General features: G+C 69.7%; 209 protein-coding genes, 1 tRNA gene and 3 rRNA genes (2 of these 213 running past the window's edge). 164 read left to right on the forward strand and 49 right to left on the reverse strand.

What is annotated here, in order from left to right; all coding sequences use genetic code 11:
- A protein-coding gene (locus tag AC6CQV_RS04160; protein ID WP_498260358.1) for a glycoside hydrolase family 31 protein crosses the window boundary here: on the forward strand, positions 1 to 1017 show its final stretch. It extends 1248 nt beyond the left edge of the window; the window shows 1017 of its 2265 coding nt (coding positions 1249-2265); its start codon lies beyond the left edge, outside the window; the stop codon is at positions 1015 to 1017.
- A gap of 9 nt (positions 1018 to 1026) precedes the next feature.
- Here the strand turns inward: AC6CQV_RS04160 and AC6CQV_RS04165 are convergent, their stop codons facing one another.
- Positions 1027 to 2043 carry a hypothetical protein gene (locus tag AC6CQV_RS04165; protein WP_498260359.1) on the reverse strand — a complete coding sequence of 339 codons (1017 nt, stop codon included), beginning with the start codon at positions 2041 to 2043 and terminating at the stop codon, positions 1027 to 1029.
- 2 nt (positions 2044 to 2045) lie between these two features.
- The gene (gene lexA / locus AC6CQV_RS04170; protein WP_060959500.1) at positions 2046 to 2711 is read right to left on the reverse strand and encodes a transcriptional repressor LexA; all 666 of its coding nucleotides are present in this window, start codon (positions 2709 to 2711) and stop codon (positions 2046 to 2048) included.
- 276 nt (positions 2712 to 2987) lie between these two features.
- On the opposite strand from lexA, the gene AC6CQV_RS04175 reads away from it, so the two are divergent.
- From AC6CQV_RS04175 to AC6CQV_RS04200, 6 genes are all read left to right on the forward strand, one after another.
- Complete coding sequence (locus AC6CQV_RS04175; protein WP_082734141.1) at positions 2988 to 3395, forward strand: LysM peptidoglycan-binding domain-containing protein; 408 nt, start codon at positions 2988 to 2990, stop codon at positions 3393 to 3395.
- A 57-nt stretch (positions 3396 to 3452) separates the two neighbouring features.
- The gene (locus AC6CQV_RS04180) at positions 3453 to 4559 is read left to right on the forward strand and encodes a histidinol-phosphate transaminase (RefSeq protein ID WP_060959501.1); all 1107 of its coding nucleotides are present in this window, start codon (positions 3453 to 3455) and stop codon (positions 4557 to 4559) included.
- Positions 4560 to 4613: 54 nt separating this feature from the next.
- Positions 4614 to 5225 (forward strand): imidazoleglycerol-phosphate dehydratase HisB, encoded by a 612-nt coding sequence (hisB, locus tag AC6CQV_RS04185; RefSeq protein ID WP_060959502.1) that lies wholly within the window; start codon positions 4614 to 4616, stop codon positions 5223 to 5225.
- A complete protein-coding gene (gene hisH / locus AC6CQV_RS04190) occupies positions 5222 to 5890 on the forward strand; it encodes an imidazole glycerol phosphate synthase subunit HisH (RefSeq protein ID WP_498260360.1) in 669 nt (222 codons plus the stop codon). Before hisB ends, hisH begins: the two co-directional genes overlap by 4 nt.
- Before the next feature lie 61 nt (positions 5891 to 5951).
- A complete protein-coding gene (gene priA, locus AC6CQV_RS04195) occupies positions 5952 to 6698 on the forward strand; it encodes a bifunctional 1-(5-phosphoribosyl)-5-((5-phosphoribosylamino)methylideneamino)imidazole-4-carboxamide isomerase/phosphoribosylanthranilate isomerase PriA (RefSeq protein WP_060959504.1) in 747 nt (248 codons plus the stop codon).
- Positions 6682 to 7479 carry an SseB family protein gene (locus tag AC6CQV_RS04200; RefSeq protein WP_205283165.1) on the forward strand — a complete coding sequence of 266 codons (798 nt, stop codon included), beginning with the start codon at positions 6682 to 6684 and terminating at the stop codon, positions 7477 to 7479. The genes priA and AC6CQV_RS04200 overlap by 17 nt, the downstream gene beginning before the upstream one ends.
- Positions 7480 to 7491: 12 nt before the next feature.
- Here AC6CQV_RS04200 and AC6CQV_RS04205 read toward each other — a convergent pair whose 3' ends face one another.
- Positions 7492 to 7890, reverse strand: coding sequence for a DUF1844 domain-containing protein (locus tag AC6CQV_RS04205; RefSeq protein WP_060959506.1), 399 nt, complete (start codon positions 7888 to 7890; stop codon positions 7492 to 7494).
- A gap of 233 nt (positions 7891 to 8123) precedes the next feature.
- On the opposite strand from AC6CQV_RS04205, the gene infC reads away from it, so the two are divergent.
- The 21 genes from infC (at position 8124) to AC6CQV_RS04310 (ending at position 30382) form a co-directional block, all read left to right on the forward strand.
- Positions 8124 to 8789, forward strand: coding sequence for a translation initiation factor IF-3 (infC, locus tag AC6CQV_RS04210; RefSeq protein WP_498260361.1), 666 nt, complete (start codon positions 8124 to 8126; stop codon positions 8787 to 8789).
- A 76-nt stretch (positions 8790 to 8865) separates the two neighbouring features.
- Positions 8866 to 9060 (forward strand): 50S ribosomal protein L35, encoded by a 195-nt coding sequence (gene rpmI, locus AC6CQV_RS04215; RefSeq protein WP_005048908.1) that lies wholly within the window; start codon positions 8866 to 8868, stop codon positions 9058 to 9060.
- A gap of 30 nt (positions 9061 to 9090) precedes the next feature.
- Positions 9091 to 9471 carry a 50S ribosomal protein L20 gene (gene rplT, locus AC6CQV_RS04220; protein ID WP_060959507.1) on the forward strand — a complete coding sequence of 127 codons (381 nt, stop codon included), beginning with the start codon at positions 9091 to 9093 and terminating at the stop codon, positions 9469 to 9471.
- Positions 9472 to 9545: 74 nt separating this feature from the next.
- Positions 9546 to 10346, forward strand: coding sequence for a TrmH family RNA methyltransferase (locus AC6CQV_RS04225; RefSeq protein ID WP_061782142.1), 801 nt, complete (start codon positions 9546 to 9548; stop codon positions 10344 to 10346).
- An 88-nt stretch (positions 10347 to 10434) separates the two neighbouring features.
- Positions 10435 to 11223: an amino acid ABC transporter ATP-binding protein gene (locus AC6CQV_RS04230; RefSeq protein ID WP_060959509.1), complete on the forward strand. Its 789-nt coding sequence runs from the start codon at positions 10435 to 10437 to the stop codon at positions 11221 to 11223.
- 64 nt (positions 11224 to 11287) lie between these two features.
- A complete protein-coding gene (locus AC6CQV_RS04235) occupies positions 11288 to 12202 on the forward strand; it encodes a glutamate ABC transporter substrate-binding protein (RefSeq protein ID WP_060959510.1) in 915 nt (304 codons plus the stop codon).
- Positions 12203 to 12276: 74 nt separating this feature from the next.
- Positions 12277 to 12924, forward strand: a complete 648-nt coding sequence (locus AC6CQV_RS04240) for an amino acid ABC transporter permease (RefSeq protein ID WP_060959511.1) — start codon at positions 12277 to 12279, stop codon at positions 12922 to 12924.
- Positions 12921 to 13850: an amino acid ABC transporter permease gene (locus AC6CQV_RS04245; protein ID WP_498260362.1), complete on the forward strand. Its 930-nt coding sequence runs from the start codon at positions 12921 to 12923 to the stop codon at positions 13848 to 13850. The genes AC6CQV_RS04240 and AC6CQV_RS04245 overlap by 4 nt, the downstream gene beginning before the upstream one ends.
- A gap of 63 nt (positions 13851 to 13913) precedes the next feature.
- Complete coding sequence (gene pheS, locus AC6CQV_RS04250) at positions 13914 to 14966, forward strand: phenylalanine--tRNA ligase subunit alpha (RefSeq protein WP_101306554.1); 1053 nt, start codon at positions 13914 to 13916, stop codon at positions 14964 to 14966.
- Complete coding sequence (pheT, locus tag AC6CQV_RS04255; protein WP_498260363.1) at positions 14966 to 17530, forward strand: phenylalanine--tRNA ligase subunit beta; 2565 nt, start codon at positions 14966 to 14968, stop codon at positions 17528 to 17530. The genes pheS and pheT overlap by 1 nt, the downstream gene beginning before the upstream one ends.
- A 224-nt stretch (positions 17531 to 17754) precedes the next feature.
- On the forward strand, positions 17755 to 18525 hold the full coding sequence (locus AC6CQV_RS04260) for an ABC transporter ATP-binding protein (protein WP_060959514.1): 771 nt from the start codon (positions 17755 to 17757) through the stop codon (positions 18523 to 18525).
- Complete coding sequence (locus tag AC6CQV_RS04265) at positions 18507 to 20090, forward strand: hypothetical protein (protein ID WP_498260364.1); 1584 nt, start codon at positions 18507 to 18509, stop codon at positions 20088 to 20090. The genes AC6CQV_RS04260 and AC6CQV_RS04265 overlap by 19 nt, the downstream gene beginning before the upstream one ends.
- Positions 20087 to 21070: an NAD-dependent epimerase/dehydratase family protein gene (locus AC6CQV_RS04270; RefSeq protein ID WP_498260365.1), complete on the forward strand. Its 984-nt coding sequence runs from the start codon at positions 20087 to 20089 to the stop codon at positions 21068 to 21070. The genes AC6CQV_RS04265 and AC6CQV_RS04270 overlap by 4 nt, the downstream gene beginning before the upstream one ends.
- 217 nt (positions 21071 to 21287) lie before the next feature.
- Positions 21288 to 22343, forward strand: coding sequence for an N-acetyl-gamma-glutamyl-phosphate reductase (argC, locus tag AC6CQV_RS04275; protein ID WP_498260366.1), 1056 nt, complete (start codon positions 21288 to 21290; stop codon positions 22341 to 22343).
- Entirely contained in the window at positions 22340 to 23497 is a 1158-nt protein-coding gene (gene argJ / locus AC6CQV_RS04280) for a bifunctional glutamate N-acetyltransferase/amino-acid acetyltransferase ArgJ (RefSeq protein ID WP_498260367.1), read from the forward strand. Before argC ends, argJ begins: the two co-directional genes overlap by 4 nt.
- The gene (argB, locus tag AC6CQV_RS04285; protein ID WP_061782147.1) at positions 23494 to 24396 is read left to right on the forward strand and encodes an acetylglutamate kinase; all 903 of its coding nucleotides are present in this window, start codon (positions 23494 to 23496) and stop codon (positions 24394 to 24396) included. Before argJ ends, argB begins: the two co-directional genes overlap by 4 nt.
- Positions 24397 to 24428: 32 nt before the next feature.
- Positions 24429 to 25685 carry an acetylornithine transaminase gene (locus tag AC6CQV_RS04290; protein ID WP_191009556.1) on the forward strand — a complete coding sequence of 419 codons (1257 nt, stop codon included), beginning with the start codon at positions 24429 to 24431 and terminating at the stop codon, positions 25683 to 25685.
- The gene (gene argF / locus AC6CQV_RS04295; protein WP_060959520.1) at positions 25682 to 26605 is read left to right on the forward strand and encodes an ornithine carbamoyltransferase; all 924 of its coding nucleotides are present in this window, start codon (positions 25682 to 25684) and stop codon (positions 26603 to 26605) included. Before AC6CQV_RS04290 ends, argF begins: the two co-directional genes overlap by 4 nt.
- Positions 26606 to 26633: 28 nt before the next feature.
- Complete coding sequence (locus tag AC6CQV_RS04300; protein WP_498260368.1) at positions 26634 to 27725, forward strand: DUF418 domain-containing protein; 1092 nt, start codon at positions 26634 to 26636, stop codon at positions 27723 to 27725.
- 523 nt (positions 27726 to 28248) lie between these two features.
- Positions 28249 to 29685 carry an argininosuccinate lyase gene (gene argH, locus AC6CQV_RS04305; protein ID WP_498260369.1) on the forward strand — a complete coding sequence of 479 codons (1437 nt, stop codon included), beginning with the start codon at positions 28249 to 28251 and terminating at the stop codon, positions 29683 to 29685.
- 46 nt (positions 29686 to 29731) lie between these two features.
- Complete coding sequence (locus tag AC6CQV_RS04310; RefSeq protein ID WP_498260370.1) at positions 29732 to 30382, forward strand: SatD family protein; 651 nt, start codon at positions 29732 to 29734, stop codon at positions 30380 to 30382.
- Between the two features lies 1 nt (position 30383).
- Here AC6CQV_RS04310 and AC6CQV_RS04315 read toward each other — a convergent pair whose 3' ends face one another.
- Entirely contained in the window at positions 30384 to 30977 is a 594-nt protein-coding gene (locus tag AC6CQV_RS04315) for a hypothetical protein (protein WP_060959524.1), read from the reverse strand.
- Positions 30978 to 31060: 83 nt separating this feature from the next.
- On the opposite strand from AC6CQV_RS04315, the gene tyrS reads away from it, so the two are divergent.
- The 6 genes from tyrS (at position 31061) to AC6CQV_RS04345 (ending at position 38474) form a co-directional block, all read left to right on the forward strand.
- Positions 31061 to 32392 (forward strand): tyrosine--tRNA ligase, encoded by a 1332-nt coding sequence (gene tyrS, locus AC6CQV_RS04320; protein WP_498260371.1) that lies wholly within the window; start codon positions 31061 to 31063, stop codon positions 32390 to 32392.
- A gap of 30 nt (positions 32393 to 32422) precedes the next feature.
- Positions 32423 to 33193, forward strand: coding sequence for a DUF4184 family protein (locus tag AC6CQV_RS04325; RefSeq protein ID WP_061782149.1), 771 nt, complete (start codon positions 32423 to 32425; stop codon positions 33191 to 33193).
- Positions 33194 to 33217: 24 nt separating this feature from the next.
- The gene (locus tag AC6CQV_RS04330; protein WP_191008754.1) at positions 33218 to 34285 is read left to right on the forward strand and encodes a LacI family DNA-binding transcriptional regulator; all 1068 of its coding nucleotides are present in this window, start codon (positions 33218 to 33220) and stop codon (positions 34283 to 34285) included.
- A 132-nt stretch (positions 34286 to 34417) separates the two neighbouring features.
- Positions 34418 to 35965 carry a multiple monosaccharide ABC transporter ATP-binding protein gene (gene mmsA, locus AC6CQV_RS04335; protein ID WP_061782150.1) on the forward strand — a complete coding sequence of 516 codons (1548 nt, stop codon included), beginning with the start codon at positions 34418 to 34420 and terminating at the stop codon, positions 35963 to 35965.
- Entirely contained in the window at positions 35962 to 37305 is a 1344-nt protein-coding gene (gene mmsB / locus AC6CQV_RS04340; protein ID WP_060959529.1) for a multiple monosaccharide ABC transporter permease, read from the forward strand. Before mmsA ends, mmsB begins: the two co-directional genes overlap by 4 nt.
- Positions 37306 to 37352: 47 nt before the next feature.
- A complete protein-coding gene (locus AC6CQV_RS04345; protein ID WP_061782151.1) occupies positions 37353 to 38474 on the forward strand; it encodes a substrate-binding domain-containing protein in 1122 nt (373 codons plus the stop codon).
- A 54-nt stretch (positions 38475 to 38528) separates the two neighbouring features.
- Here AC6CQV_RS04345 and AC6CQV_RS04350 read toward each other — a convergent pair whose 3' ends face one another.
- Positions 38529 to 39821, reverse strand: coding sequence for a CoA transferase (locus tag AC6CQV_RS04350; protein WP_498260372.1), 1293 nt, complete (start codon positions 39819 to 39821; stop codon positions 38529 to 38531).
- A 602-nt stretch (positions 39822 to 40423) separates the two neighbouring features.
- Here AC6CQV_RS04350 and AC6CQV_RS04355 point away from each other — a divergent pair.
- The 20 genes from AC6CQV_RS04355 to der all read left to right on the forward strand — a co-directional run bounded on the left by AC6CQV_RS04355 (position 40424) and on the right by der (position 62332).
- Positions 40424 to 41946 (forward strand): 16S ribosomal RNA (locus tag AC6CQV_RS04355).
- 393 nt (positions 41947 to 42339) lie between these two features.
- Positions 42340 to 45446, forward strand: a 23S ribosomal RNA gene (locus AC6CQV_RS04360).
- Positions 45447 to 45550: 104 nt separating this feature from the next.
- A 5S ribosomal RNA gene (gene rrf / locus AC6CQV_RS04365) occupies positions 45551 to 45667 on the forward strand.
- Together the 16S, 23S and 5S rRNA genes form the textbook arrangement of a ribosomal RNA operon.
- Positions 45668 to 45768: 101 nt before the next feature.
- A complete protein-coding gene (locus AC6CQV_RS04370; RefSeq protein WP_191009711.1) occupies positions 45769 to 45933 on the forward strand; it encodes a hypothetical protein in 165 nt (54 codons plus the stop codon).
- On the forward strand, positions 45930 to 46757 hold the full coding sequence (locus AC6CQV_RS04375) for a TlyA family RNA methyltransferase (protein WP_498260373.1): 828 nt from the start codon (positions 45930 to 45932) through the stop codon (positions 46755 to 46757). The genes AC6CQV_RS04370 and AC6CQV_RS04375 overlap by 4 nt, the downstream gene beginning before the upstream one ends.
- Positions 46754 to 47707: an NAD kinase gene (locus AC6CQV_RS04380; RefSeq protein WP_498260374.1), complete on the forward strand. Its 954-nt coding sequence runs from the start codon at positions 46754 to 46756 to the stop codon at positions 47705 to 47707. The genes AC6CQV_RS04375 and AC6CQV_RS04380 overlap by 4 nt, the downstream gene beginning before the upstream one ends.
- A complete protein-coding gene (recN, locus tag AC6CQV_RS04385) occupies positions 47704 to 49407 on the forward strand; it encodes a DNA repair protein RecN (RefSeq protein WP_498260375.1) in 1704 nt (567 codons plus the stop codon). Before AC6CQV_RS04380 ends, recN begins: the two co-directional genes overlap by 4 nt.
- Positions 49408 to 49413: 6 nt before the next feature.
- On the forward strand, positions 49414 to 51123 hold the full coding sequence (pyrG, locus tag AC6CQV_RS04390; RefSeq protein WP_498260376.1) for a CTP synthase: 1710 nt from the start codon (positions 49414 to 49416) through the stop codon (positions 51121 to 51123).
- A complete protein-coding gene (locus tag AC6CQV_RS04395) occupies positions 51116 to 51772 on the forward strand; it encodes an NUDIX domain-containing protein (protein WP_498260377.1) in 657 nt (218 codons plus the stop codon). Before pyrG ends, AC6CQV_RS04395 begins: the two co-directional genes overlap by 8 nt.
- Positions 51769 to 52698, forward strand: coding sequence for a site-specific tyrosine recombinase XerD (gene xerD, locus AC6CQV_RS04400; protein WP_101307248.1), 930 nt, complete (start codon positions 51769 to 51771; stop codon positions 52696 to 52698). The genes AC6CQV_RS04395 and xerD overlap by 4 nt, the downstream gene beginning before the upstream one ends.
- 55 nt (positions 52699 to 52753) lie before the next feature.
- On the forward strand, positions 52754 to 53368 hold the full coding sequence (locus AC6CQV_RS04405) for a vitamin K epoxide reductase family protein (protein WP_498260378.1): 615 nt from the start codon (positions 52754 to 52756) through the stop codon (positions 53366 to 53368).
- A gap of 80 nt (positions 53369 to 53448) precedes the next feature.
- Entirely contained in the window at positions 53449 to 54708 is a 1260-nt protein-coding gene (locus AC6CQV_RS04410) for an aminotransferase class V-fold PLP-dependent enzyme (RefSeq protein WP_498260379.1), read from the forward strand.
- A gap of 1 nt (position 54709) precedes the next feature.
- Entirely contained in the window at positions 54710 to 55810 is a 1101-nt protein-coding gene (locus AC6CQV_RS04415; RefSeq protein WP_498260380.1) for a hypothetical protein, read from the forward strand.
- A 138-nt stretch (positions 55811 to 55948) separates the two neighbouring features.
- Positions 55949 to 56782 carry a ParA family protein gene (locus AC6CQV_RS04420; protein WP_061782522.1) on the forward strand — a complete coding sequence of 278 codons (834 nt, stop codon included), beginning with the start codon at positions 55949 to 55951 and terminating at the stop codon, positions 56780 to 56782.
- Positions 56766 to 57620, forward strand: coding sequence for a segregation and condensation protein A (locus AC6CQV_RS04425; protein ID WP_060960701.1), 855 nt, complete (start codon positions 56766 to 56768; stop codon positions 57618 to 57620). Before AC6CQV_RS04420 ends, AC6CQV_RS04425 begins: the two co-directional genes overlap by 17 nt.
- Positions 57610 to 58218, forward strand: a complete 609-nt coding sequence (gene scpB / locus AC6CQV_RS04430) for an SMC-Scp complex subunit ScpB (protein WP_061782523.1) — start codon at positions 57610 to 57612, stop codon at positions 58216 to 58218. Before AC6CQV_RS04425 ends, scpB begins: the two co-directional genes overlap by 11 nt.
- Entirely contained in the window at positions 58218 to 58988 is a 771-nt protein-coding gene (locus AC6CQV_RS04435) for a pseudouridine synthase (RefSeq protein WP_492491462.1), read from the forward strand. Before scpB ends, AC6CQV_RS04435 begins: the two co-directional genes overlap by 1 nt.
- A gap of 11 nt (positions 58989 to 58999) precedes the next feature.
- Positions 59000 to 60121, forward strand: coding sequence for a prephenate dehydrogenase (locus AC6CQV_RS04440; protein WP_498260381.1), 1122 nt, complete (start codon positions 59000 to 59002; stop codon positions 60119 to 60121).
- Complete coding sequence (gene cmk / locus AC6CQV_RS04445) at positions 60118 to 60819, forward strand: (d)CMP kinase (RefSeq protein WP_498260382.1); 702 nt, start codon at positions 60118 to 60120, stop codon at positions 60817 to 60819. Before AC6CQV_RS04440 ends, cmk begins: the two co-directional genes overlap by 4 nt.
- Positions 60809 to 62332 carry a ribosome biogenesis GTPase Der gene (gene der, locus AC6CQV_RS04450; protein WP_498260383.1) on the forward strand — a complete coding sequence of 508 codons (1524 nt, stop codon included), beginning with the start codon at positions 60809 to 60811 and terminating at the stop codon, positions 62330 to 62332. Before cmk ends, der begins: the two co-directional genes overlap by 11 nt.
- A gap of 625 nt (positions 62333 to 62957) precedes the next feature.
- Here the strand turns inward: der and AC6CQV_RS04455 are convergent.
- Together AC6CQV_RS04455 and AC6CQV_RS04460 are read right to left on the reverse strand one after the other, a co-directional pair.
- Entirely contained in the window at positions 62958 to 63692 is a 735-nt protein-coding gene (locus tag AC6CQV_RS04455) for an anaerobic ribonucleoside-triphosphate reductase activating protein (protein WP_498260384.1), read from the reverse strand.
- Positions 63662 to 65575 carry a ribonucleoside triphosphate reductase gene (locus AC6CQV_RS04460; protein ID WP_498260385.1) on the reverse strand — a complete coding sequence of 638 codons (1914 nt, stop codon included), beginning with the start codon at positions 65573 to 65575 and terminating at the stop codon, positions 63662 to 63664. The genes AC6CQV_RS04455 and AC6CQV_RS04460 overlap by 31 nt, the downstream gene beginning before the upstream one ends.
- Positions 65576 to 65742: 167 nt before the next feature.
- On the opposite strand from AC6CQV_RS04460, the gene AC6CQV_RS04465 reads away from it, so the two are divergent.
- A complete protein-coding gene (locus AC6CQV_RS04465) occupies positions 65743 to 66636 on the forward strand; it encodes an NUDIX domain-containing protein (RefSeq protein WP_498260386.1) in 894 nt (297 codons plus the stop codon).
- Positions 66637 to 66663: 27 nt separating this feature from the next.
- Here AC6CQV_RS04465 and AC6CQV_RS04470 read toward each other — a convergent pair whose 3' ends face one another.
- Together AC6CQV_RS04470 and AC6CQV_RS04475 are read right to left on the reverse strand one after the other, a co-directional pair.
- Positions 66664 to 67059 (reverse strand): RNA-binding S4 domain-containing protein, encoded by a 396-nt coding sequence (locus tag AC6CQV_RS04470; protein WP_498260387.1) that lies wholly within the window; start codon positions 67057 to 67059, stop codon positions 66664 to 66666.
- A gap of 31 nt (positions 67060 to 67090) precedes the next feature.
- Positions 67091 to 67669: a GNAT family N-acetyltransferase gene (locus tag AC6CQV_RS04475; protein WP_492491413.1), complete on the reverse strand. Its 579-nt coding sequence runs from the start codon at positions 67667 to 67669 to the stop codon at positions 67091 to 67093.
- 176 nt (positions 67670 to 67845) lie between these two features.
- On the opposite strand from AC6CQV_RS04475, the gene AC6CQV_RS04480 reads away from it, so the two are divergent.
- A tRNA-Pro gene (locus AC6CQV_RS04480) sits at positions 67846 to 67919 on the forward strand.
- A 173-nt stretch (positions 67920 to 68092) separates the two neighbouring features.
- Here the strand turns inward: AC6CQV_RS04480 and AC6CQV_RS04485 are convergent.
- Positions 68093 to 69304: a tyrosine-type recombinase/integrase gene (locus AC6CQV_RS04485; protein ID WP_498260388.1), complete on the reverse strand. Its 1212-nt coding sequence runs from the start codon at positions 69302 to 69304 to the stop codon at positions 68093 to 68095.
- Between the two features lie 302 nt (positions 69305 to 69606).
- On the opposite strand from AC6CQV_RS04485, the gene AC6CQV_RS04490 reads away from it, so the two are divergent.
- From AC6CQV_RS04490 to AC6CQV_RS04515, 6 genes are all read left to right on the forward strand, one after another.
- Complete coding sequence (locus AC6CQV_RS04490; protein WP_498260389.1) at positions 69607 to 70329, forward strand: hypothetical protein; 723 nt, start codon at positions 69607 to 69609, stop codon at positions 70327 to 70329.
- Positions 70322 to 71485, forward strand: a complete 1164-nt coding sequence (locus AC6CQV_RS04495) for a helix-turn-helix domain-containing protein (protein WP_498260390.1) — start codon at positions 70322 to 70324, stop codon at positions 71483 to 71485. Before AC6CQV_RS04490 ends, AC6CQV_RS04495 begins: the two co-directional genes overlap by 8 nt.
- Positions 71486 to 71602: 117 nt before the next feature.
- Positions 71603 to 73789 (forward strand): ATP-dependent endonuclease, encoded by a 2187-nt coding sequence (locus AC6CQV_RS04500; protein WP_498260391.1) that lies wholly within the window; start codon positions 71603 to 71605, stop codon positions 73787 to 73789.
- Positions 73786 to 75666 (forward strand): UvrD-helicase domain-containing protein, encoded by a 1881-nt coding sequence (locus AC6CQV_RS04505; protein WP_498260392.1) that lies wholly within the window; start codon positions 73786 to 73788, stop codon positions 75664 to 75666. The genes AC6CQV_RS04500 and AC6CQV_RS04505 overlap by 4 nt, the downstream gene beginning before the upstream one ends.
- Before the next feature lie 144 nt (positions 75667 to 75810).
- Entirely contained in the window at positions 75811 to 76701 is an 891-nt protein-coding gene (locus AC6CQV_RS04510) for a hypothetical protein (RefSeq protein ID WP_498260393.1), read from the forward strand.
- 66 nt (positions 76702 to 76767) lie between these two features.
- Entirely contained in the window at positions 76768 to 77604 is an 837-nt protein-coding gene (locus AC6CQV_RS04515; RefSeq protein ID WP_498260394.1) for a hypothetical protein, read from the forward strand.
- 238 nt (positions 77605 to 77842) lie between these two features.
- Here AC6CQV_RS04515 and AC6CQV_RS04520 read toward each other — a convergent pair whose 3' ends face one another.
- The gene (locus AC6CQV_RS04520; protein ID WP_498260395.1) at positions 77843 to 81598 is read right to left on the reverse strand and encodes a YobI family P-loop NTPase; all 3756 of its coding nucleotides are present in this window, start codon (positions 81596 to 81598) and stop codon (positions 77843 to 77845) included.
- A 1013-nt stretch (positions 81599 to 82611) separates the two neighbouring features.
- On the opposite strand from AC6CQV_RS04520, the gene AC6CQV_RS04525 reads away from it, so the two are divergent.
- Complete coding sequence (locus AC6CQV_RS04525) at positions 82612 to 82821, forward strand: hypothetical protein (RefSeq protein ID WP_498260396.1); 210 nt, start codon at positions 82612 to 82614, stop codon at positions 82819 to 82821.
- Between the two features lie 337 nt (positions 82822 to 83158).
- Here AC6CQV_RS04525 and AC6CQV_RS04530 read toward each other — a convergent pair whose 3' ends face one another.
- Positions 83159 to 83470 carry a hypothetical protein gene (locus tag AC6CQV_RS04530; protein WP_498260397.1) on the reverse strand — a complete coding sequence of 104 codons (312 nt, stop codon included), beginning with the start codon at positions 83468 to 83470 and terminating at the stop codon, positions 83159 to 83161.
- Between the two features lie 257 nt (positions 83471 to 83727).
- On the opposite strand from AC6CQV_RS04530, the gene AC6CQV_RS04535 reads away from it, so the two are divergent.
- The gene (locus AC6CQV_RS04535) at positions 83728 to 84174 is read left to right on the forward strand and encodes a hypothetical protein (protein WP_498260398.1); all 447 of its coding nucleotides are present in this window, start codon (positions 83728 to 83730) and stop codon (positions 84172 to 84174) included.
- A 79-nt stretch (positions 84175 to 84253) separates the two neighbouring features.
- Positions 84254 to 85027 (forward strand): dienelactone hydrolase family protein, encoded by a 774-nt coding sequence (locus tag AC6CQV_RS04540; protein WP_498260399.1) that lies wholly within the window; start codon positions 84254 to 84256, stop codon positions 85025 to 85027.
- 16 nt (positions 85028 to 85043) lie between these two features.
- Here the strand turns inward: AC6CQV_RS04540 and AC6CQV_RS04545 are convergent, their stop codons facing one another.
- Positions 85044 to 86831, reverse strand: coding sequence for a 2-isopropylmalate synthase (locus AC6CQV_RS04545; RefSeq protein WP_498260400.1), 1788 nt, complete (start codon positions 86829 to 86831; stop codon positions 85044 to 85046).
- Positions 86832 to 86996: 165 nt separating this feature from the next.
- On the opposite strand from AC6CQV_RS04545, the gene AC6CQV_RS04550 reads away from it, so the two are divergent.
- From AC6CQV_RS04550 to AC6CQV_RS04560, 3 genes are read left to right on the forward strand one after another with little or no spacing between them, the layout of a single operon-like run.
- On the forward strand, positions 86997 to 87665 hold the full coding sequence (locus tag AC6CQV_RS04550) for a FadR/GntR family transcriptional regulator (protein WP_498260401.1): 669 nt from the start codon (positions 86997 to 86999) through the stop codon (positions 87663 to 87665).
- A complete protein-coding gene (locus AC6CQV_RS04555; RefSeq protein ID WP_498260402.1) occupies positions 87662 to 88552 on the forward strand; it encodes an ABC transporter ATP-binding protein in 891 nt (296 codons plus the stop codon). Before AC6CQV_RS04550 ends, AC6CQV_RS04555 begins: the two co-directional genes overlap by 4 nt.
- On the forward strand, positions 88542 to 88925 hold the full coding sequence (locus tag AC6CQV_RS04560; RefSeq protein WP_498260403.1) for a hypothetical protein: 384 nt from the start codon (positions 88542 to 88544) through the stop codon (positions 88923 to 88925). Before AC6CQV_RS04555 ends, AC6CQV_RS04560 begins: the two co-directional genes overlap by 11 nt.
- 52 nt (positions 88926 to 88977) lie before the next feature.
- On the opposite strand, the gene AC6CQV_RS04565 is transcribed toward AC6CQV_RS04560, so the two are convergent.
- Complete coding sequence (locus AC6CQV_RS04565; RefSeq protein ID WP_498260404.1) at positions 88978 to 89502, reverse strand: CPBP family intramembrane glutamic endopeptidase; 525 nt, start codon at positions 89500 to 89502, stop codon at positions 88978 to 88980.
- A 146-nt stretch (positions 89503 to 89648) separates the two neighbouring features.
- On the opposite strand from AC6CQV_RS04565, the gene AC6CQV_RS04570 reads away from it, so the two are divergent.
- From AC6CQV_RS04570 to AC6CQV_RS04610, 9 genes are all read left to right on the forward strand, one after another.
- Positions 89649 to 89942, forward strand: coding sequence for a hypothetical protein (locus tag AC6CQV_RS04570; protein ID WP_498260405.1), 294 nt, complete (start codon positions 89649 to 89651; stop codon positions 89940 to 89942).
- Positions 89943 to 90317: 375 nt separating this feature from the next.
- Positions 90318 to 90887, forward strand: a complete 570-nt coding sequence (locus AC6CQV_RS04575) for a helix-turn-helix domain-containing protein (RefSeq protein WP_060958805.1) — start codon at positions 90318 to 90320, stop codon at positions 90885 to 90887.
- Positions 90888 to 91066: 179 nt separating this feature from the next.
- Positions 91067 to 92161 (forward strand): ABC transporter substrate-binding protein, encoded by a 1095-nt coding sequence (locus AC6CQV_RS04580; protein ID WP_498260406.1) that lies wholly within the window; start codon positions 91067 to 91069, stop codon positions 92159 to 92161.
- Entirely contained in the window at positions 92158 to 93495 is a 1338-nt protein-coding gene (locus AC6CQV_RS04585; protein ID WP_498260407.1) for an amidohydrolase family protein, read from the forward strand. Before AC6CQV_RS04580 ends, AC6CQV_RS04585 begins: the two co-directional genes overlap by 4 nt.
- Positions 93492 to 94253, forward strand: a complete 762-nt coding sequence (locus tag AC6CQV_RS04590) for an ABC transporter ATP-binding protein (protein ID WP_197425746.1) — start codon at positions 93492 to 93494, stop codon at positions 94251 to 94253. The genes AC6CQV_RS04585 and AC6CQV_RS04590 overlap by 4 nt, the downstream gene beginning before the upstream one ends.
- Complete coding sequence (locus tag AC6CQV_RS04595; RefSeq protein WP_498260408.1) at positions 94250 to 95056, forward strand: ABC transporter permease; 807 nt, start codon at positions 94250 to 94252, stop codon at positions 95054 to 95056. The genes AC6CQV_RS04590 and AC6CQV_RS04595 overlap by 4 nt, the downstream gene beginning before the upstream one ends.
- On the forward strand, positions 95053 to 95754 hold the full coding sequence (locus AC6CQV_RS04600; RefSeq protein WP_498260409.1) for a DUF1028 domain-containing protein: 702 nt from the start codon (positions 95053 to 95055) through the stop codon (positions 95752 to 95754). The genes AC6CQV_RS04595 and AC6CQV_RS04600 overlap by 4 nt, the downstream gene beginning before the upstream one ends.
- A 141-nt stretch (positions 95755 to 95895) precedes the next feature.
- Positions 95896 to 96444, forward strand: a complete 549-nt coding sequence (locus AC6CQV_RS04605; protein WP_498260410.1) for a TetR/AcrR family transcriptional regulator — start codon at positions 95896 to 95898, stop codon at positions 96442 to 96444.
- On the forward strand, positions 96441 to 98228 hold the full coding sequence (locus tag AC6CQV_RS04610; protein ID WP_498260411.1) for an alpha/beta fold hydrolase: 1788 nt from the start codon (positions 96441 to 96443) through the stop codon (positions 98226 to 98228). Before AC6CQV_RS04605 ends, AC6CQV_RS04610 begins: the two co-directional genes overlap by 4 nt.
- Before the next feature lie 28 nt (positions 98229 to 98256).
- On the opposite strand, the gene AC6CQV_RS04615 is transcribed toward AC6CQV_RS04610, so the two are convergent.
- Entirely contained in the window at positions 98257 to 98859 is a 603-nt protein-coding gene (locus tag AC6CQV_RS04615) for an HD domain-containing protein (RefSeq protein WP_498260412.1), read from the reverse strand.
- A 132-nt stretch (positions 98860 to 98991) separates the two neighbouring features.
- On the opposite strand from AC6CQV_RS04615, the gene AC6CQV_RS04620 reads away from it, so the two are divergent.
- From AC6CQV_RS04620 to AC6CQV_RS04650, 7 genes are all read left to right on the forward strand, one after another.
- Complete coding sequence (locus tag AC6CQV_RS04620; RefSeq protein WP_498260413.1) at positions 98992 to 99942, forward strand: NAD(P)-dependent oxidoreductase; 951 nt, start codon at positions 98992 to 98994, stop codon at positions 99940 to 99942.
- A gap of 41 nt (positions 99943 to 99983) precedes the next feature.
- A complete protein-coding gene (gene msrB, locus AC6CQV_RS04625) occupies positions 99984 to 100469 on the forward strand; it encodes a peptide-methionine (R)-S-oxide reductase MsrB (RefSeq protein WP_060958796.1) in 486 nt (161 codons plus the stop codon).
- On the forward strand, positions 100466 to 101014 hold the full coding sequence (gene msrA, locus AC6CQV_RS04630; protein ID WP_060958795.1) for a peptide-methionine (S)-S-oxide reductase MsrA: 549 nt from the start codon (positions 100466 to 100468) through the stop codon (positions 101012 to 101014). Before msrB ends, msrA begins: the two co-directional genes overlap by 4 nt.
- A 63-nt stretch (positions 101015 to 101077) precedes the next feature.
- Positions 101078 to 101542 carry a hypothetical protein gene (locus tag AC6CQV_RS04635; RefSeq protein ID WP_101306511.1) on the forward strand — a complete coding sequence of 155 codons (465 nt, stop codon included), beginning with the start codon at positions 101078 to 101080 and terminating at the stop codon, positions 101540 to 101542.
- Between the two features lie 131 nt (positions 101543 to 101673).
- A complete protein-coding gene (locus AC6CQV_RS04640) occupies positions 101674 to 102096 on the forward strand; it encodes a hypothetical protein (protein ID WP_036321705.1) in 423 nt (140 codons plus the stop codon).
- 45 nt (positions 102097 to 102141) lie between these two features.
- A complete protein-coding gene (locus AC6CQV_RS04645) occupies positions 102142 to 102531 on the forward strand; it encodes a hypothetical protein (RefSeq protein ID WP_498260414.1) in 390 nt (129 codons plus the stop codon).
- 4 nt (positions 102532 to 102535) lie between these two features.
- Complete coding sequence (locus AC6CQV_RS04650; RefSeq protein ID WP_061781699.1) at positions 102536 to 103732, forward strand: cation:proton antiporter; 1197 nt, start codon at positions 102536 to 102538, stop codon at positions 103730 to 103732.
- On the opposite strand, the gene AC6CQV_RS04655 is transcribed toward AC6CQV_RS04650, so the two are convergent.
- The 3 genes from AC6CQV_RS04655 to nrdI form a co-directional block, all read right to left on the reverse strand.
- Positions 103713 to 104105, reverse strand: a complete 393-nt coding sequence (locus AC6CQV_RS04655) for an HsmA family protein (protein ID WP_036321710.1) — start codon at positions 104103 to 104105, stop codon at positions 103713 to 103715. The genes AC6CQV_RS04650 and AC6CQV_RS04655 overlap by 20 nt on opposite strands.
- Positions 104106 to 104128: 23 nt before the next feature.
- Complete coding sequence (locus AC6CQV_RS04660) at positions 104129 to 105475, reverse strand: flavin monoamine oxidase family protein (RefSeq protein WP_498260415.1); 1347 nt, start codon at positions 105473 to 105475, stop codon at positions 104129 to 104131.
- Between the two features lie 68 nt (positions 105476 to 105543).
- Positions 105544 to 105984, reverse strand: coding sequence for a class Ib ribonucleoside-diphosphate reductase assembly flavoprotein NrdI (gene nrdI, locus AC6CQV_RS04665; protein WP_060958790.1), 441 nt, complete (start codon positions 105982 to 105984; stop codon positions 105544 to 105546).
- 194 nt (positions 105985 to 106178) lie between these two features.
- On the opposite strand from nrdI, the gene AC6CQV_RS04670 reads away from it, so the two are divergent.
- The 11 genes from AC6CQV_RS04670 (at position 106179) to AC6CQV_RS04720 (ending at position 121716) form a co-directional block, all read left to right on the forward strand.
- Positions 106179 to 107654: a class I adenylate-forming enzyme family protein gene (locus tag AC6CQV_RS04670; RefSeq protein WP_498260416.1), complete on the forward strand. Its 1476-nt coding sequence runs from the start codon at positions 106179 to 106181 to the stop codon at positions 107652 to 107654.
- A 114-nt stretch (positions 107655 to 107768) separates the two neighbouring features.
- Positions 107769 to 109610, forward strand: coding sequence for a DUF3556 domain-containing protein (locus tag AC6CQV_RS04675; protein ID WP_101306506.1), 1842 nt, complete (start codon positions 107769 to 107771; stop codon positions 109608 to 109610).
- Entirely contained in the window at positions 109607 to 111025 is a 1419-nt protein-coding gene (locus tag AC6CQV_RS04680) for a phytoene desaturase family protein (protein WP_101306505.1), read from the forward strand. The genes AC6CQV_RS04675 and AC6CQV_RS04680 overlap by 4 nt, the downstream gene beginning before the upstream one ends.
- Entirely contained in the window at positions 111022 to 112308 is a 1287-nt protein-coding gene (locus tag AC6CQV_RS04685) for a PucR family transcriptional regulator (protein WP_157831619.1), read from the forward strand. The genes AC6CQV_RS04680 and AC6CQV_RS04685 overlap by 4 nt, the downstream gene beginning before the upstream one ends.
- A gap of 63 nt (positions 112309 to 112371) precedes the next feature.
- The gene (locus AC6CQV_RS04690; RefSeq protein WP_498260417.1) at positions 112372 to 113247 is read left to right on the forward strand and encodes a hypothetical protein; all 876 of its coding nucleotides are present in this window, start codon (positions 112372 to 112374) and stop codon (positions 113245 to 113247) included.
- A 210-nt stretch (positions 113248 to 113457) separates the two neighbouring features.
- The gene (gene adhE / locus AC6CQV_RS04695) at positions 113458 to 116178 is read left to right on the forward strand and encodes a bifunctional acetaldehyde-CoA/alcohol dehydrogenase (protein ID WP_498260418.1); all 2721 of its coding nucleotides are present in this window, start codon (positions 113458 to 113460) and stop codon (positions 116176 to 116178) included.
- 82 nt (positions 116179 to 116260) lie between these two features.
- A complete protein-coding gene (locus AC6CQV_RS04700) occupies positions 116261 to 117184 on the forward strand; it encodes a L,D-transpeptidase family protein (protein WP_498260419.1) in 924 nt (307 codons plus the stop codon).
- Positions 117185 to 117272: 88 nt separating this feature from the next.
- Positions 117273 to 117569: a DUF1905 domain-containing protein gene (locus AC6CQV_RS04705; RefSeq protein WP_060958786.1), complete on the forward strand. Its 297-nt coding sequence runs from the start codon at positions 117273 to 117275 to the stop codon at positions 117567 to 117569.
- Positions 117562 to 118041, forward strand: a complete 480-nt coding sequence (locus tag AC6CQV_RS04710; RefSeq protein ID WP_498260420.1) for a prepilin peptidase — start codon at positions 117562 to 117564, stop codon at positions 118039 to 118041. The genes AC6CQV_RS04705 and AC6CQV_RS04710 overlap by 8 nt, the downstream gene beginning before the upstream one ends.
- 60 nt (positions 118042 to 118101) lie before the next feature.
- Entirely contained in the window at positions 118102 to 119106 is a 1005-nt protein-coding gene (locus tag AC6CQV_RS04715) for a YihY/virulence factor BrkB family protein (RefSeq protein WP_060958784.1), read from the forward strand.
- 105 nt (positions 119107 to 119211) lie between these two features.
- Positions 119212 to 121716: a glycogen/starch/alpha-glucan phosphorylase gene (locus AC6CQV_RS04720; protein ID WP_231734880.1), complete on the forward strand. Its 2505-nt coding sequence runs from the start codon at positions 119212 to 119214 to the stop codon at positions 121714 to 121716.
- A gap of 468 nt (positions 121717 to 122184) precedes the next feature.
- Here the strand turns inward: AC6CQV_RS04720 and AC6CQV_RS04725 are convergent, their stop codons facing one another.
- Positions 122185 to 122916, reverse strand: a complete 732-nt coding sequence (locus AC6CQV_RS04725; RefSeq protein WP_498260421.1) for a glutamine amidotransferase — start codon at positions 122914 to 122916, stop codon at positions 122185 to 122187.
- Positions 122913 to 123764 carry a LysR family transcriptional regulator gene (locus tag AC6CQV_RS04730; RefSeq protein ID WP_498260683.1) on the reverse strand — a complete coding sequence of 284 codons (852 nt, stop codon included), beginning with the start codon at positions 123762 to 123764 and terminating at the stop codon, positions 122913 to 122915. The genes AC6CQV_RS04725 and AC6CQV_RS04730 overlap by 4 nt, the downstream gene beginning before the upstream one ends.
- 196 nt (positions 123765 to 123960) lie before the next feature.
- On the opposite strand from AC6CQV_RS04730, the gene AC6CQV_RS04735 reads away from it, so the two are divergent.
- The 4 genes from AC6CQV_RS04735 to AC6CQV_RS04750 are packed head-to-tail and all read left to right on the forward strand — an operon-like array spanning position 123961 to position 127399.
- Complete coding sequence (locus AC6CQV_RS04735) at positions 123961 to 124899, forward strand: NAD(P)-dependent oxidoreductase (protein ID WP_492490700.1); 939 nt, start codon at positions 123961 to 123963, stop codon at positions 124897 to 124899.
- 41 nt (positions 124900 to 124940) lie between these two features.
- Positions 124941 to 126485 (forward strand): CoA-acylating methylmalonate-semialdehyde dehydrogenase, encoded by a 1545-nt coding sequence (locus AC6CQV_RS04740; protein ID WP_498260422.1) that lies wholly within the window; start codon positions 124941 to 124943, stop codon positions 126483 to 126485.
- Between the two features lie 54 nt (positions 126486 to 126539).
- Positions 126540 to 126767 carry a hypothetical protein gene (locus tag AC6CQV_RS04745; protein ID WP_060958779.1) on the forward strand — a complete coding sequence of 76 codons (228 nt, stop codon included), beginning with the start codon at positions 126540 to 126542 and terminating at the stop codon, positions 126765 to 126767.
- Positions 126764 to 127399: a CYTH domain-containing protein gene (locus AC6CQV_RS04750; RefSeq protein WP_498260423.1), complete on the forward strand. Its 636-nt coding sequence runs from the start codon at positions 126764 to 126766 to the stop codon at positions 127397 to 127399. The genes AC6CQV_RS04745 and AC6CQV_RS04750 overlap by 4 nt, the downstream gene beginning before the upstream one ends.
- Before the next feature lie 150 nt (positions 127400 to 127549).
- On the opposite strand, the gene lpdA is transcribed toward AC6CQV_RS04750, so the two are convergent.
- Positions 127550 to 128950 carry a dihydrolipoyl dehydrogenase gene (gene lpdA / locus AC6CQV_RS04755; protein WP_498260424.1) on the reverse strand — a complete coding sequence of 467 codons (1401 nt, stop codon included), beginning with the start codon at positions 128948 to 128950 and terminating at the stop codon, positions 127550 to 127552.
- 9 nt (positions 128951 to 128959) lie between these two features.
- Positions 128960 to 129535: a copper resistance CopC family protein gene (locus AC6CQV_RS04760; protein ID WP_498260425.1), complete on the reverse strand. Its 576-nt coding sequence runs from the start codon at positions 129533 to 129535 to the stop codon at positions 128960 to 128962.
- 101 nt (positions 129536 to 129636) lie between these two features.
- Here AC6CQV_RS04760 and AC6CQV_RS04765 point away from each other — a divergent pair, with 101 nt between their 5' ends.
- Entirely contained in the window at positions 129637 to 130053 is a 417-nt protein-coding gene (locus AC6CQV_RS04765) for a four-helix bundle copper-binding protein (protein ID WP_205283585.1), read from the forward strand.
- 24 nt (positions 130054 to 130077) lie between these two features.
- On the opposite strand, the gene AC6CQV_RS04770 is transcribed toward AC6CQV_RS04765, so the two are convergent.
- Positions 130078 to 130422, reverse strand: coding sequence for a hypothetical protein (locus AC6CQV_RS04770; protein WP_101306494.1), 345 nt, complete (start codon positions 130420 to 130422; stop codon positions 130078 to 130080).
- Positions 130423 to 130621: 199 nt separating this feature from the next.
- Between AC6CQV_RS04770 and AC6CQV_RS04775 the strand changes: the two genes are divergently transcribed.
- From AC6CQV_RS04775 to AC6CQV_RS04785, 3 genes are all read left to right on the forward strand, one after another.
- Entirely contained in the window at positions 130622 to 131116 is a 495-nt protein-coding gene (locus tag AC6CQV_RS04775; protein ID WP_174524643.1) for an FHA domain-containing protein, read from the forward strand.
- On the forward strand, positions 131113 to 131799 hold the full coding sequence (gene ftsR / locus AC6CQV_RS04780) for a transcriptional regulator FtsR (RefSeq protein WP_061781703.1): 687 nt from the start codon (positions 131113 to 131115) through the stop codon (positions 131797 to 131799). The genes AC6CQV_RS04775 and ftsR overlap by 4 nt, the downstream gene beginning before the upstream one ends.
- A gap of 103 nt (positions 131800 to 131902) precedes the next feature.
- On the forward strand, positions 131903 to 132451 hold the full coding sequence (locus AC6CQV_RS04785; protein ID WP_060958772.1) for a MerR family transcriptional regulator: 549 nt from the start codon (positions 131903 to 131905) through the stop codon (positions 132449 to 132451).
- A 305-nt stretch (positions 132452 to 132756) separates the two neighbouring features.
- Here AC6CQV_RS04785 and AC6CQV_RS04790 read toward each other — a convergent pair whose 3' ends face one another.
- Positions 132757 to 133563 carry a ParA family protein gene (locus AC6CQV_RS04790; RefSeq protein WP_060958771.1) on the reverse strand — a complete coding sequence of 269 codons (807 nt, stop codon included), beginning with the start codon at positions 133561 to 133563 and terminating at the stop codon, positions 132757 to 132759.
- A 117-nt stretch (positions 133564 to 133680) separates the two neighbouring features.
- Between AC6CQV_RS04790 and AC6CQV_RS04795 the strand changes: the two genes are divergently transcribed.
- From AC6CQV_RS04795 to AC6CQV_RS04805, 3 genes are read left to right on the forward strand one after another with little or no spacing between them, the layout of a single operon-like run.
- The gene (locus tag AC6CQV_RS04795) at positions 133681 to 137088 is read left to right on the forward strand and encodes a pyruvate carboxylase (RefSeq protein ID WP_498260426.1); all 3408 of its coding nucleotides are present in this window, start codon (positions 133681 to 133683) and stop codon (positions 137086 to 137088) included.
- Between the two features lie 33 nt (positions 137089 to 137121).
- On the forward strand, positions 137122 to 138666 hold the full coding sequence (locus AC6CQV_RS04800) for a MinD/ParA family ATP-binding protein (RefSeq protein ID WP_498260427.1): 1545 nt from the start codon (positions 137122 to 137124) through the stop codon (positions 138664 to 138666).
- Positions 138666 to 139157 carry a peptide deformylase gene (locus tag AC6CQV_RS04805; RefSeq protein ID WP_498260428.1) on the forward strand — a complete coding sequence of 164 codons (492 nt, stop codon included), beginning with the start codon at positions 138666 to 138668 and terminating at the stop codon, positions 139155 to 139157. The genes AC6CQV_RS04800 and AC6CQV_RS04805 overlap by 1 nt, the downstream gene beginning before the upstream one ends.
- 54 nt (positions 139158 to 139211) lie before the next feature.
- Here the strand turns inward: AC6CQV_RS04805 and AC6CQV_RS04810 are convergent, their stop codons facing one another.
- Positions 139212 to 141047, reverse strand: coding sequence for an AMP-dependent synthetase/ligase (locus AC6CQV_RS04810; RefSeq protein WP_498260429.1), 1836 nt, complete (start codon positions 141045 to 141047; stop codon positions 139212 to 139214).
- A gap of 192 nt (positions 141048 to 141239) precedes the next feature.
- Between AC6CQV_RS04810 and AC6CQV_RS04815 the strand changes: the two genes are divergently transcribed.
- The 3 genes from AC6CQV_RS04815 (at position 141240) to AC6CQV_RS04825 (ending at position 144375) form a co-directional block, all read left to right on the forward strand.
- The gene (locus tag AC6CQV_RS04815) at positions 141240 to 142178 is read left to right on the forward strand and encodes an ROK family protein (protein ID WP_060958767.1); all 939 of its coding nucleotides are present in this window, start codon (positions 141240 to 141242) and stop codon (positions 142176 to 142178) included.
- 33 nt (positions 142179 to 142211) lie between these two features.
- Entirely contained in the window at positions 142212 to 142895 is a 684-nt protein-coding gene (locus AC6CQV_RS04820; protein WP_060958766.1) for a lysophospholipid acyltransferase family protein, read from the forward strand.
- A gap of 142 nt (positions 142896 to 143037) precedes the next feature.
- Complete coding sequence (locus AC6CQV_RS04825; protein ID WP_061781705.1) at positions 143038 to 144375, forward strand: class II 3-deoxy-7-phosphoheptulonate synthase; 1338 nt, start codon at positions 143038 to 143040, stop codon at positions 144373 to 144375.
- Positions 144376 to 144454: 79 nt separating this feature from the next.
- On the opposite strand, the gene pknB is transcribed toward AC6CQV_RS04825, so the two are convergent.
- The gene (pknB, locus tag AC6CQV_RS04830; protein WP_498260430.1) at positions 144455 to 146380 is read right to left on the reverse strand and encodes a Stk1 family PASTA domain-containing Ser/Thr kinase; all 1926 of its coding nucleotides are present in this window, start codon (positions 146378 to 146380) and stop codon (positions 144455 to 144457) included.
- Positions 146381 to 146479: 99 nt separating this feature from the next.
- Complete coding sequence (locus AC6CQV_RS04835; protein ID WP_498260431.1) at positions 146480 to 147448, reverse strand: LysM peptidoglycan-binding domain-containing protein; 969 nt, start codon at positions 147446 to 147448, stop codon at positions 146480 to 146482.
- Between the two features lie 142 nt (positions 147449 to 147590).
- Here AC6CQV_RS04835 and AC6CQV_RS04840 point away from each other — a divergent pair, with 142 nt between their 5' ends.
- Positions 147591 to 147938 carry an Rv2175c family DNA-binding protein gene (locus AC6CQV_RS04840; protein WP_060958762.1) on the forward strand — a complete coding sequence of 116 codons (348 nt, stop codon included), beginning with the start codon at positions 147591 to 147593 and terminating at the stop codon, positions 147936 to 147938.
- Positions 147939 to 147975: 37 nt separating this feature from the next.
- Here AC6CQV_RS04840 and AC6CQV_RS04845 read toward each other — a convergent pair whose 3' ends face one another.
- On the reverse strand, positions 147976 to 149064 hold the full coding sequence (locus tag AC6CQV_RS04845) for a polyprenyl synthetase family protein (protein WP_498260432.1): 1089 nt from the start codon (positions 149062 to 149064) through the stop codon (positions 147976 to 147978).
- Between the two features lie 79 nt (positions 149065 to 149143).
- On the opposite strand from AC6CQV_RS04845, the gene AC6CQV_RS04850 reads away from it, so the two are divergent.
- From AC6CQV_RS04850 to AC6CQV_RS04895, 10 genes are all read left to right on the forward strand, one after another.
- Positions 149144 to 149524 (forward strand): SCO2097 family morphological protein, encoded by a 381-nt coding sequence (locus AC6CQV_RS04850; RefSeq protein WP_191008704.1) that lies wholly within the window; start codon positions 149144 to 149146, stop codon positions 149522 to 149524.
- Between the two features lie 217 nt (positions 149525 to 149741).
- A complete protein-coding gene (mraZ, locus tag AC6CQV_RS04855) occupies positions 149742 to 150173 on the forward strand; it encodes a division/cell wall cluster transcriptional repressor MraZ (RefSeq protein WP_060958759.1) in 432 nt (143 codons plus the stop codon).
- Between the two features lie 99 nt (positions 150174 to 150272).
- A complete protein-coding gene (gene rsmH / locus AC6CQV_RS04860; RefSeq protein WP_498260433.1) occupies positions 150273 to 151232 on the forward strand; it encodes a 16S rRNA (cytosine(1402)-N(4))-methyltransferase RsmH in 960 nt (319 codons plus the stop codon).
- A complete protein-coding gene (gene ftsL / locus AC6CQV_RS04865; RefSeq protein WP_060958757.1) occupies positions 151229 to 151831 on the forward strand; it encodes a cell division protein FtsL in 603 nt (200 codons plus the stop codon). The genes rsmH and ftsL overlap by 4 nt, the downstream gene beginning before the upstream one ends.
- A 4-nt stretch (positions 151832 to 151835) precedes the next feature.
- Positions 151836 to 153647: a peptidoglycan D,D-transpeptidase FtsI family protein gene (locus tag AC6CQV_RS04870; protein WP_205283086.1), complete on the forward strand. Its 1812-nt coding sequence runs from the start codon at positions 151836 to 151838 to the stop codon at positions 153645 to 153647.
- A 40-nt stretch (positions 153648 to 153687) separates the two neighbouring features.
- A complete protein-coding gene (locus tag AC6CQV_RS04875; protein WP_498260434.1) occupies positions 153688 to 155100 on the forward strand; it encodes a UDP-N-acetylmuramoyl-tripeptide--D-alanyl-D-alanine ligase in 1413 nt (470 codons plus the stop codon).
- Entirely contained in the window at positions 155097 to 156206 is a 1110-nt protein-coding gene (mraY, locus tag AC6CQV_RS04880; protein ID WP_191008701.1) for a phospho-N-acetylmuramoyl-pentapeptide-transferase, read from the forward strand. The genes AC6CQV_RS04875 and mraY overlap by 4 nt, the downstream gene beginning before the upstream one ends.
- On the forward strand, positions 156188 to 157792 hold the full coding sequence (murD, locus tag AC6CQV_RS04885; RefSeq protein ID WP_498260435.1) for a UDP-N-acetylmuramoyl-L-alanine--D-glutamate ligase: 1605 nt from the start codon (positions 156188 to 156190) through the stop codon (positions 157790 to 157792). The genes mraY and murD overlap by 19 nt, the downstream gene beginning before the upstream one ends.
- The gene (ftsW, locus tag AC6CQV_RS04890) at positions 157755 to 159005 is read left to right on the forward strand and encodes a putative lipid II flippase FtsW (RefSeq protein WP_498260436.1); all 1251 of its coding nucleotides are present in this window, start codon (positions 157755 to 157757) and stop codon (positions 159003 to 159005) included. Before murD ends, ftsW begins: the two co-directional genes overlap by 38 nt.
- Positions 159006 to 159032: 27 nt before the next feature.
- The gene (locus AC6CQV_RS04895; protein WP_498260437.1) at positions 159033 to 160127 is read left to right on the forward strand and encodes a UDP-N-acetylglucosamine--N-acetylmuramyl-(pentapeptide) pyrophosphoryl-undecaprenol N-acetylglucosamine transferase; all 1095 of its coding nucleotides are present in this window, start codon (positions 159033 to 159035) and stop codon (positions 160125 to 160127) included.
- A 71-nt stretch (positions 160128 to 160198) separates the two neighbouring features.
- Here AC6CQV_RS04895 and AC6CQV_RS04900 read toward each other — a convergent pair whose 3' ends face one another.
- Positions 160199 to 160570 (reverse strand): GntR family transcriptional regulator, encoded by a 372-nt coding sequence (locus AC6CQV_RS04900; RefSeq protein ID WP_498260438.1) that lies wholly within the window; start codon positions 160568 to 160570, stop codon positions 160199 to 160201.
- Between the two features lie 104 nt (positions 160571 to 160674).
- Between AC6CQV_RS04900 and murC the strand changes: the two genes are divergently transcribed.
- The 10 genes from murC to AC6CQV_RS04950 all read left to right on the forward strand — a co-directional run bounded on the left by murC (position 160675) and on the right by AC6CQV_RS04950 (position 169905).
- The gene (gene murC, locus AC6CQV_RS04905; protein ID WP_498260439.1) at positions 160675 to 162081 is read left to right on the forward strand and encodes a UDP-N-acetylmuramate--L-alanine ligase; all 1407 of its coding nucleotides are present in this window, start codon (positions 160675 to 160677) and stop codon (positions 162079 to 162081) included.
- A gap of 3 nt (positions 162082 to 162084) precedes the next feature.
- Positions 162085 to 163104, forward strand: coding sequence for an FtsQ-type POTRA domain-containing protein (locus AC6CQV_RS04910; RefSeq protein ID WP_498260440.1), 1020 nt, complete (start codon positions 162085 to 162087; stop codon positions 163102 to 163104).
- Between the two features lie 165 nt (positions 163105 to 163269).
- Entirely contained in the window at positions 163270 to 164421 is a 1152-nt protein-coding gene (ftsZ, locus tag AC6CQV_RS04915; RefSeq protein ID WP_060958862.1) for a cell division protein FtsZ, read from the forward strand.
- Positions 164418 to 165110 (forward strand): YggS family pyridoxal phosphate-dependent enzyme, encoded by a 693-nt coding sequence (locus tag AC6CQV_RS04920; protein WP_498260441.1) that lies wholly within the window; start codon positions 164418 to 164420, stop codon positions 165108 to 165110. Before ftsZ ends, AC6CQV_RS04920 begins: the two co-directional genes overlap by 4 nt.
- Before the next feature lie 32 nt (positions 165111 to 165142).
- The gene (locus tag AC6CQV_RS04925) at positions 165143 to 165610 is read left to right on the forward strand and encodes a cell division protein SepF (RefSeq protein WP_060958746.1); all 468 of its coding nucleotides are present in this window, start codon (positions 165143 to 165145) and stop codon (positions 165608 to 165610) included.
- Positions 165611 to 165612: 2 nt separating this feature from the next.
- On the forward strand, positions 165613 to 165915 hold the full coding sequence (locus tag AC6CQV_RS04930; RefSeq protein ID WP_060958745.1) for a YggT family protein: 303 nt from the start codon (positions 165613 to 165615) through the stop codon (positions 165913 to 165915).
- Between the two features lie 106 nt (positions 165916 to 166021).
- Complete coding sequence (locus AC6CQV_RS04935; protein WP_060958744.1) at positions 166022 to 166618, forward strand: DivIVA domain-containing protein; 597 nt, start codon at positions 166022 to 166024, stop codon at positions 166616 to 166618.
- A 5-nt stretch (positions 166619 to 166623) separates the two neighbouring features.
- Positions 166624 to 167229, forward strand: a complete 606-nt coding sequence (locus AC6CQV_RS04940) for a signal peptidase II (protein ID WP_498260442.1) — start codon at positions 166624 to 166626, stop codon at positions 167227 to 167229.
- Complete coding sequence (locus AC6CQV_RS04945) at positions 167229 to 168146, forward strand: RluA family pseudouridine synthase (protein ID WP_061781712.1); 918 nt, start codon at positions 167229 to 167231, stop codon at positions 168144 to 168146. The genes AC6CQV_RS04940 and AC6CQV_RS04945 overlap by 1 nt, the downstream gene beginning before the upstream one ends.
- Before the next feature lie 61 nt (positions 168147 to 168207).
- The gene (locus tag AC6CQV_RS04950) at positions 168208 to 169905 is read left to right on the forward strand and encodes a long-chain-fatty-acid--CoA ligase (RefSeq protein WP_498260443.1); all 1698 of its coding nucleotides are present in this window, start codon (positions 168208 to 168210) and stop codon (positions 169903 to 169905) included.
- Between the two features lie 3 nt (positions 169906 to 169908).
- Here AC6CQV_RS04950 and AC6CQV_RS04955 read toward each other — a convergent pair whose 3' ends face one another.
- On the reverse strand, positions 169909 to 170382 hold the full coding sequence (locus AC6CQV_RS04955; RefSeq protein ID WP_498260444.1) for an NUDIX hydrolase: 474 nt from the start codon (positions 170380 to 170382) through the stop codon (positions 169909 to 169911).
- Between the two features lie 152 nt (positions 170383 to 170534).
- Between AC6CQV_RS04955 and dnaE the strand changes: the two genes are divergently transcribed.
- The 5 genes from dnaE to AC6CQV_RS04980 are packed head-to-tail and all read left to right on the forward strand — an operon-like array spanning position 170535 to position 178056.
- Positions 170535 to 174005 carry a DNA polymerase III subunit alpha gene (gene dnaE, locus AC6CQV_RS04960; RefSeq protein ID WP_498260684.1) on the forward strand — a complete coding sequence of 1157 codons (3471 nt, stop codon included), beginning with the start codon at positions 170535 to 170537 and terminating at the stop codon, positions 174003 to 174005.
- Positions 174006 to 174062: 57 nt separating this feature from the next.
- Positions 174063 to 175178, forward strand: coding sequence for a hypothetical protein (locus AC6CQV_RS04965; protein ID WP_498260445.1), 1116 nt, complete (start codon positions 174063 to 174065; stop codon positions 175176 to 175178).
- A 9-nt stretch (positions 175179 to 175187) separates the two neighbouring features.
- Entirely contained in the window at positions 175188 to 176504 is a 1317-nt protein-coding gene (gene hisD, locus AC6CQV_RS04970; protein WP_060958738.1) for a histidinol dehydrogenase, read from the forward strand.
- 3 nt (positions 176505 to 176507) lie between these two features.
- Complete coding sequence (gene nrdR, locus AC6CQV_RS04975; RefSeq protein ID WP_101306475.1) at positions 176508 to 176972, forward strand: transcriptional regulator NrdR; 465 nt, start codon at positions 176508 to 176510, stop codon at positions 176970 to 176972.
- A gap of 52 nt (positions 176973 to 177024) precedes the next feature.
- Entirely contained in the window at positions 177025 to 178056 is a 1032-nt protein-coding gene (locus AC6CQV_RS04980; protein ID WP_498260446.1) for a quinone-dependent dihydroorotate dehydrogenase, read from the forward strand.
- Here the strand turns inward: AC6CQV_RS04980 and AC6CQV_RS04985 are convergent.
- On the reverse strand, positions 178022 to 179047 hold the full coding sequence (locus tag AC6CQV_RS04985) for a hypothetical protein (RefSeq protein WP_498260447.1): 1026 nt from the start codon (positions 179045 to 179047) through the stop codon (positions 178022 to 178024). The genes AC6CQV_RS04980 and AC6CQV_RS04985 overlap by 35 nt on opposite strands.
- A 1-nt stretch (position 179048) precedes the next feature.
- Positions 179049 to 179609, reverse strand: coding sequence for a DUF3043 domain-containing protein (locus AC6CQV_RS04990; RefSeq protein ID WP_060958735.1), 561 nt, complete (start codon positions 179607 to 179609; stop codon positions 179049 to 179051).
- Between the two features lie 77 nt (positions 179610 to 179686).
- Here AC6CQV_RS04990 and AC6CQV_RS04995 point away from each other — a divergent pair, with 77 nt between their 5' ends.
- The 6 genes from AC6CQV_RS04995 to AC6CQV_RS05020 all read left to right on the forward strand — a co-directional run bounded on the left by AC6CQV_RS04995 (position 179687) and on the right by AC6CQV_RS05020 (position 185613).
- On the forward strand, positions 179687 to 181090 hold the full coding sequence (locus AC6CQV_RS04995) for a dipeptidase (protein ID WP_191008690.1): 1404 nt from the start codon (positions 179687 to 179689) through the stop codon (positions 181088 to 181090).
- 93 nt (positions 181091 to 181183) lie between these two features.
- Positions 181184 to 181555 (forward strand): iron-sulfur cluster insertion protein ErpA, encoded by a 372-nt coding sequence (gene erpA, locus AC6CQV_RS05000; RefSeq protein WP_498260448.1) that lies wholly within the window; start codon positions 181184 to 181186, stop codon positions 181553 to 181555.
- Positions 181556 to 181691: 136 nt separating this feature from the next.
- On the forward strand, positions 181692 to 182597 hold the full coding sequence (ctaC, locus tag AC6CQV_RS05005) for an aa3-type cytochrome oxidase subunit II (protein WP_498260449.1): 906 nt from the start codon (positions 181692 to 181694) through the stop codon (positions 182595 to 182597).
- Complete coding sequence (ctaD, locus tag AC6CQV_RS05010) at positions 182597 to 184360, forward strand: aa3-type cytochrome oxidase subunit I (protein ID WP_060958731.1); 1764 nt, start codon at positions 182597 to 182599, stop codon at positions 184358 to 184360. Before ctaC ends, ctaD begins: the two co-directional genes overlap by 1 nt.
- Positions 184361 to 184795: a cytochrome c oxidase subunit 4 gene (locus tag AC6CQV_RS05015; protein WP_060958730.1), complete on the forward strand. Its 435-nt coding sequence runs from the start codon at positions 184361 to 184363 to the stop codon at positions 184793 to 184795.
- A 20-nt stretch (positions 184796 to 184815) separates the two neighbouring features.
- Entirely contained in the window at positions 184816 to 185613 is a 798-nt protein-coding gene (locus AC6CQV_RS05020; RefSeq protein ID WP_061781716.1) for a PP2C family protein-serine/threonine phosphatase, read from the forward strand.
- Between the two features lie 16 nt (positions 185614 to 185629).
- Here the strand turns inward: AC6CQV_RS05020 and AC6CQV_RS05025 are convergent, their stop codons facing one another.
- From AC6CQV_RS05025 to ctaE, 5 genes are all read right to left on the reverse strand, one after another.
- On the reverse strand, positions 185630 to 186049 hold the full coding sequence (locus AC6CQV_RS05025) for a rhodanese-like domain-containing protein (RefSeq protein ID WP_191008688.1): 420 nt from the start codon (positions 186047 to 186049) through the stop codon (positions 185630 to 185632).
- A gap of 86 nt (positions 186050 to 186135) precedes the next feature.
- Entirely contained in the window at positions 186136 to 187959 is a 1824-nt protein-coding gene (gene qcrB, locus AC6CQV_RS05030; protein ID WP_101306471.1) for a cytochrome bc1 complex cytochrome b subunit, read from the reverse strand.
- A complete protein-coding gene (qcrA, locus tag AC6CQV_RS05035) occupies positions 187956 to 189035 on the reverse strand; it encodes a cytochrome bc1 complex Rieske iron-sulfur subunit (protein ID WP_060958726.1) in 1080 nt (359 codons plus the stop codon). The genes qcrB and qcrA overlap by 4 nt, the downstream gene beginning before the upstream one ends.
- A gap of 46 nt (positions 189036 to 189081) precedes the next feature.
- Positions 189082 to 189882 (reverse strand): cytochrome bc1 complex diheme cytochrome c subunit, encoded by an 801-nt coding sequence (gene qcrC / locus AC6CQV_RS05040; protein ID WP_060958725.1) that lies wholly within the window; start codon positions 189880 to 189882, stop codon positions 189082 to 189084.
- 20 nt (positions 189883 to 189902) lie between these two features.
- Complete coding sequence (gene ctaE, locus AC6CQV_RS05045; protein WP_060958724.1) at positions 189903 to 190547, reverse strand: aa3-type cytochrome oxidase subunit III; 645 nt, start codon at positions 190545 to 190547, stop codon at positions 189903 to 189905.
- Positions 190548 to 190668: 121 nt separating this feature from the next.
- On the opposite strand from ctaE, the gene trpD reads away from it, so the two are divergent.
- The 3 genes from trpD to AC6CQV_RS05060 all read left to right on the forward strand — a co-directional run bounded on the left by trpD (position 190669) and on the right by AC6CQV_RS05060 (position 193375).
- Positions 190669 to 191730: an anthranilate phosphoribosyltransferase gene (gene trpD / locus AC6CQV_RS05050; RefSeq protein ID WP_060958723.1), complete on the forward strand. Its 1062-nt coding sequence runs from the start codon at positions 190669 to 190671 to the stop codon at positions 191728 to 191730.
- A 95-nt stretch (positions 191731 to 191825) separates the two neighbouring features.
- Positions 191826 to 192317, forward strand: a complete 492-nt coding sequence (locus AC6CQV_RS05055; RefSeq protein WP_060958722.1) for a hypothetical protein — start codon at positions 191826 to 191828, stop codon at positions 192315 to 192317.
- Between the two features lie 71 nt (positions 192318 to 192388).
- A complete protein-coding gene (locus AC6CQV_RS05060) occupies positions 192389 to 193375 on the forward strand; it encodes a PHP domain-containing protein (protein WP_498260450.1) in 987 nt (328 codons plus the stop codon).
- A gap of 439 nt (positions 193376 to 193814) precedes the next feature.
- Here the strand turns inward: AC6CQV_RS05060 and AC6CQV_RS05065 are convergent, their stop codons facing one another.
- The 3 genes from AC6CQV_RS05065 to AC6CQV_RS05075 all read right to left on the reverse strand — a co-directional run bounded on the left by AC6CQV_RS05065 (position 193815) and on the right by AC6CQV_RS05075 (position 196049).
- Positions 193815 to 194732: a 5'-3' exonuclease gene (locus tag AC6CQV_RS05065; protein ID WP_498260451.1), complete on the reverse strand. Its 918-nt coding sequence runs from the start codon at positions 194730 to 194732 to the stop codon at positions 193815 to 193817.
- A gap of 37 nt (positions 194733 to 194769) precedes the next feature.
- Positions 194770 to 195231: a hypothetical protein gene (locus AC6CQV_RS05070; RefSeq protein WP_498260452.1), complete on the reverse strand. Its 462-nt coding sequence runs from the start codon at positions 195229 to 195231 to the stop codon at positions 194770 to 194772.
- 278 nt (positions 195232 to 195509) lie between these two features.
- Positions 195510 to 196049 carry a hypothetical protein gene (locus AC6CQV_RS05075; RefSeq protein ID WP_498260453.1) on the reverse strand — a complete coding sequence of 180 codons (540 nt, stop codon included), beginning with the start codon at positions 196047 to 196049 and terminating at the stop codon, positions 195510 to 195512.
- 68 nt (positions 196050 to 196117) lie between these two features.
- On the opposite strand from AC6CQV_RS05075, the gene AC6CQV_RS05080 reads away from it, so the two are divergent.
- The 6 genes from AC6CQV_RS05080 (at position 196118) to coaE (ending at position 202823) form a co-directional block, all read left to right on the forward strand.
- Positions 196118 to 196558: a YchJ family protein gene (locus AC6CQV_RS05080; protein WP_101306465.1), complete on the forward strand. Its 441-nt coding sequence runs from the start codon at positions 196118 to 196120 to the stop codon at positions 196556 to 196558.
- 2 nt (positions 196559 to 196560) lie between these two features.
- Positions 196561 to 197574, forward strand: coding sequence for a cation diffusion facilitator family transporter (locus AC6CQV_RS05085; RefSeq protein ID WP_060958719.1), 1014 nt, complete (start codon positions 196561 to 196563; stop codon positions 197572 to 197574).
- Positions 197575 to 197768: 194 nt separating this feature from the next.
- The gene (gene rpsA / locus AC6CQV_RS05090; RefSeq protein ID WP_060958718.1) at positions 197769 to 199220 is read left to right on the forward strand and encodes a 30S ribosomal protein S1; all 1452 of its coding nucleotides are present in this window, start codon (positions 197769 to 197771) and stop codon (positions 199218 to 199220) included.
- A gap of 104 nt (positions 199221 to 199324) precedes the next feature.
- Positions 199325 to 201010 (forward strand): sensor histidine kinase, encoded by a 1686-nt coding sequence (locus tag AC6CQV_RS05095; protein WP_498260454.1) that lies wholly within the window; start codon positions 199325 to 199327, stop codon positions 201008 to 201010.
- Positions 201007 to 202206 carry a hypothetical protein gene (locus AC6CQV_RS05100; protein WP_061781718.1) on the forward strand — a complete coding sequence of 400 codons (1200 nt, stop codon included), beginning with the start codon at positions 201007 to 201009 and terminating at the stop codon, positions 202204 to 202206. The genes AC6CQV_RS05095 and AC6CQV_RS05100 overlap by 4 nt, the downstream gene beginning before the upstream one ends.
- A 2-nt stretch (positions 202207 to 202208) precedes the next feature.
- The gene (gene coaE, locus AC6CQV_RS05105; protein WP_205283060.1) at positions 202209 to 202823 is read left to right on the forward strand and encodes a dephospho-CoA kinase; all 615 of its coding nucleotides are present in this window, start codon (positions 202209 to 202211) and stop codon (positions 202821 to 202823) included.
- A 10-nt stretch (positions 202824 to 202833) separates the two neighbouring features.
- Here the strand turns inward: coaE and AC6CQV_RS05110 are convergent, their stop codons facing one another.
- The gene (locus tag AC6CQV_RS05110) at positions 202834 to 203448 is read right to left on the reverse strand and encodes a DUF4126 domain-containing protein (protein ID WP_492490672.1); all 615 of its coding nucleotides are present in this window, start codon (positions 203446 to 203448) and stop codon (positions 202834 to 202836) included.
- Positions 203449 to 203533: 85 nt separating this feature from the next.
- Between AC6CQV_RS05110 and uvrB the strand changes: the two genes are divergently transcribed.
- Both uvrB and AC6CQV_RS05120 read left to right on the forward strand, forming a co-directional pair.
- Entirely contained in the window at positions 203534 to 205603 is a 2070-nt protein-coding gene (uvrB, locus tag AC6CQV_RS05115; RefSeq protein ID WP_060958714.1) for an excinuclease ABC subunit UvrB, read from the forward strand.
- Positions 205604 to 205670: 67 nt separating this feature from the next.
- Positions 205671 to 207281: a UDP-N-acetylmuramoyl-L-alanyl-D-glutamate--2,6-diaminopimelate ligase gene (locus AC6CQV_RS05120; RefSeq protein WP_498260455.1), complete on the forward strand. Its 1611-nt coding sequence runs from the start codon at positions 205671 to 205673 to the stop codon at positions 207279 to 207281.
- A gap of 34 nt (positions 207282 to 207315) precedes the next feature.
- Here the strand turns inward: AC6CQV_RS05120 and AC6CQV_RS05125 are convergent, their stop codons facing one another.
- Positions 207316 to 207552 (reverse strand): hypothetical protein, encoded by a 237-nt coding sequence (locus AC6CQV_RS05125; protein WP_498260456.1) that lies wholly within the window; start codon positions 207550 to 207552, stop codon positions 207316 to 207318.
- A 38-nt stretch (positions 207553 to 207590) separates the two neighbouring features.
- Here AC6CQV_RS05125 and AC6CQV_RS05130 point away from each other — a divergent pair, with 38 nt between their 5' ends.
- The 11 genes from AC6CQV_RS05130 (at position 207591) to AC6CQV_RS05180 (ending at position 219594) form a co-directional block, all read left to right on the forward strand.
- Complete coding sequence (locus tag AC6CQV_RS05130; protein ID WP_101306459.1) at positions 207591 to 208028, forward strand: MarR family winged helix-turn-helix transcriptional regulator; 438 nt, start codon at positions 207591 to 207593, stop codon at positions 208026 to 208028.
- A gap of 61 nt (positions 208029 to 208089) precedes the next feature.
- A complete protein-coding gene (gene uvrA / locus AC6CQV_RS05135) occupies positions 208090 to 211008 on the forward strand; it encodes an excinuclease ABC subunit UvrA (protein WP_498260457.1) in 2919 nt (972 codons plus the stop codon).
- 1 nt (position 211009) lies between these two features.
- Positions 211010 to 212929 carry an excinuclease ABC subunit UvrC gene (gene uvrC, locus AC6CQV_RS05140; protein WP_060958710.1) on the forward strand — a complete coding sequence of 640 codons (1920 nt, stop codon included), beginning with the start codon at positions 211010 to 211012 and terminating at the stop codon, positions 212927 to 212929.
- 91 nt (positions 212930 to 213020) lie between these two features.
- Positions 213021 to 213851 (forward strand): RNase adapter RapZ, encoded by an 831-nt coding sequence (rapZ, locus tag AC6CQV_RS05145; protein ID WP_498260685.1) that lies wholly within the window; start codon positions 213021 to 213023, stop codon positions 213849 to 213851.
- Positions 213852 to 213890: 39 nt separating this feature from the next.
- Complete coding sequence (gene whiA / locus AC6CQV_RS05150; protein WP_060958709.1) at positions 213891 to 214868, forward strand: DNA-binding protein WhiA; 978 nt, start codon at positions 213891 to 213893, stop codon at positions 214866 to 214868.
- Between the two features lie 144 nt (positions 214869 to 215012).
- A complete protein-coding gene (locus AC6CQV_RS05155) occupies positions 215013 to 215642 on the forward strand; it encodes a superoxide dismutase (protein WP_498260458.1) in 630 nt (209 codons plus the stop codon).
- Positions 215643 to 215781: 139 nt separating this feature from the next.
- Positions 215782 to 216792, forward strand: coding sequence for a type I glyceraldehyde-3-phosphate dehydrogenase (gene gap, locus AC6CQV_RS05160; RefSeq protein ID WP_060958707.1), 1011 nt, complete (start codon positions 215782 to 215784; stop codon positions 216790 to 216792).
- 9 nt (positions 216793 to 216801) lie between these two features.
- Complete coding sequence (locus tag AC6CQV_RS05165) at positions 216802 to 218019, forward strand: phosphoglycerate kinase (RefSeq protein WP_498260459.1); 1218 nt, start codon at positions 216802 to 216804, stop codon at positions 218017 to 218019.
- Positions 218019 to 218801 (forward strand): triose-phosphate isomerase, encoded by a 783-nt coding sequence (tpiA, locus tag AC6CQV_RS05170; RefSeq protein ID WP_223848940.1) that lies wholly within the window; start codon positions 218019 to 218021, stop codon positions 218799 to 218801. The genes AC6CQV_RS05165 and tpiA overlap by 1 nt, the downstream gene beginning before the upstream one ends.
- A 188-nt stretch (positions 218802 to 218989) precedes the next feature.
- Positions 218990 to 219238, forward strand: a complete 249-nt coding sequence (secG, locus tag AC6CQV_RS05175; RefSeq protein WP_060958704.1) for a preprotein translocase subunit SecG — start codon at positions 218990 to 218992, stop codon at positions 219236 to 219238.
- Positions 219238 to 219594, forward strand: coding sequence for an RNA polymerase-binding protein RbpA (locus AC6CQV_RS05180; protein ID WP_060958703.1), 357 nt, complete (start codon positions 219238 to 219240; stop codon positions 219592 to 219594). The genes secG and AC6CQV_RS05180 overlap by 1 nt, the downstream gene beginning before the upstream one ends.
- A 46-nt stretch (positions 219595 to 219640) precedes the next feature.
- On the opposite strand, the gene pgl is transcribed toward AC6CQV_RS05180, so the two are convergent.
- From pgl to tkt, 6 genes are read right to left on the reverse strand one after another with little or no spacing between them, the layout of a single operon-like run.
- Entirely contained in the window at positions 219641 to 220420 is a 780-nt protein-coding gene (pgl, locus tag AC6CQV_RS05185) for a 6-phosphogluconolactonase (RefSeq protein ID WP_060958702.1), read from the reverse strand.
- A gap of 8 nt (positions 220421 to 220428) precedes the next feature.
- A complete protein-coding gene (locus AC6CQV_RS05190; protein WP_060958701.1) occupies positions 220429 to 221370 on the reverse strand; it encodes a glucose-6-phosphate dehydrogenase assembly protein OpcA in 942 nt (313 codons plus the stop codon).
- On the reverse strand, positions 221367 to 222917 hold the full coding sequence (zwf, locus tag AC6CQV_RS05195; protein WP_060958700.1) for a glucose-6-phosphate dehydrogenase: 1551 nt from the start codon (positions 222915 to 222917) through the stop codon (positions 221367 to 221369). Before zwf ends, AC6CQV_RS05190 begins: the two co-directional genes overlap by 4 nt.
- Before the next feature lie 27 nt (positions 222918 to 222944).
- Entirely contained in the window at positions 222945 to 224564 is a 1620-nt protein-coding gene (locus AC6CQV_RS05200; protein WP_498260460.1) for a phosphoglucose isomerase-related protein, read from the reverse strand.
- Entirely contained in the window at positions 224561 to 225691 is a 1131-nt protein-coding gene (gene tal, locus AC6CQV_RS05205) for a transaldolase (protein ID WP_060958698.1), read from the reverse strand. Before tal ends, AC6CQV_RS05200 begins: the two co-directional genes overlap by 4 nt.
- Positions 225688 to 227766 carry a transketolase gene (gene tkt, locus AC6CQV_RS05210; protein WP_498260461.1) on the reverse strand — a complete coding sequence of 693 codons (2079 nt, stop codon included), beginning with the start codon at positions 227764 to 227766 and terminating at the stop codon, positions 225688 to 225690. The genes tal and tkt overlap by 4 nt, the downstream gene beginning before the upstream one ends.
- 261 nt (positions 227767 to 228027) lie before the next feature.
- On the opposite strand from tkt, the gene AC6CQV_RS05215 reads away from it, so the two are divergent.
- Positions 228028 to 228954, forward strand: a complete 927-nt coding sequence (locus AC6CQV_RS05215) for a heme o synthase (protein WP_060958696.1) — start codon at positions 228028 to 228030, stop codon at positions 228952 to 228954.
- Positions 228955 to 229057: 103 nt separating this feature from the next.
- On the opposite strand, the gene AC6CQV_RS05220 is transcribed toward AC6CQV_RS05215, so the two are convergent.
- Positions 229058 to 229367, reverse strand: the 3' portion of a protein-coding gene (locus AC6CQV_RS05220) for a hypothetical protein (protein ID WP_060958695.1). It continues 89 nt past the right edge of the window; only the last 310 of its 399 coding nucleotides appear in the window; its start codon lies off the right edge, out of view; it ends in the stop codon at positions 229058 to 229060.

A 229367-nucleotide genomic window follows, 5' to 3' on the forward strand; every position in this document is an offset into this window, starting at 1 on the left:
GAGAGCGCTCCGGACGGGACGCTGCGGCCGTACCGCAACCGCGGGTGGTGGTTCCCGCTCTCGCTCATGCCCGACCTCACCGACGAGCGTGCCGCCGCGTGGTGGACCGAGAAGCGCCGCTACCTCGTGGAGGAGGTCGGCATCGACGGCTTCAAGACCGATGGCGGCGAGCACGCGTGGGGCGAGGATCTCGTCTACCTCGACGGCTCGTCCGGCGACGTCGCCAACAACCGCTTCCCCGTGGCGTACGCCGCCGCGTACGGTCGGCTGCTGGAGTCGGCGGGCAAGGCTCCCGTCACCTTCAGTCGCGCCGGCTTCACCGGCTCACCCGCGCACGGGGCGTACTGGGCGGGAGACGAGAACTCCACGTGGGAGGCGTTCCGCTGGTCGATGTTCGCGGGGCTCTCCGCGGCATCCTGCGGGATCGTCTACTGGGGCTGGGACATCGCGGGCTTCTCCGGTCCCATCCCCGACGCGGAACTGTACGTGCGGGCGATGGCGGCGAGCGTGTTCGTGCCGATCATGCAGTACCACTCCGAGTTCAACCACCACCGGCTGCCCTCCAACGACCGCACGCCGTGGAACATCGCCGAGCGGACGGGCGACGAGGCGGTGATCCCCGAGGTGCGCGCGCTCGTCCGGCGGCGCGAGCGCCTCGTGCCGTACCTCGCCGAGGCGGCGGCGCGCGCCGTCTCCTCGTCGGTGCCGATGATGCGCCCCCTGTACTTCGACCACCCGACCGATGCGGCCGTGTGGCGGCATCCGCTGCAGTGGATGCTGGGCAGCGACCTGCTCGTCGCCCCCGTGCTCGAGCCCGGGGCGCGGGAGTGGCCGGTGTACCTGCCGTCCGGATCGTGGGTCGAGGCGCGCACCGGCGCGGCGCTGACCGGCGGACGCGTGGTCACCGTCGACGTGTCGGCGCGGGACGCCGTCCCGGTGTTCGTCCGCGCCGAGGCGTGGGTCGCCTTGGCGCCGGTCCTCGCACCGGAGCGGGAGCCGCACCGCGACGAGGACTGAGGCCGTCTCTCACGCGGTGGGCTCGTCGGCGGCTGCCTCGTCTGTCCGGTGAGCCCACCGGTGGGCCACGCGGCGGCGCAGCGCCACGGCGCGCTGCGAGGCGCCGGCGAGCCAGCCCGCTCCGACGAGGACGAGGGCCACGATGAGCACCACCACGGCCGTGCCCACGGCGCCGGCGAGGAGCCGGTCGTAGATCGCGAGCGCCGCGGCGGAGGAGAAGTCCGCCTGCGTCGCGGAGGACGCCACCCACGGGCGGCCGACCCCCGCGACGATCAGCAGGATCGCCGACCCGATCCCCGCGGCGATGCCCGCCCGGGCGAGAGCGGCGGCGCGGCGTCGCGCGAGCACGACCCCGCCGATGAACAGCACGGCCGTGACCACCGGCATCCACCCGCCGAGAGCGACGCCGACGGCGTAGCCCGTCCGGATCGCCGAAAGGGTGTCACCCGAACCGATGATCACGACGTGGTCGACTTCGGGGATGAACGGAGCCAGCGGAGCGCCCTGCGCGACGAGGCGCTCTTCGACGGCCGCGACGATCGCGCCGATCTGGATGCCGAGGCCGTCGGCCGTCTGCACGACGACGCCGCCGCCGTCGGAGGTCGCCGCGACGGTCAGTGCCCGATGGGAGCGGCGGACGACCTGCTCCCAGACGGTGCTGAACGCGTCCGAGCGCACGGCGTCGGCCACGGCGACGTGCACGAGCTGCTGCAGCGCCGTCGCCGCCGGGCCTTCCAGGCGCCGCAGCGCCTGCGCCGCGCGGTCGCCCATGCCGAGGTCGATCAGGCCGTCGATGACCGTGCCGGTCAGCGCCGCCGTGTCGAGCCGCTCATCGATCGCCGTGGTCGATGCCGCGATCACGGCGTCCTGAACCTCGACGGCCTGCGACAGCGGCGCGAGGGTGGCCGCGAACGCGTCCTCGTCGACGAGCTGCGTGCGCGCCCATCCGCTGACGATCGACAGGGGCAGCAGGACCGCCGCGACGACGATCACCGCCGTCGACGCCACCCCGCGCGCGGTGGCCATCCTCAGACGGCGCGCAGAACCGCGACGACGCGGCCGAGCACCACGGCGTCGTCGCCGAGGATCGGTTCGAACGCGGAGTTGCGGGGGAGCAGCCAGGTGTGGCCGTCGCGCTGGCGGAAGGTCTTGACGGTGGCCTCGCCGTCGAGCATCGCCGCCACGATCTCGCCGTTGTCCGCCGTCGGCTGCGAGCGCACCACGACCCAGTCGCCGTCGCAGATGGCGGCGTCGATCATCGACTCGCCGCTGACCTTGAGCATGAACAGGTCGCCCTTGCCCACGAGCTGTCGCGGCAGCGGGAAGATCTCCTCGACCTGCTGATCGGCGGTGATCGGCACGCCGGCGGCGATGCGGCCCACGAGCGGCACGAGGGCGGCATCGCCGAGGGCGGGCGCGAGGTCGGCGGGGTTCTCCGCCGCCGCGCCGGGCAGGTCGATGAGCACCTCCATCGCGCGGGTCTTGCCCGCGTCGCGGCGCAGGTAGCCGCTGAGCTCCAGCTGGTTGAGCTGATGGGTCACGCTCGACAGCGACTTCAGTCCGACGGCATCGCCGATCTCGCGCATGCTCGGCGGGTAGCCGTGGCGGGCGATGGAGGTCTGGATCACCTCGAGGATCTTCAGCTGCTTGTCGCTGAGGCTCTTCCGCCTGCGTGTCTGAGGCTTCTCGGCCATGTCGCGCGCTCCTTCGATCGCGTCCCCCCGAAGGCGTCGCCTTCGAATGTCGGAGGTAGGTGATGGGGTCGTCTTGTCGAAACCGTATCCGGTTTTCGCAGCCTCGACCGGCACGCGCCCGCGTGTCGCCTTCGATTCATCTGCGAGAACCGTGTGCTTGACACCCGAACACCATCGAAGATACATTCGGAAGAGAGATTCGCATCCGGCCCTCCCGGCCGAGGATCGGATGCGAATCTCTCGACACCCGGAGACACCCGTCCTGAGGAGGAACCCATGACCACGATCGACATCCTCGGAGCCTCGCCCCGGGGCCGTCTCGTCGCGGCGACCCCGATGACGACTGTCCGCACGACGAACACCCCGACGCGACTGCGTCTCACGGCACGGGGTCGGCGGGTCCTCGCGCTGCTCGCCTCCGTGCCCGCGGTGATCGCCCTCAGCATCGCGATCCTGTCCGGTGGCGGCGCGCTCGCCTCGAACGAGAACGGCTCCGGGGTCTCCTTCGCCCACGTCACGGTGCAGCCCGGTGACACGCTCTGGTCGATCGCGCACGCCGTCGCGCCCGATGCCGATCCGCGCGACGTGGTCGACGCGATCATGCGGCTGAACGCGCTGCCGTCGGGAAGCCTCGACATCGGCCAGAGCGTCGCGATCCCGGCGGAGTACAGCGCCGGGCGCTGATGCTCCCGGCGCCGGGAGCCCTCTCGGGGCGCCGTGTCGTGCAGTGCGCCGTCTACGATGTTCAGGGTGAGCGTCCGACTCGATGACCTTCCCCTCCGCGACGATCTGCGCGGGCTGACACCCTACGGGGCGCCTCAGGCGCCGCTGCCGGTGGCGCTGAACGTCAACGAGAACACCCACCCGGTGCCGGAGGACGTCGCCGACGACATCCTCGACAGCGTCGCGCGCGCGCTGCGCGAGGTGAACCGGTACCCCGACCGGGAGTTCACGGCTCTGCGCGAGGGATTCGCGGAGTATCTGGGTCACGGCCTGTCGGCGGCTCAGATCTGGGCCGCCAACGGGTCGAACGAGGTCCTCCAGCACCTGCTGCAGGCCTTCGGAGGTCCGGGACGCACCGCCTTCGGCTTCGCTCCCACCTACTCGATGTACCCGCTGCTGACGCGGGCGACGGGGGCGACCTACGCGCACGGCACCCGGGGCGTCGACTACACCCTCGCCCCGGAGGACGCCGCTGCCCAGATCGAGCGCGCCCAGCCGGACATCGTCTTCCTCTGCGCGCCGAACAACCCGACCGGCACCCCGCTCGGCCTCGACGTCATCGAGGCGGTGTACGACGCGGCGCCCGGCATCGTGATCGTCGACGAGGCGTACCAGGAGTTCGCGCCGCGCGATTCGCGCTCGGCGCTCACGCTCCTGCCCGATCGTCCGCGTCTGGTGGTGTCGCGCACCATGAGCAAGGCCTTCGCGTTCGCGGGTGCCCGTGTCGGCTATCTCGCCGCCGACCCCGCCGTGATCGACGCCCTGCGCCTGGTGCGCCTCCCGTACCACCTCAGCGCGCTCACCCAGGCCGCCGCGACCGCGGCGCTGCGGCACGCGCCCGCGATGCTCGCGATGGTCGACGACATCGTCGGTCAGCGCGACCGCATCTCGGCGACCCTCGACGCGCTCGGCTACCGCCCGTTCGAGAGCTGGACCAACTTCGTCCTCTTCGCGGGCGTGGAAGACCCGGCCGCCACGTGGCAGGCCCTCTACGACCGGGGCGTCCTCATCCGCGACGTCGGCATCCCGCACAGTCTGCGGGTGACGGCCGGCACCGAGGAGGAGTCGACCGCGTTCCTCGACGCGCTCGCCTCGCTGGGCCCTGGCGGAGCCACCGCGCGCTAGCGCGCGCCGGTAACACGCGGAAGCGGTCGTGCGGGCGCTCGGTAGACTCGGCGCATGAGTACTTCTGCCCCCCGCACCGCCTCCCTCCGGCGCGCGACGAGCGAGTCCACGATCGAGCTCGAGCTCGATCTCGACGGGTCGGGGCAGAGCCGCATCGACACGACGGTCCCGTTCTTCGATCACCTGCTCACCGCGTTCGCGAAGCACTCGCTCACCGATCTGACCGTGCGCGCCTCCGGCGACACCCACATCGACGCCCACCACACCGTCGAGGACACGGCGATCGTGCTCGGCCAGGCGATCCGGCAGGCACTGGGCGACAAGAGCGGCATCTCGCGCTACGGCGACGCGCTCGTGCCGCTCGACGAGGCGCTCGCGCAGGCCGTCGTGGACATCAGCGGACGGCCCTACCTCGTGCACACGGGGGAGCCCGTCGGCTTCGAGCACCACCTCATCGGCGGCCACTTCACCGGCTCGCTCGTGCGCCACACCTTCGAGGCGCTGGCGTTCAACGCCGGGCTCACGGTGCACGTGACGGTCCTCGGCGGGCGGGACCCCCACCACATCGCCGAGGCGGAGTACAAGGCGTTCGCCCGGGCGTTCCGCCAGGCGAAGGCGCAGGATCCGCTCGTGCACGGCATCCCCAGTACGAAGGGAGCCCTGTGACGGACGGCGACGCGCAGGTCGGCACGCGACCGCTGGTCGCGGTGCTGGACTACGGATCCGGCAACGTCCATTCCGCCGTCAAGGCGCTCGTCGCCGCCGGGGCGGACGCGCGACTGACGGCGGATCGCGGGCTGATCCAGGATGCCACGGGCCTCGTGGTGCCCGGAGTCGGCGCCTTCCGTGCCGTGATGGACGCGCTGCGCGCGACCCGCGGCGACGAGATCATCGAGCGGCGCCTCGCCGGCGGCCTGCCCGTGCTGGGGATCTGCGTCGGCATGCAGGTGCTGTTCGAGCACGGGGTGGAGCGCGGCGAGGAGACGGAGGGGCTCGGCGAGTGGCCGGGCGCGGTCACCGAACTCGACGCCCCGGTGCTGCCGCACATGGGATGGAACACGGTGCGCGCGGGGGAGGGGACGACGCTGTTCCGCGGCATCGAGCACGAGCGGTTCTACTTCGTGCACTCCTATGCGGCGCAGCACTGGACGCTGGAGGTCACGCGGCCGTTCCGTGAGCCGGCGCTCACCTGGTGCGACTACGGCTCGCCGTTCCTCGCGGCGGTCGAGAACGGTCCGCTGTCGGCGACCCAGTTCCACCCCGAGAAGAGCGGCGAAGCCGGCATCCGTCTGCTCGGCAACTGGATCTCGGCGTTGCCGTCGGCCCGGTAGTCTCTCTGCTTGTGTGTCACCGTGTCCGCAGTGCGCGGTCACTGAACCCCTTCCTGGAGCCATGAACGATTTCGCGTCGACCCCTGAACTGATCCTGCTTCCCGCCGTGGACGTCGCCGACGGCAAGGCCGTGCGCCTCACGCAGGGCGAGGCCGGCACCGAGACCAGCTACGGCGATCCCGTCGAGGCGGCCCTCACCTGGGCCCGCGACGGTGCGCAGTGGATCCACCTCGTCGACCTCGACGCCGCCTTCGGCCGTGGCAGCAACGCCGCCGTGCTCCGCAAGGTCATCAAGCAGCTCAAGGGTGTGCAGGTCGAGCTGTCCGGCGGCATCCGCGACGACGCCACGCTCGAGGCGGCGCTGGACTCCGGTGCGGCGCGCATCAACCTCGGCACGGCGGCGCTGGAGAACCCCGAATGGGCGGCCGACGTCATCGGCCGCTACGGCGACGCGATCGCGGTCGGCCTCGACGTGCGCGGGACCACCCTCGCGGCGCGCGGCTGGACGCGCGACGGCGGCGACCTCTGGCAGGTGCTCGAGCGCCTCGAGGACGCCGGCTGCAGCCGCTACGTCGTCACCGACGTCACCAAGGACGGCACGCTCAAGGGACCGAACCTGGAGCTGCTGCGCGAGGTCACGGCGCGCACGGTCAAGCCGGTGGTCGCATCCGGCGGCATCTCCAACCTCGACGACATCGCCGCGCTGCGCGAGCTCGTGCCGCTCGGCGTCGAGGGAGCCATCGTCGGCAAGGCCCTGTACGCGGGCGCGTTCACGCTCGCCGAGGCGCTGGATGTCGCCGCAGGCTGAACGGCCCGGGGACGGCGCGGGAGGCCACTCCTGCGCCGCCGACTCGGCGGGCGTGCCCTGGGAGGGGCGCTCGTTCGAGGCGAACCCGCACGCCGGTGACGACGGATCGGCCGATCCCGCGCTGCTGGCGGCACTGACCGCGTTCCGCGACGGCAGCGGCGACGCGGTCGCCGTCGTCGACGCCTACCGCTCGGCTCGGCTGCTCATCCCCCTGGTCGCCGAGGCGGGGGACGTCGGCGTCGCACCCTCGGGCCACCTCGTCGACAAGACGCAGGAGCTCTCGATCGTGACCGTCGCGGGACCGGACGGGCGCACGGTGCTGCCGGTGTTCACGTCCGTCGCGACGATGGCCGCGTGGGACCCGAAGGCGCGGCCGGTGCCGGCCGACGGCATCCGCACCGCCCTGTCGGCCGCGGCCGACGACACCGACCTGATCGTGATCGACCCGGCATCCGCGACCGAGTTCGTGCTGCGCCGACCCGCCGTGTGGGCGATCGGGCAGGCGCTGCCGTGGGAGCCCGCCCACCTGTCACCCGAGGTCATGGCCGGTCTGCACGCGTCGATCGGCGCCGAGCTCGGCGTGCTCGACCTCTCGGTGGCCAGCGGCGACCCGGAGGCGCGCCTGCGCGGACCGGAGCTGATCGTGCGCCTGCACCTCGTCGACGGTCTGGACCAGACGCAGCTCGACGCGATCCTGCAGCGCCTCGCCGCCCGCTGGGCGGCGGACGATCGCATCGCCGTGCTCGTCGACTCCCTGACGGTCAAGCTCGTCCGCGGCTGACCGTGTCGCCGGTCAGGTGACCGGGCCCGTCCACTTCTCGCCCGGTCCCTTGCCGATCGGATCGGGGATGACGGATGCCTCACGGAAGGCGAGCTGCAGGGAGCGCAGCCCGTCGCGCAGCGACCGCGCATGCATGTCGCTGATCTCCGGAGCGCCGGCGGTGATAAGACCCGCCAGGGCGTTGATGAGCTTGCGGGCCTCATCCAGGTCGAGCTGCGTGGCCGGGTCGTCGGCCAGTCCCGTCTTGACGGCCGCGGCGCTCATGAGATGCACGGCCGCCGTCGTGATCACCTCGACGGCCGGGACGTCGGCGATATCGCGGCTCGCCGCCGCGGCGGCGCGCTCGCGCTCCTCCCATCGGGCGAGCCGTTCGGCCTCGTGGGGGTCGGGGGAGGAGGGAATCGTGTCCACGTGCTGCTCTCTGCTAGACTGTGCGGGCGCCGGAGTGTTCTGCTCCGGATCGAAAGAGGATCACATCCCACCCGCGCTTGCCGCTCCAGGCTACCGGGTCACGCACTCCGCCCCGTCCGACGGGGCCGCCACGACGGGATCCGTTGCGGGTGAGGGTGCAGGAACGAAGCCGACGTGCGCGTCGTGCGGGGTGGACGTGACGATCTTCCGCCCGAGACACATCCCTGTGTCCGGTGGCACCCACCCGTACGACTAAGGAGTTCCGCATCAGCGATCCCCGCACCAATGACCGCATCCGCGTTCCCGAGGTCCGCCTCGTCGGACCCGCGGGTGAGCAGGTCGGCGTCGTCCGCATCGAGGTCGCGCTGCGCCTCGCTCAGGAAGCAGATCTCGACCTCGTCGAGGTCGCCCCCAACTCGAAGCCGCCCGTGGTCAAGATCATGGACTACGGCAAGTTCAAGTACGAGGCCGCCCAGAAGGCCAAGGAAGCGCGTCGCAATCAGGCCAACACGGTCCTCAAGGAGGTCCGTTTCCGTCTGAAGATCGAGGCTCACGACTACACGACCAAGCTCAAGCGCGCCGAGGGCTTCCTGCAGTCGGGTGACAAGGTCAAGGCCATGATCCTCTTCCGCGGTCGCGAGCAGTCGCGTCCCGAGCAGGGTGTGCGTCTGCTGCGCAAGTTCGCCGAGGACGTCGCCGAGCACGGCACTGTCGAGTCGAACCCGACGATCGACGGTCGCAACATGGTCATGGTCATCGCCCCGCACAAGAACAAGTCCGAGGTCAAGACCGAGCAGAACGCCCAGCGTGCTGCCAACAAGGAGGCGGCGCGCCAGGCGCGCACGACCCCGGGCGCCGAGCCCGAGTCCGCCCCCGCCGAGACCGCTCCCGCGGAGTAGGTCGCCCGGCCCGCGGCCCCGCCGCGTCGGCCCCACGAGCTCCCGCCCCGCGGGAACCACAACGAAGGATAGAGACATGCCGAAGCAGAAGACCCACTCGGGTGCCAAGAAGCGCTTCAAGGTCACCGGTAGCGGGAAGATCAAGAAGCAGCAGGCGAACCTCCGCCACAACTTCGAGGGCAAGCCCACCAAGCGCACGCGCCGCCTGTCGGCCGACAAGATCCTGGCTCCCGGCGACGCGAAGGTCGCCAAGAAGCTCCTCGGCATCTGAGCGCTGACGCAGACGAGAAAGTAGAAGAAAATGGCTAGAGTCAAGCGGGCCGTCAACGCCCACAAGAAGCGTCGCGTCATCCTCGAGCGCGCCTCCGGTTACCGCGGTCAGCGTTCGCGCCTGTACCGCAAGGCCAAGGAGCAGGTCACCCACTCCCTGGTCTACGCGTACCGCGACCGTCGCAAGCGCAAGGGCGACTTCCGCCGCCTGTGGATCCAGCGCATCAACGCCGCGAGCCGTGCGAACGGCCTCACCTACAACCGCTTCATCCAGGGCCTGGGCCTGGCCGGCGTGCAGGTCGACCGTCGCATGCTCGCCGAGCTGGCCGTCAACGAGCCGAAGACCTTCGCGTCGCTCGTCGAGACCGCCAAGAAGGCGCTGCCGGCGGACGTGAACGCGCCCAAGGCGTAATCACCGCAACACAGCACACAGAAGGGGTGTCCTCCGAACGGGGGACACCCCTTCTTCTTCTCTAGGATGAGAGCGTGCTCGAAAACCCTCGCTCTCCGCGCGTGCGCGCCGTCGCCAAACTGACCAAGCGCAGTGCACGTCAGGAGACCGGGCTGTTCCTGCTCGAAGGGCCGCAGGCCGCCCGCGAGGCGCTGGCCTTCCGCCCCGACACCCTCGTCGAGCTCTTCGCCACGCCCACGGCGATGGAGCGTCACCAGGACATCCGCGACGCCGCGCGCGACGCGGGGCTGGAGATCGTCTTCACGACGGAGGCGGTGCTCGACGCGATGGCCGACACCGTCACGCCGCAGGGCATCGTCGCGGTCGCGCGCCAGTCGCCGACGTCGCTGAAGGACGTGTTCGCGGCATCCCCGACGCTCATCGCGATCTGCGAGGAGGTGCGCGATCCCGGGAACCTGGGCACCATCATCCGCGCCGCCGACGCGGCGGGCGCGGATGCCGTCGTGCTCACCGGGCGCACCGTCGATCCCTACAATCCCAAGGTCGTGCGGGCCACCACCGGGTCGCTCTTCCACCTGCCGGTCGCGGTCGGCGCCGAGCTGTCCGCGACCGTCGAGCGTGCCCACGCCGCGGGGATGCGGGTGGTCGCCGCCGACGTCGGGGGCGACGACTTCCTCGCGCGCCGCGAAGTGCTCGCCGAGCCCACCGCCTGGCTGTTCGGCAACGAGGCGCGCGGCCTCGAAGACGCCGCGCTGGGCCTTGCGGACCTCTCGCTGCGCCTGCCGATCTACGGGCGCGCCGAGTCCCTGAATCTCGCCACCGCGGCCAGCGTCTGCCTGTACGAGACCGCCTTCGCGCAGCGCGGAGGGCGCTGACGCGCATTGTCGCGGCTCGGTCACGACTCGGTCAAGATCCTGTGCATAAGTTGTGCCACGTCGAGGTGATCTGCCTAGGCTGGCCCGCATGTCGACTCCCCACCCGGCTCCGGCGACGTCCAACATCACGGTCCGTCGAGGCGATCCCCTGGTCGTGATCGATGCGGTCGAGAAGCACTACGGCGACTTCCACGCCCTGAAGAACATCGACCTGACGGTGAACCGCGGCGAAGTGGTGGTGGTCATCGGGCCGTCCGGTTCCGGCAAATCGACGCTCTGCCGCACGATCAACCGGCTGGAGACGATCACCAGCGGCACGATCTCGATCGACGGCACCGAGCTGCCGAAGGAGGGCAAGGCCCTCGCCGCGCTCCGCGCCGACGTCGGCATGGTCTTCCAGTCGTTCAACCTCTTCTCGCATCTGACGATCCTCGAGAACGTCACTCTCGGGCCGATCAAGGTCAAGAGGATGAAGAAGGCGGATGCCGAGGCGGAGGCGAAGGTCCTCCTCGAGCGCGTCGGTGTCGGCCACCAGGCGGCGAAGCTGCCGGCTCAGCTGTCCGGAGGTCAGCAGCAGCGCGTCGCGATCGCGCGGGCGCTGGCGATGAAGCCGAAGGTGATGCTCTTCGACGAGCCCACCAGCGCGCTGGACCCGGAGATGATCAACGAGGTGCTCGACGTCATGGTCGGCCTCGCCCAGGACGGCATGACGATGATCGTCGTCACCCACGAGATGGGGTTCGCCCGCAAGGCCGCCGACCGCGTCGTGTTCATGGCCGACGGGCAGATCGTCGAGCAGGCCCGGCCCGAGGAGTTCTTCACCGCACCGAAGAGCGACCGCGCGAAGGACTTCCTCTCCAAACTGATCACGCACTGATGAAGACGTCCGCGCCCGGCACCGGCGCGGTCAACGAGAGATGGATACGAAACAGGAGGATCACATGCTGAAGAAGAATCGCATCGCCGGCGCTTTCGCCGGTCTGGCCGTCGCGGCCCTCGCCCTCACGGCGTGCAACAGCGGCACCCCGGGTGCAGAGCCCGGCGCGACGGAGGGCGCCGGCGGCGCCGCCGAGACCCCGTGGACGGTCGCCACGGATGTGACGCTCGAGGGCAGCCCCACGTTCGACAAGATCACGAGCGCCGGCGTCGTCAAGGTCGGCGTCAAGGAGGACCAGCCCGGTCTCGGCTACCTCGACCCGGTCACGAACACGCGCAGCGGCTTCGACGTCGACATCGCGCGGTGGATCGCGGCGTCGCTCGGCTACGACGAGGACAAGATCGAGTTCCAGGCGATCGCCTCCGCCAACCGCGAGCAGGCGCTCGTGAACGGCGACATCGACTACTACGTCGGCACCTACTCGATCACCGACAAGCGCAAGCAGCAGATCTCCTTCGCCGGTCCCTACTTCATCACCGGTCAGGGCCTGCTCGTCGCCGCCGACAACGACAAGATCACGGGTAAAGACGCGCTGACCGCGGACGACACCGTCTGCTCGGCCACGGGCTCGACCTCGATCCAGCGCATCAAGGAGGAGACGCAGGCCAAGACGAAGGAGTACGACACCTACTCCGCGTGCGTCGAAGATCTCAAGAACGGCCAGGTCGACGCCGTCACCACCGACGAGGCGATCCTCATCGGATACGCCGCGCAGGCGCCCGACCAGCTGAAGGTCGTCGGAGAGCCCTTCAGCGAGGAGCGCTACGGCGTCGGCATCGCGCAGGGCGACACCGCCTTCCAGACGTTCATCAACACGATGTTCACCGACGGCGGATCGACCTGGCAGGCGATCTTCGACAAGAACCTCGGCGCCTCCGGCGTGAAGGCGACGCAGCCGCAGGTCGACGCGGCGGACTGATCCGCCCCGGCGGCGGCGCTGCCGCGCCGCCGCCGGAACCCGACCACACGACGACAACGACGGAAGGCGGAGCGGTGGAGGTCATCACCGACAACCTGGACCTGTGGGGAGAGGCCCTCACCGGCACGCTGGTGCTGTTCTTCGGCGGCGGCGTCCTCGCGCTCGTGCTCGGCTTCGTCGTCGGCGCGATGCGCGTCTCGCCGATTCCGGCGGCGCGCGCGGTGGGCGCCGTCTACGTCAACTGGATCCGCAACACCCCGCTGACGCTGGTCATGTTCTTCTTCGCGTTCTGCCTGCCGATCCTGCTGCGGGAGCGCATCGACGCGATCCTGCTCGCGACTCTCGCCCTCGGCGTGTACACGGCGACCTACGTGGCCGAGACGCTGCGCTCCGGGATCAACACCGTGCCGGTCGGTCAGGCCGAAGCCGCCCGCGCGCTGGGTCTCACCTTCGGCCAGGTGATGACCCTCGTGGTGCTGCCGCAGGCCACCCGCTCGGTCATCCCGCCGATGATGAGCGTGCTCATCGCGCTGTTGAAGAACACGACCGTGGCCGCCGGCTTCTCCGTCCTCAACCTGGGGTCGGTCCGCAGCAACCTCAGCGAGCGGGGCGAGAACCAGCTCGTCACCCTCCTGTGGGTCATGGTCATCTTCGTCGCCCTGGTGCTGCTGCTCGCGTGGCTGCAGCGAGCGATGGAACGCCGATGGAAGGTCGCACGATGAGCTCCGTCCTCTACGACGTCCCGGGTCCCCGCGCCGTCGCCCGCAACCGGGTGCTGGGGCTCGCCACGATCCTGCTCGTCCTCGCGATCGTCGGGTGGGTGAGCTGGCGCTTCGCCGCGACCGGACAGTTCTCCGCCGACAAGTGGGAGATCTTCACGTACGCGACGATCTGGCAGCGGCTGCTCGACGGCGCGCTCGCGACGCTCGCGGCCTTCGCCGCGGCGGCGGCCGGTGCGCTCGTGCTCGGCTTCGTCCTCGCGATCGGGCGCTTGTCCGCGCACGCGTGGATCCGGGTGCCCGTCGGCTGGATCACCGAGATCCTGCGCGCCGTCCCCGTCCTCGTCTTCATGATGCTGCTCTACTACGGTCTGCCCGTGGTGGGCATCCGCATGGAGCCGTACTGGGCCGTCGTCATCGCCCTCGTCGCCTACAACGGGTCGGTCCTGGCAGAGGTGATCCGTGCGGGCGTCGAGTCGCTGCCGCGCGGCCAGAGCGAGGCGGGCTACGCGATCGGTCTGCGCAAGGCCGGAGTGCTCCGCCTGATCCTGCTTCCGCAGGCGATCCGCGCCATGATGCCGGTCATCGTCGCCCAGCTCGTCGTCACCCTGAAGGACACGGCGCTCGGCTTCATCATCACCTACCCCGAGCTGCTCTACGTCATCAAGCTGTTGGGCTCGAACGCGGTGTACAGCTCGCCTCTCATCCAGACCGCGATCGTCGGCGGCTCGATCTACGTCGCGATGTGCCTCGTGCTCAGCTTCGTCGCCTACCGCATCGAGCAGCGGGCGAAGCGCCGTCAGCAGCAGCAGGCGGCCGAGGGCGGCGCTCCTCACCACCCGCTGGGCGCCGGCGGCACCGACACCGAGCTCATCGCCCTGCAGGCGCGGGCGGGCAAGCTCGATCCGGGGAACACGTCGCAGATGTGATCCGCGGGGCGGTCGCCGGCGCGGTCCCGGTAGCCCGCGCCGCCGCCGGTAGACTGCTCTCTTGTGTCTGACGCACCCGAGATCACTCCCGCGATCACCGCCGAGAACGTGGATGCCGCCGTCGCCGACGCTCTCACAGCGATCGCCGCGGCCGGTTCCACGGCCGAGCTCAAGGCGGCGCGCGCGGCCCACGCCGGCGAGGGGTCGCCCCTCGCGCAGCTGAACGCGCAGCTGCGTCACGTGCCGAACGAGCAGAAGGCCGCGTTCGGCAAGCTCGTCGGCCAGGCGCGCGGGCGCGTCACGCAGGCGCTCGTCGCCCGGGAGGAGGAGCTCGCGGCCGCGGAGAACGCGGCGAAGCTCGAGGCCGAGCGGGTCGACATCACGGCGATCGCGCCGCGGGGGCGCGTCGGCGCCCGGCATCCGATCTCCCTCCTGCAGGAGGAGATCGCCGACCTCTTCGTCGGCATGGGATGGGAGATCGCCGAGGGCCCCGAGCTCGAGCACGAGTGGTACAACTTCGATGCGCTGAACTTCGACATCGACCACCCGGCGCGCCAGATGCAGGACACGTTCTTCGTGGATCCCGTCGAGCGCCACCTGGTGCTGCGCACGCAGACCAGTCCCGTCCAGATGCGCTCGATGCTCGAGCGTGAGCTGCCGATCTACGTGCTGTCGCCCGGACGGGTGTACCGGACCGACGAGTTCGACGCCACGCACCTGCCCGCCTTCCACCAGTTCGAGGGCCTCGTCGTCGACAAGGGCATCACGATGGCGAACCTCAAGGGCACCCTCGACCACGCCGCGAAGGTCCTGTTCGGCGCCGAGGCGAAGACGCGTTTCCGCACCAACTTCTTCCCCTTCACCGAGCCGTCCGCCGAGCTCGACCTGTGGCACCCGACCTTCAAGGGCGGCGCGCGCTGGATCGAGTGGGGCGGCTGCGGCATGGTCAACCCGAACGTGCTGCGCGCGGCCGGGATCGACCCGGAGGTCTACTCCGGGTTCGCGTTCGGAATGGGCATCGAGCGCACGCTCATGTTCCGCTCCGACGTGCAGGACATGCGGGACATGGCCGAGGGCGATGTCCGCTTCAGCGAGCAGTTCGGAATGGTGGTCTGATGCGCGTCCCTCTGTCGTGGCTGCGTGAGTACGTCGAGCTTCCCGAGGATGCCACGACCGACGACGTCTTCGCGGCGCTCGTGTCGGTCGGCTTCGAGGAGGAAGAGGCGATCGGCTTCGAGATCACCGGTCCGGTCGTGGTCGGCCAGGTGCTCTCCTTCGAGGCGGAGCCCCAGTCCAACGGCAAGACCATCCGGTGGTGCCAGGTCGACGTGGGCGCGGCCAACGGCGGCGTCCGCGGCATCGTCTGCGGCGCCTCCAACTTCGTCGCCGGCGACAAGGTCGTCGTGTCGCTGCCCGGCGCCGTCCTGCCCGGCCCGTTCCCGATCTCGGCGCGCAAGACCTACGGCCACGTCTCCGACGGCATGATCGCCTCGGCGCGCGAGCTCGGCCTCGGTGAGGAGCACAACGGTATCCTGCGTCTGGTCGAGCTCGGACTGGACCCGGAGGTGGGCGCCGACGCGATCGCCCTGCTGGGCCTCGACGACGTCGCGGTCGACGTGAACGTCACGCCCGACCGCGGCTACGCCCTGTCGCTGCGCGGGATCGCGCGCGAGTACTCGCACGCCACCGGAGCCGCCTTCCGCGACCCCGCCGACCACGAGTGGGCGGACGTCGAGCCCGGCAGCGGATTCCCGATCGTCGTCGACGACCGGGCGCCGCTGCGAGGCCGCGTCGGAGCGAGCGAGTTCGTCGCCCGCGTCGTGCGCGGGGTCGATCCGACCCGCCCCACGCCGCCCTGGATGGTGGCGCGGCTGACCCTCGCGGGCATCCGCTCCCTCGGCATCCTGATCGACATCACCAACTACGTCATGCTCGAGCTCGGCAACCCGATCCACGGGTACGACCTCGACCGGCTGCAGGGCGGCATCACCGTCCGGCGCGCCGGCGAGGGGGAGAAGCTCACGACCCTCGACGGCAAGGAGCGGACGCTCAGCGCCGAGGACCTCCTCATCACCGACGAGTCGGGCCCGATCGGCCTCGCCGGCGTGATGGGCGGCGGGACGACCGAGATGACGGATGCCACGCGCAACGTGCTCATCGAAGCGGCGACCTTCGACCCGATCACGATCGCGCGCACGGCCCGTCGCCACAAGCTGCCGTCCGAGGCCTCGCGCCGTTTCGAGCGCGGCGTCGACCCGCTGCTGCCGTTCGTCGCCGCCCGCCGCGTCGCCGACCTGATGGTCGACCTCGCCGGCGGAACTCTCGACACCGAGCTGGGCGGCGCGCTGTTCGGCGAGGTGTTCGTGGAGGGCATCGACCTGCCGCGTGCGTTCGTGTCGACCCTCATCGGCGTCGACTACACGGATGCCGAGATCACGGACGCCCTCGAGATGATCGGCTGCGAGGTGACGGATGTCGATGAGGCGTTCGTCGACGGGGTCGTGTTCGACGAGGCCGTGCCCGCCGACATCCCCGGCGGCGGATGGATCGTCATCCCGCCGACGTGGCGCCCCGACCTCACCGACAAGTGGACGCTGGCCGAGGAGGTCGCGCGCATCCACGGGCTCGACCGCATCCCGTCGATCCTGCCGACGCCCCCGTCGGGTCGCGGCCTGACCGCGCTGCAGAAGGGGCGTCGTCGGGTCGCCAACGCCCTGGCGGCCGCCGGCTACGTCGAGACGCCGTCGTTCCCGTTCTCGACCGCCGAGGCGAACGCGCTGCACGGCTCGGCCTCCGGCGAGCCCGTGGCCTCGGTGCGGCTCGCGAACCCGCTGGACGGACAGGCGCCGTATCTGCGCCGCTCGCTCATCCCCGGGCTGCTGGCCGTGGCGCACCGCAACCAGGCCCGCGGGTTCACCGACCTGGCCCTGTTCGAGACGGGACTCGTCTTCACCCCCGAAGACGGCGTCGTCTACGGCACGGCGACCGTGCCGCCGCTCGCCGTGCGTCCCGATGACGAGACCCTCGCGGCCCTCAACGCCTCGCTGCCGCCGCAGCCGCGCCACGCGGCCGTCCTCCTCGGCGGCGACATCGTCGCCAAGCAGCCGGGTCAGCCGGCCGTCGCGGCGGAGCTGTCGGATGCGCTCTTCGCGGTGCAGACGATCGCCGCCGCTGCGGGCGTGCGCATCGACGTGGCCCAGGGCCGGCGCGCTGCGCTGCACCCGGGACGCACCGGGATCCTCTCCGTCGACGGCGTCGAGGTCGGCTACGTCGGCGAGGTGCTGCCGCAGGTCGCCGACGACGCCGACCTGCACGGGCGGGTCTACGTCGCCGAGCTCGATCTCGATCGCGTCCTCGCCCTCGCGGGCGCGCCCGCGGTCGCGCCGTCGCTGTCGGGCTACCCGGCCGCGACGCAGGACGTCTCGCTCGTCGTAGGCGCGGACGTCGTCGCCGGTGATGTCGAGGCGGCGCTCGTCGACGGCGCGGGCCCGCTGCTGGAGACCGTGCGTCTCGTCGACGACTATCGCGGAACGGGACTCGCCGACGGCACGAAGAGCCTGACGTTCGCGCTGCGGTTCCGGGCGCCCGATCGCACGCTCACCGCGGCCGAGGCCACGGAGGCCAAGCTCGCCGGTGTCGCCGTCGCGACCCAGCGCTACGCGGCGACGATCCGGGAGTAGCGCCCGCTCGGGGCCGTCGCGTGGCCCTCTTGACGGATCTGCAAGCCCTCTTACGCGACACGCCGGAGTCGAGCGTCGAGCGTCCCGCGTGTCGCGTCGGGGCCCGTGCAGTTCGGGCTTCGGCGATGCGGCCATCGTGCCGTCGCGCTCCGACACCGGCGGATGCCGCGGCATCGGCGACGGGGCTGTGACCGCGCGCGCCGGTCGGGCTAGGCTCGGTGGGGATGACTGACACCCAGCTGGTCCCCGCCCTGCAGCTCGCGGGCCTCGTCAAGCGCTTCGGCGACAAGACCGCGGTCGCCGGTGTCGACCTCCTCGTCCCGCCGGGCTCGTTCTACGGACTCGTCGGTCCCAACGGCGCCGGGAAGACGACGACCCTGTCGATGGCGACGGGACTGCTGCGCCCCGATGCCGGGACGGCGTGGGTGCACGGCGTCGATGTGTGGGCCGATCCGGTGCGCGCCAAGGCGATGATCGGAAACCTCGCCGACGGCGTGCGTCTGTTCGACCGCCTGACGGGGGAGCAGCTGCTCACGTACACCGCGATGATGTTCTCGGTGCCCCGGGAGCAGATCGCCGGGCGCGTGTCCGACCTGATCGCGCTCATGGATCTCGGTGAGGCCGCCGGCACGATCGTCGCCGACTACTCGGCCGGCATGACAAAGAAGGTGGCGCTGGCCTGCGCGCTCGTGCACGCCCCGCGCCTGCTCGTGCTGGACGAGCCGTTCGAGTCGGTCGACCCGGTGTCGGCCGCCAACATCGAGGACGTCCTGCGCTCGTACACGTCCTCGGGCGGCACGATCATCGTCTCGAGCCACTCGATGGACCTCGTGCAGCGCATGTGCGACCACGTCGCGATCATCGCGACCGGCCGCGTCCTCGCCGCCGGCACGGTCGACGAGGTGCGCGCGGGCGAGAGCCTGCAGGACCGCTTCCTGTCGCTGGTCGGCGGCCGCCACACCTCGGAGGGCCCGCAGTGGTTGCGACAGTCCTGAGGCTGCGCTATCGCATCCTCGGCAACACGCTCGCCCGCCGGCCGTGGCAGCTCGTCGGCTTCTGCTTCGGCATCCTCTGGGCGCTCGGCATCCTGGGGTCGGTGATCACGGGCCTCGTCGCGATCGCGGTCTTCCAGAGCCTCGACGTCGCCCGCGCGGTGGCCGTGGCCGGCGGCTCCGCGCTGCTGTTGGGCTGGGTGCTCGGCCCGGTGCTGGTCACCGGCATGGACACGACGGTGGATGCCGACAAGCTCGCCCCCTTCCCGCTCACCACCCGCCAGGTCATGCTCGCCCTCGCGGCCACCGGACTCACCGGCATCCCGGGCATCGCGACCTCCATCGCCGCGCTCGCGACGGTCGCGCTCTGGGTGCGCTGGCCCCTCGCGGCCCTCGTCGCGGTGCCGTGCATCGCGCTCGCCGTGCTGACGTGCGTCGTGGCCTCGCGCCTCGTCTCCGCGCTGTCGACCGGGCTCGGCGGCAACCGGCGCGGCCGCGAGCTCGTCGGCACCGTCGTGCTGGTGCTGCTGATCATGTCCGGGCCGATCATCACGGGGACGCTGGCGCTGCTGGGCTCGGCGCGCGACCTCGGCGAGCAGGTGCGGCAGATCGCCGGCGTGCTCTCGTGGACCCCGATCGGGGCCACCTGGGCGGTCCCCGGCGACGTGGCGGCCGGTGCGTGGGGGAGCGCGGCGCTGAAGCTGCTGATCGCCCTCGCGACGCTCGGAGTGCTCTGGATGCTGTGGGCGCGTGCGCTGCACGGCGCGACGACGGCGCCGCGACAGCGCGCCGCCAAGGTCGCCCGCTCCGGTGCCCTGGGCCTGTTCGGTCGGATGCCGACCGGTGGCGTCGGCGCGACCTGGGCCCGCTCCCTCACGGCGTGGCTGCGCGATCCCCGCTACCTGCGGCAGCTGCTGGTGGTGCCGCTGTTCCCGCTGCTGTTCGCCTTCACCGGCGGCATCGACGGGTTCATGTTCTCGTCGTCGGCGATCCTCGTCGCCTTCGTGCTCTGCCTCGCCGGCTACACCGACGTGTCCTACGACGGCACCGCGTTCGCCTCGGTGCTCGCGACCGGCATCCGCGGCCGCGACGACCGGCTCGGCCGAGCGCTCGGTGCGGCGAGCATCGGCATCCCGCTCGTGGTCCTCGTCGCGGTCGTCACCACCGCGGTCGGCGGTCGCTCGGCGGAGCTCCCTGCGATCCTCGGCGCCGCGCTCGGGCTGCTCCTCGGCGGGTACGGCGTCAGCGCGGTCTCGTCGGCGCTGATCGTCAGCCCCGTCGCCGCGCCCGGAGACAGCCCCTTCAAGAGCGTGCCGGGGCAGACCTTCCTCACGGGTCTGCTCGTCTTCGTCGTGATGGGGGCGTGCCTCGTGCTCGGTGCCCCGGCGATCGCGTTCGCCATCGCGGGTCTCGTCACGGGTGCACCGCTGTGGGGCTGGGTGGCGCTCGCCGTCGGCATCGGCGTCGGCGGGGGAGCGGCGGCGCTGGGCGTGTGGCTCGGCGGCCGCGCGCTCGATCGCAGCGGACCGGATCTGCTGCAGCGCATCAAGGCGTTCCCGACGACATGACCGAGATCCTCGTCCTCGGCGGCACCGGGTGGCTGTCGGGCCGGATCGCTCGGCGGTGGCGGGATGCCGGCGCCGCCGTGACCTGTCTCGCGCGCGGAGGCCGGCCCGTGCCGGACGGCACGCGGCTGGTCGTCGGCGACCGCGACTCCGCCTCCGCTTACGAGAGCCTCGTCGACCGCGAGTGGGACGAGGTCGTCGACATCTCCTCCACGGCCGCCCACGTGCGCGCGGCCGTCGACGCCCTGGGCGGTCGCGCCCGGCACTGGACCTACGTGTCGAGCGTGTCGGCGTACGCGGACGACGACGTGGTGGGCGCCGACGAGACCGCGCCGCTCGCGCCGCCCGCCGGACCGGGCGAGGAAGGCGACTACCGGCGGGAGAAGTCGGCCGCCGAGGCCGCGGTCCGCGCCGCGTGCGGCCACCGTGCCGCCGTGGTACGACCCGGGCTCATCGTCGGACCGGGCGATCCGACCGACCGCTTCGGCTACTGGGTCGCGCGATTCGCGGCCGCGGGAGCCGAGCCGGTGCTCGTGCCCGACGTGCCGGCGGCGCCGGTGCAGGTGATCGACGTCGACGACCTCGCGAGCTTCGTCGTCGCCCTGGGCGGTGCGCGGTTCACGGGCGCCGTCAACGCCGTCGACGACGCCCTGCCGCTGGACACGGTGCTGGCGGCCGCCCGCGCGACGGCGGGACACACGGGGGAGGTGGTCGCGGCATCCCCCGACTGGCTGGTCGCCCAGGGGGTGGCCCACTGGGCGGGGGAGCGCTCGCTGCCGCTGTGGCTGCCGGAGGGCATGCCCGGGTTCGCGACGCGATCGAACGCGGTCTTCCGTCTGCTCGGCGGGCGGCTCACGCCGCTCGGCGCGACGCTGGAGCGTGTGCTCGCCGACGAGCGCGCCCGCGGACTCGATCGCCCGCGCCGGGCCGGCCTCACCCGCGCCGACGAGCGCGCGCTGCTGGCCGCCCGCGCGGGCGGCTGAGGCCGATTTGCGACGCACCCCGTCCGCGCGATACGGTCGCCGCATGCATCCGGCCGCTCCTCTCACCGTCACCACGGTGCGACGCGCGCGCCGACGCCAGGCCGGCCGCCGACTCTAGGCGACCCCGCGAGCTCCCTGTCGCCGTGACGGGTCGAGCCGCCGGTGTCGCCGTTTCGAGCCCACCGTCTGCAGACCACAGTCACAATAAGGTTGAACAATGACCCTTTCGGTCGCCGTCTCCGGCGCTTCCGGCTATGCGGGCGGCGAGATCCTGCGCCTGCTCGCCGCTCATCCCGACATCCGCATCACGACCGTCACCGCGCACAGCAACGCGGGTGACGCGCTCATCCAGCACCAGCCGCACCTGCGCTCCCTCGCGCACCTGACGCTCCAGCCGACCACGCCCGACGTGCTCGCCGGCCATGACGTCGTCTTCCTCGCGCTCCCGCACGGCCAGTCCGGCCAGTACACCGACGCGCTCGCCGACACGCCCCTCGTGATCGATGCCGGCGCCGACCACCGGTTGACCTCCCCGGCGGCCTGGGACGCGTTCTACGGCGGCGCCTTCCACGAGCCGTGGACCTACGGCGTGCCCGAGCTCCTCGTCGGGGCGGGCGGCGCCAAGCAGCGCGACGCTCTCGTCGGCGCCTCGCGCATCGCGGCCCCCGGCTGCAACGCCTCGACCGTCGCCCTCAGCCTCGCCCCCGGTGTCGCCGCGGGCGTCATCGACCCGTCGGACATCGTCAGCGTCCTCGCCGTCGGCCCGTCCGGGGCCGGCAAGAGCCTGAAGACCACCCTGCTCGCGTCCGAGATCCTCGGCTCCGCCAACCCGTATGCCGTCGGCGGCACGCACCGCCACATCCCGGAGATCCAGCAGGCGCTCGCCGCTGCGGCGCCCGCCGCCGCTGACGTGCGCATCTCATTCACGCCGGTGCTGGTGCCGATGGCCCGCGGCATCCTGGCGACCTCCACGGCGCCGATCGTCGACGGGGCGACGGATGCCGAGATCCGCGCCGCGTGGGAGGACGCCTACGGGTCGGAGACGTTCGTGCAGCTCCTTCCCGAGGGACAGTTCCCCCGGACGGCGGACGTCCTCGGCGCCAACACGGCGCTCGTCGGACTCGCGATCGACCGCCCCGCCGGCCGCGTCGTCGTCGTGACAGCGGTCGACAACCTCGTCAAGGGCACCGCGGGTGCCGCCATCCAGTCGATGAACATCGCCCTCGGCCTTCCCGAGGCCGCGGGCCTGACCGTGAACGGAGTGGCACCGTGAGCGTCACCGCCCCCGCAGGATTCGCCGCCGCCGGCGTCGTCGCCGGCCTCAAATCGACCGGCAAGCCCGACGTCGCCGTCGTCGTCAACCGCGGCCCGCTCAAGGTCGGTGCCGCCGTGTTCACCAGCAACCGCGCCAAGGCGAACCCGATCCTGTGGTCGCAGCAGGCCATCCAGGACGCGACGGTCGAGGCCGTCGTGCTGAACTCCGGCGGCGCCAACTGCTTCACCGGCGCGTTCGGCTTCCAGACGACGCACCAGACGGCCGAGAAGGCCGCGGATCTGCTGGACGTGAGCCCCGGCGATGTGCTCGTCTGCTCCACCGGGCTGATCGGCACCGGCGACGAGGTCTTTCGCGCGAAGGTGCTCGCCGGCACCGAGGCGGCGATCGCGGCGCTGTCGGACGACGGCGGCGACGACGCGGCGCGCGCGATCATGACCACCGACACCGTGCCCAAGACCAGCGTGTTCGAGGGGGACGGGTGGAGCATCGGCGCCATGGCGAAGGGCGCGGGCATGCTCGCCCCGGGCCTGGCGACGATGCTCGTCGTCCTCACGACCGATGCGGTGCTCGCCGCCGCCGACGCCGACGCGCACCTGCGTGCGGCGACGCGCGTGAGCTTCGACCGACTCGACTCGGACGGCTGCATGTCCACCAACGACCAGGTCACCCTCCTGGCCAGCGGCGCCAGCGGCGTGACGCCCGATGCCGCCGCCTTCCGCGCGGCGCTCATCGAGGTCTGCACGAGCCTCGCGGTCCAGCTGCAGGCGGACGCCGAGGGCGCGAGCCACGACATCACGATCCGGGTCGTGGGCGCGGCATCCGAGGACGACGCCGTCGAGGTCGGCCGCTCGGTCGCCCGCAACAACCTCTTCAAGGCCGCGATCTTCGGAAACGACCCCAACTGGGGCCGGGTCCTCGCCGCGATCGGCACGACGCAGGCGGCCTTCGACCCCTACCTGGTCGACGTGAGCTTCAACGGCGTGCGGCTGTGCAGCGCGGGTGCCCCCGACCGCCCGCGCGAGGAGGTCGACCTCACCCCGCGCGCGACGGACGTGCTCATCGACCTCAAAGCGGGAGAGGCTGCGGCGACCATCTTCACCAACGACCTGACGCACGACTACGTCCACGAGAACAGCGCGTACAGCTCATGACCGAGAAGATCCAGCACACGACGCCCGAGGAGGCCGCCGAGAAGGCCGCCGTCCTCATCGAGTCGCTGCCCTGGCTGCAGCGCTTCCGCGACCAGATCATCGTCATCAAGTACGGCGGCAACGCCATGGTCTCCGAGGAGCTGCAGGACGCGTTCGCGCAGGACATCGCCTACCTCCGTTTCGTGGGCGTGAAGCCCGTCGTCGTGCACGGCGGCGGTCCGCAGATCTCGCAGATGCTCGACCGCCTCGCGATCCCGAGCGAGTTCAAGGGCGGGTACCGGGTCACCTCCACCGAGGCGATGAGCGTCGTGCGGATGGTGCTCACCGGGCAGGTGAACCCGCAGCTGGTGGCGCGCATCAACGCCTACGGTCCGTTCGCGGCGGGGCTCTCGGGCGAGGATGCCGGACTGTTCCACGGCCGCCGCCGCGGTGTCGTGATCGACGGCACCGAGCACGACCTCGGCGCGGTCGGCGACGTCGTGCGCGTCGACCCGCAGCCGGTGCTCGACCAGCTCGCCGCCGGCCGCATCCCCGTGGTGTCCTCGATCGCGCCGGATCTCGACCACCCCGGGCAGTCGCTCAACGTCAACGCGGATGCCGCGGCCGCCGCCCTCGCCGTCGCGCTCGGTGCCGCGAAACTGGTCGTGCTGACCGACGTGGCGGGACTCTACGCCGACTGGCCGAATCGCGACTCGCTCGTCTCGCATCTGACGGCCGACGAGCTGCGCGCGATGCTGCCGCGCCTGGAGTCGGGGATGATCCCGAAGATGCAGGCGTGCCTCGACGCGGTCGACGGCGGCGTCGACACGGCGGCGATCATCGACGGACGCCAGCCCCATTCGGTGCTGGTGGAGATCTTCACGGAACAGGGAATCGGAACAGAGGTGGTGGCGCAGTGAGCGGCGTGCAGGAGCAGACGACGGCAGCGACGATGTGGCAGGAGGATGCCGGGCGCGATCTCGTCCGCAACGCCGGCGACCGGATGGCCCTCTTCGTCCGCGGTGAGGGCTCGTCGCTGTGGGACGCCGACGGCCGCCGCTACCTCGACTTCCTCGGCGGCATCGCCGTGACCTCGCTCGGTCACGCCCACCCCGTCTTCGTGGATGCCGTCGCGCGCCAGGCCGCGACCCTCTCGCACGTGTCGAACTTCTTCGCGACGCCGCCGCAGCTGGCGCTCGCCGCCGAGCTCAAGCGCCTCACCGGCGCGGGCGCCGCCGGACGCGTCTACTTCGCCAACTCGGGAGCCGAGGCGAACGAGGCGGCCTTCAAGCTCGCGCGCCTCCACGGAGCGGCGGGCGGGGCGGCGGACGGTGCGCGCGCGCCGCGCCCCCGCATCCTCGCGCTGAAGGACGCCTTCCACGGCCGCACGATGGGCACCCTCGCCCTCACCGGCAAGCCCTACATGCAGGCGCCGTTCCTGCCGATGGTCCCCGGCGTCGAGTTCCTCGACTCCACGGTGGAGGCCCTCGAGGCCGCGATGGGCGACGACGTCGCCGCGCTGTTCGTCGAGCCCATCAAGGGCGAGGCCGGGGTCGTCCCGCTGCCGGAGGGCTACCTCGCGGCGGCGCGGGAGATCACGGCGCGACACGGTGCGCTGCTGATCATCGACGAGATCCAGACCGGTGCCGGACGCACCGGAGCCTGGTTCGCGTTCCAGCACGAGGGGATCGTCCCCGACGCCATCACCGTCGCCAAGGGCATCGGCGGCGGCTTCCCGATCGGTGCGCTCATCACGTTCGGCGCGGCGAGCGACCTCTTCTACCCGGGCACGCACGGCTCGACCTTCGGGGGCAATCCGCTCGCGACCGCGACGTCGCTCGCCGTGCTCGGCGAGATCGAGCGTGCGGGCCTGGTCGAGAACGCGGCCGTCCGCGGCGTGCAGCTGCGCGCGGCGATCGAGTCCCTCGCCTCGCCGCTGATCGACGGATGCCGCGGACGCGGACTGCTGCTGGGCGTGGCCCTGCGCCACCCCGTCGCCGGCGCCGTCGTCGCGGCCGCCCAGCAGCACGGGCTCATCGTCAACGCCGCCAACGACAGCACCGTGCGCATCGCGCCGGCTCTCACCATCGGCGACGTGGAGATCGACGAGTTCGTCGACCTCTTCGCGCGCGCCCTCAGCACCGTCGCCGACGCTCTCGTGCTCGACGACACCGAAACCCCCACCTCGACCCCGGAGGCCTCCGCATGACCCGCCATCTGCTCCGCGACGACGACCTCAGCCCGGCCGAGCAGGCCGAGATCCTCGACCTCGCGGTCTCGCTCAAGAAGGACCGCTGGAAGCTGAAGCCCCTCGAGGGGCCGCAGACCGTCGCGGTCATCTTCGACAAAAGCTCCACCCGCACGCGCGTCTCGTTCGCGGTCGGCATCGCCGACCTCGGCGGCTCGCCGCTGGTGATCTCGACGGCGAACAGCCAGCTCGGCGGCAAGGAGACCCCCTCCGACACCGCGCGCGTGCTGGAGCGGCAGGTCGCCGCGATCGTCTGGCGCACCTACGCGCAGGCGGGGCTCGAGGAGATGGCGCGCGGCACCACCGTGCCGGTCATCAACGCGCTCAGCGACGACTTCCACCCCTGTCAGCTGCTCGCCGACCTGCTGACGATCCGCGAGCACAAGGGCGAGCTGAAGGGGCTGACGCTCACGTTCTTCGGCGACGGCACCTCCAACATGGGCCACTCCTACGTGCTGGCGGGCGTGACGGCGGGGATGCACGTGCGCGTCGCCTCGCCCGCCGCCTACGCCCCGCGTGCCGATGTCGTCGCCGACGCCGAGCGCATCGCGGCGACCACCGGCGGCTCGGTCACCCTCTTCACCGACCCCGAGGCCGCGGCCGCGGGAGCGGACGTCGTCGTCACCGACACGTGGGTGTCGATGGGCAAGGAGGAGGAGAAGATCCAGCGCGTCCACGACCTCGGCGGCTACAAGGTGACGCAGCACACGATGTCGCTGGCCGATCCCGCGGCGATCTTCATCCACTGCCTGCCCGCCGATCGCGGCTACGAGGTGGATGCCGACGTGATCGACGGCCCGCAGAGCGTCGTCTGGGACGAGGCCGAGAACCGCCTGCACGCCCAGAAGGCGCTGCTGGTCTGGCTGCTGCGTCAGCAGTGACCGGGGCGCGCGGCGAAGACCCGAGACGATGACGACCGCCCCCGCGCACCGGGACCGCCGCCTGGGCGGGTCCGGGCGCCTGGCGGGAGTCGATCTCGCGCGCGGCCTGGCGGTGCTCGGCATGTTCGCCGCCCATCTGCTGTTCATCGACGCGTTCGACCCGTGGCAGCCGTCGACGTGGGTCGATGTCGTCAACGGGCGCTCGTCGATCCTGTTCGCGACCGTGGCGGGCATCTCGATCGCCTTGATGACGGCGACCCCGGGCACGGCCGGCACGCGTCCGGCATCCGGTGCCGCGCTCTCGGTGGCACGGCGCCGCCTCGCGGTGCGCGCCGCGATCATCTGGGCCATCGGCATGCTCCTGAACGCGACCGGGGTCCCCGTCTACGTGATCCTGCAGGCCTACGGCATCCTGTTCCTGCTGGCGCTGCCGCTGGTGGGCCTGTCGGCGCGGACGCTGTGGACGATCGCGGCCGCCATCGCGCTGGTCGCGCCGTGGGTGCTGCCGGTGTTCGACGGCGCGCTGGCCGCGGCCGGCCCGGTCGGCGGCGATCTCGTGCTGCTGCTCGGCTGGCACTACCCGTTCCCGCTCTGGGCCGCGTTCATGATCGCGGGCATCGCGGCGGCGCGGTCCGACCTGCGCGCGAACCGCACGGTCGTGGCCCTCGTCGCGGTCGGGGTCGGCTGCGCGGTCGCGGCGGGCGCGGCATCCGCCGTGGCGTCGTTCCCGGCCGATTCGTACCTCGGGCTCGTGCTCTCCGACGCGGCGCACTCCGGAGGGCTCCTCGAAGCCGTCGGGTCGGGCGGCTTCGCGCTCGCCGTGATCGGGCTCTGCCTGCTCGTCTGCCGTCTGCCGGTCGCGTCGTCCGTTCTGCTGCCGATCCGTGCGGTCGGCTCGATGCCCCTGACGGCATACGTGGGGCAGATCCTCGTCTGGGCGGCGTGGGCATCCCTCGCGCTCGGCGATGTCGGGGACCTCTCGGGTTTCCGCGCCCTCCAGCCGTTCTGGCCGTTCGTCGTCGTCACCGTGGTGTTCTGCACCGCGTGGGCGCTGCTGCTCGGCCGCGGCCCGCTGGAGCGCGCCCTCGCGCTGGCGACGCGTCTCGCGGTCCCCGCCTGACCCTTCATCCGTCCCCTCACGTCGCTTCGGATGCCGCGACACGACCACTCGGGACGGACGAACCCGCTCCGCGACGCAGGGCGTCGCGGATGCGCGCGTACGCAGGATCTTCCGCCGCATCCGGCTGCTCTCGTGCGCCGTCGGCGACGCATCGTCGGCGTCGCGATCCGCCGCGGAGCGGCGCATCCGCACGCCGCGGAACGGAGCGTCCAGATCCCGTGCGCGCAGGCGCCGCACCGTGACCCCGGCATCCCGGGCGGCGCGCACCGCGAAGGCGTCCGGCAGGGTCTGCGGCAACGGCGACGGCTCGCGGCTCATGCCTGCGAGCGTGCCCGCCCACCCCACCCGCGCCCTCCCTCCCCGCCCCCCTCCGTGGACGCCCTCCGCCGCACCCGCGCGGGGGAGGAGGCGGCGCCGCTCGCTCATCCGTCCCGTGTGGTCGTCTCGGATGCCGAGACGCGACCGCACGGGACGGATGAAGGGGTGCGGCGGGCGGCGACGCGGCGCTCGGTAGGCTGGTGCGGTGAGCGAAACGACACCGCACGGCACGAACGACGGCGCCCTCTGGGGGGCGCGCTTCGCCTCCGGACCCTCGCCGGAGCTGGCGGCGCTCAGCCGCTCGACCCACTTCGACTGGGTGCTCGCGCCCTACGACCTCGCCGGCTCGCACGCGCACGCCGCCGCGCTCGCCGCGGCGGGCTACCTGACGAGCGACGAGGAGGCCCGCATGCACGCCGGTCTCGACGCCCTCGCCGCCGCCGTGCAGGACGGCACCCTGGTCGCGCAGCCCGGCGACGAGGACGTCCACGGCGCCCTCGAGGCCGCGCTCATCGCGGAGATCGGCCCCGCGCTCGGCGGCAAGCTGCGCGCCGGTCGCAGCCGCAACGACCAGATCGCGACGCTGGTGCGGCTCTATCTGCTCGACCACGCGCGCGTCATCGCCCGCGATCTGCTGCGCGTGATCGACGCGATCGTCGCGCAGGCGGACGCGCACCCCGACGCGATCATGCCCGGTCGCACGCACCTGCAGCACGCGCAGCCGATCCTGCTCGCGCACCATCTGCAGGCCCACGGCTGGCCGCTCGTGCGCGACCTCGAGCGCCTGCGCGACTGGTCGGCGCGTGCCGCCGTCTCGCCCTACGGCGGGGGAGCGCTCGCCGGCGCGACGCTCGGTCTCGACCCGCAGCTGGTGGCCGATCGGCTGGGGCTCGACCGGCCCGCCGAGAACTCCCTCGACGGCACGAGCGCGCGCGACGTCGTCGCCGAGTTCGCCTTCATCGCCGCGATGATCGCGGTCGACATCTCGCGTTTCGCCGAGGACGTCATCATCTGGAACACCCGCGAGTTCGGTTTCGTCACCCTCGACGACGGCTACTCCACGGGCTCGAGCATCATGCCGCAGAAGAAGAACCCCGACATCGCCGAGCTCGCGCGCGGCAAAGCGGGCCGGCTCATCGGCAACCTGTCCGGACTGCTCGCGACGCTGAAGGCGCTGCCGCTGGCCTACAACCGCGATCTGCAGGAGGACAAGGAGCCCGTCTTCGATTCGGTGCTCACGCTCGAGACCGTGCTCCCCGCCTTCGCCGGGATGATCGCCACGCTGCGCTTCGACACGGAGCGGATGGCGGCGCTCGCGCCGGCCGGCTTCTCCCTCGCCACGGATGTCGCGGAGTGGCTCGTGAAGCAGGGCGTGCCGTTCCGCGACGCCCACGAGATCTCCGGCGCCCTCGTGCGGGCGTGCGAAGACCGGGGCATCGGCCTCGAGGATGCCGACGACGCGCTCCTCGCCGAGGTGTCGCCGCAGCTGACACCGGCGGTGCGTCAGGTGCTCTCGATCGAAGGGTCGGTCTCCAGCCGGACGGGGGCCGGCGGCACCGCCGGGGTGCGGGTGGCGGAGCAGCGCGCCGAGCTCGTGGCGCGGGCGCAGAGCGCGGCGCATACGCTGATCGATCCGAAATAGCAGCCAGAGCCTGATAATTCAGGAATATCAGCTATAAGCTGGTCTCATGAGCGTCGCCGTCATCGCCGACATCGTCGGATCGCGCACCCTCCCCGACCGGGCGGGTGCGCAACGCGCGCTCGAAGACGCCGTGGCGCGGGTCGAGGACGATCTCCCGCTCGCCGAGCGCGCCCTGCGTCCCACGGTCGGCGACGAGCTGCAGGGCGTCTATCCGTCGTTGGAGGCCGCGATGGCCGCCCTGCTCATGCTCCGGCTGGCCCTGCCGGACGGCATCGACTGCCGGTTCGGCATCGGCGTCGGCGCGCTCGGCGAGGTCCCCTCCCGCGTCGGCGCGCTCGCCGAAGGCCCCGGCTGGTGGGCGGCGCGGGAGGCGATCGACGTCATCCACGCCAAGCAGGCGCGGACGATCCCCGGCGCGCGCACGTGGATCGCCGCCGACGCCGATGTCGCCGACCCCGGCATCCGGGTCGCGAACGCCTACCTCCTGGCCCGCGATCGCATCGTCAGCGAGATGACCGCGCGCGCCCGACGCCTGACCTACGGCCGGCTGCGCGGAGCGACGCAGGCCGAGCTCGCATCGACCGAGGGGATCACCCAGTCGGCCGTCTCGCAGGCCCTCGGCTCCGCCGGCGCCGCGGCGCTGATCGAGGGGTTCCGCCAGCTGATCGAGGCCGCGGACGTCGAACCGGGCAGCTGAGTCACCAGATCGCGAGCCACACGACGCCGGCCACGGCGCACGCCCAGAGCAGGCTCGCCAGCGTGCCGACGATGAACCGCTCGCGCGCGGCGGGGGTCGCGAGCTCGGTGAAGCGGCCGACGCCCTTCACCGCGACGACCACCGCGACCGCACCGGGAAAGCCCGCCACGATCCCGAGGGCGGTGCACGCCCGCTCGAGGTAGCCGATCGTCGTGCCGCCGCGGAGGATCTCCTCCTCGCGCGGAGGGCCGCCCGCGCTCTCGGCCATCATCTCGACGAGGATGCCGCCGCGCGGTCCCACCGAGGTGCGTCCGCCGTCCGCGATCCCCAGCACCCAGCGGGTGAACGGGTCGCCGCCGACCACCGCCAGCGCGACGCCGGGAAGGGCCAGCAGCACGCCGAAGACGACCGGGACCGTGAACGGGAGGATGCTGAGGACGACCAGGGCCACCGCCACGATCGCCGCCGCGGCCGCCAGCATCGCGCCGCGCGGGCGGCGGAGGGAGAGCGTGACGAGCACGAGGGCGGCGCAGAGTGCGGCGAAGACGGCGATCACGACGATCGTCGTGACGATCGCGTCGGTCTGCGGGTCCATGCCCGTCAGTCTCGCACGCGCCTCCGACCCGGCGACGTCGGCGGGCCCGGGCCCCGGCATCCGGCGCTGATAGCCTGGGTCGCGTGTCTGAAACCGCCTTCGTGAGTGCCTCCGCGCCCGCGCGCGCACTGGCCCCCGCCAACGATCCGTCGTTCGAGAACGTCTGGGACGAGATCGTCTGGCGCGGACTCGTGCACGTGTCCACCGACCAGACCGCTCTGCGCGATCTGCTGGGCGGCGAGCCGATCACGTACTACTGCGGTTTCGACCCGACGGCGCCCAGCCTGCACCTCGGCAACCTCGTGCAGCTGCTGCTCATGCGCCGTCTGCAGCTCGCCGGGCACCGTCCCCTGGGCCTCGTCGGAGGCTCGACCGGACTGATCGGCGACCCGCGCCCGACCGCCGAGCGCACCCTCAACACCAAGGACACGGTCGCCGAGTGGGTCGCCGCGCTGCGCGCGCAGGTCGAGCGGTTCCTCAGCTTCGAGGGCGACAACGCCGCGCGCATGGTGAACAACCTCGACTGGACCGCGCCGATGAGCGCGATCGACTTCCTCCGCGAGATCGGCAAGCACTACCGCGTCGGCACGATGCTCAAGAAGGATGCCGTCGCGGCCCGCCTGAACTCCGAAGCCGGCATCAGCTACACCGAGTTCAGCTACCAGATCCTGCAGGGGATGGACTACCTCGAGCTGCACCGCCAGTACGGGTGCGTGCTGCAGACCGGCGGATCCGACCAGTGGGGCAACCTCACGAGCGGCGCCGACCTCATCCACCGCGTCGAGGGCACCTCCGTGCACGCGATCGGCACCCCGCTGATCACGAACAGCGACGGCACGAAGTTCGGCAAGAGCGAGGGCAACGCCATCTGGCTGGATGCCGCGATGTGCAGCCCGTACCGCATGTACCAGTTCTGGTTGAACACCGACGATGCGGACGTCGTCGAGCGCCTCAAGATCTTCACGTTCCTCACCCGCGCCGAGATCGAGCAGTACGCCGACCTCGTCGCGGCGGAGCCGTTCCGTCGCGCGGCGCAGAAGCGTCTCGCCCTCGAGGTGACCACGACGGTGCACGGCCCGGAGGCCGCGGCCGCCGTGATCGCGGCATCCGAGGCGCTGTTCGGAGCGGGGGATCTGTCCGCGCTCGACGCGGCGACGCTGCGCACCGCGCTGGAGGAGCTGCCGCACGCCGCCATCGCCGCCGGGACGACGGTCGTGCAGGCGCTCGTGGAGACGGGCCTGTGCACGAGCCTCAGCGAGGCGCGCCGTTCCGTCGCCCAGGGCGGGGTCAGCCTCGACGGGGTCAAGATCGACGACGAGTCCACGGCGATCACGGGCACGCTGCCGGGTGGAGTCGCGGTGCTGCGCCGCGGCAAGAAGACCCTCGCCGGGCTCTTCGTCGCGCCCGCGGTCTGATCCGGTTCGCCGCCGAACGCCGGGAGTCGCATGCCGTTCACCGTCTCGCACGCCGTGGTGGCGCTGCCGTTCGTGCGCACGCCGCTGCTGCCCGCGGCGATCGCGATCGGGGCGATGACGCCCGACCTCCCGCTGTTCGTCCGCGGGACGCCGGTGTCGTACCAGCTGACGCACACGAACCTCGCCGTGTCCACCCTCATCGCCGCCGGACTGACCGTGCTGTGGTACCTCCTGCTGCGTCCCGCCGTCCGGGCGCTGTCGCCGACCTGGCTCGCCGCGCGGCTGCCGGCGGAGTGGGACCGTGTCGGCATCCCCGCGTGGTGGAGACGCCGGCCCGCGTGGGTCTCGGCACTGCTGGCCGCGCTCTCGCTGCTGCTGGGCGTCGCCTCCCACATCGCGTGGGACGCGTTCACGCACGAGGGGCGATGGGGGACGGCCCTGTTCCCCGCCCTCGACGAGCGCTGGGGGCCTCTGCTCGGCCTCAAGTGGCTGCAGTACGGCTCGAGCGCGTTCGGTCTGATCGTGCTGGCCGTCGCCGCGTTCCTCTGGCTGCGCCGTCGTCCGCCGTCCACCCCGGCCACCGGCATCCCCGCGGCCGTCCGCTGGTCGTGGTGGCTGTCGCTGCCGCTCGTCCTGGTGTGCGCCTGGGCGATCGGCGTCGTCGTCCACGGTCCGTTCACGCCCGCGTGGACCGTGCAGCACCTGGCCTACCGGGTGCTGCCGCCGGCGTGCGCCGTGTGGGGCGCCGCGACGCTCGTCCTGTGCATCGCCATCGCGGTGCGCCGGCGCCGTGCGGCGTGACGGCGAGCCCGCGACCGCGGTAATGTGAACGTGCACATCGAAGGCGAGGGCACCGTGTCGGCTGGCGAGGAGAAGGCGCGTAGCGCGAGCATCCGCGACGTCGCGCGTGCCGCCGACGTGTCGTACCAGACCGTCTCCAGAGTGCTCAACGGGCACCCCTCGATCCGGCCGGAGACCAAGCAGCGCGTGCTCGACGCGATGGCCGATCTGAAGTACCGGCCCAACCAGGCCGCGCGCGCCCTCGTCACGAGCCGATCGCAGACGCTGGGCGTCGTGCTGGGCTCGCGCGGGGAGTACGGCCCGTCGTCGAGTCTCGCCGCGCTCGAGGATGCGGCCCGCGAACGCGGCTACTGGGTGAACTCCGCCTATCTGCGCGACACGCGTCCGGAGACCATCGCCGCCGCCGTCGAGCACCTGCGACGCCAATCGGTCGAGGGCATCATCGTGCACGCGCCGCAAGTGCGGGTGTTCGACGTGCTCGCCGAGCTCGACGTGGACATCCCCTACCTCGGACTGCACAGCGCCGAGCGCGGGATCGCCGAGCTCGCCGACGACCAGGTGCGGGGGGCCCGCCTCGCGACCGAGCACCTCATCGGCCTCGGCCATGCCGAGATCGTGCATCTGGCCGGCCCTCAGGACTGGATCGAGGCGGAGAGCCGGATGCAAGGCTACCTGCACGCGCTCTCCGACGCCGATCTGCCGACGCGACCTCCCATCCTCGGCGACTGGACGGCGGACTTCGGCTATCACGCCGCCGTGGAGCTGTCGCGGCGGCTCGACTTCACCGCCGTCTTCGCGGCGAACGACGCCATGGCGCTGGGCATGATCCACGGCTTCCGCGACGTGGGCGTCGACGTTCCACGTCAGGTGAGCGTCGTGGGCTTCGACGACATCCCGCTCGCCGCCCACGGGTGGCCGCCGCTCACGACGGTGCACCAGCAGTTCGCGGGGCTGGGGGAGCGCGCCATGATCGCGCTGCTGCGCGCGATCGGCGCGCCGGACGTCGCGGTGGATGCCGTTGACGGCATGAATCTGGAGCCGTCCCTCGTCGTCCGCGAGTCGTGCGCGGCGCCGATCTCCGCCCGAAGATGACGCTTCGATAACGGCGGATTCGGGCGATTGACAACGTCGCTCGGAGGGTGCACGATGTTCAAGCGATGTGAACGGTCACATTGACGCTCGATCAAAGAAGAACGACAACCGACGACGAGGAGGTCGCGCACGATGGCGGATGCAGTGCCGATCCTGGAGATGCGCTCCATCACGAAGGAGTTCCCGGGGGTGAAGGCCCTCAGCGACGTCTCGATCACGGTCGCGGCCGGCGAGGTCCACGCGATCTGCGGCGAGAACGGCGCGGGCAAGTCGACGCTCATGAAGGTGCTGTCGGGGGTCTACCCCTACGGCACCTACAGCGGCGACATCTGGTACCGCGGGGAGGTCGTGCAGTTCCGCGACATCCGTGCCAGCGAGAACGCCGGTATCGCGATCATCCATCAAGAGCTCGCGCTGATCCCCGAGCTGTCGATCACGGAGAACATCTTCCTGGGCAACGAGATCGGCCGCGGCGGCGTCATCGACTGGGCCCAGGCGCGGCTGCGCGCCGTGGACCTGCTCGCTCGCGTCGGCCTGCGCGACGACCCCGACACGCAGATCAAGCACCTCGGCGTCGGCAAGCAGCAGCTCGTCGAGATCGCGAAGGCCCTCGCCAAGGACGTCAAGCTCCTGATCCTGGACGAGCCGACGGCGGCCCTGAACGAGGACGACTCCCAGCACCTGCTGGATCTGATCCTCTCCCTCAAGGGGAAGGGCATCACCTCGATCATCATCAGCCACAAGCTCAACGAGATCGAGCAGATCGCCGACTCGATCACCATCATCCGCGACGGGCGCACGATCGAGACCCTGGACGTCGCCTCCGGCACCGTCGACGAGGACCGCATCATCCGCGGGATGGTGGGGCGCTCGCTGGAGAGCCGCTTCCCCGACCGCACGCCGCACATCGGCGAGGTGTTCTTCGAGGTGCGCGACTGGACGGTGCGCCACCCGCAGATCCCCGAGCGGCTGGTCGCCAAGCACTCGAACCTCCACGTCCGCCGCGGCGAGATCGTCGGCATCGCGGGCCTCATGGGCGCCGGCCGCACCGAGCTCGCGATGAGCCTGTTCGGCCGCTCGTACGGCGTGTACGAGTCGGGCCAGATCCTCATCGACGGCAAGGAGGTCGTGATCAAGGACGTGCAGTCCGCGATCGATCACGGCATGGCCTACGTGAGCGAGGACCGGAAGGTCCTCGGGCTGAACCTCCTCGACACGATCAAGCGCTCCATCGTCGCGGCGAAGCTGTCCAAGATCGCGCGCAACGGCGTCATCGATCCGTACGCCGAGAACGACATCGCCGACGACTACCGCAAGAAGCTCAGGATCAAGACCCCGAGCGTCGACGTCGGCGTCTCGAAGCTGTCCGGCGGCAACCAGCAGAAGGTCGTGCTGGCGAAGTGGATGTTCACCGACCCGGAGCTGCTCATCCTCGACGAGCCGACACGCGGCATCGACGTCGGGGCCAAGTACGAGATCTACACGATCGTCCAGCAGCTGGCCGCACAGGGCAAGGGCGTGATCCTCATCTCCAGCGAGCTGCCCGAGCTGCTCGGCATCTCCGACCGCATCTACACGATCTTCGAGGGCCAGATCACGGATGATCTGCCCGTCGCCGAAGCAACCCCCGAGAACCTCATGCGCAGCATGACCTCCGCACGACAGAAGGCACAACGATGAGCACCGAGACGGTACCCACCAAGAGCTCAGGCGGTTTCTCCGACCTGAAGAAGATGTTCGGGGGGAGCACGTCCTCCCTCCGACAGTTCGGCATCCTGGCGTCGCTGATCGCCATCATCCTGATCTTCCAGATCTGGACCGGCGGCACGACCCTCTCGCCGCAGAACCTCATCAACGTCGTCAGCCAGCAGTCCTACATCCTGATCCTCGCGATCGGCATGGTGATGGTCATCATCATGGGCCACATCGACCTGTCGGTCGGCTCGGTCGCCGCCTTCGTCGGGATCATCGTCGCCAAGTCGATGAACGAGTGGAACACCCCGTGGCCGCTCGCCATCGCGATCGGCCTCGTCGTCGGCGCGCTCGTCGGCGCCTGGCAGGGGTTCTGGGTGGCGTACGTGGGCGTGCCCGCCTTCATCGTGACCCTCGCCGGCATGCTCATCTTCCGCGGCGGCAACCAGTGGATCGGGCAGTCGACGACGACCCCCGTGCCGCCGGAGTACAGCTACATCGGCTCGGGCTACCTCCCGGAGCTGCCCATCGCGGTCGACTTCAACGTGCTCACGATGCTCCTGGGGCTCATCGGCGTGGCCTGGATCGTCTACAACGAGTGGCGCCTGCGCCGGCAGCAGGCCAAGATCGGCGCCGAGTCCGCCCCCGTGTGGGTGTCGGTGGTCAAGGTGGTCATCCTCTCCGCCGCGATCCTCTGGGCCGCGTGGCTGTTCGCGACCGGCCGCCCCGGCACGAGCTTCCCGATCTCGGGCGTCATCCTGCTGGTGCTCGTGGTCATCTACTCCTTCGTCACCAACCGCACCGTGTTCGGCCGCCACATCTACGCCGTCGGCGGCAACCGCCTCGCGGCCGCGCTGTCGGGCGTGAAGGACCGTCGCGTCGACTTCTTCGTGATGATGAACATGTCGGTGCTCGCGGCGATCGCCGGCATGATCTACGTCGGTCGCGCCACGGCATCCGGCCCCCAGGACGGCAACGGCTGGGAGCTGGACGCGATCGCGGCCGTCTTCATCGGCGGCGCCGCGGTGTCGGGCGGCATCGGCACGGTGATCGGCTCGATCATCGGCGGCCTGGTCATGGCCTTCCTCAACAACGGGCTCCAGCTCATCGGCGCCGGCGCCGACTCGGTGTCGATCACGAAGGGCCTCGTCCTTCTGCTCGCCGTCGCCGTCGACGTCATCAGCAAGCGTCGCGGCGGCCCGTCCATCATCGGTCTGCTCATGCGCCGTCGCGACCGGAGCACCGAGCTGATCACAGACGTCCCCGCCGTCATACCGACGTCGGGCACGAACGAGTCGAGCCAGCCGGCCGACCTCCCCAAGGTGTAGGTCCGGGACCGACTCGCCTCACCCTCACCAGAGAAAGTGATGAATCAATGAAGAGAATCGCTCTTGCGGCAGCCACGGTGGCCGCCGTCACGGCACTCGCGCTCACCGGCTGCTCGAGCTCCGGGCGCGGCGGCGACGCGACCGCATCGGCGGGCGCGGCGGCGGGCTTCGCCGCGGACGCCACGATCGGCATCGCCCTGCCCGACAAGACGTCGGAGAACTGGGTGCTCGCCGGCGGTCTGTTCGAGGACGGTCTGAAGGCGGCCGGCTTCAAGGCGGACGTGCAGTACGCCCCGGCATCCAACACGGTCGCCGAGCAGCAGAACCAGATCTCGGCCATGATCACCAACGGCGCCAAGGTCATCGTCATCGGCGCCAAGGACGGCAAGCAGCTCGGCACGCAGCTGCAGCAGGCGGCGGATGCCGGTGTCACGGTGATCGCCTACGACCGCCTCATCGAGAACACGCCGAACGTGAACTACTACGTCGCGTTCGACAACTTCAAGGTCGGCGAGCTGCAGGGCCAGGCCCTGCTCGACGGCCTCGAGAAGCGCTCGGGCCACGGTGCGCCGTGGAACGTGGAGCTGTTCTCCGGCTCGCCCGACGACGCCAACTCGGCGGTCTTCTTCAACGGCGCCATGAAGGTGCTGCAGCCGAAGATCGACGACGGCACCCTCAAGGTCGTGTCGGGTCAGACCGACATCCAGCAGACGGCCACGCAGGGCTGGAAGGCCGAGAACGCACAGAGCCGGATGGACTCGCTGCTCGCCGCCAACTACACGTCGGCGACGATCGACGGCGTCCTGTCGCCGAACGACACGCTGGCGCGCGCCATCATCACCTCGGTGAAGCAGGCCGGCAAGAACATCTCGCAGTTCACCGTGACCGGTCAGGACTCCGAGGCCGAGTCGGTCAAGTCGATCATGGCGGGCGAGCAGTACTCGACCATCAACAAGGACACCTCGCTGCTGGTCGCCCAGACCATCAAGATGATCCAGTCGCTCCAGAAGGGCGAGGCGCCGGAGGTCAACGACACCACCCAGTACGACAACGGTGTCAAGGTCGTCCCGGCGTACCTGCTGCCGCCGGTCATCGTCACCAAGGAGAACGCGGCCGAGGCCTACGCCAACAGCCCGAAGCTCCTCGAGATCGTCAAGGCCGCCCAGTAAGCGACCCTGCCTCTCACGACGGCCCTCGCTCTGCGGAGCGGGGGCCGTCGCCGTTCAGCGCGGCAGCCAGGCGGGAGCGTCGCCGCCCCATTCGCGCGGCGCGGCGAAGCGCGGGGGAGCGCCCGCGTAGGCGATCGCGGGAGCCGCCGTCACGACGCTCCGGCCCCCCACCGTGAAGCGCTGCAGATGGCGATCGGGGTCGGGGACGGGGGCCAGATCGTCCACACCCGGTCGTGCGCGCGGCATCCCCAGGAGCTCGGCGGCGATGCGCCGCAGCGATGTCTCGACGAGCCAGCTCCCGCCCTCCGCGCGCCGGCGGCGCAGCGTCGCCATCGTGTGGGCGGCCAGCAGGTAGCCCGCGGTGTGATCCAGTGCCTGCGCCGGGAGGGCTCCGGGAACGTCGGCCGTCGTGGACTCGATCCACGAGATTCCCGATGCCGCCTGGACGAGACTGTCGAAACCCCGCCCTCCGCTCTCGCCCCAGGCGCTCAGCCGTACGACCACGACACCCGGCCGCAGTGCGGCCAGTGCGTCGGGCGACAGGTCCAGGCGCGTGAGCGCGGCCGGACGATAGCCCAGCACGATCGCGTCGGCATCCGCGGCGAGGCGCCGGAACACCGCGCGATCGGCGGGACGGTCCAGGTCGAGGAGGGTGCTCCTCTTGCCGTGGCCCGTGTCGAGGTGCTGGGCGGCCGGCTCGGGCAGACGGGGGGAGTCGATGCGGAGGACGTCGGCGCCCAGGAGTGCCAGGGTGCGCGTCGCCACCGGGCCGGCGATGACGCGGGTCAGATCCAGCACGCGGATGCCGCGCAGCGGCGCATCGGCGGGCGACGCGCGCCCGGGGCGCGGGGCCGCCTCCCCGATGCGTGTCACCGACACCGCGGGGGAGGCGCGCAGGCGCTCGTCGGTGGCGTGCTGCGCCGGGACGACGGCGACGCACAGCCCGCCCGCGGCCGTGATCGACGCCTCCGCGTGCGCCGTGGAGAGCGTCGCCAGCCGCTCCCGCACCCGCTCGGCATCATCCGCGGCGGCGGAGGCCTCGGCCGCGCCCGCCGCGTCGATCCCGAGGGCGGAGCGCAGCGCGCGGGCGTGGTGGGGATAGTTCGCGTGCGTGCGCACCCAGCCGTCCCGCGTGCGGAAGAAGCCCGACAGCGGGGCGAACGCGGTGATCGGTGCGTCGTCCAGACGCATCCACCGCTCGCTCGTGTACGCGACCGTCACGGCAGCCGGATCCGGGTCGACCGGCGCCGCGCCCGCCCATCTGGCGGCTTCGTCGCCCGCGGCGCGGACGGCCGCGCGGGCGAGGCGGCCGACGGGGAGACTCGCGTGGAGCGGACGGGTGTCCATGTGGGGGAGCCTACGACCCGCGACGCCGCAGGACGGCGGCGCGGAGGGCGCGACACGCCCGAGATGCAGCCCAGATTTGCCCGATGTCGGCACGCCGCGTAAGTTATTACTTGTTCGCCCCACAGGGAAGAGCGAAGGGCCGGAAGGCCTCGCCCCCTCAAGCGGAGAACCACCCCCATCCCAAACCTCTCGGTAGAGAGAACAGGACTTCTGGTCTAGGATGGGAATCCTCCCTCCTCGAGATCGTCGCAGACGGATCGTGGGAGTGAGTGCGGCAGACGCGAGAGCGACTCTGCCGCCGCAGCGAGTCCTGCGTGGATGCTCCTTCGGGATGTGTCCGTGCCGAGCTCGTCGCACACGTGAAGTTGCCCCGTGAAGAGAGCCGAGAGGCTGGAACACGGGAGCATCCGATCCTTGAGAACTCAACAGCGTGCACTTGTCAAATGCCAAATAACCTCGTCTCAGCTTCGGCTGGGTGAGATTCCTTTGGATCAAGTCCAGCCTCTTTTGGGGTTGGCGTATGGATTGTCAGTAATGGCATCCTTTTGGTCAGTTTCGAACTCGCTGCATCGTCGTTTTCCCGGTGGTGTATGCATTTTTTCTTTTTGGAGAGTTTGATCCTGGCTCAGGATGAACGCTGGCGGCGTGCTTAACACATGCAAGTCGAACGGTGAAGCCCAGCTTGCTGGGTGGATCAGTGGCGAACGGGTGAGTAACACGTGAGCAATCTGCCCCTGACTCTGGGATAAGCGCTGGAAACGGCGTCTAATACTGGATACGAGCTGCGATCGCATGGTCAGTAGCTGGAAAGATTTTTTGGTCAGGGATGAGCTCGCGGCCTATCAGCTTGTTGGTGAGGTAATGGCTCACCAAGGCGTCGACGGGTAGCCGGCCTGAGAGGGTGACCGGCCACACTGGGACTGAGACACGGCCCAGACTCCTACGGGAGGCAGCAGTGGGGAATATTGCACAATGGGCGCAAGCCTGATGCAGCAACGCCGCGTGAGGGATGACGGCCTTCGGGTTGTAAACCTCTTTTAGCAGGGAAGAAGCGAAAGTGACGGTACCTGCAGAAAAAGCGCCGGCTAACTACGTGCCAGCAGCCGCGGTAATACGTAGGGCGCAAGCGTTATCCGGAATTATTGGGCGTAAAGAGCTCGTAGGCGGTTTGTCGCGTCTGCTGTGAAATCCCGAGGCTCAACCTCGGGTCTGCAGTGGGTACGGGCAGACTAGAGTGCGGTAGGGGAGATTGGAATTCCTGGTGTAGCGGTGGAATGCGCAGATATCAGGAGGAACACCGATGGCGAAGGCAGATCTCTGGGCCGTAACTGACGCTGAGGAGCGAAAGGGTGGGGAGCAAACAGGCTTAGATACCCTGGTAGTCCACCCCGTAAACGTTGGGAACTAGTTGTGGGGTCCATTCCACGGATTCCGTGACGCAGCTAACGCATTAAGTTCCCCGCCTGGGGAGTACGGCCGCAAGGCTAAAACTCAAAGGAATTGACGGGGACCCGCACAAGCGGCGGAGCATGCGGATTAATTCGATGCAACGCGAAGAACCTTACCAAGGCTTGACATACACCAGAACACCGTAGAAATACGGGACTCTTTGGACACTGGTGAACAGGTGGTGCATGGTTGTCGTCAGCTCGTGTCGTGAGATGTTGGGTTAAGTCCCGCAACGAGCGCAACCCTCGTTCTATGTTGCCAGCACGTAATGGTGGGAACTCATGGGATACTGCCGGGGTCAACTCGGAGGAAGGTGGGGATGACGTCAAATCATCATGCCCCTTATGTCTTGGGCTTCACGCATGCTACAATGGCCGGTACAAAGGGCTGCAATACCGTGAGGTGGAGCGAATCCCAAAAAGCCGGTCCCAGTTCGGATTGAGGTCTGCAACTCGACCTCATGAAGTCGGAGTCGCTAGTAATCGCAGATCAGCAACGCTGCGGTGAATACGTTCCCGGGTCTTGTACACACCGCCCGTCAAGTCATGAAAGTCGGTAACACCTGAAGCCGGTGGCCCAACCCTTGTGGAGGGAGCCGTCGAAGGTGGGATCGGTAATTAGGACTAAGTCGTAACAAGGTAGCCGTACCGGAAGGTGCGGCTGGATCACCTCCTTTCTAAGGAGCATCTGGCACTCTTTGGGGTGTCCAGGCGCCGGATCAGGGCCGAATGTGTCTTGCCGGTTAGCTCATGGGTGGAACGTTTGATGAGGTGTGGGGGAGTGATCTTCGAGTTAGTACGGCCTTCGGGTTGGGAACGCTGGGGGTGAGTGAGCCGGCACATGCACGCTGTTGGGTCCTGAGGGACCGGATGCGCTCTGATCTTCGGATTGGGAGCAGACGAACCTCAGGACTCTTTCTGTTGCCGGCTGGTGCTGGTGCGGGGAGGGTACCGCCCGTACTTTGAGAACTACACAGTGGACGCGAGCATCTTCGAGATGAGTAATCATCTCGTGAAGATGATCTTAAAGATCATTAGTCAATTTCGATTGACGATTCAAACTCATGTGATTTCAAGTCTTTAAGAGCAAACGGTGGATGCCTTGGCATCTGGAGCCGAAGAAGGACGTAGCAATCTGCGATAAGCCTCGGGGAGTGGATAAGCACACTGTGATCCGAGGGTGTCCGAATGGGGAAACCCCGCTGGGCGGCGTGCCGACCCAGTGACTCCCGCCTGAATATATAGGGCGGGTAGAGGGAACGTGGGGAAGTGAAACATCTCAGTACCCACAGGAAGAGAAAGCAACCGCGATTCCGTTAGTAGTGGCGAGCGAAACCGGAACAGGCTAAACCGAGTACGTGTGATATCCGGCAGGAGTTGCGTATTCGGGGTTGTGGGACTTTTCTGGTTGTTCTGCCGAGCAGCCGGCGTTACAAGAAGGTATAGACGAACTGGATTGAAAGCCAGGTCATAGAGGGTGCCAACCCCGTAGTCGAAATGCCTCTCTTGGCGCGAAGAGTATCCCAAGTAGCACGGGGCCCGAGAAATCCCGTGTGAATCTGTCAGGACCACCTGATAAGCCTAAATACTCCCAGATGACCGATAGCGGACAAGTACCGTGAGGGAAAGGTGAAAAGTACCCCGGGAGGGGAGTGAAATAGTACCTGAAACCGTTTGCTTACAAACCGTTGGAGCCTCCTTAGTAGGGGTGACAGCGTGCCTTTTGAAGAATGAGCCTGCGAGTTAGCGATACGTGGCGAGGTTAACCCGTGTGGGGTAGCCGTAGCGAAAGCGAGTCTGAATAGGGCGATTCAGTCGCGTGTCCTAGACCCGAAGCGAAGTGATCTATCCATGGCCAGGCTGAAGCGACGGTAAGACGTCGTGGAGGGCCGAACCCACTTAGGTTGAAAACTGAGGGGATGAGCTGTGGATAGGGGTGAAAGGCCAATCAAACTTCGTGATAGCTGGTTCTCTCCGAAATGCATTTAGGTGCAGCGTTGCGTGTTTCTTGCCGGAGGTAGAGCTACTGGATGGCCGATGGGCCCTACAAGGTTACTGACGTCAGCCAAACTCCGAATGCCGGTAAGTGAGAGCGCAGCAGTGAGACTGTGGGGGATAAGCTTCATAGTCGAGAGGGAAACAACCCAGACCACCAACTAAGGTCCCAAAGCGCGTGCTAAGTGGGAAAGGATGTGGAGTTGCTCTGACAACCAGGAGGTTGGCTTAGAAGCAGCCACCCTTGAAAGAGTGCGTAATAGCTCACTGGTCAAGTGATTCCGCGCCGACAATGTAACGGGGCTCAAGCACGCCACCGAAGTTGTGGCATTGACATTATTGGTAGGCCTTCGTGGTCCAGCCGTGTTGATGGGTAGGAGAGCGTCGTGTGGCCAGCGAAGCGGCGGTGTGAACCAGCCGTGGAGGCCACACGAGTGAGAATGCAGGCATGAGTAGCGAAAGACGTGTGAGAAACACGTCCTCCGAAAGACCAAGGGTTCCAGGGTCAAGCTAATCTTCCCTGGGTAAGTCGGGACCTAAGGCGAGGCCGACAGGCGTAGTCGATGGACAACGGGTTGATATTCCCGTACCGGCGAAGAACCGCCCAAACTAATCCAGTGGTGCTAAGTGCCCGAATTCCTTTGTATCGATCCCTTCGGGGTGAGAGCGTTGGAGCTAGCGCATGACCCCATGCTGGTGCGGTTAGCGTATTAACAGGTGTGACGCAGGAAGGTAGCCCAACCCGGGCGATGGTTGTCCCGGGGCAAGTGCGTAGGCCGAGTCATAGGCAAATCCGTGACTCTTACAGGCTGAGACACGATGCGGATAAAAAGTGGGTGATCCTCTGCTGCCAAGAAAAGCATCGACGCGAGGTTCTAGCCGCCCGTACCCCAAACCGACTCAGGTGGTCAGGTAGAGAATACCAAGGAGATCGAGAGAATCGTGGTTAAGGAACTCGGCAAAATGCCCCCGTAACTTCGGGAGAAGGGGGGCCATCCACTTATATGAGCTTGCCTCAAAAAGGGTGTGGTGGCCGCAGAGACTAGTGGGTAGCGACTGTTTATTAAAAACACAGGTCCGTGCCAAGTCGCAAGACGATGTATACGGACTGACGCCTGCCCGGTGCTGGAAGGTTAAGAGGACCGGTTAGCCGTAAGGCGAAGCTGAGAATTTAAGCCCCAGTAAACGGCGGTGGTAACTATAACCATCCTAAGGTAGCGAAATTCCTTGTCGGGTAAGTTCCGACCTGCACGAATGGCGTAACGACTTCCCAACTGTCTCAACCGCGAACTCGGCGAAATTGCACTACGAGTAAAGATGCTCGTTACGCGCAGCAGGACGGAAAGACCCCGTGACCTTTACTACAGCTTGGTATTGGTGTTCGGTGTGGCTTGTGTAGGATAGGTGGGAGACTTTGAAGCGGTGACGCCAGTTACCGTGGAGTCATTGTTGAAATACCACTCTGGTCACTCTGGATATCTAACTTCGAACCGTAATCCGGTTCAGGGACAGTGCCTGGTGGGTAGTTTAACTGGGGCGGTTGCCTCCCAAAAAGTAACGGAGGCGCCCAAAGGTTCCCTCAACCTGGTTGGCAATCAGGTGGCGAGTGTAAGTGCACAAGGGAGCTTGACTGTGAGACTGACAGGTCGAGCAGGGACGAAAGTCGGGACTAGTGATCCGGCAGTGGCTTGTGGAAGCGCTGTCGCTCAACGGATAAAAGGTACCTCGGGGATAACAGGCTGATCTTGCCCAAGAGTCCATATCGACGGCATGGTTTGGCACCTCGATGTCGGCTCGTCGCATCCTGGGGCTGGAGTAGGTCCCAAGGGTTGGGCTGTTCGCCCATTAAAGCGGTACGCGAGCTGGGTTTAGAACGTCGTGAGACAGTTCGGTCCCTATCCGCTGCGCGCGTAGGAAATTTGAGAGGATCTGACCCTAGTACGAGAGGACCGGGTTGGACGAACCTCTGGTGTGCCAGTTGTTCTGCCAAGAGCACCGCTGGTTAGCTACGTTCGGGATGGATAACCGCTGAAAGCATCTAAGCGGGAAGCCGGCCTCAAGATGAGATTTCCATGCCTTCGGGCGAGAGGCTCCCAGCCAGACTACTGGGTTGATAGGCCGGATGTGGAAGCGTGGCAACACGTGAAGCTGACCGGTACTAATAAGCCGATGACTTGATAACACACCGTTTTGGTGCTTGCGTCCACTGAGTGGTTCTCGATGTACGGTCGAGAACTGCACAACTGATCTTCGATCGTTGTGTGCTTGATGAAACATCAATAGTGTTTCGGCGGCCATAGCGTGAGGGAAACGCCCGGTCACATTCCGAACCCGGAAGCTAAGCCTCACAGCGCCGATGGTACTGCAGGGGGGACCCTGTGGGAGAGTAGGACACCGCCGGACTTCATTTCAGGAAATGGCCACCCAACGCTGGGTGGCCATTTCCCGTTAACAGACGCGTCGCGTGACGCGGCCGTCGTCGTCGCGGCGACTATCGTGGAGGTATGTCGATGGATGGCGACGACCAGCAGCTGCGCCGCGAGGATCTGCTCTCCGCCCTCGAGGTGATCGAGGAGCAGCCCCTTCGCGAGCGCGCCGCCGCCTACGCCGCCCTGCACGACGAGCTGGCGCGCCGCCTCGAATCCGGCCCGCGCGACGGCGGCCAGTGACGGTGCGGTTGGATGCGGCCCTCGCCGCGCGAGGGCTGTCGCGTTCTCGCACCCAGGCCGCGCGGGACATCGAGGCCGGTCTGGTCACCGTCGACGGTGTGGCGGTCGTGAAGCCGTCGACGCCGGTCGCGGACGATGCGGTCCTGGCTGTGGCTGGTGCGGACCACTACGTGAGTCGTGCCGCGCACAAGCTCATCGCGGCCCTCGACGCCTTCCCGATCCGTGTCGACGGACGGCGGTGCCTCGACCTGGGGGCGTCCACGGGCGGCTTCACGCAGGTGCTCCGCGAGCGCGGGGCGGCGCACGTCCTCGCCGTCGACGTCGGACACGGGCAGCTCGCGGCCTCCGTCGCGGCCGACCCCGGCGTGACGGTCGTCGAGGGCTTCAACGTCCGCTACATGACGCCGGCAGCGCTGGCCGCCGCATCCGGCGACGATCGTGTGCCCGAGGTGGTGGTGGCCGATCTCTCGTTCATCTCGCTGGGGCTCGTCCTCCCGGCGATCGCGACGCTGGTCAGCGCCGCCACCGACATCGTGCTGCTGATCAAGCCGCAGTTCGAGGTCGGTCGGACGGGGGTGCGTGAGGGACTGGTCACCGACCCGGCCGCCCGCGCCGACGCCGTCGCGGGCGTGCTGTGGGCGGCGTGGGACGTGGGGCTCGGCACCGCCGGCCTCATCGCCTCGCCGCTGGCGGGCACGCACGGCAACCGAGAGTACCTCGTGCACCTCCGGCCGATCGCCGCCGCCTCTGTCGACCGCCCGGCGACGCCCGGCAATCCGACAGAATGGCTGAGGACGATCGATGAGCTGACGGGAGCGGTATGACCGACGCGAAACGTACGCGCGACATCCTGGTGGTCGCCCACGCCCGGCGAGACGACACCGTCGCGGCCGCTCGTCGCGTCATCGCCGCGCTGACCTCGGCCGGTGCGCGGCCGGTGCTCGCCGTGGACGATCCCGAGCTGGTCGCGGCCCTGACCGATCTCGGTCCGCTGGCGGCCCTGGGCACGGATGTGCACGTCGCCGACGTCGAGCTCGCCATCGTGCTGGGCGGTGACGGCACCATCCTGCGTGCGGCCGAACTGGTGCGCGACGGCACCGCGCCGATCCTCGGCATCAACATGGGCCATGTCGGCTTCCTCGCCGAGATCGAGCCGGACGACATCGACGACGCCATGCGCCGCATCATCGCGCGCGACTATCAGGTCGAGGAGCGGATGACCCTCGCCGTGCGCGTGAAGGATGCCGACGGCGCCGTGATCTACGACACGTGGGCGCTCAACGAGGCCACCGTCGAGAAGGCCGCGCGCGAGCGCATGATGGAGGTCGTCATCGAGATCGACCGCCGCCCGCTGTCGAGCTTCGGCTGCGACGGCGTGGTCATCGCGACTCCCACGGGCTCGACGGCGTACAACTTCTCCGCCGGAGGGCCGGTGATCTGGCCCACCGTCGAGGCGATCGCGGTGGTCCCGCTCTCGGCGCACGCCCTGTTCGCGCGCCCCCTGGTCGTCGGCCCCGAAGCCACGGTGGCGATCGAGGTCCTCGCCCGCACCGACGGCACCGGCATCCTCTGGTGCGACGGGCGGCGGTCCCACGACCTGCCGCCGGGCGCGCGCGTGGTGGTGAGCCGATCCGCTCAGCCGGTGCGGCTGGCGCGTCTGCACCCGGCACCGTTCACCGATCGGCTGGTGCGCAAGTTCCAGCTCCCCGTGACCGGCTGGCGGGGCCCCGCCGAAGGGTCGGCGGCCGTCGCGACGGGGGAGGGCTCGACGTGATCGAGCAGATGACGTTGCGCGATCTGGGCGTGATCGCTCAGGCGACCCTCCCGATGGGGCCGGGGTTCACCGCGATCACCGGTGAGACCGGTGCGGGCAAGACCATGGTGGTGACCGGACTCGGGCTGCTCCTCGGCGCGCGCTCGGACTCGGGCGTCGTGCGCGCGGGGGCCGCTCAAGCGGCCGTGGAGGGCGTGTGGGTCGTGCCGGATGCCGGTGCCGTGGCCGACCGCGTCGCGGAGGCGGGCGGCGAGGTGGAGCCGATCGGCGACGGCCTCGCCGAGCTCTACCTGGCGCGCACCGTGACGGCGGAGGGTCGCAGCCGCGCCAGCGTCGGCGGGCGTACGGCGCCGGCGGGCGTGCTCGCCGACCTCGCGGAGCAGCTCGTCGTGGTGCACGGCCAATCCGATCAGCTGCGTCTGCGCTCCGGCGCCGCCCAGCGCGACGCCCTCGACCGCTTCGGCGCCGCGGAGATCCTCCCCGCGTGGGAGGCATACCGCGAGGCGTACACCGCGTTGCGCGAGCTGTCGGCGCAGATCGCGGACATCACCGGCCACGCGGCGGAACGCGCCGCGGAGGCCGAACGGTTGCGCGCGGAACTCACGGAGATCGAGCAGGTCGATCCGCAGCCCGGCGAAGACCTCGAGCTGGCGCAGCGCGCCGAGAGACTGGCCAACGTCGAAGAGTTGCGACAGGCGGCCGCGATCGCCCACGATGCCCTCTCCGGCGGCGGCGAGGCGCCGGATGTCACGCTGCTCGTCACGGAGGCGCGGCGCGCACTCGACCGGGCCGCGCGCAGCGACACGATCCTCGCGGGTCACGCGGCGAGCCTCGACGACATCTCGTACCGCGTGGCCGACCTCGCCACCGAGCTGAGCGCGTACCTCGCCGACCTCGACGACTCGGGGCCGCACGAGCTCGCCGCGGTCGAGGAGCGCCGGGCCGCCGTCACCGCCCTGGTGCGCGCGCACGGCACCCTCGACGCCGCGCTCGAGCTGGCGCGCACCGGTGCGTTCCGTCTCGCCGAGCTCGACGACGACGGTGAGCGCATCGCCCGCCTGCGGGAGGAGGAGGCCGAGGCCACCGCCGCCCTCGACGCCCTCGCGTCCCGCCTCACCGCCGCGCGCCGCGCCGCGGCCGTGCGCCTGGCCGACGCGGTCACGCAGGAGCTGCACGCGCTCGCCCTTCCCGACGCGCGCGTCGTCGTCGCCGTCGAGGAGGCGGCCCCCACGGCATCCGGCCGCGACGACGTCACGATCCTGCTCGCGCCGCATCCGGGCGCGGAGCCCCGTCCCGTCGCCAAGACCGCCTCGGGCGGCGAGCTCAGTCGTGTCATGCTGGCGATCGAGGTCGTCATCGCGGGCTCCGGCGGGGTTCCGACGTTCGTGTTCGACGAGATCGATGCGGGCATCGGCGGCGCGGCGGCGATCGAGGTCGGTCGACGCCTCGCGCGGCTCGCCGAGACGAGCCAGGTGATCGTCGTGACCCACCTCGCGCAGGTCGCCGCGTTCGCCTCCAACCACCTGAGCGTCGTGAAGTCCGGCGACGGCTCGGTGACGGCGTCGAGCGTGCGTGCGCTCGTGGGCGCCGATCGGGAGGCCGAGATGGCGCGCCTGCTGTCCGGCCTGTCGGATTCGACCACCGCTCTCGACCACGCCCGGGAGCTTCTGAGCCTCGCCCACTCCGGGCTGATAGGATGAAAGCCCGTGACGGACACTCATTCAGCAGGTAAGACGGCGGGCAAGACTTCGAACGACACCACCAAGCACATCTTCGTGACGGGCGGTGTCGTTTCGTCGTTGGGGAAGGGCCTGACCGCCGCCTCCCTCGGGAATCTGCTGACGGCGCGCGGACTGCGCGTGGTGATGCAGAAGCTCGACCCGTATCTCAACGTCGATCCCGGGACGATGAACCCGTTCCAGCACGGTGAGGTCTTCGTCACCGACGACGGCGCGGAGACCGACCTCGACATCGGCCACTACGAGCGCTTCCTCGACATCGAGCTGAGCCAGGCGGCCAACGTCACGACGGGCCAGATCTACTCCCAGGTCATCGCGCGCGAGCGCCGCGGCGAGTACCTGGGCGACACGGTTCAGGTCATTCCCCACATCACCGACGAGATCAAGCGTCGGATGCGCCTGCAGGCCGACGAGACGCCGAAGCCCGACGTGATCATCACCGAGATCGGCGGCACCGTGGGCGACATCGAGTCGCAGCCGTTCATCGAGTCGGCGCGCCAGATCCGCCACGAGCTCGGACGCAAGAACGTCTTCTTCGTGCACGTCTCCCTCGTGCCGTTCATGGGCGCCTCGGGTGAGCAGAAGACCAAGCCCACGCAGCACTCCGTGGCGGCCCTGCGCTCCATCGGCATCCAGCCGGACGCCCTCGTGCTGCGCAGCGACCGTCCCGTCACCGAGTCGAACAAGCGCAAGATCGCGCTCATGTGCGACGTCGACGAGGATGCCGTCGTCAACGCGATCGACGTGCCCTCGATCTACGACATCCCCACCATGCTCAACGAGCAGGGACTCGACAGCTACATCGTCGACGCGCTGGGGCTGTCGGGCAAGGCCGCCGAGGTGGACTGGACGCGCTGGAGCAAGGTGCTCGACGCCGTCCACAACCCCAAGCACGAGGTGACGATCGGCCTCGTCGGCAAGTACATCGACCTGCCCGACGCCTACCTGTCGGTCACGGAGGCGCTCAAGGCCGGAGGCTTCGCACAGGAGACGAAGGTCCAGGTGAAGTGGATCGCGTCCGACCTCTGCGAGACGCCGGAGGGCGCCGAGAAGGCGCTGGGCGCCCTCGACGGCATCGTCGTGCCCGGCGGTTTCGGCATCCGCGGCATCGAGGGCAAGCTCGGTGCGCTGCGTTTCGCGCGCGAGCAGGGCATCCCCACGCTCGGCATCTGCCTGGGCCTGCAGTGCATGGTGATCGAGTACGCGCGCCACGTCGCCGGCATCGAGGGCGCCTCCTCGAGCGAGTTCAACCCCGACACCACGCACCCCGTCATCGCCACGATGGCCGAACAGGTCGACATCATCGACCGGGGCGACCTGGGCGGCACGATGCGTCTCGGCCTGTACGAGGCCGAGCTCGCCGAGGGGTCGCTGGCCGCCGAGGTCTACGGCGCGGGCCGCGCGAGCGAGCGCCACCGGCACCGCTACGAGGTCAACAACCGCTACCGCGACCAGATCGCCGAGGCGGGCATGTGGTTCTCGGGGCTGTCGCCCGACCACGGGCTCGTCGAGTACGTCGAGCTGCCGCGCGACGTGCACCCGTACTACATCGCGACCCAGGCCCACCCGGAGCTGCGCTCGCGCCCGACCGAGGCCAACCCGCTGTTCCGCGGCCTCATCGCCGCGGCGCTGGAGCGGCACCGCGCCAGCGAGCTGTTCGAGGTCGAGCGTGACTGACGCGTCACCGCTCGCGGACGACCCGGTCGAGGCCGCGGTCGTCCGCACCGAGACGCCGTTCGTCGGGCGGGTGTGGAACATCCGCCGCGACGAGGTCTCCTACAACGGCGAGTCCATCGTGCGCGAGTACATGGACCACACCGGGGCCGTCGCGGTGCTCGCGCTGGACGATGAGGACCGCGTGCTGCTGATCAAGCAGTACCGGCATCCGGTGCGCCTGCGCGACTGGGAGATCCCGGCGGGCCTGCTCGACATCGCGGAGGAGTCGCCGCTGGTCGCGGCGCAGCGTGAGCTGGCCGAGGAGGCCGACCTCGTGGCGGCATCCTGGCACGTGCTCGGGGAGTTCATGACCTCGCCCGGCGGCAGCGACGAGGCCATCCGCATCTACCTCGCACGCGACCTGCGCGCGGCCGACGAGACGTTCGCCCGGGAGGCCGAGGAGGCCGACATCGAGGTGCGCTGGGTCGCGCTCGACGAGGTCGTGGACGCCGTCCTCGACCGGCGCGTGCAGAACCCGTCGCTCGTCGTGGCTGCCCTCGCGGCGCAGGCGTCGCGCGCGCGGGCGTGGTCGACGCTGGCGGCGGGAGACGCGCCGTGGCCGCGGCGCCCGCGGGCCATCGGCGAGAGCGGACCCGCGGTCTCGCGGTGAAGGTCGACCGCGCGATCGACGCCTACCTGAGGCACATCACGATCGAGCGCGGCCTGTCGGAGCATACCGTCGCGGCGTACCGCCGCGACCTGTCCGGCTACCGCGCGTGGCTGTCCGCGCAGGGCGTCGAGGAGACGGCGGAGGTGACGCCGGCGCTCGTGGCGGCCTTCGCCGCGGAGCGCGCGTCGGCCGTGCCCCCGCCCGCGGCGACGTCGCTGGCGAGGCTGCAGTCGTCGGTGCGTGGGCTGCACCGCTTCCTGGTGCGCGAGGGGATCGAGCAGGCCGACCCGAGCGATCGGCTGCGGCCGCCGAAGACGCCGCAGCGACTGCCGAAGGCACTGTCCATCGACCAGATCGAGGCGCTGCTGGATGCCGCGGGCCCCGCGCCCGGAGCCACCGGCGACACCGACATCATCCGGCTGCGCGACCGGGCCTTGCTGGAGCTGCTGTACGCGACCGGCGCGCGCGTCTCGGAGGTCATGCAGCTCGACGTCGACGACGTCGCGGGCTCGGGCGGCGAGGTGATCCGCGTGCGCGGCAAGGGGCGCAAGGAGCGGATCGTGCCGGTCGGCTCGTACGCGCGGGCGGCCCTCGACGCGTATCTCGCCCGCGCCCGCCCGGAGCTGTCGCGGCGGGGTCGCGCGACCGCGCGCCTGTTCCTCGGTGCGCGCGGCGCGCCGCTGTCGCGGCAGGGGGCGTGGCTGATCATCCAGGACGCGGCGGGGCGCGCCGGTCTCACGGCGCACGTGTCGCCGCACACCTTCCGGCACTCGTTCGCGACGCACCTGCTGCAGGGCGGCGCCGACGTGCGGGTCGTCCAGGAACTCCTCGGCCACGCGTCGGTCGCCACGACCCAGATCTACACCCACGTCACGGTCGACGCACTGCGCGACGTGTATCTCACCTCTCACCCCCGCGCCCGCTGATTTTCTCCGGCGCATCGGGCGGTTCCCGCCGCGGACGGCGAGGGACGATGGCGGGATGAACCGCGAGAGCATCCCCGCCGTGCACCGTCCCGGACGCGCGCTGTCCGTCTGGTGGATCGTGGCCGGTGCGACCGGTGGCATCGTGGCGTTCCTGCTCTACCTGGAGTACATCGGCCAGCTGACGGGGGCCACGCCGCTGATCAGCTGCAGCATCAGCCCGATCGTCACGTGCGGCCCCAACCTGCTCTCGCCCGGCGGCAACCTGCTGGGGTTCAGCAACTCGATCATCGGCATCATGCTCTTCTTCGGCCCCATCTACGCGGGTGCCGCGGCGTTCGCCGCTCCGGCGGGTCTGCGGTCGTGGTTCTGGCGCGTGTACGGGCTGTTCGTGGCGGGCGCCTTCGTGTTCGTGCACGTCCTGGCGTACCGGAGCGTCTTCGAGTACGGCTCGCTGTGCCCCTGGTGCATGGTGATCTGGCTCGTCACGATCCCGCTCTTCTGGACCGTCGCCGGCTGGACGCTCCGCGACGGGGTGTGGGCGAGCGGGCCCGGTGTGCGACGCGTCGGGGCGGCGGTGCTGTCGTGGCTGCCGCTGATCGTGGTGGCGGACTACCTGGTGATCGCCGTCGCCGCCCAGCTGCGGCTGGATGTCATCGGCAGCCTCTTCTGAGGCGGGAGCCCGGTCGGCGCTCGATCTTTCACGGCGGAAGACGCGGCGCACGGCCGGGTGGTCCGACCACAATGGGCCGCATGGATGCCGCCGGTCGCCCCGAACGCAAGGGCCTGTTCGGCAGACGCGGCCGCGGCGCCGACGCGCAGCGAGACGCCGCCGCCGAGGCCCGACCCGGGTTCGCCTACCTTCCCGAGGGCGAGGTCTACCTCGATTCCGCGTGTCAGACGCTGCGGCCGCAACCGGTCATCGACGCCGTGCAGGACTACTACCTGCACAGCAACGCGTGCGGCGGACGCGTGCGGTACGACGCCGGCCGGCGGGTGGATGCCGAGGTGGCGCGCACGCGCGAGCGGACCCTGGCCGCCCTCGGGCTCACGTCGCGGCGGCACGCCTGCGCCTTCACGCTCAACACGACGTACGGTCTCGGGCTGCTCCTGGCGAGTCTGCCCGCGGGAGGGCACGCCCGGATCGTCACGACGGCCACCGAGCACAACGCCGTGTTCCTGTCGACCATCGCGGCCGCGCGTCGCCGCGGCATTCCGCGCATCGTCCTGGAGCGCGACGACGAGGGCCGCGTGCTCACCGACGAGGAGGGCCTTCGGGACGCGATCGTCGTCGTGTCGGCGATGGATAACGTCGCGGGCGTCGTCACCCCGGACCTGCCGGAGCTGATCGCGTCGGCGCACCGCGTCGGCGGCATCGTCATCGTCGACGCCGCCCAGGCGGCCGCCCATGCCCTCGAAGCCCTCCGCGGTCTCGACGCCGACGCGGTCTGCTTCTCGGCGCACAAGATGTACGGTCCCTCGCTCGGCGTCGTCGTCGCCACGCGGGAGCTGCTCACCGCGTTGGATCCCGTCATCGTCGGCGGCGGCCAGGTGAGCGCCGTCTCGGCCGACGACTTCACCCTGCTGCCCGATCCGCACACCCGCCTCGAGCCCGGCCTGCAGGCGTGGGCCGAGATCATCGGTTTCGGCGCCGCCCTCGATTGGCTGGCCGGGTTCCGCAGCGCCGCCGGCGAGTCGCTCGAGGTGCACGAGCAGCGTCTCGCGACGCGCCTGTACGACGGGCTCGCCGCTCTGCCGCGGCTGCGCATGATCGGCGACGCGCCGACGCCGGTGATCTCGATCCTGCCGGAGCGGGTCGACGGACACCGGCTGGCCGCGTTCCTGGCGCACGCCGGCATCTCCGTGCGCAGCGGATCGTTCTGCGCCCACCACTGGCTGATCGAGCGGCGGGGGTTCGGACCCCTCGTGCGCTTCAGCCTCGGGGCGCACAACACCGACGCCGACGTCGATCGCACGCTCGAGGTCATGACCGCGATGATGGCGGGGTTGTGACGTGGTCTGCATCGTCGCCTTCATCGTCGTCCTGGTGCTGTCCGCGGTCTCCGCGAAGTACCGCCGGCTGCTCGGCAAGGCGTGGGGGTGCGCGTGGCGCCGGGTGACGCTGCGCCCCTGCGACACCACGTTCCGCGATGACGTCAAGAACTCGCTGCTGGCTCCTCTGGCGGTGCGCGCGCCGCGGCTCGTGCGCCCGGCGAGCATCGCCATCGAGGTCGTCGCCTGGATCATGGTCCTGAGCCTCATCGTCAGTCTCTATCTGCTCGGCCGCAGCGGTCTCAACCTCTTCGTCTACGGGACGTGCGACAAGCAGAACGCCCAGGCGTGCACGCTCGCCGCGCAGGCCTGCTCCATCGACGCCGTCGAGCCGGGCTTCTGGGAGTCGATCGGCACCGGCGACGTCCTCGGCGCGTTCGGCCGCGAGTTCGCCTCGGTCGGCGACACGATCGCCACCGTCCCGAGCCGGCTGCGCACGTGGGATGCCGCGGACTTCGCGTCGCCCGACGCCACCTACCTCGGTGGTCGCGTCGACGGACGGCCGACGGCGCTCGACGTCCTCGACCCCGGATGCCGCTTCTGCGCCGAGCTCTTCCGCAACATGCGGGAGGCGGGCTTCGACGAGACGCACAACGTGACCTACCTCGTCTATCCGATCCGCGGCGGCTTCGGCGACAAGTTCGCCAACTCCCACCTCATCGCGACCTACCTCACGGCCGTGCGCGCCTTCGAGGCGCAGCGGACGGCGGCGGACGCCGCGGCCGACACGGCGGAGGTGGAGACGGGCGACTGGTTCATCCTCGAACAGCTGTTCACGACCGAGACCGCCGACGGTCAGCCGACGCAGGAGTGGATGAACGCCGCGTCCGCGGAGGCGGCGACCGCCCGCCTGCACGAATGGCTCGGCCTCGACGGCTACACCCCCGCGCAGATCGAGCAGATCGCGGAGCTCACCACCTCGCCCGAGGTCGCGGCATCCCTCGCGCACACCCGCGACGTCGTCGAGGACCAGATCCGCACCGTCTCGATCCCGTCTCTGATCGCGGGAGGCGGCTTGCACGCGGGCCTCATGGACGTCGACACCCTGCGGGGCCTCGGCTGAGCCGACCCCACCCTGTGCGAGAATCGAGGAGCACGGCGGCGCACGTCCGCCAGGCCCTGGGAAGGGCATCACGGAGCAGGAGTGTCGGTGGCGGATAAGACGCGGGGGACGAAGAAGGCCCTCTCGGAGGACGTTCCGATGGGACCGACCGGTCGGCCGTACCACGGCTTCCCGACCCCGCCCGCGCTCACCGGTCACGGTCCCGCCCGCATCATCGCGCTGTGCAACCAGAAGGGCGGCGTCGGCAAGACGACGACGACCATCAACCTGGCCGCCTCCCTCGCGCAGTACGGGCGCAAGGTGCTCGCGATCGACTTCGACCCGCAGGGTGCGCTGTCGGCCGGTCTCGGCATCGCCACCCACGACATCCCGACGATCTACGACCTGCTGCTGGACACCAAGCGCGACCCGCACGAGACGATCGTGCACACCTCGGTGGACGGTCTCGACGTCATCCCCGCCAACATCGACCTGTCGGCCGCCGAGGTGCACCTCGTCAACGAGGTCGCCCGCGAGACGATCCTGGCGCGCGTGCTGCGCAAGGTCGCGGGGGAGTACGACGTCATCCTCATCGACTGCCAGCCCTCGCTCGGCCTGCTCACAGTCAACGCCCTGACGGCGAGCCACGGCGTGCTCATCCCGCTGGAGTGCGAGTTCTTCGCGCTGCGCGGAGTGGCGCTGCTCATCGAGACGATCGACAAGGTGCGCGACCGCCTCAACCCCTCGATCGAGCTGGACGGCGTGCTCGCCACGATGTACGACCCGCGCACGCTCCACTCGCGCGAGGTGCTCGAGCGTGTCGTCGAGGCGTTCGGCGACGACGTCCTGGAGACGGTGATCGGGCGCACGGTGAAGTTCCCCGACGCGTCGGTGTCGGGCGTTCCGATCACGACGTTCGCCCCCGAGCACGCCGCCGCCCAGGCCTACCTGCGCCTCGCGCGGGAGCTGGTGGCTCGTGGCGCCGTCGCCTGACGAGCCGGACGTCGCGGCGGCCGCGCCGGTCGCAGACGCGGCCGCGGAGGCCGACGACACCGGATTCCGCGTCTCGCTCAGCAACTTCGACGGTCCGTTCGACCTGCTGCTGACGCTGCTCGGCAAGCACGAGCTCGACATCACGGAGATCTCGCTCAGCAAGGTCACCGACGAGTTCATCGCGTACCTGAAGGGCCTCGACTCCGACGACGATCTCGATCAGGCCTCCGAGTTCCTGGTCGTCGCCGCGACGCTGCTGGACATGAAGGTCGCGGGGCTCCTCCCGCAGGGCGAGCTGGTGGATGCCGAGTCGGTCGCGCTCCTCGAGGCACGCGATCTGCTGTTCGCCCGTCTGCTGCAGTACCGCGCGTTCAAAGAGGTCTCGGCCTGGTTCGAGCGCAGCCTCCGGCGCGAGGACCGGCGCCACGTGCGCGCCGTGCGCCTCGACGAGAAGTACCGCCGCGCGGTACCGGAACTGGTCTGGACGCTGTCGAAGGAGGACTTCGCGGCGCTCGCGATGCTCGCCTTCGCGCCCAAGGAGATCCCGCACGTCGGGCTCGACCATCTGCATGCGCCGCTCGTGTCCATCCGCGAGCAGGCCGCGATCGTCGTCACCCTGCTGCGCGACGCGGGGACCCTCAACTTCCGGGAGCTCGTCGCCGGGGTCGCCCAGACCGGCGTCGTCGTCGCCCGCTTCCTCGCGGTGCTGGAGCTGTACCGCCACGCCGCCCTCTCGTTCGAGCAGCTGGAACCGCTCGGCGAGCTCACCCTGCGCTGGACCGCCGAACGCTGGTCCGAAGAGAACCTCGCCACCCTGGGAGCCGATTATGACCGCTGACACCGAGACCGACACGAACGCGCCGCCGCGCTCGCAGGAGCCCGCCGACGTCGCGCGCCGGATCGAGGCGATCCTGCTGATCGTCGACGAGCCGCAGAGCCTCGTCGCGCTCGCCGCCGCCGTGGGAGCGCCCGTGCCCGCCGTCCGGCAGGCGGTGGCGGGCCTGGTCGCCGACTACGACGGCGAGACCGGCGGTCCGCGTCGCGGCTTCGAGCTGCGCGAGGTCGGCGGCGGCTGGCGCCTGTACGTGCGCGATGAGCACGACGACCTGATCGCGGACTTCGTCGGCGGACAGGCCCCGTCGCGCCTGTCGCAGGCGGCGCTGGAGACCCTCGCGGTCATCGCCTACAAGCAGCCGGTCACCCGCAGCCAGGTCGCCTCGATCCGCGCGGTGAACGTCGACTCGGTCGTGCGCACCCTGCTGGCACGAGGGCTGATCACCGAGCTGTTCACCGATCCGGAGACCGGTGCCATCAACTACGGGACGACCGAGGCGTTCCTCGTGAACCTCGGCATCAACGGGCTCGACGAGCTGCCGCACATCTCGCCGCTGCTCGACGACGGATCCGACGGCTTCGACGCGGAGGTGCTCCGATGATGACGAACACCCCGGATGCCGAGGGCGTGCGGCTGCAGAAGGTGCTCGCGAACGCGGGCGTGGCCTCGCGCCGCGTCTGCGAGCAGTACATCGTCGAGGGGCGCATCCGCGTCAACGGCGAAGTGGTCACCGAGCTCGGGCGGCGCATCGACCCGGCATCCGATCTGGTCGACGTCGACGGCACCGCCATCCAGCTCGACACCACGAAGCGCTACGTGATGCTCAACAAGCCCACCGGTGTCGTGTCGTCGATGAAGGATGAGCAGGGCCGCCCCGACCTCCGCCGCTTCACGAAGGACTGGGACGAGCGGCTCTACAACGTCGGGCGACTGGATGCCGAGACGTCGGGGCTGCTGGTGCTGACCAACGACGGCGAGCTCGCGCACGTGCTCGCCCACCCGTCGTTCGGCGTCACCAAGGTGTACATCGCCAAGGTGACCGGTCGCGTGACCCCGCAGACCATCGCGCGGCTGACGAAGGGCGTCGAGCTCGACGACGGCCCGATCGCCGCCGACAAGGCGCGTCTGCTCGACACCTCGGGCGACACGTCGCTGGTCGAGCTGACGCTGCACTCGGGCCGCAACCGCATCGTGCGGCGCATGATGGCCGCCGTCGGTCACCCCGTCGTCGAGCTCGTGCGCCGACAGTTCGGACCGCTCCACCTGGGAACCCTCCCGGCGGGACGGGCGCGGGAGTTGACTACAGTGGAACGCGGCGCGCTGCTCACGGTGGCGCGTCAGGCGGCGCCCACGCCGCCCGGGGACAGCTGAGGCGGAGAACAGTGACCGAACAGGCCGTTGCCGATGCACGCGCGCGTGCGGCTCGCACCTCCGGCACGGTCCGGATCGTCGGTGCCGGGCTGCTCGGCGCCAGCATCGGCCATGCGTTGCGCGCGCTCGGCGTCGACGTCGCGCTCGCTGACGCGTCGCCGGCGCAGCTGCGGCTCGCCGTCGACTACGGCGCGGGTCGCGCGGCCGCCGACGGTGACCGCCCGCTGCTCGTGGTGGTCGCGGTCCCGCCCGACGTCGTCGCCGACGTCGTCGAGCGCGAGCTGGCCGCGTTCCCGGATGCCGTCGTCACCGATGTCGCGAGCGTGAAGCTCGACCCGCTCCGCGAACTGCGCCGTCGCGGCGTCGACCTCACGCACTACATCGGCTCGCATCCGATGGCCGGGCGCGAGCGGGGCGGCGCCATTTCGGCGCGCGCCGACATCTTCGTGGGCCGCCCCTGGGTCGTGTGCCGTGACGAGGAGACCCCGGCATCCGATCTCGCGCTCGTCGAAGGGCTCGCGCTCGATCTCGGCGCGACGCCCATCGAGATGACGCCCGACGAGCACGACCGCGCGGTCGCGCTCGTGTCGCACGTGCCCCAGCTGGTGGCGTCGCTGCTCGCGGGCCGGTTCGTCGACGCGCCCGACGGCTCGCTGCGACTGGCCGGACAGGGCGTGCGCGACACGACCCGCATCGCGGCCTCGGCACCGGAGCTGTGGGTGCAGATCCTCGGTGCGAACTCCGCACCCGTCGTCGACGTGCTCGACGCTCTCTCCGACGACCTGCGCGCCGTCGCGGACGCCCTGCGCGCCCCCGAGGCCCCCGGCGCGCGGCGTGCCCTCGCCGACACCATCCGCCGCGGCAACGACGGCGTGGAGCGCCTGCCCGGCAAACACGGCCAGAACCGGCGTTTCGAGAGCCTCGTCGTCATGGTCGACGACACCCCGGGCCAGCTCGGCCGCCTGTTCGGAGAGCTGGGGGAGCTCGGCGTCAACGTCGAGGACCTGCGGCTGGAGCACTCGCCGGGCGCCCAGTTCGGTCTCGCCGAGATCAGTGTCGACCCGACGACCGTGCGCCAGGCCGAGGAGGGCCTCGTGGCGCGCGGCTGGAAGATTGCGAGCCTGCCCTCATGACCGTCACGATCGCCATCGACGGGCCCGCCGGCTCCGGCAAGTCGAGCGTCTCCAAGCAGGCCGCGCGCGCCCTCGGCTACGGCTACCTCGACACCGGGGCGGCCTACCGCGCCCTCGCGTGGCACGTGCTGGCGCGCGGCACCGGGGCGGCCCAGGACACCGCCGACGAGACCGCCGTCGTGGCCGCCGCATCCGACTTCCCCTACGCGATCTCGCTCGACCCCGACGACTACTGGGTGCGTGTGGGCGACGCCGACGTGACCGCCGCGATCCGCGAGCCGCGGGTGACCGACGCCGTGAGCGGCGTCGCACGCGTACCCGCCGTGCGGGAACAGGTCAACGCGCTGTTCCGCCGTCTCGTGCGCGAGTCGGGTCGCCCGGGCGTCGTGGTCGAGGGCCGCGACATCACCACGGTCGTCGCGCCCGACGCCCCGGTGCGCATCCTCCTCACCGCCGCGCCCGAGGTGCGCGCCGCGCGCCGCAGCGCGGAGCTGAGCGCGCACGACGCCGACGCCGTCGCCGCGGCGCTGCACCGACGGGATGCCGCCGACAGCACCGTGGTCGACTTCCTCACCGCCGCAGACGGCGTGACGGTCGTCGACTCCACCGAACTCGATTTCACGCAGACCGTGGAGGCCGTCCTCGACGTGATCTCCGCAGTCGCCCCCACTGCACAGGAGAATCCCGATGGCCGCTGAAGACGACTACGAGGCCGGACCCGACCAGATCGAGGAGAAGCTCGCGAACCTCGATGAGGAGCTCGCCGAGCAGCGGGCCGCGGCGCTGCGCGCCTCCCTCGCCGACTACGAGCTCGACGACGAGGACGATGAGCTGCTCGCGGGCTTCACCGCCGGCGGCGAGGTCGTCGAGATGCTGCCGGCGCTGCCGGTCGTCGCGATCGTGGGACGACCCAACGTCGGCAAGTCCGCGCTGGTCAACCGCATCCTGGGCCGTCGCGAGGCCGTCGTGGAGGACACCCCCGGTGTCACGCGCGACCGCGTGACGTACAAGGCCGAGTGGATGGACCGCCGCTTCAGCCTCGTCGACACCGGCGGGTGGGAGCCCGACGCGCGCGGCATCGACCGCTCCGTCGCCGCGCAGGCCGAGGTCGCGATCGAGCTGTGCGACGTCGTGCTGTTCGTCGTCGACGCGATGGTCGGCGCGACCGCGACCGACGAGGCCGTCGTCAAGCTCCTGCGCACGACGAAGAAGCCGGTCTTCCTCGTCGCGAACAAGATCGACGACGCCCGGCAGGAGCCCGAAGCTGCGGCCCTGTGGAACCTCGGTCTGGGCGAGCCGCACCCCGTCTCCGCGATCCACGGCCGCGGTGTCGCCGACCTGCTCGACGAGGTCATGAAGGTGCTGCCGGAGGTCTCGGCGGTCGCCAAGGGCGAGCTCGGCGGGCCGCGTCGTGTCGCCATCCTCGGTCGCCCCAACGTCGGCAAGTCGTCGCTGCTGAACAAGGCCGCCGGCGAGGAGCGCGTGGTCGTCAACGAGCTCGCGGGCACGACCCGCGACCCCGTCGACGAGATCGTCGAGCTCGGCGGCAAGCTGTGGCGCTTCGTCGACACCGCCGGCATCCGCCGCCGCGTGCACCTGCAGCAGGGCGCCGACTTCTACGCGTCGCTGCGCACCTCCGCGGCGCTGGAGAAGGCGGAGGTCGCCGTCGTCGTGCTCGACGTGTCGCAGTCGATCAGCGTGCAGGACCTCAACATCATCGACCTCGTGCTCGAGTCGGGCCGTGCGCTCGTGCTGGCGTTCAACAAGTGGGATCGTCTCAACGACGACGACATGGAGAACGCCGACCGTCGCCGTTACCTCGAGCGTGAGATCGAGCAGGACCTCGCCCACGTCACGTGGGCGCCGCGCGTCAACATCTCGGCGCGCACCGGCCGTCACCTCGACAAGCTCGTCCCGGCGCTCGAGACGGCGCTCGAGTCGTGGGATCAGCGCATCCCGACCGGCAAGTTCAACGCGTTCCTGGCCGAGCTGGTGGCCGAGCACCCGCATCCGCTGCGCGGCGGCAAGCAGCCGCGCATCCTGTTCGGCACGCAGGCCGGCACCCGTCCGCCGACGTTCGTGCTGTTCACCACTGGCTTCCTCGACCCCGGGTACCGGCGCTTCATCCAGCGCCGTCTGCGCGAGATCTTCGGCTTCGAGGGCACGCCGATCGTCACCAACATGCGGGTGCGCGAGCGTCGCCAGCGCTGAGCCGGCTGGGCTGCTGCGGGCGGTCTGCGCCGGGGACCGAACTGCAAGGCCTCTGCGCCGACACGCGGTGTGGGGCGCGGATGCCGCGGCGTGTCGCCCCGCATCCCTTGCAGTTCGGGAGGGTGGCGGACGAGCCGCGCCCCGAGCGGGTTCGGCCGAGCCGGCTGGCCTGTCTGCGGTGAGGCGGGCGGGCTGCTGACCGAACTGCAAGGCCTCTGCGCCGACACGCGGTGTGGTGTGCGGATGCCGCGGCGTGTCGCCCCGCATCTCTTGTAGTTCGGGCGGGTGGGCGGCCGGGCCGCGCGCCGAGCGGGCTCGGCCGAGCCGGCTGGCCTGTCGGCGGTGGGGCGGGCGGGCCGCTGACCGAACTGCAAGGCCTCTGCGCCGACACGCGGTGTGGTGTGCGGATGCCGCGGCGTGTCGCCCCGCATCCCTTGCAGTTCGGGAGGGTGGGCGGACAGGCGTGCGGGCGGACAGGCGGCCGGGCGGAGGGCAGGCAGTTCGGGCGGGTGGCGCTGACCCGCGCCCGCGACCGCGCCCGGCCAGCGCGACGGCGCCACGCGCGCTCGACCCCGGTCCCGGTCGTTGAGCGAGCGGCGCAGCCGCGAGTCGAAACGCGGTCCCGTCAGCGGATGACCAGCGAGCGGAACCGCTCCGTCGGCAGGTCGTCGAGCCGCAGCGCCGGTGCCTCGGCATCCGCCACGCGGGGGAGCGGCTGTCGGGTCCCCGTCTCGCGGAACCGCTGCACGGCCCAGTGGTCGACGCCCGCGTCGGCGAGCCGGCATCCGAGCTCGCGCAGCCCCGCGTCGTCGATCGCCGCGGGGTGCACCGTGGTGCGCACCTCGTAGTCGAGCGGGTGGTCGGAGCCGGCCCGCAGCAGCCGATTGCCCAGCACCAGCTCGAGCGAACGCCACGCGTGGCCGCCGCTGGGGCCGCGACCGGTGACGGCGGCGTAGTCCTCCCGCGAAGCCTTGATGTCCAGGCCCACCCAGTCCACGAACGGCAGCGCCTGCGCGAGCAGCCCGGGATACGCCCCCGCCGTGTGCAGCCCCACCCGGAACCCGAGCGCGCGCACCATCCGCATCGCCGGGACGAGCGCGCGCTGCAGCGTCGGCTCGCCGCCGGAGAACACGACGCCGTCGAGCAGCCCGATGCGTTCGCACAGCAGGTCGGTGACGTCGGCCCAGGTGACGGCGCCCTCGGCGCGCGGGTCGATGAGGGCGGGGTTGTGGCAGTAGAAGCAGTTCCACGGGCAGCCCTGCAGGAACACGGTCGCGGTCATCGTGTCGGGCCAGTCGACGGTGGAGAACGCCGTGACCCCGGCGATGTTCAGCTCACTGGCTGCAGCGGTGCGGACCATGACTCCTCCTGCGGTGTCGCGGATGCCGTCGCCGCGCCGTCGTGGGGCGCGACGAAGTACGTCCTCTCCTGAGCTTCGCCCTTCTTGCCGATGTTGAACCCGGCGATCGGCCGGAAGTAACCCATGACGCGCGTCCACACCTCGCACACGGCGCCGCAGTCGGGGCAGGTCTCGTGCTCGCCGGAGCGGTAGCCGTGGCGCGGGCAGATCGAGAAGGTCGGGGTGATCGTCAGATACGGCAGGCGGAAGCGCTCCAGCGAACGGCGCACCAGGTCACGGCAGGCGGATGCCGAGGGCAGCGCCTCGCCGAGGTAGAGGTGCTGCACCGTGCCGCCGGTGTACTTCTGCTGCAGCGGCTCCTGCATCGCCATCGCGAGGAACGGGTCGCTCGTGTAGCCGACGGGCAGCTGCGAGGAGTTCGTGTAGTACGGGTTCGCCCGGGTGCCGGCGTGCCGGATGCCGGGGTCGGTGCCGTCCGCGCTCGTCGCGGCATCCTGGGCGGAGCCGAAGCGGGCGATGTCCTCCTTGGCGAAGCGGTACGTGGCGCCCTCGGCGGGGCTCGCCTCCAGGTTGTACATGTGGCCGGTCTCCTGCTGGAACGCGGTGATGCGCGCGCGTACGTGGTCGAGCAGACGCGTGGCGAGGGTGGCCCCGGCATCCGTCGTGATGTCGTGCGCGTCGCGCGTGAGGTTGCGGACGTACTCGTTCACGCCGTTGACGCCGATGGTGGAGAAGTGGTTCTCGAGGGTGCCGAGGTAGCGCTGCGTGTAGGGGAAGAGTCCGCCGGCGAGGTGATGGCCGATCACCTCGCGCTTGGCCTCGAGGCTGTCGCGGGCGATGTCGAGCAGTTCGTCGAGGCGGGCGAGCGCCGCGGTGTCGTCTCCCGTACCGGTGGAGTGCAGGAAGCCGAGGCGCGCGCAGTTGATCGTGACGACGCCGATGGAGCCGGTCTGCTCCGCCGAGCCGAAGAGGCCGTTGCCGCGCTTGAGGAGCTCGGTGAGGTCGAGCTGCAGGCGGCAGCACATGGAACGGATCATGTGCGGGTCGAGGTCGGAGTTGAGGAAGTTCTGGAAGTAGGGGAGGCCGTACTTCGCGGTCATCGCGAACAGGGCCTCGACGTTCTCACCCTCCCAGTCGAAGTCGCGGGTGATGTTGTAGGTGGGGATGGGGAAGGTGAAGGCGCGGCCGTCGGCGTCGCCCGTGGTCATGACGTCGATGAACGCGCGGTTGATCATCGCCATCTCCGGCGCCAGCTCGCCGTACGTGAACTCCTGCACGCGGCCGCCGAGGAGCGGATGCTGCGCGCGCAGGTCGTCGGGGCACGCCCAGTCGAACGTGAGGTTGGTGAAGGGGGTCTGGGTGCCCCAGCGGGAGGGGACGTTGAGGTTGAAGACGAACTCCTGCATCGCCTGGTGAACATCGTCGTAGCTCAGCGCGTCGACGCGCACGTACGGGGCGAGGTAGGTGTCGAACGAGCTGAATGCCTGCGCACCGGCCCACTCGTTCTGGAGCGTGCCGAGGAAGTTGACGAGCTGGCCGAGCGCGCTGGAGAAGTGCTTCGGCGGCGTGCTGGAGATCTTGCCCGCGACACCGTTGAAGCCCTGTTCCAGCACCATCCGCAGCGACCAGCCGGCGCAGTAGCCGGCGAAGACGTCGAGGTCGTGGATGTGCAGGTCGCCCTCGCGGTGGGCCGTGCCGGCGGCGGGGTCGTAGACCTCGTCGAGCCAGTAGTTCGCGACGAGCTTTCCGGCGGAGTTGAGGATCATGCCGCCCAGCGAGTAGCCCTGGTTGGCGTTCGCGTTGATGCGCCAGTCGGAGCGGGCGAGATACTCGTCGATCGTGGCGCGGGCCGAGACGACGGTGTCGCTGGGGGAGGAGGACATGGGGATCCTGCTTTCGATATCTCGTGGGGTGGGCTTGGTCTGACCACAATATGTGGGGTCTGTGGGGGCTGTCGCGCCCAGATGTGGGCGTGTCGGAGAGTGACGCACCGTGCAAAATCTCGTCACGCGGAGGCGGCGGGATGCCGGGGGTGTGACAGGCTGAACGGGTGACGATCGTGCCTCCTGCTCCCGGCGAGCCGCGCCGACCCGACGGGCCGCGCGATCCCGGCGACGCCTGGGTCGTCGCCGACGACGGCGCCCGGTACTGGGGCCGGTTCGGGGCCGCGGGTCTGCTCGCGGTCGACGCCGAGCGAGGGGTGTTGCTGCAGCACCGGGTCGCCTGGAGCCACTTCGGCGACACCTGGGGGCTCCCGGGAGGGGCGCGGCGCGAGGGCGAGTCGGCGTGCGACGGGGCGTTGCGGGAGTCGGCGGAGGAAGCCGGGGTTCCGGCGTCGGCCGTGCGGCCGCGGTTGATCAGCGTCTACGACGTGGGCGTGTGGACGTACGCGACGGTGGTCGCCGACGTCGTCGAGCCGTTCACGCCGGTGATCAGCGATCCCGAGAGCCGCGAGCTCGCGTGGGTGCCGGTGCAGGCCGTGGACTCGTATCCGCTGCACCCCGGCTTCGGCGCGTCGTGGCCGATGCTGCGCGGACTTCTCGACGTGCGTCCGGCTGTGGTGGTCGATGCCGCGAACGTGGTGGGATCCGTGCCCGACGGTTGGTGGAAGGATCGTGCGGCGGCGACGGGGCGACTGCTCGAACGGTTGCGTTCGCTGGTCGTCGAGGGCATGGCTGCTGCTCGGCTAGAGCTGCCCGGGGATGTCTGGTTCCCCGAGGTGCGCGTCGTGGTCGAGGGTCAGGCGCGGGCCGTCGACCACGTTCCCGGCTTCGCGGTCGTGCGCGCGTCCGGGGAGGGCGACGACGCGATCGTCGCCGAGGCGGCGGCGCTCGCCGCGGCCGGGCGGTCGGTCGTCGTGGTCACGAGCGACCGTGAGCTGCGCGAGCGTGTCGCCGTCCACGGCGCGGTCAGTCGGGGACCGTCGTGGCTGGATGCCGTCTGACCGTGCTCCGTCTGAGGCGCGCCGGGGTCAGGAGTCGCTCTCGTCGCTGGGACCGCTGAACGCATCCCGCCCGCGGAGGCGATCGATCTCGCGCCGTTCGCGCTTGGTGGGGCGGCCGGCACCGCGATCGCGGACGGCGAGCTGGGCGACGGGCTCGCGCGGCGGTGTGCGGTCTTCGGCAGCGAGTGCCGCGACGGGCGCGCCGACGCGCTTGGTGAGCAGCTGGCGCACCACGAGGATGCGGTCGAATCCCGCGATCCGCACCCGCAGTTCGTCTCCGACGCGCACGGCTTGCGCGGCTTTGGCCTTCTCGCCGCCGATGCGAACGTGGCCGGCGCGGCAGGCGGTCGTCGCGGCGGAGCGTGTCTTGTAGACGCGGACCGCCCAGAGCCACGAGTCCACGCGGACGGACGGTTCGCTCACCTCTCGATTCTGCCGTGTCGAAGCCGCGAGGTCACGCCACCGTCAGCGAGACGATGGGGCGCGCCGGTTTCGGGCGGGCGACTTCGACGAATCCGGCATCCACGAAGCTCGAGAGGGCGCCGTGGAAGAGGTTGTTCGACGACGTCTTGCCTGCATCGGTGTCGACCGGGTAGCCCTCGATGACGCGCGCGCCGTGTGCGCGGGCGTGGTCGACGGCCGCGTCAAGCAGGCGGTTCGCGAGGCCGTCGCCGCGGAACTCCCGGCGGACGACGAAGCAGGTCACCGCCCACACCGACGCATCGTCGAAGGGCTCCGGCGACTGCTGGAACGCGCGCGTCGCGGCGAGGCGGGGCTGCGCCGGGCGCGGCGACACCTTGACCCAGCCGGCCGCCTCACCGTCGACGTAGGCGATGAGCGCGGAGGCGGGCGTGGCGGCGAGGTCGCCGCGGAGCAGCTCGCGCCGCTCGGCGGACGTCGCGGACTGGAAGTCCTTGTTGCGCAGCATCCACCACTGGCACCAGCAGGAGGCGCCGTCGCCTCCGCCGGTGAGGGCGTGCTCCACATCGGCGAAGCGATCGGCGGATGCCGGGACGATCTCGATCTGGCTCATGACCAGACCGTACTCCCGGTCACGGACACGCGTTCGCGAGCACTCCGGGAAACCGGTAGGATAGGGGAGTTGTCCGCGAGCGGACGATAGACCGGGATGTGGCGCAGCTTGGTAGCGCACTTGACTGGGGGACACCTTGTCTTCGGCGGTCAAGAACAGCCTAGATAATTCAACAACGGGATGTGGCGCAGCTTGGTAGCGCACCTGACTGGGGGTCAGGGGGTCGCAGGTTCAAATCCTGTCATCCCGACAGAAAAAGCCTGATGGAACGGCATTTACGAGTGTCCGATTTCCGCGAGCAGACGTCGGACGAAGATTGATCCTGTGGTCCCGATCTGTGCTTCCTATGGTAGGGATGTCGGAACCGACTGAACTCGCGTGGTCCCAACATGTTCCCAAATCCCTGACCCCCATGAATCAAAGTCAAGTGGTGTAGAGGCTCGCTCCGCTCCATCTGAGATGCTGGTTCGTCCGTTCCGCGGCAAGCGCGAGCTCGGTGGTGTCGGTGTGCAAGTATCTCTTGGTCGTCTCGATCGAGGCGTGTCCGAGGATGTCACGAACGATGTGAAGCGGGACGTCGGCATTCGCGAACCATGTGGCTCCGGCGTGTCTGAGGTCATGTCGTCGCAGACCGGGATGGCCGAGTCGCTGTACCAGGTTGCTCCAGTCGGTTGCTCGCGAGAGCGTTCCGGTGGTGAGGACTCCGCCTCGGGGTCCTCGGAGGAGCGGCTGATCATGTTCGCGGCCCTCAGTTGTTCGTCTGAGCACCGGCTCCAATGGCTTAAGGATCGGCACCCTGCGTGATTGCCTGCTCTTGGTGGGCTTGAGGCACAACCCGTTCGAGCCGGGAAAGTGCTGTCGCGCGATGGTGATGAGGCGGCTGTCCCAATCGACGTCGCTGACCAGCAGTCCCGCGACCTCCGATATCCTCGCCGCGAGAAGCGCAGAAAGGAGGACGAAGTCGCCGTACGCCACGTGAACATGACGGCACGCGTCCGCGAGGCTTTGCACCTCGCCGAGAGTCGGGATCTTGCGCGCGAGATCGGCTGTTGATGACCGCGTCCGTCGCCTTGCGCGTGTTCGCGCGGGGTTCGCGGCGATGATCTCATCTCGCACTGCTTCGTCGAGCACCAGTGTGAGGACTGACACGGTGTTCTTCAGCGTCGACGGCGAGCAGTCGCCTTCCCACCGGTCGATCGTCCTGTCGATGACGGCGGTGCTGATCGATCGCACCGCCAGGTGCCCCAGGGCAGGAAGCACACGGACTCTGATGCTGCCGCGATACCCGCTCACCGTCGACGACGGATCGAGTCCTCGAAGATGCCGGTCCCCGATCTGATGGATGTAGTCGGCGAGGGAGATCAGCGGGTCGCGTGCGACGTGCGTTCGTGACTGGAGCTGTTCCAGGAACGCCCTGGCTTCTCCCTCCCGATCGAACGTTGCCGAGTAGCTTCGCCGCTCGTGTGAAACGGGATCGCTCCACCTGGCGCGAGCGCGGAATCGGCCATGGCGATTCGCGACGTCTTGCGTGAGGTGTACTCCGATAGGAGGGATGTGTCGGTGATGGGTATTCATCTGTCCGAAGCTGGCAGAGAAGTCGCCCCAGCCCGCAGAAGGCGTGTAGTTGACGAGCATCTCGCCGGCCGTGATGAACGGAAGATAGAACGGACAGGTCTGGGAAGTAGTTCGCCTTCGCGCGCCTCGTGGGCGGCGGCAGTCGGACTGATCGAATGCGCCCGCGCTTATTGGCCGCGCGTTTCGTGGTCGTGGAGCCTGCGAAGAAGCCACCCTGTCCGAAGTGGTCCACACCCAGTAGCGCCCAGACGGCGCTTGTCGCGGACTCCGTGCAGACCGAACATTCAGCGGAGGTGAGCACATGCTGTCAAGAAGTAAAGTGATGTGATAACTTTCCTGTAGGTGGATGAAAGGAGCAGTAGGTGGCGATCGACGAGGGGCGCGCATGGGCGTTGCGGACGCTGGGCGCGGATGGCGTACTGGTGCGGGAGCAGATCTCGGCCATCATCCGCGACTGCCACGAGAAGATGGCGAACGCGCAGGCCGAAGCCGACATGAAGCACACCGGGGTGTACGGACAGATCTGGCGCAAGTGTCTGGATGAATTCGTGGCGGCGCTCGGGCGGCTTCCTTCGGCTGAGATCATCCCGCGACGGGGCTACAAGCTGGTGTCGTTCAACGGCGTTGTCCTGTTCCCGTGGCGCTTCGCTCGGGAGCGTTCCACGGATATCGGATCGCGTCCTTTCGCGGTGTCGGACACGCGCATCTCCCTCTTCCGGCAGGAGCGGGATCTTGGCCAGCAGCGTCTCGACATTGAGTTCGAGCACCCGGAACTGACCGAGGAGGAGAGGGAGCTTCTCGACGCTGAAGCCAAGGCTCTCGAGGAGACGCTGACGTCTCACCGTGTGGTCGTCGTGCCCTATGCAAGCAATCCGTCTGCGCTTCACAGTGTCGACTGGGGCGAGGCGACTCTGGGAGCCGATGGCTACCTCACCTTTGCGTCGATGGAGTCGTTGCTCGATGTCGGATCGGGCTCGTTGGCGGATGTCGAGCCTGCGGAGGATGAGGGCTTCTCGAACGGCCCTATCCCGCGCGCCCAGCTGGGGGTGAAGGAGGAAGAGGCGGACGGAGGCGCTCATGGATGACCGGGACACCCTGTTCTCCCTGGTCGAGCCATCCGATCGCCCTGACCTCGATACTGTTGCGGGCAGCTTCGATCCTGCACGTCTGACGCAGGCGCGTTTCGCCGCGGGTCTGTCGAAGGCAAAGCTCGCCGACCTTGTCGGAGTGACCCCCGCGGCCATCGGCCAGTACGAGTCACAGTCCTCCACGCCGCGACGTGACTTGCTGCCCGTCCTAGCACGCGAACTGCATGTTCCCGTGGACTACTTCGCGACCGGTCGGCCGATTGGTCGAGTGGATGGGTCGCAGGCGCACTTCCGGAGCCTGCGTTCGACGTCCGCGCGGGACCGTGCGAAGGCGATTGCCTTCATCGAGCAGGTGTGGGAGCTGACGTTCGCACTGGAGAAGAAGGTCCGCTTCCCGGAGGTCGATCTGCCACCGATCGACCGGGGGCACGCGGACCCGATTTCGGCTGCCCAGGCCCTTCGTGCGCAGTGGGGGCTTGGCATGAAGCCGGTGAAGCATCTGGTCGCCCTGGCGGAATCGCACGGGATCGTCGTCAGTCTGCTCACGATGGCGAACGCGGACGTCGCTCGTGTTGGCGCGTTCTCTACGTCGCACCTGGCAAGGCCGGTCATCGTCGTCACACCGGAGCGAGCGAGGTCCGTGTTCGTGTACCGGTTCACGATCGCGCACGAGCTCGGACACGTCCTGCTGCACGGCGAGGCGGCGCCTGGTGACAAGCAGCAGGAACGTGAAGCGGATCAGTTTGCCGCTGAGTTCCTTACGCCGCGCTCCCAGATCGTGAACCTGCTGCCACGCACGGTGAGCTTGTCACGGCTGGACGAGTTGTCGCGACACTGGGGTGTCTCCGTCGACTCGCTGCTACTGCGGATGAAGGAGACCGGCGCCGTCTCTGATGCATCGATTCGGCGCGGGTATCAGAAGTTGAACCAGTTGCGCAGCTCGGGGCTGGAAACACCTGAACCCATGAACGCCTACCCCGGAGAGGTGCCCTCGATGCTCGCGCAGGCGGCTGAGCTCGCCGATCAGGCAGGCCACAGTCAGGCAGACCTTGCGCGAGAGCTGAGATGGCACCCCGCGCGGGTGCGCGAGGTGCTCGGCGCGGAAGACCCCCGGCCCGCGCTACGACTCGTCAGCGACCCGCCTCAGACATAGGACCTTGTTCCGTGGGACGTCTCCTTAACAGACGCTTTAATTGATACCTCACTCATCTTTAGAAATGCGCGCAGAGTAAAGCCATGAGTTTCGTTAGCCGCATGAGGGGATTTTGTAGTGCACATTAGGTGTTTTCGTGTTGAGAACTTCAGACGACTCAAGAGTGCTCGTGTTGACCTCGAGCAGGAGCGCACCATATTTGTCGGCGCAAATAACAGTGGTAAGACGTCCGCCACGCATCTGTTTCAGATGTTTCTGTCGCAGCAACCCCGTGCGCCGTTTCAGATCTACGACTTCACCGCCGATTGCTGGGAGGTCTTCGACTCCTTCGACGTTGACGACGCGGATCCAGACGTCGAACTTCCTCGAATCACGTTCGATCTGTGGTTCGACGTCGACGAGGATAACCTCCACCGCGTGCTCGAACTCCTGCCGAGCCTTGACTGGGAAGGCGAACCCGTCGGTGTGCGAATGGTGTATGCGCCGCGAGACGGCGCCAAGCTGATTTCAAACTTTAAGGAAGCGCGTGCGAAGGCCGAGGCGACCACTGGTGACGTCGAGACGTCCTACAAACCGTGGCCACAAACCATGGTGGAGTACTTAACGAAGCGGCTTCAGCAGGAGTACGAGATCAAGTACTACGCCCTCGACGCTAATGAGTGCGACGACCAGTTCGTGCTGAACGACGGGTACGAGCCGTTTTTCCTTGGCACACACATAACCGGCGCGTCGAGCATCGTTGACTCGATTATCCGCGTCGACTTCCTGAACGCGCAGCGTCACCTGTCCGATGTCGACTCGCACGGCAGGAGTGAGGATCTCTCGAAGCGTCTGAGTCGCTTCTACGATCGGAGTCTCCAAAAGCAGGATAGCGACCTGGACGCGCTCGGAGCTATCGCCGAGTCGGAGGAGCGGCTGAACAACCACTTCGCTGAGGTCTTCGGACCGACCCTGGCGCGACTGGGGGAGGTGGGCTACCCCGGGGTCGCCAATCCCGGCATGGTCGTCAAAGCATCGTTCAACGCCCATGGCATCCTCAGCACCAGCGCCAAAGTCCACTACTCGCTACCCGTGCCAGCGGGTGCGGGCGTGACCATCGAGCAGATGCTCCCCGATCAGTACAACGGCCTTGGCTTCAAGAACCTCATCTTCATGGTGGTCGAAGTGCTCGATTTTCATCAGGCATGGGCGGAGGCCGAGGTGGACCGTCCGCCGATCCACCTGGTCATGATCGAGGAGCCAGAAGCCCACCTGCACGCTCAACTACAGCAGGTGTTCATCCGGAAGATCCTCGAGATCTTGCCCGCGCCTGACGCGGATTTCCAGACGCAACTGGTGGTCACGACACACTCGCCTCACATCATTTATGAGAGCAACTTCAAACCGATCCGCTACTTCTGCCGATCAGTCGCGCCGAACGGACTGCACTGCAGCGACGTCAAGAACCTGTCGATGTTCTACGACGATGAGGAGGCGACGACGCGGGAATTCTTGCAGCAGTACATCAAGCTGACCCATTGTGATCTCTTCTTTGCGGATGCCGCCGTTCTCGTTGAAGGGAACGTCGAGCGCCTGCTCCTACCACTCGTCATCGAGCGATTCGTGCCTGAGCTCCGCTCATGTCACCTGACGATCCTTGAGGTCGGCGGCGCCTTCGCGTACAAGTTCGCGAAGCTCCTAGCCTTCCTGAGCCTTCCGACGCTCGTCATCACGGATCTCGACAGCGTGGCTGTTCCGGATGCCACGGGGAGGGGCGGTGAAGATGACAAGCGCGCATCTGCCTGTGCGGTAGATACTCCTGGAGCAATCACCTCCAACGAGACGCTGAAGCAGTGGCTCCCGAAAGTCGAGGACATCGGTGAACTGCTAGCGGCCGGCGCTGATCAGAAGGCACCCGTCAGTCCTGACGGCAGCCCCGGCTTGGTTCGCGTTGCCTATCAGACCAAAGAGACCGTCTCCTGGCAGGCGGCCCAGGAGGTTAGAGCTGCTCGGACGTTGGAGGAGGCGTTCGCTCTTCAGAATCTCGACTGGACGCAGAGCGTGGACGGCAAAGACCTGGGACTGCACATTGGTAAGGCGTCCGAACTCTCGATCAAGGAGTTGCATGAGAAGCTCTTCAAACGCGTTAAGGGCACGCACTTCGACAAGACCGCCTTCGCTCTCGGTGTAATTGCGGCGACCGAGCAGTCCTGGAAATCTCCCGCGTACATTACCGAGGGCCTTGAGTGGCTGCGTGAGCAACTGGAGCTTGTCGTGCCGGAGGAACTCGCCAACCAGGTAGCTGGGGGGTCGGGCTCAGAATGACGTCACGAGTTGATGCGCCCGACACCGACGCCGATCGCCAAATTCGAGAGATCCTGGACCGGGATCAACTGATCGGTTTCACAGTCGTAGCTGGCGCAGGATCAGGCAAGACCACGTCGCTAGTGAAGGCGCTGGCACATGTTACTAGAAACCGAGGGCCGTCACTGCTCGCAAAGACGCAGCGCGTCGCCTGCATCACCTACACCGAGATTGCCGCGCGGGAGATCCACGAGGAGATCGCCAACGATCCGCTCGCCTCCGTATCCACTATCCATAGTTTCTTGTGGGCGCTGGCGAAGCCGTTCCAGAAGGACATCGGCGGCTGGGTTGCGGCTCGCATCGACGAGGAGATTGCCGGGGTCCTTGAGAAGCAAGCGAACTACAAGCCCGGCACACGTCAGACGACCAAGGACAACGATGCGGTGCACCTAGAGAAGCGTCGACACCAGCAAGCCGCTGTGAAGGACGTCAACCGGTGGACGTACGGCATCGGTGCCGATTACGCCCGCGGCATCGTCGGCCATGCGGATGTCATCAAGATGGTGCCGGAGATGATCGTCGAACGAAGGCTCCTGGCGCAGCTCGTGGGCCGGCAGTTCCCGTTCATCTTTGTGGACGAGAGTCAGGACACCTTCTCTGAGGTCGTCGAGGCGCTGAAGCACGTTTGGTCACTCGCGGGCGGGAAGGTGTGTCTTGGCTTCTTCGGTGACCCGATGCAGCAGATCTACCAGCAAGGTGTCGTATCGGTGTCGCTGGAGCCCGGGTGGGTGAACGTCGACAAGCCACAGAACTTCCGCTCGTCACGGCGGGTGTTGGCCTGCGTGAATGCCATTCGTTCAGAAGGCGATTCGCTCCAACAGGTGAGTGGCTTATCGGAACAAACTGACGGAGAGGCTTTCTGTTTCATTCTTCCGTCAGACGACCAACGGAGTGATCGGCTGGAGCTTGTCCGTTCTTGGCTCGACGAACATAGCACTTCAGGGAACTGGACTCGCTCCGCGCACGAGGGCGGCTCCAAGATCCTGATGATCGTGCATCGCATGGCGGCCAAGCGCCTCGGATTCGAGAATCTCTACGCGGCGTTCAATGATCTCAAGGCCAGCAGCCTGGGTCAGGCCTTCAACGAAGGCAACGCGTGGCCACTGACGCCGTTCAGGGACGTGATCTTGCCGCTCTGCTTGGCGAAAGATGCAAGTTCGCCAGCAGTTCTGGCGGTGCTAAGAGAGAGCAGTCCTCTCGTGCGTGCTGGGCAGGCATCCCGGCAACTCAAGGCTGTCCTGGCATCTAGTAAGGCGGCTGTTGGGGAGTTGCGCCAGCTCGCACTAGATCCGGGAGCCGCGAAGCTGGGCGACCTGCTCCGCAGCGCATCCAGCACTGAGCTCATCGAAATCGATCCTCGAATGGCTGCGTACCTTCACCCGGAGGGCGAGCACGGCGACGTTGTTCTCGACGAGCGAGATGTCGACGTGTTGAACGCCATGTCCGAGTGCGTCTTGTCCGAGTTGGAGGGCTACTACACCTACGTCAAGCAGGAGTCGCCGTACTCCACACAGCATGGTACGAAGGGCTCTGAGTTCGACCGCGTGATTGTCGTCCTCGACGACAGCGAGGGGCGATACTCCCTCTACTCGTATGACAAGCTTCTCGGCCTAAAGGAGCTGTCGGCCACCGATGTCGACAACCAATCGAGGGGCGCCGACTCTGCGATCGAGCGGACACGCAGGCTCTTCTACGTCTGCGTCTCTCGTGCGCGGGAATCAGTCGCCATCGTCCTGTTCTCCGATGACATAGCTCGGGCCGTCGAGGCAGTTCGCGAGTCAGCGATAGGGCAGCATATTCAGGTTTTCACCGTCGATGACCTGTCACCTCCGAACTGACCGACGCGGGTCGCACGCCGGTTACGCGCCAGGATCGAGTTTGATGACCCTAGCCAGGCATCAGCGACGTGGAATGACGACGAATGTGACATGCGCCTCAGCATCGGTTGTGCCACGGGAGTGGGCCGCGTCACGATGTCTCCTATGAGCGATCAGAAGTCGAAGGGCGCCGTGGTGGCCTCCGTCGTTGGGACCCTGTCACCCGGCGATGTGGGCAAGCCGTTCACGGATACGGACAGGGTGCGAGCCATGGTCTCGCACGACTGGCAGATGCTGGGCGCTAAGTACGAGTGGGCAGAAATACAAGGCGTGAGCAAGGGACTGCCTCACGGCTACGTCGCGGATCTGTTAGGACGAGCGGCCGCCGCAGGTGAGCAACTTGGGCTCGCATTCGCTGCGCTTCGCGATGCTGAGGTTTGGCGCGATACCGCTACAGAGCCCGCAACCGCAAACCATCGCAATATCGCCGGACGTGCAGTCGCTGAAGCATCCGGGCTCTGGGCTGTGAGCGCCGGCCATGCCGTTGTGAACGTGGTGGCTCGCGTCATCCGCATCCACAGCAAAGCTGCGGTTCTCGACGCGAAGCTTCGCTGGACCGGCCTCCCGGCGCCGTTTGATTCCGGACGACTTGCAAACCTCTCCCTCAATCCCGAGACGATGAAGTACATCCTGGCGGCTGCCAGGCAGACGGGAGAGGTCGGGCTGGCGGATCTCGTCGAGCCGCTGGACGATCTCGTGAGAAGCCCGGCGTGGGCTGCGCTTGTGGCCCGGCGAGACGCGGGATATCACCGCCTGCGACCACAGAGTGTCGAAGGTGGCGTGCCGTCTGTAAACCCGTGGGTGACCGACAAGGCCGCGGGAACGCTGACCCTGAGCGTGTCGACGTTCTCGGATTACGTACCGCCGGTGCTCGAAGATGTGGTGGCCGAGACGCACGCCGGCTATGAAGCGCTCTCGTCGGCAATGCGCGACGTGCACGACGGTGTGCCCGAAGCGCTGCGAGCCGCGGGCGTCCCGATTTGGCGCACGCCCTGACGATCGCTGTGAGTGCGAGGAGGCGTGAGGCTGGTGTCTAGAAGGGAAGAAGAACACGCGAGGCTAATGCTGTCGGACGAGATCGGTGTGGAGTTTCGACTGTATGACGACGGCTCCAGGTCAAGCATGTCCGACCTGTTATCCGCGGACGGGAAGCACGTCGCGGAAGTGATTACGACCACGCCGTCTGCCATTCGTGAAGCAGAACAACGCCTCGATCCGATGGCGGAGCCGACACTGCCCCACTGCGTGTGGGTGATGATCCCGTACATGATCTTGGGAGGCGCGACCAGAGAAGTGCGCAGCAAGATCAAGGCGGATGTCCTTCGATGGACTGTCGAAGCCGGCTGCGAATATCACTGGTCATCTCGCGACGAGCGACGGTTGCTTCCAGGGGCTGACCCTGATCCGATCCTCGGACTCGGGGTCTACGACGACGGTGTCCAGGTGATCTGCGCTCAGCGCTGCCAGCATTCGTACACGGAGCCTCATCAGGTCAGGTGGTCTGTCGCGCATGAACCGTCGCCAGACAATCCGTGGACGTTGATTCGACAATCACTGCACATCGTTGACAATGAGCAGCGAGGGGGAGTGCGGGCCTTAGGTGAAAAGCTGGACGGGCACCCGAACAAGCACCTCGTGATTTACCCATTCGGCCCACCCGGGAACCTCACCGCAGCGCTCAGCCGCTACTCGCCGCCGCCGAATCCGCGCGACCTGATGCCCCCGCAACTAAACCCGCCCCTTGATGACGTTCATCTTTGGCTTATGCATCGGTACGAGGATCGCGATGTCACAGAGGGACTACACGTCTGCAACGGTCACTGGGCGAGGTTCGGAACTAGCCTTCCGAAGCTCGACTTGGAACTGCCGCTCCCGCGACTCCATTATCGGAGTGCCTAGATGAGCGAGCCGGGTCTTGGGCCGTCTCCAGGAGCGAGTAAGTCCTGATCAGAGTTGTACTTATGAGAGATGAAATGTAGGGGGTGTTGCAGTGAACACCACATGCGATCTTTGACCCTGCTAAAGCTGGCCCCGGGCGATCCGCTGTGTCTGGCGAAGGAATTTGCCCGCGGTGCAACCAGTGCAGTAGGCACAGCTGTCCAACTCTCGGAGCGTCGTATCGTGCTTGCAATTCCCTCTAGACGCTGGCCTGCTGGAGAGGGGCGACCAGCTTTGGTCCCTTGAGTTTGAAGGTCTCGGTTTCAACTTGCTTGATAGTGTCGCCGACGAGTCGATTCAAGACGTATGTGTGAGCTGAATCGACGTTGAACGTGGGGCGCCCTCGTCCTCCGTTCGCGACGCGCGAGTAGTCACCTCCCAGCGCTCGCAGCAGCAACTTGAGCTGGTCGACCGGAAGACGGTCTCCTCGAGCGGCGATGAGCGCGACAACTTGTCCGGTAGTCGCGCCAGCGGCCCTCAACGCCTCAATGCTTTCGTAGGGCAAGCCCCATCCGTTCTCAGCCAGGGCGCTGGCAAGTGTTCGGACCTGCAGCCGGCTTGCACCAGCAAGGTAAGCGGTGACCCTTGAGACGACCGCGAGTCGGGTCGCTGCGGGGATGGCCGAGCTGCGTAGTAGAGGCGGGATCTTGGAGACGTCGAGCACTTCGGGTGATACGAACGTCTCGAACTTCTTGGATGCAGCGATCGTTGTCTCCAGGGTCACCCAATCGACCATGAGGTCCGCGGAGAACGCGGTCGCGTCGTCTGCGAGTAGACGACGCTTCAGTAGCCGCGCGACCAAGTCGCCCGTCTCCGGGGTGATCCTGGTTGCTTCGATGATGCCGGGGGCGATGCTTGCGGCGATGCGGACACGCGTGTTGGTCGAGGTGATCGCGCTACTTGCAGCAAGCACATCGATGGCCACTTCGATCCGCTTCTCAGTGGGGAAGCGTTGCCAGTCAGTGATCTTCTTGTGCTTGTTAAGCAGCGGACCAATGTGCTCGTCTACTCCGAACTGATCGATGTACTCAGACACGTTCTCGAACGTGGGATCGGTTCGGTTGCTCTTGGCAAGGAACGGCCACGCCTGGACGGCCGTGTCGCTGAGCGCGGGTACTTGGCAGTCAGCGGCGGACATGTCGACGAGCCGGCCGAGCAGGTCAGCGCTCGAACGCTTTGCTGCTTCGGTCAAGACGGTCGCGAACATCTTTGGATCGGCGACGGTCTGGACGTTCTGCGGTGAGGTGCTTGCGATGTCGAGGTAGTCCTCGAGCTCGTCGAGCGCGTAGGCGTAGACGTCTTGGTTGGGTCTCAGAGTGTCTAGCGCGATCGGACCGGTGGGCAGGAGGGCGCGTAGGTTCGCTTCGGTTAGGGGGAAGATCCGGAGTTGTACTGCGATATCCCGTGCGTCGTCGTTTAGGTCGGCGAGGGACTCAAGTGATCCCCCGTTTGCTTTCACGATCCGCAGGACGATCTCGGCGTGATCCGCCGAGACTGGCTGGCAAATGGCCTCCATGTCTTGATAGTTAGCTTGGATGACTAGCCCGACTTCTCGGTCAGTCTCGAACTCGTCGTTGGGTGCGACCTGGAGCACGGCGTTGAGAAGCGCGGGGCGGACAGCGGCGTCCACAGGCGCAGTCACTGCCGCATATCGGAGTACGCCTGGCCAGTAGGGTGCCAGTGCGGCGAGTAGACGGGCAGGGTGCTCTCCTTGGGCAATGTAGGTGTCTAGGAACTCGTGATCTTGTTCGCCGAGGAGAGACAGGCGTCGGGCGACCGTGGCCGCTGCTGCGGGCCGTTTCGAAAGCAGGTAGTCCATGATCGCGATGTTGAAGACGCTCGCGTCACCGAAGAAGTCGGCGGTGTCGCTGTTCTCAGCGTCCTGTTCGCGTAGGAGTTGGACAACGTCCGTGTCGCTCATCGGGAACGATGCGTCGGGTATCCCGGGCTCGACGCAACGGCGGATGTACTCCATCGCGTCGGGACCTAGATGGTTGCCGTAGTAGCTCGAGGAGTAGAGGGCAAAGTGGGATGTGAGAAAGCCGTGGCGGACCAGATCGCGCGCGAGGTCTGACTCGAGTGCCGCTTGGACCACATCATCGAAGGAGATCACACCGTCGAGTGGCTCGCCAGACGAGTCAGTGAGTGCGAGTTCAGATGTGTCGACTTTGAACTCGGGACGGGCGCACAGCTCTTCCCAGGTGTGGTGTCGCAGGAAATCTATCGCTTGCTCTTCCTTCACGATTGCTGCGTTTACTTCGGCGAGGTCGACAGCTTCCCATCCGTCCGCGTTGACGGTGATGCCGAACATTTCAGCGAGCTGATCGGCGGTGAATGACAGATTGATCGTCGGAACGCGGTAGGAGCCCGGATCACGGATTTGAAGCTGTTGGGGTTCACCAGCGATGATCCGAGCCCAGGTTTCTGCGTCGTCGAGGTTGCCCTTTGTACCAGGGCCTGTCAGTTCGACCGTTGCCTGGGGCGCTGTTGCCTGAGCTGCCGCGAGCAGCCCATCGCGAAGTTGGAGAAGAGCATGTCCGAGGCGAGTAGCACGCGCGTTCTTTGTGGCCTCGAGGTGCCGGCTGTTTCTGTAACTCGTTAGTTGCTGGGCGCGCGTCGCGAGATTCTGACGTACAAGAGCGCGCCACACGTTGTAGACGAGGTCGAGCGTGCTGTCTCGGTGACGGATCTTCTCGAAGTCAGTGAGATGCGTGTTCTTGAACAGTACGATCGCGAATACGAGATCATCGTCGATACCCGGAACGCGGCTCGCCGGAACGACAAGGCGGTTTCGGTACACCTCGAACTCGTTGCGAATGTTGTGAATCATCCGCATGTCGGCGACGTGGCGGGCGGCAAGACGTATGAGTGCGGGGTTGATCTTGAACTCATCACTCGCCGTTGCGTCCGACATCACGTCACGGGCGTTGTCGGCGCTGACAAATGGCACTACCGGGATGATCACGTCAAAGAACTTCGTGCGGCTCGCACGCTTCAACGTCGCTTTCGCGCGGTCGGAGTCCTCGATCGCGGCAGGGATGTCTTTGCCATCTCGCCGCGGCGCGCCGATCTGCTCGAACACGCTGTCGCGTATGGCGTAGATGAAGATGATGCGTTGGCCGATTTGATCCGAACTGTTTAACAGGCCGTTCAGTGCGCGGAGCGTGTCGAAGACCTGCACGTCTTCGAACCGGTCGATGTCCTCTATAACGACGATGTTGCGGCGGCTCACTTGGAAGAAGTAGACGATCTCGTCCAAGTACTCATCGAAGTATGTATCCGATTGCTTCGACAGGGTGACCGTTGCGGCGCCGGCCTGAACGGACGCACTTATCGTCGGCCGTGCGCGGAGCACGCTAATGATCGCCCAAGTAGCGCCCACTGCCAGCCCCAGAATCAGGACGTATGCGACGATCTGCCGCCACAGAACCGTCAAGAGGGCCTCTACAAGCGGTTGGACAAGTCCTAGCCCAAAAGGAACTATGAAGACGGCAGCGCCGATGGCGCCGGCGACCACCCAGTCACGACGCCTGTTCGGCGCACTCGCCCGACGGAATCTCGATCGCGGCACGGCTTCAGGAGGAAGCCGATACAGCAGCTGTTTGACGATCTCCTTCTGGATCTGGTTCGTGCGCGACGCTGGCCCATCCTCGACAGAGTTCTGACTGGCGGCATCTGTGTCGTGGTCGTCGGGCGCGATTGTCGAGAGCGAGAGCTGTACCGTTTGGGCCCCGTGAGTCTCGCTGAGACGCTGGAGGATGCTGCTCTTGCCGGTGCCGTATGCGCCAGTGAGCGCGATGTTGCGTGTACCTTCGGCGTCGATCGCGCGGACGAGCAAGTCGTAGTACAGCTGGTGCTGCTCGTCGTCAAACGCCGGTGCCAGGCTCGTCAGGCGCAACTGCTGTCCCGGTCGGAGGTTGTCTCCCTGTGGATGCGGGATTGCGTTCTCGGACATGTGCCCATGGTATTGAGATGCCCGGACAATCCACCGGCACCAGGTCGGTGGCGTCGGTGCTGCACGCGTCATGTGCTTTTCTGCGTGCGCAACGTCATCAACATCGCTTCGGTGAGAAGCACTGAGGCTCCCCGTCGGTTGGTCGATGAGCAGGAGCGCGCAGACCACTGCTCGGCGAAATACCGAGGAGGCCCAGTGTCGGCTGAGCTGCGCCGACGAGAGTATGAGGATCTGTGCTCGGTTGTGCTGCGCGAGGCCACGGCCCGCTTGGTCGAGATCGTCTGCGGAGTGGCGGCGTCGTGTGAGCAATTCGGCGTCGTCTCTTCGGAAGAGGGTGTCGCGAGCGTCCACGCAGCGCGCGAAAGCGTCGAGGGCTTCGCCACGGCGGGACATACCTTCCCAATGCGGAGGCCTTCGGCGATGCTTCCACAAACGCCATGTAAACCACCGGCGGATCAGTGGTCGGCTGCCAAGAGCCGGGACCTAGCCGGGACCTGATGCATGCAAGCCATGCAACTCATGATGTGAAAACGGACCTCCCGCAGAGTGGAGAGGCCCGGAAAATCAGGGGAACCGGCCGATCCGGGTACCTGGGGGTCAAGGGGTCGCAGGTTCAAATCCTGTCATCCCGACGGTCTGAAGCCCTGATGAGGAATCGTTTCTCGTCGGGGCTTCGTCGTGTCTGGGGTGGGCACTGGGTTGTCCAATCGCTCGATCTGCTCGATCCGTCCGCGGATGGAATGCACCGCTCCGCTTCCGTGTCGTCGGCCACGAAGCGCACCAGAATGCGCTGAACGGGTATCGCGCTTCTGCCTGGAAGGGGAGATTTGGGGCCTCCTCCAATCTGACGTATGGTTTCCGCGGCAACACCCAGTACGCAAATCTCCACGTGATCTACCCGAGAATGTTCTGACATGGAACTAACGAATAGCTTCTGGGGTCGTCAGGGCCGAATAGGGCGCGTGACATCTGGCCCTTGGGCCGGCCGCCTTCTGTTCGTCTACCCGGACACCATGATCGAGTGGTGGACGTTGGTGCTCGACCCGCCGCCCGTGGCCGGAATTCCGGGTGATATGTACTTCAAAGGCAACGATGATGTCGCATCGCTGCTCGATGAGTGGGGTGTCGAGTGGCTGCCCCGCGACTCCGACGAAGTTGAGTTGGAGCGAACTCGGTTCGGTTGGAGGCCTCTCCGCGGCGGGGTGGAATGGCTACCCAGCTGAACGCGGCTCGCTGCGCATGAGTGCGACTGATTCGGCCTGACTTCCGGCACACCTCGCTCCGGTGTCGGCAAGTGTCGCGAGGATGGTTCGTATCTGGCGACCAGTTCTCTTTAGCCCTCTCTGGTCCCCTCGCCAAGGGCCGGCGCGGACCGTCGAACGTGCCTGGAATGGACGAGCGCTCTCGGCCTGCCACCGGTACAGGCGGCGGCGCAGTCGTGATGCCGGAATCCGCTCACCGTTGCCGCGTACCGAGATCGATCTCCCTCCCGGTGGTGATTCACCACAATCGTGAGAATCCACGAGACCCTCGGGCTAGAACGGCTTGCTCGAAACTGCGTCACCTGTTCGGGCATGCGTGGGCCGTCACGGCCGGTAGGTTCGCCGAGTGATTCACCTGGAGCCAACCGCTTCCGACGCTGGTCCAGTCGACAGCGCTCCAATACACCGTCCGCTCGGACTGCCCGTCGACGAGAAGGGTGTACTCCTGACCGCTTTGGGCGGAGAGCTGCGCGCTATGGGTCAGCCGCATGCCGGCGACTGGTTCGCCGAGCTCAATCTCCTCTCCACGTGTGAACGTGTGCTTCCCTTCGTACTCGGCGACGATCGTCCAATCCTTCGCCGCGGTGAGGTCGCGGATGCTGAAACTCAATCTGCTTGCGTCTGTCGGGGCACATATGGCGACTCGGATTGAGCCGCCGCTCGCCTGGCGCAGAGCAGCGACTCCATAACCCGCACCCGTCTCGCACCCTGTCAGGCCAAGTGCTCCCGCGGTACAGGCCACCGCCGCGGCCAGGAATCTGCTCAGCATCGGTAGCTGCCGTACTCGACGTTCGCGGCCACCTCGAGGTCGTTGAGCCACTGATTTCCTCCATCCAGAGGGTAGTTTGTGAGAGGGGGAGGATGCCGGTGCCACGCCCCAGTCTGTGGTTGATCGCGGTGGTCGCGTTCGTGGTCTTCGCGGCGATCTTCGTGCTCCAAGGAGTTCCCGACCAGTTCCTCGTCCTTCGCAATGCAGCGACCTTCTCCGCGAGCGACCGGGAGTACCTCGTCGGGCAGGTTGCGCTCGTCGCCGTCTTCCAGGCTTTCGTCATCGGTGTTCTGCACTGGCATCTGCACGTTCTCGACCGACGCGTGCGCGGGGATCACGTGACCTTTCTCGTGCTCTTCGTGTGGGGCTCGTTGGTGTGGCCGGTGACGGCGTTCGCTGATGCGTACTGGGACTACGAGTATTGGGGGCAGGGGAGCTGGCGAGCTTCTTTCGATCTCGCGTTCTTCTCGGCGCCGCTGAGTCTCGTGGCCCTCATCGTGATGATCGTACGAGGGTCCCTCCTCGGAAGAAGGGCCCGTGTGTGACTCACGTCCGTTGGAGGATGGGAGTCGCGGTCGCCTACGCGCGGACGCCGCCCTGTCTTCCCTCACAGAGGAGCACCAGATGACCACCTACGCCCAGAACCTGAACGAGATCCTCGACCGCGAGGCTCTTCCCGCGGGCGGGGTCGTCTCCGGCGACGTCGACTACGTCGCGCACGGTGTCGCTTTTCGTGGGTACCAGGCCCGTCCCGCCGGGGGCGGCCCCTACCCAGGCATTCTGGTCGTACACGATTGGCTCGGTGTGACCGACTACGTCCGGATGCGCTGCGACATGCTGGCCCGTCTCGGCTACGCGGCGTTCGCCGCGGACGTCTACGGTGCGGACATCCGCCCCGCACCTCAGGATGCCGCCGCCGTCGCCAGTGGCTTCTACCAGGATCGCGCGCTGTGGCGACAGCGGCTCGCGGCCGCGTTCGAGCGGCTGCTCGCCGAGCCGTCCGTCGACCCCGCGCGCACCGCGGCGATCGGCTACTGCTTCGGCGGAACTTCCGTGATGGAGCTGGCCCGGACAGGCGCCCCCGTCGACGCCGTCGTGAGCTTCCACGGCGGCCTGCTCGCCGGTCCGGAGGGGGAGGCGAGGCGAATCACAGCCAAGGTGCTCGTCCTCCACGGGGCGGCCGACCCCGTCGCCCCGGACGATGCGCTGCTCGCCTTCGAGAACGATCTGCGGACGGCTCCCGAGATCGACTGGCAGGTCGTCACGTACGCCAATGCGATGCACGCCTTCACCCTCCCCGACGCGAACGCACCCGAGCACGGCGCCCTCTTCGACGCCACCGCCGAGCGCCGCAGTTGGACGGCGATGAAGTCCTTCCTGGGCGAGGTCTTCGACTGAGAGGCCCGGGTTCGCGTCACTCCCGGGCGTCTTCACGTCGATCCGGCGTGACGACTGAGGTGACCATGGATCCCGGCCGCATCCGATCCTCGGCGCTCGCGATCGAGTTCATGACGGCGGTCAACGAGGCGGTGAGCACAGACCGGTCCTTGCCGGCGACCCATGCGGTACGTGAGCCGTGGCGGTATTCGATGAGGGTGAGGGCTTCGCTGTCTGCTCCGGTGCCGATGCTTGTCTGGGAGAGGCTCAGGATCTCGATCGCGAACCCGTGTCGTGCAAGCGCCGTGGTGAGTGCGTCGACGGGTCCGTTGCCGTCGTGGGTGCTGGTGTCCTCGATGCCGCCGGCGCGGAGGGTGATGCGGGTGTTCTTGTCGGTCGTCACGACGTCGACGAGTTCGATCGGAGCGTCGACGGGGGTGGTGAGGTAGGTGGCGCAGAAGACATCCCAGAGCTGTTCGGCGGTGACCTCGCCGCCGGTGGTGTCGGTGTGATGCTGCACGTGGCGGGCGAAGTCGATCTGGAGCCGGCGGGGGAGCTCGATGCCGTACTCGGTCTGGAGCAGGTAGGCGATGCCGCCCTTGCCCGACTGGGAGTTCACGCGGATGACGGCGTCGTAGCTGCGGCCGATGTCGGCCGGGTCGATGGGCAGGTAGGGAACCCGCCAGGCGATCTCGCTCTCGTCGCGCCCTTCGGCTGCAGCGCGGGCGCGATGCTCGGCGAAGCCCTTCTTGATGGCGTCCTGATGGGTGCCGCTGAACGCGGTGTGCACGAGATCGCCGACATAGGGGTGTCGAGGGTGCACGTCGATGCGGTTGCAGTACTCGACGGTACGGCGGATCTCGTCGATGTCGGAGAAGTCGATCATCGGGTCGACGCCCTGCGCGTGCAGGTTGAGGGCGAGGGTGGCGAGGTCGACATTGCCCGTGCGCTCGCCGTTGCCGAAGATGCAGCCCTCGACCCGCTGGGCGCCGGCGAGGACGGCGAGCTCGGCGCAGGCGATCCCCGTGCCGCGGTCGTTGTGAGGATGGACGGAGAGGATGACGCCGTCGCGGCGGGCGAGGTGGGTGTGCATGTACTCGATCTGGTCGGCGTACACGTTGGGGGTGGCGATCTCGACGGTGGCGGGGAGATTCAGGATGACGGGGCGCTCGGGCCTGGCATCCCACAACTCCGTCATCGCGTCGCAGATCTCGATGACGTAGTCGGGCTCGGTGAGGTTGAACACCTCGGGGCTGAACTCGAACCGCACGTTCGGCAGGTCGCCGGCGAAGTGGAGCACGTCCCGTCCGCCGGCGAGGATCAGCTCCCGCAGTTCGTCGCGGTCCTTGCCGAGTACGGTGTCGCGCCAGATCGGTGCGGTCGCGGTGTACATGTGGATGACGACGTCGTTGCGGATGCCGCGGATCGATTCCACGGTCCGCTCGATCAGGTCGCGGCGCGCAGGGGTGAACACGACGATCGTGACGTCGTCGGGGGCGATGTCGGTCTCGGCGATGAGGCGGACGAAGTCGTAATCGGTCTGCGACGCGGAGGGGTAGCCGACCTCGATCTCGGTGTAGCCCATCCGCACCATCAACTCGAAGAACCGGCGCTTGCGGGTGGGGTCCATGGGCTCCGCGAGGGCCTGGTTGCCGTCGCGCAGATCGACGGGGACCCACAACGGAGCCTGGGTGAGCCGTCGGTTGGGCCATTGCCGGTCGGCGCCCAGGGGCACGTCGACACGGGAGTAGGCGTCGGTGTAGCGGTGCGAGGGCATGCCGGAGGGGCGCTGCCGATTCCAGGAGGGGGCGATCGTGGTGGTCATGACAAGGAGTCCTTCAGGGTCTCGTGGGGAAGACCGGCGCAGTGTTCAGCCCCACGGCGGGGAGCCGGTCCGGCTACGCCCCGCCGTGGCGGCGAAGGAGAAGGAGGTTTGCGGTGAGCACGGGTAGAATCTAGCAGAAGTCCTCAGACAAGTAGAGGAGACGAGATGGCTCAACTCAGACGTGTCCCCTTGGCGGATCAGGCCGCCGACGCGCTGTTCGCGCGCATCCGCGCGGGGGAGTGGGCGCTCGGTGCCAAGCTCCCCGGCGAGACGACGCTGGCGCCGCAGCTCGGAGTCGGACGGTCCACCGTGCGGGAGGCGATTCGCCAGCTCGCCGGCCGCGGCATCCTCGATTCCCGTCAGGGGTCGGGGGTGTATGTGACGGCGTTGGAGGCGCCCGATGACTGGGAGCAGGTGCTGCGCCGCACCGACATCGTCACCGTGCTCGAGGCCCGCACCGCGATCGAGGTCGAGGCGGCGAGCCTCGCAGCGACGCGCCGCACGCCGTCCGATCTGCGCGCGATCCGACGGGCGCTGGACCTGCGCACGGTTCCTGGGCAGAGCGTCGAGGAGCACGTGGATGCCGATATGGCGCTGCACCGCGCGATCGTGGTCGCCGCGCACAACGAGGTGCTGACCGAGCTGTTCGACGGGTTCGTGCCGCGGGTGCGGCGCGCGATGGTCGACATGCTCCGCCTCCGCCCCGTGCCCGACGCGCACGCGGATCACGACGCGCACGTCGTCGTGGTCGACGCGGTCGCCGACCGGATGCCGGATGCCGCGGCCCGCGCCAGCCGCGCCCATCTCGATGCCCTCAAGGCGGGTTTCGCGTGAGTGCGGCGGTCGTCGAGCCCGTCGTGGTGCTTGACGAGGTGACGTTCCGCAGGGCCGGGAGAAGCATCCTGAACCGCGTCTCGCTGCGGATCGCGCCGGGCGAGCACTGGGTGCTGATCGGCCCGAACGGGGCAGGCAAGAGCACGATCCTCGGCCTTCTCGGCGCGCGCACCTTCCCCACCACCGGCACCGTCGATGTGCTCGGACATCGTGTGGGCCGTGTCGAACTGCTCGCATTGCGTCGCCGCATCGGGCACGTCGACCCGCGGCATCCGCTCGACTCGCCGCTCACCATCACCGACGTCGTCCTCACCGGGGTCACCGGCACCACCGAGCTCATGATGCGCTGGCAGCCCACCGCCGCCGAGCGCCGCCGAGCCGCCGAGCTGATCGACCTGCTCGGCCTCGGCGGGAAGGCCGAAGAGCGATGGCCGACCCTCTCCCAAGGCGAGCGGGGGCGGGCGCTCATCGCCCGCGCGCTGATGAGCGAGCCCGCGCTCCTGCTGCTCGACGAGCCGTCGACCGGACTCGATGTCGCCGCCAGGGAGCAGCTGCTGGAGACGGTCGACCGACTCGCCGCGAGCGATCCCGATCTCGCGTCCGTGCTGGTCACCCACCACCTCGAAGAGATCCCCGAAGCCGCCACCCACGCCCTCCTGCTCGCCCGTGGCGCCGTCGTCGCCGCCGGACCCGTGCACGACACGCTCACCACCGACCTCGTGAGTCAGACCTTCGAGCACCCCATCGCCGTCGACCACAGTGACGGGCGATGGCGTGCCCGCAGCCTCCGCACGGTTCGTAGCGACTCGCGACGGCCGGCGACGCGCACGACGCGGGAGCGCCTCACAGAGAGCGGCGACGGATGGATACTCCCTCGTGACCGATGACGACGCGCAGCCGACTGTTCTCGTCAGTGCGATGTGGTGGTCGGAAGACCACGCTGTCGTCGCCGTCGTCTCCGATGCGCTCCCCGGCAGAGTGCTCACGCGGGGTTCGTGGCAGGGGGTCGTCGTGAAGTCGGCGCGCATCGTCGAAGACGACGCGGTCGCGCGGCAGGCTGCGTTCGAAGCCTTCCTCCGCGGCGTCGCGAGTGCCCTGACCAGCATCCAGGTGCCAGGGCGCCCGGGAGGCGTGCTCGGCGTCGGAGAACTTCGTCTCCATCTGGCGCTCTCGGGCCCAGAACTCGCGCGGGGAGTGCTCTTCGATCCGGACTCGCTCGCCGTGCTCCTGCCGTTCGGACTGTCGCTCTACGTGGATTGAGGCTTCGTCACGGTGAGGACGAGGCGAGCGGTGATGGTGAGTCGGTTGCCGATCATCGCCCGCTCGCCTTCTCCGGCGAGGAAGTTTCCGCCGTGGCACGGGTGGTTGACCGCTCGTCCGGGAGCGGTGCGGGCGTCGGACGGCGGAACCGGCCGGTGGCGACGAGGACGATCACGAGCGCGAGGGGCACGATCCAGCCGCTCCAGCCGAGGACGGTCGCCTGCGTGGTGTCGATGCGCTCGCCGGCCATCGCGAACAGGAGGTAGGTGCCGCCGGCGCCGTTGAACGCGGCGTGGGCGAGAGCGGCGGGCCAGAGGGAATCGGATCGGAGGCGCAGCCAGCCGAAGATCGCGCCGAAGACGATGCACATCCCGGTCATCGCGCTGAGACCGAGCCAGCCCGGAACGCCCGGGTAGTTGTATCCGAGGAGGATGAGCGGCGCGTGCCACAGTCCCCAGATGACGCCCGAGATGAGGATCGCGGGGATCGCCCCGAGAGGCATGAGCTTCGGAAGAAGCCATCCGCGCCAGCCGAGCTCTTCGCCGAGCGCCGGGACCAGGTTGATGAACGCTGCCATCGGCAGTGCGAGGAGTTGTAGCAAGACGAGCACGCCGATCGGGAGCGGCAGCTCGTTTCTGCCGAGCGCCTGCAGTTGCGCGGTGATGGTCTGCTGGCCCGAGGGTTCGGGCTTTGCGCGGCGGCCGTTCGACGAAGACCTCCACGGTGAGCGCCGCAAGGGGGGGCGTCGCCATCATGGCGACCGCGATGATCGGGAACACCGGGCTTGCGAGTCCGTCGCCGAGCCAGAGCGGAAGCGCCACGAGCCAGGCGAGGGCGAAGGCGATCACGACGAAGGTCACGATGGAACGGATGTCGGTTCCGCCGAGCCGGCCCGCTCCGCCCGTGCTCGTGACCGTGACGTCGGCTGCTCGCGTCACGACGGGATCGCCGTGGCTTTCGAAGGCGCCCGAGGTGGCCACGATCTGCGCCCAGGGCTGCCGCGAGCGCGTCGTCTGACAGGTTCTCGCGCATCGTCGGGTCGAAGCGCGCGGACACGAGCTGCCATCGGCCCGCGACGAGGTCGTCGATGACGGATCGAGCCAGCTCCGCGCCGTCGCTCAAAGGTGTCGTGTTCATGAGTTCTCCCGTCCTGGGGTCGATGGGCTTGCCGAACCGCTGGAACGCCGCCTGCCGGCTCACGCCCAAGGCGCCGCCGATCGCCTGCCAGGTCGCGCCGCGCTCGCGTTGCGCGACCGCGACATCCTCAGCATCCGGCCGGCTCCGACAGCGTTTTACATCACGGAAACACGGCGGTCATTGTTGCGAAAGCGCGCCCGGTATACAGTGTGCTTACTCAGCGTAAACATGCTGTTTAGTGATGAGAGGATCGCCGTGGACGACAGCAATCTCGGTGCCCGGGTGCGTGAACTGCGCATGCTGCGCCAGATGTCGACGCGCGAGCTGGCGCGGCGCGCGTCGATCAGCGCGGGCTATGTCAGTCAGATCGAGAACGGCCAGGCCAACACGAGCCTGGACGTCGTCCGACGGATCGCCGCCGCGTTCGGCGTTCCGTGGACCGAGCTCTTCAGCGCGCAACCCGCGCTGGGCACCGTCCTCCGTCGCGCCGAGCGACCGATGCTCGCGGCAGGCAACTCCGTGCGGCACTTCCGCATCACCCAACCGCCGCTCGGCAACGTCGAAGTGCTCGTGTCGGAGTATGAGCCCGGTCACGGCGAGGGGAGCGAGAGCTACACCCACGGCGACTCGCAGGAAGTCTGCGTGATCCTGCGCGGTCGCTTCCGCTTCCACCTCGGCGACCAGGACTACATCCTCGAGACGGGCGACAGCCTGGACTACCGATCCTCGACGCCGCACAGCATCGTCAACATCGGCGACGTTCCCGGCGAGGCCCTGTGGGTGGTCACCCCGCCCTCCGACGCCCCCCTTCCCGCCGTGGACTGAACCACGTCCTCAGACTCCCGGCGCCGACGCGATGTTCGCACGGCACCGGTGATCGGCGATGCCGAAAACAGCACCGCCACCCGCTTCACCTGCTCCACTACGCACCGCCCCGTCCGAATTCCATTCCCTCCCCGGATTCCCGGATCCGCGCACCACCCGTCCCGCGCTAGGAGAACATCATGCACGTCCGCCGTACCGCCGCCCTGCTCGCCACCGCAGCCCTCGCCGCCGCCCTCGCCGGGTGCGCGAGCGCATCGCCCGGCGCCGAAAGCGCCTCCACGACGATCCAGTTCGGCCTACCCACCAACATGGGGGCCAACAACTCGCCGATGGCCGTCGCCGAGGCGATGGGATACTTCGCCGACGAGGGGCTCAAGGTCGAGATCGTCGTCACCGGCGACTCGACGTCGATCGTCCAGGGGATCGACGCCGGTTCGCTCGACATCGGCAGCACGCCTCCCGAGCCGATCCTGCAGGCCATGACCAAGGGCAGTGACCTGCAGCTGGTCTACAACTACATCCGCAAGCAGACCGGATCACTCGCGGTGCTCGACGACAGCCCCATCCAGTCGCTCGAGGACTTCCGCGGGGCCGTGATCGGCCAGGCCAGCCTCGGCACCTCGAACATGCTCCTGTCGGAGGGCATCCTCGCCTCGGTCGGGCTCGCTCCCGACGTCGACTACTCGCACCTCGCGGTCGGCACTGGCGCGGCGGCCCTGCAGGCCCTGAAGACGGGACAGGTCGACGCGCTGTCGCTCTGGGACACCGAGTACGCCGCCTTCGAGGCCCAGGGGACGCCGCTGCGCTACTTCACGACGGATGAGGTGGCTTCGCTGTTCTCGACGACCTACTTCACGAGCACCGACTATGCGGGAAAGAACGCTGCGGCGATCGAAGGGTTCGGTCGCGCCATGGCCAAGGCCACCCTGTTCACCGCGACGAACCCCGAAGCAGCGCTGCGCATCATGTACGACAAGTACCCCGACACCCTCGTGGCCGGCAACTCCATCGATGACCAGCTCGCGATCGACCTGGTGGCGCTGAAGCGTCGCATCGAACTGCTCACGGCCGGCGACCCGGAGGGCTCTCGCACCTGGGGCGCCTACGACGAGTCGGCGCTGAAGGCCTGGGCGAGCTTCGCCCTCGACGCGGGGATCATCGACTCCGCCGTCGACGCCGTCGCCGCCGCGCCCAACACCTTCGTCGAGGCCTACAACGACTTCGACGGCGACGCCGTCATCGCCGAGGCGAAGAACTGGAGCGCTGCCGGATGACGACCCTGACCTACACCGCGGGGGTTCCCGCGATCGACCACCACTCCCACGCCGGCTACGTCCGGCCCGGCGAGGAGCTGGAGGGGATCGACGCCCTCGAACGCGAGAACGCGATGGGACATGTGGAGGCGCAGCTTCCGGTCGACGTGTTCGACGCCTTCGTCGCCGCGCGCGGTCGCCGCGACGGGGAGGAACTCGACCGGCTCGACCGGGAACACGGCATCCGGGCGCTGTTCGAGGAGAGCATCGCCTTCCAGGCCACGACCGTGCACGCGGTCGCCCTGGCCGACGGAAGCCGGGCGCTCTACGGCGACATTCCCCACGCGGAGCAGGTGCGCCTGAGCGCGGAGCGCCGCCGGGCCGACTTCCCGGGGCTCTACGGGCAGGCGCTGGAGCTCTCCCACACGGCGGCGGTGCTCACCGACATCCCCTGGATCGATTCCGCGCTGTGGCCCCACGCGCAGTACAAGCCGGTCGCCCGCATCGATCCCTACCTCTACCCGTTCGGGCACCCGCCCTTCCGGCGCCGGGGTTCGGACAGCCCGCGCTTCCAGCGCGTGTTCGCGTCGATCCTCGCCGATCTGCTCAGCGCACAGGGCCTCGCGTCGCCACCGGCGACGCTGGGGGAGTACGTGGCGTTCGTCCGGTCCTCGATCATCCGCCGCCAGGAGAGCGGTTTCGTCGGGCTCAAGATCGCCTCGGCCTACGTGCGCTCCCTCCACTTCGTCCGACGGTCGCGGGAGGAGGCTACGGCGGCTTACGAGCAGCTGCGCACCGACCCGGCCGCGCTGCAGGGCGAGGCCCACACGATCGTCGCCGACTTCCTCGTCTTCGCGATCGCCGAGCTGGCCGTCGAACGCGAGTTGCCGGTGCAGATCCACGCCGGCATGGGTCACGCCGAGCCCGGACTGCTGCTCACGGGCGCCGACCCGCGCAACCTCGAGCCGCTGCTGTCCGACCCGGCGCTCAACCGGCTGCGGGTGATCCTCATCCACGGCGGTTACCCGTACACCTCCTACCTGGCGGCGATCGCGCAGGCGCACGGCAACGTGTACGTCGACTATTCGTGGATGCCGTACCTCCACCATCACGCTCTCGAGCGGATGCTGCAGGAGTGGCTGGAGCTGCTGCCCGCCAACAAGATCATGTTCGGCACCGATACCGGCCAGCCCGAGTTCCACGTCGCGGCCACCACGCGCGGGCGGCTGCTTCTGGATCGCGCGCTCGCCGCCGGGGTGTCCGACCGCCTGTGGAGCACCACGCAGGCCGAGTGGCTGGCGGGCCGCGTGCTCAACGAGAACCTTTGTCGTGTCTATGGGTTGGAGGCTCCGTGAACGACCTCATCGAGATCACTGATCTGTCGAAGGTCTATCAGACCCGCACCGGCACGGTCACGGCTCTCTCGCACGTCGACCTCAGCATCGGGGAGGGCGAGTTCGTCTCCATCCTCGGTCCGAGCGGATGCGGCAAGACGACGCTGCTGAGGATCCTCGCCGGGCTGGAAGGCCACACCGAGGGTGAGGCCACGATCTCCGGAACGCCCATCGGAGCGCCGCGGGGCGAGGCGGGCATGGTGTTCCAGAAGGCGACGCTGCTGCCGTGGCTGAACATCCTCGACAACGTGCTGCTTCCGCTGAGCCTGAAGCGACGCGTGACGGCATCCGATCGTCGCCATGCCACCGCGCTGCTGACGATGGTGGGGCTCGAGGACTTTCTCCGTAAGCACCCGCACGAGCTCTCCGGTGGAATGCAGCAGCGCGCCGCCATCTGTCGCGCACTCGTGCACGACCCCGCCGTGCTTCTCATGGACGAACCGTTCGGAGCACTCGACGCGATGACCCGCGACGCCCTGAACGTCGAAGTCAATCGGATCTGGCGGGAGACCGGCACCACCGCGGTGCTGATCACCCACAGCATCGCCGAGGCCGTCTTCCTCGCCGAGAGAGTGGTGGTGATGACTCCCCGGCCCGGCCGGATCGCGGAGATCGTCGAGGTGCCGTTCGGCAAGGAGCGTACTCCCGATCTGCTCGGCGACCCCGAGTTCGCCGCTCTGACCTCCCACATCCGACGCCACTTCGAGGTGAACTCATGACCGTCAACACTCAGATCGTGACGACGAGGCGTCGCGCGGTGAACACGCCGACGAAGCGCGCTGTCGGCTCGCTCGGCCTGTTGGCTCTGCTGCTCCTGGTCTGGCAGTTCGTGCCCGGCTGGACGAACACCCCCGACTACGTGGTGCCGCCGCTGAGCGATGTGCTCTCCGCCCTCTTCGACCCGAGGGCGTTCCCCCGCTATGTGGAGAACGCCGCCTCGACGATGACGATCGTTCTGACGGGCCTCGCGATCGGCGTCGCAGCGGGCCTGGCGTTGGCGGTCGTGTTGGCGCAGTTCCCCACGGTGTACGCCGTGGTGTTCCCCTACATCGTGGCGATCGAGTCCATTCCGAAGGTCGCGATCGCTCCGCTGTTCATCATCTGGTTCGGCTTCGGGATGCCCTCGAAGGTCGTCGTGGTCGTGCTACTCGCCTTCTTCCCCATGCTCGTCAACGCGCTGCACGGCTTCCGCGGGGTGGATCGCGACCAGGTCGACCTCTTCCGGGTGAACGGTGCCACGCGTTGGCAGATCCAGACGCGTCTCATGCTCCCCGCTGCCCTCCCGCAGATCTTCTCGGGCCTGGAGCTGGCCGTCGCCAACTCGATGATCGGCGCGATCGTCGCCGAGTTCGTCGGCGCGCAGAAGGGCCTGGGCGTGCTGATTCTGCAAGCCCAGGGTCGGATGGAGACGGCGGCCGTGTTCGCGCTCCTCATCATCCTGTCGGTGCTCGGCATCGTGCTGAACCTCATCGTGCGGGTGCTTCGCAAGGTCGTCGTGCGATGGGAGATCACGTCGAAATGACCTTCAGCATCGTCGCTCGAGACCCGCTGACCGGCGCGGTCGGCGTCTGCCAGGGCACGGGGTCCATCGCGCTCGCATCGCGGTGCCCGCAGGTATCGGGGGAGGCGGCGGTGACGAGCCAGTGGCACTCCGACTGGAGGCTGGGGCTCCGGGCGCTGGACCGAGGGCGTGCCGGCCTGGATCCCGCGCTGATCCTCGCGGGGCTTGCCGAAACCGATCCGCTCTTCCACTACCGTCAGATCGGCGTCGTCCTCGACGACGGCCGCGTCGCCGCCCACACCGGGGATCACGTCGAGCCCGGCCTGTACGCGGGTCACCGCGTGGGGGAGGGTTATGCCGTCCTCGGGAACGGGCTGGTCGGCCCCGAGGTCCTCGTGGCGATGGAGGAATCGTTCGGAGGCTGCACCGACGTGCCGTTCGAAGAGCGGCTCATGCGCGCCCTGGAGGCGGGACTCGGCGCGGGTGGGGAAGGGCGCCAGCACCTGTCGTCGTCGATGATCACGGCCGTCCGCGGACAGCGTCGGCATCGTCTGGATCTCCGCGTCGATCTCGCTCCGCAGGGGCTCGATGCCGTCGCCGAGCTTCGCCGCATCCTCGACGGGTACGCGCCGTTCATCGACTACTACGGGAGCTATTGGCTCGATCATCCCGAGGTCACGGGCGAGCAATGGCTGGCGATGGGATCGCCGACGTCGTGAGCGTCGTTCGGCGCGGGCGGGGCCTCGGGGCGGACGGCGTCCGCGGTCCCGTCTCCGGATTGCGCGGAAATATATAGACCGGTCTATTATCGAGAGGTGACGACCAAAGGCACCCGCACGAGAGCCCGACTCTCGGAATCCATGCTCGAACTGATCCAGACCCACGGCTACAGCGGCACCGGCGTCAACGCCGTGATCGCACACTCCTCGGCCCCCAAAGGCTCCGTGTACTTCCACTTTCCGGACGGTAAGGAAGGGCTCGGTGCGGCGGCGATCGAACTCGCGGCCGCGCAGTTCGAGACGTTGATCACGGATGCCGCCGCATCCGGAGCCGGAGCTGCCGAGGCCGCCCGCACCGTCATCGCGGGGGTGGCCGATCTCGTCGCAGGCAGCGACTTCCAGCTGGGGTGTCCGGTGTCGGTCGTCACCCTGGAGATGGGAGCGCACAACGAGCGACTGCGCCGCGCCTGTGCCGACGCCTTCGAATCGTGGATCGCGTCGGCGGCGGCGCTCCTGGAGGCCGAGGGGCTCTCCCCGACCGAGGCGCGGGGAATGGCCACCGTCGTCGTGTCGATGATCGAGGGGGCCGTGATCGTCTCGCGCGCCCTGCGCAGCACGGGGCCGCTGATGGATGCGGCGGACGGCATCGCGGCGTTCATCGCTCAGCGCGTCTCGGCGTCGACCTCGTGAGCGTCCCCGACCACGGTCGACACGCGCTGGTCCTCGGCGCATCCGGGTTCGTCGGCCGCCACCTCCTGCGTGCCCTTGCGGGTGCCGGGGGAGAGGTCACGGCGGCCGTGCGCACGCCCGCGTCGGCAGCTCGCCTGCAGCACTGGCTCCGCGAGCACGGCCTGACACGACCGGTGGCGACCGTCATCGTCGACTTCGCCTCCGCGGAGCTCGTGCCCGGTGACCGGTCGGCTCTCGCCACGGTCACCGAGATCCACAACTGCGCGGGCTCCTACCGATTCGGCATGTCCGCGCAGGAGGCGCGCGAGGCCAACGTCGGCATCGTCGAGAGGCTGATCGACGTCGCCGCGGGGCTTCCCGCGCTGCGCCGCGTCGTCCACGTGTCCGGCTACCGTGTCGGCGGCCAGGATCCCGCGACGGTGCCGTGGTCGGACGACCATCGCGCAGCGGTCTATGCACGCCTCGGCGCCTACGAAGCGTCCAAGGTCGAATCCGACGCGGTCTTCCAGGCGCGCGCGAGCGCGCATGGGATCCCGTGGACGATCGTCAATCCCGCCAGCGTGATCGGCGACAGCGTCACGGGCGAATCCGACCAGCAGATCGGCCTCGCCGACACGATCCAGCAGCTCTGGCGCGGCAGGATGGCCGCCCTGCCGGGAGGGGACGCGATCTTCCTCCCCGTCGTCACCGTCGACCACCTCGCCGCGTTCATGGAACGCGTGGCCGTCGATCCGGCGGCGGAGAGCCGGGCCTACTGGCTCCTCGACGACGACACCCCGCCGCTCAGCGATCTGCTCTCGACGGTCGGGCGCCACCTGGGCGTGCCGATACCACGGCTCACGGTCCCGGTCGGTGTCATCCGGCGTCTCCCGGCGCGCGTGACCCGCGTCGACCCCGAGACGTTGTCCTTCATGTCTTCCGACCGCTATCCGACGGGGTCCGCCGACGCGCTCGCCGCCGCCCACGGGATCTCGACGCCCGACGTGCGGCTGTCGCTTCACCGGTGGGCGGATCACCTGGTCGCGTACCGGTTCGGCGACGCGCCCGGCGGCGACCGGCGATTCGTCGACTACGGCGGCATCCGCACGTTCGAGATCGGACGCGCGGGTTCGCGTCGGGTGATCCTGCCGGGCCTGCCCGTGAACGCCGACACCTGGGCGCGGGTCGCCGCAGGCACGGGGGCTCGCGCGGTCGACCTGCCCGGACTGGGCCTGTCCGGCGGTACCGGTCTTCGGGACTGGACCCGGTGGCTGGCGGGTCTGACGAGCGGGGAGCCGCTCGAGCTCATCGGCCACTCTCTGGGCGCCGCCGCCGCGCTCGCGGTCGCCCGGCGATTCCCCGAGCGTCTCCGGTCGCTCACGCTCGTGTCGCCGTTCTTCCTGCAGGTCCCGCCACGCGGTGCGGCACGGATCTCGCCGGTCGTGCGCGCGTTCCTGAGGCACGCCGACGCGGTGCGGCTGTCGCGCCGGCTGACCGGGACCGACGCGGGGGCGGCGGCGCTGGAGTCGAGCGTGAGCGACCTGAGGCGCACCGGCGCGAAGCACGCCGCAGCTCAGCTGTCGCGCGCGGGCTCGGCGAGGTGGCGGGCGCAGCTGCGGGACGCGCTGAGGGGGTTCGACGGGCCCGTGCGTATCGTCGTCGGCAGCGAGGATCCGCTGGATGCACGCTTCCGGGACGACCTCGGTCCCCGAGTGGAGATCGTGTCGCTTCCGGGTGCCGGTCACCACCCGCAGCTGACCCATGCGGAGGCCCTCACCGAGGTCCTGTCGCGCCCGGTCGCCTGACCTCGGCATCCGCACTCTCGGGATCGCGCTACATCCGTTCCAACGGGTTGGCGGCCAGCTTGGCGACGATGCCGCCGTCGAGCAGGCGCCGCGCGGCCGTGTCGGGCTTGCGCGCGGCCTGGTCCGCGACGCACGCGCCGAACTCCGCCGCGAGTCCACCGCGGGGGTACACCGCGAGCACCTCGCGCACGAACGACTCCTGAAGGGCGTCGGGTCGCGCGCCGGAGATGTCGAGGCCGGTGGCGATCTCGAGGAGGTGGCCCTCGGCATCCATCGCCGGGTCGACCCGCGGCCAGTTGTGCCGCACGATGACCTCGAGCACCCGGGCGCGTCGCTCGGCGGGCCAGCCGGCCCCCGCGGTGAGCGCGACGCCCACGTGTCCGCCGGCGTGCTCGTACGAGACGGTGTGGTTGTCGAACGCGGTCACGGTGCCGATGTCGTGCAGCACCGCCGCGACGTAGAGCAGCTCGTGGTCCACCTCGGCGATGCCGTCGACGCGCGCGAACGCTTCGGCCCAGAGCCACGAGCGCAGCGCGTGGGCCGTGATCGCGGGGGACTGGTACTGGCGGGCGAGCTCGAGCGCTCCTCGCGCGGCGAGGGTGTCGGGTGCGCGGAAGTCGGTGAGGTGCATGCCTCCAGTCTCCGCGCGCCCGATGCGCACCGACCGCCGCGTGGGCGTCGAGCCTCGTCGCATTCCTGCCAGATCGGTGCGCGACGCGCGTGCCTCGCTCTCCGTGCCGGCGTCGGAGATATCGTCGACGCCGTGAGCGTGGGAGCGCGAGTCGGATTCATCGGCCTCGGGATCATGGGGGAGCCCATGGCGCTCAACCTGGTGCGCACTGGCGTGGCGCTGACGGTGTGGAACCGGTCGGAGCGCGCGCGAAGGGTGCTGGTGGATGCCGGAGCGACGGCCGCGGCGGAACCGGCGGAGGTGTTCGCGCGGTCGGAGATCGTCATCCTCATGCTGGCCGGCACGTCGGCGATCGACGACGTGCTGGGTCCCGACGGCGCCCGGCGCGCGGAGATGCTCACCGGGCGCACGGTGGTCAACATGGGCACCGTGCCGCCGGAGTACTCCGCCCGGCTGGCCGCCGAGATCACCGGCGCCGGCGGCGTCTTCGTGGAGGCGCCCGTGTCGGGGTCGCGACGCCCGGCGGAGGAGGGGACTCTCGTCGGCATGCTCGCCGGGCCCGAGGATGCGGTGGCCCGCGTCACACCGATCCTGGAGCCCCTGTGCGGCGCGCTCACCTTCTGCGGGGACGTCCCGTCGGCGTTGACGATGAAGCTCTCCGTCAACGTCTTCCTCATCGCGGTGGTCACGGGGCTGGCCGAGTCCTTCCATTTCGCCGCCCAGCACGGCGTGCCCGCGAGCCTGTTGCGGCAGGTGCTCGATGCCGGGCAGATGTCCTCGCCCATCTCTCGCGTGAAGACCGCCAAGCTCGCGGCCGAGGACTGGACGCCGCAGGCATCCATCCGTGACGTGCTGATGAACAACGAGCTGATCACCGAGTCCGCGCGCACCGCCGGCATCGCGAGCCCGCTCCTCGACGTGACTCGGGAGTTGTACGCCGACGCCGTCGCGCGCGGTGACGGCGACCTCGACATGGCGGCCGTCGTGCGGGCGATCTCCGATCGGTCGGCGGGCGGCGCCTCGCCGGAACTCACAGCCGGCATCCAGCCTGGCGGGACCAAATCGGGCGCATCCTCTGTTTGATCAGGTGACGCCGCAGCCAGCGGTGTCGCAGAGGAGACATCATGTCGAAGGACTACCGCAAGACCCCCGAGGCGCTCGGCCGCCTCACCGATCAGCAGTACGCCGTGACACAGGAAGAGGGCACCGAGCCCCCGTTCCGCAACGCTTACTGGGACCTGCACGACGACGGCATCTACGTCGATGTCGTCTCGGGCCAGCCCCTGTTCGCATCGACCGACAAGTTCGACAGCGGCACCGGATGGCCGAGCTTCACCCGCCCGATCGAGCCGGATGCCGTGGTCACCACGACCGACCGCACGCTGTGGATGACGCGCACCGAGGTGCGCTCGTCGGGCGCCGAGAGCCACCTCGGCCACGTGTTCGACGACGGCCCCCGCGCGGAGGGCGGTCTGCGCTACTGCATGAACTCGGCCGCGCTGAGGTTCGTGCCCGTCGAGGACCTCGCCGCCCAGGGTTACGGTGAGTACCTCGACCGTTTCCCGAACGCCCCCACCACCGACCCCACCCCTCAGGAGGATGCAGCATGACCAGCGGACCGAGCGACACCGGAGCCATCACCCAGCCGGCCGGCACCGAGACGGCCATCCTCGCGGGCGGCTGTTTCTGGGGCATGGAGGATCTGATCCGCCGTCAGCCCGGCGTGATCAGCACCCGCGTCGGCTACACGGGCGGTCAGAACGATCACGCGACCTACCGTCATCACCCGGGGCACGCCGAGGCGGTCGAGATCGTCTTCGACCCGAATGCGACCAGCTATCGCGACATCCTGGCGTTCTTCTTCCAGATCCACGACCCGTCGACGCTGAACCGCCAGGGCAACGACATCGGCACGAGCTACCGCTCCGCCATCTTCCCCGTCACGCCCGACCAGGAGCACGTCGCGCGCGAGACCATCGCCGACGTCGATGCGTCGGGGCTGTGGCCGGCGCCGGCCGTGACCACGATCGAGCCGCTGGGCGCGTTCTGGGAGGCCGAGCCGGAGCACCAGGACTACTTGCTGCGCTACCCCAACGGCTACACGTGCCACTTCCCGCGTGCGGGGTGGGTCCTGCCGTCCCGCGCCGACGCCTGAGCGACGCGCGGGAGTACGCCCCGAAGCTGTGAGGCGCACATCTTCGGGGCGTACCGTCAGGTCATGAGTACACAGAGCACGACGAAGAGCCCGTCCGACAGCGCCGCCCTCGGCCTCGGATCGGTGCTGGCGGGCTCGCTGCCGTCCGCATTGATGACAGCGGATGCCCCGGCCCGCTACACCGTCGAGGCGGTGTTCACCCGTCGGCCGCAGCGCGAGGAGATCGCCGATCTGCTGAGCGACGAGACGCGCGAGATGCTGATCCGCAACGGATACCCCGTGGTCGAGCTGACGGTGTCCGATCGCCGCCTGGAGATCGCGAACACCAACCTCGAAGAGCTGCGCGACGGTCTCGGAACGGTGCTCGCCGACCGGCTCGCGGAGATCAGCGACCGCGCCGTCGAGCGCCGCGACGCGGCCGCCCTGCGCGACGAGAAGACGGCCGAGGGAGAGCGCGAGCGCGCCGCCGCCGTCGTGGCCCTCGCCGCGTCGGTCAGCTTCGAGCGCGTCGTGCCCGCTGCCGGATGATGCCGAACACGACGGTGGCGACGGTCCGATCGACCCGGGACTGAGGCGGTCAGCACTCCCACAGTCCGGTGTGAGACGGTGGACACATGCTCCACTGCGGTGATGGCATACCGACCCGAAAGGAAGGTGCCATGCCAGCGTGGTGGGAAGAAGTGCTCCATGTCGTGACCGGTCGTGTCAGCCGGCACGACGATCTCCCCGATCTGCGCGGGCTCGAGACGCGGCGGGTCGCTCTGGAGAAGACGCACTTCCTCGTCAACGACCGTGAGCGTCGCGGTGAGGAGCGGCGCACCTACGTGATGCGCCACGTCGCCTCGACCCGGCACGACACGACCACGGTGGCCGTGACCTCCAACGGCCGCGGCGTCGGCTCGCTCCCGCGCGAGGTCGCCGCGTCCATCGCTCCGCTCCTGCGCCGTATCGGCGGCGCGGCGATCATCAACGGGGCCGGAGCGCGCCCCGGCAGCCTCCGGCTGTGGGTCGATCTGCCCACCTCCGCCGCCCTCGGCGACTTCGCGCTGCAGCGGGACGGGGCGGCCACGCAGGACTCGTGACGCGTCGCGCCGGGCGCCGGCCCCGCCGCGGAGCACAATGTCCTCATGGCCGACCCCATCTGGAAGAACGACCCCGACGAGCATGACTTCCCCGCGGCGGAGGACTACCTCCGCCTCGTCGCCGATCCCGAGCGGGCCCGTTCTGTCGTCGCGGCCCTGCGCACGCGGGCGACGGTGGTGAAGAAGGCGAAGGACATCCTGCGGGCGGCGAACCTGCCGCTGCTTCCGATCGACAACCCGCACGTCGCCGATGACCTCCGCAAGGTGCGCGCGGGCAAGCCGCTGTCGCCCGTGCTCATCGTCCACGGCGACCTCACGCGCGGGCTGTCCGCGCAGATCGCCGACGGCTATCACCGCGTCTGCGCCAGCTGGTACCTCGACGAGAACACGGAGATCCCGTGCCGCATCGTCGGGCCGGACGCCGCCGCGGCGTGAACGCATGAACCTGCAGACGCTCGCGCTGGTGGGTGCGGTCGCGCTGCTCGGTCCGCTGCTGTCCGCCGGCAGTCGGTGGCGCGTGCCGGTCGTGATCGGCGAGCTCGTCGCGGGCATGGTGATCGGCGTCTCCGGGCTGCACCTGGTCGACCCCACCGACCGCACGTTCAGCTTCCTCGCGACGCTCGGCTTCGGTCTCACGATGTTCGTCGCGGGCACCCACGTGCCGCTTCGCGACGCGCGCCTGCGCCCGGCGCTCGGCCGGGGCGCGCTGCAGGCCGTCGTGGTCGGCGTGGTCGCCGCCTTCGCCGGCTGGGGACTCGCGACGCTGTTCGACACGGGTCACGCCGCCGTCTACGCCGTGGTCATGGCGTCGTCCTCCGCCGCGCTCGTGCTGCCCGCCGTCCAGCAGACGCGTCTCGGAGGTCCGCCGCTGCTGGCCACCATCGCGCAGGTCGCGATCGCCGACACGGCCTGCATCGTCGCGCTGCCCCTCGCGATGGACCCGGAGCGTGCACCGGTCGCGGCCCTCGGCGCGCTCGGCATCGCCGCCGTGGCGCTCCTGCTGGCGCTGGGGCTGCGGTGGGGCGCGCGCGGCGACCGGTGGAAGCGCCTGCGCGAGACCAGCAAGACGCACGAGCTCGCGATCGAGCTGCGCGTCAGCCTCATCCTCGTCTGCGCACTCGGCGCCCTCGCCACCGTCTCGCACGTCTCCGTGCTGCTCGCCGGTTTCGCCGGCGGCCTGGCGGTCGCCAGCGCCGGGGAGCCGCGGCGGCTCGCCCGACAGCTGTTCGCGGTGACGGAGGGCTTCCTCTCGCCCCTCTACTTCGTGTGGCTCGGCGCGTCGCTCTCGCTCGGCAGCCTCGTCGACGCGCCCGCGTACCTCTGGCTCGGTGTGCTGCTCGGGGCGGGTGCGCTCCTCGCGCACCTGTCCGGGGTGCTGCTGCGGCAGCGTCCGCTGTGGGCCGTGATCGCCGCCGCCCAACTCGGCGTCCCGATCGCCGCCGCCACGATCGGAGCCGAGACGGGAGCGCTCACCGCGGGGGAGCAGGCGGCGCTCGTGCTCGGGGCGATCGTGACGATCGCGGCGCTGGCGGCATCCACGGCGGTCGCCTCCCGGCGCACGGCGGTTCGTGCCGAGGGCGCGGATGCCGCCGACGGCACGGATGCCGCGTCGAACGTCAGCCCGCCATCGCGCTGACCGCGCCCGCGACGTAGGGGATCAGCCAGATCGCCCAGACGACGATGCTGAAGCGGTGGAACGCGCGCTTCTCGTTCTCGCGGCCCCGCACCAGCACGATGATCGCCCAGATCAGGTGGATCGCCATGAGGACGATCGCGGCGGTGCCGGTCCAGGCCATGAGGGTTCCCGCGGCCGTCTCGGCGACGCCGTCCGCGCGCCGGTCGGCCGCGATCTGCGTCATGAGCAGGGTGCCGGTGGTGTCGGCGGCGAGGCCGAGGGCGAACATGCCGGCGTGCCACCAGCGCAGCGTGCGCTGGATCCGCTCCGCCCAGACGCCGACGCTGTAGAAGACGAGGGCGGCGGTGATGATGACGATGGAAAGTGGAAGCATGCGGCCACTCTACGCCGAATCCTTCAGTTGTGTTGAAGGTTTTCGGGGGCGCGCCACAGCTGCTCTATCGGCACGCCCGTGCCGAGCACGTTCTGCGCGGCGCGGTGCCCCGAGCACAGCGCCGCCGTGACGGTCGCCGGGTCGTCGGTCCACGTCGCCTCGCCGGCCAGGTGCAGCACACCGCCGACCGGTGTGGCCAGGGTGTCGTGGTCGTCGGTCGTCGACCCGGGACGCATGTAGGCGTACGAGCCGCGCGCGTAGGGGTCGTCCTGCCATGCGGTGCGCTGGACGGCCACCGGATCGGGGGCGTCGCTCCCGTACAGGCGTCGCAGCTGCGCCATCACGGAGGCGACGACCTCCGCATCCGCCTCGTGCTGCGTCGCGACCGCCGCCGGTCCGGCGGCGAAGGTCAGCAGCGTCGGCTCGCCGTGCAGCGCGGTCAAGTCGTACCAGGAGTGCCACCACCGCCCCTGGGGCCCCTGCTGGCGGACGGCGTACACGTCGGAGTCCCAGAACCGCTCCGGGAAGCGCAGGAACAGCTTCTCGAACGCGTTCATGCGCAGCCGGCCGAGCGCGCCGGCCACCGGCTCGGGCAGGGGCGGCTCGATCGCGAACGACGCCGATTGCAGCACGCCGACCGGCACGGTCACCACGACATCCCGGCTGGTGAACGCACCCCGATCGGTCGTCACCGTCACACCCTCGGCGCCCCATCCCACGCGGGAGACGACGTGGGCGAGCCGGATGTCGAGCCCGCGCGCCAGGCCCGTGGCGAGGGCGTCGTAGCCGTCGGGGAAGACGACCTCGTCGCCGTCGACCTGGTCGTCGTCGAGGCCGTGCGCGGCGAGATCGTCGATCGCCGCGCCGTACTGCTCTTCGCTGCGGTGCGCCAGGTACTCGCGCACGCGCTCTGCCCGCTCCGCCTCCCAGCCCCGGGCGGCGAGGGCCGCCTCGGTCACGTCGCGGTACGTGGCGTCGGGCGCGGATGCCGCGATCAGCGGCACCAGGGCGGCATCCACGGCACGGATGTCGGCCACGTACGCGGCCGCTTCGTCGGTGCTCAATCGCCGCCCGTCGGGGGAGTAGTGCGCGATCGGTCGACTGTCGGGCTGGTAGCCGCCGACCGTGAACTCCACGGTGCGCATGCCGAATGCGCTCGCCGCGGCGGCCACCGGGCTGTCGGTGATCCCGTGGATCCACGAGGCGCCCCGGTCGGTGACGCGCCCGTCGGACCGATCGGTCCAGACGCGGCCGCCGATGCGATCGCGCGCCTCGAGGACGACGGTGCGCCGTCCGGCATCCGTCAGCAGGCGCGCCGCGGCGAGCCCCGAGATCCCGGCACCGATGACGATCGAATCGAATGCGGCCACGGCGCGTCCCTTCCTCCCGGCGGCGCCTCCCTCGGCGTCGTAGGAGCGACGTTAGCGCGCAGGGCCGCTCATCCGGTGCTGCGTACGTCGTCGAGGGCCGCGTCGAGGGTCGCGAGGATCGCCGCGCACCGCTCGACGTCCTCCCGCGTGCCCGACAGCTCGAACTCGAACAGCACGGGCCGGCCCGACGTCTGCGACAGCTGGCGGGCGGCGGCCTGGTAGTAGTCGCCGAAGTTGCGGTTGCCCGACCCGATGATCCCGACCATTCGTCGGCGCGTCATGGGCGAGCGCAGGAACGCCCGCACCCCCGCGGGCAGGGTCACCTCTTCGGCGTTGCCCGCCTTGTACGACGGCGTCAGCAGCACCCACGGTCCGGTCGGCTCCGTGCGACGCACGTCCGAGCGTGCGAGGTTGAGCACCCGTCGGCCGTCGATCCGCGCGAGCGCCTCGGCGAACCGGCCGGTCAGGTTCGACGACGAGGAATAGTAGTACACGGGGATCTTCCGCATGTGGACAGTCTGATCGGACGTCGTCACGCGTGCTGGCCGCATCGGCGTGACAAACCCGCTTCGTCGGCACACTCGCCTGTGCACAGTGCACAAGGGGCGGGCGGTATTGGGCCGTTTCTGCCGATGGCTGGTTTTTCACGGCGGCTTACTCTGACGTGACCACCCGCTGTCAATGTCGACGAGGAGGACGACCCATGACCGTGCACCCCCATTCGCGTCTGCCGCAGCTGCCCTGGAACGGTCCCGCGGCCGGAACCGATGCCCCGGCCGTCCGCGATGTGCGTCGTGAGCTCACCTACCGAGGCCTCGAGCGGGAGGCGGCGGGGTTCGCGGAGCAGTTGCGCTCCCTGGGTATCGGCGACGGAGCTGTCGTCGCCGTGATGCTGCCCAACTCGATCGAGCTGCTCGTCGCCATCCTCGGCGCGTGGCGCGTGGGAGCGGCCGTCACCCCCATCAACCCGACCTTCACCGCCCGCGAAGCCGGCTATCAGGTGGCCGACTCGGGAGCCCGGATCCTGGTCGGCCCCGCCCTGGACGGCATCGAGGTTCTCCGCCTCGGCGCCGACGACCTCCAGCGCGAACCGCGGTTGCCCGTCGCCGATCCGCGTATCCAGCCGAGCCGTGTCGCCCTTCTCGTCTACACGAGCGGCTCGACCGGCCAGCCCAAGGGGGTCATGCTCGACCACGAGAACCTCGAAGCGATGGCGACGCAGATGGCGACGCACTTCCAGCTGAGCCCCCGCGACCACGCGCTTCTGGTCCTCCCGCTGTTCCACGTCAACTCGATCTGTGTCACGTTCCTCGCACCACTGAGTGTCGGTGCACAGGTGACAGTGCTGGAGAGGTTCGCCCCGGCAGTTTTCATCGACGCCGTCGAGCGATACCGGCCGACGTACTTCTCGGGGGTGCCCGCGATCTTCGCCCACCTGTCGGTGCTGCCCGACGAGGTCGCTCTGGACGCGTCGAGCCTGCGCTTCGCGGTGTGCGGCGCGGCCCCGGCATCCGCCGAGCGGCTGGCGCGCTGCGAAGAACGCTTCGACATCGCGATCACGGAGGGCTACGGACTCACCGAGGGCACCTGTGCGTCCGCGTGCAATCCTCCCCAGGGCCTTCGAAAGCCCGGCACGGTCGGACCCGCCCTGCCCGGGCAGCAGATCCGCATCGTCGACGAGCAGGGCCGAGAGCTGCCGGTCGGACAGCGCGGCGAGGTGGTCATTTCTGGTCCCACGGTGATGCGGGGTTACCTCGGGCGTCTCGATGCGACGGCGCAGGCGATTCGTGACGGGTGGCTGCACACCGGCGACATCGGGGTGCTCGACGCCGACGGCTATCTGACGATCGTCGACCGCATCAAGGACATGATCATCCGCGGTGGCGAGAACATCTACCCGAAGGAGATCGAGTCGTTCCTCGCCACGCACCCCGCCGTGCTGGAGTCGGCCGTCGTCGGCAGACCCGACGCCGTCCTCGGCGAAGTGCCGGTGGCGCAGGTGGTGCTGCGTCCGGATGCCGCGGACACGACCGTCGACGAACTGCTCGCGCACTGCGCGACGGGGTTGACGAAGATCAAGATCCCGGTCGCGCTCGAGATCGTCGACGCGCTGCCGCGAAACTCCGTCGGCAAGATCGACAAACCCGCCCTCCGCCTCATGCTTCTCGCCCAGGTCTGACCTGCGCCGACGCGTCTCGGATGCCGCTGCGGCGGCACCCGATGCTCGCGCGCGCGTCACCGGGCTTCACCACATCCCTTCCATACCTCGAAACCCATCACCGAAGGAGTTGACATGGGATTCAAAACCGGCGACTTTCCGCCCGTCGATCTCGACACGTTCCTGCACCGTCCGCTGCGCGACCGTGTTCGCACCCTCGCCCTGCACTGGGCGGAGTACGGCTTCGGCTCACCCCGAATGATCGCGACCACCTATATCGCGAAGGTGGTGTTCGTCTGGGGCCTGCTCGGTGCGGTGATCATCACCGCGACCAGCGGCGTGGGGTGGTTTTGGCAGGTCGAGCTGTGGTGGAACCAGCCCATCGTCTACCAGAAGGCCATCGTCTGGACCATGCTCCTCGAGGCGATCGGTATCGCCGGATCGTGGGGCCCGATGGCGGGCAAGTTCACGCCCATGACGGGCGGGATCCTGTTCTGGGCGCGGCCGGGAACGATTCGGTTGCGGCCGTGGCGCTGGGTTCCGGGCACCGCTGGTGACACCCGCACAGTCCTCGACGTCGCGCTCTACCTCGGCTTCCTTGCCGCCCTCGCCACCGCGCTGTTCATGCCCGGCACGCCGTCTGCGTCGCTGGCGGCGATGCTTCCCGAGAACACGAGCGGTCTGGTCCAGCCTGCGCCGGTGATCGCCGCCATCGTGCTGCTGGTGCTCGTCGGAGTGCGCGACAAGACGATCGCGCTCGCCGCGCGTATCGAGCAGTACCTGCCGGCGCTCGTGATCTTCGTCGTCCTGCCGTTCACCGACATGATGATCGCGCTGAAGATGCTGATCGTCATCGTGTGGGTGGGAGCGGCGGTCTCCAAGTTCGGCAAGCACTTCGTCAACGTCATCCCGCCCATGCTCTCCAACACGCCCTTCTGGCCGCCGCTGTGGCTCAAGCGCGCGCACTACCGGGACTTCCCGCGCGATCTTCGCCCCTCGAAGCTCGCCGGCTTCATGGCGCACGTGATGGGCACCACCGTGGAGCTCGTCGTCCCCCTCGTGCTGCTGTTCTCGACCAACCGCATCGTCACCCTCGTCGCGGTGGTCATCATGGTCGGATTCTGCCTGTTCATCGTGTCGACGTTCCCCCTGGCCGTGCCCCTCGAGTGGAATCTGCTGTTCGCGTTCGGGGTGGTGACGTTGTTCCTCGGATTCCCCGCATGGCAGGGTTACGGGGTGTTCGACTTCTCGGCCGCGTGGATCGGCGCCGCCGTCGCCATCGCGCTGCTGTTCTTCCCGATTCTCGGCAACCTGCGTCCCGACAAGGTGTCGTTCCTGCCCTCGCTGCGTCAGTACGCGGGCAACTGGGCATCGGCGATCTGGGCCTTCGCGCCGGGCGCCGAGGCGAAGCTCGATGCGGTGGTGCGGCCGACCCGCAACCAGATCGATCAGCTGCAAGCGATGGGCTACCCGTACGCCGTGGCCGAGATCACGATGCAGCAGACGATCGCGTGGCGGTCGATGCACAGCCAGGGCCGCGGGCTGTTCTCGTTGGCCTACCGCACCCTTCCCGACATCGAGACGCGCACGATCCGCGAAGGCGAGTTCGCGTGCAACTCGCTCATCGGATTCAACTTCGGCGACGGTCACCTGCACAACATCGACCTCATCCGCGCTCTGCAAGCGCGCTGCCGTTTCGAGCCGGGAGAGTTCATCGTCTTCTGGGTGGAGTCGCAGCCCATCCACAAGACGACGCAGGCGTATCAGATCATCGATGCCGCTCTCGGCGTCATCGAGCGAGGAACGTGGAAGGTCGCCGATGCCGTCGCGGCGCAGCCATGGCTTCCCGATGGTCCCATCCCGATCGAGGTGCAGTGGCGCGCTCAGACCGTGCCGGCGACCTCGGCGACCAACAGCACGCACGTTCCCGCGTCCGCTGACGGTCGCGACGTCCGGGCGAGAGCCTCGCAGTCATGACCGGCGCGGTGGTGGTCGGCAGCGGGCCCAACGGGCTTGCGGCCGCCACCGTGCTCGCGCGCGCGGGCGTCGAGGTCACGGTCTTCGAAGCCGATGACGTGCTGGGCGGCGGCGCCCGTTCCGGTCCGAGCCTGGTTCCCGGACTCGTCCAGGACCACTGCTCGGCGGTGCACCCGATGGCCGCGGCGTCCTCCTACATCGCCTCCTGGCAGCTTGACGAGCGCGGCGTTCGGTGGGCGCGGGCGCCCTACGATGCGGCGCATCCCTTCGACGACGGCGATGCGGCGCTGCTCAGCCAGTCGATCGAGGAGACCGCCGACCGGCTCGGCATCGACGGGCGGGCATGGCGCACGATGTTCGCTGCACCGTCAGGTCGATTCGACGATCTGACCACCGACATCTTCCAGCCCATGATTCGGATGCCGCGCCACCCGCTGCTGCTGGCGCGCTTCGGCGCCGTCGCTGCTTTCCCCCCCACCTGGACGGCGCGGGCGCTGCGCACAGAGAGGGCCCGCGCACTCTTCACAGGTGTCGCCGCGCACGCGATCAACCGCATCGACGTGCCGCTCGTCGGCGGCATCGGAGCCGGGATCATCACGGCTGGGCATGCGGTCGGGTGGCCGGTCGTCGCCGGAGGCACCGGCGTGCTGACCGATGCCGTCATCGCGGGCCTTCGCGAGCTCGGGGTGCGCTTCGAGACCGGTGTGCGGGTGAGGAGTCTGCGCGATCTTCCCCGTCACGAGGTCGCGATGCTCGACGTTCATCCTCACGAAGCCGCGCGCCTGCTGGGCGAACGGATGCCGCGGGCCGCGCGCTCGGCGTACCTTCGCTTCCGCCCCGGGCCGGCTGCGTTCAAAGTCGACTTCGCCGTGCACGGTGCCATCCCCTGGCGCAACCCCGAGGTCGGGCGCGCGGGAACCGTGCACCTCGGCGGGACGGCACGCGAGATCGCGGACGTGGAGACGGAGATCGCGAAGGGCCGCATGCCCGAGCGCCCGTTCGTCCTCGTCGGACAGCAGTTCGTCGCCGACCCCACGCGCGCCGCCGGCGACATCGTGCCCGTGTACGCCTACGCCCACGTTCCCGCGGGATACACCGGCGACGCGACCGCGGCGATCATCGCGCAGATCGAACGGTTCGCCCCGGGGTTTCGGGAGCGCATCGTCGCCACGGGTGTGGTCACCGCCACAGAGATGGCCCAGCGCAACCCGAACTTCGTCGGGGGCGACATTCTGACCGGCGCGAAGACCCCGCTCCAGTTCCTGTGCGGGCCCCGGCTGAGCCCGTTCCCGTACGATACCGGGGTGCCCGGCAGTTACCTCTGCTCGGCGGCGACGCCGCCCGGACCCGGCATCCACGGGATGAGCGGGGTCAACGCCGCACGTCGCGCACTGCGATGGGCGCGGTCGCAGTGAGCGCGAACGCGACGGCAGCCGCGGATCGGGAAGATCTCCGGCCTTACCTCGCCCAGGTCGCGTCGCAGCTGGACGGGCGGCTCCCCGAGATCGTCCGTGAGATGCGCGACCTGCTGGCCAACAGTATCGGTCCCCTCGGCGGAGATCCGCAGCTCGTGGAGATGCTGCAGGCGAGCATCGAGGGCAACGTCTCGACGATCTGCCATGTGCTCGGCAACGACATCAGCCTGGAGAACCTGCAGCCCACGACTGCGGCCGTCGAGTATGCGGCGCGACTGGCTCAGCACGACGTGCCGGTGTCCGCTTTGACTCGTGCGTACTACCTCGGCCAGAGCATGTTCCTGCGACTCGGGATCGACGCCGTCGAGAAACTGCCCGTGCGCGACGACCAGCGGATCGAGCTGGTGCGCAACGTCGCCGACGTCGTGCACCGCTACATCGACTGGATCCTGCAGTACGTCTCCACCGTGCACGAGGCCGAGCGGCGCCGTTGGTGGAATGCGCGTGCGACCATGAACGTCGCCGCGGTCATGAAGATCCTCAACGGCGATGTGCGCACGGTCCATGCCTTCGAAGCAGAGACGGGCTACGCGCTGGATCAGACGCACGTCGCCGTTATCGCGTGGGTCGACGGCGTCGCGGACGATGCCGACCAACAGCGCATCGAGCAGACTGTGCGACGCATTGCCGCCGAAGCGGGCACGCCGCAGGCGCCGCTGTCCGTCGCCGCGGACCGGGGGACCGCATGGGCGTGGATCGCGACGCGCGCGTCGGTCGCCGAAGTGCGCGCCGCCGCAGAGCGAGTCGCGGCGCAGTGGCCGCGCCTGCGGCTCGCCATCGGCGGCGCCGGAGTCGGCGTGCGAGGCTTCGTGGCCTCGCACGAGGCCGCGGCAGCGGCACGGTTGGTGGCGCTGTCGACCGTTCAGGGCCGAGAACGCGCGGTGGTGGCCCACACCGACCCCGGTGTGGTGCTGCTGGGACTGTTCGCGGCCGACCCCGGCGCCGCGCGATCCTGGGCCGCGGGAGTCCTCGGCTCCCTCGCCGAGCCGGGAGAGCAGGCGGCGGTTCTGCGTGCGACGCTCGCCGGCTACTTCGCGAATGGTGAGAACGTCATGCGCACCGCCGACGCGCTCGGCCTCCACCGCAACACGGTTCGCGCGCGCGTCTCGCGCTGCCTCGACGACCGAGCGGAACCCTACGATTCCATCGAGATCGCGCTGGCGCTCAGACTCTTCGACGCGTTTCCCATCGATCAGCTGACTGCTCGCGCCTCATGGCAGTAGCCGCAGCTGTGACCGGCAGCAATCGGTCGCATCCGGCCCACGGCAGGGGCCTGCACTGACCGCATGCAGCGGTCCGACTCACCCGATGTCCGGCACCGCCGCGCCGGGGTGTCGCTGGGGGTCGCCCTCGTCGTCGCCGCCCTCACCGCGTGCGCGCCCGTGCCTCCCCCGCCCGCCCCTGCCCACATCAGCGTCTCGGTGCAGCAGGACAGGCTGGACATCGCGCGCGGCAAGATGTCGGTCGTCGTGCACAACGACGGCGCCGCTGCGGTGACGCTCACTTCTCTGACGTACGCCGACCCGCGTTGGGCGTCCGTGCTGGAATGGACCGGCGCGCTGCCGGTGCCGGCGGGTCGTGGCCGCTCGGTCACGGCCGATCTGTTGTCGCCCGCGTGCACAAGCCCGACGGATGCCGCGGGCACGGCGCATCTGGTCTTCCAGACCGACCGCGGCGCGGCATCCGACGACTACGCCGTCGACGACCCCTTCGGCTTCGTCGCGCGCGCCGTACAGCAGAGGTGTTTTGCGAGCCGGTTCGCCGCGACGGCCGCCGTCGATCTCGTCGACGTCGCCACCGTGACCCGCGACGGTGCCGCGGTGGCGGAGCTCACCGTGCGCATCGCCAACCACGGCGCCACGCCCGTACGGCTCGACACCGTCAAGAGCACCACGCTGCTGCAGCCGGCCGCCGGCGGATGGCTGTGGCTACCGGCCCAGGTCGTGGCGGCGGGGGAGAGCGTCACTCTTCGCATCGACGCCGCGCCCGCTCGCTGCGACATGCATGCGATCGCCGAAGACAAGGTCGGCACCCGCTTCGACGCGGCGGTGTCGGTGCTGAGCGACCCGATCGACAGCGGCACCCTCACCCTTGCCGCCAGCGACGAGCAGCGCTCCCGCCTGTACGACTTCGTCGCCTCGGCCTGCGGCTTCGCCCCCTGATCTGCGGAGCTGGGCGGCTCGCGGCGGCTCGCGGTGGCCGCCGGCGCGCCTCCATCCCGGTTATTCATGGCCGACGTGCACCGCCGGAATCACGCGGCTCTTGTGTGGTCAGACCACACGTGTCATACTGATCTCAGACAGGCCCGAGAGCCCTCGGACCCGGAAAGCGATGACGCGGACACCGTGTCCGCGCCGGGTAGGAGACCCACAATGTCCACCTCGATCGATGCTCTGGTCGAAGGCGCACAAGCCGCGCTCGCAGAGTACGCATCTTTCACCCAGGAGCAGGTCGACCAGATCGTTCGCAAGGCGAGCGTCGCGGCCCTGCACTTCCACGGCGAACTCGCCCTCATGGCTGTCGAAGAGACCGGTCGCGGTCTGTTCGAGGACAAGGCCGTGAAGAACATGTTCGCCTGCGAGCACGTGACGAACTCGATCATCAACCAGAAGACCGTCGGCGTCATCTCGCACGACGAGATCACCGGCATCACCGAGATCGCCGACCCCGTGGGCGTCATCTGCGCGCTGACGCCGGTCACCAACCCGACCTCGACCGCGATCTTCAAGTCGCTCATCGCGCTGAAGACCCGCAACCCCATCGTCTTCGGCTTCCACCCCGCCGCCCAGAAGTGTTCCGTGGCCGCGGCGAAGATCGTCCGGGACGCCGCGGTCGCCGCCGGCGCCCCCGAGAACTGCATCCAGTGGATCGAGGAGCCCTCCATGGAGGCCTCCGGCGAGCTCATGAACCACCCGGGTGTGGCGCTCATCCTCGCCACCGGCGGCAACGCGATGGTCCGCGCCGCCTACTCCTGCGGAAAGCCCGCCCTCGGCGTCGGCGCCGGCAACGTGCCCGCCTTCATCGAGCGCACCGCCAAGGTGGGTCGCGCCGTCAACGACATCGTCCTGTCGAAGTCGTTCGACATGGGCATGGTCTGCGCCAGCGAGCAGGCGGTCATCCTCGACGAGCCGATCGCCGCCGAGGCGCTCGCCGAGTTCGCCCGTCTGCACGCCTACATGGCGACCGCGGACGAGAAGCGGATGCTGGAGGAGTTCATCTTCGGCGTCACCGCCGGCAGCGAGAACTGCGCCGGCGCGAAGCTCAACCCCACCGTCGTCGGCCAGTCGCCGCAGTGGATCGCCGAGCACGCCGGCTTCACGGTGCCCGAGAACACGTCGATCATCCTCGCCGAGGTCTCCGGGGTCGGTCCCCACGAGCCCCTGACGCGGGAGAAGCTCGCACCCGTGCTCGCCGTGCTGCGCGCCTCGAGCCCCGCCGAGGGCATCGATCTGGCCCGCCAGATGGTCGACTTCGACGGTCTCGGCCACTCCGGCGCCATCCACTCCAACGACCAGGACGTCATCGCCGAGTTCGGCAAGGTCGTCAAGGCCGTCCGCATCATCGAGAACAGCCCGTCGGCACTCGGCGGCATCGGTGACATCTACAACGCCTTCATGCCGTCGCTCACCCTCGGCTGCGGCTCCTACGGTCACAACTCGGTCTCCAACAACGTCTCGGCGGTGAACCTCTTGAACGTCAAGCGCATCGGTCGTCGCAACAACAACCTGCAGTGGTTCAAGATCCCCGCGAAGACCTACTTCGAGCCGAACGCGATCCGCTACCTCGCCGACATGCGCGGCCTCGAGCGCGTCACGATCGTGACCGACGAGACCATGACCAAGCTCGGCTACGTCGACAAGATCATGGATGTGCTGAACCGTCGCGAGAACCGCGTGCAGGTGCAGCTCATCAACACGGTCAAGCCGGAGCCCAAGGTCTCCGAGGTGCGTGCCGGCGCCGACCTGATGCGTCAGTTCCAGCCCGACACGATCATCGCCCTCGGCGGCGGGTCGCCGATGGACGCCTCCAAGGTGATGTGGCTGCTCTACGAGAACCCCGAGGTGGAGTTCTCCGACATGTGCGAGAAGTTCTTCGACGTGCGCAAGCGCGCGTTCAAGTTCCCCGAGCTCGGCAAGAAGGCGAAGCTCGTCTGCATCCCGACCACGTCGGGCACGGGCAGCGAGATGACCCCGTTCGCCGTCATCACCGACGATGAGAGCGGCATGAAGTACCCGCTCGCCGACTACGCGCTGACCCCGTCGGTCGCGATCATCGACCCCGTGCTCACCAAGGTGCTGCCCGGCTTCCTGGTCGCCGACGCCGGCTTCGACGCCCTGACCCACGCCACCGAGGCGTTCGTCTCCGTCTACGCCAACGACTACACCGACGGCCTGTGCCTGCACGCGATCAAGCTCATCTTCGAGAACATCGAGCGCAGCACGAAGGCCCAGCCGAACTCGACGGATGCCGAGGACATCAAGGCCCGCGAGAAGATGCACAACGCGGCATCCATCTCGGGCATGGCCTTCGGCAACGCGTTCCTCGGGATCGTGCACGCGATGGCGCACGTCACCGGTGCGACGTACCACCTGGTGCACGGCCGCACGAACGCGGTCTACCTGCCGCACGTCATCCGCTACAACGGCACCGTCCCGACGAAGCTCACCAGCTGGCCGAAGTACGAGCGCTACATCGCCCCCGAGCGGTTCCAGGAGATCGCCAAGCACCTGGGCCTGCCGGCATCCACCCCGGAGGAGGGCGTCGAGAGCTACGCCCGCGCCGTCGAGGAGCTGCGCGACCGGGTCGGCATCGAGCGCTCGTTCCAGCAGCAGGGCGTCGACGAGACCACCTTCATCTCGGGCCTGCAGGATCTCGCCCTGGCCGCCTACCGCGACCAGTGCGCCCCGGCGAACCCGCGGATGCCGATGATCGAGGACATGAAGACCCTCATGGAGGCGGCGTACTACGGCACGTCGTTCGCCGAGGTCCGCGCCGCGCGGAAGGTCGCGCACGCGGAGAGCGAGGCCGTGACGGGAACCGTCCGCACGGCGCCCGCCAAGGGAGCGGCCAAGAAGGCCAAGGCCAGCGCCTGATCGACGCTGCGGAACGAGGGGGGTCGGGGGAGCATACCCGGCCCCCTTCTCCGTGCCCGCACGATCTCCGTACCCTGGACCCATGCACAGGCCGCGCCGCGTACGGGTCGGGGACATCGCCCCCTGGGTCGTGACGGCGCTCGCCGTGGTCGGCGGCATCGCCGTCGCGACCGCCGTCGCGGTGGCGGGGACGGCGGGCGAGGACCCGCGCCCCACCGCGGACGCCGCTCCACCCGCGGCGACGGCGCCGGCCGCGACGGCGGCGGGCACAGCGGCGACGGATGCTCCCGCGGATGCCCCGGAGAACACGACCGCCTACGACATCGCCGCCCTGCCCCAGATCGACGTGTGGTCGGTGACGCCCGGCATCCCCGTCGACGATGCGCCCTTCGCGCCGATGACCGGAGAGCTCGCGCGCCCCGTGACGGCGGCGCCGATCTTCGCCGATCCCGCCGGCGAACCGCTGGGATACCTCCCGCGCGACGCCGCCTACGGCGGGACGACGGTGCCGGTCGTCGTCCGCCAGCAGCACTGGGTCAAGGTCCTGCTCGCGGGCCGGCAGGGCGTTCCGCCGGACGGCAACCCCGCGCAGACGGTCGGCTGGCTCCGCGCCGCGGATGTCGAGCTCACGCCCGTGACCGCGTACGTGGAGGTGCACCTGGCGCAGCACACGATCGACATCGTCTCGGCGTCCGGTGTCGAGCGGGTCGCCGACGACTTCGCGTGGGGCAAGCCGTCGACGCCCACGCCGGTGGGCCGCACGTTCGTGATGCTGACGCGCGTCGTGCCGGAGTTCGCGTACACCCAAGGCCATCCGCTCGTCTACCTGGGCGTGCAGTCGTCGTCGATGGCCGGATTCGACGGCGGCACGGTCGCGGTGACCGCGTTCCACTACTACCGGGAGCGCTCGGGAGCGACGTCGTTCGGCTGCATCTATCTGGACGGGGCCGCGACCGATCGGCTCGCGCAACTGCCGCCCGGAACGCCCGTCATCGTCTCCCCGTAGGACGCCTCGCGCGCGCTGCGGTGTGCGGGCCCGCGGGGTTGTGCACAGGCGGACGGAGACCCCGAGGCGAGGTCGCTACGATGACCGCGTGCGCTTCGACTTCGACGGTGAGATCTTCCGCTGGTCCGCCCGGCGGGAGGACTGGTACTTCGTCGAGCTGCCCGCCGCCGTCAGCGCCGACATCCGCGAGCTCCCGCGTCCGCCGCGCGGATTCGGCGCCGTGCGCGTCGACGTGGTCATCGGCGGCTCGCAGTGGCGCACCTCCGTCTTCCCTGACGCGGAGCGCGGACGCTACGTGCTGCCGCTGAAGCGAGCGGTGCGTGAGGCGGAGGGCATCGACACCGCGGGCAGCGTGCGTGTCCGACTCGACGTGCTCCATGGCTGACGCGGCCGTGGTCCTCGTCGCGGCGGCCTATCTCGGGGCGGCAATCGTCGGCGTGGTCCTCGCCGTCGTCGACCTGCGCACGCATCGCCTACCGAACGCCATCGTGCTTCCCGCGCTCGCCGTCACCGTCGCGCTGCTCGCGGCATCCTGCCTGCTCGGCGCGCCCTGGAGCGCGCTCCTGCGGGCGCTCACGGCCGGCGCCGTGCTGTTCGTGCTCTTCCTCCTGCTGCGGATGCTCGGCGGCGGGGCGATGGGCGGAGGCGACGTCAAGCTCGCCGCGCTGGTCGGCGTCCTCCTCGGCTGGGCCGGGTGGTCGGCGGTCGTGCTGGGCGTCCTCGCGGCCTTCCTGCTGGGCGGCGTCGTCGCCGCCGCGCTGCTGGTGACCCGCCGGGCGAGCCGGTCGACGCGCATCCCCTTCGGGCCCTTCCTCGTCGCCGGAACCTGGATCGGGGTCCTCGCCGAGGGGGTGTGACCCCGGCCGGTCGCTGTCAAGGCCCCGCGGCCGGCGGAGGTCGCCGCCTATCCTGGCGGGATGGACATCTCCCGCGTCATCGCCCGCGCGCTGTCGCTGACGCCTGTCCGCGCGTTCCTGCGCTACGGCGAGCGGCGCGGCGCGATGCTGGCCGACAGCGTCACCTATCGCACGCTCTTCAGCGTCTTCGCGGCGGCGCTGCTGGGCTTCTCCGTCGCGGCCCTGTGGCTCTCCGGCGACCCGCAGGCGTGGCAGGCGCTCATCGCGGCGGTCGACCGGGCCATCCCCGGCCTCGTGGGCGAGAACGGCCTCATCAAGGTGGACGAGATCGACCTGTCGGTCGGCCTCTCGGTGGCCGGCGTGCTCTCGCTCATCGGTCTCGTGGGCGCGGCGATCGGTGCCATCGGGTCGCTGCGCACGGCGATGCGCGTCGTGTGCGACAAGCTCACCGATGACGTGCCCATCTGGATCGTGCTCCTCCGAAACGTCGGTCTCGCCGTGGCCGTCGGCGGCGCCCTGCTCGCCTCCGCGGTCGTCACGATGCTGGGGACCGCCGGCCTGGACGTCGTGGCGCAGTGGCTCGGCCTCACACGCGAGGACCCCGCCATCGCCTGGGGCACCCGAGTGCTCGCGATCGTGGTGACCTTCGTGCTGGATGCCGCGGCGGTGGCGGTCCTGTTCCGCGTGCTCTCGGGTGTGCGCGCCCCCGCGAAGGCGCTCTGGACGGGCGCCCTTCTGGCCGCGGTGGGGCTCACGGTCCTCCAGCAGCTGTCCGGGCTGTTCGTCGGCGGCGCCGCGTCCAACCCGCTTCTCGCGTCCTTCGCGGCGCTGATCGCGCTGCTGCTGTGGATCAACCTCTCGGCGCAGGTGATCCTGATCGCCACGGCGTACATCTTCACGCTCGTCGAGGAAGGCGACGACCGCGTACGTGCGCGCCACGGCGCCGCGACGTTCGCTCAGCGACGCGTGCGCTCCGCGGAGAACGTCCTCGCTCTCGCGGCCGCCGAACTCGAGGAGGCCCGGCGGGCGGAGCAGAAGGAACGTGACGGCGCCGGAGCGTCCTGACGGTCGCGTGTAACGGCCAGGTAAGAGCCGCGTGAAAAGACCCCCGCCGATGTGCATCGGGCGGGGGCGCACGTTAGCGTGTGAACTGTGTCAGAACCCGAATCTGTGACCGGTCCCACCTCCGTGCCCCACCCGCTCCACGCGACGCACCCGCTGGCTCTCGCGCCGGTGACCGGTCCGGCGAGCTCGGTCGACGGATTCGTCCGCCAGTTCCTGCGGAACCTCAACTACGAGCGGGGCGTGCCGCTGTCGGCATCCAGCCCGAACGACCGCTACTTCGCCTTCGCGATGACCGTGCGCGACTACCTCATGGCGCGCTGGCTGGAAGACCTGCGCCGTCAGCGCGTCGCGCAGGCGAAGGGCGTGTGCTACCTCTCGGCGGAGTACCTGCTCGGCCGCCAGCTCGACAACAACCTGCTCGCGAGCGGTCTGACCGAGATCGCCACCGAGGCGATGGCCGCCTGCGGCATCGACATCGACGAGCTGCGGGCGCAGGAGGTGGAGCCGGGCCTCGGAAACGGCGGTCTGGGACGCCTCGCCGCGTGCTTCATCGACTCGCTCGCGACGATGGGTGTGCCGAACGTCGGCTACGGCATCCGCTACGAGTACGGCATCTTCCGTCAGACCTTCGTCGGCGGTCAGCAGGTCGAGCAGCCCGACGCGTGGCTCACCCTGGGCTCCCCGTGGGAGTTCCCGCACCCCGAGGCCGCTCGCCGCATCTCCTTCGGCGGACACACCGAGACCTACGACGACGACGGCGTCATCCGCAACCGGTGGGTTCCGGGCTGGCACGTTCAGGCGGTGCCCTACAACTACATGGTGCCCGGATACCTCAACGGCCGCGTCAACACCCTGCGGCTGTGGAGCGCGAAGGCCACCGACTCGTTCGACCTGCGGGTCTTCAACTCCGGCGACTACGAGGAGGCCGTGCGCGCCCAGACGTTCGCCGAGAACATCTCCAAGGTCCTCTACCCGGAGGACTCCACCCCGCAGGGCAAGGAGCTGCGCCTCCAGCAGCAGTACTTCTTCGTCGCGGCATCCATCGGCGACTTCCTGGAGAACACGCTGCCGGACGACTTCGACCTCGAGAAGCTGCCAGATCGCGTGATCTTCCAGCTCAACGACACCCACCCCGTCATCGGCGTGCCCGAGCTCATGCGCGTGCTCATCGACGAGAGGAAGCTCGAGTGGGATGCCGCGTGGGCGATCACGCAGCAGTGCTTCGCGTACACGTGCCACACCCTGCTGCCCGAGGCGCTCGAGGTGTGGTCGGTCGACCTGCTCGGTCGCCTGCTGCCGCGGCATCTGGAGATCATCTACCGCATCAACGAGGAGTTCCTCGACGCGGTGCGCGAACGCTACGGCGACGACGAGATGCGCATCCGCAACATGTCGATCATCTCCGAGTTTCCCGAGCGGAGCGTCCGGATGGCGTACCTGGCGACCGTCGCGGGCGCCAAGGTCAACGGCGTGGCCGAGCTGCACTCGCAGCTGCTGCGCGACAAGGTGCTGCCCGACTTCAACGACTTCTTCCCGGGCAAGTTCACCAACGTCACCAACGGCATCACGCCGCGCCGTTTCGTGCGGCTCGCGAACCCGGGGCTCTCCGAGCTGATCACCGAGGCCATCGGCACCGGCTGGCTCACCGACCTCGAACGCCTGCGTGAGCTCGAGACCTACGCGGAGGACCCGCAGTTCCGCCAGGCCTTCGCCGACGTGAAGGCGGCGAACAAGCGGCGCCTCGGCGAGGTGCTGCGCGCCCGCGACGGCTTCGAGATCAGCGACGGCCACATGCTCGACGTGATGGTCAAGCGCCTGCACGAGTACAAGCGCCAGATGCTGAAGCTCCTGCACGTCGTCACGCAGTACGAGAGCATCGTGTCGGGCCGGGTCGCGGCATCCGAGATCCTCCCGCGCACCGTGATCTTCGGGGCGAAGGCGGCTCCGGGCTACGTGATGGCCAAGCGCATCATCCACCTCATCAACGCCGTCGGCGAGGTCGTCAACGCCGACCCGCGGGTCGAGGGGCGCCTGAAGGTGCTCTTCCCGCCGAACTACAACGTCACCCTCGCCGAGCGGCTGATACCGGCCGCCGATCTGTCCGAGCAGATCTCGCTGGCCGGCAAGGAGGCCTCGGGTACCGGCAACATGAAGTTCGCGCTCAACGGCGCGCTGACGATCGGCACCGACGACGGCGCGAACGTCGAGATCCGCGAGCTGGTCGGCGACGACAACTTCTTCCTCTTCGGCATGAGCGAGCCCGAGGTGGAAGCGTTGTGGGCCCGCGGCTACAAGCCGGCGGACTTCTATCAGCGGGACGAGAACCTCCGCCGGGCGATGGATCTCATCGCCTCCGGCGCGTTCTCGGGCGGCGACCGCAGCGTGTTCGAGCCGATCGTGTCGAACCTGCTCTACGACGACCGCTTCATGGTGCTCGCGGACTACTCCTCCTACGTGGCCGCGCAGGCGCGGGTGGATGCCGCCTACACGGATCAGGATGCCTGGACGCGCTCGGCGATCCTGAACGTCGCCCGCTGCGGGTTCTTCTCGTCCGATCGCTCGATGCGCGACTACATCGAGCGCATCTGGCACACCCCGCCGATCCTCTGACGCGGGCGCGTCTCGGCTCGCTGCGCTCGCTCGACGACCGGCCCGCCCCGCGTCCCGGTCGTTGAGCGCGGAGCGCAGCGACGAGTCGAAACGCGCCGCCGCGCGCCTTCCGCAACTGCAAGGCGGGCTGACCGACACGCCGTGTCCGCGGGGGATGCGGCGGCGTGTCGCCCGGCATCCCTTGCACTTCGGCTCGCGGCGGCGCCACGGCACGCAGCCGCGGCCCCGCGCCACACGCCCCGCCCCGGTCGTTGAGCGAGGAGCGCATCGACGAGTCGAAACGCCCCGCCGCCTCCCGTCCGCAACTGCAAGGCGCGCTGCCCGACACGCCGCCTCCGCGGGGGATGCGGCGGCGTGTCGCCCGGCATCCCTTGCATTTCGGCTCGCGCCTAGGTCACGCCACGCCCACGCCCCGCCCCGCGCCCCGGTCGTTGAGCGAGGAGCGCAGCGACGAGTCGAAACGCGGTGTCAGCGGGCGTAGCGCTCGACGAACGCGCGCAGGAGGGCGCCCGTGTGCACGACGGGCAGCCGCCGCACGGCCGCGAGCGTGAGGTCGAGCTCGCCGGGGCCGAAGTAGCCGTAGTCCGCGTAGGCGCGGATGCGTGTCGAGATGCCCTCGACGTCGCATTCCGGGTGGAACTGGGTGGCGTACACGTTCCGGCCCACCCGGAACATCTGCACGGGGCACGCCTCGCCGCGCACGAGCAGGGTGCCCGACTCCGGCAGTCGCGAGATCGCCTCCTTGTGCCCGACGAAGGCGGTGAACCCGTCGGGCAGCGTCGCCAGCAGCGGGTCGTCGCGCCCGGCATCCGTCTTCTCGACCTCGATCACGCTGATCGGCTCACGGTAGGTGCCGTCGATGACCGCCCCCTGGTGCGCGCCGACCGTGCCGACGCCGTAGCAGGCGCCGAAGAACGGGAAGTCGCGGGCCACGACCTCGTCGAGGAGCCCCGCGATCTCCGATTCGACCCGCCGCTGCACGGGGGACTTCTTCTCGAGCGGGTCGGAGGCGTTGAAGGGTCCGCCGCCGACGAAGACGCCCGAATACTCGTCCAGATCGATCTCGCCGAGGGGCCCCGCCTCCATCCGCACCCGCACCAGCTCGTTCGCCGACAGTCCCGTGAAGCGGAGGAAGAGGGCGTACTCCTCGTCGGCGGGCAGATCCTCCGCCCGCGTCGCCAGCAGCAGGAACGGCTTCATCGCCGGCCCGGCTCGATGTAGGCCGTGATCGCCGCGAGCGTCGCCGCGACGGCGGGGTTGCGCGGGCCCTCGTCGCGCGCGACGGCCCAGTACGCGAGCGGGTGCGCGTAGGCGCCGTCGAGCACGCGCACGAGACGGGGGTCCGCATCGCCGAGGAAGTCGGGCAGGATGCCGACGCCCGCCCCGGCCGCGGTCGCCTCGACATGCGCGAAGACGCTCGTCGAGCGCACCGACGCGGGGGAGTCGGGCAGCTCCTGGAGGGCGCGATCGAGCTCGTCGACCTGCAGCGAGCTCTCCACGTAGTACACGAGCGGGTGGGCGGAGAGGTCGGCGACGGCGGCGGGAGTGCCCTGGGCGGCGAGGTAGTCGGGGGCGGCGTACAGACGCAACGCGTAGGAGCACACCGGCGTCGCGTACGCGCGCAGCACCTGCGGTCGGCCGACGACGATCTCCAGGTCGACGCCGGAACGGTTCTGGCGCACGCGCTGCGTCGCCGACAGCAGCTCCACCGCCAGCTGGGGGTGCTCGCGTCGGAGCGCGGTCATCGCGGGCGCCAGGAACACCGACGTGAAGGCGTCGGGGGCGGAGATGCGCACCATGCCGTGCACGGCGTCGGCGTCGTCGCCGTCGACGAGCTCCCGCAGCGAGGCCTCGATGCGCTCGGCGATGGTCACCGCGCGGTGACCGAGGTCGGTGACCTCCCATCCGCCCACCGTCCGCACGAGCACGCGCCCGCCCATCGCGCTCTCCAGTGCCGCGATCCTGCGGGAGACGGTCGAGTGGTTGACGCCGAGCACCTCGGCGGCGGCGGTGTAGCGGCCGAGGCGCGCGACCGAGAGGAAGGTCATCAGCGCGTCCAGCGGCGGGTCGGGGGGAGCGAGGGGCATGCCGACGAGTGTGCACCAGTGCACATCAGTGGTGCAAGTTTGCCGCTGACGTGTGCATTGATCGATGACTCGTGGCTGCCTACGCTGACGGTGGCGGCCCTCGAGGACGACGGCCGCCGCCCGCGACGACGACCGTCGCCGGTCGAAGGGAGCTGTCATGTCCACGATCGCCTTCATCGGACTCGGCCACATGGGCGCCCCCATGTCGGCCCACCTGGTCGCCGCGGGCCACACCGTGCGCGGCGTCGATCTCAACCCCGCGGCCGCGGCGTCCGCCGCCGAGCGCGGGGTGCAGATCGTCGCGTCCGTGGCCGCGGCGCTCGACGGCGCGGATGCCGCGATCACGTCCCTCCCCAAGCCGGAGCACGTCCGCGCCGTGTACGGGGGAGCCGACGGCATCCTCGCGCACGCGGCGGCATCCACTCTTCTGCTGGACACCTCCACGGTCGATGTGGAGACCTCCCGCTGGTGCCACCGGGAAGCCGCGGACCGCGGTCTCGCGTTCGTGGACGCGCCGATCTCCGGCGGCACCGCGGGAGCCGAGGCGCACACGCTGACCTTCATGCTCGGGGGCGACGCCGCCGACGTGGAGCGGGCCCGGGGGATCGTGGCGCCGATGGCGGGCAACGTCATCGCCTGCGGCGAGGCCGGTGCGGGCATCGCCGCGAAGCTCGTGAACAACATGATGCTCTTCATCTCGGTCATGGCGGTGTCGGAAGGCTCTCAGCTCGCGGAGCAGCTGGGGCTCGATCCGCAGGTGTTCTGGGACGTCGCCCGCGTCTCGTCCGCCGACTCGTGGGCGCTGCGCACCTGGTATCCGGTGCCGGGCATCGTGGAGAAGGCGGCCGCGAACAAGAACTTCGACGCCACGTTCTCGGTCGACCTCGCCCGCAAGGACTGCGGCCTGGCCGTGCAGGCCGGCGACGACACCGGCGTGCACCTGCCGGCGGCGCGTCTCGCGCTGAGCCAGCTCGACGAGCTCATCGCCGAAGGACTCGGAGGCAAGGACTGCACGCTCGTCGCGCGCTTCGCCTCGCCGGACGGCACCCTCCGCGGTTACGACCCGGCGCGCGACGGCGCGGCCGCCGTGGCCTGATCCCCGTACCTGCCCGCCACCGATCCCGAGAGAGCATCCTCATGAGCATCGCCTCCACCGCCTCGTCCACCGCCTCGTCCACCGCCTCGTCCACCGCCGGGACTCTCACCGCCATCCCGCACGTCGTCGGCGGCGCACGCGTCACCGGCGACGGTCGGACCGGTCCCGTCTTCAACCCCGCCACCGGCCGGCAGACCGGAGAGGTCGCCCTGGCCCCCGCCGCCTTCGTGCACGAGGCGGCGCGCGTCGCCGCGGCCGCGCAGCGCGGATGGCGCGACACCGGTCTCGGCAAGCGCCAGCAGGTGATGTTCCGCCTCCGCGAGATCGTCTCGGCACGCGCCGAAGAGCTGGCGCGCCTCATCACCGCCGAGCACGGCAAGACGGTCGACGACGCGCTCGGCGAGGTCGCGCGCGGACTCGAGAACGTCGAGTTCTGCACGAGCCTCATGCATCACCTCAAGGGCGACTACTCCGAACAGGTCGCCTCCGGCGTCGACGTCCATCAGGTGCGCCAGCCCGTCGGGGTCGTCGCGTGCATCACGCCGTTCAACTTCCCGGCGATGGTTCCGCTGTGGATGGTGACGACGGCGATCGCCGCCGGCAACGCGGTCATCCTCAAGCCCAGCGAGCGCGACCCCTCGGCCGCCGTCTGGCTGGCCGACGCGTTCGCGGAAGCCGGTCTTCCCGCCGGCATCCTCAACGTCGTCCACGGCGACAAGGAAGCCGTGGACGCCATCCTGGACGATCCGATCGTGCGCGCCGTGTCGTTCGTCGGCTCGACGCCGATCGCGAAGTACATCTACGCGCGGGCCGCCGAGAACGGCAAGCGCGTGCAGGCGCTCGGCGGGGCGAAGAACCACATGATCGTCATGCCGGATGCCGACCTCGACGCCGCCGCGGACGCCGCGGTGTCCGCCGCCTACGGCTCGGCGGGGGAGCGTTGCATGGCGGTCTCGGTCGTCGTGGCGGTCGGCGACGTCGCCGACCCGCTGATCGCGAAGGTCGCCGAGCGCATCGGCGGACTCGTCGTCGGCGACGGCACCGACCCCGACAGCGACATGGGGCCGCTGATCACCCGCGACGCCCTCGACCGCGTGAGCGGGTTCGTGGCGGGCGCCGCCGGCGAGGGCGCGCGGGTCGTGGTCGACGGCCGCGACCTCTCCGTCGACGCGGACGGGTTCTTCATCGGCCCCTCGCTCGTCGACGGCGTCACGCCCGGGATGCGCGTCTACGACGAGGAGATCTTCGGCCCGGTGCTGTCGGTGGTCCGCGTCGCGAGCTACGACGAGGCGGTCGCCCTGGTCAACGGCAACCGCTACGCGAACGGCACGGCGGTGTTCACCCGCGACGGCAAGACGGCGCGACAGTTCGAGTACGACATCGAGGTGGGCATGGTCGGGGTGAACGTCCCGATCCCGGTCCCGATCGGCGCCTTCTCGTTCGGCGGCTGGAAGGATTCGCTCTTCGGCGACACGCACATGTACGGGCCGGAGGCGTTCAACTTCTACACGCGTCGCAAGGTCGTCACCACGCGCTGGCCCGACCCGAGCGAGAGCCAGATCAGCCTCGGCTTCCCGACGCACTGAGCCCCCGGCGATAGGCTGGGAGTCCACATTCCGCTTCATCGTCGGAGGTACACCATGGCGATCGCACGACTGCACGGAGGCCCGCTCGACGGGCAGGTCCTTCCCCTGGACGACGAGAGCCAGGACCGCCTGATCATGCCCTACAGCGAGACCCAGATCGTCTACGAGCGCGCCGGGGCCGCGGAGAACACGGGCGAGGGCGACGGCCCGACGTCGGCCGACTTCCACTTCGTCGAGGCCGAGGACGACATCGATCCCGACCCCGACGGCCGGGACGAGTGAGCACGGAGCCCTCCCGCTCGCGCGAGATCGAGCTCACCTTCGACGTCCACGGCGACACCCCGCTGCCCGACTTGTCGGGTCTGCCGGGTGTCGCCGTCGTCGACGGTCCGGATCGGCGCGAGCTCGACGCCCGGTACCTCGACGTCGAGGGCTACGCGCTCGGTCGCGCCGGCTACGCCGTCCGTCGCCGCACGGGAGGTCCCGACGCCGGCTGGCACATCAAGGGGCCGAAGGGGGCCGACGGCGGCCGCATCGAGACGCACTGGCCGCTGGACGGCGCGGGCCTCGACGACATCGCGGTTCCGGATGCCGTGGCATCCGCCGTCGCACACCTCGTCCCGGGGGCTCTCGCGCCCATCGCGCGGATCCGCAACGACCGCCACGCCTATCTGCTGCGCGACGCCGACGGCGGCGTCGTCGCCGAGTTCGTCGACGACCACGTGATCGCCACCGATGAGCGCCGGCGCGTGGAGAGCACGTGGCGCGAATGGGAGTTCGAGCTCGGCTCCGCGGCGCCGACGGCACCCGCCGCCCGCGCCGCCCTGCTCGCGGCCGCCGTCGCCGCGGTCACCGCCGCGGGCGGCCGCCCCGCGGCATCCGACTCGAAACTCGCCCGCGCGCTGGGTCTCTGACGCGCCTTCGTCCGTCCCGTGGGGGCGGTATCGCGCCGCGATCGCGACATCACGGGACGGACGAACGCGCACGGATGCCGGAAACCACTGACGCCGCCCCCGGCTTCGGATGGGGCGGCGTCAGTCGCAGGAGTCAGCGTACTCCTGGGCTCACAGGTTGATCATGTGACCGGCGAGGCCGTGGAAGGCCTCCTGGAGCGCCTCCGACAGGGTCGGGTGGGTGTGCACGTTGCGCGCGAGCTCGAGGGCCGTGAGGTCCCACTTCTGCGCCAGCGTCAGCTCGGGCAGCAGCTCCGACACGTCGGGGCCGATGAGGTGGCCGCCGACGAGCTCGAGGTGCTCGGCATCCGCGATGAGCTTCACGAAGCCGACCGGCTCGCCCAGGCCGTGGGCCTTGCCGTTGGCCATGAAGGGGAACGTCGCGACCTTGTACTCGCGGCCGGTCTCCTTGTACTGCGCCTCGGTGTAGCCGAACGAGGCCACCTGCGGCGAGCAGAAGGTCGCGCGCGGCATCATGCGGTAGTCGCCGAGCGCCATGGTCTCCGCGCCGCCGATCGTCTCCGCGGCCACGACGCCCTGCGCCTCCGCCACGTGGGCGAGCTGCAGCTTCGCGGTGACGTCGCCGATCGCGTAGATGCCCTCGACGTTGGTGCGCATGAAGTCGTCGATCTCGATGGCACCGCGGTCGGTGAGCTTCACGCCCGTGTTCTCCAGGCCGAAGCCCTCCACGCGGGGGGCGAAGCCGATCGACATGAGCACCTTGTCGGCTTCGATCGAGCCCTGCGCACCGCTCTTGTTGTCGGTGTAGGTGACCGTGACCTTGTCGCCGCTGTCGACGACCGACTCGACCTTGGTGGACACGAGGATGTCCACGCCCAGGTTCTTGTACTGCTTCGCGATCTCCTTCGAGACGTCCGCGTCCTCGTTCGGGAGGGCGCGGTCGAGGAACTCGATGATCGTGACCTTCACGCCGTAGTTGGCGAGGACGTAGGCGAACTCCATGCCGATGGCACCGGCGCCGACGATGACGATCGATCTCGGCAGGTCGCGGGTGAGGATCTGCTCCTCGTACGTCACGACGTTCTCGCTCAGCGTCACGCCCGGCAGCAGGCGCACGGTGGAGCCGGTCGCGATGATCACGTTGTCGAAGGTGACCTCTTCGGTCGACCCGTCCGACTTCGTCACGGTGATGGCCTTGGGGCCCGTGAAGGAGCCGCGACCCTCGAACTCGGTGACCTTGTTCTTCTTCATCAGGTAGTGGATGCCCTTGACGCGGCCGTCGGCCACGACGCGCGAGCGATCCCACGCCTTGCCGAAGTCGAGCGTGAACTCACCCGAGATGCCGAAGAACTCGGACTTGTGCTTCAGGGTGTGGGCGATCTCGGCGTTCTTCAGGAGCGCCTTCGAGGGGATGCAGCCGACGTTGAGGCAGACACCGCCCCAGTACTTCTCTTCGATGATGGCGACGGACTGGCCGAGCTGAGCGGCGCGGACCGCCGCGACATAGCCACCAGGGCCGGCACCGAGGACGACGACGTTGAAATGAGGCATGGTTCCAGCCTAGTCCTCGGGGGTGGGCGCGGACCGCCGCAGGAGCACCGCCACGAGTGCTCCGAGCGCCGCCGCCACGGCGATGCCGAGGACGATCCAGACCAGCACGGGAACGCCCCCGTCCGCCTCCGCCGACACCGCCGTGGAGGGCGAGGCCGCGGGAGTGCTCGGTGCCGTCTCCGACCCCACCCCGGCGGTGCCGACCGTGAAGCTGTACTGGCCCGAGACGGGATGGCCGTCGCTGGACACGACGCGCCAGATCACGGTGACGGCGCCGCTGGCCGTGCCGGACAGCGGCTGCGTCAGTCGCGTTCCGTCGAGGCGGGGGTCGCCGTCGGTGAGCGAGGAGCCCGCGGCATCCGTCACGACGACCTCGGTCGCTCCCGGCTCGTCCAGCAGCACCCCGCTGAAGGTCATCGTGAGCTCGTCCGGCATCGCGTCCACCTGGGCGCCCGCGGCGGGGGAGGAACCGATGAGCTCGTCGTGCGCCCAGGCGGGCGTGGCGACGGCGAGCGACAACAGGCCCGCGAGCAGCGCGGAGAACGCGAGGGCGAGCGGGCGGAACGTGTGAACTCTGTGTGACATCACCCTCCCGAGCCTATCCGCGGGTGTCGCCGGGGCGCCCCGCGTCCTAGCATGGCGGCAGGCGGGCACGCCGCTCGCCGTGACCGGGAGGACGGTGCGTGATGGACGCCAGGATGATGGATGCCATGTCGGCGGAGATGACCTCGATGTCGGGCATGCCGGAGATGGATGCTGCCGTGATGCAGGCGTGTATGGACGCCTGCGCCGCGTGCGAGCAGGCGTGCACGATCTGCTCGGTGCAGATGATGGACGGGCACATGATGGACTGCGCCCCGGCCTGCATGACCTGCGCCGACATGTGCAACACGATGATGCGCGCGATGCTGCGGATGCCGGGGATGACGCCGGCGTCGATGATGGCGATGCTCGACGCCTGCATCGCGATGTGTCAGACCTGCATGGACATGTGCATGATGCACGCGGACCAGAGCCCCGTGTGTGCGATGTGCGCCGAGGCCTGCCGAGCGTGCATGGATGCCTGCATGGCGGTCAAGGACGCCATGATGGCGGCCGCCTGAGCGACCCCGCTCTTCCGCAGAGGTCTAGAGGGGCAGGGCGTTGAAGAGGCGCCCGCCCGCGTTCAGCACGTGGTAGCGGCGGTGGTACGCGACCGGTGAGCCGGTCGGGAGCTCCGCCGCGGCCCCGGCGCCGTTCCACAGCTCGATGACGTCGCCGTCGAGCGAGGCGACGACGACCGTGCCGTCCGCATCGGCGTGCGTGACGATCGCGTCGACCCACTCGGTGGGCGTCGCGGAGACCAGGCGCGCCTGGATGAGGTGCACGGCGTGGCCCGGGGCGAACGAGGAGCAGGCTCCGCCCGTCGCGCACATGCAGATCGCGTCCTGACGCACCGGGGCGGGCGTGAGGCGGTTCTGCGGCGTGGACACGGGGTGTTCCTCTCTTCGGGCGCCGACGCGGGAATGCGGAGGCGGTCGTGCCAGATTAGGTCGGTCCTCCCGCGGACGCCCGCTCGCCGTCACACGACGACACACGGGGCGCCCCGGATGCGGGTCGATCGACGAAACCGACTCGCGGTCGGGGGTTCGCAGCGCGAGCCGATCCGTTAGGGTGAAAGGGAAGGAGGCCATGGTGGAAGAGAATGCGCGAGACGCTGGTGGCAGCGGCATCCGACGCGACGCCGGGGACGGTGGTTCCGCCGACTCGACGCAGACGTTCGGCCATGACTCCGACCTCTCCTTCGTCCCGTTCGGCACCGATCTGACCGATGTCGAGCGCGAGGCCATCGAGGCCCTCCCGGCTCGTGCGGGACTGCTGCTCGTGCGGTCGGGTCCGACCGCGGGCGCCCGGTACCTCCTCGACGCCGACGTCACGACGGTCGGCCGGCACCCCGAGGCGGACATCTTCTTCGACGACGTGACCGTGTCGCGTCGTCACGCCGAGATCACCCGCACCGGCAGCGTCTTCGAGCTGGTCGACCAGCGTTCGCTCAACGGCAGCTACGTCAACGGGGAGCGCGTCGACCGCGCCGTGCTCGTCGACGGGTCCGAGGTGCGCATCGGCAAGTTCCGGCTGAACTTCTTCGCGTCGCCCGTCGACCGTGCACAGGTGACGAGCGGGTGAGCCCGGCCGCATCGCCCCGTGGACGCGCGTCGTCCACGGGTTACCTCAGCATCGGTCAGGTCCTCGCCCGCCTCACCCCGGAGTTCTCCGACCTCAGCGCGAGCAAGCTCCGCTACCTCGAGGTCCAGGGGATCGTCACGCCCCTGCGGACGGAGTCGGGCTACCGCAAGTTCTCGCCGCTGGACGTCGACCGGCTGCGCACGGCGCTGACGCTGCAGCGCGACCACTACATGCCGCTGGCCCGCATCCGCGAGTACCTCGACGAACAGCAGCAGGGCGGGACGGTGGCGCCGCCCGCACCGGCGTCGATCGTGACCGCGCCGCGCCGCTACCGCCGCGACGAGCTGCTGCAGGCGGCCTCGGCGCCCGCAGCCCTGCTCAACGACGCCGTGCGGGCCGGCCTGGTCCCGGCTTCCGAGAGCTACGACGAGAAGGCCCTGGGCGTGCTGCGCGCACTCGTGGCGCTCGACGGCCACGGCATCCAGCCCCGACACGTCCGCGGCGTCCGCCAGGCCGCCGAGCGGGAGGTCGCGCTCGTGGAGAGTGCGTTGACCCCGCTGCTGCGGCGCATGGATGCCGCGTCTCGCGCCCGGGCGGGCGAGCTCGCCCCGGAGCTGCTGCGACGACTCGACGAAGTGCGGACGGCGTTCGTGCACGCGGCCCTCGACCGCATCGTGCCGTGACGCGCGCGCGACACGCCGCGGCCGTGGAAGCGGATGTCGTTGCCGCGGGCACGGTGCTGATCTACCGTGGAGGAAACGACAGACAGATCGGTGGGAGGCGAGCATGACCGCGCACGACGATGCGCCGGGCGACATCCGGTTCGCCACCGACCTGCTGTTCACCGACGGCCTGCCGCAGATGGACGACGAGGTCGGCTACCGCGGAGCCGTCGCCGCCCGCGCCGCCGGCATCACCTACCGTCAGCTCGACTACTGGGCACGCACCGAGCTCGTGCAGCCGACCGTCCGCGGTGCGAGCGGCTCGGGATCGCAGCGGCTGTACGGCTTCCGCGACATCCTCGTGCTGAAGCTCGTCAAGCGCCTGCTCGACACCGGCATCTCGCTGCAGCAGATCCGCACCGCCGTCGATCAGCTGCGCGCCGCCGGCATCCGCGACCTCGCCGGGACCACCCTGATGAGCGACGGGGCGTCGGTGTACCTCTGCACCTCCAACGACGAGGTCATCGACCTCGTCAGCCGCGGTCAGGGCGTGTTCGGCATCGCGGTCGGCAAGGTGCTGCACGAGGTGGAGTCGACGCTGTTGGACTTCGACCCGCAGGCTCCCGACCCCGTCGACGAGCTCGCCGCCCGCCGCGCGGTCAAGTCCGCCTGAGACGCGTCGAGGCGGGGGAGTTCGACTCGCTGCGTTTCGACTCGCTGCGTTTCGACTCGCGCCTGCGGCGCTCGCTCAACGACCGGTGCGGCGCTCGCTCAACGACCGGTGCGGCGCTCGCTCGACGACCGGTGGGGCGCTCGCTCAACGACCGGGTGGGCGCTCGCTCAACGACCGGGTGGGCGCTCGCTCGACGACCGGGTGGGCGCTCGCTCAACGACCGGGTGGGCGTTCGCTCGACGAGCGGTGGGGCGCTCGCTCGACGACCGGGTGGGGCGCTCGCCCGACGACCGGGCGGGTGAGGGTCAGGCGCGCTGTTCGCCGGCGGTGATGCGGCCGGTGCGCATGACGCGGTCCAGCAGCGCGTCGAAGTCGCCCGCGAGCTCCTGAGCGGAGTCGCCGGGCCAGATGTGCAGCGGCTTGGCGGCGCCCTGGGCCTGCTGCAGCGAGGTGCGCTCCGGCAGCTGAGGCGACAGCACGAGCGGGCCGAACATGTCGCGGAGCTCCTTGATGCGGAACTGGTGCTCGATCGACTGCGGGCGCACCCGGTTCACCACGATGCCCAGAGGCTGCAGTCGCGGCGAGAGGCCGCGGCGGATCTCCTCGATCGCGCGCAGCGCGCGGTCGGCGGCGGCGACCGAGAACAGGCCGGGCTCGGTGACCACGACGACGCGGTCGGATGCCGCCCAGGCAGTGCGCGTGAGGGCGTTGAGCGAGGGGGCGCAGTCGATGAGGACGAGGTCGTAGTCCGCCTCGATCGTCGCGAGGGCCTCCTCGAGCTTCCACACGTCGCGCACGCTGGGGTGCGGACCGTCGAAGTTGATCGCGGACGGGCTGCCGATCATCACGTCGATCGTGCCCGGATGCACCTTGGCCCACCCGCTGGAGGTGATGGCCTGACGGACCACCTTCTCCTTCGGATTGGCGAGCACGTCGGCGACGTTGAGGCGTCCCGCGACCTGGATGTCCATGCCCGTCGACACGTCAGACTGCGGGTCGAGGTCGACGACGAGAGTCCGCACTCCCCGAGCGAACGCCGCGGAGGCGAGGCCGAGAGTCACGGTGGTCTTGCCGACACCCCCCTTGAGCGAGGAGACGGAGAGTACGTGCACGAGGCTCTACGTTACCGTCCCCTAGGCTGTGAGGACACTCAGGCCCTCGTGAAAAGTGGGCCCGTCGGGGAATCAGGGTCTCTCGGCACGCGAGGGCCGCTCGGAGAAGAGGTGCGCATGTTCCGCAAGATCCTGGTGGCCAATCGCGGAGAGATCGCGATCCGGGCGTTTCGCGCGGCGTTCGAGCTCGGCGCGCGCACCGTCGCGGTGTACCCCTACGAGGACCGCTACTCCCTCCACCGTCTGAAGGCCGACGAGGCGTATCAGATCGGCGCCGCCGGTCAGCCGGTGCGGGCCTACCTCGACGTGGACGAGATCATCCGCGTCGCCAAGGAGTCCGGCGCCGACGCGATCTACCCGGGGTACGGATTCCTGTCCGAGAACCCCGAGCTCGCCGCGAAGGCGGCCGAGAACGGCATCGTCTTCATCGGGCCGCCGTCGCGGGCGCTGGAGATGGCCGGAAACAAGGTCACGGCGAAGGAGCACGCGATCGCCGCGGGCGTGCCCGTGCTGCGCTCGACCGCGGCATCCGACGACGTCGAGCTGCTCGTCAGCCAGTCCGACGGCATCGGCTTCCCCATCTTCGTCAAGGCCGTCGCCGGCGGTGGCGGCCGCGGCATGCGTCGCGTGGAGAAGAAGGAGCAGCTCGCACCGGCCATCGCCGAGGCGATGCGCGAGGCGGACAGCGCGTTCGGCGACGCCCGGGTCTTCCTGGAGCAGGCCGTCCAGCGGCCCCGCCACGTCGAGGTGCAGATCCTCGCCGACAAGACCGGTGAGACGGTGCACCTGTTCGAGCGCGACTGCTCCGTGCAGCGCCGGCACCAGAAGGTGATCGAGATCGCCCCGGCGCCCAACCTCGCCGACGACGTCCGCGAGAGCCTGCACCGTCACGCGGTCGCGTTCGCCCGCTCGATCGGGTACGAGAACGCCGGCACCGTCGAGTTCCTGCTCGAGACGGCGGGCCCGCGGACGGGTGAGGTCGTCTTCATCGAGATGAACCCCCGCATCCAGGTCGAGCACACCGTGACGGAGGAGGTGACCGACGTCGACCTCGTGCAGTCGCAGATGCGCATCGCCGCGGGGGAGAGCCTCGCCGACCTCGGGCTGCACCAGGAGGACATCCGCCTGCGCGGAGCCGCCCTGCAGTGCCGCATCACGACCGAGGACCCGACGCAGGGCTTCCGGCCCGACACCGGCAAGATCACGACATACCGCTCGCCCGGAGGCGCCGGCATCCGCCTCGACGGCGGCACCACCGCGGCCGGCTCGCAGGTCAGCCCGCACTTCGACTCCATGCTCGCCAAGCTCACGTGCCGGGGACGTGACTTCGCGGCGGCCGTCGTGCGCTCGCGGCGCGCTCTCGCCGAGTTCCGCATCCGGGGGGTCTCGACCAACATCCCGTTCCTGCAGGCGGTGCTCGACGACCCCGCGTTCGTGGCGGGCGATGTCAGTACCGCGTTCATCGACGAGCGGCCCGAGCTGCTGCGGGGGCGGGAGTCGAAGGACCGCGGATCGAAGATCATCGCCTGGCTCGCCGACACGACCGTCAACCGGCCGAACGGCGAGAACCCGCTGACGGTCGAGCCGGCGACGAAGCTGCCGCGCATCGACCTGTCGGCCGCGCCGGTCGCCGGCTCCCGCCAGCGCCTGCGCGAGCTCGGCCCCGCCGGCTTCGCCCGGGCCCTGCGCGAGCAGACGGCCCTCGCGGTGACCGAGACGACGTTCCGCGACGCCCACCAGTCGCTGCTCGCCACGCGCGTCCGCACGCGCGACCTCGTGACGGTCGCGCCCTACGTGGCCCGGTTGACCCCGCAGCTGCTGTCGGTCGAGGCCTGGGGAGGCGCCACGTACGACGTCGCGCTGCGCTTCCTGGGGGAGGACCCCTGGGAGCGTCTCGACGCGCTCCGACAGGCGCTGCCGAACGTCGCGATCCAGATGCTGCTGCGCGGACGCAACACCGTGGGCTACACGCCGTACCCCACCCGGGTCACCGACGCCTTCGTCCGGGAGGCCGCGGCATCCGGCGTCGACATCTTCCGCATCTTCGACGCGCTCAACGACGTCTCCCAGATGCGTCCCGCCGTCGATGCCGTGCTCGAGACGGGCACCGCCGTCGCGGAGGTCGCGCTCTGCTACACCGGCGACCTGCTCTCGCCGTCGGAAGACCTCTACACCCTCGACTACTACCTGCGCCTCGCGGAGCAGATCGTGGATGCCGGGGCGCACGTGCTCGCCATCAAAGACATGGCCGGGCTCCTGCGCCCGGGGGCGGCCGCGCGCCTCGTGCGCACCCTCCGCGAGCGCTTCGACCTCCCGGTCCACGTCCACACGCACGACACGGCGGGCGGACAGCTGGCGACGCTGCTGGCCGCCGGCGCCGCCGGTGCCGACGCGGTGGATGCCGCGGCCGCCCCGATGGCGGGCACGACGAGTCAGCCGTCGCTGTCGGCCCTCGTGGCCGCCCTGGCCCACACGGAGCGCGACACCGGGCTCGACCTCGACGCGGTCTCCGACCTGGAGCCGTACTGGGAAGCCGTCCGCCATCTCTACCGTCCCTTCGAGTCGGGCCTTCCCGGACCCACCGGGCGGGTGTACCGCCACGAGATCCCCGGCGGGCAGCTGTCCAACCTCCGGCAGCAGGCGATCGCGCTGGGCCTGTCGGACGACTTCGAGCTGATCGAGGACATGTACGCCGCCGCCGACGCCATCCTCGGCCGCGTCCCGAAGGTCACGCCGTCGTCGAAGGTCGTCGGCGACCTGGCCCTCCACCTCGCCGCCGTCCGCGCCGACCCCGCCGACTTCGAGCAGAACCCGGAGAAGTACGACGTGCCCGACTCCGTCGTGGCCTTCATGGCCGGCGAGCTCGGCGATCTGCCCGGAGGCTGGCCCGAGCCCTTCCGCACCAAGGTGCTGCGCGGCCGCGAGGTGCGCACGGGGGTCACGGAGATCTCGCCGGAGGAGGCCGCCGCGCTGGATGCCGACTCGGCGACGCGACGCGCCACCCTCAACGGCCTGCTCTTCCCGGCGCCGACGGCCGCGTTCCGCGAGGTGCGCGAGACCTACGGTGACCTCAGCGTCCTCGACACCGCCGACTACCTCTACGGCCTCACGCCGGGCACCGAGCACGTCGTGCAGATCGAGCGCGGGGTGCAGCTCTACGTCGGGCTCGAGGCGATCGGCGAGGTCGACGACAAGGGCATGCGGACCGTCATGACGACCCTCAACGGCCAGTTGCGTCCCGTGTTCGTGCGCGACCGCGCGATCGCGGTCCAGACGCGTCAGGCAGAGAAGGCCGACACGTCGATTCCGGGCCAGGTCGCCGCGCCGTTCTCGGGGGTCGTGACCCTCGTGGCCGGGATCGGAGAGCGGGTGACGGCCGGGCAGCCGGTCGCCTCGATCGAGGCGATGAAGATGGAGGCGGCGATCACAGCGCCGGTCGACGGCGTCGTGGAGCGGTTGGCGATCGCGTCGCCGGCTCCCGTCGAGGCGGGCGACCTTTTGCTCGTCGTCCGACCCGCCGAGTAGCCTGGGTCGGGGGCGCGTGACGTCCCGCGAGCCATGGGGGTCGGGGATCGACCCGTCGATCGGGCGGCGACGCCGCGATCGTGCGGTCCTCACGAGGACCCCGAACCGGCCGACGCCCGCCGCGGTGACGGCCTGAATCTGGAGTGTGCATCCGTGCCTGACCGCAACGAGAACGCGACCGAGGACGTCGACAACGGCGTGCTGGAGACGTCTGCCGGCATCGACACGACGGGCATCGGCATCGTCGACGGTGCGACCGCTCAGGTGGATGTCGCCCTGCCCGTCGCGGCCGACGAGGACGACTACCTCGACGACGACGACGTCGTGCTGGACGACGACCTGACCCACGCCGCCGCCGCGGCGCCGGCGAGCGTCGAGGCTTCCGACCTCGTCGCCGACGACGAAATCCACGAGGCCGTCGTGGACGACGACGAGGACGACGACGACGAGGAGCACCCGTCGACGACGGCCGAGGGGCCGGCCGAGGCTCCGACGGTCGAGGACGCCGACGAGATCGCCGCCGTCACGGTCGCGGTCGCGGCATCCACCGATCTCGCGCATCACGAACGCGTGCGTCCGCGCACGTCCGAGGTGACGCTGCAGTCGCGCCGGCTGGGCGACTTCGAGGCGGGCCGCGAGAGCTCGGACCTGCTGACGGCCGACCGTCTGCTCGACCCCGCCCGCGCGACGCGGCCCGAGCCGGAGGGCACCTGGCAGCACCTGGTGTACACGCTGTCGGGGCGGCGCATCAACCTCGGTGACGGCAAGCGCGCCCGGGCGCGCAAGGATCTCGATCGCCGGATCGCGGCTCCGCTGCACGGCGGAGCCAAGTTCGTGCCGGTGCTCTCGCGCAAGGGCGGCGTCGGGAAGACGACCGTCACGACGCTGCTCGGGATGGCGCTCGCGGATGCGCGGGAGGATCGCGTCATCGCCGTCGACGCCAACCCCGACCGCGGCACGCTCGCCGAGCGCATCGGCCGCTCGAGCGGCAAGACCGTGCGCGACCTCGTCCGCGCCCACGCCGACGTGCGCGGGTTCAACGACATCTCGGAGATCGTCGCCCGCGACCACACCCGGCTCGACGTCATCGCGTCGGACACCGACCCGCACGTGTCGGAGGCGTTCAACGACTCCGACTACAACGCGGTCGCCGACGTCGCCGCGCACTTCTACTCGCTCGTGCTCACCGACACCGGCACCGGCATCGTCCACGCGGTCATGGGCGCGACGCTCGACCGCGCCGACCAGATCATCGTGGTCGCCGGATTGAGCGTCGACGAGGCGCGGCTCGCGTCGGAGACCCTCACGTGGCTGGAGAGCAACGGCTTCGCCGATCTCGTCCGCGGAGCGGTCGTCGTGCTCAATACGGCCCGCCCGGGGGCGCCGCTCGTGCGCGCCGACGAGCTCGAGGCGCACTTCGCCACCCGCGTGGGGCGCGTCGTGCGGATGCCGTACGACCCGCACATCGCGTCGGGCAGCGCCATCGTCTTCCGCGACCTGCAGCCCGAGACGCGGGCGGCCGCGCGCGAGCTCGCCGCGATCGTCGTCGAGAGCCTGCGTCAGCGGGCCGCCGCCTGATGGCCGTCCGGCCGATCCGCCTGTTCGGCGACCCGGTGCTGCGCGCACCCAGCGTGCCCATCGAGGTCGTCGACGACGGCATCCGCGGCCTCGTGCAGGATCTGCTCGACACCGTGGAGCTGCCGGGGCGGGCCGGTGTGGCGGCGCCGCAGATCGGCGTGGGGCTGCGCGCGTTCAGCTATAACATCGACGGCGACATCGGATACGTGCTCAATCCGGTGCTCACCGACGTCGACGGCGAGCCGCAGCTCGTCGGCGAGGGCTGCCTGTCGGTGCCCGATCTGTGGCACGACACACTGCGCTACCCCTGGGCCCGCGTCGTGGGCATGGACCTCGACGGTGCCGAGCTCGTCCTCGAGGGGGAGGGGCTGATGGCCCAGGCGCTGCAGCACGAGACCGATCACCTCGACGGGATGCTCTACATCTCGCGTCTGAGTCCCGAAGAGCGCAAGATCGCGATGCGCCGGATCCGCGAGTCGAACTGGTTCTGACGAGGAAGGGGGCCGGTCGTGCGCGACCGGCCCCCTTCCTTGCGGACGCGACGCTCAGCCGAGCGAGACGTTCGTCGTGGTGACCGGCACGGTGTAGATGTCGTCGACGGCATCGGCGAAGTCGCTGAGGATGACGTTCCGCTTGATGCTCATCTTCGGAGTCAGGTGACCGCTGGCCTCGGTCCACTCCGAGCCGAGGATCGTGAACTTGCGGATCGACTCGGCGCGCGACACGTTCTTGTTCGCGATGTCGACGGCCCGCTGCACCTCCTCGCGCACGTTCGGGTTCTGCGCCGCCTCCGCGAGCGACATGTCGGCGGGCAGCCCGTTGTTGGCCAGCCACGTCGGCAGCATCTCGGGGTCGAGCGTGACGAGCGCCGAGATGAAGGGCTTCTGGTCGCCGACCACCACGACCTGCCCGATGATCGGGTTGGCGCGGATCGGGTCCTCGAGTGCGGCGGGGGCGACGTTCTTGCCGCCCGCGGTGACGATGATCTCCTTCTTCCTCCCCGTGATCGTGAGGAAGCCCTCGCTGTCGAACGAGCCGATGTCGCCGGTCTTGAACCACCCGTCGTCGAAGGCGGCGGCCGTCGCCTCGTCGTTGCGCCAGTACTCCTTGAACACGTTGATGCCGCGGACCTCGATCTCGCCGTCGTCGGCGAGACGCACGCCCACGCCGGGGAGCACCGGACCCACGGTGCCGATCTTCGACTTCGTGGCGAGGTTCACGGTCGCCGGCGCGGTGGTCTCGGTGAGGCCGTAGCCTTCGAGGATCGTCACCCCGAGACTGTGGAAGAAGTGGCCGAGACGCGGGCCGAGCGGCGCGGAGCCGGACACGGCGTAGGTGACGCGGCCTCCCATCGCCTCGCGGAGCTTCGAGTAGACGAGTCTGTCGAACAGGGCGAACTTGATCTTGGTGCCGAGCGGGATCTTCTTGCCGTCCTGCAGCAGGCGGGAGTGCTCGATCGCGGTGTGGGCCGCGGCGCGGAAGATCTTGCCCTTGCCGCCGGCCTCGGCCTTCTGCTCGGCGGAGTTGTAGACCTTCTCGAACACCCGGGGGACGGCCAGCAGGAACGTCGGCTTGAACGAGCCCAGCGCGGGCAGCAGCTGCTTCGTGTCGGGCTGGTGACCGGTCTTCACGCCCGCGTGGACGTCGAGGATCGAGATGAACCGCGCGAAGACGTGTGCGGTCGTGATGAACAGCAGCGTCGATGCGCCGCCCGGCGTGTTCATGACCTCGGCGAGGGCCTTCGCCGCGTTGCGGGACAGCTCCACGAAGTTGCTGTGCGTGAGCACGCATCCCTTCGGCCGTCCCGTCGACCCGGAGGTGTAGATGAGCGTGGCGATGTCCGAGCCCACCGCGATGCTCCGGCGGCGCTCGATCTCGGCATCCTCGATGCCCGTCCCGTCGGCGCGCAGCGTGTCGAGGTCGCCGTCGGCCATGGTCCAGACGTCGCGCACCAGGGGCACCTCCGACCGGATCTCGGCGATGCGGGCGGCGTGCTCGGCGGATTCGGCGATCACGGCGATCGCGCCGGAGTCGGAGAGGATCCAGCTGATCTGCGCCGCCGAGCTGGTCTCGTAGATGGGCACCATGACGGCGCCCGTGAAGAAGAGGGCGAAATCGACGAGCGTCCACTCGTAGGTGGTGCGGGCGACGAAACCCACCTTGTCGCCGGGGGCGATGCCGGCCGCGGCGAAGCCCTTCGCCAGCGCGATCACCTCACGCTCGAACGCGGCGGCGGTGATGTCGCGCCATCCGTCACCGTCGGGGACGGCGAAGAGCGCGAGGGACGGCGTGGCCTTCACCCGCTCGACGAGCAGGTCGGCGACATTGGCCTGCGGGTCTGCGGGCACGACCGCGGGGACTTCGAACTGTACGGCGCTCATGGGCGGCAACTCCTTCGGTACCGGGTGGCGTCGGCGATCGACGGCTGGAATCGAGTCTAACTGCTGGTGACACTCAGTCCCACAGTGGACAGGGTCCGTCCCAAAAGCACGGTCTGCCCGGACCGTAGGTCTGTCCTGTCCACACTAGACTCTCGGATGCCGTGCCGCCCGGGCCGGCCGGAAGGGAGCGCCGTGCTCAACGTCGGCATCGACATCGGCGGGACGAAGATCGCCGGAGGTGTCGTCGACGACACCGGTGCGATCATCGAGCGCACGCGCGTCGCGACGCCCGTCGACACCGGCGCCCTCGCCGAGGCGGTCGCGGCGATGGTCCACGACCTCGCGTCACGGCACGACGTCGGCGCGGTGGGCGTCGCCGCCGCGGGCTACATCGACCGCACGCGGTCGGTCATGCTGCACTCGCCGAACATCGACTGGCACAACGAACCGCTGCGCGCCGAGTTCGAGGCGCGGATCGGCCGTCCGGTCACCCTGGAGAACGACGCGAACGCCGCCGGCTGGGGCGAGTACCGCTTCGGGGCGGGCCGGGGATCGACCGACATGGTCATGGTCACCCTCGGCACGGGCGTCGGCGGTGCCGTGATCAACGACGGGCGACTGCTCATCGGCGCGAACGGCAGCGCCGCGGAGCTCGGCCACCTGCGCTTCGTGCGCGGCGGGCGCCCCTGCGGGTGCGGACAGAACGGCTGCCTCGAGCAGTACGCGTCCGGCCGTGCGCTCCAGCGGGAGCTGGGCGACATCGCCGACGGCGGCGGAATCGGCGCCCGGCTGGCCGCGCATCGCGGCGCGGACGGGATCGTCCCCGCGGCCGATCTCGCGCTCCTGCTCAGCGAAGAGGATGCCGGGGCGGTCGAGGCCGTGCGCCGTGTCGCCACGGCGCTCGGCGAGGCCTGCGGCGCCTTCCAGGCGGTGCTCGACCCCGACCTCTATGTCATCGGCGGTGGGGTGGCGGATCTGGGCGAGGTGCTGCTGGAGCCGACGCGGATCGCCTACGAGACGTCGCTTCCCGGCTTCGGTGATCGGCCGACCGCTCGCTTCACCGTGGCCACGCTCGGCAACGACGCCGGGCTCGTGGGCGTCGCCGACCTCGCGGGCCTGCGGAGCCGATGAGACGCCCACGCCGATGAGCGGGGGAGGAGCCTGATGTTCTACTGGGTCATGAAGTACATCGTGATCGGGCCGATCGTGAAGGCGATCTTCCGCCCGTGGATCGTGGGCCGCTCCCACGTGCCGTCCTCCGGCGCCGCGATCCTCGCGAGCAACCACCTGTCGGTGAGCGACTCGATCTTCCTCCCGCTCATGATCGACCGGCCCATGAGCTTCCTCGCGAAGAGCGACTACTTCACCGGGACCGGGCTGAAGGGCTGGGCCACCCGGATGTTCATGAAGGCCACGGGCCAGATCCCGGTCGATCGCACGGGCGGCAAGGCGTCGGAGGCCTCGCTGAACACGGGCCTGCAGGTGCTCGGCCGCGGCGACCTGCTCGGGATCTACCCCGAGGGCACGCGCAGCCCCGACGGCAAGCTCTACCGGGGTCGCACCGGTCTCGCGCGCATGGCGCTGGAGGCCCGTGTGCCCGTCATCCCCGTCGTCATGGTCGACACGGATGCCGTCATGCCCATCGGTCGTTCCATTCCGCGCGTCGGTCGCGTCGGCATGGTGATCGGCGAGCCGCTGGACTTCTCGCGGTTCCACGGCATGGAGTCCGATCGCTACGTGCTGAGGTCGGTGACCGACGAGATCATGGTGGCCCTCCAACGGCTCGGCGAACAGCAGTACGACGACGTGTACGCGTCGACGGTGAAGGAGCGCGCGGCCCGCGCCTGATCTGCGCGAGCCGCCATGCCGCGGCCGAGCCGCCATGCTTCGGGCGGGCCGCGCGATGGCGGCTCGGCCGAAGGATGGCGGCTCGCGAAAGGGTGGCGGCGCGCGGGGCCGCGGCATCCTGGCGCGCCGCTAGACTGAGCGGATGCCCACCCTGCACGCCGATCTCGATCACTGGCGCACGCTCCCGATCAAACAGCAGCCCTCCTGGACCGACCTCGACGCCGTCGCGGCCGTCTCCGCCGAGCTCGCGACGCTGCCTCCTCTCGTCTTCGCCGGCGAGGTCGACAACCTGCGCGATCGCCTGGCCCGCGCCGCCTCCGGGCGTGCATTCCTGCTCCAGGGTGGGGACTGCGCCGAGACGTTCGCCGGCGCGACGGCGGAGCAGATCCGCAATCGCATCAAGACCGTGCTGCAGATGGCCGTCGTGCTGACCTACGGTGCGTCGATGCCCGTCGTGAAGATGGGGCGGATGGCCGGCCAGTTCGCCAAGCCGCGCTCCAGCGACACCGAGACCCGCGGCGACGTCACCCTGCCCGCGTACCGCGGCGACATCGTCAACGGCTTCGACTTCACCGAGGCCTCGCGCACCGCCGACCCCCAGCGACTGCTGAAGGGGTACCACACGGCGGCGTCCACCATCAACCTCATCCGCGCCTTCACGCAGGGCGGCTTCGCCGACCTCCGCGAGGTCCACAGCTGGAACAAGGGGTTCGCCCAGAACCCCGCCAACCAGCAGTACGAGCGTCTCGCCACGGAGATCGACCGCGCCATCAAGTTCATGGAGGCGGCGGGCGCCGACTTCGACGAGCTGCGCCGCGTCGAGTTCTACACGGGTCACGAGGGCCTGCTGATGGACTACGAGCGTCCCATGACGCGCATCGACTCCCGCACGGGCACGCCGTACAACACCTCGGCCCACTTCCTGTGGATCGGGGAGCGCACGCGGGAGCTCGACGGCGCCCACGTCGACTACTTCTCCAAGATCCGCAACCCCATCGGCGTGAAGCTCGGCCCGTCGACCTCGCGGGAGACGGCGCTCGAGCTGATCGACAAGCTCGATCCCGAGCGCGAGCCGGGCCGGCTGACCTTCATCACGCGCATGGGCGCCGGCAAGATCCGCGACGCGCTGCCGCCGCTGCTCGAAGCCGTCCGCGATTCCGGCGCCACCCCGCTGTGGGTCACCGACCCGATGCACGGCAACGGCATCACCACGCCCACCGGCTACAAGACGCGTCGCTTCGACGACGTCGTCGACGAGGTGCGCGGGTTCTTCGAGGCGCACCGCGCGGTCGGCACGTTCCCGGGCGGCATCCACGTCGAGCTCACCGGCGACGACGTCACCGAATGCCTCGGCGGATCGGAGCACATCGACGAGGCCACCCTCGCGACGCGTTACGAGAGCCTGTGCGACCCGCGTCTGAACCACATGCAGAGCCTCGAGCTCGCCTTCCTCGTCGCCGAGGAGCTCGAGAAGCGCTGACCGATCGCGTCTGGGCACGGCTGCCGTGCCCAGACGCGGGGTGAGCGCCTGAGCGCGCCGGTGCGCCGCCGCGCGTGCGTCAACCCGTCGAGCGGACGGTGATCTTGGTGCCGGGCAGCTGCATGGTGCCGCCGGCGGGGCTGGTGCTGGACACCGTGAAGATGCCCCAGACGATCTCGGGCAGGGCCGTGCCCGGCTCGAATCCGGCTGCACGGAGCTGCTCCATCGCCTGGGCCACCGTCTGACCCGTCACGTCGGGCACCTCGATCGGCTGCGGTCCCTTCGAGACGATGAGGGTCACGGTGTCGCCGGGGCGGAAGAGCCCGCCGCCGTCGCGGTCCGCGATGCGGATGACACGACCTTCGGCGACGTCGTCGTCGTAGGCCTGCGTCGTGGTCACGCCGAGCTGAACGGCTTCGAGCGCGGCGGTGGCCTTGTCGACGCTCTGGCCGGCGACGTCGGGCACCGGGCCGAGCGAGATCTCGAACGATGCCGTCGATCCCTCCAGCGCCGTGCATCCCTGCGAGCAGTCCACGGCCTCGCCGCCGCCGGGCGGGGTGATCGAGGCGCTGACCACGGTGTCGCGCGCGGCATCCGTGAACACCTGCGCCGGGTCGCCGGACGGGGAGATGTAGATCTCCGACAGCGACGACGTCGCCGCGTCGAGGCTCTGCCCGGCCAGGGCGGGGATCTCGTGGGATGCCGGGCCCAGCGAGACCACGACGGTCACCGCGCTGTTCTTGTCGACGCGCGTCCCGGCGCCGGGGTCGGTGCGGATGACGGCGTCGATCGGCACGTCGCGGCTGTAGTCCTGCGCGGGCACCGCGCTGAGTCCGAGCTCGGCCAGTTGCGAGGTCGCCTCGTCGAGCGAGGACCCCGACACGTCGGGAACGCCGACGAGCGAGCCCGGCCCGGATCCGAACCACCAGCCGGCACCGCCCGCGACCGCCGCGAGCAGCAGCACGAGCACCACCAGCCAGCCGCCCGCCCGTGCGCGCCGCCGCGACCGCACGCGCAGCCGGGTGGCGTTGTCGACCTGCTCCGTCACGGTCGGGGCCGTGAACGTGCCGGGCATGACCTTCGTCAGCTCGCCGGAGTCCACGCCGTCGTCGACCGCGACGATGCCCGGGCTCGGCGCCCGCACGACGTGCGGGAACACGCCGAGCTCCTTCTCGATCTCGCGCAGGCGGTCGAGCATCGCGCGCGCATCGACCGGGCGCTCGTCGGGGTTGCGCTCCGTCGCCCACATCACCAGCTCGTCGAACTGCTCCGGGATGCCGGGGTTGCGTGCGCTCGGACGCGGCACCGAGTCGGTGGCGTGCTGGTAGGCGATCTGCATCGGCTGCTCGCCCTTGTACGGCTGCTCGCCGACGAGCATCTCGTAGAGCATGATGCCGAGGGCGTAGATGTCGCTGCGGGCGTCGGCGGTGCCGCGCGTGACGAGCTCCGGCGCGAGGTACGCGATCGTCCCGAGCAGCATCTGCCCCGTCGCGGTGTTCGCGCTGGTGGCGCGGGCGAGCCCGAAGTCGCCGATCTTGATGCGGCCGTCCTCGGCGAGGAGCACGTTCTCGGGTTTGACGTCGCGGTGGACGATGCCCGCGCGGTGCGCGGCGGCCAGGCCCGACAGCACGGCATCCATGATCGTGATCGTCTGCGGGATGCTGAGTCGCTTCTGCTCGCGCAGCAGCTCGCGCATCGTGATGCCGGGCAGGTACTCCATGACGAGATAGGCCATCTCGCCGTCCTGGCCCTGGTCGAACACGTTGACCACGTGCGGGTCGGCGAGGCGGGCCGCGGCGCGTGCCTCCTGGATGAAGCGGCTCTGGAAGACCGTGTCGTCGGAGAGGTGGCTGTGCATCACCTTCAGGGCGACGCGGCGCTCCAGTCGCAGGTCCGTCGCCACGTAGACCGTGGCCATCCCTCCGCGGGCGATGCGAGCACGCACGCGGTATCGGCCGTCGACGAGACGGCCGATCAGCGGGTCGGTCTGCTGACTCGTGCTCACTCTGTGATTCTAGGGAGCCGGAGCGCCGTGTCCCGGGAGCGCCTCACCCCTCACGGCATGTGCGCAGCGATCACGGGGGTGCGGCGCACGCCGTCGGGGTCAGCCGAGCGCGGCCAGCCAGGCGTAGGCGTCCTGCTCCCACGGGCCGTAGCGCTCGGGGTACGCCGACACCTGCACGGCCTGGGCGGCCGCGCCGAAGTCCATCGACTCCCATCCCGGGACGTCGAGGAGCCCGCGCGTCAGCATGCCGTCGGGGCCGGAGACCCCGGTGAAGAACGCCTCGGCGGAACGGTGCGGGTCACGCACCTCGTCGGGAGTGCCCCAGCCCGTGCTCGGACGCTGCTGGAACAGGCCGAGCGAGTCGCGGTCGCCCCAGTCGAGATTGCGGATCCAGGACTCGACCATCGCGGTGGCCAGCGCGATCGCGATGCCGCGGTCGGGCACACCGAGCGATCGGCCTACCTCGATGATGATGCGGGCGTTTTCGGTCTGCTCGGCATCGAGGCCCGTGACCGCCGACGTGGCCGGTGCGGGCGCCTCGACGGCGGCGAGCGTCGCGACCAGCGGCGCCGCCGGCGGCAGCGAGAGCACCTGGCCCGGGTAGATGATGGCGTCGCGCGTGAGGCCGTTGGCGCCGAGGAGGGCGTCGAGCGTGAGTCCGTGCGCCTCGGCGATCGCCCAGAGGGTGTCGCCGGCGCCGACCTCGTACGCCGCGGCGGGCGCGGGCGCGGGCGCGGCGGGGGCTGCGGGGGCCGCGGTGGCGGACGCGGCGCCCTCGGAGGGCAGCACCAGCACGAGTCCCGCGTGGATCAGCGAGGAGTCCTGCAGCCCGTTCGCCGCGCGCAGGCTCCCGAGATCGACGCCGTGCGTGCGGGCGATGTCCCAGAGGGTGTCGCCGTCCTGCACGGTGTAGGTGTCGGGTGACGGCGCGGCGGTGCGCGCGCGGAGGTCGACGACGGGATGGCGCTCGGCGGCGGCGCGGTTCTCGGCCGCGGCCGCGGGCGTCGTGCTCAGTGCGAGCGCGAGGGTGCCGAGCGTGCCGAGGATGCCGGCGGAAGCGGTGTGCACGTGTGTTCTCACCCACGTCACCGTGTCATGGAAGTCAAGTCGTGTCAACTGGTGGTATAAGGAGTGACTGCTGTGACGTTTGTGACCAATGTGATTCGGACAGGGAGCCGACGTCCGGCGCGGAGGATGCGATAGTGGAGGGGTGACCGACGACATCGTCCCCGCGTCCACCGGCTGGCTCACCCTCCCCGAACTCGTCGAGGTCCTCGGCGAACCGCTCGGTCGTGTCCGCCGCCTCCTCGACGAGAAGCACCTCGTCGGCTCTCGCCGCGGCGGTGCGTTCGCGGTGCCGGAGATCTTCATCGCCGAGGGCCGACCCCTCTCCGCCCTCCGCGGCACGATCATCGTGCTGCAGGATGCGGGGTTCAGCGACGACGAGGTGATCGACTGGCTGCTCGCCGAGGAGGAGTCGATCGGACAGGCTCCCATCTCCGCGCTTCGTCAGGGGCGCAAGAGCGAGGTGCGTCGGGTCGCTCAGACGCTCGCCTGACGCCGCCGTCGCCGCCCGGTGCGCCGGGCGACCCGCGTCACGAGGATCGGGCGATCGCCGCCTGGGCGAGATCGCGGAGCGCTCCGACCGCCGGCGTCGACAGGGGGGCGCCGCGCAGTGCACGGTCGGCTTCGGCCGCGTAGTGCGAGATCGCCGTCTCGACGCGGTCGAGGGCGCCGGTGTCGATGATCGTCTGCTGCAACGATGCGATCTGCGCGGCGTCGAGCCCCGGATCGCCGATGAGCTCGTCGACGAGTCGCTTCGTCGGGCGGTCGAGCCGTTCGCGGGCGTAGGCGATCAGCAGCGTGCGCTTGCCCTCGCGCAGGTCGTCGCCCGACGGCTTGCCCGTGACGGCGCTGTCGCCGAACACGCCCAGCACGTCGTCGCGCAGTTGGAAGGCGAGACCGAGCGGGTGACCGAAGGCCGCGAGCGCCGCCGTCTGCGCCGCGTCGCCGCCGGCGAGCGCAGCCCCGAGCAGAAGCGGATGCTGGATGCTGTAGCGGGCCGACTTGAGCGAGGCGACCCGCAGCGCCCGCTCGGCGTGCTCCGCATCGGGTGCGGTCGTGAAGGCGGCCTCCTCCGCGATGTCGAGGAACTGCCCGACGGTGACCTCGCGACGCATCAGGGCGTAGACCTCGCGAGCGAATGCCGCGTGTTCGGCCGCCCGCAGCCCCTGCTCGAGCAGGTCGTCGCTCCATGCCACGAGGAGGTCTCCGAGCAGGACGGCGGCCGAGCGGCCGAAGGCCGCGGCGTCGCCCGCCCAGCCCGCGCGGGCATGGGCGGCTTCCAGTCCGCGATGCGCCGCCGGCTGGCCGCGGCGCGTGTCGGAGTTGTCGATGATGTCGTCGTGGACGAGCGCGGCCGCATGGAAGATCTCCAGGGCGGCGGCGGCGTCGAGGACGCTGTCGGGAGCGGCGGCGACGGGACCCCTCGCCTCGGCGACGGCCTGCCATCCCGTCACGCAGAAGCGCGCGCGCAGCCGCTTGCCGCCCTCCAGAGTGCGGGCCGCGGCGTCCAGGAACAGCTGCGTCTCACGGCCCGCATCGGCCCATGACGACCGCTGCGCCTCGACGAACCTTCCCAGTCGCTGAGAAACCGGCTCTATCGGGTCGAGGGAAGCGTCCACGGGCCTAGCCTAGTTCTCGACTGCACGCGTACAATCGACCGCACACGATGCCGGTCCGAAACGGCGAGGAGGGGGCAGCATGCCGCTGTCAGAGCAGGAGCAGCGTCTGCTCGATGAGATGGAGCGCCATCTCATGAACAAGGACGCAGATGTGGTCAGCGCGTCTCGAGACGGCCGTTCCCTCAGCTATCGCAACATCGTCTACGGCACCGTCCTGGTGCTCGTCGGTCTCGGGGGGCTGATCGCCGGCGTCTCGTCCGGGATCATCGCCATCGGCGTCGTCGCCTTCCTCGTGATGGTCGCCGGCGTGGTCCTCGCGGCGACCCCGGCCAAGGGCGTCGCCGCGGTGCGTCCGGCGGGAGAGCCCAAGGGCCAGCGCAAGACGTCCGGCGCAGCATCCTCGTCCTCCTTCATGGATCGCATGAACGATCGTTGGGACCGCCGCCAAGACGGCGCCTGACCCCCAGCTGACGTCGCTTCGGCGACGAAGAGAAAGCACCGGCCCATCGGGCCGGTGCTTTCTTGTTTTCGCGGCCCGCTGCGCGACGCGGCCCGCCGTCAGAGGACGCCGGGGAGCGCCGGGGGAGCGCTGCGCCCACGAAACCATAGTCAGGTGGAGGAAAGTGGAGTAAAGTGGTGCGCACCTGGATCGGGCCGGAGGAAGGGGGGAGTGGTCGATGCTGTTGGGCACCTACACCCCCAAGCTGGACGAGAAGGGCCGCGTCATCCTGCCGGCCAAGTTCCGCACCGACCTGGGCGACGGCGTCGTGGTCACCCGCGGTCAGGAGCGCTGCCTCTACGTGTTCAGCACGAAGGAGTTCGAGCGGGTCTACGAGAAGATCCGCGAGGCGCCGCTGACGAACAAGCAGTCGCGTGACTTCCAGCGCATGTTCCTCTCGGGCGCGAGCGACGAGAAGCCCGACAGCCAGAGCCGCATCACCATCCCGCCGCACCTGCGCGCCTACGCCAACCTCGGCCGCGAACTGATCGTCACCGGTGTGGGCGCCCACGCGGAGATCTGGGACGCGGAGGCGTGGAACGCCTACGCCGACAGCAACGAGGACAGCTACTCGGACATGGAGCAGGAGGTGATCCCGGGCCTCTTCTGAGCCGTGGCCGTGACTCCCAGCCGCACGCCCTGACGCACTTCCCCGGTGTCAGGTCAGGCGGATGGGGATCACGACTCCGGACCACCGACCCGAAGAATCATGAGCTACTCCGAGATCCACACCCCCGTCCTGCTCGAGCGCTGCGTCGAGTTGCTCGCCCCGGCGCTGCAGCGGCCCGATGCCGTGCTGGTCGATGCGACCGAGGGCATGGGCGGTCACTCCGAGGCCCTGCTGGAGCGCTTCCCCGACGTCCGACTGATCGGCCTCGACCGCGACACCGACGCCCTGCGCATCGCGGGGGAGCGGCTCGCGCGCTTCGGCGACCGTGTGACGCTCGTGCACACGGTGTACGACGGGATCGCCGCGGCGGTGCGCGGAGCCGGCGTCGACCGCGTCGACGGCATCCTCTTCGACCTCGGCGTCTCCTCGCTGCAGCTCGACGAGGCCGACCGCGGGTTCGCGTACTCCCAGGACGCCCCCCTCGACATGCGGATGGACCAGACCTCCGGGACGACCGCCGCCGACATCGTCGCGACCTACGGCGAGGGCGATCTCCGGCGCATCTTCGAGCGTTACGGCGAGGAGAAGCTCGCGGGCCGCTACGCGCGCGCGATCATCGCGGCGCGCGGCGTCGCTCCCATCGAACGCTCCGGCCAGCTCGTCGACGTGCTCGTCGCCGCGACGCCGGTGGCGGTGCAGCGCGAGGGGCGCGGGCATCCCGCCAAGCGGGTCTTCCAGGCGCTTCGCATCGAGGTGAACGCCGAGCTGTCGGTGCTCGAGCGCGCCCTGCCGGCCGGTCTCGACCTCCTCCGCGTCGGGGGTCGCATCGTGGTCATGAGCTATCAGTCGCTCGAGGACCGGCTCGTCAAGCGCGTGTTCGCGGATGCCACGGCATCCACCGCGCCCGCCGGACTTCCCGTCGAGCTGCCTGAGCACGCCCCGCGCTTCCGTCTGGTCGTGAAGGGAGCGGAGCTCGCCTCCGACGACGAAAAGGCGCGCAACCCGCGTGCCACCCCCGTGCGGCTTCGCGCGGCCGAACGCATCCGGGAGGCGGCATGAGCATGTCCGCAGAGAGCACACTCGACCCCTTCGCGGGACTGCCCGCCCTGCCGTCCGCGCCGCGTCGCGAACCCGCGCGTCGGCTGCAGGCGCTGGAGCAGCCGCAGCCGCGCCGCCGCCCGCGTCTGGTCTACGGCATCATCGCGGTGACCGGCGCCCTGCTGATCGGAGGCGCTCAGATGGGCTTGTCGATCCTGACGACCCAGTCGTCGTACGAGCTGTCGACGCTGAGCGACCAGCAGCGTGACCTCGACTGGCAGAAGCAGATGCTGCAGGACAGCATCGCGGGCCTCAGTTCGCCGCAGTACCTCGCCGCCAATGCGGAAGCCCTCGGCATGGTCACCGGCCAGGCGCCGACCTATCTGCGTCTGAGCGACAACGCGATCATCGGCACGGCGGCCGGTCTCACCGGCGCCAGCGCCGTCAACGCCCTCAGCAAAGCGGCCGTGGGCAATGCCCTCGTCAGCGGCCAGCCGCTCGTCGGCGACCCGGCCGCCAGCCTCGGCGGCGGCACGACCTCGGTCGTCGACAAGGCGATCGTCGATACACCGACACCCCCTGCCATCGCCGACGGTCTGCCGACCCCCGCCACACACTGATCTCATGACGACACGAGCCACCCGCAGTCCTCGTCGGCGCACCGTCGTCGCCCTCGCCGTCGTCCTGGCGGTGCTCTGCGCCTTCGTCGTGCGCCTCGTCGACATCCAGGTCGTCAACGCGCGCGAGCACATCGACGACTCGCAGGCCTACGCGACCGGCGCCAAGAGCACCCTCTACGGCGCGCGCGGCGAGATCGTCGACGACAACGGCGTCGTCCTCGCCAGCAGCACGACGCTGTACGACGTGCAGATCGATCCGCTCCTCGCCGCGCAGGGCGTCGCCACGGTCGACGCGGACGGCAGGACGATCAAGGATGACGACGGCAAGAACGTCATGACCCCGTGGAGCGAGGTGGCGCCCAAGATCGCGGCGATCACGGGCCAGTCCGCCGCCGACGTGGAGAAGATCGTCGCGGACGCCCTCGCCGCCGACGCGGGCTCCCGGTTCGCCTACGTGAAGCGGTACGTCTCCACCGAGGAGTACCGGGCGCTCGCCGAGCTGAAGCTGCCGTTCCTGACCTTCCCGCTCCACCCCGCCCGCACCTACCCCGACGGCGCCGTCGCTGGAAACCTCATCGGGTTCGTCGGCTCGGACGGCACCCCCCTGGAAGGGCTCGAGTCGTTGCAGGACTCGTGTCTGCAGGCCACCAACGGCACCCTCACGTATCAGCGCGGGGCCGACGGGGTCATCATCCCCGGCACCGAGGTCGAGGACCCCGCGGTCAACGGCGGCACGTTGAAGCTGACGATCGACAGCGACCTGCAGTGGTTCATGCAGCAGCTGATCTCCGAGGAGACGGCGCGCTACCAGGCCGACTGGGGCGGCATCATCGTCATGGAGGCCAAGACCGGCAAGATCCGCGCGCTCGCGGAGACCAACACCGTGGACCCCAACGACCCCGGCGCCTCCGATCCCGACAACCGCGGGTCGCGCCTGCTGCGCGTGTCGTACGAGCCCGGATCGACGTTCAAGCCCGTCACAGCGGCGACCGCGATCGAGCAGGCCGGCCTGAGTCCGACATCCACCGTCGAGACGCCCGATCGGATCCAGTTCCCCAACGGTGCCGTGATCAACGACTCGGAGAGCCACCCGACGCAGAACCTCACGCTGACCGGCGGGCTGGTGGAGTCGTCCAACGTGGCGATGTCGCAGTTCGGCTCGCTCGTGAGCCCCGAGGTCCGCTACGACTACCTGAAGAAGTTCGGGGTCGGCGGCGGCACCGCGCTCGACTGGTCGGCGGAGCCGAGCGGCGAGATCCGCGACCCGTCGACGTGGGACAACCAGACCTACTACACGACGACGTTCGGTCAGGCCTTCACGGTCACCCCGACCCAGGTCACGAGCCTCTTCCAGACGATCGCGAACGGCGGCGTGCGGATGCCGGCCCAGCTCGTGGAGTCGTGCACCAAGCCCGACGGCACGGTCGTGACACCGGATCTGCCCGACCCCGTCCAGGTCATCAAGCCGGAGACCGCCGCCGAGGTGTCGCAGATGCTCGAGAACGTCTACGCACAGGGGACGCTCGCCGACGACATCCGCATCCCCGGCTACCGGCTCGCGGTGAAGACCGGTACCGCGCAGGTGCCCGACGGCAACGGCGGGTACAAGGACAACCTCTACATGACGTCCCTGGCCGGTTACGCCCCGGCGGACGATCCGCAGTACGTTGTCTTGACCCTGTTCAACGAGCCGAAGACCAACACCATGTCCTCGGCCAACCGCTCCGTCTTCAAGAAGGCCATGACGCAGGTGCTCACGCACTACCGCGTCATGCCCTCGGGCTCGGACACCCCTCTGCTGCCCGTGACACAATGACGAGACCGCGACGCGCCACCGCGCGTGAGGAACCAACCCTATGATCCGGATGACGCTGGCCGAGGTGGCCGCCGCCGTGACGGGAACTCTGCACCCGGCACACCACGACACTCCCGAGACGTTCGTCGACGGCGACGTCGACACCGACTCCCGCATGATCGGGGCGGGTGACATCTTCGTCGCGAAACCCGGCGAGGTCACCGACGGCCACCACTTCGTCGAGGCCGCCGTCGAGGCCGGTGCGGTGCTGGCGATCGTGGAGCGACGCGTCGACGCGCCCGTCAGCCAGATCGTCGTCCCGGATGCCGTCGCGGCCCTCTCCGACCTCGCGAGGGTGGTCGTGGCCTCCGTCCGCGCGGGCGGGAAGCTGCGGATCGTCGGCATCACCGGCTCGAACGGCAAGACCACCACCAAGAACATGCTGGCGCGCATCCTGCAGGACGAGGGCGACACCGTCGCGCCGCGCGGCTCGTTCAACAACGAGGTCGGCGCGCCGCTGACGATGCTGCGCGTCCGCGCGCAGACCCGCTTCCTCGTCAGCGAGTTCGGCGCCTCCGGACCTGGCGAGATCGCGCGTCTGGCCGGTCTGGTCTCCCCGGACGTGGGCGTCGTGCTGATGGTGGGCCTGGCCCACGCGGGCGGCTTCGGCGGCGTCGAGGAGACGCTGAAGGCGAAGACCGAGCTGGTCGAGGCGGTCCGCCCCGGCGGCGTCGCGGTGCTCAACGCGGACGACGCTCGCGTCGTCACGATGGCGGCCGTCGCCGCGTCGCGCGACGTCGAGGTCCGCTGGTTCGGTCGCGGCGCCGCCGCGGAGATCCGGGCCGAGGACGTCGAGGTGACGGCCGCCGGCACGACGTGCACGATCGTGGCCGGGGACGAGCGCTTCCCGCTCCGGCTCCGCGTTCTCGGCGAGCACCACGTCATGAACGCGCTGGCCGCGCTGACGGCCGCCCGCGAGCTCGGCGTGCCGCTGCCGTCCGCCATCGCTCGGTTGGAGACGCTCGAGATCGCGGAGCGCTGGCGGATGCAGCCGCTCGGCTCCGACCGCGTGCGCATCATCAACGACGCCTACAACGCGAGCCCCGACTCGATGGCGGCCGCGCTGCGCACGCTCGCGCAGATCGCGGGCCCGGGCGAGCGGAAGGTCGCCGTCCTCGGTGCCATGAGCGAGCTCGGCGAGTTCGCGGGCGAGGAGCACGACCGCGTCGGTCTGCTCGCCGTGCGGCTGCGCATCGAGCGCATCGTCGTGGTGGGGCGCGACGCGCGCCGCCTCTTCCTCGCCGCCGTCGGCGAGGGGTCGTGGGACGGGGAGGCCGTCTTCTTCGAGACCGCCGACGAGGCGTTCGACTACCTCCTCCACGAGCTGCGCGACGGCGATCGCGTGCTGGTGAAGTCGTCGAACTCCGCCGGGCTCCGGCACCTCGGCGATCGTCTGGGAGAATCGTTCTCGTGAGATCCCTGCTGGCGGCTGCGACGATCTCCCTGGCGTTCACGCTCTTTCTCACACCGCTGTTCATCCGGCTGTTCGAGAAGCTCGGCTGGGGTCAGGTCATCCGCACGCCGGAGAACGTGAACAACCCGAGCCATCAGACCAAGCGCGGCACGCCCACGATGGGCGGGATCGTGTTCATCGTCGGCTCGATCGTGGGCTACTTCGTCGGCACGCTGACCGGCGGAGCGCCGCCGTCGATCTCCGGTCTGCTGGTCATCTGGATGATGGTCGGCTTCGGCGTGGTCGGCTTCATCGACGATTTCATGAAGGTCCGTCAGCAGCGCAGCCTCGGTCTGTCCGGGTGGCGCAAGATCGTCGGCCAGGTGCTGGTCGCGGTGCCGTTCGGCATCATGGCGCTGAACTTCCCCGACGCCCGCGGGGAGACGCCCGCGTCGCCCTACATCTCCTTCTTCCGCGACATCCCGATGCTGTCCTTCCTCGCGCTCGGCGCCGTCGTCGGATGGATCGCGTACCTCGTGTGGATCACCTTCATCTCGGTGGCCTGGTCGAACTCGACCAACCTGACCGACGGTCTCGACGGCCTCGCGACCGGATCGGGCATCTTCACGGTGTCCGCCCTCAGCCTCGTCACGTTCTGGCAGTTCCAGCAGCGGTGCGCGAGCGGGGCGCTCGTCACGGCGTATGTCAACGGCTGCTACCCGACGCCCGACCCGATGGATCTCACGATCATCGCGGCATCCTTCGTGGGCGCTCTCGTGGGCTTCCTGTGGTGGAACGCACCGAAGGCCAAGATCTTCATGGGTGACGTGGGCTCGATGGCGATCGGCGGCGTGATCGCCGCGATGGCGATCCTCTCGCGCACCGAGCTGCTGTCGGTCATCATCGCCGGCGTCTTCATCATCGGCCCGGGCTCGGTCATCCTGCAGCGCATGTACTTCAAGGCCACGGGCGGCAAACGCCTCTTCCTGATGAGTCCGTTCCACCACCACCTCGAGATGCGCGGCTGGCCCGAGATCACGATCGTCGTGCGGATGTGGATCATCGCCGGCATGCTCGCCGTCACCGGCGTCGCGCTCTTCTACGTCGAATGGCTCTCGGCGCTGTGAGCGGGGTGCGCGACTTGGATGCGCTGCGCAGCTGGCACGCGGACTGGCGCGGGCTGCGCGTCGCCGTGCTCGGCCTGTCGGTGACCGGCTTCTCCGTCGCCGACACGCTCGCCGAGCTCGGCGCCGACGTGCTCGTGCTGAGCGAGACCGCCGCGGAGGAGTACGCACGGCTGCTGCCCGTCATCGGCGCACGCCTGCACCTCGGATCCCTGGGCTCCGTGCCGGATGCCCTCGTCGAGTTCGCACCCGAGGTCGTCATCGCCTCGCCCGGCTTCGCGCCCCACCACCCGATCGTCGCGTGGACCCGCGCGAACGGCATCGCGCTGTGGGGCGACATCGAGCTGGCCTGGCGCGTGCGCGACAAGGTCGTGCGGCCCGACGGCACCCCCGCCGAGTGGCTGCTCATCACGGGGACCAACGGCAAGACGACGACCACGCAGCTCACGGCATCGATGCTCGTCGCGGGAGGGCTGCGCGCCGCCCCGTGCGGCAACATCGGCGTCCCGATCCTCGATGCGGTGCGCGATCCCGGCGGGTTCGACGCGCTGGTCGTCGAGCTGTCGAGCCACCAGCTCTGGTACCTCTCGCTGCAGGAGGGCACGCAGCCCGTCTCCCCGCACGCGAGCGTGTGCCTCAACCTCGCCGACGACCACCTGCAGTGGCACGGGTCGTTCGCCGCGTACCGCGACGCGAAGGCGGTCGTCTACCAGCACACGCGCGTGGCCTGCGTCTACAACAAGTCCGACGTCGCGACGCGCGTCATGGTGGAGGAGGCCGACGTCGTCGACGGATGCCGCGCCATCGGTTTCGACCTCGGTGTGCCCGGCCCGAGCGATCTGGGCATCGTCGACGGCATCCTGGTCGATCGCGCGTTCCTCGACGACCGTCGCACGAGCGCGCTGGAGCTGACCACGGTCGGCGAACTCGCCGCGCACGGGCTGGCGGCGCCGCACGTCGTCGCCAACATCCTGGCCGCGGCGGCGCTGGCACGGTCGCTCGACGTCGCCCCCGCGGACATCGCCTCCGCACTGCGCGCCTTCCGCCTGGACGCGCACCGCATCGAAGTGGTCGCGACGATCGGCGGCATCACCTGGATCGACGACTCGAAGGCGACCAACCCCCACGCCGCCGCGTCGTCGCTCGCGGCGTTCCCCGGCGCCGTGTGGATCGTCGGCGGCGACCTGAAGGGCGTCGACATCGGCGAGCTGATCGCGGCGCGCGGCCCGGGCGTCAAGGCGGTCATCGTGATCGGGGTCGAGCGGTCGCCGATCACCGAGGCGTTCGCGCGACACGCGCCGACCATTCCCGTCTTCGAAGTGGACCACGCACAGACTGAAGACGTCATGGCGGACGTCGTCGCAGCGGCGGCGGAGATCGCCCGTGACGGAGACGTGGTCCTCCTCGCCCCCGCCGCGGCATCCTTCGACCAATTCGACTCGTACGCCGACCGTGGACACCGGTTCGCCCGCGCCGTACAGGCCTGGACGCCACCCGACGCGGCGACGCAGACACCGACCGAGACCGGCACGACAGACGCAGGGGGAGCCGATGACCACGACGACCCCGCCGACCCGTCCGGCCGCTGACGGCGCCGACGACGCGGCGTCCACCGGGTTCGCCGCGCGCGTCTCGTTGGGGAGGGTCTTCGCGCCCGTCCCCAGCGAGTTCCTGCTGATCGCCTCGACGGCGCTGCTACTGACCGGATTCGGCCTGACGATGGTCCTCTCCGCGACGATGGCGACCGCCTTGGCCGGCGGCCAGAGCCCGTTCGAGGTCGTGATGAAGCAGGCGGTGTTCGCCGTCATCGGCATCCCGCTGATGTTCGTCGCGAGCCGGCTGCCGGTGACCTTCTGGAAACGGGTCGCCTGGCCGGGGCTCATCCTCGCGACGCTGTTCCAGCTGCTCGTGTTCGTTCCGGGACTCGGCGTGGCCAACGACGGAAACCAGAACTGGATCCAGATCGCGGGCTTCCAGGCGCAGCCGTCCGAGTTCCTCAAGGTGACCCTCGCGCTGTGGCTGGGGTACGTCCTCTATCGCAAGCAGACGCTCCTGGGCCTGTGGCGGCACGTCTTCATCCCGGTGGTGCCGGTCGGCGCCCTCGTGATCGGGACGGTCATGGCCGGCCACGACCTCGGCACGGCGATGATCCTCATGGTGATCCTGCTCGCGTGTCTGTTCTTCTCCGGCGTCAAGCTCCGGATCTTCCTGATCCCGCTGATCCTCGTCGTCGGGGCGGCCGGCGTGTTCGCCGTGACCAGCCCGAACCGCATGGCGCGGATCATGAGCTTCCTCGACGTCGACACGCTCTCCTGCTACGACACCACGTGCTACCAGCCGCTGCACGGCGTATGGGGCCTCGCCAACGGGGGGATCTTCGGGCTCGGACTCGGCAACTCCCGCGAGAAGTACGGGTGGCTGCCGGCCCAGTCCAACGACTACATCTTCGCGATCCTCGGCGAAGAGCTGGGGCTCATCGGATGCCTCGTCGTGCTCGCCCTGTTCACCCTCTTCGCCGTCGGCGCGTTCCACATCATCCGCAAGACCCACGATCCGTTCATCCGCATCGTCGCCGGCGGCATCACGGTCTGGATCGTCGGCCAGGCGCTGCTGAACATCGCGGTGGTGCTGCGGCTGGCGCCCGTGCTCGGCGTACCGCTTCCGTTCATGTCGCAGGGGGGAACGTCGCTGCTGTCCGTCCTGATCGGATGCGGCGTGCTGCTCTCGTTCGCCCGGACGCTCCCGGTCACGCCGGTGGCCTCGGTCGCGCTGCCCGGCGAGCGCCGCCCCGGCCGCCGCTGACAGGGGCTCGACGGTAGGCTCGATCGGGTGACGACCGCCCCGGAATCGACGACGTACCTGCTCGCCGGCGGGGGCACCGCCGGCCACGTCAACCCGCTCCTGGCCGTCGCCGACGGCCTGCGCGAGCGCGACCCCGCGGCCCGTGTCCTCGTCCTCGGCACGAGGGAGGGGCTGGAGGCCCGCCTCGTGCCCCAGCGCGGCTACGAGCTGCTGTTCGTCGACAAGGTGCCCTTCCCGCGCCGTCCCGACCTCGCCGCCGTGCGCTTCCCCGCCGCGTGGACGCGCGCCGTCCGCCAGGTGCGCGCGCACCTGCGGACGCGTCGGGTCGATGTCGTCGCGGGCTTCGGCGGGTACGCGTCGGCGCCGGCGTACGTGGCGGCGCGGCGGGAGGGCATCCCGTACGTGGTCCACGAGGCGAACGCCCGCCCCGGCCTCGCCAACATCCTCGGCGCCCGGCGCGCCGCCGCGGTGGGCGCCGTCTTCCCCGGGACGCCGCTGCGCGGCGCGCAGACGGTGGGGATGCCGTTGCGGCGCGAGATCGTCGAGCTCGATCGCGCTGCGGCACGGGCGGAGGCCGCCGCGGCCTTCGGGCTCGACCCGGCGCGGCCCGTGCTCCTCGTCTTCGGCGGCTCGCTCGGCGCCCGCCGACTCAACCAGGCCTTCGCCCAGGCGTGGTCCTCGATCGTCGACGCGGGCTGGCAGCTGCTACACGCGGCGGGGGAGCGCGACGAGATCGTCGACCCGCGGCATCCCGACTACCGCATCGTCCCGTACCTGGACCGGATGGATCTGGCGCTCGCGCTGGCCGATCTCGTCGTGTCGCGCGCCGGTGCCGCGACGGTCAGCGAGCTGTCGGCGCTCGGTGTTCCGGCCGTGTACGTGCCCTACGCGGTCGGCAACGGCGAGCAGGCGCTCAACGCCGCCGACGCGGTGGCGGCGGGCGCCGCACGGATCATCCCGGATGCCGAGTTCACCGCCGACCGGGTGCGCACCGAGATCGTGCCCCTTCTGGGCGACGGGGCCGCGCTCGGCGCGATGCGCGCGGCGGCCGCCTCCCGCTCCGCGGCGGCGCGGGCGGGCACGGCCAACGTCATGGCCATGCTCGACGGCGCGCTGCGCTGACCCCCGCTCATCCGTCCCCTCGTGCCGGTATCGCGTCGGCGATGCGGCAGGACGGGACAGACGAACGCGTGTCAGGAGGTCGCCGGCGCGTCGCGGAGGGCGGCGCGGGCGAGGGCGAGGGCCTGCTCGGGATCGAGGCGGAGCGCGCGGATCTGCGCGGCGAACGCGGATGCCGCTCGTTGCGCCTCCTTCAGCGCCGCATCGCCCTGCGGGGCGACGAACGTGCCGTTGCGCCCCCGGGTCTCGATGACATCGGCGGCCTCCAGCTCACGGTAGGCGCGTGCCACGGTGCCGGGCGCCAGGCCGAGGTCCTCCGCCAGTCGTCGGACCGTGGGCAGTCGGGCCCCGGGAGCGAGCTCGCCGGTGTCGATCGCGTCGATGAGCCGGCGGCGCAGCTGCTCGAAGGGCGGGACGGGGGATGCCGGGTCGATGACCATCTGCATCCCGCTTTTGTATCATGCAATGTATCAAGAAGTCAAGACCCCGGACCGCCGCGCAGCGCGCCGCAGCATCCCCCCAGGGAGAGCCGACCTAGACTTGTCGAGCCATGATTCGACCCGATCTCAGCCTGCCCATTCCCGAGGACATCTCCGCCGCGCACTTCATCGGCATCGGCGGATCGGGCATGTCCGGGCTCGCCGGCATGTTCCTCGACCGCGGCATCCGCGTGTCAGGCTCGGACCGCGCCGACGGCGCCGCCCTGCGCGCCCTCGCGTCGCGCGGTGCCGACGTTCACGTCGGCCACGACGCGGCGCACCTGCCCGACGACGCCGACACCGTCATCCACACCGGGGCGATCTGGCCCGAGAACCCGGAGTTCGTGCTCGCGAAGGAGCGCGGCCTCCACGTCATCCACCGCTCGCAGGCCCTGCACTGGCTCATCGGCGGCCGCCGCCTCGTGAGCGTCGCGGGCGCGCACGGGAAGACGACGTCCACGGGCATGATCGTCACCGCGCTGCGTGCGCTCGGCACGGCGCCGACGTTCGTCAACGGGGGAGTGATCGCCGACCTCGGCGTGTCCAGTGCGACGGGATCCGACGAGCTGTTCGTCATCGAGGCCGACGAGTCGGACGGCACGTTCCTCCTCTACGACACCTCCGTCGCCCTCATCACCAACGTCGACCCCGATCACCTCGACCACTGGGAGTCGCGCGACGCGTTCTACGACGGCTTCGTGCGCTTCGGCGACGCGGCCCGCGAGGCGGTCGTCATCTCCGCCGACGACGCCGGCGCCCGCCGCGTGACGGCAGCGCTCGATCACCCCACGGTGGTGACGTTCGGCGAGGATGCCGCGGCCCACGTGCGCGTCAGCGACATCGTGACCGACGGCCCGGTCTCGTTCACCCTCACGCACGACGGCGTCAGCGTTCCGGGCCGGCTGGCGGTGCCGGGCGCCCACAACGCCATCAACGCGGCGGGCGCGGTCGCCGTGCTCCTCACGCTCGGATACGCCCTCGAGCCGGCGCTGCGCGCGGTGGAGGGATTCGGCGGCACCGTCCGGAGGTTCGAGCTGCACGGCGTGGAGCGCGGGGTGAGCGTCTACGACGACTACGCCCACCATCCGACCGAGGTCGCCGCGGCGCTCGCGGCCGCGCGCACCGTCGTCGGCGAGGGGCGCATCATCGCGATCCAGCAGCCGCACACGTATTCGCGCACGCAGGAGATGTATCGCGAGTTCGCCGAGGTCCTCGAGCAGTACGCCGATCACACGGTCATGCTCGATGTGTACGGTGCCCGTGAGGACCCCGTGCCCGGCGTGACCGGCGAGCTCGTCAGCGGCGCGTTCCGCGACCCCGCGAAGGTGCACTTCGTCCCCGACTGGCAGGCGGCGGCCGACTACACCGCGACGGTGGCGCGCGCCGGCGACTACGTCATCACCCTCGGCTGCGGCAACGTGTACCAGATCATCCCTCAGGTGCTCGGGGCGCTGTCCGCGACGAAGGCCGAGGCATAGCCGATGCGTCGGCCGACGCCGCTGCCGGCGCCGGAGCAGGACCCGGCCGCCGCGAAGGCGACCGCGGATGAGGTCGACGCGTCGACCGTGCGCCGTGTCGATCCGCCGCGTCGGGGCGAGGACGCCGGTGCCGGTGCCGACCCCCTGGACGACGCCGATGCGACGGCCCCGCTGACCCCGCTGTGGGTGGGATCGTCCGAGCGTGCGCCGATGTCGACGGTGACCGAGGCGACACCCGAGGCCGCCGAGGATGCCGATGCGATCGGCGTCCGCGACGTGTGGTCGGCGGCACGCGCCCGGCGGCGCGCCCTGCGAGCGGAGGTGCGGCGCTTCACGGCGCGTCAGCGCCGCCGTCGGATGATCTGGCTCGGGGTCGGCGCCGCCGTCCTCCTGCTGGTGCTCGGCACGCTGGGCGCCGCGTACAGCCCGCTCTTCGCGGTCGAGAAGGTGAGCGTCGTGGGTGCCTCGACCCTCGACGCCGGAGCCGTCGAGCAGGCGCTGGCCGGCCAGATCGGCACGCCTCTTCCCCTCGTCGACTCCTCGGCCGTCAAAGCGGCGCTCGTGACCTTCCCCCTCGTCGAGTCCTACACGCTCGAGGCCCGGCCGCCGCACGAGCTCGTCGTCCGCATTGTCGAGCGCACGCCGATCGGCTCGATCCCGTCGTCGGCCGGCTACACCCTCGTCGACGCCGCCGGGGTGGCGCTCTCCACGACCCCGCAACCTGCCGCCGGTCATCCCGTGCTCTCGGTGGAGGGAGGGCTCTCCTCGCCCGCCTTCACCGCCGTGGGGACCGTCTTCCGTACGCTGCCCACCGACATCCGCGACCAGGTCACCGCGATGAGCGCGACCTCGGCGAACGACGTCACGCTCACCCTGGGCGGCACCGGCACGACCGTCGTCTGGGGCAACGCCGACGATTCCGTGCTGAAGGCCAAGAGCCTCGCGGCGATCATGGCCGCCCGGCCGCCGTCCGAGGTGTCGAGCTACGACGTCTCGTCGGCCACGGCCGTCGTCGTGCGCTGACACGCGGTCACGACGCGTTTCTGCGCGACACGCCCCGTGCCTGGCGGGCGCAGGCCTCGCTGCCGCATACCTTCAATCAAGGAATTGCATACTGAGCAATTCTTTAAACCTCAACTAGAGGTTCAAGGTTTAGCAGTCAGGGTTCGGGACACAATGGAGGCCGGCATGAGCCAGAACCAGAACTACCTCGCGGTGATCAAGGTCGTGGGTGTGGGCGGCGGCGGCGTGAACGCCGTCAATCGGATGATCGAGCTCGGGCTGCGGGGTGTCGAGTTCATCGCGGTGAACACCGACGCCCAGGCGCTGCTGATGAGCGACGCCGACGTCAAGCTCGACGTGGGCCGCGAGCTCACGCGCGGGCTCGGCGCCGGGGCCGACCCCGAGGTCGGCCGCCGCGCCGCAGAGGATCACGCCGAGGAGATCGAGGAGGCTCTCGCGGGAGCCGACATGGTCTTCGTGACGGCCGGCGAGGGCGGTGGGACGGGAACCGGCGGTGCCCCCGTGGTCGCCCGCATCGCCAAGTCGATCGGCGCGCTGACGATCGGTGTCGTCACCAAGCCGTTCAGCTTCGAGGGTCGGCGCCGCCAGAGCCAGGCCGAGGCCGGCGTCGCGAAGCTCAAGGAAGAGGTCGACACCCTCATCGTCGTGCCGAACGACCGTCTGCTGGAGATCAGCGACCGCGGCATCTCGATGATCGAGGCGTTCGCCACCGCCGACCAGGTGCTCCTCGCCGGTGTGCAGGGCATCACCGACCTCATCACCACGCCGGGTCTGATCAACCTCGACTTCGCCGACGTGAAGAGCGTCATGCAGGGCGCCGGCTCCGCTCTCATGGGCATCGGCTCCGCGCGCGGAGCCGACCGTGCGATCAAGGCCGCCGAGCTGGCCGTCGAATCGCCTCTGCTGGAGGCGTCGATCGAGGGTGCGCACGGTGTGCTGCTCTCGATCCAGGGTGGATCGAACCTCGGCATCTTCGAGATCAACGACGCGGCCCAGCTGGTCAAGGAAGCCGCCCACCCCGAGGCGAACATCATCTTCGGCACGGTCATCGACGACACGCTCGGCGACGAGGTCCGTGTCACGGTCATCGCCGCCGGTTTCGACGGGGGCGAACCGCAGACGCGCATCGAGCCGATCACGGCGGCGCGCCCGGCGGCCGCGGCGCCCGTGCTGCCGTCCGTGCCCGCGGAGGATGCCGCGCGCGAGATCGCCGCCGTCGAGGAGAAGCAGCCGGTCACGGTGTCGGCACCGGTCGCCGAGTCGTACGACTCGGTCTACGGCGACGACGACCTGGACATCCCCGACTTCCTGAAGTGACCTCTCTCGCCGAACGCCTGACCGCCCTGGACGCCCGCCTCGCGGACGCGGCCAGGGCGGTCGGGCGCGACCCCGGCGAGATCACGCGGATCGTCGTCACGAAGTTCCACCCGGCGCGCCTCGTGACCGATCTCGCCGTGCTCGGCGTGCGCGACGTGGGGGAGAACCGCCAGCAGGAGCTCACCGCGAAGCGCGCAGAACTCGAGGGCTCCGCGCTGGACGGGCTGCGCTGGCATTTCATCGGGCAGCTGCAGACCAAGAAGGCCCGCGCGGTGCGCGTGGCCTCCGACTGCGTCCACTCCGTCGACCGCGACCGCGTCGCCGACGCGCTGCACGCCGCCGATCCCGAGGGGGCGCCGCTCGACGTGTTCCTCCAGGTCAACCTCACCGCCGACCCCGGCCGCGGAGGCGTGTCGCCGTCGGAGGTCGAGGCCCTCGCCGCACACACCGCCGATCGCTGTCCGTCGCTGCGCGTGCGCGGCGTCATGGGCGTCGCACCCCTCGACGAGGCGCCGGGCGCGGCGTTCGCGCGTCTCGCGGCGGCGGGCGAGACCGTACGGCGCGTCGTCCCGGACGCGTCGTGGATGTCCGCCGGGATGTCGGGCGACTTCGCCGATGCGATCGCCGCCGGCGCGACACACCTGCGGATCGGCACGGCAATCACGGGACCGCGACCGGACCGCGGCTAGCCTCAGACCAGACGAGCAAACGGAGGAATGCGATGTCGAACCCGCTCAAGAAGACCATGGTGTACCTGGGCCTCGCCGACGAGGAAGAGGTCTACGAAGAGCCCGCCGCCGAGACGCCTGCGCGCCGTGAGCGCACGAGCGACCGCCCGATCGAGAAGGCGGCTCCCGTGACGCCCCTGCACCGTCCCGCCGTCGTCCGCCAGCCGACCGCCGGCACCGTCAGCGAGATCCTCACGGTGCACCCCAAGCAGTACCGCGACGCGCAGATCATCGCGGAGAACTTCCGCGACGGCATCCCGGTGATCATCAACCTGTCGCAGATGAGCGACGCCGACGCGCGTCGACTGATCGACTTCGCGAGCGGACTCTCCCTCGGCCTGTACGGGCGTATCGAGCGCGTGACCAGCAAGGTCTTCCTGCTGTCGCCCGAGAACGTCGCGATCTCCGGTGACGGGTCGGTGGCGAACGCCGACCCCGAGTCCGCACCCTTCTCGCAGTAGTCGTGGAGATCGTGCGCCTGGCGGCCTTCGTCGTCGACGTCCTTCTCCTCATCTACATCCTCGTGCTGTTGGCGAGGCTGGTTCTCGAGTACATCCCGATGTTCAACCGTCAGTGGCGGCCGCGGGGCTTCGGGCTCGTTCTCGCCGAGGCCGTCTTCACGCTGACCGATCCGCCGCTGCGGTTCTTCCGTCGGCTGATCCCTCCGCTGCGGCTCGGACCCATCGCTCTCGACCTCGGATTCCCGGTGACGATGCTCAGCTGCTTCGTGCTGCTCACGATCGTCCGGGTGATCGAGCGCCTGTAGCCCCGTCGCACGCCCCACGAGCGCCGACTATGCTTGATCAGTACGGTTCGCCGATGGCGGGCCGACCGAATCGGCCCGCGTCGTGAGCCCCGAAAGAGGAAACACCATGGCTTTGACCCCGGAAGACGTCGTCACCAAGCAGTTCCAGCACGTGCGGTTCAAGGAGGGCTTCGACCCCGACGAGGTGGATGACTTCCTCGACGAGATCGTCGTCGAGTGGCGCAAGACCATCGCCGAGAACGAAGAGCTGAAGACCAAGCTCGCCGCGTACGAGTCCGGTGAAGCCGCTCCCGCCGAGGTCGTCGAGGCTGCGGTCGTCGAGGAGCCGGCTCCCGCCGTCGTGGAGGCCGTGCCCGCTGCGGAGGCTCCCGCCGCCGGTGGCGTCGCGGCATCCGCCGGCATCATCGAGCTCGCTCAGCGCCTGCACGACGAGCACGTCGCCGAAGGCCAGGCCCAGCGCGACAAGCTCATCTCCGAGGCCCAGTCCAAGGCCGCGTCCATCCTGGCCGAGGCCGAGGCCAAGGGCCGCGACGAGATGGCCCGCCTCGAGGCGGAGCGCGTCACGCTGGAGAGCCGCATCAGCGAGCTGCGCCAGTTCGAGCGCGACTACCGCTCGCAGCTGCGCGGCTTCATCGAGGACAAGCTGCGCGACCTCGACGTCGCCGGCACCACCTCGGGCGCCTCACCGGTCTCGGCTTCCTGAGCCCGGTGACGGACCCGTCCCCTCAGCACAAGACCCTGAACAGGGCGGCGGCCGGTGCCCTCGTCGCGATCCTCGCGGCGCTGGTGCTGGCCGCCGACCAGTTCACCAAGCATCTGGCTCTCACCTCGCTGCCGTATCAGGAACCGGTGGCGGTGTGGGGCGATGTCCTGCAGTTCTATCTGACGAGGAATCCGGGCGCGGCGTTCTCGCTCCTCGAGGGTCAGACGTGGATCTTCACCGTCGTGATGACCCTCGCTGCGCTGGTCATCGTCTCGCTCACGGTGATGCGCGTGCGCTCCCGTGTCTGGGCGATCGTCCTCGGCCTGCTGCTCGGCGGCATCCTGGGCAACCTCACCGATCGCGTGCTGCGCGACCCGGGGTTCCTGGTCGGTCACGTCGTCGACTTCATCAACACGCCCTGGATGTGGCTCGGCATGAACCCGGCCATCTACAACGTGGCCGACATGTTCATCGTGACGATGATGATCGGTGTCGCCCTGCTCGTGGTCGTCGGCGTGCGCCTCGACGGCACGCGTGAGCGCCGCGGCGACGCGACCGCGCCGTCGGCGTCCGACGCCGATGACGCGCCCACCGGGCTGCGCGAGGACTGATGCCGTCACGCACCCTTCCCATCCCCGACGGTCTCGACGGCGTCCGGGTGGATGCCGCCCTCGCCAAGATGCTGGGGTTCTCGCGCACCTTCGCGGCCGAGGTCGCCGAAGCCGGCGGCGTGCGGATGGACGGGCGCCCGCTCGGCAAATCGGATCGTCTGCGCGCCGGGGGGTGGCTCGAGCTCGAGTGGGAAGACCGCCGCGAGCCGGAGATCGTCCCCCTCGCGGTGCCCGACCTCGGGATCGTCTACGACGACGACGAGATCGTGGTCGTCGACAAGCCCGCGGGCGTCGCGGCGCATCCGTCGCTCGGCTGGGAGGGACCCACGGTCCTGGGCGCGCTGGCCGCGGCGGGCTTCCGGGTCGCCACGACGGGCGCCGCCGAACGCCAGGGTGTGGTCCATCGCCTCGACGTCGGCACGAGCGGCCTCATGGTCGTCGCCAAGACGGAGCGCGCGTACACCGCGCTCAAGCGGGCCTTCAAGGAGCGCGAGGTCGACAAGATCTACCACGCCGTCGTCCAGGGCCACCCCGACCCCCTCGCGGGCACGATCGATGCGCCGATCGGCCGCCATCCCTCCCACTCGTGGAAGTTCGCCGTGACCCCCGACGGCAAGGACTCGATCACCCACTACGAGACGCTCGAGGCGTTCCCGTCGGCCGCGCTGCTGGAGATCCACCTCGAGACGGGACGCACCCACCAGATCCGCGTGCACATGGCGGCGCACCGGCATCCCTGCGTCGGCGATCCGCTGTACGGGGCCGACCCCACCCTCTCGGCGCGGCTCGGCCTGTCGCGGCAGTGGCTGCACGCGCACGAGCTGTCGTTCTCGCACCCCGCCACGACGGAGTGGGTCACGTTCTCGAGCGACTACCCGGCCGACCTGGCCCACGCGCTCGACGTGCTGCGCGGCTGACGCGGGGTCGGACGCCGGTCCCATGCCGACCGGCGTACATGCCGGTGCCTAGCCTGGGGGAGTGACTCTCTCCGAACGTCCCTGGTTGTCCTCCTATGCGCCGGGGGTGCCGTCGGAGATCGAGCCCGTCACGCAGACCCTTCCGGACATGCTCGACGAGGCGGTCCGCACGCATCCGGGCCGGCCCGCGCTCGAGTTCTTCGGGGCCGTGACGACGTACCGCGACCTGGGGCGTGAGGTCGCGCGTGCGGCGGAGGGCCTGCGCAGACTCGGCGTGGTCGCCGGCGACCGCGTGGCGCTGATCCTGCCCAACTGCCCCCAGCACATCGTCGCGTTCTACGCGGTGCAGCGCCTCGGGGCGATCGTCGTCGAGCACAATCCGCGCTACACGGCACCGGAGCTGCGGCACCAATTCGAGGTGCACCACGCGCGCGTGGCGGTCGTGTGGGATGCCGTGGCGGACACCGTCGCCGACTTCCCCGCGGACATCCGTCCGAACCACATCGTCGCCGTGCGCATGATCGACGCGATGCCGCGCCGCACCCGCCTGGCGCTGCGGCTGCCGGTGAAGAAGGCGCGCGACGCGCGGAACGCACTCTCGGCGCGTCCCCGGGCGAAGGGGGTGCGCGCGTGGGCGGAGCTCGCCTCGTCGCGTCCGCTCGCGCGGCGACACCCCCGTCCCGCCGTCGACGACGTCGCCGCGCTCCAGTTCACCAGCGGCACCACGGGGACTCCGAAGGCCGCGATCCTCACCCACCGCAATCTGCGCTCGAACGCGGCGCAGTCCGCCGCGTGGGTGCCCGACCTCGTGCCGGGGCGCGAGGTGTTCTACGCGGTCCTCCCGCTCTTCCACGCCTACGGGCTCACGCTGTGCCTCACGACGGCGCTGTCGGTCGGCGCCCGCATCGTGCTGTTCCCGACCTTCGATGTGGGGATGACGCTGGACGCGATCCGACGGACGCCGCCGACCTTCCTCGCCGCCGTCCCGCCGATCTACGACGCCCTCGCCCGGGCGACGGCGCGCGAGGGCGTCGACCTCTCGAGTCTGCGCAACGCGATCTCGGGGGCGATGTCGCTGCCGCCGTCCACGGTGCTGCGGTGGGAGGAGGCCACGGGCGGTCTCATCGTCGAGGGCTACGGGATGACGGAGTCGTCGCCGATCAGTCTCGGCAACCCGATGGGGCCGCGGCGTCGGCCCGGAACGGTCGGCGTCCCGTTCCCGAGCACCGAGATCCGCGTGGTCGACCCCGCCGATCCGGCACGCGACCTCCAGGTCGGTGAGGAGGGGGAGCTGCTCGTGCGCGGTCCGCAGGTGTTCCAGGGGTACTGGAACCAGCCCGGCGAGACGGCGACCGCGCTCCTGGCGGGCGGATGGCTGCGCACCGGTGACATCGTGGCCGTGGATGCCGACGGATTCGTGACCGTCGTCGACCGGCTCAAGGAGCTGATCATCAGCGGTGGCTTCAACATCAGCCCGAGCGAGGTGGAGAACGCGCTGCTGCTGCATCCGGACGTGGCGGACGCGGCCGCCGTGGGGATCCCCCGTTCGGACGGCTCGGAGACGGTCACGGCGGCCGTCGTGATGCGGGAGGGGTCGGTGTTCGACGCCGACGAGATCCGCGCGTTCACGCGGGCGCATCTGGCGGCGTACAAGGTGCCGCGGGCGGTCGTGGAGTTCGACGCACTGCCGCGCTCGCTCGTCGGCAAGGTGATCCGCCGCGAGGTGCGCGAGGAGGTCCTCCGGCGCCGGCGGCCGTGACGGTCAGCGGCCGCCCGCGAAGGCGGCCGGATCGTCCTCGGCCAGGGCGAGGGCGATCTTGCGGACGTGGGCCTGCTCCACGTCGGTGAGCTCGCCCAGCCCGTACCATCCGACCTCGGTGAGCTCCCCGTCGGCGGGATGAGGCTCGCCCGCGACCCAGTCGCAGCGGAACACGAGGTCGAGGTAGTCGACCTGGTCGCCGTTGGCGTACGTGATGCGGGGCAGCTGCTGCACGAGCGCGAGCCGCGTCGCGCGCACCGTGACACCTGCCTCTTCGCGGCACTCCCGGACGGCGGCGTCCGCGGGCTCCTCACCGGGGTCGACGATGCCCGAGACGCTCTGCCAGGCGCCGTTGTCGGCGCGTCTTCCGAGCAGCACCTTCTCGTCCTTGAAGACGACGGCCGTCACTCCCACCAGCGGCAGCGGGGCGCCGCCGATCTTCTCGCGGAGGGACAGGACGAACTCGGGGGTGGCCATACGCTCAGCCTAGGTCTCTCACCCTCAGGTTGAGGGTGAGGTGAGCTGACGCGCAGCCCCGAGCGTCCCGCCGGCGATGTCGGCGGTGTTCGTAGACTCGATGGGTGGCCACCGACTCCTTCGTTCATCTGCACGTGCACAGCGAATACTCGATGCTCGACGGGGCGGCGAAGATCGGCGCCATGACTCAGGCGGCGGCCGAGTACGGGATGCCGGCGATCGCGGTGACCGACCACGGCAACACCTTCGCCGCGTTCGAGTTCTACAACGCCGCCAAGGCGGCGGGGGTCAAGCCCATCATCGGCCTGGAGGCCTACGTCACGCCCGGCACGCACCGCAGCGACAAGTCGCGCGTCGCGTGGGGCTCGCCCGACCAGAAGAGCGATGACGTGTCGGGTTCGGGCGCCTACACGCACATGACGATGTGGAGCCAGAGCACGGAGGGCATGCACAACCTCTTCCGGCTCAGCTCGCTCTCGAGCATGGAGGGCTACTACTTCAAGCCGCGGATGGACCGCGAGCTGCTCCAGACCTACGGCAAGGGGCTCATCGCCACGACGGGGTGCCCCTCCGGCGAGGTGCAGACCCGGCTGCGACTCGGGCAGTACGACGCCGCGCGCGCGGCGGCGGCGGAGTTCCAGAACATCTTCGGCAAGGAGAACTACTTCGCCGAGATCATGGACCACGGCCTCTCGATCGAGCGCCGCGTGATGACCGACCTCATCCGGCTGGCGAAGGACCTCGACATCCCGCTCGTCGCGACGAACGACTCGCACTACACGCACCAGCACGAGGCCGACGCGCACGAGGCCCTGCTCTGCGTCCAGTCCGGCTCGACGCTCGACGACCCGAACCGGTTCAAGTTCGACGGCGACGGCTACTACATCAAGACCGCCGCCGAGATGCGACAGCTGTTCCGCGATCACCCCGAGGCGTGCGACAACACGCTCCTGATCGCCGAGCGCTGCGAGGTCGAGTTCAACACCTCCGCCAACTACATGCCGCGCTTCCCGGTCCCCGCCGGGGAGACCGAGGACAGCTGGCTCATCAAGGAGGTCGAGGCGGGGCTGCACTACCGCTATCCCGGCGGCATCCCCGACAAGGTGCGAAAGCAGGCCGAGTACGAGACCGGCATCATCCTGCAGATGGGCTTCCCGGGCTACTTCCTCGTCGTCGCCGACTTCATCAACTGGGCCAAGGACAACGGCATCCGCGTGGGTCCGGGGCGCGGCTCGGGCGCCGGGTCGATGGTCGCGTACGCCATGCGCATCACCGACCTCGACCCGCTCGAGCACGGCCTCATCTTCGAGCGCTTCCTCAACCCCGACCGCGTCTCCATGCCCGACTTCGACGTCGACTTCGATGACCGTCGCCGCGGCGAGGTGATCGACTACGTGACCGCGAAGTACGGCTCCGAACGCGTCGCCCAGATCGTCACCTACGGCACCATCAAGTCGAAGCAGGCCCTCAAGGATGCCGGCCGCGTGCTCGGCTTCCCGTTCAGCATGGGGGAGCGGCTGACCAAGGCCATGCCTCCGGCGGTGATGGGCAAGGACATGCCGCTGTCGGGCATGTACGACAGTGCCCACCCGCGCTTCAAGGAGGCGAGCGAGTTCCGCTCGCTCATCGACACCGACCCCGAGGCCAAGACGGTGTTCGATCGCGCGCTGGGTCTGGAGGGTCTGAAACGTCAGTGGGGCGTGCACGCGGCGGGCGTCATCATGTCCAGCGAGCCGCTGCTGGACATCATCCCGATCATGCGCCGCGAGCAGGACGGCCAGATCGTCACCCAGTTCGACTATCCGTCGTGCGAGGCCCTCGGGCTGATCAAGATGGACTTCCTGGGCCTTCGCAACCTGACGATCATCTCCGACGCGCTCGACAACATCCGCCTGAACCGCGGGGAGGAGCTCGACCTCGAGCACCTGACCCTGGACGACCGCGACGCCTACGATCTGCTCACCCGCGGTGACACGCTCGGCGTCTTCCAGCTCGACGGCGGACCGATGCGGGCGCTGCTGCGGCTGATGAAGCCCGACAACTTCGAGGACATCTCGGCCGTCATCGCGCTGTACCGCCCCGGTCCCATGGGCGCGAACTCGCACACCAACTACGCGCTGCGCAAGAACGGCCAGCAGCCCATCACTCCGATCCACCCGGAGCTCGAGGAGCCGCTGCGCGACATCCTCGACACCACCTACGGCCTGATCATCTATCAGGAGCAGGTCATGGCGATCGCGCAGAAGGTGGCGGGGTTCTCGCTCGGGCAGGCCGACATCCTGCGTCGCGCCATGGGCAAGAAGAAGAAGTCCGAGCTCGACAAGCAGTACGAGGGCTTTTCCGGAGGCATGAAGGAGCGCGGGTACGGCGAGGCGGCCGTCCAGGCGCTGTGGGACATCCTCCTGCCGTTCTCCGACTACGCGTTCAACAAGGCGCACTCCGCGGCCTACGGACTGGTCTCGTACTGGACGGCGTATCTCAAGGCCCACTACCCGGCCGAGTACATGGCCGCCCTGCTGACCAGCGTCGGCGACTCCAAGGACAAGATGGCGGTGTACCTCAACGAGTGCCGCCGCATGGGCATCCGGGTGCTCCCGCCCGACGTGAGCGAGTCGATCCGCTACTTCGCGGCCGTCGGCGAGGACATCCGCTTCGGCCTCGGTGCCGTCCGCAACGTCGGCGCCAACGTCGTCGACGGCATCGTCGAGGCGCGCGGTGAGGAGGGCTTCTCGAGCTTCCACCACTTCCTCGACACGGTGCCGATGCACGTCGCCAACAAGCGCACCGTCGAGTCGCTCATCAAGGCGGGCGCCTTCGACTCGATGGGCGACACGCGTCGCGCGCTGCTCGAGGTGCACGAGGATGCCGTCGAGGCCGCCGTCGACCGCAAACGCAACGAGGCCCAGGGCGCCATCGGGTTCGACTTCGACAGTCTCTACGACGCCGCCGAGGAAGTCGTCCCACCGAAGGTGCCGCCGCGGCCCGAGTGGACGAAGAAGGACAAGCTGGCCTTCGAGCGCGAGATGCTCGGCCTGTACGTCTCCGATCACCCGCTGGCAGGTCTGGAGATCCCGCTCGCGAAGCACGCGTCGCTCTCGATCCACGATCTGCTCTCCTCCGACGACATCAACGACGGCGACATCGTGACGGTGGCCGGGCTCGTGACGAGCGTGCAGCACCGCGTCGCGAAGCAGAGCGGCAACCCGTACGGCATGATCACCGTCGAGGACTTCGACGGTGAGGTCACCGTGATGTTCATGGGGAAGACCTACACGGAGTTCCAGTCGATGCTCGTGGCGGACAGCATCCTCGTCGTGCGGGGGCGCGTGTCGCGGCGCGACGACGGCCTCAACCTGCACGGTCAGTCCGCGTTCTCGCCCGACCTCGGTTCCGTGGACGCCACCGGCTCGCTCGTGCTCCTCATGCCGGAACATCGCGCCACCGAGCGGATCGTCACCGAACTGGCCCAGGTGTTCTCGCGGCATCCGGGCGACACCGAGGTGACGCTCAAACTCCACAAGAGCGGCGTGGCGAAGGTGTTCGAGGTGCCCGCCCAGGTGCGCGTGACCGTCGATCTCTACGGTGAGCTGAAGGGCCTTCTCGGACCGCAATGTCTCGGCTGACGCCGCGACGGTCCGAGTAGGATCGCAGTCGAGTTCTGATCCGGAAGGATGCGTCACGTGACCGACGAGAAGCCCACCCCCGACCCCGCCGACGACAGCGCGACGGAGGACGCCACCGTCTCCGTCCCTGCCGCGGCCGGCCCGGACGACGAGCCGACGGCCGCGCACGCGGAGCAGCCGGCCACGGAGCCCGCAGAGCAGCCCGCCGCGCAGTCCGACGAGCAGCCCGCTGCCCGGCCCGCGGCGTCGGACGACGACCCCGACGTGTCTTACGCGACCTTCTCCGAGGCGTTCCAGGCGATCACCGACGGGCCCGACGGCGTCGACGAGGCCGCGTCGCCGCAGTACGGCGTCGGTCCCTTCTCGGTGCGGGAGGTCTCGCTGGGCGCGATCTGGCTGGTAGCGTTCGTCGTCTCGTTCTTCCCGATCTACAGCTACGGCAACCGCGGCTGGGGCCCCTCGGTCTGGACGGGCATCGACTGGGTGCTGACGATCGGCGTGCCCACCGTGGCCGTCTTCCTGATCGGTCTGCGCCGGCTCTCGCCGCAGGGCATCCGTCGCGTCGGCTCGCTCGGCATCGACCAGTTCGCCTCGGTGGCCTTCACCGTCTCGTCCGTCGTCTGGCTCGGCATCCTGTGGAGCTCGTTCGTCTCGCTCGGCGGCGGAAGCGTCTTCCTGGCCACCTGGGTCGTCTGGGTGGAGTTCATCCTCATGCTCGCCGGGGTCGTACTCACCGTGTTCGCGCCGTTGCTGCCCACGGTCGGGGAGGACTTCCGTTACCGGACCGAGGTTCCGGCCCACCGCTACGCGCGCCCGGCGCGTCCCGTCGTCGCGCGGCCCGCGGCCGCCCGTCCCGCCTTCGCCGCCGCACCGACCGCCGCCGCGGCGACCGGCGCCGACGCGGCGGCGGGCACCGCCACCGGTGTCGTCGAGCCCGTCACCGAGACGACCGTCCTCGACGAGACCGTCGTCGCCCCCGCCGCGTCGCAGGCGTTCTGGGCTCTCGCCCCCGTCGAGCGCGACGTCGTCGATGAGAACGGCGCCCCGCTGTTCCGCATCGGACCGACGGCGTGGGCGCTCGTCATCGAGGATCGCGGTGACACGTACGTCGTGCGCCACGAAGACGGACGCATCGGCTACCTCACCGACGTCTCCGGCGTCACACGCGGGTAGCCTGGACGGATGCTCCGCACCATCGATCTGCGCGGTCGAGACCTGACCACCGCGCAGCTGCTCTCGGCCGTGCCGCGTGCACAGGCCGCCCGCGCCGAGGCGCTGCAGGCCGCCTCCGACATCGTCGCGGACGTGCGCGAGCGCGGGGAGGCGTCGCTGCGCGACCAGGCCGCCCGCTTCGACCGCGTCACCGACCACGACATCCGGGTGCCCGCCGCGCACCTCGACGAGGCGCTCGAGCACCTCGACCCGACCGTCCGGCGTGCGCTCGAGGAGGCGATCCGCCGCGTGCGCATCGCCTCCGCCGCGCAGGTGCCGCCCCCCACGACGACGGATCTGGGGCCGGGAGCACGCGTCGAGCAGCGCTGGCAACCGGTGCGGCGCGCCGGCGTGTACGTGCCCGGCGGGAAGGCGGTCTACCCGTCGAGCGTCGTGATGAACGTCGTCCCGGCGCAGGTGGCCGGCGTGGGCGAGGTGGCGCTGGCGTCGCCGCCGCAGGCCGAGTTCGGCGGGCGGGTGCACCCCGACATCCTGGCGGCGGCACGGCTGCTGGGCGTCACGGAGGTGTACGCGATCGGCGGTGCCGGGGCCGTCGGGGCCTACGCGTACGGCGTGGAGAGCATCGGACTCGATCCCGTGGATGTCGTGACGGGCCCGGGCAACAACTTCGTCGCCGCCGCGAAGCGCGCCGTCGGCGGCCTGGTCGGCACCGACTCCGAGGCCGGCGCGACGGAGATCCTCATCGTCGCGGACGAGTCGGCGGATGCCGCGCTCGTCGCCGTCGACCTGATCAGCCAGGCCGAGCACGACGAGCAGGCGTCCGCGGTGCTCGTGACCTGGTCGCCCGAGCTCGCCGAGAGCGTGCGGGCGCAGGTCGCCGAGCGCGTCGAGCGCACGCGCAACGGAGCCCGCGCGCGCGTGGCGCTGAACGGCCCCCAGTCCGCCGTCGTCCTCGTCGACGACCTCGCGGTGGCGACCGCGTTCAGCAACGCCTACGCCCCCGAGCACCTCGAGCTGCACCTGCGCGCCCCGCGGCCCGAGGACTTCGTCAACGCGGGAGCGGTCTTCGTCGGCGAGAACTCGCCGGTGAGCCTCGGCGACTATCTCGCGGGCAGTAACCACGTCCTTCCCACCGGCGGTCAGGCGCGGTACGCCGCCGGGCTGTCGGCATCCACGTTCCTGCGACCGCAGCAGGTGATCGCGTACGACCGTGAGGCCCTGCGCGCCGTGCACGACGGGATCGTGGCCCTCGCGGTCGCCGAGGAGCTGCCGGCGCACGGCGAAGCCGTGACGGCCCGATTCGCCGACGTGCGGGCGGGGGAGTAGCTCGTGCACTGTCCCTTCTGCCGACACGCCGACTCGCGCGTCATCGACTCCCGCACGAGCGACGACGGACTCAGCATCCGCCGACGCCGGCAGTGCCCGCAATGCGGCGGCCGGTTCACGACCATCGAGACCGCGAGTCTCAACGTCATCAAGCGCTCCGGGGTCATCGAGCCGTTCAGTCGCGAGAAGGTCATGTCGGGCGTGCGCAAGGCCTGCCAGGGCCGCCCCGTGACCGAGGCCGACCTCGCGGTGCTCGCTCAGGCCGTCGAGGAGGCGGTTCGCCAGACCGGCGCGTCGCAGATCGACACGAACGAGATCGGGCTCACCATCCTCGGTCCCCTCCGCGATCTCGACGAGGTCGCCTACCTGCGATTCGCCAGCGTCTACCAGGCGTTCGACTCGCTGGAGGACTTCGAAGCGTCGATCGCCCAGCTGCGCGCCGACCACGCGCGCGACGCCGCCGACTAGACACGGCGCCCGCGCGCGGCACGCCGGGACGCGAGCCCTAGGCTGGGAGCCGATGTACCCCTTCATCTTCCGCACCGTGTTCGCCCACATGGATCCCGAGCGTGCCCACCACCTCGTGATCCCCGTCATCCGCGCGTTCGGCGTGTGGCCGTTGCGGCCGATCGTCCGGGCGCTGACGGCGCCCGACCCCGTGCTGCGGACGCCCGCGCTGGGGCGCGTCTTCGATTCGCCGTTCGGTGTCGCGGCCGGCTTCGACAAGAACGCCGTCATGAGCGAGGGGCTCTACGCGCTCGGCTTCGGGCACGTCGAGGTGGGCACCGTCACGACGGTCCCGCAGGCCGGCAACCCGCGCCCGCGACTGTTCCGCCTCATCCCCGACCGCGCGCTGATCAACCGCATGGGCTTCAACAACGCCGGGGCCGCGGCGGCCGCCGCGCGTCTGGAGCGTTCGCGGCGCCGGGCTCGGCGCACCGTCCTCGGCGCCAACATCGGCAAGAGCCGCATCGTCGACGTCGAGCACGCCACCGCCGACTACGTCACCAGCACGAAGCTCGTCGCGGGGGAGGCGGACTACCTCGTGGTCAACGTGTCGTCGCCGAACACGCCGGGCCTGCGCGGCCTGCAGGCCGTCGAGACGCTCCGCCCGCTGCTCGAGGCGGTGCGGGATGCCGCGGGCTCCACGCCGCTGCTGGTGAAGATCGCGCCCGACCTCGAGGACGACGAGGTCGCCGCCGTGGCCCGTCTCGCGGTCGATCTCGGCCTGGCGGGACTGGTCGCCACGAACACGACCATCGCGCGGGACGGGCTGACCGTGGATGCCCGCACCATCGCGGCGATGGGCGCCGGAGGACTGTCCGGGGCCCCGCTGCGCCGCCGCGCCCTCGAGGTGCTGCGGATCGTCCGTGCCGCGGTGCCCGACGATTTCTGCATCATCGCGGCGGGCGGCGTCGAGACCGCGGACGACGTGCAGGAGCGACTGGATGCCGGTGCGAACCTCGTGCAGGGCTACACGGGCTTCATCTATCGCGGGCCGCTCTGGGCGCGTCAGATCAACCGGGGGTTGGCTGCGCGTCGGCGGCGCTGACGCTCGGCCGGCCTTCGGGCGCCCGATCGAAGCGCACCGTCTCCCGCCGGGTACGCGGGCGCAGTCCCGCCTGCTCGAGCGCACGGGTCATGCGGTGCTGCAACGGCGGCAGCTCGGACGCCGCACCGGCATCCTGGCGCACCATCCCGACGAGGAAGGTCTCGCTCCGGCTCGCCGTGTGGATCTCGAGCCGCGCCATGTCGCCGCGTGCGCACCACACGAGCCGTCGGATCATCGCGAACGGGATCACCCAGGGCGGTCCGGCGGCCGTGTGCACCTCGATCGCGCCCGTGCTCCAGCGGACGGTCAGGCGTGAGCGGCGCCGGTTGACGAGGGCGCGCACCGCGGCGTAGAGGGGGAGGGCGATGAGCCCGCCGAACAGGACGACCAGCATCAGCGGCGGCAGGCGCAGCACCCACCGCTCGGCGAGGATCACGATCGTCAGCGCGAGTGCGCCGCCCAGCGCGACAGCCCCCACGATGAGGGCGGTCAGCCGCCGCGGGGAGAGGCGGGATGCCGTGACCGTGAGCTCCGGGCGGCTGTCGGCTCCGCCCCAGGCGGGCGTCGCCATCGCCCGCGCCCGACGGGATGCGCTGCGGTCGATCTGACTCGACACCCGTCCCAGCAGCGTCACGAGCACCCAGCCGGCGGCCGGGGGGACGCCGAGCGCCGCCTGGAAGAGCGGACGACGCCACGGCTCGGGAAGGCCTCGGACCGCGTCGAGCACGGCCATGCTCGTGGGCAGCAGCGCGATCGCGCACACCGCCAGGATCACGTGCAGCGTCCACTGCCGGCGAGGGGGGAGTGCGCTCAGGGAGTTGACGGCGGCGAAGGCGAGCGCCCATCCGCCGACGATGACGCTGAGGTAGGCCGGGAAGCCGTCGGCATCCCGCGCGGCCAGCGTCATGCCGACGATGACGAGCGCGAGCCCGGCCAGCGCCGGAGCGACGACGAACCAGCGACGCCAGCTGCGGTCCGGGCGCACCGCCACGTCAGGCGGGACGGCCGCCGCGCTTGACCTGCGGCTTCGGCAGACGCATGAAGCGCATCTGGATGGTGCGCATCGCCGCGTACCAGCCGAGGCCCTTCTCGATGCGGTCGCCGAACTTCGCGCGCGCGAGCTTCTTCACCCGGATGCTGGTGATCACCATGTCGATGACGACGAAGAGGATGTAGAGCCACAGGGCCGCGAACCCGTAGTACACGATCGCCGTGTTCGGGATGAGACTGAGCAGGATCACGATGAGCATCAGGGGCATCAGCAGCTCGCCCGCGTGCCAGCCGCCGTCCACGACGTCGCGGACGAACCGGCGCTGCGGGCCCTTGTCGCGGGCCGGGAGATAGCGGTCCTCCCCGTTGGCCATGCCGATCCGCGCCTTCTCCCGCTGCGTGGCGAGCTCGGCCTTCGCACGGGCGCGCGCTTCCTTCGTGTCGGCGACGAGAGGGCGCTTGCGGGCCGCCTCCCGCTCGGCGCGCGACGGCGTCGGGCGGTTCTTGCCGGGACCGGTGGGGACGTCTGCGGCGGCGTCGGGGGCGGCGGGGTTCTTGGCCACGATGTGGATCCTCGTTGTCTTCACGGGTGGTGCGCACGCACGTGGATGCGCGAGAGCTGCCCCCTAAGATTACCCGCATGAGTTCGGACCTGTCCCGCCGTCACGCCGTCCGCGACGCCGCCGAAGCGGCCGTCCCCGCCGCCCTCGCCGATCTGGGGCGCCTCGTGCGGATCCCCTCCGTCGCCTTCCCGGGTTTCGATCGTGCGGAGGTGGCGCGCAGCGCGGAGGCCGTCAAGGAGCTCCTCGACGACCTGGGCATCTTCGACCGCGTCGAGGTCAAGACCGCCGTGGTCCCCGAGACGGGCATCGAGGGGATGCCGGCCGTGCTCGCCTCCCGCGCGGCGCGCAACGGCCGCCCCACGATCCTGCTCTACGCCCACCACGACGTGCAGCCCGTGGGCGACGAGACGCTGTGGGAGACGGCGCCGTTCGAGCCGACGGTGCGCGGCGGACGCCTTTACGGGCGCGGCGCCGCCGACGACAAGGCCGGGATCATGGCCCACGTCGGTGCGCTCCGCGCGCTCGTGGAGGTCCTGGGCGATGACGTCGACCTCGGCGTCAACCTGTTCATCGAAGGCGAGGAGGAGGCCGGCTCCGCGTCGTTCGCGGCGTTCCTCCGCGAGAACGCCGACGCGCTGCGCGCCGACGTCATCGTCGTCGCCGATTCCGGCAACTGGGACGCCGTCACACCGGCGCTCACCGTCTCGTTGCGCGGCAACGCCCGCTTCACCCTCACGGTGCGTACCCTCGAGCACGCCTCGCACTCGGGCATGTTCGGCGGAGCCGTGCCCGATGCGATGCTCGCGACGATCACGCTGCTGTCGACCCTCTGGGACGGCGACGGCGCCGTCGCCGTGGCGGGCCTGGCGGAGAGGGATGCCGCGACGCCCGAGTACACGGAGGAGACGCTCCGCGACGAGGCCGGCCTGCCCGACGGCGTGAGCCCGATCGGGCGGGGGACGATCCTCAGCCGGATCTGGAACAAGCCGTCCATCACGGTGACCGGCATCGACGCGCCGAGCGTGAAGAACGCGTCGAACACGCTGGCGCCGGAGGTCTCGGTGGTCATCAGCATGCGCGTCGCCCCCGGCCAGCCCGCACGGGAGGCGTACGCCGCGCTGGAGGCCCATCTGCGCGCGCACGCGCCGTTCGGTGCGGAGCTGACGTTCCGCGACGTCGACTGCGGCGACGCCTTCCTCGTCGACACGAGCGGCTCCGCGGTCACCGCGGCGCGCACCGCCCTGCGCGAGGGCTACGGCGTCGAGCCGGTCGACATCGGCATCGGCGGGTCGATCCCGTTCATCGCCGACCTGGTGCGCGAGTTCCCCGGCGCCGAGATCCTGGTGACCGGCGTCGAGGACCCCCACGCGCGTGCGCACAGCCCCAATGAGTCGCTGCACCTGGACACGTTCCGCCACGCGCTCGTGTCGGAGGCGCTGCTGCTGGAGGAACTGGACGGCCGGACGGCAGCGGAGGGCTGAGCCGGACCGGGCCCCGGTCGGCTCCCGCGGCGTAGAATCGAGCAGACCCGCCGTCTCATCACGGCTTCGATCACCGAGGTTCCGGAGAGTGCCATGACCGACATCGCCACGAACGCCCCCGCCCCCGCCACCGAGGCCGCCCACGGCGTGCTGCTCACGGATGCCGCGGCCGACAAGGTCAAGAGCCTCCTGCAGCAGGAGGGCCGCGACGACCTGCGTCTGCGCGTCGCCGTGCAGCCCGGCGGCTGCTCCGGCCTCATCTACCAGCTCTACTTCGACGAGCGCTTCCTCGACGGCGACCAGGCCGTCGACTTCGACGGTGTCGAGGTCATCGTCGACGACATGTCGGTGCCGTATCTCGACGGCGCGACGATCGACTTCAAGGACACCATCTCGGAGCAGGGTTTCACGATCGACAACCCCAACGCGGCCGGCAGCTGCGCGTGCGGTGACAGCTTCCACTGAGTCCTGACGTCGGCGCAGATCAGGCCGGGAAAACCCCTCCGATAGTGGCAGACATCCTGGGCGGATGGCCTGAATCGTGTGGGAGGTTGCCCTAGACTGAACGGTGTTCGACCTTCATGACCCCGAAAGGTGCACCGTGCGCGTCAAACGCCGACTCCGGCTCGCCGTCATCCCGATCGGGATCGCCTCGGCGATCGCCCTCGCGGGATGCACTCCCACCGAGCTGAACGGCTTCCTGCCGGGTTTCACCGACGATGGAACGCAGGCCACGAACCACACCGAGATGGTGTCGGGGCTGTGGGTCAACTCGTGGATCGTCCTCCTCGCCGTCGGTGTGATCACCTGGGCCCTCATGGGATGGGCGGCCATCGCGTACCGTCGCCGTCGCGGCCAGCGGGGTCTGCCGGTGCAGCTGCGCTACAACATGCCGGTCGAGATCTTCTACACGGTCGTCCCGCTGATCCTCGTGCTCGGCTTCTTCGCCTTCACCGCCCGTGACCAGGCGATCCTGGAGACCCAGTACGACAACCCCGACGTGTGCGTCACCGCGATCGGCAAGCAGTGGGCGTGGGACTTCCAGTACAACGACGACACGGCCGACTGCGAGGCCGGCGACGACGCCGTCTGGACCATGGGCGTCCAGGCGCAGACCGACGCCAAGGGTGACATCACCAGCGAACTGCCGACCCTCGTCCTCCCGGTCAACGAGACGGTCAAGCTCAAGCTGACCTCGCGCGACGTGATCCACTCGTTCTGGATCATCGACTTCCTGTACAAGAAGGACATGTACATCGGGAAGGACAACTACTGGTCCTTCACGCCGACGCGTGTCGGCGAGTACGACGGCAAGTGCGCCGAGCTCTGCGGCCAGTACCACTCGATGATGCTCTTCAAGGTGAAGGTCGTCGAGCCGGCCGAGTACCAGGAGTACCTGGCGGGTCTGCGCGCTGCCGGCCAGACCGGTGACATCAACAAGGCCTACGACCGGCTCCAGAACTTCCCGGGTACGGGCGCCTCCACCGAAGCCGAGGGAGAACACTGATGGCGACGACGCTTCCTCTCCAGGGTGAGACCTCCTCTCGCCCGACCACTCTGCCCCCGCGTCAGGCCGCGCTGATGAGCTCGACCCGCGTGGAGCAGAAGGGCAACATCATCGTCAAGTGGATCACCTCCACTGACCACAAGACGATCGGGTACATGTACCTCATCGCCTCGGTGATCTTCTTCCTCCTCGGCGGCGTGATGGCCCTCATCATCCGCGCGGAGCTGTTCGAGCCGGGCATGCAGATCCTTCCCACGAAGGAGCAGTACAACCAGCTCTTCACGATGCACGGCACGATCATGCTGCTGATGTTCGCGACGCCCCTGTTCGCGGGCTTCGCCAACGCGATCCTGCCGCTGCAGATCGGTGCCCCCGACGTGGCGTTCCCGCGTCTGAACGCGTTCGCGCTGTGGCTGTTCATCTTCGGCTCGGTCATCGCCGTCGCGGGGTTCCTCACGCCGCAGGGCGCCGCCGCCTTCGGGTGGTTCGCCTACCAGCCGCTCGCCGGCGCGACGTTCTCTCCGGGTGCCGGAGGAAACCTCTGGATGCTGGGGCTCGGCATGTCCGGCTTCGGCACGATCCTCGGCGCCGTGAACTTCATCACGACGATCATCACGATGCGCGCGCCCGGCATGACGATGTGGCGTCTGCCGATCTTCTCGTGGAACACGCTGGTCACCAGCATCCTGATCCTGATGGCCTTCCCGGTGCTCGCCGCGGCGATCCTGGCGGCCGCGGCCGACCGCGTGCTCGGTGCGCACATCTACGACCCGGCCAACGGCGGCGTGCTCCTGTGGCAGCACCTCTTCTGGTTCTTCGGCCACCCCGAGGTGTACATCATCGCCCTGCCGTTCTTCGGCATCGTCTCCGAGATCTTCCCGGTGTTCAGCCGCAAGCCGATCTTCGGATACAAGACCCTGGTCTACGCGACGATCGCGATCGCGGCCCTGTCGGTGTCGGTGTGGGCTCACCACATGTACGTCACGGGTTCCGTGCTCCTGCCCTTCTTCGCGCTGATGACGATGCTGATCGCGGTTCCCACCGGCGTGAAGATCTTCAACTGGATCGGCACGCTCTGGCGCGGCTCGGTCACGTTCGAGACGCCCATGGTGTTCTCGCTCGGCTTCCTCGTCTCGTTCGTCTTCGGTGGCCTCACCGGCGTCATCCTCGCCTCGCCGCCGCTGGACTTCCACCTCTCCGACTCGTACTTCGTCGTCGCCCACTTCCACTACGTCGTCTTCGGCACGGTCGTGTTCGCGATGTTCGCCGGCTTCTACTTCTGGTGGCCGAAGTGGACGGGACGCATGCTCAACGAGCGGCTCGGCATGGTGCACTTCTGGATGCTGTTCATCGGCTTCCACATGACCTTCCTCATCCAGCACTGGCTGGGCGTCGACGGCATGGTCCGCCGCTACGCCGACTACTCGGCCGCCGACGGCTGGACGTGGCAGAACCAGGTGTCCACCATCGGCGCCATGATCCTCGGTGCGTCGATGATCCCGTTCTTCCTCAACGTGTGGCTGACCTCCCGCAAGGCGCCGCGCGTGACCGTGAACGACCCGTGGGGCTACGGCGGCTCGCTCGAGTGGGCCACCAGCTGCCCGCCGCCGCGTCACAACTTCACGTCGATCCCGCGGATCCGCAGCGAGCGTCCCGCGTTCGACCTCAACCACCCCGAGGCCGCGTTGCCCGTGGGCGTGGGACCGGCGAAGGACGCGCCCGATGCGCCCGTCGTCGACGTGGCCGAGGGGAAGGTCAAGTAAGTGAAGACCAACGTCAACCTCTGGTGGATCCTCTCCGGGTTCTTCCTGCTCTGCTTCGCCCTCTACACGGGGTGGAACATCATCGAGCACTCCGATCGTCCGTGGTTCCACGCGATCGAGTGGGTCGGCAGCGTCGCGCTGCTGTTCACGGTCTTCATGGCGGCGATGATCGGCTTCTACGTCGATCGGGTGCACCGCGCCCAGGGCGGCGAGCTCCCCGAGGACTCGCTGACGGCCGACATCGACGACGGCGACCCCGAGATGGGTGAGTTCAGCCCGTGGTCGTGGTGGCCGCTCGTGCTCGCCTTCTCGGCAGCCCTCGGCATCCTCGGCCTCGCGGTGGGCACGTTCCTCCTTCCCATCGGTCTCGGTGTCTTCGTCATCGCGATCGTGGGCTGGGTGTTCGAGTACTACCGCGGGTACTTCGCGCGCTGAGCGGCGACGCCACGTCGGCCGTGACGGCTCTCTCCCTGCGGGCCGGCGTCTCCAGCGACGTCGGCGGATACCGCGACGCCAATCAGGACGCCGCCTTCGTCGCCTCCTGGGGCGTGGGCGTCGCGGACGGCGTGGGCGGGGGCCCGGCGGGCGATCTCGCCTCCGCCGCGTTCTTGCACCGGCTCGTGGCGGGCGGGGCGATCCTCGAGGATGCCGACGAGCTCACGGCTCGCGTGCGGATCGCGAACTGGGACCTCGGTGCACATGTGCGGCGCGATCCCTCGCTGGCCGGGATGGCGACCACCTTCACGGGTCTGTGGTTCGGCCGCGGCGGGGCGCTGCTGCTCGCGCACACGGGCGACTCCCGCGGCTACCTGCTCCGCGAGGGGCACCTCATCCGTCAGACACGCGACGACTCCTTCGTCCAGGTGCTGGTGGACCAGGGGATCGTGCGCGAAGAGGATGCGATGACGCACCCGCGCCGCAACATCATCACGGCATCCCTGCGCGGTGAGCCCTCCGATCTCGTCCGCGTCAGTGAGCGCATCGCCGTGCGAGGAGATCGCTGGCTGCTGTGCAGCGACGGCGTCAGCGACTATCTCCCGGACGATGCGATCGCCGACATCCTCCGCACCGTGACGCGTCCTCAGACGGCCGCCGAGACGGTGGTCGCGGCATCCCTTCAGGCCGGCTCCCGCGACAACGTCACGGCCGTCGTCGCCGACGTCGCGAACGGCGCACCCCGCGGCGAGCGTCCGAGCTTCGCGGGCGCCGCCGCCGATCGGTTCGCGGAGGGCATCGACACCCTCGCCGGGTGAGCGCCGTCGTCCCGGGTCAGTCGGAGGCGGGGCGCACCACCATGACCTGGGCGTCGAACACGCGGGGGAGCGGGCCCTGAGCGCCCTGGGCGGGCAGTCCTTCGCGCACCCAGTACTCGTAGCCGCCGATCATCTCGCGCACCTGGTATCCGAGGCGCGCGAACGCGACCGCGCCTTTGGCGCCGGCGTTGCACCCCGGGCTCCAGCAATAGACCACGACGGGGGTGTCGAGCGGGATCTCGCGGGGTGCACGCGCCTCGATGTCCCGGTAGGGCATGTGCAGCGCGCCGACCGCGTGACCCTGCTCCCAGGCTTCTGCTCCGCGCACGTCGACGAGCACGAACTGCTCGCCGGCCTTCTGCGCGGCGTAGACGTCGGAGGGGTCGGTCTCGTGGGCGAGCTTCGCCGAGAAGTAGGCGAGGGTGTCATCGGTCATGGCGTCGACGCTACGGCAACGACGAAGCGGCGAGGAGGACCGGAACGGTCACTCCTCGCCGCTTGACTGCCAGCGTGCGGCGGACGTCAGTCCTTCGCGTCCTTCGCCTCGTCATCGGGGACGATCACGTTCGACGGGCGCACGGCCGTCTCGCTGTTGTGGCCGTCGTCGATCGGGTGGTGCGGCGCGTCGGGCACTCCGGCACGCTCGTGCATGCCCTGGATCTCCGCGTCCTCTTCGGTGGCGATGTGGTCCAGCGTGTGGTGCTGGTGCGCGCGCGCCGCCTCGAGCTCACTCTGGGTGACGGGGGAGAGGCGGTCCTCGAAGAACCACCGCGACAGCGAGGCGCGGAAGTTCTCGTGCCACGGGATGCGTCCCTGGTCATTGGGACGCACGACGAGCGGCTCGTTCGTCTCGAAGTCGACGAGCTTGACGACCTCGTACTGGTCGACGGGCTGGTGCACCTCGATGTACTCGCCGCCCGGAAGGCGCACGATGCGTCCGGACTCGTACCCGTGGAGCGCGATCTCGCGGTCCTTCTTCTGCAGCGCGATGCAGATGCGCTTGGTGATGAAGTATGCGAGGACGGGCCCGACGAACAGCAGCGCCTGGAGGGTGTGGATGACGCCCTCCATCGTGAGCCAGAAGTGGGTCGCGATGATGTCCGAGGATGCCGCGGCCCACAGCACCGCGTAGAAGGTCACGCCGGCGGCGCCGATCGCCGTGCGGGTGGCCGCGTTGCGCGGACGCTGTGCGATGTGGTGCTCGCGCTTGTCGCCCGTGATCCACGCCTCGATGAAGGGGTAGATCGCGACGAGCACGATGAACAGGCCGAGGGTGACCAGCGGGATCAGGATGTTGAACGACCAGGTGCGGTCCCAGAACACGGCCTCGAGGTGCGGGGGCACCAGACGCAGCGCGCCGTCGGCGAAGCCGATGTACCAGTCGGGCTGGGTGCCGGCGGAGACCGGTGACGGGTCGTACGGGCCGTAGTTCCAGATCGGGTTGATCGTGAACAGCGACGCGATCAGGACGATCACACCGAACGTGATGAAGAAGAAGCCGCCCATCTTGGACATGTACACCGGCATCATCGGGTAGCCGACGACGTTGCTGTTCGTGCGGCCGGGGCCGGCGAACTGGGTGTGCTTGTTCACGATCATCAGCATGAGGTGCACCGCCAGCAGGGCGACCAGGATGGCCGGCAGGAGCAGGATGTGCAGCGTGTACAGGCGGCCGACGATCTGCGTGCCGGGGAACTCGCCGCCGAAGAGCAGGAACGAGGTCCATGTGCCGATGACGGGGATGCCCTTGACCATGCCGTCGATGATGCGCAGGCCGTTGCCCGAGAGCAGGTCGTCCGGCAGCGAGTACCCGGTGAAGCCCTCGGCCATCGCGAGGATGAAGAGGACGAAACCGATGAGCCAGTTCAGCTCGCGCGGCTTGCGGAAGGCGCCGGTGAAGAACACGCGCAGCATGTGCACGCCGATGCCCGCCACGAACACCAGGGCCGCCCAGTGGTGGATCTGGCGCACCAGCAGGCCACCGCGGATGTCGAACGACAGGCGCAGCGTCGAATCCAGCGCCGCCGACATCTCGACGCCGCGCAGCGGCAGGAAGGCGCCGTTGTAGTGGGTCTCGACCATCGAGGCCTGGAAGAAGAACGTCAGGAACGTGCCGGACAGCAGCACGACGACGAAGCTCCACAGCGCGATCTCGCCGAGCATGAACGACCAGTGGTCGGGGAAGATCTTGCGGCCGAGCTCCTTGACGAGACCCGAGATGCTCGTGCGCTCGTCGATGTAGTTCGCCGCACCGGCCACGAAACGGCCGCCCAGCGGCTTCTCGTCGCGGGTCGCCTGGGGCTGGCTGGTGTCAGGGCCTGTCTCGGTGACAGTCGCGGTGCTCAATGGCGCTCCCAGAAGCTCGGGCCGACGGGTTCGGTGAAGTCGCTCTGCGCGACGAGGTAGCCCTCCGCATCCACGGCGATGGGCAGCTGCGGCAGCGGGCGGGCCGCCGGGCCGAAGATGACCGCCGCACCGTGCGTCACATCGAACTGCGACTGGTGGCACGGGCAGAGGAGGTGGTGGGTCTGCTGCTCGTAGAGGGCCACGGGGCAGCCGACGTGCGTGCAGACCTTGGAGTACGCGACGATGCCGTTGTACGACCAGTCCTTGCGGTCCTCGGCCTCGACGAGCTGCTCGGGCAGCAGACGCATGAGCAGGACGATCGCCTTGGCCTTCTGCTCGAGGTAGCCGTCGTGGTGGCTCAGGTCTGCGAGCGACTGCGGGATCACGTGCACGGCGGATCCCAGCGTCAGGTCGGCGGCGCGGATCGGCTCACCCGTCGGGTCGTGGGCGAGGCGCTCGCCCTTCTTCCACATGGTGTGGCTCAGCAGGGCCACCGGGTCACCGGCATCCGGGTGCGCCGTGCTGGACTCGGGAGCGAGGCCGCGGAAGAGCGTGATGCCGGGGAGCACGGAGGCCACGAGGGCGGCGATCAGCGAACCGCGGATGGCGGTGCGACGCCCGAAGCCCGACTCCTCGTTCGCCTCGCGGAACGCCTGGACGGCGCCTTCGCGGGTGACGTCGCGGCCGCGCGTCGCGTGGCGAGGCTCGATGTACTCCTTGTCGCTCATCACGGCCTTGGACCAGTGGATCGCGCCGATGCCGATGGCCAGCAGCGCGAGCGCGATGCCCAGACCGATGAAGAGGTTGTTGTGGCGGATGTCGATGATCCGGCCGCTCTCGATCGGGAACAGCATGTAGGCGGCGACCGCCCAGATGCTCCCCGCGAGCGAGAGGTAGAACAGGGTGTAGACCGTGCGGACGGCGCGCTGCATCGCGGCCGGATCCTTGTCGGTGATGCGCTCCCGGTGAGGCGGGAGGCCCGGGTTCTGCACGGGGTCGGGGACGGCGACGGCGAGCCCGGGGGAGGGCTTCCATGAAGCCCTCTCGTGCTCGAGTGCGTCTTCCTCGTGTGCCATGTCTCGTCCGTTCCCTACGTCAGTGCCGTTGTCCACGTATGCCCGATCAGTTCGACTTCGCCGTGATCCACACGGTGATGCCGATGAGGGCGCCGATGCCGAAGATCCAGATGAACAGACCCTCCGAGACCGGGCCGAGCGAGCCGAGGTTGAAGCCGCCGGCCGACTCGTTCTCCTGCAGGTACATCAGCGAGGAGATGATGTCGCGCTTCTCGTCGTCGGTGATGGTCATGTTGTTGAAGACCGGCATGTTCTGCGGGCCGGTGACCATCGCGGCGTAGATGTGCAGCGGGCTGGTCTTGGTGAGGGCCGGGGCGTACTTGCCCTCGGTGAGCGCACCGCCGGCCGCGGCGACGTTGTGGCACATCGCGCAGTTGATGCGGAACAGCTCGGCGCCGTTGGCGACGTCGCCCTGGCCGTCGAGGATCCGCTCGTCGGGATAGGTCGGGCCGGGAGCGACCGACTGGACCCACGCGGCGATCGCGCGGATCTGGTCCTCGGTGAACTGGGCCGGCTTCTGCGGCGCCTGGGGGCCCTGCATCTGCAGGGGCATGCGACCGGTCGACATCTGGAACTCGACGGCGAGCTCACCGACGCCGTAGAGCGACGGGCCGTCGGCCGTCCCCTCCATGTTCAGGCCGTGGCACGTGGCGCAGTTGGCCTGGAACAGCTTCTTGCCGTCGTCGACCGTCAGCGTCGTGGATGCCGACGCCGGCTCGGTCGAGGCCATCGCCGCGGAGGCGCCGGCATAGACGCCGCCGGTGACGAGCAGGCCGATGCCGATGAGCGCGGCGGCAGCCCACTTGCTGCGACGACCGGTCTTCGGGCGGGTGGTCTTGGATGCCATGGAGGAACTCAGCTCCGCTCTCACTTGACGACGTAGATGACGAAGAACAGGACGATCCACACCACGTCGACGAAGTGCCAGTAGTAGGAGACGACGATCGCGGACGTCATCTCCTTGCGTCCGAAGTTCTTGACGGCGTAGGCGCGCCCGATGACGAGGAGGAAGGCCAGCAGACCGCCCGTCACGTGCAGCGCGTGGAAACCGGTGGTGATGTAGAAGGCCGACGCGTACGAGTTGGCGCTGATCGGCAGACCCTCGGCGACGAGCGTCGCGTACTCCCAGACCTGGCCGGAGACGAACACGGCTCCCATGAGGAAGGTGAGGAAGAACCACTCGACCATGCCCCACTGACGGAACTGCCAGAACGAGCCTCGGCGGTAGGGCTGGAAGCGCTCGGCGGCGAACACGCCGGCCTGGGCGGTGAACGACGACAGCACCAGGATCCCCGTGTTCACGGCCGCGAACGGCACGTTGAGGTCTCCGGTGCTCTCGGCCCACAGGTCGGGGGAGGCGTTGCGCAGCGTGAAGTAGATCGCGAACAGACCCGCGAAGAACATGACCTCGCTGCCGAGCCACACGATGGTGCCGACGGCGACCGGATCCGGCCGCTTGACGGAACGCAAGGCTTGGGAATAGGTCGCTGGAGTGGTCGTCACGCTCCCCATTATGGCTGATTCCGGGCCGGGTTTTCGCATCACTGAAGGTGCGTTCGACTTTCGGAGGGATCGGAGGGCGCTTCGCGCGCGCCGGGAGTTCCCTGACAGAGTGCCGATAGGATCGGGGCTCATGGTGGAGCTCTATTCCTGGCCCGAGATCCTCACGGCCGTTCTCGACCGGCGCGACCTCAGTGTGTCGGAATCGACGTGGGCCATGCGGCAGGTGATGCAGGGCTCCGCGACCCCCTCCCAGCTGGGCGGATTCCTCCTTGCTCTGCGGGCGAAGGGCGAGACGGTCGACGAGATCGTCGGGTTCCGCGACGCCATCCTCGAGGCGGCGCTGCCGCTTCCGGTGCCGGCGGACGTCCTCGACATCGTGGGAACGGGCGGCGACCGATTCGGCACGGTGAACGTGTCGACGATGTCGGCCATCGTCGCCGCAGCCACCGGCATCCCCGTCGTCAAGCACGGCAATCGCGCCGCCAGCTCGGCATCCGGATCCTCCGATGTGCTGGCCGCGCTCGGGATCGACCTGACGCTGCCGCCGGAGCGGGTGGCGGACGTGCTGGCCGAGGCCGGCATCACGTTCGCGTTCGCGTCGGCCTTCCACCCGGGGTTCCGCCACGCGGGCCCGACGCGCGCCGAGCTCGGCGTCCCCACGGTGTTCAACTTCCTCGGGCCCCTCTGCAACCCCGCCCGCGCCGAGGCGAACGCCGTCGGCGTGGCGGCGCTGGACCGCGTGCCGCTCATCACCGGCGTGTTCCAGACGCGCGGCGCGACGGCTCTCGTCTTCCGTGGCGACGACGGGCTGGACGAGCTGACGACGACCGGGCACAGCCGGGTGTGGGAGATCAGCCGCGGTGACATCCACGAACACGATCTCGACCCGCGCGACCTCGGCATCCCGCTCGCCGACATCTCCGACCTCCTGGGCGGCGACGCGCACCACAACGCCGAGGTCGTCCGCCGTGTGCTCGACGGGCAGAAGGGTCCCGTGCGCGACATCGTCCTGCTGAACGCGGCCGCGGGCATCGTCTCGTACGAGCTGTTCCGCGATGCCACGCAGGTGCAGTACCCGATCGTCGAGCGTCTCGCCGCGGCGTGCGCGCGGGCCGCCGCCGCGATCGACGAGGGTGCCGCGGCCGGGGTCCTGGCACGGTGGGTCGAGGCGACCACGCGCACTGTGGACTGACCACAGGGTTTTCTCTGGCTCGTCCTCTGGTTGCCGCGCCGATGTGAGCGATACCGTGAGGCAACGGCCCGGCACCAAAGAGAGGACCCCCAACCATGTCAGAGAACACCGCCACCGCCGACACCCTCGAACCTCCGCAGAAGAAGGTCGGATTCGTCAAGATCGCCGGAATCCTCGGCATCCTCGGCGGAATCGCGCTGATCGTCGTCGGTCTCGTCGTGTGGGTCACGGTCTCGAGCCAGCTGCGCGCCGAGAACATCACCGTCCCCGATGACGCGATCGCCTTCCAGGGCCAGACCGTCCAGGGCCCGTTCACCGCGTACGTGCAGGCCGACATCATCCAGCACCACGCGCTGACGGCCTCCGGCGGCAAGACCTACGCCGAGCTCGACAAGGACGACCCGGTGCGCGCCACGATGATGAACGCGTCGTTCCTGCGGGCGTCGCTGTTCACGTCCGTCGTGTCCTTCGGCGTCGCCGCGTTCGCGATGGGAGTCGGCATCCTGTCGATCCTCTTCGGCGCCGCGCTCACGAGGCTGGCCTCCGTGCCCGTCGTCGTCCGCCGCTCGGCGGTCACGAGAGCCTGATCGATCGATGTCTCCCTCGGAACGGGCCCGCGCAGCGCGCGGGCCCGTTCCGCTGTCATGATGTCTTGCACATGGAGCCCATCGATGCCCTGAGGGAGATCGCGAGCCTGCTCGAGCGCGAGCGGGCCTCGCGCTACCGCTCCGCTGCCTTCCGTGCGGCGGCGGCGGCGATCTCCGATCTCAGCGCGGACGAGCTGGCCGACACCGCCGCCCTGCGCCGCCGGAAGGGGATCGGCGACTCGTCGTTCCGCGTCATCCAGCAGGCGCTGGCCGGGCAGGTGCCCGACTATCTCGCCGAACTGCGGGAGCGATTCGCCCCGGCGCGGTCAGCGCTGCGCGCGACACTCCGCGGCGACCTGCACTGCCACTCCCACTGGTCGGACGGCACGACGCCGATCGGCGACATGGTCGACGCGGCGCGGGCCCTCGGTCACGAATACCTCGCGCTGACGGACCACTCGCCACGGCTGCGGGTCGCGAACGGACTGACCGCCGAGCGCCTTCGTACGCAGCTGGCGCAGCTGCCGGCGTACAGCGACGACGACTTCACACTGCTCAGCGGCATCGAGGTCGACATCCTCGACGACGGGCGGCTCGACCAGGAGCGCATCCTGTTGCGCAGGCTCGACGTCGTCGTCGCATCGGTGCACTCCGCCCTGCGGATGGAGGCCCCGGCGATGACCCGACGGATGGTGAACGCCGTCTCCAGCGGTGACGTCCACGTGCTCGGTCACGTCACCGGGCGTCTGGTGCGCGGTGACCGCGGCACCCGTCCGCCGTCGGCGTTCGACGCGCGCGCGGTGTTCGCCGCGTGCGCCGCGCACGACGTGGCGGTGGAGATCAACTCCCGGCCCGAGCGCGAGGATCCGCCGGACGGCCTCATCGCGCTCGCGCTGAGCGAGGGGTGCCTGTTCTCCATCGACTCCGACGCGCACGCTCCCGGCCAGCTCGGGCTGCTGGACGAGGGCGCGGCGCGCGCCGAGCGTGCCGGCGTGCCGCCCGAGCGGATCGTCACGACCTGGCCCCTCCCGCGCCTGCGCGATTGGCTCGACCGCTGAGGGCGGCGCCGCCGGCGGTGCCCGCCGGAGGCGGCCGTGCCCGCCGGAGGTGGACGTACCCCGTCTGCGGGCGGACGTGGCCCGTCTGGGGGCTGCTGTGCCCCCGAGGCGGCCGTGACGACCGTCGGATTCGCCGACTGTGCCTGCCGCCGTGGGGGCCTCGGGGGTCGGACCGTCGCGGAAAGTCCGACGAACGTCACCGGAGTGCGGGGGTGCGGTCGCGTCGGCGTGCGGTGGCGGCGGCTGCCATGCCCTGCGGAGGCGGCCGTGACGACCGTCGGATTTCCCGGTCGTCACCGCGGGCCGTGGGTGCCCAGGGGTGGGACCGTCGCGGAAAGTCCGACGAACGTCACCGGCGTGCGGTGGTGCGGTGGTGCGGCGGTGCGGTGGCGCGGTCGCGTCCTCGTATCGTGGCGGCTGCTGCCACGCAGGGCCGAGGTCAGGCGCGCGCGGCGACCGCGCTCACCGCGCGCGCGAGGGGCGTGCCCAGGTTCCACGCGGCATCCACACGCGCCACCTCCGCCGCATCGGGGGTGCGGAGCCGCGCGTCGACGTCGGGCAGGTCGAGCGTGCGGACCACCTCCACGACGCGCGGGGCGACGGCGACGTAGTCGGCCGCGGCGAGCAGCTTGGCGCGGACGCCGGCGGTGACGCCCTCGCCGGATGCGGCCGCCGCCAGGATGCCGGCGAGGTCGCCGTGGGTGGCGAGGAGGGTGGCGGCGGTCTTCTCCCCGATGCCGGCGACCCCGGGCAACCCGTCCGAGGCGTCGCCGCGCAGCACCGCGAAGTCGGCGTACTGCTCGGCGAGCACCCCGTACTTCGCTGCCACGGCGGCGCCGTCGAGCACTTCGAGCTTGCTCATGCCGCGTCCGGTGTAGATGACCCGGACGTCCTTGTCGTCGTCGACGAGCTGGAAGAGGTCGCGGTCTCCGGTCACGACGTCGACGGGCCTCGTCGACTGGGTCGCGTAGCTCGCGATGACGTCGTCCGCTTCGTGATGGGCGTGACCGACGATCGGGATGCCCAGAGCGTCGAGCTCGTCGCGGATCGCCGGGAGCTGGATCGTGAGGGGGTCGGGCACCTCCTCGACGTCCGTGCCGCTCTCGACGACCTCGGCGACGCGGTGCGTCTTGTAGGTCGGGATGAGGTCGACCCGCCACTGGGGGCGCCAGTCGTCGTCCCAGCAGGCGATGAGATGCGTGGGCTCGTAGGTCGTCACGAGCTTCGCGATCATGTCGAGGAGTCCGCGCGCGGCGTTGACGGGACGGCCGTCCGGCGCCTTCACCGTGTCGGGCACGCCGTAGAACGCGCGGAAGTAGAGGGACGCGGTGTCGAGGAGCATCAGGCGATCGGCCACGCGCTCATCCTGTCACGCGGTCGCGTCGGCGTCGCGGTCAGCAGCCCGGGCCGGTGGGGTTCTCCCCGCAGGTCCGCTCGACCAGCGCGGTCCGCACCTCCACGATCTGCAGTGTCGTGGCGCCGGCCGGGATCTCGAGAAGGCCCGGGACATCCGTCCAGCCCCCGCCGAAGTCCACCTGGGCCGCGTACCGCACGGTCGCGGTGGCCGTATAGGTGCCGCGGGTCGAGTAGGCGTGGCTCGTGTCGGTGGCGCTGAACTGCGCGCGGCCCAGCTGCGCCCACGTGCGGCCGCCCGTGACGGTCTCGCGCACGGTGCCGTCGCCGTGGACGAAGACGTATGACGTCGGTGTGAAACGCACGGTGACGGGCAGGTCGAACAGCACCCCGGCCTGTTCGTGGGCGCCGGCGGAGACCACGAAGTTGACGGGCATGCCGACGATCCCGACGCCGTCGGGCTCGTCGATGAGGGGCGTGGATGCCGGGGCGAACGACGCCACATCGGCGAGAGTGGGCCGCAGTACCGCCACGGAGTAGTTGCCGCGGCACAGGTTGTCGGTGCACGCCGGCGGGGGAGAAGCCGTGCCGCCGGAGCTCCCGCCGTCACCGCGCGAACCGTCGGGCGAGCCGTGAGAGCCCTCCGACCCGCCCGGACGAGTAGCGCCGACCTCGACGGAAGACCCGCTGTTCGAGATGGATGGGCATGAGGTCCAAGCAGACTGTGCGCCGCATTCTGTGGACTGGCTAGTCATCGACATCGCCAGGCTCATGAGGACGATCAGCATTGTTCGTCGCTTGCTCGGCTCACCATGATGGCTACACCTGTTGGTGACTTCAGCCGGGGCAGAAACTCCACAAGAAGTGCCTGTCGTTCAGGGCGATCGAGTGGCACCACGGACTCCCCGGTCGAGTTGATCACGCGTACGTTGCTGACATCCAGGCACACAGTCCCGGCGACAGACCTCGTCGCAGCGTCGAACGCATTGCCCTTCCACCTGAACACCTCTGAAGTGCCGGAAACAGTCCACGAGTCCGCGTGCATTTGGCTGAAGCTCTTCTTCGAATCATCAAGAGCCTCACCGTCGAGCCACTCATACACCGGCTCAAACGTGCGCGGGTCGGCCAGGTCGACGCGATTGAGGGCGTCGACGTAGGCGCGATAGGTCGCCTCGGCGGCGGCGAAGGCCTCCTCGTCCGACGCGAAGCCCGTCGCGGAGGCGCTCGGCACGGGCGCGGGCTGAGGCGTGCAGCCGCTCATCGCCAGGCCCCAGACGACGGCGAGGGCGATCGCCGCCCCCGCCTGCCGCCGCGTCACCATGCCACCACGCTAGTCACGGCACCGGCCGTCCATCCCGGTTATCCACAGCCGCGCCGTAGAGTCGAGGCATGTCGTTCGGCGCCGTCTCTCCGTCGCGCGGGCGCCGCCCGGCTCCGGGATCGCGGTGCGTGTGCGGCAGCGGCGACGCCTTCGCCGCGTGCTGCGGGCCCGTTCTCGATGGCGAGGCGGCGCCGACCGCCGAGGCGCTGATGCGTTCGCGCTACAGCGCGTTCGCGCTCGGCGACGCCGCGCACCTGCTGGCCTCCTGGCATCCGGCGACGAGGCCCGATCGGCTCGAGCTCGACGCGCAGACCGACTGGCGCGGGCTGGAGATCCTCTCCACGGAGCAGGGGCGTGCGGGCGACACCCGGGGTGTCGTCTCGTTCCGCGCCCGGTGGGCCGATCGGAGCAGCGGGGATCGCGGCGTCCTCGCCGAGACGAGCCGGTTCCGCCTCGTCGACGGACGCTGGACGTACCTCGACGGGGTGGTCGACCGGCGTAGCGTGTGAGCATGACCCCCGCCCGTCCGCCCGGCGCCCGCCCCGCATCGACGGATGCCGGCGCGCCGGAGGGACAGAGCGCGTCGCTGCTCACGGTGCTGATCGCCCTCGGCGCCAACCTCCTCATCGCGATCGCCAAGACCATCGCGGCGATGCTGACCGGCGCGGCGAGCATGCTCGCCGAGGCGGCGCACTCGTGGGCCGACACCGGCAACGAGATCTTCCTGTACGTCGCGGCGCGGCGGTCGGTGCGCCCGCGCGACGCGCGGCATCCCACGGGTTACGGACGCGAGGCGTACGTCTGGTCGCTGTTCGCCGCGTTCGGACTGTTCGCGGTCGGTGCGGGCGTGTCGATCATGCACGGCGTGCAGGAGCTGTTCTCCCCGGAGCCGGCCGGTCTGTTCGGTGTGTCGTACGCCGTGCTGGCCGTCGCCTTCGTCCTCGAGGGGATCTCGTTCCTGCAGGCGCTGCGTCAGTCGCGGCGGCATGCGAAGGAGAGCTCGCAGGACGTCCTCGACTACGTGATGGGAACGTCCGATCCCACGCTGCGGGCGGTGTTCTTCGAGGATGCCGCGGCGCTGATCGGTCTGGTGATCGCCTTCGGCGGCATCCTGCTGCATCAGCTCACGGGGTCGGCGGTCCCCGACGCGATCGGCTCGATCCTCGTCGGCGTCCTGCTGGCGGTCGTCGCGGTCGTGCTGATCCGCCAGAACCGTCGGTTCCTGGTCGGTGTCGCGGTCGATCCACGGGTGCGGGCGGCCGCTCTCCAGCGCCTGCTCGCCCAGCCGGAGATCGCCCAGATCACCTACCTCCACATCGAGTACGTCGGCCCCGGGCGCGTCTTCGTCGTCGCCGCGGTCGATCTGGTCGGCGACATCCCCGAGCACGTCGTTGCGGAGCAGCTCAACGCCATCGAAGACCGGCTCGCCGCCAGCCCGCGCGTCGCGTGGGCCGTGCTGACACTGTCGCGTCCCGGGGCGCCCGCCCTCGATCCCGACCACCCCGCCGACCCGCTGCGCGGCTGAGGCCCGCGACCCGGCGGGAACCCGGTGACTCTGATACCCTGGAGTGTCATTCGTGTGGCCCTGCCGCATGTTCCTGACACGCAATCCCTGACCGACCGCTCCGGCGGCGGCATCCGTTCGTCTTCGTACGGATGCCGCGATGCGATCTTCCGCATCGGAGCCCGACATCCAACCCAACAAGGACAACCCACTACATGACTACCGCAACGACCGCCCCGGCCACCAAGCAGGTCGCCATCAACGACATCGGATCTGCTGAGGACTTCCTGGCCGCGGTCGAGAAGACCCTGAAGTTCTTCAACGACGGCGACCTCATCGAAGGCACCGTGGTGAAGATCGACCGCGACGAGGTCCTCCTCGACGTCGGGTACAAGACCGAGGGCGTCATCCCCTCGCGCGAGCTCTCGATCAAGCACGACGTCGACCCCAACGAGGTCGTCAAGGTCGGCGACGAGGTCGAAGCCCTCGTTCTCCAGAAGGAGGACAAGGAAGGCCGCCTCATCCTGTCCAAGAAGCGCGCGCAGTACGAGCGTGCGTGGGGCGACGTCGAGAAGATCAAGGAGAACGACGGTGTCGTCACCGGCTCCGTGATCGAGGTCGTCAAGGGTGGTCTGATCGTCGACATCGGCCTGCGCGGCTTCCTGCCCGCGTCGCTCATCGAGCTGCGCCGCGTCCGCGACCTCACGCCGTACCTCGGCCAGGAGATCGAGGCCAAGATCCTCGAGCTCGACAAGAACCGCAACAACGTCGTGCTCTCGCGCCGTGCCCTGCTCGAGCAGACGCAGTCCGAGTCGCGCACCACGTTCCTCAACAACCTGCACAAGGGTCAGGTCCGCAAGGGTGTCGTCTCGTCGATCGTCAACTTCGGTGCGTTCGTCGACCTCGGCGGCGTCGACGGTCTCGTCCACGTCTCCGAGCTGTCCTGGAAGCACATCGAGCACGCCTCCGAGGTCGTCGAGGTGGGCCAGGAGGTCACCGTCGAGATCCTCGAGGTCGACCTCGACCGCGAGCGCGTCTCGCTGTCGCTGAAGGCGACGCAGGAGGACCCGTGGCAGGTCTTCGCCCGTACCCACGCGATCGGTCAGGTCGCTCCGGGCAAGGTCACCAAGCTGGTCCCGTTCGGTGCGTTCGTCCGCGTCGCCGACGGCATCGAGGGCCTCGTGCACATCTCCGAGCTGTCGGGCAAGCACGTCGAGCTCGCCGAGCAGGTCGTCTCCGTCGGTGAAGAGGTCTTCGTCAAGATCATCGACATCGACCTGGAGCGTCGCCGCATCTCGCTGTCGCTCAAGCAGGCCAACGAGTCGGTCGACCCCAACGGCACCGAGTTCGACCCGGCGCTGTACGGCATGGCCACCGAGTACGACGAGAACGGCGAGTACAAGTACCCCGAGGGCTTCGACCCCGAGTCGGGTGCCTGGCTCGAGGGCTTCGACGCCCAGCGCGAGAAGTGGGAGCAGGAGTACGCCGCTGCCCAGGCTCGCTGGGAGGCGCACAAGCTCGCCGTCGCCAAGACGCTCGAGGCCGAGGCCGCCGCTCCCATCGAGTCCGGCTCGTCGTCGTTCTCGTCCGACTCCTCGAACGGCGGCGGCACGCTCGCCGACGACGAGGCTCTCGCGGCTCTCCGCGAGAAGCTGTCGGGTCGCTGAACCGCACCGCATCCGCACAGGGCCGTCGCACCGGAATCGTCCGGGCGGCGGCCCTGCGCCGTCCCCTCCCACCTGACCGCCTCGCTCGGCGGTAACGTCGTCCCATGGCGAACCCCCCTCGCTCCGCCGACGGCCGTATCGGCGGCGAACTGCGCGACCGCGTCGCAGCGAACAACCAGCTGGTGCTCTGCGCCGTCGTCGGTGTGCTGTTCGTCGTCGGCATCGCGACCGGATCCCTGGCCGACGGCGGTCTGTTCGGCGTCGCCGTGCTGCTCGTGGTGCTCGGAGGCGTCGCCGCGCTCGCGGTGCCCTGGTCCCGCCTCCCGCCCGCCGCGGTCGCCGTCATCCCCGTCGTCGACATCATCGCGATCACGCTGCTGCGCATCTCCGACCCCGCGGCGGCGTTCGGGCTGCTCTGGGTCTTCCCGGCGATGTGGCTGTCGACCCTCGGCAGGCTCGGCTTCGCGGTCGCGGCCCTCGGCATCCCCGCCGTGTACTGGGTGGTGCTCGCGACCGGCTCCTCGTCCAGCGGCACGTACGCGGTCGTGCTCCTGCCGATCGTCGTCATCGCCGTCAGCGCGGCCAGCTACGCGTCCGCGCGCCGATACAGCGCGCAGCGGAGCCTGCTCGACCGCCAGGCCGTCCGCGTGTCCGCGGCCCACCGGGAGGCGCTTCGCCAGGAGCAGCTCGTCAGCGAAGTGCTCGACACCGTCGACTTCGGCGTGATCCGCCTCGCGGAGAGCGGGGAGGTGGTGCTGGAGAACGATGCGCTCATCCGCTTCGGTCACATCCCCGGCTTCCTGCCCGCCGGCGCCGACGCCGCCGAGGTCCTGGACGAGAAGCTCGCGCCGCTCGTGGCGGAGCAGCATCCGCTGGTGCGACTGCAGCGCCGGGAGTCGTTCGACGACATCGTGCTCTGGTTCGCCCTCGCCGACGGCAGCCGCCGCGCGATCGCGTTCTCCGGGCGCCATCTGACCGACCACAACGGTGCGTCGGCGGGGGCCGTGCTGATCGCCCGCGACGTCACCGCCGAGCGCGACGCCCAGCGGGTGCGCGACGATCTCGTGGCGTCGATCTCACACGAGCTGCGCACTCCGCTGACCTCGATCCTCGGCTACCTGGAGCTCGCGCTCGACGGCGGGGGACTGTCGGAGGAGGCGCGGCGGCAGGTGGAGACCGCGTACCGCAACAGCGAGCGCCTGCTCGGCATCGTCACCGACATCCTCTCGGCCTCGTCGCGCTCGGGCTCGTCGATCGACACGCGGCTGCGTCCGCGCGCCCTCGACATGGCGGACGTCGTCCGCGCGGCGGCGGCCGGGCTGGAGCCCGTCGCGGCCGACCGGTTCGTCACGATCCGCGTCGATCAGGCCGGCTGGGCGGAGGCCTACGCGGATGCGGCCCGCATCCGCCAGGTGGTCGACAACCTCCTCGCCAACGCGATCAAGTTCAATCGCGACGGCGGCACGGTGACCGCGTCGACGTCCACCGACGGCGTGCACACCGTGATCCGTGTCGCGGACACCGGCATCGGCATGACTCCCGAGGCGACCTCCCGCGTCTTCGAGCGGTTCTTCCGCGCGACCCCGAGCGTGCCCGGCAACGGCCTCGGCCTCTCGATCACGCGCAATCTCGTCACGGCCCACGGCGGCACCATCACGGTCGAGTCGACGGCCGGCGAGGGCACCGTGTTCACCGTGGTGCTGCCGGCCACCCGGGACGTCTACGAGCGCGAGGTCGCGGCTCTCGGACTGGCCGGTCAGGACGATTCCGCCGTGGGGGAGCCGCGATGAGCCTCGACCTGTTCAGCGTGACCGTGATGACCGCGATCGTCGCGTCGGTCGCGGGCCTGACCTTCATCCTCGACACCCTCCTGCGCCGTGACACGGGTCCCGGGCGCCTGTGGGCGGTCGCCTTCTTCTGCGGGCTCGCGACGACGGTCGCCTACATGGCGTGGTCGGCGGGGGTGGGCGCCGCGGTGTCGGTCGCCGTCGGCAACACGCTGTTCGTCTGCGTCCCGGGGTTCATGCTGCTCGGCAGCCGGCGGTTCAACGACCGTCCGCTGACCGCGGTGTCGGTGGCGGTCGGGGTGCTGGCGGCGGTGACGTTCGTCGCCGTGCTGATCGAGTACCCCAGCCGTGGCAGCTGGGGCGGCTGGTGGGCGATGGCCGCCGCGCTCGTCGTGCTGTTCGGATGCGGTGCGGCGGAGTCCCTGCGAACGCCCATGCGGGGTCTGCGCAGCGCGTGGGCACTCTCGGTCGTCCTGGGCCTCGCGGGCGTGTTCTACGCCGTGCGGCTGGTGGTCTTCCTCGCGGCGGGGCCGTACAGCGAGATCTTCTCGCGCTGGCTCGGCTCCATCAGCGCGAACATCGTGACGGTCATCCTCACGATGGTGGCGGCGATCGTGACGTCGGTGCTGCGGTCGCATCGCACCACGCTGCAGCGCTACGAGTGGCTGACGTCGAACGGTGTCGCCGCCGACGGCGTGATGCTGCCACGCACCTTCGCGGGGGCTCTCGCCGACATCGTCGAGCGGGCGTCGTGGCGCCGCGAGGGCATCGCGGTGATCGTGATGCGCGCCGACGGGGTCGACGAGATCGGCGACGCGTTCGGCGGCGACGTCGTCGACACGATCTCCGCCGCCTGCCGCCACGCGGCGCGCTCCTACGCGCCGGCCGCGGCCCTGGTCGGCGAGGACGGCGACGGGCAGCTCGTCATCTGCGCACTGGCCGAGTCGACCGCCGACGCGCGCCGCATCGGCGGCGCGCTTTTCCGCGGGCTGATCGACGAGCTCACGGCGCTCGACCACGGGCGCCTCGCGTCGGTCGGCGTCGGTGTCGCGCTGACCCAGGTGCTGGGGCACGATCCCGAGGTGCTCATGACCGCCGCGCGCGAGGCCGCCCTGCGCGCGGCGCAGATCGCCGAGGCGTCGGTGATCGTCGCGGGCGCCGCATCGCCGTCCCCGTCGGCCGGCATGGCATCCTCGTAGTCATGCCTCTCATCGCGCTCACCGGCGGCATCGCGTCGGGCAAATCGACGATCGCCCGTCGGCTCGCCGGCCGCGGCGCCGTCGTCGTGGACGCCGACGCCATCGTGCGCGAGGTGCAGCAGCCCGGATCGGCGGTCCTCGCCGACATCGCGGAGGCGTTCGGTGCGGGCGTGATCGCGGGTGACGGCACGCTGGACCGGCCCGCGCTCGGCGCGATCGTGTTCTCCGACCCCGCGGCGCGCGAGCGGCTGAACGCGATCGTCCACCCGGCCGTCAAGGCCGAGTCCGGCCGTCGCTTCGCCGCGGCCCTCGCCGCCGACCCGGCCGCCGTGGTCGTGTACGACGTGCCGCTTCTCGTCGAGGCCCGCGCGGACGATCCCTGGGACCTCGTCGTGGTGGCGCACGCCCCGGCATCCCTGCGGGCGGAGCGCCTGGTGACCCTGCGCGAGCTCCGTCCCGACGAGGCGCGGGCGCGCATCGCGGCGCAGGTCGACGACGAGACGCGTCTCGCGGTCGCGGACGTCGTCATCGACACGTCGGGGACACTCGAACAGACGCACGCGCAGACCGACGCGCTGTGGGATCGGCTGACCGACGGGGTCCGCACGGAGCGCTGACCCCGCGGCCTCACCCGGATGACGCGGGCGCCGCGGCGGCGTGCGGAGTGCGGTGTCGTCGTCGCCGGCGGAGCACGACGATCGCGGTCGCGACGATGCCCACGATCAGCGCCCCGGCGAGCAGCGGCGCGAAGATCGCCGCGAGGATGAGCCCCACCGCGGACACGTCCTCTCCGGCCGAGAGCGCCGGCGCGGCGAGGCCGAAGGTCGCGGCGTTCGCGATCGGCCGTATCGAGGCTTTGAGCGCATGGATCGCGAGGGCGATCACGACACCCACCACGACGGGCACCCAGGCCGTTCCGGCGAACAGCGCGGGGTCGTCCACGCGGACGGTCTCGGCGCTCGCGCCGGCTCCGAAGACGATCCCGCCGGATGCCGGGCGCACCACGGTCTGCAGCACGTCGTTGACGGAGTCGACCGCCGGCACCTTGTCGGCGACGATCTCGACGACCAGCAGGATGCCGGTGATCCAGAGCGCGACATCGCTCGACAGCCACGCCCACGCGGGCGGCAGCTGGAGGATCGACGGGAGGAACCGGTCGATCAGGCCCAGGGCGAACAGCGGCATCCACGCGTTCAGGCCCGCCGCCGCGGCGAGGCCCGATCCGACGAGGAACTCCAGCATGGATCCAGGGTACGCGGCGCCGCCGACGCCGACGCCGACGGCGAACGGCGGGCCCGATGTCGGAGGCCGACCGTACGCTGGAGGAATGCAGACCACGCGATCCGTCCGGCCGTTCGAGGTCGTCAGCGAGTACGCGCCCAGCGGCGATCAGCCTCAGGCCATCGCCGACCTGGCCGCGCGCATCAACGCGGGAGAGACCGACGTCGTGCTGCTCGGCGCGACGGGAACCGGCAAGTCGGCGACGACCGCCTGGCTCGTCGAACAGGTGCAGCGGCCGACGCTCGTGCTCGCCCACAACAAGACGCTCGCCGCGCAGCTGGCCAACGAGTTCCGTGAGCTCATGCCGCACAACGCGGTGGAGTACTTCGTCAGCTACTACGACTACTACCAGCCCGAGGCCTACGTCCCGCAGACGGACACGTTCATCGAGAAGGACTCGTCGGTCAACGCCGAGGTGGAGCGGCTGCGCCACTCGACGACGAACGCGCTGCTGAGCCGACGCGACGTCATCGTCGTCAGCACGGTCTCGTGCATCTACGGCCTCGGGGCGCCCGAGGAGTATCTGCGCGCCATGGTGGCCCTGCAGGTGGGGGAGCGGTACGACCGCGACGCCCTCATCCGCAAGTTCATCGCGATGCAGTACAACCGCAACGACGTCGACTTCTCCCGCGGCAACTTCCGCGTGCGCGGCGACACGATCGAGATCATCCCCGTATACGAGGAGTACGCCGTGCGCATCGAGCTCTTCGGGGACGAGATCGAGGCGCTGTACATGCTGCACCCGCTGACGGGCGATGTCGTGCAGAAGCTCGACAGCGTGCCGATCTTCCCCGCGTCGCACTACGTCGCCGGCACCGAGACCGTCCACCGGGCGATCGGCACCATCGAATCGGAGCTGGCCGAGCGGCTGGCCGAGCTGGAGGGGCAGGGGAAGCTGCTGGAGGCGCAGCGGCTGCGGATGCGGACCACCTTCGACCTCGAGATGCTGCAGCAGCTCGGCTTCTGCTCGGGCATCGAGAACTACTCGCGCCACATGGACGGTCGCGAGCCGGGCGAGCCGCCCCACACCCTCCTCGACTTCTTCCCCGACGACTTCCTGCTCGTCATCGACGAGTCGCACGTGACGGTGCCGCAGATCGGTGCGATGTACGAGGGGGATGCCTCGCGCAAGCGCACGCTCGTCGATCACGGCTTCCGTCTGCCGAGCGCCCTGGACAACCGGCCGTTGCGCTTCGACGAGTTCAAGAACCGTGTCGGACAGACGGTCTACCTCTCGGCGACTCCCGGGCGATACGAGATGGGCATCGCGGACGGCGTGGTCGAGCAGATCATCCGCCCCACCGGTCTGGTCGATCCGCAGATCATCGTGAAGCCCTCCAAGGGACAGATCGACGACCTCCTGGAGGAGATCCGCCGGCGCGTCGAACGCGACGAGCGCGTCCTGGTCACGACGTTGACCAAGAAGATGGCGGAGGAGCTGACCGACTTCCTGGGTGAGCACGGGGTCCGCGTGCGGTACCTGCACTCCGACGTCGACACGTTGCGACGCGTCGAGCTGCTCACGGAGCTGCGGCAGGGCGTGTACGACGTGCTGGTCGGCATCAACCTGCTGCGCGAGGGCCTGGATCTGCCCGAGGTCTCGCTCGTCGCGATCCTCGACGCCGACAAGGAGGGCTTCCTTCGCAGCGGCACGTCGCTCATCCAGACGATCGGACGTGCGGCCCGCAACGTGTCGGGCGAGGTGCACATGTACGCGGACAACATGACCGACTCGATGCGGTTGGCGATCGACGAGACCGAGCGCCGACGCGAGAAGCAGATCGCCTACAACACGGCCCACGGCATCGACCCGCAGCCGCTGCGCAAGAAGATCGCCGACATCACGGATGTGCTGGCCCGCGAGGCCTCCGACACGAGGGAGATGCTCGCTCGCAAGGGCGGTGGCGGTCGCGCCGGCTCTCCGACGCCGCGTCTGCGGCGCGAGGGCATCGCGGCGGAGGGGGCGATGCAGTTGGAGGCCACCATCGAGGATCTGTCCAACCAGATGCTGGCGGCCGCGGGCGAGCTGAAGTTCGAGCTCGCCGCCCGGTTGCGCGACGAGGTGCAGGACCTCAAGAAGGAGCTGCGCGCGATGGAGCGCGCCGGACACGCCTGAGCGGCACACCCAGGAACGCACGGCGCGCGTTCATGGGAGGTGGCTATCGGTTTGCTATCGTCACCGAGTGAGTATCGAGCAGTCCTGCGCGCCGGAACCCTCGGACGCGGGAACGAGCAGTACGGCGGGGGTCGTCGCGGCCGTCGTCAACCGACCCGACCACGTGACGCCGCGCACCCTGGATGAGGTTGCGGCCCGGCTTCCGAGCGCACGTGTGACGGGGTCGGCGACCGTGACGGGGATCTCGCTGACGACCGCGTCGACTCGTGCGGGCGACCTCTTCCTCGCCCAGCCGGGAGCGCGCACCCACGGCGCACGCTTCGTGGCGGACGCGGTCGCCGCCGGCGCCGCCGCGGTGCTCACGGATGCCGAGGGAGCCGCGATCATCGCGGAGACACCCGGCCTGGACCAGCTCGCCCGCATCGTCGTCGACGAGCACCCGCGCCGGTTCCTCGGTGCGCTCGCCGCCTGGTTCTACGGGTATCCCGCGCAGGCGCTGAAGACGATCGGCATCACCGGCACGCAGGGGAAGACCTCGACGACCTATCTCGTGGACGCCGCGCGCGGCTCGGTCCGCAGCGGCGTGATCGGTTCGATGGGGACCCGCATCGACGGCGTCGCGGTGCCCTCCACGCTGACGACCCCGGAAGCTCCGCAGATGCAGGCCCTCTTGGCTCTCATGCGCGAGCGCGGGGTCGAGGTGGTGTCGTCGGAGGTGTCCAGCCACGCCATCACGATGAATCGGGTCGCCGGGCTCCACTTCGACGTCGGCGTGTTCCTCAACCTCGGTCACGACCACCGCGACTTCCACGGCACGCAGGAGGCCTACCTCCTGGCCAAGCGCGAGCTGCTGACGAGCGCGATGTCGGGTGTCGGCCTGGTGAACGTCGACGACCGCGCCGGCCGTCGCCTGCACGCCGATCCCGAGCTGCACACGCAGTCGTATTCGGTCACGGGCCGAGAGGCGGACTGGCGGGCGGTCGACGTCGAGCTCGGCCTGCACGGATCCTCCTTCACGGTCGTGGGGCCCGAGGGGCAGTCGGCCCGCTTCACGACGCCGATGGTCGGCGAGTTCAGCGTCAGCAACATCGTCGCCGCCGTGGCGGCGCTCGACATCGTCGGGCATCCGCTGTCGGCGTCGGTCGCGGGCATCGCGACGTTCACCGGCGTCGAGGGCCGTGTGCAGTTCGTGCCGGTCGACGCGCCCTTCCAGGTCGTCATCGACGCCGGTCACAAGCCCGAGGCGATCAACGCCCTGCTGCGCGCCATGCGCCCGCTCACTCCGGCGCGGATCATCACGGTGATCGGCTCCAACGGCAACCGCGACATGCACAAGCGGCCTCTCATGGGCCGGTTCGCGGCGATGGCCTCGGACATCGTGATCGTCACCGACGACAACCCGGCCGACGAGGATCCCGCGACGATCCGCCGTGCGGTGGTCGCGGGCACCCGGGGCTCGCACGCACAGGTCTTCGACGTCGCGGGACGCGCCGAGGCGATCCACAAGGCGGTCGAGCTGGCGGAGGAGGGGGACCTGATCGCGATCGTCGGCAAGGGCGACGAGCGTCACCAGATCGTGCGCGACGGCGTGATCGTTCCGCACAGCGACCCCGACGAGGTCGAGTGGGCCCTGCAGCGGCGGCGTGCCGCCGCGGCGGCCGCGGCATCCGAGGGCTGACCGTCCGGCGGTCGTCCGGCGTCGGGGGAGTGCCTCAGGGGCAGTGCATGAGGGGCTTCGGGCCGCTGCGGTCGAACGTGTGCCGCGACATCGGCGCCCCGCACAGCGGGCACGCGCGCTCGGTGCGGGCGGGCTCCGGCTCGACGTCGTAGGGGCCCACCGAGGCCGGTCCCGCGAAACGGATCAGGCGCGTGTTGAGGTACGTGTACCAGCCGCCGGCCTCGCGGACCCGCTCGCGCAGCGGAGGGCGATCCGGATCGTTTCGTGTCATGAAGATTAGTGTACTAACGATTCGACTAGACTGGCGGCGTGGATTCTCGCGACGACCTCCTGAAGCTGGAGAACCAGCTCTGCTTCGCGCTCGTGACGGCGGCCCGCAACGTCGTCTCGATCTATCGGCCCGTGCTCGAGCCCCTCGGCCTGACGCATCCCCAGTACCTCGTGATGCTCGCGCTGTGGGAGAGCTCGCCGCGCTCGCTGAGCGCGCTGGCCGACGAGCTCGCGATGGAGCCCGCGACGCTCTCGCCGCTCGTCAAGCGTCTGGAGGCGCAGGGCAGGGTCTCGCGCACGCGCCGGGCGGATGACGAGCGCGTCCTCGAGATCGCGCTCACGGCCGAGGGGCGTGCCCTGCGCACCGAAGCCCTCGACGTTCCCGGGCAGATCATGGCACGGGTGGGGGTCGACGCCACCGAGCTCGCGGCGCTCCGCGACGGTCTCGCGCCGTTCGCGGGGCGTCGGATCGACTGAGCCGGCTACGCCGACAGCGCACGTCGGATCCGGTGTCGGAGGCCCCACCTAGACTTGTGCGGTGCCCATCGTCCCTGTCGCCTCGTCGAAACTCAGCGTCCGCGGAGCCCGCGTCCACAACCTCAAGAACGTCGATCTGGACATCCCTCGGGACGCCCTCGTCGTCTTCACCGGGCTGTCGGGTTCGGGCAAATCGAGCCTCGCGTTCGACACGATCTTCGCGGAGGGTCAGCGCCGCTACGTCGAGTCGCTCAGCGCGTACGCGCGTCAGTTCCTCGGCCAGGTCGACCGTCCCGACGTCGATTTCATCGAGGGCTTGAGCCCCGCCGTCTCCATCGACCAGAAGTCGACCAACCGCAACCCCCGCTCGACCGTGGGCACGATCACCGAGATCCACGACTACATGCGCCTGCTCTGGGCGCGCATCGGCATCCCGCACTGTCCCGAGTGCGGCGCGCAGATCCAGCGGCAGACGGTGCAGCAGATCGCCGATCAGCTGATGGAGCTGCCGGAGCGCACGCGCTACCAGATCGTGGCGCCCGTCGTCTCGCAGAAGAAGGGCGAGTTCGTCGACCTCTTCAAGGAGCTGTCGGCCAAGGGCTACGCGCGCGCCGTCGTCGACGGCGACCTCATCCAGCTCGCCGAGCCGCCCACCCTCAAGAAGAGCTACAAGCACGACATCGCGGTCGTCGTCGACCGCCTCGTCGCGAGTCCCGACATCCTGGGCCGCATCACCGACTCGGTCGAGACGGCCCTCGGGCTGGCCGGCGGCATCGTCCAGGTCAACTTCGTCGACGAGGAGGGCGATGACGCCTGGGTGAGCTTCAGCGAGAAGCTCGCCTGTCCGAACGGCCACCCCCTGCAGCTCACGGAGATCGAACCGCGCACGTTCTCCTTCAACGCGCCCTTCGGCGCCTGCCCGGCGTGCTCCGGGCTCGGCACCCGGATGTCGGTCGACGTCGAGCTCATGCTCGGTGACGAGGACCTCTCGATCAACGAGGGCGTCATCATCCCGTGGACCACGCAGGGCAAGGGCCTCTACCAGTACTACGAGCGACTGCTCGTGGGTCTCGCCGACGACCTCGACTTCTCCCTCGACACCCCCTGGCGCGACCTCTCGACCGACGTGCAGGACGCGATCCTGCGCGGCGAGAACTACAAGGTCACCGTGAAGTGGCGCAACCGCTACGGCCGCGAGATGCGCTACTCCTCGGGCTTCGAGGGCGTGGTGCCGTACATCGAGCGGCAGTACACCCAGGCCGAGACCGACACGCAGCGTCAGCGGTGGGCGGAGTACCTGCGCGAGGTGCCCTGCCCCGTCTGCCACGGCGACCGGCTCAAGCCCGAGGTGCTCGCCGTGCTCGTGCACGACCGCTCGATCGCCGACGCCTCGCGGATGAGCCTCGCGGAGGCGCAGGACTACTTCTCGCAGCTCGAGCTGACCGATCGTGAGGCCAAGATCGCCGCGGCCGTGCTGCGGGAGATCCGCGCCCGGCTGGACTTCCTGGTCCAGGTCGGACTGAACTACCTGAGCCTGGGCCGATCGGCCGGGTCGCTGTCGGGCGGCGAGGCGCAGCGCATCCGTCTCGCCACCCAGATCGGGTCGGGGCTGACCGGCGTCCTGTACGTCCTCGACGAGCCGTCGATCGGTCTGCACCAGCGCGACAACCGGCGCCTGATCGAGACCCTGGTCCGCCTGAAAGACCTGGGCAACACGCTGATCGTCGTCGAGCACGACGAGGAGACGGTCCACGCCTCGGACTGGGTCGTCGACATCGGACCGCGCGCCGGTGTGGACGGCGGCGAGGTCGTGCACTCCGGCCCCCTGGCCTCCCTGCTCGAGGAGGAACGATCCCTCACCGGCGCCTACCTGAGCGGCCGTCGGGCGATCGCGACCCCCAAGAAGCGCCGCAAGATCGACAAGAAACGGATGCTGACCGTCGTCGGCGCGCGCGAGAACAACCTCCAGAACGTGACCGCGGAGTTCCCGCTCGGCGTCCTCACGGCGGTCACCGGCGTCAGCGGCTCCGGCAAGTCGACGCTGGTCAACGGCATCCTCTACGAGGTGCTGGCCACCAAGCTCAACGGCGCGCGTCGCGTGGCGGGCAAGCACACCCGCGTGACCGGGCTCGACAACCTCGACAAGGTCGTGCACGTCGACCAGGCGCCGATCGGCCGCACCCCGCGCTCGAACCCGGCGACCTACACGGGCGTCTTCGACCGCATCCGGACGCTGTTCAGCGAGACCCCCGAGGCGAAGGCCCGGGGCTACCAGCCGGGCCGGTTCAGCTTCAACGTCAAGGGCGGACGCTGCGAGGCGTGCTCCGGCGACGGCACGATCAAGATCGAGATGAACTTCCTGCCCGACGTCTACGTCGACTGCGAGGTCTGCCACGGCAAGCGGTACAACCGCGACACGCTCGCGGTGCACTACAAGGGCAAGAACATCGCCGAGGTGCTGGAGATGCCCATCTCCGAGGCCGCGGAGTTCTTCGAGCCCATCCAGGCCATCCACCGCTTCCTGAAGACCCTCGTCGACGTCGGCCTCGGATACGTACGGCTGGGGCAGTCGGCCACCACCCTCTCCGGCGGTGAGGCGCAGCGGGTCAAGCTCGCCACCGAGCTCCAGCGGCGCTCGAACGGCCGCAGCATCTACGTGCTCGACGAGCCCACGACCGGACTGCACTTCGAGGACGTGTCGCGCCTGCTGCAGGTGCTCGGCGGGCTCGTCGACAAGGGCAACACGGTCGTCGTCATCGAGCACAACCTCGACGTGATCAAGTCGGCCGACTGGATCATCGACCTGGGGCCCGAGGGCGGATCGGGCGGCGGTCGCATCGTCGCCACGGGCACGCCCGAGCAGGTGGCCGACGTCGAGGAGAGTCACACCGGCGCCTTCCTCGCGGAGATCCTGGCATCCGAGCGCGAGCGGGCCGGCGCCGCGGCGAAGGCTCGGGGGCCGGTGCGGAAGGCGGGCTGAGGTGGCGTCCGACCTGCCGTACAAGCCGCGGCCGGGAGAGATCCCGACCCAGCCCGGCGTGTACCGGTTCCGCGACGCCGACGGCCGCGTGCTGTACGTCGGCAAGGCGAAGAACCTCCGGGCGCGGCTGTCGAACTACTTCGCCCCACTGCACACCCTCCACGAGCGCACGCGCCGGATGGTGCTGACCGCGGCATCCGTGGAGTGGACCGTCGTCGCCAGCGACGTCGAGTCGTTGCAGCTCGAGTACATGTGGATCCAGGAGTTCTCGCCTCCGTTCAACGTGCGCTATAAGGACGACAAGTCCTACCCGTACATGGCGATCACGCTGGCCGACGAGGCGCCCCGCGTCATCGTGACCCGCAATCGGCGCATCCCCGGAGCGCGCTACTTCGGGCCGTATCCGAAGGTGTGGGCGGTGCACGACACCATCGATCTGATGATCAAGGTGTTCCCGATCCGCACCTGCTCCGACGCCTCGTACAAGAAGGCGATGGCCACCGGGCGGCCGTGCTTCCCCGGGCAGATCGGTCGGTGCGGGGGCCCCTGCTCGATGAAGGTGACGATCGAGGAGCACCGGGCGATCGTCGACGACTTCGTCGCGTTCATGTCCGGCGGAGACCAGCGGTTCGCGCGCGAGCTGACCGCCCGCATGCGCGAGGCCTCGGCGGAGATGGACTACGAGTCCGCGGCGCTCTACCGCGATCGTCTCCAGGCGATCGACGCCGTCCTCAGCCGCAGCTCGCTCGTGCTCGCGGAGGACACGGACGCCGACCTGTTCGGCATCGCCGAAGACGAGTTGTCGGCGGCCGTGCAGCACTTCGTCGTGCGCGGCGGCCGGGTGCGGGGTGTGCGCGCCACGACGATCGACAAGGAGCTCGACATCTCGGGCGCCGACCTCGTCGACCAGGTGGTGCAGCGCACCTACGGCTCCGCGACGGCGGCGGACATCCCGCGGCAGGTGCTGGTGCCGACGCTGCCCGACGACGCCGCCGACCTCGAACAGTGGCTGCAGGAGCGTCGGGGCAAGCGGGTCACCCTCCAGGTCGCGCAGCGCGGTCGCAAGGCCGATCTCATGCGCACGGCGACGCTCAACGCGCAGCAGGCGCTCCTGCTGCACAAGACCCGCCGCACGTCCGACTACACGGCGCGCACGAAGGCGCTCACCGATCTGCAGATCGCGCTCGGGATGGACGAGGCGCCGCTGCGCATCGAATGCTACGACGTGTCGCACCTGTCCGGCACGAACGTGGTCGCCTCCATGGTCGTCTTCGAGGACGGTCTGCCGAGGAAGGACCAGTACCGATCGTTCGGCGTTCCCGAGACCACGGACGACACCGACTCGCTCTACCAGGTGCTGACCCGTCGGCTCGCCCACATCGACCGCGACGAGGCGCTGCCGGATGCCGCCACGGTCGCCGTGGAGGGCGACCCGGACGCCGATCCGGACGCCCCCGTCGTCACGGAGCGCAAGCGTCCGCGCTTCGCCTACCGCCCGCAGCTGCTCGTGGTCGACGGCGGCGCGCCGCAGGTCGCGGCGGCGGCGCGGGCGCTCGAGGATGCCGGGCACACCGAGATCGCCCTGTGCGGCATCGCGAAGCGGCTCGAGGAGATCTGGCTGCCGGGGGAGGACTACCCCGTGATCCTGCCGCGCACCTCCGAGGCGCTCTACCTCCTGCAGCGCCTGCGAGACGAGGCCCATCGCTTCGCGATCACGCACCAGCGCAAGCGTCGCAAGCGCGACATCTCGACCGTGCTCGGTGAGGTGCCGGGACTCGGTGACGCGCGCATCAAGGCCCTGCTGCGTCACTTCGGCTCCGTCACCGCGCTGAGCGCCGCGACGGCCGACGAGATGACCGCCCTACCCGGCATCGGGCCGAAGCTCGCGGCGGCGATCGAGCAGCGCCTCGCGAATCGATAGGCTGTTCGTATCCGGATCGGCATGCGATCAGTCCTGGGGAGTGCACGTGGCAGATGACCAGCCCGCCGGCGAGGTGCTGATCGTCACGGGCATGTCCGGTGCCGGTCGCACGACCGCGGCCAACGCCCTCGAAGACCTCGACTGGTACGTCGTCGACAACCTCCCGCCCCAGATGCTGGGGCCGCTGCTCGAACTCACCGAGATGGCCGGCGGGGCGCTGCCGAAGCTCGCGGCGGTCGTCGATGTGCGCGGCCGCGACCTCTTCCAGGCGTTGCCGGCGGTCACCAGCGCCCTGCGCGCGGGTCGTCAGCTGCGCGTGTTGTTCCTCGACGCGGGCGACGACGTGCTCGTGCGCCGATTCGAGTCCGTCCGGCGCCCGCATCCGCTGCAGGGCGACGGCACGATCCTCGACGGCATCCAGCGCGAGCGCGAGCGGCTGGCGGTCATCCGCGAGAGCGCCGACGTCATCATCGACACGAGCGCGATGAACATCCACCAGCTGGCGAACCGCGTCGTCGACCTCTTCAGCGAGGAGGGCGCGGCGCGGCACACGATCACCGTCATGAGCTTCGGTTTCAAGTACGGCCTCCCCACCGACGTCGATCTCGTCGCCGACATGCGCTTTCTGCCGAACCCGTTCTGGATCCCGGAGCTGAAGGGGCACACCGGCGAGGAGGAGCCCGTGCGCGACTACGTGCTCGCGCAGGAGGGCGCGCGCGAGTTCATCGACGCGTACGCGACGGCCCTGCGCCCCGTCCTCGCGGGCTACCAGCGCGAGAACAAGCGCCACTCCGTTCTCGCCGTCGGGTGCACGGGCGGCAAGCACCGCTCGGTCGTGACGGCGATCGAGCTGGCCGACCGCCTGTCGCAGGTGCCGGGTGTGGCCGTACGGGTGAAGCATCGCGACCTCGGTCGCGAGTAGGCTGGATGTTTGTCCCCGCCCCCCGAACGAAGGATCGCCGTGTCGCCGACCGTTGACGTGAAGTCCGAGCTGGCCGCGGTCCGCGACCCTCGTCCCACGGCGCGGGTGGCCGAACTCACCGCGATCCTGCGCTTCTCCGGCGGCCTGCACTCGATCGCGGGACGCGTGGCCGTGGAGGCCGAGCTCGAGACGGATCCGCTCGCCCGTCGCGTCGCTCGCGACATCATGGAGCTGTACGGCGTGCGCCCCGAGCTGCACCGCGTGCAGGCCTCGGGCGGCCGCGCCGGCGGGCACTTCGCCGTGCGCGTCATCGAGGGCGGCGAGACCCTCGCCCGACAGACGGGACTGCTCGACGCGCGCCGTCGCCCGGTGCGCGGCCTGCCCAACAAGCTCACCACGGGGGCGCGCCACGACCTCGCGGCGGTCTGGCGCGGCGCGTTCCTGGCCAGCGGCACCCTCTCCGACCCCGGACGCTCGGCGGCGCTCGAGATCGCCTGCCCCTCGGGCGAGGCGGCCATGGCGCTCGTCGGCGCCGGCCATCGCATCGGCATCGCGGCGAAGGCCCGCGAGGTCCGCGGCGTTCCCCGGGTCGTCGTCCGCGACGGAGAGGCGATCCGAATCGCCCTGGCCGAGATGGGTGCCGTGCGCACCGCCCAGGCCTGGGAGGAGATGCGTCAGCGCCGCGAGGTGCGCGCCGGCGTCAACCGTCTGGTCAACTTCGACGATGCCAACCTGCGTCGTTCCGCGCAGGCGGCCGTCGCGGCCTGCGCCCGCGTCGAGCGCGCACTGGAGATCCTGGGAGACGACGTCCCCGAGCATCTGCGCGAGGCGGGGGAGCTGCGGCTGTCCCACCGCGACGCGAGCCTCGACGAGCTCGGCCACCACGCCGACCCCCCGCTGACGAAGGATGCCGTCGCCGGCCGGATCCGGCGTCTGCTCGCGATGGCCGACAAGAAGGCCGTGAGCACCGGCATCCCCGGTACGGACTCCGCCGTGCCCGAGGGCCTCGAGGACTGACCCCCGCGTCACGGGGCGCGTGCGCGGCGGTACACGTCGGTCGCGGTGGGAACAACCCCCTGCCGGCAGCGTTGCACCTCAATAGGATGGCAATGTCCCATCGCCGCAGCGCAGTTGCGGCGCCGACGACAGGAAGAAGAGAACATGGCGATCTACACGCTGCCCGACCTCCCCTACGACTTCGCAGCCCTCGAACCGCACATCAGCGGCAAGATCATGCAGCTCCACCACGACAAGCACCACCAGGCGTACGTCACGGGAGCCAACACGGCGCTCGAGCAGCTGGCGGAGGCCCGCGAGAGCGGCAACCTGGCCAACGTGAACAAGCTCGAGAAGGACCTCGCGTTCAACCTCGGCGGCCACGTCAACCACTCGATCTTCTGGACCAACCTGGCGCCCGCGAACGACGGCGGCGGCGGACAGCCGGAGGGCGAGCTGAAGGCCGCGATCGAGGAGTTCTTCGGCGGCTTCGAGAAGTTCCAGGCGCACTTCACGGCCGCCGCGACCGGCATCCAGGGCTCCGGCTGGGCGGTGCTGAGCTGGGACCCGATCGGCGAGCAGCTGATCATCCAGCAGCTCTTCGACCAGCAGTCCAACACGGCGCAGGGCACCATCCCGATCTTCCAGCTCGACATGTGGGAGCACGCCTTCTACCTCGACTACCTCAACGTCAAGGCGGACTACGTCAAGGCCGTGTGGAACATCGCGAACTGGGGCAACGTCGCAGAGCGCTTTTCGACGGCGCGCGAGAAGACGGCCGGACTGCTCAAGTAGTAGTCTCATGACCAGGTGAGGATGCCGGGTCCCTCCCGGCGACGGGCAGGTGACCCGGCATCCTTTTTCCTTCACACACCAAGTTCGCGACTGGCGCGTCGAAACGCCGTCGCCGTCGCGACATGAACCGGGAGACAACGTGTCTGTCAAGATCGGAATCAACGGCTTCGGCCGTATCGGCCGCAACTTCCTCCGTGCCGCGCTCGAGCAGGGGGCTGACCTCGACATCGTGGCGGTGAACGACCTCACCGACAACAAGACCCTCGCCCACCTGCTGAAGTACGACTCCGTCGGCGGCCGCCTCGACGCGGAGGTCTCGTACGACGCCGACTCCATCACCGTCAACGGCAAGGCCATCAAGGTCTTCGAAGAGCGCGACCCGGCGAACCTCCCCTGGGGCGAGCTCGGTGTCGACATCGTCATCGAGTCGACCGGCCGCTTCACCAAGGCCGCCGACGCCAAGAAGCACCTCGACGGCGGCGCCAAGAAGGTCATCATCTCGGCTCCCGGCACGGATGTCGACGGCACCTTCGTCATGGGCGTCAACGACGGCGAGTACGACTCGGCGACGATGAACATCATCTCCAACGCGTCGTGCACCACGAACTGCCTCGCGCCGCTGGCCAAGGTCTTCAACGACAACTTCGGCATCGAGCGCGGCTTCATGATGACCGCGCACGCCTACACGGCCGACCAGAACCTGCAGGACGGCCCGCACAGCGACCTGCACCGTGCGCGCGCCGCCGCGATCAACATCGTCCCGGCCTCGACGGGTGCCGCCAAGGCCATCGGCCTCGTGCTGCCCGAGCTCAACGGCAAGCTGAGCGGCTCGTCGTACCGCGTGCCGGTTCCCACCGGCTCGATCGTCGACCTCACGATCATCACGCCCACCGAGGGCCTGACCGCCGAGGTCATCAACGCGGCCTACAAGAAGGCTGCCGCGGAGGGTGAGCTCGTCGGCTACCTCAAGTACAACGAGGACGCCATCGTCTCCAGCGACATCCAGCTCGACCCGCACTCGTCGGTGTTCGACGCGGGCCAGACGAACGTCTCGGGCAACCTCGTCAAGGTCTCGTCGTGGTACGACAACGAGTGGGGCTACTCGAACCGCCTCGTCGACCTCACCGAGCTCGTCGCCGACAAGCTCTGAGGCTTCGCCATGGCTTTGCGCACCCTTGCATCCCTCGGGTCGCTGGCCGGTAAGCGCGTCATCGTCCGTGTTGACTTCAACGTCCCTCTGAAGGACGGCGTCATCACGGACGATGGCCGTATCCGGGCGGCTCTTCCGACCCTCAACGAGCTCATCAACCAGGGGGCGCGGGTCATCGCGTGCTCCCACCTCGGACGCCCCGACGGCGCGCCCGACGCCAAGTACAGCCTCGAGCCGGTCGCCCAGCGGCTGTCGGAGCTGCTCGGAAAGCCGGTCGTGTTCGCGCGCGACACGGTGGGCACCTCCGCACAGGAGGCCGTCGCGGCCCTCGAGGACGGCGATGTCACCGTCATCGAGAACCTGCGGTTCAACCCGGGGGAGACGGCGAAGGACGACGCCGAGCGTCGTGCGTTCGCGGAGGAGCTCGCCGCTCTGGGCGACGCCCTCGTCTCCGACGGCTTCGGAGTCGTCCACCGCAAGCAGGCGTCGGTCTACGACCTCGCCGAGCTGCTGCCCTCCGCGGCCGGGTACCTCATCGAGAAGGAGGTCGACGTCCTCGACCGCCTGACCGAGAACCCCGAGCGTCCCTACGCCGTCGTGCTCGGCGGCTCCAAGGTGAGCGACAAGCTGGGTGTCATCGCACACCTGCTCCCGCGCGCGGACAAGATCCTCGTCGGCGGCGGCATGCTCTTCACCTTCCTCGCGGCCCAGAGTCACAAGGTCGGCAAGAGCCTGCTCGAGACCGACCAGATCGAGACCGTGAAGGGCTACATCGCGGATGCCGCCGCGCGCGGCGTCGAGCTGATCCTCCCGGTCGACGCGGTCATGGCCTCGGGCTTCGCGGCCGACGCCGACCACGTGGTCGCTGCCGCCGACGCGCTGGAGGACACCCCCTTCGGCGCCGACGGCATGGGCCTGGACATCGGTCCGCGCACGGCGGAGATCTTCGCCGACGCGATCCGCAGCGCGAAGACCGTGTTCTGGAACGGCCCGATGGGCGTGTTCGAGATGCCGGCGTTCGCTGCCGGCACCAAGACGGTCGCCCAGGCGCTCACCGAGGTCGACGGCCTGTCCGTCGTCGGCGGTGGCGACTCGGCCGCGGCCGTGCGTCAGCTCGGTTTCGCGGACGACCAGTTCGGTCACATCTCGACCGGCGGCGGCGCGAGCCTGGAGTTCCTGGAGGGCAAGAAGCTCCCCGGGCTGGAGATCCTCGGATGGGAGAGCTGATGGCGCGCACACCGCTCATCGCCGGCAACTGGAAGATGAACCTCGACCACCTGCAGGCGGTCGCGTTCGTGCAGAAGCTGCACTGGACGTTGAAGGACGCCGGACACGAGGACGGCTCGGTGGAGGTCGCGGTCTTCCCGCCCTTCACCGACATCCGCACCGTGCAGACGCTGCTGGACGCCGACAAGATCCCCTTCGCGCTCGGCGCGCAGGACCTGTCGACGCACGACTCCGGCGCCTACACCGGAGAGGTGTCCGGCGCGTTCCTGAGCAAGCTGGCCTGCCGCTACGTCATCATCGGGCACTCCGAGCGTCGCGAGTACCACCACGAGAGCGACGCCATCGTCGCCGCCAAGGTGCAGGCTGCGCTCAAGCACGGTCTGGTCCCCGTCATCTGCGTGGGCGAGACGCTCGAGCAGCGCGAGGAGTCGGGGCCGACGGCCGTGTCCGTCGCTCAGCTGCGGGCCGCGCTGGAAGGCGTGCCGGCCGATGCCGACATCGTCGTGGCGTACGAGCCCGTGTGGGCCATCGGCACCGGACAGGTGGCGTCTCCCGAGCAGGCTCAGGAGGTGTGCGTCGCGCTGCGCGGCGTGCTCGCCGAGGTGCTCGGCGCGGATGCCGCCGCTCGCACGCGCGTGCTGTACGGCGGGTCGGTGAAGTCGGGCAACATCGCCAGCTTCATGCGCGAGCCCGACGTCGACGGCGCGCTGGTGGGTGGTGCAAGCCTCGTCGCGGACGAGTTCGCGGCCATCATCCGCTACCAGAAGCACGTCGGCGTCTGACGCCGTCCGACGCGCTGCGCTCTGCGTTTCGACGCGCTGCGCTCTGCGTTTCGACTCGCTTCGCTCGCTCAACGACCGGGGGAGAGGCTCCGGTCGTTGAGCGAGCACCGCAGGCGCGAGCCGAAACGCAGGTATACTCGACCCTTGTGCGCCCGACGACGCGGGCGCCGCGAAAGGCTTCATCGACTGTGGACATCCTCGAGTTCGTGCTGCAGGTGCTGCTGGGCATCACCAGCCTCCTGCTGACCCTCCTGATCCTGCTGCACAAGGGGCGCGGCGGCGGTCTGTCGGACATGTTCGGCGGCGGCATGAGCTCTGCTCTCGGGTCGTCCGGTCTCGCTGAGCGCAACCTGAACCGCTTCACGGTCGTGCTCGCACTCGTCTGGTTCGTCGCGATCGTCGCGCTCGGACTCATCACCAAGTTCCAGGGGCTCTGATGGCAACGGGCGGAAACGCTATTCGCGGCACTCGTGTGGGTGCCGGTCCGATGGGTGAGCAGGACCACGGTCACCACGCCGACCGTATCGCCGTGTCGTATTGGGACGCGCTCGGCAACGAGACCGTGCGCTACTTCGCCGCGGGCATCGCCGAGGAGGAGATCCCCGAGGTCATCGACTCCCCGCACTCCGGGCTTCCCGCGGGCCGCGACAAGGAGAATCCTCCGGCGCTCGCGAAGACCGAGCCCTACAAGACGCATCTCGCGTACGTGAAGGAGCGTCGCACCGAGGAAGAGGCCGACGCCCTCCTCGACGACGCCCTCCAGCAGCTGCGCGAGCGCCGCGGCCAGGCCTGATCGCGGCGGCAGCCGCCGCCGACGCGTCCGCGAGGACGGCGTCCGCTCAGAAGTCCTGGTCGATCAGTTCGGCGGGCACGTTCGCAGCGGCGGCGTCGTCGACGAAGAACACCGTCTTCTTGCGCCCCTTCGCCCCGGCGGCGGGCACCGTCTCGTAGCTGGCGCCGGCGAGGGCGAGGCCCAGGGCCGCCGCCTTGTCTGTGCCCGAGACGACCAGCCATACGCAGCGTGCCGAGTTGATCACCGGTCGCGTCATCGTGACACGCACCGCCGGCGGCTTCGGCGCGTCGCGTACGGCCACCGCGGTGCGGTCGGTCACCTGGATCTCGCCGCGGTCGGGGAACAGCGAGGCGATGTGACCGTCGGAGCCGACCCCGAGGAAGCACACATAGAACTCTGGCCACGCGTGCTCGTCGGTGCCGAAGCGCGCGAGCTCGTCGGCGTACGCGGATGCCGCGGCATCCGCGTCGGGAGCGTCGCCGCTCGCCGCGATCGCGTGCACGTTCGCCGCGGGGACGTCGATGCGCGCGAGGAGCGCCTCCCGCGCTGCGCGCTCGTGGCGCTCGGGATCGTCGGCCGCCGCGAAGACCTCATCGCCCCACCAGACGTGCACGTGCGACCAGTCCACGTCCGCCCGTCGGGGGCTCGCGCCGGCCGCACGCAGCACGGCGGTGCCGATCTGACCGCCGGCGAGGGCGATGTGGGTGGTCTTGCCGGCCGCCGAGCGGCGCGCCAGGCGCGCCAGCAGGCGGTCGGCGACGGCGGCGGCGAGCGTCGGAGCGTCCGGACTGATCACGACCCGTTTCTCGGTCCACATCTGCGCCATCGGAACTCCTAGGACTCGGTCGTGGTCGGGGGCCCCAGCAGCTCCCAGCCCTCCGTGATCACTCGACCATACAGGAGGTCGGGATCGAGCCGACGCAGCTCCTCGGCGAGGCATTCGCGGAGCGTGCGGCGCGGCAGGACGATGTCGTGCGAGGGCTGTCCGGGTTGCGTCAGCGTCGCGTCGATGTCGTTCGTCCGCTCGAGGACGATGTCTCCCGTCGCGCGCACGAGACGCACCTTCTGGATGCCGTGCTCCCACTCCTCGGGGGCCGAATAACGCCACTGCACGGGGACGTCGAGCTTCAGCCGCAGCCACGCGGCGAGCAGCCCCGTCGAGGGCGAGCTGCCGGCGCCGACGACCTCCACGGCCGTCACCGGCTCGTAGGGCGGCTGGTCGAGCACGGCGGCGAGCTGCTCGCGCCAGTGCGTGAGCCGGGTCCAGGCGAGGTCCGTGTCTCCGGGTGCGTACGAGGGCCCGAGACGCGAGAGACGATCCTTCGCGTAGGGCTTGGTCGACGCATCCGTGATGCGCCGCTGCGCCATCCGGCCGATGTCGGACGCCGCAGGCTCGGCGGGCGGGAAGTCGGGCCACCAGGCGACGACCGGGGCGTCGGGCAGCAGCAGACCCGTGACGAGTCCCTCCTGGTTGGTCGCGACGTCGCCGCGGGCGCGCAGCACGACCACCTCGCTGGCCCCGGCATCCCCGCCGACGCGGATCTGCGCGTCGAGCTTGGCGTCGCCCTCGGGGTCGGCGATGAGCACGATGACGCGCATCGGGTGCTCACGGGAGGCGTCGTTCGCGGCCTCGATGGCCTCCTCGTGCAGGCCGTGGGTCGTCACGATCACGAGCGTCAGCACGCGGCCGAGCGCGACCGCGCCACCCTCCTCCCGCACGCTCACGAGCGAGCGGGCGATCTTCGACACGGTGGTGTCGGGCAGGTCGACGATCACGGGCGCCTCCAGACGCGGCCATCACGGGCCAGGAGTTCATCGGCGGACGGGGGGCCCCACGAACCGGGGGAGTACTGCTCGAGAGGTCCGCCCTGCTGGGTCCAGTACTCCTCGACCGGGTCGAGGATCTTCCAGGAGAGCTCGACCTCCTCGTGGCGCGGGAACAGCGGCGGGTCGCCGAGCAGGACGTCGAGGATGAGGCGCTCGTACGCCTCCGGGCTCGACTCGGTGAACGCGTGGCCGTAGCCGAAGTCCATCGTGACGTCGCGCACCTCGTTGCCCGCGCCCGGCACCTTCGATCCGAACCGGATCGTCACGCCCTCGTCGGGCTGCACCCGGATGACGAGCGCGTTCTGGCCGAGCTCGAGCGTCTGGTTGCGCTGGAAGAGCAGCTGCGGGGCGCGCTTGAAGACGACGGCGATCTCCGTGACGCGGCGCCCGAGGCGCTTGCCCGTGCGCAGGTAGAACGGCACTCCCGCCCAGCGGCGCGTGCCGATCTCGAGCTTGATGGCGGCGTAGGTCTCGGTGGTCGAGGCGGGGTTCATGCCGTCCTCCTCGAGGAAGGCGGTGACCTTCTCGCCACCCTGCCAGCCGCCGCCGTACTGCCCGCGGGCGGTGGCGGTCGACAGGTCCTCCGGCAGCCGGACGGCGGCCAGCACCTTCTCCTTCTCGGCGCGCAGGTCCTTCGCGTCCATCGAGATCGGCTCCTCCATGGCGGTCAGCGCCAGCAGCTGCAGGAGGTGGTTCTGGATGACGTCGCGTGCCGCGCCGATGCCGTCGTAGTAGCCCGCGCGGCCGCCGACGCCGATGTCCTCGGCCATCGTGATCTGCACGTGGTCGACGTAGTTGGCGTTCCAGATCGGCTCGTACAGCTCGTTGGCGAAGCGCAGCGCGAGGATGTTCTGCACCGTCTCCTTGCCGAGGTAGTGGTCGATGCGGAAGATCGAGTCGGCCGGGAAGGCGACCTCGAGCGCGGCGTTCAGCTCACGCGCCGTCTGCAGGTCGCTGCCGAACGGCTTCTCGATGACGACGCGACGCCACGCGTCGGGGTTGTTGGACCGGTCGTCGACCAGTCCGGAGTCCTTCAGTTGCTTCGCGACGATGGGGAAGTCGCGCGGCGGGATCGAGAGGTAGAACGCGTGGTTGCCCATGGTGCCGCGTTCGACGTCGAGCTTCTCGACCGTCTCGCGCAGCCGGCGGAACGCGTCGTCGTCGCCGAACTCGCCGGAGACGAAGCGGATGCCCTGCAGCAGCTGCTTCCACGTCTCCTCACGGAACGGCGTGCGCGCGTGCTGGCGGACGGCGTCGTGGACGACGTTCGCGAAGTCCTGGTCCTCCCAGTCGCGGCGCGCGAAGCCGACGAGGGCGAACCCCGGCGGCAGGAGCCCGCGATTGGCGAGGTCGTAGACGGCGGGCATGAGCTTCTTGCGCGACAAGTCGCCCGTCACGCCGAAGATCACGAGCGCGCTCGGTCCGGCGATGCGATTCAGGCGTCGGTCATCGGGGTCGCGGAGCGGGTTGTGCTCGCGCGAGATCTCGGCAGTCATCGGGAAAAGACTCCTCCTGGGCCGCGGCTACTGCGCGGCCTCGAACAGCGAAAGCACCTCGACCTGAGGGTCGGTCAGGGTGAGGGTGACCACCGGTCGTCCGTGCGCGACGAGCACGTCGGCGTCGCCGGCCGCCTGAGCGGCGATCAACTGACCGAACGTGAAGGGGCGGCCCGGTATTTCCAGATCCACCTCTCCGGCGCCGATGATCTGCAGGAACACGCCGTTCGCCGGCCCGCCCTTGTGATACTGACCCGTGGAGTGCAGGAACCGGGGACCCCAGCCGAAGGTCGTCGGACGCCCGCTGTCGGCGGCGATGAGCTCGCGGATGCCGGCGAGCTGCGGAACCGCGGTGCGGTCCGCGTACGCCTGGATCGCGACATAGCCGTCGGCGCCGAGCCGCGCCCACAGCGCGTCGAGGACGCCGGCGAGCGTGCCGGAGGCGGCGAGGGCGGGGTCGGACACGCGCACCTCGACGCCGTCGACGGTGAACGCGGGTGCGCCGATGTCGGGCCGCGTCTCGAGCAGACCGCGCGCGGCCGCCTTCGCCGACTCGACATCGGGCTGATCGAACGGATCGATGCCCAGCATGCGGCCCGCGATCGCGGTCGCGTACTCCCAGACGACGAACTGCGCGCCGAGCGAACCGCTGACGAGCACCTCGTCGGGGTGCTGCTCGATGAGGCGGAAGTGCACCGCGTCGTCGACGAGGCGCACGATCTGCAGATCGGCGGGCGTGCGGTCGACCTCGGGCGACACCGGCAGCAGGACGACCGGCAGGATGCCGGTTCCGTTCTTGCCGGTGGACTCGGCGACGAGCTGCTCGATCCAGTCGGGCAGACCCACGATGTGCGTGCCGTCGCTGACGAGCCCCATCTTGTCGCGGCGCGGATCGCCGCCGGCGATCGCCGCGGCGAGGGTGAGCGCCGGGTTGCGCGGGTCGTCGATGGCGACCTCGAGCAGGGTGGCCTCGGCCTCGTCGAGCAGTTCGGCGATGTCGGCGCCGGCCAGTCCCGACGGCACGAGGCCGAACGCGGTGAGGGCGGAGTACCGCCCGCCCACGTTCGGGTCGGCCGTGAAGACGCGGTAGCCCGACGTGCGCGCGGACTGCTCGAGCGGGGAACCGGGGTCGGTGACGACGACGATCCGCTCGGCGGGGTCGATCCCGAGATCGGACCAGGCGGCCTCGAACGCGCGTCGCGCCGAGTCGGTCTCGATCGTGGAACCCGACTTGGAGGCCACGACCAGCACGGTCCGCTCCAGGCCGCCGCTCTCGGCGTCGCCGTCGATCGCGGCGAGCACCTGGGCGGGATCGGTCGAATCGAGGATCACGAGGGGCACACCGGCCGTCCGCGTGATGACCTCGGGGGCCAGCGAGGATCCGCCCATCCCGGCGAGGACGATGCGCGTGAGCCCGCGGGCGACGAAGTCCTCCCGCAGGGCGGCGATCTCGGGCAGCAGCGGCCGCGAGACGCTCACGGCCTCGACCCAGCCGAGACGCACGGCGGCTTCGGCTGCGGCATCCGGACCCCAGAGATCGGGGTCCCCCGCGGTGATCCCGCTCGCGACCAGGCTGTCGACCAGACCCGGCAGCGTCTGCGCGACGACGTCCTTGACGTGTCCCGAGACGTGGATCTCGAAACTCACCGGCTGGTCTCCGGGGCCTCGGCCAGCGCCTCGGCGACCGTCTTCTTCAGGTCCTGCCACGAGGCGATGAACTTGGCGACGCCCTCGTCCTCGAGCGTCTGGGTGACATCGGTGATGTCGACGCCGAGGTCGGCCAGCTGCGCGAAGACGAGATGCGCGTCCTCGTAGGCGCCCGTGACGGTGTCGCCCGTGACGACGCCGTGGTCGAAGGTCGCCTCGAGGGTCTTCTCCGGCATCGTGTTGACGGTGCCCGGGGCCACGAGTTCCGTGACGTAGAGCGTGTCGGGCAGCGCCGGGTCCTTGACGCCCGTCGAGGCCCACAGCGGGCGCTGGACGGTGGCGCCGGCGGAGACCAGCTCCTGCGCGCGCGGCGCGGAGAACTTCTTCTCGAACAGCTCGTAGGCGAGGCGGGCGTTGGCCAGGCCCGCGCGGCTCTTGAGCGCCTCGGCGTCTTCGCTCTCGAACGCCGACAGACGCTTGTCGACCTCGGTGTCCACGCGGGACACGAAGAAGGAGGCGACCGAGTGGATGCCGGACAGGTCGTGACCGTTCGCCGCGGCCTGCTCCAGGCCGGCCAGGTAGGCGTCGATGACCTCTTCGTACCGCTCGAGCGAGAAGATCAGCGTCACGTTGACGGAGATGCCCTCGGCGATCACCGCGGTGATGGCGGGCAGGCCCGCCTTCGTCGCGGGGATCTTGATGAGCGCGTTGGGCCGATCGACCTTGGCCCAGAGCTTCTTGGCCTCGGCGATCGTGCCGTCGGTGTCGTGGGCGAGATCGGGGGAGACCTCGATCGACACGCGCCCGTCGACGCCGCCCGTGGCGTCGTAGACACCGCGGAAGATGTCGGCCGCGTCGCGGACGTCGGTCGTGGTCAGCTCGAAGATCGCGGTGTCCACGTCGGCGCCCGAGGAAGCGAGCGCGGCCAGCGGGGCGTCGTACGAGTCGTCGTCCTGGTTGCCGATGGCCGCCTGGAAGATCGAGGGGTTCGTCGTCACGCCGGAGACGTTGCGCGTGTCGATCAGCTGGGCGAGGTTGCCCGAGTCGATGCGCGTGCGGGAGAGGTCGTCGAGCCAGATACTGACGCCGGCGTCGACGAGCTGCTGGGTCGGGGTCGGGGTGCTCATGCGTTCTCCTTGACGGTTGCGCGGGCCGCTTCCACGACCGCGTCGGCGGTGATGCCGAACTTCTCGAACAGGGTCTTGTAGTCGGCCGAGGCGCCGAAGTGGTCGATGCCGACCGTGCGGCCGCTGTCGCCGACGATGCTGCGCCACAGCGGCGTGGAACCGGCCTCGACGGAGACGCGCGCCTTCACGGCGCTCGGCAGCACGGACTCGCGGTAGGCGGCATCCTGCTCGGCGAACCACTCCAGCGACGGAGCCGAGACGACGCGGGCGCGGATGCCGTCGGCGGCGAGCGTCTCTCGCGCCGCGACGGCCAGCTGCACCTCGGAACCGGTCGCGATGAGGATCACGTCGGGCTCGCCGCCCTCGGCGTCGATCAGCACGTAGGCGCCCTTGGCGACGCCGTCGGTCGTGGCGAAGCCCGCCTCGCCGCGCGGGAACACCGGGATGTTCTGTCGCGTCAGGGCGATGCCCACCGGACCGCCGCTGGTGCGGCGCACGATCTCGTGCCAGGCCGCGGACGTCTCATTGGCGTCGGCGGGGCGCACCACCGTGAAGTTCGGGATGAGGCGCAGCGTCGACAGCTGCTCGATCGGCTGGTGCGTCGGGCCGTCCTCGCCGAGGGCGACGGAGTCGTGGGTCCAGACGAAGATCGACGGGATGTCCATCAGCGCGGCCAGGCGCACCGGGGGGCGCATGTAGTCGCTGAAGATCAGGAACGTGCCGCCGAAGGGACGCGTGGGTCCGTGCAGCTTGATGCCGTTGACGATCGCGCCCATCGCGTGCTCGCGGATGCCGAAGTGCAGCACGCGGCCGTAGGGGTCGCCCGACCACTCGTGCGTGGACCACTCGGCGGGGATGAACGACTTCGCGTCCTTGATGGTCGTGAGGTTCGACTCCGCGAGGTCGGCGGAACCGCCCCACAGCTCGGGCAGCTGCGCCGCGAGGGCGTTGATGACCTGACCCGACGCCGCGCGGGTGGACACCTCCTTGCCCGACTCGAAGCTCGGCACCGAGAGGTCGGCGGGCAGCTCGCCCGCCTCGAGGCGGTCCAGCAGCGCCTTGCGCTCGGGGTTGGCGGCGGCCCAGGCGTCGAAGTCGGCCTGCCAGGCGGCGCGCGCCTCGGCGGCGCGGTCGCGCAGGGCGCGGGTGTGCGCGATGACGTCGTCGGCGACGACGAAGGACTTCTCGGGGTCGAAGCCCAGCACCTTCTTCGTCGCGGCGAGCTCGTCGGCGCCGAGGGCGGAGCCGTGGATCTTGCCCGTGTTCTGCTTGCCGGGCGACGGCCAGCCGATGATGGTCTTCAGGATGACGAGCGACGGCTTGTCGGTCTCGCCCTTGGCCGCCTCGATGGCGGCGTACAGCTCGGCGACGTCCTCGACGTACTCGCCGGTCTTCTTCCAGTCGACGGTCTGCACGTGCCAGCCGTAGGCCTCGTAGCGCGCCGCGACGTCCTCGGTGAAGGCGACGTTGGTGTCGTCCTCGATCGAGATCTGGTTGGAGTCGTAGATCGCGATCAGGTTGCCGAGGTTCTGGTGGCCGGCGAGGCTCGAGGCCTCGCTGGTCACGCCCTCCTGCAGGTCGCCGTCGCCGGCGATCACGTACACGAAGTGGTCGAAGGGGCTCGTGCCCGCTGCGGCCTCGGGGTCGAACAGGCCGCGCTCGTAGCGAGCCGCGTAGGCGAAGCCGACGGCGGAGGACAGGCCCTGCCCGAGCGGGCCGGTCGTGATCTCCACGCCCTTCGTGTGTCCGTACTCGGGGTGGCCCGGGGTCAGCGATCCCCACGTGCGCAGCGCCTCGAGGTCGGAGAGCTCGAGGCCGAAGCCGCCGAGGTAGAGCTGCACGTACTGCGTGAGCGAGGAGTGACCGGCGGAGAGGATGAAGCGGTCCCTGCCCAGCCAGTGGGTGTCGGAGGGATCGTGGCGCAGGACGCGCTGATAGAGCAGGTACGCGGCCGGCGCAAGGCTCATCGCCGTGCCGGGGTGGCCGTTGCCCACCTTCTCGACCGCATCCGCGGCCAGCACGCGAGCGGTGTCCACCGCGCGCCGATCGATCTCATCCCAAGCCAGTTCCGACACGTGGTGCCCTTTCGAAAAGAGGGGGAGTGCGTCCGACACTCGAACCGGCCTCGGCGACGTCGGTCGCACCCTGCCGGCGCTCGGCGACGCCTGTGATTTCAGCTTAGCGAAGAGGCATGGGCCCGAAGCCCCGTATGTCATCCGTGACAATCCCGACCTGACCTCATTGTTCAACATAGTGAATCATGTCCAGTGGAGTGGATGCAAGGGTGGGGAGAGCGTGACCTAGACTGGGTTCTACCGAGAAAGGGGATCCGGGGCATGGTGCAGTCGAGCGTGTCCGCCGTGAGCGACCCCATCGCGCGGCAGGCCGTCGGTCGGAAGATCCGCGCCTACGTGACCCTCACGAAGCCTCGCGTGCTCGAGCTGCTGCTCGTGACGACCGTGCCGGTCATGATCCTCGCCCAGGGCGGGATGCCGGACCTCTGGCTCGTCCTCGCCACCGTCGTCGGCGGCGCGATGAGCGCGGGGTCGGCGGCGACCTTCAACATGTACCTGGATCGCGACATCGACGCCCACATGCGACGCACCGAGAACCGGCCGCTCGTCACCGGTGAGGTGTCTCCGCGCGGAGCGCTGATCTTCGCCTGGACGCTGGCCGTCGCCTCCACGGTGTGGCTGCTGGTCACGACGAACGCGCTCGCGGCCGCGCTCAGCGCCGTCGCCATCTTCTTCTACGTGGTGATCTACACGATCCTGCTCAAGCGGCGCACCGAGCAGAACATCGTCTGGGGCGGGATCGCGGGCTGCTTCCCCGTGCTCATCGGATGGTCGGCCGTCACGGGCTCGCTGACCTGGACGCCCTTCATCCTCTTCCTGCTGGTGTTCCTGTGGACGCCTCCGCACTACTGGCCGCTCTCGATGAAGTACAAGGGCGACTACCAGGAGGCGGACGTGCCGATGCTGGGCGCGACCCGCGACGGCCTCCAGGTGGGCCTGCAGGTCATCCTCTATGCCTGGGCGACGGTGGCCTCCTCGCTGCTGCTCATCCCCGTCGCGGGGATGGGGCTCGTCTACACGGCGTCCGCACTCGTGTTCGGCGGCTGGTTCATCGTCGAGTCCCACGTGCTGTACAACCGCGCCGTCCGGGGCGAGCAGATCCGTCCGATGCGCGTCTTCCACGCGTCGATCACGTATCTCACGCTGCTGTTCGTCGCGATCGCGATCGATCCGCTGCTGCCGTTCTGATCCCCGAGGGCGCGGGCGGCGCCGGCACGTGTGCGTGCACACGCGAGAAGGCGCCGGCCCCCGTGGGGTACCGGCGCCTTCTCGATGACGCGGTGCGGGCGGATCAGACCGCGGGGCGGTCGGTACCGGCGTCGACGGTCTCGACGGGCGCGGACGCGACCGTCTCCGTCGCGGGGACGGACTCGACGACCTCGACGACCTCGATCTCCTCGGCGGCGACGACGGGCTCGATCTCGGTGCGACGCACGAGAGCGCCCAGCGTGCCGAGCGTGAGGGCCAGCGCGAGTCCGATGAGTCCGGCGCCGATGAGGATCGCGCCGAGCACGGCCCAGATCTGACCGGCGTAGACCTCGACGCCGGTCGCGGTGCCGTCGGTGAGGGTGTTCGCCATGATCGTGAGCTTGTCGACGAGC

It is taken from the genome of Microbacterium sp. EG9, from assembly GCF_059759475.1.

What these genes read in the sequence shown, in the direction of transcription:
- AC6CQV_RS04180 (WP_060959501.1), top strand. Translation starts at nt 3,453, where the DNA reads ATGTTCAGGGTGAGCGTCCGACTCGATGACCTTCCCCTCCGCGACGAT.
- scpB (WP_061782523.1), top strand. Translation starts at nt 57,610, where the DNA reads ATGACCGCTGACACCGAGACCGACACGAACGCGCCGCCGCGCTCGCAG.
- AC6CQV_RS04730 (WP_498260683.1), bottom strand. Translation starts at nt 123,764, where the DNA reads ATGACCTTCCTCTCGGTCGCGCGCCTCGGCCGCTACACCGCCGCCGCC.
- argF (WP_060959520.1), top strand. Translation starts at nt 25,682, where the DNA reads ATGACCCGCCATCTGCTCCGCGACGACGACCTCAGCCCGGCCGAGCAG.
- rpmI (WP_005048908.1), top strand. Translation starts at nt 8,866, where the DNA reads ATGCCGAAGCAGAAGACCCACTCGGGTGCCAAGAAGCGCTTCAAGGTC.
- murC (WP_498260439.1), top strand. Translation starts at nt 160,675, where the DNA reads ATGATTCGACCCGATCTCAGCCTGCCCATTCCCGAGGACATCTCCGCC.
- AC6CQV_RS04735 (WP_492490700.1), top strand. Translation starts at nt 123,961, where the DNA reads ATGTCCACGATCGCCTTCATCGGACTCGGCCACATGGGCGCCCCCATG.
- AC6CQV_RS04765 (WP_205283585.1), top strand. Translation starts at nt 129,637, where the DNA reads ATGGACGCCAGGATGATGGATGCCATGTCGGCGGAGATGACCTCGATG.
- AC6CQV_RS04995 (WP_191008690.1), top strand. Translation starts at nt 179,687, where the DNA reads ATGAGTTCGGACCTGTCCCGCCGTCACGCCGTCCGCGACGCCGCCGAA.
- AC6CQV_RS05110 (WP_492490672.1), bottom strand. Translation starts at nt 203,448, where the DNA reads ATGCTGGAGTTCCTCGTCGGATCGGGCCTCGCCGCGGCGGCGGGCCTG.
- mraZ (WP_060958759.1), top strand. Translation starts at nt 149,742, where the DNA reads ATGCTGTTGGGCACCTACACCCCCAAGCTGGACGAGAAGGGCCGCGTC.
- ftsW (WP_498260436.1), top strand. Translation starts at nt 157,755, where the DNA reads ATGACCACGACGACCCCGCCGACCCGTCCGGCCGCTGACGGCGCCGAC.
- AC6CQV_RS04460 (WP_498260385.1), bottom strand. Translation starts at nt 65,575, where the DNA reads ATGTCCTCCTCCCCCAGCGACACCGTCGTCTCGGCCCGCGCCACGATC.
- AC6CQV_RS04325 (WP_061782149.1), top strand. Translation starts at nt 32,423, where the DNA reads ATGCCGTTCACCGTCTCGCACGCCGTGGTGGCGCTGCCGTTCGTGCGC.
- AC6CQV_RS04805 (WP_498260428.1), top strand. Translation starts at nt 138,666, where the DNA reads ATGGCCGTCCGGCCGATCCGCCTGTTCGGCGACCCGGTGCTGCGCGCA.
- AC6CQV_RS05100 (WP_061781718.1), top strand. Translation starts at nt 201,007, where the DNA reads ATGAGCCTCGACCTGTTCAGCGTGACCGTGATGACCGCGATCGTCGCG.
- AC6CQV_RS04875 (WP_498260434.1), top strand. Translation starts at nt 153,688, where the DNA reads ATGATCCGGATGACGCTGGCCGAGGTGGCCGCCGCCGTGACGGGAACT.
- AC6CQV_RS05215 (WP_060958696.1), top strand. Translation starts at nt 228,028, where the DNA reads ATGGTGCAGTCGAGCGTGTCCGCCGTGAGCGACCCCATCGCGCGGCAG.
- AC6CQV_RS04545 (WP_498260400.1), bottom strand. Translation starts at nt 86,831, where the DNA reads ATGACCACCACGATCGCCCCCTCCTGGAATCGGCAGCGCCCCTCCGGC.
- AC6CQV_RS04345 (WP_061782151.1), top strand. Translation starts at nt 37,353, where the DNA reads ATGAAGAGAATCGCTCTTGCGGCAGCCACGGTGGCCGCCGTCACGGCA.
- ctaD (WP_060958731.1), top strand. Translation starts at nt 182,597, where the DNA reads ATGGCGACGACGCTTCCTCTCCAGGGTGAGACCTCCTCTCGCCCGACC.
- qcrA (WP_060958726.1), bottom strand. Translation starts at nt 189,035, where the DNA reads ATGGCACACGAGGAAGACGCACTCGAGCACGAGAGGGCTTCATGGAAG.
- rpsA (WP_060958718.1), top strand. Translation starts at nt 197,769, where the DNA reads ATGACTACCGCAACGACCGCCCCGGCCACCAAGCAGGTCGCCATCAAC.
- AC6CQV_RS04315 (WP_060959524.1), bottom strand. Translation starts at nt 30,977, where the DNA reads ATGGACCCGCAGACCGACGCGATCGTCACGACGATCGTCGTGATCGCC.
- der (WP_498260383.1), top strand. Translation starts at nt 60,809, where the DNA reads ATGGCCGCTGAAGACGACTACGAGGCCGGACCCGACCAGATCGAGGAG.
- AC6CQV_RS04775 (WP_174524643.1), top strand. Translation starts at nt 130,622, where the DNA reads ATGGTGGAAGAGAATGCGCGAGACGCTGGTGGCAGCGGCATCCGACGC.
- AC6CQV_RS05060 (WP_498260450.1), top strand. Translation starts at nt 192,389, where the DNA reads ATGGAGCCCATCGATGCCCTGAGGGAGATCGCGAGCCTGCTCGAGCGC.
- AC6CQV_RS04495 (WP_498260390.1), top strand. Translation starts at nt 70,322, where the DNA reads ATGGATGACCGGGACACCCTGTTCTCCCTGGTCGAGCCATCCGATCGC.
- AC6CQV_RS04690 (WP_498260417.1), top strand. Translation starts at nt 112,372, where the DNA reads ATGCAGCGGTCCGACTCACCCGATGTCCGGCACCGCCGCGCCGGGGTG.
- AC6CQV_RS04235 (WP_060959510.1), top strand. Translation starts at nt 11,288, where the DNA reads ATGCTGAAGAAGAATCGCATCGCCGGCGCTTTCGCCGGTCTGGCCGTC.
- AC6CQV_RS04645 (WP_498260414.1), top strand. Translation starts at nt 102,142, where the DNA reads ATGGCCGACCCCATCTGGAAGAACGACCCCGACGAGCATGACTTCCCC.
- AC6CQV_RS04370 (WP_191009711.1), top strand. Translation starts at nt 45,769, where the DNA reads ATGTCGATGGATGGCGACGACCAGCAGCTGCGCCGCGAGGATCTGCTC.
- AC6CQV_RS04595 (WP_498260408.1), top strand. Translation starts at nt 94,250, where the DNA reads ATGACCGTCAACACTCAGATCGTGACGACGAGGCGTCGCGCGGTGAAC.
- AC6CQV_RS04785 (WP_060958772.1), top strand. Translation starts at nt 131,903, where the DNA reads ATGACCGCGCACGACGATGCGCCGGGCGACATCCGGTTCGCCACCGAC.
- AC6CQV_RS04910 (WP_498260440.1), top strand. Translation starts at nt 162,085, where the DNA reads ATGCGTCGGCCGACGCCGCTGCCGGCGCCGGAGCAGGACCCGGCCGCC.
- cmk (WP_498260382.1), top strand. Translation starts at nt 60,118, where the DNA reads ATGACCGTCACGATCGCCATCGACGGGCCCGCCGGCTCCGGCAAGTCG.
- lpdA (WP_498260424.1), bottom strand. Translation starts at nt 128,950, where the DNA reads ATGCCTCATTTCAACGTCGTCGTCCTCGGTGCCGGCCCTGGTGGCTAT.
- AC6CQV_RS04725 (WP_498260421.1), bottom strand. Translation starts at nt 122,916, where the DNA reads ATGAAGCCGTTCCTGCTGCTGGCGACGCGGGCGGAGGATCTGCCCGCC.
- AC6CQV_RS04745 (WP_060958779.1), top strand. Translation starts at nt 126,540, where the DNA reads ATGGCGATCGCACGACTGCACGGAGGCCCGCTCGACGGGCAGGTCCTT.
- AC6CQV_RS04565 (WP_498260404.1), bottom strand. Translation starts at nt 89,502, where the DNA reads ATGGCAGCGTTCATCAACCTGGTCCCGGCGCTCGGCGAAGAGCTCGGC.
- msrA (WP_060958795.1), top strand. Translation starts at nt 100,466, where the DNA reads ATGACCAGCGGACCGAGCGACACCGGAGCCATCACCCAGCCGGCCGGC.
- AC6CQV_RS04850 (WP_191008704.1), top strand. Translation starts at nt 149,144, where the DNA reads ATGCCGCTGTCAGAGCAGGAGCAGCGTCTGCTCGATGAGATGGAGCGC.
- nrdI (WP_060958790.1), bottom strand. Translation starts at nt 105,984, where the DNA reads ATGCGGAAGATCCCCGTGTACTACTATTCCTCGTCGTCGAACCTGACC.
- murD (WP_498260435.1), top strand. Translation starts at nt 156,188, where the DNA reads ATGGCTCTCGGCGCTGTGAGCGGGGTGCGCGACTTGGATGCGCTGCGC.
- mmsB (WP_060959529.1), top strand. Translation starts at nt 35,962, where the DNA reads ATGAGCACCGAGACGGTACCCACCAAGAGCTCAGGCGGTTTCTCCGAC.
- AC6CQV_RS04955 (WP_498260444.1), bottom strand. Translation starts at nt 170,382, where the DNA reads ATGGCCACCCCCGAGTTCGTCCTGTCCCTCCGCGAGAAGATCGGCGGC.
- AC6CQV_RS04455 (WP_498260384.1), bottom strand. Translation starts at nt 63,692, where the DNA reads ATGGTCCGCACCGCTGCAGCCAGTGAGCTGAACATCGCCGGGGTCACG.
- rplT (WP_060959507.1), top strand. Translation starts at nt 9,091, where the DNA reads ATGGCTAGAGTCAAGCGGGCCGTCAACGCCCACAAGAAGCGTCGCGTC.
- AC6CQV_RS05055 (WP_060958722.1), top strand. Translation starts at nt 191,826, where the DNA reads ATGTCAGAGAACACCGCCACCGCCGACACCCTCGAACCTCCGCAGAAG.
- AC6CQV_RS04270 (WP_498260365.1), top strand. Translation starts at nt 20,087, where the DNA reads ATGACCGAGATCCTCGTCCTCGGCGGCACCGGGTGGCTGTCGGGCCGG.
- AC6CQV_RS04165 (WP_498260359.1), bottom strand. Translation starts at nt 2,043, where the DNA reads ATGGCCACCGCGCGCGGGGTGGCGTCGACGGCGGTGATCGTCGTCGCG.
- AC6CQV_RS04525 (WP_498260396.1), top strand. Translation starts at nt 82,612, where the DNA reads ATGATCGAGTGGTGGACGTTGGTGCTCGACCCGCCGCCCGTGGCCGGA.
- AC6CQV_RS04650 (WP_061781699.1), top strand. Translation starts at nt 102,536, where the DNA reads ATGAACCTGCAGACGCTCGCGCTGGTGGGTGCGGTCGCGCTGCTCGGT.
- dnaE (WP_498260684.1), top strand. Translation starts at nt 170,535, where the DNA reads ATGCTCGACGGGGCGGCGAAGATCGGCGCCATGACTCAGGCGGCGGCC.
- AC6CQV_RS05125 (WP_498260456.1), bottom strand. Translation starts at nt 207,552, where the DNA reads ATGACACGAAACGATCCGGATCGCCCTCCGCTGCGCGAGCGGGTCCGC.
- AC6CQV_RS05025 (WP_191008688.1), bottom strand. Translation starts at nt 186,049, where the DNA reads ATGACCGATGACACCCTCGCCTACTTCTCGGCGAAGCTCGCCCACGAG.
- erpA (WP_498260448.1), top strand. Translation starts at nt 181,184, where the DNA reads ATGACCGACATCGCCACGAACGCCCCCGCCCCCGCCACCGAGGCCGCC.
- AC6CQV_RS04675 (WP_101306506.1), top strand. Translation starts at nt 107,769, where the DNA reads ATGGGATTCAAAACCGGCGACTTTCCGCCCGTCGATCTCGACACGTTC.
- ftsZ (WP_060958862.1), top strand. Translation starts at nt 163,270, where the DNA reads ATGAGCCAGAACCAGAACTACCTCGCGGTGATCAAGGTCGTGGGTGTG.
- AC6CQV_RS05180 (WP_060958703.1), top strand. Translation starts at nt 219,238, where the DNA reads ATGGCAACGGGCGGAAACGCTATTCGCGGCACTCGTGTGGGTGCCGGT.
- AC6CQV_RS04700 (WP_498260419.1), top strand. Translation starts at nt 116,261, where the DNA reads ATGCACAGGCCGCGCCGCGTACGGGTCGGGGACATCGCCCCCTGGGTC.
- AC6CQV_RS04655 (WP_036321710.1), bottom strand. Translation starts at nt 104,105, where the DNA reads ATGCTTCCACTTTCCATCGTCATCATCACCGCCGCCCTCGTCTTCTAC.
- AC6CQV_RS04485 (WP_498260388.1), bottom strand. Translation starts at nt 69,304, where the DNA reads ATGCTCGTCAACTACACGCCTTCTGCGGGCTGGGGCGACTTCTCTGCC.
- rapZ (WP_498260685.1), top strand. Translation starts at nt 213,021, where the DNA reads ATGTCCGGTGCCGGTCGCACGACCGCGGCCAACGCCCTCGAAGACCTC.
- AC6CQV_RS04900 (WP_498260438.1), bottom strand. Translation starts at nt 160,570, where the DNA reads ATGCAGATGGTCATCGACCCGGCATCCCCCGTCCCGCCCTTCGAGCAG.
- AC6CQV_RS04505 (WP_498260392.1), top strand. Translation starts at nt 73,786, where the DNA reads ATGACGTCACGAGTTGATGCGCCCGACACCGACGCCGATCGCCAAATT.
- coaE (WP_205283060.1), top strand. Translation starts at nt 202,209, where the DNA reads ATGCCTCTCATCGCGCTCACCGGCGGCATCGCGTCGGGCAAATCGACG.
- priA (WP_060959504.1), top strand. Translation starts at nt 5,952, where the DNA reads ATGAACGATTTCGCGTCGACCCCTGAACTGATCCTGCTTCCCGCCGTG.
- AC6CQV_RS04640 (WP_036321705.1), top strand. Translation starts at nt 101,674, where the DNA reads ATGCCAGCGTGGTGGGAAGAAGTGCTCCATGTCGTGACCGGTCGTGTC.
- AC6CQV_RS04680 (WP_101306505.1), top strand. Translation starts at nt 109,607, where the DNA reads ATGACCGGCGCGGTGGTGGTCGGCAGCGGGCCCAACGGGCTTGCGGCC.
- AC6CQV_RS04740 (WP_498260422.1), top strand. Translation starts at nt 124,941, where the DNA reads ATGAGCATCGCCTCCACCGCCTCGTCCACCGCCTCGTCCACCGCCTCG.
- AC6CQV_RS04300 (WP_498260368.1), top strand. Translation starts at nt 26,634, where the DNA reads ATGACGACCGCCCCCGCGCACCGGGACCGCCGCCTGGGCGGGTCCGGG.
- AC6CQV_RS04870 (WP_205283086.1), top strand. Translation starts at nt 151,836, where the DNA reads ATGACGACACGAGCCACCCGCAGTCCTCGTCGGCGCACCGTCGTCGCC.
- AC6CQV_RS04230 (WP_060959509.1), top strand. Translation starts at nt 10,435, where the DNA reads ATGTCGACTCCCCACCCGGCTCCGGCGACGTCCAACATCACGGTCCGT.
- AC6CQV_RS04245 (WP_498260362.1), top strand. Translation starts at nt 12,921, where the DNA reads ATGAGCTCCGTCCTCTACGACGTCCCGGGTCCCCGCGCCGTCGCCCGC.
- tal (WP_060958698.1), bottom strand. Translation starts at nt 225,691, where the DNA reads ATGAGCACCCCGACCCCGACCCAGCAGCTCGTCGACGCCGGCGTCAGT.
- AC6CQV_RS04715 (WP_060958784.1), top strand. Translation starts at nt 118,102, where the DNA reads ATGGACATCTCCCGCGTCATCGCCCGCGCGCTGTCGCTGACGCCTGTC.
- AC6CQV_RS05155 (WP_498260458.1), top strand. Translation starts at nt 215,013, where the DNA reads ATGGCGATCTACACGCTGCCCGACCTCCCCTACGACTTCGCAGCCCTC.
- AC6CQV_RS04200 (WP_205283165.1), top strand. Translation starts at nt 6,682, where the DNA reads ATGTCGCCGCAGGCTGAACGGCCCGGGGACGGCGCGGGAGGCCACTCC.
- AC6CQV_RS04520 (WP_498260395.1), bottom strand. Translation starts at nt 81,598, where the DNA reads ATGTCCGAGAACGCAATCCCGCATCCACAGGGAGACAACCTCCGACCG.
- AC6CQV_RS04420 (WP_061782522.1), top strand. Translation starts at nt 55,949, where the DNA reads ATGGGACCGACCGGTCGGCCGTACCACGGCTTCCCGACCCCGCCCGCG.
- AC6CQV_RS04550 (WP_498260401.1), top strand. Translation starts at nt 86,997, where the DNA reads ATGGCTCAACTCAGACGTGTCCCCTTGGCGGATCAGGCCGCCGACGCG.
- AC6CQV_RS04820 (WP_060958766.1), top strand. Translation starts at nt 142,212, where the DNA reads ATGTTCTACTGGGTCATGAAGTACATCGTGATCGGGCCGATCGTGAAG.
- pheT (WP_498260363.1), top strand. Translation starts at nt 14,966, where the DNA reads ATGCGCGTCCCTCTGTCGTGGCTGCGTGAGTACGTCGAGCTTCCCGAG.
- AC6CQV_RS05165 (WP_498260459.1), top strand. Translation starts at nt 216,802, where the DNA reads ATGGCTTTGCGCACCCTTGCATCCCTCGGGTCGCTGGCCGGTAAGCGC.
- AC6CQV_RS04260 (WP_060959514.1), top strand. Translation starts at nt 17,755, where the DNA reads ATGACTGACACCCAGCTGGTCCCCGCCCTGCAGCTCGCGGGCCTCGTC.
- AC6CQV_RS04580 (WP_498260406.1), top strand. Translation starts at nt 91,067, where the DNA reads ATGCACGTCCGCCGTACCGCCGCCCTGCTCGCCACCGCAGCCCTCGCC.
- lexA (WP_060959500.1), bottom strand. Translation starts at nt 2,711, where the DNA reads ATGGCCGAGAAGCCTCAGACACGCAGGCGGAAGAGCCTCAGCGACAAG.
- AC6CQV_RS04600 (WP_498260409.1), top strand. Translation starts at nt 95,053, where the DNA reads ATGACCTTCAGCATCGTCGCTCGAGACCCGCTGACCGGCGCGGTCGGC.
- AC6CQV_RS04825 (WP_061781705.1), top strand. Translation starts at nt 143,038, where the DNA reads ATGCCCACCCTGCACGCCGATCTCGATCACTGGCGCACGCTCCCGATC.
- AC6CQV_RS04475 (WP_492491413.1), bottom strand. Translation starts at nt 67,669, where the DNA reads ATGAGCCAGATCGAGATCGTCCCGGCATCCGCCGATCGCTTCGCCGAT.
- AC6CQV_RS04810 (WP_498260429.1), bottom strand. Translation starts at nt 141,047, where the DNA reads ATGAGCGCCGTACAGTTCGAAGTCCCCGCGGTCGTGCCCGCAGACCCG.
- rsmH (WP_498260433.1), top strand. Translation starts at nt 150,273, where the DNA reads ATGAGCTACTCCGAGATCCACACCCCCGTCCTGCTCGAGCGCTGCGTC.
- AC6CQV_RS04435 (WP_492491462.1), top strand. Translation starts at nt 58,218, where the DNA reads ATGACGAACACCCCGGATGCCGAGGGCGTGCGGCTGCAGAAGGTGCTC.
- AC6CQV_RS05080 (WP_101306465.1), top strand. Translation starts at nt 196,118, where the DNA reads ATGTCGTTCGGCGCCGTCTCTCCGTCGCGCGGGCGCCGCCCGGCTCCG.
- AC6CQV_RS04350 (WP_498260372.1), bottom strand. Translation starts at nt 39,821, where the DNA reads ATGGACACCCGTCCGCTCCACGCGAGTCTCCCCGTCGGCCGCCTCGCC.
- hisB (WP_060959502.1), top strand. Translation starts at nt 4,614, where the DNA reads ATGAGTACTTCTGCCCCCCGCACCGCCTCCCTCCGGCGCGCGACGAGC.
- argB (WP_061782147.1), top strand. Translation starts at nt 23,494, where the DNA reads ATGACCGAGAAGATCCAGCACACGACGCCCGAGGAGGCCGCCGAGAAG.
- argC (WP_498260366.1), top strand. Translation starts at nt 21,288, where the DNA reads ATGACCCTTTCGGTCGCCGTCTCCGGCGCTTCCGGCTATGCGGGCGGC.
- AC6CQV_RS04290 (WP_191009556.1), top strand. Translation starts at nt 24,429, where the DNA reads ATGTGGCAGGAGGATGCCGGGCGCGATCTCGTCCGCAACGCCGGCGAC.
- AC6CQV_RS04800 (WP_498260427.1), top strand. Translation starts at nt 137,122, where the DNA reads ATGGGGGTCGGGGATCGACCCGTCGATCGGGCGGCGACGCCGCGATCG.
- AC6CQV_RS04380 (WP_498260374.1), top strand. Translation starts at nt 46,754, where the DNA reads ATGACCGACGCGAAACGTACGCGCGACATCCTGGTGGTCGCCCACGCC.
- AC6CQV_RS04935 (WP_060958744.1), top strand. Translation starts at nt 166,022, where the DNA reads ATGGCTTTGACCCCGGAAGACGTCGTCACCAAGCAGTTCCAGCACGTG.
- AC6CQV_RS04980 (WP_498260446.1), top strand. Translation starts at nt 177,025, where the DNA reads ATGTACCCCTTCATCTTCCGCACCGTGTTCGCCCACATGGATCCCGAG.
- AC6CQV_RS04795 (WP_498260426.1), top strand. Translation starts at nt 133,681, where the DNA reads ATGTTCCGCAAGATCCTGGTGGCCAATCGCGGAGAGATCGCGATCCGG.
- zwf (WP_060958700.1), bottom strand. Translation starts at nt 222,917, where the DNA reads ATGACTGCCGAGATCTCGCGCGAGCACAACCCGCTCCGCGACCCCGAT.
- trpD (WP_060958723.1), top strand. Translation starts at nt 190,669, where the DNA reads ATGGTGGAGCTCTATTCCTGGCCCGAGATCCTCACGGCCGTTCTCGAC.
- AC6CQV_RS04410 (WP_498260379.1), top strand. Translation starts at nt 53,449, where the DNA reads ATGGATGCCGCCGGTCGCCCCGAACGCAAGGGCCTGTTCGGCAGACGC.
- AC6CQV_RS04585 (WP_498260407.1), top strand. Translation starts at nt 92,158, where the DNA reads ATGACGACCCTGACCTACACCGCGGGGGTTCCCGCGATCGACCACCAC.
- AC6CQV_RS04925 (WP_060958746.1), top strand. Translation starts at nt 165,143, where the DNA reads ATGTCGAACCCGCTCAAGAAGACCATGGTGTACCTGGGCCTCGCCGAC.
- AC6CQV_RS05085 (WP_060958719.1), top strand. Translation starts at nt 196,561, where the DNA reads ATGACCCCCGCCCGTCCGCCCGGCGCCCGCCCCGCATCGACGGATGCC.
- AC6CQV_RS04635 (WP_101306511.1), top strand. Translation starts at nt 101,078, where the DNA reads ATGAGTACACAGAGCACGACGAAGAGCCCGTCCGACAGCGCCGCCCTC.
- adhE (WP_498260418.1), top strand. Translation starts at nt 113,458, where the DNA reads ATGTCCACCTCGATCGATGCTCTGGTCGAAGGCGCACAAGCCGCGCTC.
- AC6CQV_RS04515 (WP_498260394.1), top strand. Translation starts at nt 76,768, where the DNA reads ATGCTGTCGGACGAGATCGGTGTGGAGTTTCGACTGTATGACGACGGC.
- AC6CQV_RS04760 (WP_498260425.1), bottom strand. Translation starts at nt 129,535, where the DNA reads ATGTCACACAGAGTTCACACGTTCCGCCCGCTCGCCCTCGCGTTCTCC.
- AC6CQV_RS04945 (WP_061781712.1), top strand. Translation starts at nt 167,229, where the DNA reads ATGCCGTCACGCACCCTTCCCATCCCCGACGGTCTCGACGGCGTCCGG.
- AC6CQV_RS04615 (WP_498260412.1), bottom strand. Translation starts at nt 98,859, where the DNA reads ATGCACCTCACCGACTTCCGCGCACCCGACACCCTCGCCGCGCGAGGA.
- pgl (WP_060958702.1), bottom strand. Translation starts at nt 220,420, where the DNA reads ATGGCGCAGATGTGGACCGAGAAACGGGTCGTGATCAGTCCGGACGCT.
- AC6CQV_RS04670 (WP_498260416.1), top strand. Translation starts at nt 106,179, where the DNA reads ATGACCGTGCACCCCCATTCGCGTCTGCCGCAGCTGCCCTGGAACGGT.
- AC6CQV_RS04540 (WP_498260399.1), top strand. Translation starts at nt 84,254, where the DNA reads ATGACCACCTACGCCCAGAACCTGAACGAGATCCTCGACCGCGAGGCT.
- AC6CQV_RS04310 (WP_498260370.1), top strand. Translation starts at nt 29,732, where the DNA reads ATGAGCGTCGCCGTCATCGCCGACATCGTCGGATCGCGCACCCTCCCC.
- AC6CQV_RS04710 (WP_498260420.1), top strand. Translation starts at nt 117,562, where the DNA reads ATGGCTGACGCGGCCGTGGTCCTCGTCGCGGCGGCCTATCTCGGGGCG.
- AC6CQV_RS05095 (WP_498260454.1), top strand. Translation starts at nt 199,325, where the DNA reads ATGGCGAACCCCCCTCGCTCCGCCGACGGCCGTATCGGCGGCGAACTG.
- AC6CQV_RS04405 (WP_498260378.1), top strand. Translation starts at nt 52,754, where the DNA reads ATGAACCGCGAGAGCATCCCCGCCGTGCACCGTCCCGGACGCGCGCTG.
- AC6CQV_RS05075 (WP_498260453.1), bottom strand. Translation starts at nt 196,049, where the DNA reads ATGGTGACGCGGCGGCAGGCGGGGGCGGCGATCGCCCTCGCCGTCGTC.
- tpiA (WP_223848940.1), top strand. Translation starts at nt 218,019, where the DNA reads ATGGCGCGCACACCGCTCATCGCCGGCAACTGGAAGATGAACCTCGAC.
- qcrC (WP_060958725.1), bottom strand. Translation starts at nt 189,882, where the DNA reads ATGGCATCCAAGACCACCCGCCCGAAGACCGGTCGTCGCAGCAAGTGG.
- AC6CQV_RS04510 (WP_498260393.1), top strand. Translation starts at nt 75,811, where the DNA reads ATGAGCGATCAGAAGTCGAAGGGCGCCGTGGTGGCCTCCGTCGTTGGG.
- uvrB (WP_060958714.1), top strand. Translation starts at nt 203,534, where the DNA reads ATGCAGACCACGCGATCCGTCCGGCCGTTCGAGGTCGTCAGCGAGTAC.
- AC6CQV_RS04605 (WP_498260410.1), top strand. Translation starts at nt 95,896, where the DNA reads ATGCTCGAACTGATCCAGACCCACGGCTACAGCGGCACCGGCGTCAAC.
- hisD (WP_060958738.1), top strand. Translation starts at nt 175,188, where the DNA reads ATGCTCCGCACCATCGATCTGCGCGGTCGAGACCTGACCACCGCGCAG.
- ftsL (WP_060958757.1), top strand. Translation starts at nt 151,229, where the DNA reads ATGAGCATGTCCGCAGAGAGCACACTCGACCCCTTCGCGGGACTGCCC.
- ctaE (WP_060958724.1), bottom strand. Translation starts at nt 190,547, where the DNA reads ATGGGGAGCGTGACGACCACTCCAGCGACCTATTCCCAAGCCTTGCGT.
- msrB (WP_060958796.1), top strand. Translation starts at nt 99,984, where the DNA reads ATGTCGAAGGACTACCGCAAGACCCCCGAGGCGCTCGGCCGCCTCACC.
- AC6CQV_RS04175 (WP_082734141.1), top strand. Translation starts at nt 2,988, where the DNA reads ATGACCACGATCGACATCCTCGGAGCCTCGCCCCGGGGCCGTCTCGTC.
- mmsA (WP_061782150.1), top strand. Translation starts at nt 34,418, where the DNA reads ATGGCGGATGCAGTGCCGATCCTGGAGATGCGCTCCATCACGAAGGAG.